General features: G+C 69.4%; 175 protein-coding genes, 3 tRNA genes, 1 other RNA gene, 2 pseudogenes and 2 riboswitches (1 of these 183 cut by a window edge). Of the genes and pseudogenes, 96 read left to right on the top strand and 85 right to left on the bottom strand.

Going from position 1 to position 194265, the window contains the following annotated elements:
* Positions 1 to 85: 85 nt before the first annotated feature.
* Positions 86 to 496: a hypothetical protein gene (locus HCA58_RS12190; protein WP_240956111.1), complete on the top strand. Its 411-nt coding sequence runs from the start codon at positions 86 to 88 to the stop codon at positions 494 to 496.
* Between the two features lie 28 nt (positions 497 to 524).
* Here HCA58_RS12190 and HCA58_RS24050 read toward each other — a convergent pair whose 3' ends face one another.
* From HCA58_RS24050 to HCA58_RS12160, 6 genes are all read right to left on the bottom strand, one after another.
* Positions 525 to 3191 carry a tetratricopeptide repeat protein gene (locus tag HCA58_RS24050; RefSeq protein ID WP_169597889.1) on the bottom strand — a complete coding sequence of 889 codons (2667 nt, stop codon included), beginning with the start codon at positions 3189 to 3191 and terminating at the stop codon, positions 525 to 527.
* A gap of 338 nt (positions 3192 to 3529) precedes the next feature.
* Positions 3530 to 4306: a glycosyltransferase gene (locus HCA58_RS12180; RefSeq protein ID WP_346775969.1), complete on the bottom strand. Its 777-nt coding sequence runs from the start codon at positions 4304 to 4306 to the stop codon at positions 3530 to 3532.
* Positions 4294 to 5115: a GntR family transcriptional regulator gene (locus HCA58_RS12175; protein WP_169597888.1), complete on the bottom strand. Its 822-nt coding sequence runs from the start codon at positions 5113 to 5115 to the stop codon at positions 4294 to 4296. Before HCA58_RS12175 ends, HCA58_RS12180 begins: the two co-directional genes overlap by 13 nt.
* A gap of 127 nt (positions 5116 to 5242) precedes the next feature.
* Positions 5243 to 5587 carry a hypothetical protein gene (locus tag HCA58_RS12170; protein WP_240956036.1) on the bottom strand — a complete coding sequence of 115 codons (345 nt, stop codon included), beginning with the start codon at positions 5585 to 5587 and terminating at the stop codon, positions 5243 to 5245.
* Entirely contained in the window at positions 5574 to 5795 is a 222-nt protein-coding gene (locus HCA58_RS12165) for a hypothetical protein (RefSeq protein WP_346775968.1), read from the bottom strand. Before HCA58_RS12165 ends, HCA58_RS12170 begins: the two co-directional genes overlap by 14 nt.
* A 113-nt stretch (positions 5796 to 5908) precedes the next feature.
* A complete protein-coding gene (locus HCA58_RS12160; RefSeq protein WP_169597887.1) occupies positions 5909 to 6142 on the bottom strand; it encodes a hypothetical protein in 234 nt (77 codons plus the stop codon).
* A 314-nt stretch (positions 6143 to 6456) separates the two neighbouring features.
* Between HCA58_RS12160 and HCA58_RS12155 the strand changes: the two genes are divergently transcribed.
* Positions 6457 to 6879 carry a GntR family transcriptional regulator gene (locus tag HCA58_RS12155; RefSeq protein WP_169597886.1) on the top strand — a complete coding sequence of 141 codons (423 nt, stop codon included), beginning with the start codon at positions 6457 to 6459 and terminating at the stop codon, positions 6877 to 6879.
* Between the two features lie 828 nt (positions 6880 to 7707).
* Here HCA58_RS12155 and HCA58_RS12150 read toward each other — a convergent pair.
* The 3 genes from HCA58_RS12150 to rnpB form a co-directional block, all read right to left on the bottom strand.
* The gene (locus HCA58_RS12150) at positions 7708 to 9726 is read right to left on the bottom strand and encodes a hypothetical protein (protein WP_169597885.1); all 2019 of its coding nucleotides are present in this window, start codon (positions 9724 to 9726) and stop codon (positions 7708 to 7710) included.
* 861 nt (positions 9727 to 10587) lie between these two features.
* The gene (locus tag HCA58_RS12145) at positions 10588 to 10821 is read right to left on the bottom strand and encodes a hypothetical protein (RefSeq protein ID WP_169597884.1); all 234 of its coding nucleotides are present in this window, start codon (positions 10819 to 10821) and stop codon (positions 10588 to 10590) included.
* 381 nt (positions 10822 to 11202) lie between these two features.
* Positions 11203 to 11613, bottom strand: an RNA gene (gene rnpB, locus HCA58_RS12140) — RNase P RNA component class A.
* A 280-nt stretch (positions 11614 to 11893) separates the two neighbouring features.
* On the opposite strand from rnpB, the gene HCA58_RS12135 reads away from it, so the two are divergent.
* The gene (locus HCA58_RS12135; RefSeq protein WP_169597883.1) at positions 11894 to 12655 is read left to right on the top strand and encodes a sulfite exporter TauE/SafE family protein; all 762 of its coding nucleotides are present in this window, start codon (positions 11894 to 11896) and stop codon (positions 12653 to 12655) included.
* 70 nt (positions 12656 to 12725) lie between these two features.
* Here the strand turns inward: HCA58_RS12135 and HCA58_RS12130 are convergent, their stop codons facing one another.
* The 5 genes from HCA58_RS12130 to HCA58_RS12110 form a co-directional block, all read right to left on the bottom strand.
* Positions 12726 to 13934 carry a bifunctional RNase H/acid phosphatase gene (locus HCA58_RS12130; RefSeq protein ID WP_169597882.1) on the bottom strand — a complete coding sequence of 403 codons (1209 nt, stop codon included), beginning with the start codon at positions 13932 to 13934 and terminating at the stop codon, positions 12726 to 12728.
* 3 nt (positions 13935 to 13937) lie between these two features.
* On the bottom strand, positions 13938 to 14675 hold the full coding sequence (locus tag HCA58_RS12125) for a C4-type zinc ribbon domain-containing protein (protein WP_169597881.1): 738 nt from the start codon (positions 14673 to 14675) through the stop codon (positions 13938 to 13940).
* On the bottom strand, positions 14665 to 15552 hold the full coding sequence (locus tag HCA58_RS12120) for a Nif3-like dinuclear metal center hexameric protein (protein ID WP_169597880.1): 888 nt from the start codon (positions 15550 to 15552) through the stop codon (positions 14665 to 14667). The genes HCA58_RS12125 and HCA58_RS12120 overlap by 11 nt, the downstream gene beginning before the upstream one ends.
* Positions 15553 to 15823: 271 nt before the next feature.
* Positions 15824 to 16396, bottom strand: coding sequence for a flavoprotein (locus HCA58_RS12115; protein ID WP_169597879.1), 573 nt, complete (start codon positions 16394 to 16396; stop codon positions 15824 to 15826).
* Between the two features lie 13 nt (positions 16397 to 16409).
* Positions 16410 to 17639 carry a helix-turn-helix domain-containing protein gene (locus tag HCA58_RS12110; protein WP_169597878.1) on the bottom strand — a complete coding sequence of 410 codons (1230 nt, stop codon included), beginning with the start codon at positions 17637 to 17639 and terminating at the stop codon, positions 16410 to 16412.
* 237 nt (positions 17640 to 17876) lie between these two features.
* On the opposite strand from HCA58_RS12110, the gene HCA58_RS12105 reads away from it, so the two are divergent.
* Positions 17877 to 18557, top strand: a complete 681-nt coding sequence (locus HCA58_RS12105) for a bifunctional DNA primase/polymerase (RefSeq protein WP_205808446.1) — start codon at positions 17877 to 17879, stop codon at positions 18555 to 18557.
* Positions 18558 to 18836: 279 nt separating this feature from the next.
* Here the strand turns inward: HCA58_RS12105 and HCA58_RS12100 are convergent, their stop codons facing one another.
* Genes HCA58_RS12100 through HCA58_RS12080 form a run of 5 tightly spaced genes read right to left on the bottom strand, consistent with a single transcriptional unit; the run spans position 18837 to position 24827 of the window.
* Positions 18837 to 19562, bottom strand: a complete 726-nt coding sequence (locus HCA58_RS12100) for an FAD:protein FMN transferase (protein ID WP_169597913.1) — start codon at positions 19560 to 19562, stop codon at positions 18837 to 18839.
* 47 nt (positions 19563 to 19609) lie between these two features.
* On the bottom strand, positions 19610 to 20218 hold the full coding sequence (locus HCA58_RS12095; protein WP_169597877.1) for an FMN-binding protein: 609 nt from the start codon (positions 20216 to 20218) through the stop codon (positions 19610 to 19612).
* A gap of 15 nt (positions 20219 to 20233) precedes the next feature.
* Positions 20234 to 21646 carry a ferredoxin reductase family protein gene (locus HCA58_RS12090; RefSeq protein ID WP_169597876.1) on the bottom strand — a complete coding sequence of 471 codons (1413 nt, stop codon included), beginning with the start codon at positions 21644 to 21646 and terminating at the stop codon, positions 20234 to 20236.
* Positions 21643 to 23022, bottom strand: coding sequence for a DUF1501 domain-containing protein (locus tag HCA58_RS12085; RefSeq protein WP_169597875.1), 1380 nt, complete (start codon positions 23020 to 23022; stop codon positions 21643 to 21645). The genes HCA58_RS12090 and HCA58_RS12085 overlap by 4 nt, the downstream gene beginning before the upstream one ends.
* A gap of 8 nt (positions 23023 to 23030) precedes the next feature.
* Positions 23031 to 24827 (bottom strand): DUF1800 domain-containing protein, encoded by a 1797-nt coding sequence (locus tag HCA58_RS12080; protein WP_240956032.1) that lies wholly within the window; start codon positions 24825 to 24827, stop codon positions 23031 to 23033.
* A 661-nt stretch (positions 24828 to 25488) separates the two neighbouring features.
* Between HCA58_RS12080 and HCA58_RS12075 the strand changes: the two genes are divergently transcribed.
* Positions 25489 to 25746: a DUF3040 domain-containing protein gene (locus HCA58_RS12075; protein WP_169597873.1), complete on the top strand. Its 258-nt coding sequence runs from the start codon at positions 25489 to 25491 to the stop codon at positions 25744 to 25746.
* 2 nt (positions 25747 to 25748) lie between these two features.
* Here HCA58_RS12075 and HCA58_RS12070 read toward each other — a convergent pair whose 3' ends face one another.
* Positions 25749 to 26729 (bottom strand): SWIM zinc finger family protein, encoded by a 981-nt coding sequence (locus HCA58_RS12070; protein ID WP_169597872.1) that lies wholly within the window; start codon positions 26727 to 26729, stop codon positions 25749 to 25751.
* Complete coding sequence (locus HCA58_RS12065; RefSeq protein ID WP_169597871.1) at positions 26726 to 29941, bottom strand: DEAD/DEAH box helicase; 3216 nt, start codon at positions 29939 to 29941, stop codon at positions 26726 to 26728. Before HCA58_RS12065 ends, HCA58_RS12070 begins: the two co-directional genes overlap by 4 nt.
* A 158-nt stretch (positions 29942 to 30099) precedes the next feature.
* On the opposite strand from HCA58_RS12065, the gene HCA58_RS12060 reads away from it, so the two are divergent.
* Complete coding sequence (locus HCA58_RS12060; protein ID WP_169597870.1) at positions 30100 to 30306, top strand: hypothetical protein; 207 nt, start codon at positions 30100 to 30102, stop codon at positions 30304 to 30306.
* 16 nt (positions 30307 to 30322) lie between these two features.
* On the opposite strand, the gene HCA58_RS12055 is transcribed toward HCA58_RS12060, so the two are convergent.
* A complete protein-coding gene (locus HCA58_RS12055) occupies positions 30323 to 31468 on the bottom strand; it encodes a polysaccharide pyruvyl transferase family protein (protein WP_169597869.1) in 1146 nt (381 codons plus the stop codon).
* A 755-nt stretch (positions 31469 to 32223) separates the two neighbouring features.
* On the opposite strand from HCA58_RS12055, the gene HCA58_RS12050 reads away from it, so the two are divergent.
* Both HCA58_RS12050 and HCA58_RS12045 read left to right on the top strand, forming a co-directional pair.
* Positions 32224 to 33687 carry a hypothetical protein gene (locus HCA58_RS12050; RefSeq protein WP_169597868.1) on the top strand — a complete coding sequence of 488 codons (1464 nt, stop codon included), beginning with the start codon at positions 32224 to 32226 and terminating at the stop codon, positions 33685 to 33687.
* A gap of 679 nt (positions 33688 to 34366) precedes the next feature.
* Complete coding sequence (locus HCA58_RS12045) at positions 34367 to 34933, top strand: HD domain-containing protein (RefSeq protein ID WP_169597867.1); 567 nt, start codon at positions 34367 to 34369, stop codon at positions 34931 to 34933.
* Here the strand turns inward: HCA58_RS12045 and HCA58_RS12040 are convergent.
* Entirely contained in the window at positions 34921 to 35391 is a 471-nt protein-coding gene (locus HCA58_RS12040; RefSeq protein WP_169597866.1) for an NUDIX domain-containing protein, read from the bottom strand. The two genes, HCA58_RS12045 and HCA58_RS12040, sit on opposite strands and share 13 nt — an antisense overlap.
* Before the next feature lie 4 nt (positions 35392 to 35395).
* Entirely contained in the window at positions 35396 to 36154 is a 759-nt protein-coding gene (locus HCA58_RS12035) for an XRE family transcriptional regulator (RefSeq protein WP_169597865.1), read from the bottom strand.
* 179 nt (positions 36155 to 36333) lie between these two features.
* Between HCA58_RS12035 and HCA58_RS12030 the strand changes: the two genes are divergently transcribed.
* The 13 genes from HCA58_RS12030 to HCA58_RS11970 all read left to right on the top strand — a co-directional run bounded on the left by HCA58_RS12030 (position 36334) and on the right by HCA58_RS11970 (position 44832).
* The gene (locus tag HCA58_RS12030; protein ID WP_089021118.1) at positions 36334 to 36654 is read left to right on the top strand and encodes a hypothetical protein; all 321 of its coding nucleotides are present in this window, start codon (positions 36334 to 36336) and stop codon (positions 36652 to 36654) included.
* Positions 36655 to 36888: 234 nt separating this feature from the next.
* Positions 36889 to 37074: a hypothetical protein gene (locus HCA58_RS12025; protein WP_169597864.1), complete on the top strand. Its 186-nt coding sequence runs from the start codon at positions 36889 to 36891 to the stop codon at positions 37072 to 37074.
* Between the two features lie 168 nt (positions 37075 to 37242).
* On the top strand, positions 37243 to 38124 hold the full coding sequence (locus HCA58_RS12020) for a hypothetical protein (protein WP_169597863.1): 882 nt from the start codon (positions 37243 to 37245) through the stop codon (positions 38122 to 38124).
* Positions 38125 to 38213: 89 nt separating this feature from the next.
* Positions 38214 to 39080: an FtsK/SpoIIIE domain-containing protein gene (locus HCA58_RS12015; RefSeq protein ID WP_169597862.1), complete on the top strand. Its 867-nt coding sequence runs from the start codon at positions 38214 to 38216 to the stop codon at positions 39078 to 39080.
* Positions 39077 to 39286, top strand: coding sequence for a hypothetical protein (locus HCA58_RS12010; protein WP_169597861.1), 210 nt, complete (start codon positions 39077 to 39079; stop codon positions 39284 to 39286). Before HCA58_RS12015 ends, HCA58_RS12010 begins: the two co-directional genes overlap by 4 nt.
* Before the next feature lie 85 nt (positions 39287 to 39371).
* Complete coding sequence (locus HCA58_RS12005; protein ID WP_169597860.1) at positions 39372 to 39809, top strand: hypothetical protein; 438 nt, start codon at positions 39372 to 39374, stop codon at positions 39807 to 39809.
* Entirely contained in the window at positions 39806 to 40105 is a 300-nt protein-coding gene (locus HCA58_RS12000) for a hypothetical protein (RefSeq protein WP_169597859.1), read from the top strand. The genes HCA58_RS12005 and HCA58_RS12000 overlap by 4 nt, the downstream gene beginning before the upstream one ends.
* Entirely contained in the window at positions 40102 to 40476 is a 375-nt protein-coding gene (locus tag HCA58_RS11995; RefSeq protein ID WP_169597858.1) for an RRQRL motif-containing zinc-binding protein, read from the top strand. Before HCA58_RS12000 ends, HCA58_RS11995 begins: the two co-directional genes overlap by 4 nt.
* Before the next feature lie 70 nt (positions 40477 to 40546).
* The gene (locus HCA58_RS11990; protein WP_169597857.1) at positions 40547 to 41320 is read left to right on the top strand and encodes a hypothetical protein; all 774 of its coding nucleotides are present in this window, start codon (positions 40547 to 40549) and stop codon (positions 41318 to 41320) included.
* Positions 41317 to 41583 (top strand): hypothetical protein, encoded by a 267-nt coding sequence (locus HCA58_RS11985; RefSeq protein WP_169597856.1) that lies wholly within the window; start codon positions 41317 to 41319, stop codon positions 41581 to 41583. The genes HCA58_RS11990 and HCA58_RS11985 overlap by 4 nt, the downstream gene beginning before the upstream one ends.
* Positions 41583 to 43370 (top strand): replication initiator, encoded by a 1788-nt coding sequence (locus HCA58_RS11980; protein WP_169597855.1) that lies wholly within the window; start codon positions 41583 to 41585, stop codon positions 43368 to 43370. Before HCA58_RS11985 ends, HCA58_RS11980 begins: the two co-directional genes overlap by 1 nt.
* A 62-nt stretch (positions 43371 to 43432) precedes the next feature.
* A complete protein-coding gene (locus tag HCA58_RS11975) occupies positions 43433 to 43600 on the top strand; it encodes a helix-turn-helix domain-containing protein (RefSeq protein ID WP_225853851.1) in 168 nt (55 codons plus the stop codon).
* Positions 43600 to 44832: a site-specific integrase gene (locus HCA58_RS11970; protein ID WP_169597853.1), complete on the top strand. Its 1233-nt coding sequence runs from the start codon at positions 43600 to 43602 to the stop codon at positions 44830 to 44832. Before HCA58_RS11975 ends, HCA58_RS11970 begins: the two co-directional genes overlap by 1 nt.
* A 74-nt stretch (positions 44833 to 44906) precedes the next feature.
* Here the strand turns inward: HCA58_RS11970 and HCA58_RS11965 are convergent.
* From HCA58_RS11965 to HCA58_RS11945, 6 genes and pseudogenes are all read right to left on the bottom strand, one after another.
* Positions 44907 to 44981, bottom strand: a tRNA-Val gene (locus HCA58_RS11965).
* A gap of 85 nt (positions 44982 to 45066) precedes the next feature.
* Positions 45067 to 45531 (bottom strand): peroxiredoxin, encoded by a 465-nt coding sequence (locus HCA58_RS11960; protein ID WP_169597852.1) that lies wholly within the window; start codon positions 45529 to 45531, stop codon positions 45067 to 45069.
* A 54-nt stretch (positions 45532 to 45585) separates the two neighbouring features.
* Entirely contained in the window at positions 45586 to 46023 is a 438-nt protein-coding gene (locus HCA58_RS11955) for a DUF3052 domain-containing protein (RefSeq protein ID WP_169597851.1), read from the bottom strand.
* Between the two features lie 109 nt (positions 46024 to 46132).
* Positions 46133 to 48085: pseudogene (locus HCA58_RS11950) on the bottom strand (thiamine pyrophosphate-dependent enzyme); the annotation flags it as partial.
* A 375-nt stretch (positions 48086 to 48460) separates the two neighbouring features.
* Positions 48461 to 48799 (bottom strand): annotated as a pseudogene (locus HCA58_RS24045) (transketolase); the annotation flags it as partial.
* 121 nt (positions 48800 to 48920) lie between these two features.
* Complete coding sequence (locus HCA58_RS11945) at positions 48921 to 49325, bottom strand: YjbQ family protein (protein WP_169597850.1); 405 nt, start codon at positions 49323 to 49325, stop codon at positions 48921 to 48923.
* Between the two features lie 174 nt (positions 49326 to 49499).
* Here HCA58_RS11945 and aceE point away from each other — a divergent pair, with 174 nt between their 5' ends.
* From aceE to HCA58_RS11930, 3 genes are all read left to right on the top strand, one after another.
* Entirely contained in the window at positions 49500 to 52244 is a 2745-nt protein-coding gene (aceE, locus tag HCA58_RS11940) for a pyruvate dehydrogenase (acetyl-transferring), homodimeric type (RefSeq protein ID WP_169597849.1), read from the top strand.
* Positions 52245 to 52531: 287 nt separating this feature from the next.
* A complete protein-coding gene (locus HCA58_RS11935; RefSeq protein WP_169597848.1) occupies positions 52532 to 53821 on the top strand; it encodes a choice-of-anchor B family protein in 1290 nt (429 codons plus the stop codon).
* Positions 53818 to 54753: a hypothetical protein gene (locus HCA58_RS11930; protein ID WP_169597847.1), complete on the top strand. Its 936-nt coding sequence runs from the start codon at positions 53818 to 53820 to the stop codon at positions 54751 to 54753. The genes HCA58_RS11935 and HCA58_RS11930 overlap by 4 nt, the downstream gene beginning before the upstream one ends.
* 94 nt (positions 54754 to 54847) lie before the next feature.
* Here the strand turns inward: HCA58_RS11930 and HCA58_RS11925 are convergent, their stop codons facing one another.
* Positions 54848 to 55294: an SRPBCC family protein gene (locus HCA58_RS11925; RefSeq protein ID WP_093401307.1), complete on the bottom strand. Its 447-nt coding sequence runs from the start codon at positions 55292 to 55294 to the stop codon at positions 54848 to 54850.
* Between the two features lie 410 nt (positions 55295 to 55704).
* Between HCA58_RS11925 and gltX the strand changes: the two genes are divergently transcribed.
* Positions 55705 to 57114 carry a glutamate--tRNA ligase gene (gene gltX / locus HCA58_RS11920; RefSeq protein ID WP_169597846.1) on the top strand — a complete coding sequence of 470 codons (1410 nt, stop codon included), beginning with the start codon at positions 55705 to 55707 and terminating at the stop codon, positions 57112 to 57114.
* 296 nt (positions 57115 to 57410) lie between these two features.
* On the top strand, positions 57411 to 58052 hold the full coding sequence (locus tag HCA58_RS11915) for a hypothetical protein (protein ID WP_169597845.1): 642 nt from the start codon (positions 57411 to 57413) through the stop codon (positions 58050 to 58052).
* 72 nt (positions 58053 to 58124) lie between these two features.
* Here the strand turns inward: HCA58_RS11915 and HCA58_RS11910 are convergent, their stop codons facing one another.
* Positions 58125 to 58490, bottom strand: coding sequence for a hypothetical protein (locus tag HCA58_RS11910; RefSeq protein ID WP_169597844.1), 366 nt, complete (start codon positions 58488 to 58490; stop codon positions 58125 to 58127).
* Between the two features lie 168 nt (positions 58491 to 58658).
* Here HCA58_RS11910 and HCA58_RS11905 point away from each other — a divergent pair, with 168 nt between their 5' ends.
* The 6 genes from HCA58_RS11905 to HCA58_RS11880 all read left to right on the top strand — a co-directional run bounded on the left by HCA58_RS11905 (position 58659) and on the right by HCA58_RS11880 (position 64244).
* On the top strand, positions 58659 to 59906 hold the full coding sequence (locus HCA58_RS11905; RefSeq protein ID WP_169597843.1) for a helix-turn-helix domain-containing protein: 1248 nt from the start codon (positions 58659 to 58661) through the stop codon (positions 59904 to 59906).
* A 78-nt stretch (positions 59907 to 59984) separates the two neighbouring features.
* Entirely contained in the window at positions 59985 to 60971 is a 987-nt protein-coding gene (locus HCA58_RS11900; RefSeq protein WP_169597842.1) for an ACP S-malonyltransferase, read from the top strand.
* Entirely contained in the window at positions 60968 to 61912 is a 945-nt protein-coding gene (locus HCA58_RS11895; RefSeq protein WP_169597841.1) for a beta-ketoacyl-ACP synthase III, read from the top strand. Before HCA58_RS11900 ends, HCA58_RS11895 begins: the two co-directional genes overlap by 4 nt.
* 82 nt (positions 61913 to 61994) lie before the next feature.
* Positions 61995 to 62234 carry an acyl carrier protein gene (locus HCA58_RS11890; protein WP_111245448.1) on the top strand — a complete coding sequence of 80 codons (240 nt, stop codon included), beginning with the start codon at positions 61995 to 61997 and terminating at the stop codon, positions 62232 to 62234.
* A 2-nt stretch (positions 62235 to 62236) separates the two neighbouring features.
* Positions 62237 to 63463 carry a beta-ketoacyl-ACP synthase II gene (gene fabF, locus HCA58_RS11885; RefSeq protein WP_169597840.1) on the top strand — a complete coding sequence of 409 codons (1227 nt, stop codon included), beginning with the start codon at positions 62237 to 62239 and terminating at the stop codon, positions 63461 to 63463.
* 151 nt (positions 63464 to 63614) lie between these two features.
* A complete protein-coding gene (locus HCA58_RS11880) occupies positions 63615 to 64244 on the top strand; it encodes a lipoprotein (RefSeq protein WP_169597839.1) in 630 nt (209 codons plus the stop codon).
* A gap of 6 nt (positions 64245 to 64250) precedes the next feature.
* On the opposite strand, the gene HCA58_RS11875 is transcribed toward HCA58_RS11880, so the two are convergent.
* Positions 64251 to 65984: a glycoside hydrolase family 3 N-terminal domain-containing protein gene (locus tag HCA58_RS11875; protein ID WP_169597838.1), complete on the bottom strand. Its 1734-nt coding sequence runs from the start codon at positions 65982 to 65984 to the stop codon at positions 64251 to 64253.
* 51 nt (positions 65985 to 66035) lie between these two features.
* The gene (locus HCA58_RS11870; protein ID WP_169597837.1) at positions 66036 to 66527 is read right to left on the bottom strand and encodes a DUF3145 domain-containing protein; all 492 of its coding nucleotides are present in this window, start codon (positions 66525 to 66527) and stop codon (positions 66036 to 66038) included.
* 305 nt (positions 66528 to 66832) lie between these two features.
* Between HCA58_RS11870 and HCA58_RS11865 the strand changes: the two genes are divergently transcribed.
* The 4 genes from HCA58_RS11865 to HCA58_RS11850 all read left to right on the top strand — a co-directional run bounded on the left by HCA58_RS11865 (position 66833) and on the right by HCA58_RS11850 (position 71900).
* Entirely contained in the window at positions 66833 to 67162 is a 330-nt protein-coding gene (locus tag HCA58_RS11865; RefSeq protein ID WP_169597836.1) for a hypothetical protein, read from the top strand.
* 214 nt (positions 67163 to 67376) lie between these two features.
* Positions 67377 to 68300, top strand: a complete 924-nt coding sequence (locus tag HCA58_RS11860; protein ID WP_169597911.1) for an alpha/beta hydrolase — start codon at positions 67377 to 67379, stop codon at positions 68298 to 68300.
* 98 nt (positions 68301 to 68398) lie between these two features.
* On the top strand, positions 68399 to 70513 hold the full coding sequence (locus tag HCA58_RS11855) for an AAA family ATPase (protein ID WP_169597835.1): 2115 nt from the start codon (positions 68399 to 68401) through the stop codon (positions 70511 to 70513).
* Between the two features lie 147 nt (positions 70514 to 70660).
* Positions 70661 to 70792, top strand: a riboswitch (cyclic di-AMP (ydaO/yuaA leader).
* Positions 70793 to 70796: 4 nt separating this feature from the next.
* Positions 70797 to 71900, top strand: a complete 1104-nt coding sequence (locus HCA58_RS11850) for a hypothetical protein (protein ID WP_169597834.1) — start codon at positions 70797 to 70799, stop codon at positions 71898 to 71900.
* 87 nt (positions 71901 to 71987) lie between these two features.
* On the opposite strand, the gene HCA58_RS11845 is transcribed toward HCA58_RS11850, so the two are convergent.
* Positions 71988 to 72353: an STAS domain-containing protein gene (locus tag HCA58_RS11845; RefSeq protein WP_169597833.1), complete on the bottom strand. Its 366-nt coding sequence runs from the start codon at positions 72351 to 72353 to the stop codon at positions 71988 to 71990.
* Between the two features lie 338 nt (positions 72354 to 72691).
* Between HCA58_RS11845 and HCA58_RS11840 the strand changes: the two genes are divergently transcribed.
* From HCA58_RS11840 to HCA58_RS11825, 4 genes are all read left to right on the top strand, one after another.
* Positions 72692 to 72841 (top strand): hypothetical protein, encoded by a 150-nt coding sequence (locus tag HCA58_RS11840; protein ID WP_169597832.1) that lies wholly within the window; start codon positions 72692 to 72694, stop codon positions 72839 to 72841.
* Positions 72842 to 72894: 53 nt separating this feature from the next.
* Positions 72895 to 73308 (top strand): hypothetical protein, encoded by a 414-nt coding sequence (locus HCA58_RS11835; protein ID WP_169597831.1) that lies wholly within the window; start codon positions 72895 to 72897, stop codon positions 73306 to 73308.
* Between the two features lie 252 nt (positions 73309 to 73560).
* A complete protein-coding gene (locus HCA58_RS11830) occupies positions 73561 to 74250 on the top strand; it encodes a BON domain-containing protein (protein ID WP_169597830.1) in 690 nt (229 codons plus the stop codon).
* A 74-nt stretch (positions 74251 to 74324) separates the two neighbouring features.
* Positions 74325 to 74867 (top strand): DsbA family protein, encoded by a 543-nt coding sequence (locus HCA58_RS11825; RefSeq protein ID WP_169597910.1) that lies wholly within the window; start codon positions 74325 to 74327, stop codon positions 74865 to 74867.
* 110 nt (positions 74868 to 74977) lie between these two features.
* Here HCA58_RS11825 and HCA58_RS11820 read toward each other — a convergent pair whose 3' ends face one another.
* Positions 74978 to 77833, bottom strand: coding sequence for a LuxR C-terminal-related transcriptional regulator (locus HCA58_RS11820; RefSeq protein ID WP_169597829.1), 2856 nt, complete (start codon positions 77831 to 77833; stop codon positions 74978 to 74980).
* A 268-nt stretch (positions 77834 to 78101) separates the two neighbouring features.
* Between HCA58_RS11820 and HCA58_RS23160 the strand changes: the two genes are divergently transcribed.
* The 5 genes from HCA58_RS23160 to serS all read left to right on the top strand — a co-directional run bounded on the left by HCA58_RS23160 (position 78102) and on the right by serS (position 83441).
* Entirely contained in the window at positions 78102 to 78491 is a 390-nt protein-coding gene (locus tag HCA58_RS23160; RefSeq protein ID WP_346775971.1) for a hypothetical protein, read from the top strand.
* Positions 78488 to 79642: an alcohol dehydrogenase catalytic domain-containing protein gene (locus HCA58_RS11810; RefSeq protein ID WP_169597828.1), complete on the top strand. Its 1155-nt coding sequence runs from the start codon at positions 78488 to 78490 to the stop codon at positions 79640 to 79642. Before HCA58_RS23160 ends, HCA58_RS11810 begins: the two co-directional genes overlap by 4 nt.
* Positions 79643 to 79690: 48 nt before the next feature.
* On the top strand, positions 79691 to 80884 hold the full coding sequence (locus HCA58_RS11805; protein WP_169597827.1) for a saccharopine dehydrogenase NADP-binding domain-containing protein: 1194 nt from the start codon (positions 79691 to 79693) through the stop codon (positions 80882 to 80884).
* A 33-nt stretch (positions 80885 to 80917) separates the two neighbouring features.
* Positions 80918 to 82015, top strand: coding sequence for a MerR family transcriptional regulator (locus tag HCA58_RS11800; RefSeq protein WP_346775967.1), 1098 nt, complete (start codon positions 80918 to 80920; stop codon positions 82013 to 82015).
* A gap of 145 nt (positions 82016 to 82160) precedes the next feature.
* On the top strand, positions 82161 to 83441 hold the full coding sequence (gene serS, locus HCA58_RS11795; protein ID WP_169597826.1) for a serine--tRNA ligase: 1281 nt from the start codon (positions 82161 to 82163) through the stop codon (positions 83439 to 83441).
* Positions 83442 to 83540: 99 nt separating this feature from the next.
* On the opposite strand, the gene HCA58_RS11790 is transcribed toward serS, so the two are convergent.
* The 3 genes from HCA58_RS11790 to HCA58_RS11780 form a co-directional block, all read right to left on the bottom strand.
* Positions 83541 to 84155, bottom strand: coding sequence for a redoxin domain-containing protein (locus HCA58_RS11790; protein WP_169597825.1), 615 nt, complete (start codon positions 84153 to 84155; stop codon positions 83541 to 83543).
* A gap of 63 nt (positions 84156 to 84218) precedes the next feature.
* Entirely contained in the window at positions 84219 to 85682 is a 1464-nt protein-coding gene (locus HCA58_RS11785) for an NADH-quinone oxidoreductase subunit NuoF family protein (RefSeq protein ID WP_169597824.1), read from the bottom strand.
* Positions 85679 to 87442 carry a hypothetical protein gene (locus HCA58_RS11780; protein ID WP_346775966.1) on the bottom strand — a complete coding sequence of 588 codons (1764 nt, stop codon included), beginning with the start codon at positions 87440 to 87442 and terminating at the stop codon, positions 85679 to 85681. The genes HCA58_RS11785 and HCA58_RS11780 overlap by 4 nt, the downstream gene beginning before the upstream one ends.
* A gap of 558 nt (positions 87443 to 88000) precedes the next feature.
* Between HCA58_RS11780 and HCA58_RS11775 the strand changes: the two genes are divergently transcribed.
* Positions 88001 to 88765, top strand: a complete 765-nt coding sequence (locus HCA58_RS11775) for a L,D-transpeptidase (RefSeq protein ID WP_346775965.1) — start codon at positions 88001 to 88003, stop codon at positions 88763 to 88765.
* A gap of 6 nt (positions 88766 to 88771) precedes the next feature.
* On the opposite strand, the gene HCA58_RS11770 is transcribed toward HCA58_RS11775, so the two are convergent.
* From HCA58_RS11770 to HCA58_RS11760, 3 genes are read right to left on the bottom strand one after another with little or no spacing between them, the layout of a single operon-like run.
* Entirely contained in the window at positions 88772 to 90790 is a 2019-nt protein-coding gene (locus tag HCA58_RS11770; protein ID WP_169597823.1) for a hypothetical protein, read from the bottom strand.
* The gene (locus HCA58_RS11765) at positions 90787 to 91047 is read right to left on the bottom strand and encodes a hypothetical protein (protein WP_169597822.1); all 261 of its coding nucleotides are present in this window, start codon (positions 91045 to 91047) and stop codon (positions 90787 to 90789) included. Before HCA58_RS11765 ends, HCA58_RS11770 begins: the two co-directional genes overlap by 4 nt.
* Entirely contained in the window at positions 91044 to 91418 is a 375-nt protein-coding gene (locus HCA58_RS11760) for a DivIVA domain-containing protein (RefSeq protein ID WP_169597821.1), read from the bottom strand. Before HCA58_RS11760 ends, HCA58_RS11765 begins: the two co-directional genes overlap by 4 nt.
* A gap of 354 nt (positions 91419 to 91772) precedes the next feature.
* Between HCA58_RS11760 and HCA58_RS11755 the strand changes: the two genes are divergently transcribed.
* From HCA58_RS11755 to HCA58_RS11725, 7 genes are all read left to right on the top strand, one after another.
* The gene (locus HCA58_RS11755) at positions 91773 to 92651 is read left to right on the top strand and encodes a helix-turn-helix transcriptional regulator (protein ID WP_205808361.1); all 879 of its coding nucleotides are present in this window, start codon (positions 91773 to 91775) and stop codon (positions 92649 to 92651) included.
* Positions 92644 to 92856: a DUF397 domain-containing protein gene (locus tag HCA58_RS11750; protein WP_169597819.1), complete on the top strand. Its 213-nt coding sequence runs from the start codon at positions 92644 to 92646 to the stop codon at positions 92854 to 92856. Before HCA58_RS11755 ends, HCA58_RS11750 begins: the two co-directional genes overlap by 8 nt.
* Positions 92857 to 93129: 273 nt before the next feature.
* A complete protein-coding gene (locus HCA58_RS11745; protein ID WP_169597818.1) occupies positions 93130 to 93390 on the top strand; it encodes a hypothetical protein in 261 nt (86 codons plus the stop codon).
* A 16-nt stretch (positions 93391 to 93406) separates the two neighbouring features.
* Complete coding sequence (locus HCA58_RS11740) at positions 93407 to 94042, top strand: hypothetical protein (protein WP_169597817.1); 636 nt, start codon at positions 93407 to 93409, stop codon at positions 94040 to 94042.
* Positions 94042 to 94689, top strand: a complete 648-nt coding sequence (locus HCA58_RS11735) for a hypothetical protein (protein WP_169597816.1) — start codon at positions 94042 to 94044, stop codon at positions 94687 to 94689. The genes HCA58_RS11740 and HCA58_RS11735 overlap by 1 nt, the downstream gene beginning before the upstream one ends.
* Positions 94690 to 95031: 342 nt before the next feature.
* Complete coding sequence (locus tag HCA58_RS11730; protein ID WP_169597815.1) at positions 95032 to 95748, top strand: hypothetical protein; 717 nt, start codon at positions 95032 to 95034, stop codon at positions 95746 to 95748.
* A gap of 290 nt (positions 95749 to 96038) precedes the next feature.
* Positions 96039 to 97178, top strand: coding sequence for a site-2 protease family protein (locus HCA58_RS11725; protein WP_169597814.1), 1140 nt, complete (start codon positions 96039 to 96041; stop codon positions 97176 to 97178).
* Positions 97179 to 97224: 46 nt separating this feature from the next.
* On the opposite strand, the gene HCA58_RS11720 is transcribed toward HCA58_RS11725, so the two are convergent.
* Complete coding sequence (locus HCA58_RS11720) at positions 97225 to 98460, bottom strand: D-arabinono-1,4-lactone oxidase (RefSeq protein WP_169597813.1); 1236 nt, start codon at positions 98458 to 98460, stop codon at positions 97225 to 97227.
* 59 nt (positions 98461 to 98519) lie between these two features.
* Here HCA58_RS11720 and HCA58_RS11715 point away from each other — a divergent pair, with 59 nt between their 5' ends.
* Positions 98520 to 98939 carry a hypothetical protein gene (locus HCA58_RS11715; RefSeq protein WP_169597812.1) on the top strand — a complete coding sequence of 140 codons (420 nt, stop codon included), beginning with the start codon at positions 98520 to 98522 and terminating at the stop codon, positions 98937 to 98939.
* A gap of 16 nt (positions 98940 to 98955) precedes the next feature.
* Here HCA58_RS11715 and HCA58_RS11710 read toward each other — a convergent pair whose 3' ends face one another.
* The 6 genes from HCA58_RS11710 to HCA58_RS11685 form a co-directional block, all read right to left on the bottom strand.
* Positions 98956 to 99885 carry an LLM class F420-dependent oxidoreductase gene (locus HCA58_RS11710; protein ID WP_169597811.1) on the bottom strand — a complete coding sequence of 310 codons (930 nt, stop codon included), beginning with the start codon at positions 99883 to 99885 and terminating at the stop codon, positions 98956 to 98958.
* Positions 99886 to 100017: 132 nt separating this feature from the next.
* Positions 100018 to 100713: a hypothetical protein gene (locus tag HCA58_RS11705; RefSeq protein ID WP_169597810.1), complete on the bottom strand. Its 696-nt coding sequence runs from the start codon at positions 100711 to 100713 to the stop codon at positions 100018 to 100020.
* On the bottom strand, positions 100710 to 101630 hold the full coding sequence (locus HCA58_RS11700) for an ABC transporter ATP-binding protein (protein ID WP_169597809.1): 921 nt from the start codon (positions 101628 to 101630) through the stop codon (positions 100710 to 100712). The genes HCA58_RS11705 and HCA58_RS11700 overlap by 4 nt, the downstream gene beginning before the upstream one ends.
* Positions 101627 to 101986, bottom strand: coding sequence for a GntR family transcriptional regulator (locus HCA58_RS11695; RefSeq protein ID WP_169597808.1), 360 nt, complete (start codon positions 101984 to 101986; stop codon positions 101627 to 101629). The genes HCA58_RS11700 and HCA58_RS11695 overlap by 4 nt, the downstream gene beginning before the upstream one ends.
* A gap of 103 nt (positions 101987 to 102089) precedes the next feature.
* Positions 102090 to 103127 (bottom strand): hypothetical protein, encoded by a 1038-nt coding sequence (locus HCA58_RS11690; RefSeq protein WP_169597807.1) that lies wholly within the window; start codon positions 103125 to 103127, stop codon positions 102090 to 102092.
* Entirely contained in the window at positions 103127 to 103396 is a 270-nt protein-coding gene (locus HCA58_RS11685) for a hypothetical protein (RefSeq protein WP_169597806.1), read from the bottom strand. The genes HCA58_RS11690 and HCA58_RS11685 overlap by 1 nt, the downstream gene beginning before the upstream one ends.
* 271 nt (positions 103397 to 103667) lie before the next feature.
* Here HCA58_RS11685 and HCA58_RS11680 point away from each other — a divergent pair, with 271 nt between their 5' ends.
* The 6 genes from HCA58_RS11680 to HCA58_RS11655 all read left to right on the top strand — a co-directional run bounded on the left by HCA58_RS11680 (position 103668) and on the right by HCA58_RS11655 (position 109011).
* Positions 103668 to 104036 carry a YciI family protein gene (locus HCA58_RS11680; RefSeq protein ID WP_169597805.1) on the top strand — a complete coding sequence of 123 codons (369 nt, stop codon included), beginning with the start codon at positions 103668 to 103670 and terminating at the stop codon, positions 104034 to 104036.
* A complete protein-coding gene (locus HCA58_RS11675; RefSeq protein ID WP_169597906.1) occupies positions 104033 to 105310 on the top strand; it encodes a DUF6596 domain-containing protein in 1278 nt (425 codons plus the stop codon). The genes HCA58_RS11680 and HCA58_RS11675 overlap by 4 nt, the downstream gene beginning before the upstream one ends.
* Before the next feature lie 75 nt (positions 105311 to 105385).
* Entirely contained in the window at positions 105386 to 106087 is a 702-nt protein-coding gene (locus tag HCA58_RS11670; protein WP_169597804.1) for a dihydrofolate reductase family protein, read from the top strand.
* Between the two features lie 106 nt (positions 106088 to 106193).
* Positions 106194 to 107279, top strand: a complete 1086-nt coding sequence (locus tag HCA58_RS11665; protein ID WP_169597803.1) for a hypothetical protein — start codon at positions 106194 to 106196, stop codon at positions 107277 to 107279.
* Between the two features lie 175 nt (positions 107280 to 107454).
* On the top strand, positions 107455 to 107862 hold the full coding sequence (locus HCA58_RS11660) for a YciI family protein (RefSeq protein WP_169597802.1): 408 nt from the start codon (positions 107455 to 107457) through the stop codon (positions 107860 to 107862).
* A gap of 6 nt (positions 107863 to 107868) precedes the next feature.
* Positions 107869 to 109011 carry a DUF6596 domain-containing protein gene (locus tag HCA58_RS11655; RefSeq protein WP_169597801.1) on the top strand — a complete coding sequence of 381 codons (1143 nt, stop codon included), beginning with the start codon at positions 107869 to 107871 and terminating at the stop codon, positions 109009 to 109011.
* A 66-nt stretch (positions 109012 to 109077) separates the two neighbouring features.
* Here the strand turns inward: HCA58_RS11655 and HCA58_RS11650 are convergent, their stop codons facing one another.
* The 9 genes from HCA58_RS11650 to HCA58_RS11610 form a co-directional block, all read right to left on the bottom strand.
* Entirely contained in the window at positions 109078 to 109842 is a 765-nt protein-coding gene (locus tag HCA58_RS11650) for an ABC transporter permease (RefSeq protein WP_169597800.1), read from the bottom strand.
* Positions 109839 to 110648, bottom strand: a complete 810-nt coding sequence (locus tag HCA58_RS11645) for an ABC transporter ATP-binding protein (protein ID WP_169597799.1) — start codon at positions 110646 to 110648, stop codon at positions 109839 to 109841. The genes HCA58_RS11650 and HCA58_RS11645 overlap by 4 nt, the downstream gene beginning before the upstream one ends.
* Complete coding sequence (locus HCA58_RS11640) at positions 110645 to 111025, bottom strand: DUF1048 domain-containing protein (protein ID WP_169597798.1); 381 nt, start codon at positions 111023 to 111025, stop codon at positions 110645 to 110647. Before HCA58_RS11640 ends, HCA58_RS11645 begins: the two co-directional genes overlap by 4 nt.
* Positions 111026 to 111027: 2 nt before the next feature.
* Positions 111028 to 111375, bottom strand: a complete 348-nt coding sequence (locus tag HCA58_RS11635; protein ID WP_169597797.1) for a PadR family transcriptional regulator — start codon at positions 111373 to 111375, stop codon at positions 111028 to 111030.
* Between the two features lie 406 nt (positions 111376 to 111781).
* On the bottom strand, positions 111782 to 112105 hold the full coding sequence (locus HCA58_RS11630; protein ID WP_169597796.1) for a helix-turn-helix domain-containing protein: 324 nt from the start codon (positions 112103 to 112105) through the stop codon (positions 111782 to 111784).
* Between the two features lie 144 nt (positions 112106 to 112249).
* Positions 112250 to 113317: a CobW family GTP-binding protein gene (locus tag HCA58_RS11625; protein ID WP_169597795.1), complete on the bottom strand. Its 1068-nt coding sequence runs from the start codon at positions 113315 to 113317 to the stop codon at positions 112250 to 112252.
* Between the two features lie 80 nt (positions 113318 to 113397).
* Positions 113398 to 113574, bottom strand: coding sequence for a 50S ribosomal protein L32 (gene rpmF, locus HCA58_RS11620; protein WP_169597794.1), 177 nt, complete (start codon positions 113572 to 113574; stop codon positions 113398 to 113400).
* A 324-nt stretch (positions 113575 to 113898) separates the two neighbouring features.
* A complete protein-coding gene (locus tag HCA58_RS11615) occupies positions 113899 to 114420 on the bottom strand; it encodes a 2'-5' RNA ligase family protein (RefSeq protein ID WP_169597793.1) in 522 nt (173 codons plus the stop codon).
* A gap of 203 nt (positions 114421 to 114623) precedes the next feature.
* A complete protein-coding gene (locus HCA58_RS11610; RefSeq protein ID WP_169597792.1) occupies positions 114624 to 114875 on the bottom strand; it encodes a hypothetical protein in 252 nt (83 codons plus the stop codon).
* Positions 114876 to 115324: 449 nt separating this feature from the next.
* On the opposite strand from HCA58_RS11610, the gene HCA58_RS11605 reads away from it, so the two are divergent.
* Positions 115325 to 116926: a restriction endonuclease gene (locus tag HCA58_RS11605; protein WP_169597791.1), complete on the top strand. Its 1602-nt coding sequence runs from the start codon at positions 115325 to 115327 to the stop codon at positions 116924 to 116926.
* A gap of 50 nt (positions 116927 to 116976) precedes the next feature.
* Here HCA58_RS11605 and HCA58_RS11600 read toward each other — a convergent pair whose 3' ends face one another.
* The 5 genes from HCA58_RS11600 to HCA58_RS11580 are packed head-to-tail and all read right to left on the bottom strand — an operon-like array spanning position 116977 to position 135622.
* The gene (locus HCA58_RS11600; protein ID WP_169597790.1) at positions 116977 to 119259 is read right to left on the bottom strand and encodes a UvrD-helicase domain-containing protein; all 2283 of its coding nucleotides are present in this window, start codon (positions 119257 to 119259) and stop codon (positions 116977 to 116979) included.
* Positions 119256 to 125975 carry a DEAD/DEAH box helicase gene (locus HCA58_RS11595; protein WP_169597789.1) on the bottom strand — a complete coding sequence of 2240 codons (6720 nt, stop codon included), beginning with the start codon at positions 125973 to 125975 and terminating at the stop codon, positions 119256 to 119258. Before HCA58_RS11595 ends, HCA58_RS11600 begins: the two co-directional genes overlap by 4 nt.
* Positions 125972 to 131482, bottom strand: a complete 5511-nt coding sequence (locus HCA58_RS11590; protein ID WP_169597788.1) for a hypothetical protein — start codon at positions 131480 to 131482, stop codon at positions 125972 to 125974. Before HCA58_RS11590 ends, HCA58_RS11595 begins: the two co-directional genes overlap by 4 nt.
* Positions 131479 to 134433: a DEAD/DEAH box helicase gene (locus HCA58_RS11585; protein ID WP_346775964.1), complete on the bottom strand. Its 2955-nt coding sequence runs from the start codon at positions 134431 to 134433 to the stop codon at positions 131479 to 131481. Before HCA58_RS11585 ends, HCA58_RS11590 begins: the two co-directional genes overlap by 4 nt.
* Before the next feature lie 46 nt (positions 134434 to 134479).
* Positions 134480 to 135622, bottom strand: coding sequence for a serine/threonine-protein kinase (locus tag HCA58_RS11580; RefSeq protein WP_169597787.1), 1143 nt, complete (start codon positions 135620 to 135622; stop codon positions 134480 to 134482).
* A gap of 559 nt (positions 135623 to 136181) precedes the next feature.
* Between HCA58_RS11580 and HCA58_RS11575 the strand changes: the two genes are divergently transcribed.
* The 5 genes from HCA58_RS11575 to HCA58_RS11555 all read left to right on the top strand — a co-directional run bounded on the left by HCA58_RS11575 (position 136182) and on the right by HCA58_RS11555 (position 141079).
* Positions 136182 to 138806, top strand: a complete 2625-nt coding sequence (locus HCA58_RS11575; RefSeq protein ID WP_169597786.1) for an FtsK/SpoIIIE domain-containing protein — start codon at positions 136182 to 136184, stop codon at positions 138804 to 138806.
* Positions 138803 to 139471 (top strand): hypothetical protein, encoded by a 669-nt coding sequence (locus HCA58_RS11570; protein ID WP_169597785.1) that lies wholly within the window; start codon positions 138803 to 138805, stop codon positions 139469 to 139471. The genes HCA58_RS11575 and HCA58_RS11570 overlap by 4 nt, the downstream gene beginning before the upstream one ends.
* Before the next feature lie 66 nt (positions 139472 to 139537).
* Positions 139538 to 139798, top strand: a complete 261-nt coding sequence (locus HCA58_RS11565) for a hypothetical protein (protein WP_169597784.1) — start codon at positions 139538 to 139540, stop codon at positions 139796 to 139798.
* Between the two features lie 24 nt (positions 139799 to 139822).
* Positions 139823 to 140458 (top strand): hypothetical protein, encoded by a 636-nt coding sequence (locus HCA58_RS11560; protein ID WP_169597783.1) that lies wholly within the window; start codon positions 139823 to 139825, stop codon positions 140456 to 140458.
* A gap of 192 nt (positions 140459 to 140650) precedes the next feature.
* Positions 140651 to 141079 carry a hypothetical protein gene (locus tag HCA58_RS11555; RefSeq protein ID WP_151454342.1) on the top strand — a complete coding sequence of 143 codons (429 nt, stop codon included), beginning with the start codon at positions 140651 to 140653 and terminating at the stop codon, positions 141077 to 141079.
* 239 nt (positions 141080 to 141318) lie between these two features.
* Here the strand turns inward: HCA58_RS11555 and HCA58_RS11550 are convergent.
* The 3 genes from HCA58_RS11550 to HCA58_RS11540 all read right to left on the bottom strand — a co-directional run bounded on the left by HCA58_RS11550 (position 141319) and on the right by HCA58_RS11540 (position 142835).
* A tRNA-Ile gene (locus HCA58_RS11550) sits at positions 141319 to 141392 on the bottom strand.
* Positions 141393 to 141424: 32 nt separating this feature from the next.
* On the bottom strand, positions 141425 to 142726 hold the full coding sequence (locus HCA58_RS11545) for a hypothetical protein (protein WP_169597782.1): 1302 nt from the start codon (positions 142724 to 142726) through the stop codon (positions 141425 to 141427).
* 33 nt (positions 142727 to 142759) lie between these two features.
* Positions 142760 to 142835 (bottom strand) — tRNA-Asn (locus HCA58_RS11540).
* Positions 142836 to 143110: 275 nt separating this feature from the next.
* On the opposite strand from HCA58_RS11540, the gene HCA58_RS11535 reads away from it, so the two are divergent.
* A complete protein-coding gene (locus HCA58_RS11535; protein ID WP_169597781.1) occupies positions 143111 to 143494 on the top strand; it encodes a hypothetical protein in 384 nt (127 codons plus the stop codon).
* A 362-nt stretch (positions 143495 to 143856) separates the two neighbouring features.
* Here the strand turns inward: HCA58_RS11535 and HCA58_RS11530 are convergent, their stop codons facing one another.
* The gene (locus HCA58_RS11530) at positions 143857 to 144942 is read right to left on the bottom strand and encodes a YihY/virulence factor BrkB family protein (RefSeq protein WP_169597780.1); all 1086 of its coding nucleotides are present in this window, start codon (positions 144940 to 144942) and stop codon (positions 143857 to 143859) included.
* Between the two features lie 509 nt (positions 144943 to 145451).
* Here HCA58_RS11530 and HCA58_RS11525 point away from each other — a divergent pair.
* The 5 genes from HCA58_RS11525 to HCA58_RS11505 all read left to right on the top strand — a co-directional run bounded on the left by HCA58_RS11525 (position 145452) and on the right by HCA58_RS11505 (position 152572).
* The gene (locus tag HCA58_RS11525; RefSeq protein ID WP_169597779.1) at positions 145452 to 147533 is read left to right on the top strand and encodes a TRAP transporter fused permease subunit; all 2082 of its coding nucleotides are present in this window, start codon (positions 145452 to 145454) and stop codon (positions 147531 to 147533) included.
* A gap of 18 nt (positions 147534 to 147551) precedes the next feature.
* Positions 147552 to 148571, top strand: a complete 1020-nt coding sequence (locus tag HCA58_RS11520; RefSeq protein ID WP_169597778.1) for a TAXI family TRAP transporter solute-binding subunit — start codon at positions 147552 to 147554, stop codon at positions 148569 to 148571.
* 63 nt (positions 148572 to 148634) lie between these two features.
* Positions 148635 to 151184 carry a nitrate- and nitrite sensing domain-containing protein gene (locus HCA58_RS11515; RefSeq protein ID WP_346775963.1) on the top strand — a complete coding sequence of 850 codons (2550 nt, stop codon included), beginning with the start codon at positions 148635 to 148637 and terminating at the stop codon, positions 151182 to 151184.
* Entirely contained in the window at positions 151185 to 151607 is a 423-nt protein-coding gene (locus tag HCA58_RS11510) for a roadblock/LC7 domain-containing protein (protein ID WP_169597777.1), read from the top strand. It begins immediately after the preceding gene.
* Positions 151604 to 152572: a TAXI family TRAP transporter solute-binding subunit gene (locus HCA58_RS11505; protein ID WP_169597776.1), complete on the top strand. Its 969-nt coding sequence runs from the start codon at positions 151604 to 151606 to the stop codon at positions 152570 to 152572. Before HCA58_RS11510 ends, HCA58_RS11505 begins: the two co-directional genes overlap by 4 nt.
* 25 nt (positions 152573 to 152597) lie before the next feature.
* Here the strand turns inward: HCA58_RS11505 and HCA58_RS11500 are convergent, their stop codons facing one another.
* The 6 genes from HCA58_RS11500 to HCA58_RS11475 form a co-directional block, all read right to left on the bottom strand.
* Positions 152598 to 153164, bottom strand: coding sequence for a hypothetical protein (locus tag HCA58_RS11500; RefSeq protein WP_169597775.1), 567 nt, complete (start codon positions 153162 to 153164; stop codon positions 152598 to 152600).
* 2 nt (positions 153165 to 153166) lie between these two features.
* Positions 153167 to 155032 carry a DNA primase gene (gene dnaG, locus HCA58_RS11495; RefSeq protein WP_169597774.1) on the bottom strand — a complete coding sequence of 622 codons (1866 nt, stop codon included), beginning with the start codon at positions 155030 to 155032 and terminating at the stop codon, positions 153167 to 153169.
* A gap of 174 nt (positions 155033 to 155206) precedes the next feature.
* Entirely contained in the window at positions 155207 to 156856 is a 1650-nt protein-coding gene (locus HCA58_RS11490) for a BCCT family transporter (RefSeq protein WP_169597773.1), read from the bottom strand.
* A 132-nt stretch (positions 156857 to 156988) separates the two neighbouring features.
* On the bottom strand, positions 156989 to 157834 hold the full coding sequence (locus HCA58_RS11485; RefSeq protein ID WP_169597772.1) for a siderophore-interacting protein: 846 nt from the start codon (positions 157832 to 157834) through the stop codon (positions 156989 to 156991).
* A gap of 47 nt (positions 157835 to 157881) precedes the next feature.
* Positions 157882 to 159123 (bottom strand): deoxyguanosinetriphosphate triphosphohydrolase, encoded by a 1242-nt coding sequence (locus HCA58_RS11480; protein ID WP_169597771.1) that lies wholly within the window; start codon positions 159121 to 159123, stop codon positions 157882 to 157884.
* Positions 159120 to 159473, bottom strand: coding sequence for a VOC family protein (locus HCA58_RS11475; RefSeq protein ID WP_169597770.1), 354 nt, complete (start codon positions 159471 to 159473; stop codon positions 159120 to 159122). The genes HCA58_RS11480 and HCA58_RS11475 overlap by 4 nt, the downstream gene beginning before the upstream one ends.
* Positions 159474 to 159763: 290 nt before the next feature.
* Here HCA58_RS11475 and HCA58_RS11470 point away from each other — a divergent pair, with 290 nt between their 5' ends.
* Entirely contained in the window at positions 159764 to 160264 is a 501-nt protein-coding gene (locus HCA58_RS11470; protein ID WP_169597769.1) for a roadblock/LC7 domain-containing protein, read from the top strand.
* 105 nt (positions 160265 to 160369) lie between these two features.
* Here HCA58_RS11470 and ppdK read toward each other — a convergent pair whose 3' ends face one another.
* Positions 160370 to 163105 carry a pyruvate, phosphate dikinase gene (gene ppdK / locus HCA58_RS11465; protein ID WP_169597768.1) on the bottom strand — a complete coding sequence of 912 codons (2736 nt, stop codon included), beginning with the start codon at positions 163103 to 163105 and terminating at the stop codon, positions 160370 to 160372.
* Positions 163106 to 163525: 420 nt separating this feature from the next.
* Between ppdK and HCA58_RS11460 the strand changes: the two genes are divergently transcribed.
* The 9 genes from HCA58_RS11460 (at position 163526) to HCA58_RS11420 (ending at position 173113) form a co-directional block, all read left to right on the top strand.
* Positions 163526 to 165178 (top strand): beta-N-acetylhexosaminidase, encoded by a 1653-nt coding sequence (locus tag HCA58_RS11460; RefSeq protein WP_169597904.1) that lies wholly within the window; start codon positions 163526 to 163528, stop codon positions 165176 to 165178.
* A gap of 392 nt (positions 165179 to 165570) precedes the next feature.
* Positions 165571 to 166227 carry a C39 family peptidase gene (locus tag HCA58_RS11455; RefSeq protein ID WP_169597767.1) on the top strand — a complete coding sequence of 219 codons (657 nt, stop codon included), beginning with the start codon at positions 165571 to 165573 and terminating at the stop codon, positions 166225 to 166227.
* Positions 166228 to 166491: 264 nt separating this feature from the next.
* Complete coding sequence (locus HCA58_RS11450) at positions 166492 to 167403, top strand: ribokinase (protein WP_169597766.1); 912 nt, start codon at positions 166492 to 166494, stop codon at positions 167401 to 167403.
* Between the two features lie 5 nt (positions 167404 to 167408).
* Positions 167409 to 168434 (top strand): ABC transporter permease, encoded by a 1026-nt coding sequence (locus tag HCA58_RS11445; protein ID WP_205808357.1) that lies wholly within the window; start codon positions 167409 to 167411, stop codon positions 168432 to 168434.
* Positions 168435 to 168502: 68 nt separating this feature from the next.
* Positions 168503 to 169522: a substrate-binding domain-containing protein gene (locus HCA58_RS11440; RefSeq protein ID WP_169597765.1), complete on the top strand. Its 1020-nt coding sequence runs from the start codon at positions 168503 to 168505 to the stop codon at positions 169520 to 169522.
* A gap of 3 nt (positions 169523 to 169525) precedes the next feature.
* Entirely contained in the window at positions 169526 to 171070 is a 1545-nt protein-coding gene (locus HCA58_RS11435) for a sugar ABC transporter ATP-binding protein (protein ID WP_205808355.1), read from the top strand.
* Positions 171067 to 171522, top strand: a complete 456-nt coding sequence (gene rbsD, locus HCA58_RS11430) for a D-ribose pyranase (RefSeq protein WP_169597764.1) — start codon at positions 171067 to 171069, stop codon at positions 171520 to 171522. The genes HCA58_RS11435 and rbsD overlap by 4 nt, the downstream gene beginning before the upstream one ends.
* A 41-nt stretch (positions 171523 to 171563) precedes the next feature.
* A complete protein-coding gene (gene deoC, locus HCA58_RS11425) occupies positions 171564 to 172268 on the top strand; it encodes a deoxyribose-phosphate aldolase (protein WP_346775962.1) in 705 nt (234 codons plus the stop codon).
* A 77-nt stretch (positions 172269 to 172345) separates the two neighbouring features.
* Complete coding sequence (locus HCA58_RS11420) at positions 172346 to 173113, top strand: GntR family transcriptional regulator (RefSeq protein WP_169597762.1); 768 nt, start codon at positions 172346 to 172348, stop codon at positions 173111 to 173113.
* 53 nt (positions 173114 to 173166) lie between these two features.
* Here HCA58_RS11420 and dusB read toward each other — a convergent pair whose 3' ends face one another.
* The 4 genes from dusB to HCA58_RS11400 form a co-directional block, all read right to left on the bottom strand.
* Complete coding sequence (dusB, locus tag HCA58_RS11415) at positions 173167 to 174327, bottom strand: tRNA dihydrouridine synthase DusB (RefSeq protein ID WP_346775961.1); 1161 nt, start codon at positions 174325 to 174327, stop codon at positions 173167 to 173169.
* A gap of 65 nt (positions 174328 to 174392) precedes the next feature.
* On the bottom strand, positions 174393 to 175772 hold the full coding sequence (locus HCA58_RS11410; RefSeq protein ID WP_169597761.1) for a glycine--tRNA ligase: 1380 nt from the start codon (positions 175770 to 175772) through the stop codon (positions 174393 to 174395).
* 112 nt (positions 175773 to 175884) lie between these two features.
* A complete protein-coding gene (locus tag HCA58_RS11405) occupies positions 175885 to 176358 on the bottom strand; it encodes a hypothetical protein (RefSeq protein ID WP_169597900.1) in 474 nt (157 codons plus the stop codon).
* 109 nt (positions 176359 to 176467) lie between these two features.
* Complete coding sequence (locus HCA58_RS11400; protein WP_169597760.1) at positions 176468 to 176809, bottom strand: antibiotic biosynthesis monooxygenase family protein; 342 nt, start codon at positions 176807 to 176809, stop codon at positions 176468 to 176470.
* 29 nt (positions 176810 to 176838) lie between these two features.
* Here HCA58_RS11400 and HCA58_RS11395 point away from each other — a divergent pair, with 29 nt between their 5' ends.
* The 7 genes from HCA58_RS11395 to HCA58_RS11365 are packed head-to-tail and all read left to right on the top strand — an operon-like array spanning position 176839 to position 181218.
* Positions 176839 to 177096 carry a hypothetical protein gene (locus HCA58_RS11395; RefSeq protein WP_169597759.1) on the top strand — a complete coding sequence of 86 codons (258 nt, stop codon included), beginning with the start codon at positions 176839 to 176841 and terminating at the stop codon, positions 177094 to 177096.
* Between the two features lie 55 nt (positions 177097 to 177151).
* Positions 177152 to 178192 carry a metal ABC transporter substrate-binding protein gene (locus HCA58_RS11390; RefSeq protein ID WP_169597758.1) on the top strand — a complete coding sequence of 347 codons (1041 nt, stop codon included), beginning with the start codon at positions 177152 to 177154 and terminating at the stop codon, positions 178190 to 178192.
* Complete coding sequence (locus tag HCA58_RS11385) at positions 178189 to 178953, top strand: ABC transporter ATP-binding protein (RefSeq protein WP_169597757.1); 765 nt, start codon at positions 178189 to 178191, stop codon at positions 178951 to 178953. Before HCA58_RS11390 ends, HCA58_RS11385 begins: the two co-directional genes overlap by 4 nt.
* Positions 178950 to 179819, top strand: a complete 870-nt coding sequence (locus HCA58_RS11380; RefSeq protein ID WP_169597756.1) for a metal ABC transporter permease — start codon at positions 178950 to 178952, stop codon at positions 179817 to 179819. Before HCA58_RS11385 ends, HCA58_RS11380 begins: the two co-directional genes overlap by 4 nt.
* Before the next feature lie 37 nt (positions 179820 to 179856).
* Positions 179857 to 180156, top strand: coding sequence for a metalloregulator ArsR/SmtB family transcription factor (locus HCA58_RS11375; RefSeq protein WP_169597755.1), 300 nt, complete (start codon positions 179857 to 179859; stop codon positions 180154 to 180156).
* A gap of 11 nt (positions 180157 to 180167) precedes the next feature.
* Positions 180168 to 180566 (top strand): Fur family transcriptional regulator, encoded by a 399-nt coding sequence (locus HCA58_RS11370; protein WP_169597899.1) that lies wholly within the window; start codon positions 180168 to 180170, stop codon positions 180564 to 180566.
* 40 nt (positions 180567 to 180606) lie between these two features.
* On the top strand, positions 180607 to 181218 hold the full coding sequence (locus HCA58_RS11365; RefSeq protein ID WP_169597754.1) for a hypothetical protein: 612 nt from the start codon (positions 180607 to 180609) through the stop codon (positions 181216 to 181218).
* A 119-nt stretch (positions 181219 to 181337) separates the two neighbouring features.
* On the opposite strand, the gene HCA58_RS11360 is transcribed toward HCA58_RS11365, so the two are convergent.
* The 3 genes from HCA58_RS11360 to HCA58_RS11350 form a co-directional block, all read right to left on the bottom strand.
* The gene (locus HCA58_RS11360) at positions 181338 to 181838 is read right to left on the bottom strand and encodes a DUF6328 family protein (protein WP_169597753.1); all 501 of its coding nucleotides are present in this window, start codon (positions 181836 to 181838) and stop codon (positions 181338 to 181340) included.
* Positions 181839 to 181972: 134 nt separating this feature from the next.
* Positions 181973 to 182716, bottom strand: coding sequence for a TIGR03943 family protein (locus tag HCA58_RS11355; RefSeq protein WP_169597752.1), 744 nt, complete (start codon positions 182714 to 182716; stop codon positions 181973 to 181975).
* Positions 182713 to 183654 (bottom strand): permease, encoded by a 942-nt coding sequence (locus HCA58_RS11350; RefSeq protein ID WP_346775970.1) that lies wholly within the window; start codon positions 183652 to 183654, stop codon positions 182713 to 182715. Before HCA58_RS11350 ends, HCA58_RS11355 begins: the two co-directional genes overlap by 4 nt.
* 328 nt (positions 183655 to 183982) lie before the next feature.
* Positions 183983 to 184088: riboswitch (TPP riboswitch) on the top strand.
* Between the two features lie 72 nt (positions 184089 to 184160).
* On the opposite strand from HCA58_RS11350, the gene HCA58_RS11345 reads away from it, so the two are divergent.
* The 5 genes from HCA58_RS11345 (at position 184161) to HCA58_RS11325 (ending at position 189468) form a co-directional block, all read left to right on the top strand.
* A complete protein-coding gene (locus HCA58_RS11345; protein WP_346775960.1) occupies positions 184161 to 184751 on the top strand; it encodes an ECF transporter S component in 591 nt (196 codons plus the stop codon).
* A 105-nt stretch (positions 184752 to 184856) separates the two neighbouring features.
* Positions 184857 to 186287, top strand: coding sequence for an ABC transporter ATP-binding protein (locus HCA58_RS11340; RefSeq protein WP_169597750.1), 1431 nt, complete (start codon positions 184857 to 184859; stop codon positions 186285 to 186287).
* Complete coding sequence (locus HCA58_RS11335) at positions 186284 to 187084, top strand: energy-coupling factor transporter transmembrane component T (protein WP_169597749.1); 801 nt, start codon at positions 186284 to 186286, stop codon at positions 187082 to 187084. Before HCA58_RS11340 ends, HCA58_RS11335 begins: the two co-directional genes overlap by 4 nt.
* Before the next feature lie 171 nt (positions 187085 to 187255).
* On the top strand, positions 187256 to 188965 hold the full coding sequence (locus tag HCA58_RS11330; protein ID WP_169597748.1) for a PHP domain-containing protein: 1710 nt from the start codon (positions 187256 to 187258) through the stop codon (positions 188963 to 188965).
* On the top strand, positions 188962 to 189468 hold the full coding sequence (locus tag HCA58_RS11325; RefSeq protein WP_346775959.1) for a hypothetical protein: 507 nt from the start codon (positions 188962 to 188964) through the stop codon (positions 189466 to 189468). Before HCA58_RS11330 ends, HCA58_RS11325 begins: the two co-directional genes overlap by 4 nt.
* A 102-nt stretch (positions 189469 to 189570) precedes the next feature.
* On the opposite strand, the gene HCA58_RS11320 is transcribed toward HCA58_RS11325, so the two are convergent.
* Positions 189571 to 189798 carry a hypothetical protein gene (locus tag HCA58_RS11320; protein ID WP_169597746.1) on the bottom strand — a complete coding sequence of 76 codons (228 nt, stop codon included), beginning with the start codon at positions 189796 to 189798 and terminating at the stop codon, positions 189571 to 189573.
* Between the two features lie 419 nt (positions 189799 to 190217).
* Between HCA58_RS11320 and gndA the strand changes: the two genes are divergently transcribed.
* Complete coding sequence (gene gndA / locus HCA58_RS11315; RefSeq protein ID WP_169597745.1) at positions 190218 to 191663, top strand: NADP-dependent phosphogluconate dehydrogenase; 1446 nt, start codon at positions 190218 to 190220, stop codon at positions 191661 to 191663.
* Positions 191664 to 191778: 115 nt separating this feature from the next.
* Here the strand turns inward: gndA and HCA58_RS11310 are convergent, their stop codons facing one another.
* From HCA58_RS11310 to recO, 3 genes are all read right to left on the bottom strand, one after another.
* On the bottom strand, positions 191779 to 191964 hold the full coding sequence (locus tag HCA58_RS11310; protein WP_169597744.1) for a hypothetical protein: 186 nt from the start codon (positions 191962 to 191964) through the stop codon (positions 191779 to 191781).
* Positions 191965 to 192075: 111 nt separating this feature from the next.
* Positions 192076 to 192852: an isoprenyl transferase gene (locus tag HCA58_RS11305; protein WP_205808386.1), complete on the bottom strand. Its 777-nt coding sequence runs from the start codon at positions 192850 to 192852 to the stop codon at positions 192076 to 192078.
* Between the two features lie 32 nt (positions 192853 to 192884).
* Entirely contained in the window at positions 192885 to 193769 is an 885-nt protein-coding gene (gene recO / locus HCA58_RS11300) for a DNA repair protein RecO (RefSeq protein ID WP_169597742.1), read from the bottom strand.
* Positions 193770 to 193894: 125 nt separating this feature from the next.
* Here recO and HCA58_RS11295 point away from each other — a divergent pair, with 125 nt between their 5' ends.
* Positions 193895 to 194265: the 5' portion of a DUF4097 family beta strand repeat-containing protein gene (locus HCA58_RS11295; protein WP_169597741.1), read on the top strand. Its footprint extends 511 nt past the window's final position; the window shows 371 of its 882 coding nt (coding positions 1-371); the start codon lies at positions 193895 to 193897; the stop codon falls past the right edge of the window.

The raw sequence follows: 194265 nt of genomic DNA, 5'->3' as shown, positions 1-194265 counted from the left end.
CCGGCGTGAACGCTCTGCGCGGCCGGCGTGGTTTCTTGCCCATGCCTTCCATGATGAACATCCTCCCGAGGAGCACACAGCCCCTCTGACCTGGGATGTCCGTCAAACCGGGTCAGGCCCACCCGCGTTTAACACCAGTCACCTAGAGACGATCCACCGGGTGCGCGGGCACCTGTACTCGGCACACCAACTCGTCGGCGGGGCCGACCTCATGCTTGATCGCGTCGTGGAGTTGCTTCGCCAGGCAGGCCACCATCAGGTCGCGGATCGCGTCGAGCATGAGTTGCTGGGGCGCAACGTTCTGCCCGGACGCTGGACGTTTCAGATCATGGAAGAGTTCGATGACGGCTACTACGCAGTTTTCCAGGAGATCGAGCGCTACGCCCGGGAGCAACTCGCTGGCGGCCAGCTGCACATCTACGAGGCCGAGACGAAGGAGCGACGCCGTACCCCTGGGATGCCAGGACACGAGCCGGAGCCCGGTAGTACGGGATGATCAATAAGGCGCGCCGTAAACGCAGCGTTTAGTCGCGCCGCGAACGTTGTGCATGCCTCTCCCGTATACGCTCAAGGCACGTGACGCCCTCGTTGTAGCCATTCACGGAACACCACACAACGACATCCTCGACAATGTCGTCATGGCCACGCATCAGAAGGCTGAGGGCAAACGCCATCGCCCAATCACCGTCGCCCCCTTCGATCGCCTTCATCAACTGATGCTTCGCCGCATCCGGCTTGCCCATTGAACTCAAAACCTCGACTGCCGCGATGACAATCTGTTTCGGAGGGGTACGATAGGTTTGCTGAGCGACCCACTCAGTCAACAGGTCGCGTCCCTCCGGATGAACGACCAGCGCGTGCAGCAGAAGGAAGCTTGGCAACTCCATTTGCCCACATAGAACCGAAAGGCGTTGGAAGTATTCGAATATGATGTCAAAACGGCGGTGGGAGAAGAAGGCGTACACGATGCCCATGACTCGCGCGTCATCGCCTAGCTCTAATGCCTCGTCAAGCCACCGCATCGGCTCGCCGGGAGCTCCTTCAGCAATGAGTAATTGAGCATGCAGAAGCAGAGCGAGATGGCCGCCCGCGCTGCGACCCCGCTCGAACCAGACAGAGGCCTCTTCCTTTTCACCCTCCTCTAGATACAGGGCACCGAGATTCGCCATAGCGCGATTGTCGCCCGATTCTGCGCCCGATCGGAGGGCGGCGCGGGCCTTTTCTCGCAGTCCAAGCCTCTGGTAGAGAAGGCCCAGATTGTTCCAAGCACGCGGCTCGCCAGAATCGATTGCCCGCATGTACGACTGTATAGCGTTGTCATGATCTCCAAGTTCAGCCTGTACGGCTGCCAGCCCGAACACCGCACGGGCATATCCCAGCTCTATTGCTTGCCGATACCAACGCTGGGCCTCTTCGTATTCACCCTTCCTACTCATCAGCAAGCCAAGGTTTGACATCGCCATGCTGTTGCCGCCATGGGCCGCCTTTGTGTAAAGGGCGGTAGCTTCCTCCGACTTTCCCTGCTGATTATATATGTACGCTAGATTGACCATCGAGTCAGTGTCACCCGCCTCAACAGCCTTTGCGTACCACTCCGCCGCCTCGGACTCCCGCCCCGAATCTAAGAGTAGCAGTCCAAGGTTGTATGCAGCCCGCACGTCGCCCTTTTCAGCCGCTCTCGAATACCATCTTTCGGCAGCCGCCAAATCGCCGCTCTCAGAAAAGTGATAGCCAAGGTCGGTCGCACTCTCCACATGGCCACACGACCACGCCTTCTTGTGCCAGTGCAGGAATTTGTCCTCCTGCCCCCGCCTGTATGCTAGAAGCGCCAAGTTGTACATGCCGGCGGGCTTGCCGGCACCGGCTGCTCTACCCCAGGCCTTTTCGGCAGCGGCTTCGAATCCCTCATCAAGGGCACACTTTCCGATAGGCAGGCACGCTGTTGGATCAGCCTGTTCAGCAACCACGTCCCAGAAAAGGTCTGGATTCGGATCACCTACCCGGCCCCTCCGAGACGACCATTCGACCAAGATATCTGACACCTCATATCCGTCGATTTGGCCGATCCGGTCGGCGCGAGGCATTAATGCAGCGACTTTACCGGAAACAGGCACGGTTGCCCACTCCACGGCTGCCAAGAACCAGTCCTTCCTTAACCTCGCCCGTTCGTATGGCGAAAGGTAGAGTATTTCCGCCATCCTGCTAAGCAGGGCTTCCGGCAGTGCCGCCGGGTGACCAGCCCGTCGCAGATCAATTGCCGATCTCAACAAAGCGCTACCAGGCTCACTATCCGGATTCGCAATCTTCCGGATCAAGGCAGGCGCAGCGGCGAGAGCACGCGCCAACTCATGATTCACTGAGAGCCGCAGCGCCTCAGCAAGGCGGGGGTCCGTTTCAGCTAGACGGGTAGCACGACGCAATTCCTGCTGACTGTACCAGGGAGGCAAGTCATGAATCTGCGCCAACCTAATAACGTCCTTGACGTGCCCAGCGTATCGCCTTTCGGCACTGGCCAGGGCTAGGCCATCCTGATACATCGCACTGTCTGATGCGGCATCAGTGATAACACTTTCGTGGCTACTGTGATCACTGCCCGGACCCCGGGTAAGCTGGACCAATTTCCCCGGCCAAAGAGTAGCAACGAAAATCACAGCCTTACCGGGATCAAGGATAATTCGACGAATTGCCCGAGCGACCTGAGGCGCTCCTTCGAAGAAGCGATCAGCTTCATCTAGCCATACGATCGTCCGAGACGGCACGGCTTCAGACTCAGTTAGGTGCAGCAAATCCATCCCAGACGGCGGAATCAGCAATTTCCAATCCGGGAAAACCTTCAGTACTGTTTCATAGGCCGTCCGCGTCTTGCCTGCCGCCGCCGGGCCAACGACAGCAACAATTCCACCCGTTGCTTCTAATCCCCTAAGGGAATCTATAATTTCTTGGTCTATGTCCCGCTCGACGTAACTCGGGTGCTCCGCCGAGCCGGCCGAGCGCTCTTTCAGAGAAATTGCCGGATGCACTCCAAGCAGTGCGAGGTTAGTGGTCTCCCTAACCGTTGGTAGCCGCTCATTTGAGCCAACAGCCCAATCCAAGCTTTCTTTAGCTTGCCGCGAACGCTGAAGCTTGCTGGCTGTCTCTCGGTTAACATGCGCGGAGTAAGCGTCAATCCGAGGCTTCAGAACGGAGAGCACTCCGCCAGCCAAGGCACCCAGGAGAGGGACTACCCACTTCGCTCCCGACGAAGGCGCCAGGCTAGGAAGCAGAGGGAGCGTCGCAACGGCACCGGCACCGATGAAAAGCCCAACGCTGGACCCGAGTATGACACGTCTCCGTTGCATGCCAATCATGATTGCGTACACAACAGCCGACGTCACGCCCAGTGCAGCCGCCGTGTCGACGATGCATGTCGCCTTTAGTCCACAGCCGGATCAGCGTGGATCGCCTCGCGGGTGGCCAGCACTGCCCCTTGCAGGGCGGAGGCGCAGCTCTTACACCGGTCCCGCCAGCCTGCAGGGACCGCAAGCATAGGCTACGTCAGCGCAGTGAGCGGCAACCCTTCCGGCAGCAATGAGGCTAGGGCGGCGGTCCTGGCCTCGATGATCCTCATGCGCCCCTGGTACTCGACCGGCTCGCGATGCGCGGCCTGGCCGGTGACCTGGCCGGGCCACTTGCGGTAGAGCAGTCCGTATTCGCGGGTGAAGTAGCCCTCGCTTACCGCGCTTGCGGCAAGCAGGAGGCCGGTGTCCTCGGAGGCGGGCAGTGCCATCCAGCCGCCCAGAGCAAAGACGAGATCCCGGCGTAGGCACAACGTTGCCGGGTGGACAGATGGGCGGTATTCGTTCGACTGCCAGAAGGAGAGGACATCGCCGCGGGATATGACGCCGCCGGCTGGGTCCTTGTCCCATCCGGCAGTCGACCCGTCTGGCAACAGGTCGAGCACCCGCGAGGTAGTCCAGCCGATCTGCGGGTGCGTGTCAAAAGCAGCGATGTCCCGGGCGAGCGCGCCAGCGGTCAACTGGTCGTCAGCATCGAGAACCTTGATGAGATTCCCGGTAACCCGAGACAGCGCCAAGGTACGAGCAACGCCCGGTCCACCGGCACGCCCGGAGCCGACGCTGATCCGGGGATCGTCAGTCAGCGCGTCAACAAGTGCGCCGCTCTGCCCGTCCTCCTGGACGAGCCACTGCCAGTCCCACCCATCAGGCATCTCCTGTTTGACGAGCGACGCGTAGGCGTCCATCAGATACGGGATGCTCGGTGGGTGAACCGGGGTGATGACCGAGACGAGCTGCGTCACGTTTTCCACCGTTGCAGTTTGTGGGAGTAGACCAGTTCCGTCCGGTCCCCCGGCATCACCACGTCGGCCACCTCGACGACACGAGCGGCGGTGTCGATGGAGGTCTTGCGCACGGTCAGCACCGAAACGCCGGGGTCGATGTCGAGCAGTTCGGCCTCATCCGGTGACGGCGGACGCGCCCGAACCTCTTCGTCGATGCGGTCCAGCTCGACGCCGATGGTGTAGAGCTGGTGCTGTGAGCCGCCGGGCCAGGGCTCGTTGCTGGCGTCGAGCAGGTCCGGGTTCGTGGCCACCAGGTCATAGGGAAGGTACGAGTACGACATGGTCAGCGGCGCGTTCTCGTGGCGCGAAGACGTCCAGTAGACCCGGCGCAGCAGCGCCGTACCCGGCTCAACGTGCAGGGCCGCCGCCATGTCCGCGTCGGCTTCCACCCGGGTGTACTCGGCGTGGAACTTGAGATCGTCGACGGTCAGGCCGGTGTCGTGCTCGGTCGCGCCGGTCTTGAGCCGCTCGTCCTGGTCGAGCAGGACCCGGTCCTTCTCCCACTGGTACCGCTCCGCGTTGCGACGTCGTACCCGCTGCCGGGGTGCACGAACGTAGGTGCCGCGCCCCTGCTCCGCACGGACCAGGCCCCATTCGCGGAGCTGGCGGATGGCGTTGCGGACACTGGTCCGTGACAGACCCGACGTGTCGGCCAACTCCGTCTCAGACGGCATCAGCGTGCCGGGAGCGAGTTCCCCGCTCGTGATCTTGACCCGCAACTCCTCAGCGAGTTGCAGGTAACGAGGGCGCCAGTCCCGGCCATGCACACCGGTCACCGTACCCCCTAGACGTTCCAACGACTGCCAGGTGGTCCCACCCGCCGGCCGCTCCGGCACCGCATCCACTGCCACCTGCGGCCGACGCGAACGCTGAGCAGCGACCGGAGTACGGCGGGAGCTGCGGTCAGTGGCGGTCATCGTGTCTCTCCAATGGTTGTCCCTTGGTCATCACCCGCCACCGGGCGTAGGTCAGTTCGTAGATCAGCCGATCGAGCTGCACCCGCGACAGCAGCACGGAGCGCGTCGTCCCGGAGCGAGTCGCGTCGACCTTCACAACCGGGTCACGCCGCCGAAAGCGATCCAGGAGCAGTTGCAGACTCACCCAGCCGCCGCCCTCGCTACCGATCGTGGCCAGCAGCCCCCGGTGCATCGGATCGTTCGGCCCGCAGCCCCGGCACCAGTCAGGACACGAAGCCTCGTCTTTGGTGCCGGGCGTCTGGGCGTCGGTCGGGTCGTCACTGTTGCCCATGCTCGCCCTCGCCTGGGCTGGCGGCTTGCGTCAGGAGCGAGCGGAGCTGCTCGACGAGTTGCCCTGCTTGCGGGAGGGTGAGTTCGGCCCAGCCGGTGCCGGCCCGGCAGGAGGCGTGCACCACGACCGTCGGCGGTTCGTCGTCGGAGCCGATCAGGTACGACACGACCAGCCCGGACGACCGGACCTCACCAACCCGCAGCAACACGCCCCGATGGCGTCGCGCCATATGTGCCAGCACAGGCGGCACCAGGTGCCCGCATCGATCCGGTGCACACCACGCAGGATGGCTCGCCACGGCGGGACGCCTGCTCGTCTGACTCATCGCGGCCACCGCCCACCGTTGCCCCGGAAGATCTGGCCCCGGGTCAGCAGCGGCGCATGACGCAGCGCAGGCAACTCACGAGTCCGCTCCATCGACCAGCGCAGCGGAACGGCGTTGCGCGCAGGCGCGGCATCGCCGGACCGGCGTCCGGCAGCGGGTTCTTCCTGGTCCGGCGGTCGGCGGGAGCGCCAGAACGAGAATCGGGGACGTCGACGATGAGAGCCAGGCATCGCACCTCCAGGTATCGAAGAGCCGGCGGCCGACCAGGGGGAATCAGCCGGCCACCGGCCCGACAGAGGGCACGGCGCACCGTCCGACGCCGGACGGGTCGGGTATCACCGAGCCACCTTGTACGCGCGGCTACCGCAACCGGTCCACCAGGACGCCGCGTTTCACGACCAGGCCGACGCAGCACCACCCCTGATACACGCCGTTATCCCAGCCGCACACTCGGGAACGTACCTACAAGTGGATGAGTTGTCTACACACAAAACGACGCTCTTGGTTGGCGCTTGGTAAGACAAGTGCCAGGTACGGTGACCAGGTGCCCACCCCGCACTACGGACAACCCCGCTACCGTGTCATCGCCGATGAGCTGAGAAGTCGCATCGAAAACGGCGTCATCCCGCCCGGCACCCTCTTGCCGACCGAGAGCGCGCTCACCGTCGAATTTGGGGTGAGCCGAGGCACAATCCGACAAGCCATAGCAGCCTTGAGGGAAGATCACTTAGTCGCTACCGAGCACGGCCGCGGCACCTACGCCAAGCCAAACCAGCGCGAAGGCGAGCTGGGCATGGTTGCAGAGTTTGAAACCCAAAACCGGAAGGTGTCTGCCGACCCGGAACTTGCAGCTCTTTTTGCGGTCGAGACCGGAACTGCGTTGCTCGAACAACAGACCATAGCTCGACAAAATGGACGAGCCTCCATCGTCGTCAGGACCTACCGGCCACTCCAGTCGAGCCTGTAGAACCTCGTTCGGAGTCAGCCAGGCAGTATTAAGAAACCTCAGCAGTTGCAGAGGGCGAGGATGGCCGTGTGCATAGCACGCTCCGCCTTGATCAGGGCGTCCTAACTTGAGCGAGTGTCGTCCGAGCCACGCTGTGCGCTATACCAGTCACTTACAATCCTCAAGGGTTCTGCAAGCAGAGCCCTTGAGGATGGATCGGACACCTGCGCGAGGAACTCCCTAATCACCTTCGCCGCCTCGTCGTTCGCCCTACTCAGGTCATAATCGTTCTGGTTCGGCTGTAGGTTTAAGAGCGCCTGGAAAGAACCGTCGTTCAGATAGTGGAGTCGATCGGGGTTTTCGTTCGCCCACCAGAGCGCCGCGAGCCCTTGCTCGCGGGTTATCCTCTGAAGGTACCTCAGTTGGTCCATTGAAGCTAGGCGCCGGGCAGACTCTCTACGACGCAGGCGAAGAATTCGCTGTCCAAGGAAGCGGCTCCAGGGAGTCACCGAGATTTTGCTTGAGCCAAACCATCTTAACTCGGTCTCACCAACGGAGCGCGCTGATCCCAGCCGTCTGTTCACTGCCGCTTGCGCGGCCACACGAAAGCGCAAGTCCCATTCTTGGGTGACTTCTGCGGCAGCCCTCCAAATTTCCTCTTTCACTGTATTCGCGTCAACCGCTCGCGGCTTTTGGTTATCAACCTTCCACCATGTCGCCACAAGAGAGGAGCGAAAATGGGTCCCAGGAATTGAGCTAGGGAGGTCGGCCCTAAGCTTCACCTTGTAGGCTGTGAAGCCTTCATCAGGCATAGCTCTTAGCAGGCGCTGCAAACGTAGGCCAGACATGTCAGACGCCGCTTTCTCGACCTGAAGGTGCAGCTTCTCGCGCCTTATTCAGTTGTCCCCATATAAGCTCCTGCATCAGATGACTTCGGAGAGGACCGTCGGCATCCTTTCGTTCGCTGTTGGCCCGCCTTAAAACCATCATCGCCAAGCTCTTATTTACCGACTCAGCAAGGAGAGGACCGACAATCTCAGCAATAATACCGGGTTCCACCCTCCCTTCTTCGCAAGTATCAATAAACGCACCTAGGGCCGCAGCTAGCACCTGACGTGACATCGTTGAAGCCGCCGCGACGGTCCATCCATTCTTAAAAAAGGCGATCGACTCGTCGTCCGTTTCTGACGCTAAGGCAGATAGCACAAAGCTCGAAGAGCGGGTGGTTAAGGCAATGAATGCCGGCAGTCCGGTCTTTGGTTGTGAATTCAACCAGGTCCGGACAGTATCTAGCACTGCGCGTCGAGAGATTTCGTCATTACCTAGGGAGACAAGCGCCTTCTCGGCGGCCAGGAATCCCTTATCGTCAGGATCCCGAGACAATGCCCGACAGATTCTGTGCAGGGCAAGGCTAGGTCTTTCTTGCCCGAGTCTTCTCCCGCATGCTTCGACCGCGAGGGCGGCGAAGTCGGGATCCTTATTTGTCACCCAGCCTAATAGCCGCTGGCGGACTTGGGCACCGACTCCTGGATCCACAACGGTAAGATCTAGAATCTCGAGTGCCAACGACCAGCTCTGTGGATAGTCCGTCACGATCTTCCGCACCAGACCCATATAGGCGGTGCTCCCGGCCTGAAGAGCCGCTTTGACAGTAACGTCTGCTATCCGGCGAACACGGGGTTGAGGAACATCTGTCGCAAGAGCGAGTAACCACTCTTGAAGGTAAGGATGAGCCTGCGGCCATTCGTTCCAAACGAAGCGGATGACTGCTTCATCCAGACCTTTACGCTGATGAGATATTGAAAACCGGTTCTTGACTTGCTGAGCCTGTAGGAGTTCTAAATAGCCGGTCCGTCCAGGTCCCGCCAACGGCGCGACTTCAGCCTCTCGGTCTTTAAGTATTTCGAGAAGCTTCTTCCGAGCGTCTATGATTTCGGCTGGCAAGCTGGGATCGAGCACCGCTGCTGCCAGCATCGCTGCTCGCGCGGGAACGTCTTCGTGCTCCTTGAACCATTTGCTGAGATGCTTTCTCCAACTGCCAAACTTGTCGAGAACCTCGGCGGCTGCCTCAGTCAAGTTTTCCCGATGCCCGTTCTTGGCGATCTCCTCGGCCAGTTCAGCGGCTTCAGAAGGACTCTCGATACGGCTTATCAGCTCCTGGATATCTCCTACCGACAGCCACTCTTCGTAGTTGGCAACCTGGAATTTCGACTGCAGGTGCCGCCGCACGATCTCCCTCGCGGGAGGAGGAGAAAAGGAACGCGTAAGAGTGTGCGTTGCAGCTTTGCATTCAGACCAGACGTCTGATGTAGCTAGCACCACTAAATAGACGCCGTCGTACCTGGCGTTATCGGCGTCTCGCGCTAGGTCCTCTCCAAATTCCAGGGTCGGCGGCTCGTCGGTGCTTCCGCTCAGATCCAATAGATAGCAGCTACCCGGCTCTTTTGGCAGATGCCACGCATTGATCTCTTGCCAGCCCATCTTAATATAGTGCAAGCCATTTAAATGTCTTCCATCTTGCCTCAGCCGCTCTTGACAATCACTGAGAAGTCGGACGCCAAGAAGGTGCTTTCCCTTGCCACGAGGAGCTTCAAGGATTATCAGGCCATGACGCCAAAGCAGGCCCTGCAAGTCGTCGTAGCTCGATGGCTTAATGAAAAAGGAGGAGGCGGCCTCCTTGATCGTTACGTCGCTTATTCGCTTCGTTCGCAGCCTACTGTTGACTGTGTATATAGTGTCCCTGGCAGAGAATATATTGGTGCCGCCCTTGCCAGCATCCTGTGCGACAAAGTTTCTGGCAAATCTCCCCAGGAAGGCTTCATCGCCCAAAAATGGACCGTGAACGTCACCGCTATTTTCCACAGACATGCCTCTAGTTGAAACGGGTATCCCGGCCCGAGAATATGTTGAGGCTGCCGTTATCTGCCTTTTGGCTAACTCCGGAGTTACTGATCACATTCGACGCGCTTCCGAGCATGCTCTCAAGATCCTTCACGAGGGAAGCCAGGTCCGCAGCAGCCGTTGGATGGGTTTCTAGAATGTCTTCTAGGCGAACCGCCCAGCTCGCGGCAGTCCGGCCGGCAAGGGCCTCGCGCTCGCCGCCAGAGGCAGCCACCAGTGACTGTCGGTCCCGGTCCAGTCGGGATTCTCTCAACGGTTCCCCGTTCTCCGAGAGGAACCGTCCAAATCTAGCGCGCGCCGAGGCCCAAGCATCCGTCACCATGCTGCCGACGAGAGCTGTGCCTGCGCTGAGGCAAAGATCTACTGCTTCAGGGGGAAGCTCCATCTTTACCTCCGAGAGCCATTCGCCATTCAGCCCAGTCCAGCCGCTACGTGTCCGGTGCGTCTAGGCATCGTAGGCCCGCCCTCGGCCGAGGAGCCCCGCTCTGTCAGCTCTTCGTCACGAGGGACTTTCTTCTTGCCGCAGTGCAATCGGCATGCTAGTAGGGTGTCGCGCACGTGCTAGGCACTCAATTCTGGACGTGCTCTCGACGCTCGGCCAGTAGATGCTCTCGTGATGTTGATCCGTCAGGTGTAATCCGCTAGGTGTGATCCGACAGTTGTGATCCGACAGTGCATTGCCGATTTGCTCTGTTCTGGATCAAGGCACCGCGCTCCGCGCGGTGCGGGGCGGCAAGCCCGGCCGGCGACAAGCCGCCCCGGCCGCCTGCGGCGCCGGGGCGGTGAGCCACCGACAGTCGCCGGGACACCGCCCCACAGTCGGGGATCTCAGCTGAGCGCGAGTTCGTCCGGGAAGCGCTCACGAAGCGCGGCGACCGCATGCCGCAGGTAGTAGTCAAGGCTGTAGCCGTCGACCCTGATCGCCGCACCATCGAGCCGCTGACCCGAGATCACCACCGTCCAGGGCTTTCGCTCCCGCTCCCCGTCAATCTTGACCAGCCCGACCAAGCCCATCTCCCCCAGGTGCTCCAGCAGCTCCGGCACGCACTCATCCCACCTCATCCACGAATGGGATCACCGAGGCCCCTACGGAAGCCAGCGGGTCGGCCTGGTCGTGCATCGGGGCTTCCGGCTGCCGCGCCAGTCCAACCCCGGGACTGGCTTGCCACCGAGTCACCGGGTCGCGGCGCCAGTTCCACGGCCCTCCCCCACAGCCGCCGGCCCCGACTCCGGAACCACGAGCGGCGGGCCGGAGAAGCCCCACGACGGCGCAGTCAGACTGACCCAAGATCGAGCCGACTGAACCGGCACTCAGGGCGTCTCCAGGGCGTCCGGGCGTGCTCAGGGCGTCAAACGTCGGCCAATGTTGACCATAAACGACCATCGACGGCCGGACATAGAACCAGCTCAGAGCCTTGATCAGGGCTCTGAGCTGGTGGGCGACGGACGAGTCGACCTGTACGCCGGATTCTGTGCGCGGCGCGCACCTGGGGTGCGCGTCGGCGGCGGCCATCCATCTCGGCCTGCCGTTGCCGGCAGGCTCCTGCGGCCTACCCGCAGACATCGGGCGGGCCACCCTCAAGCGTCTGCGCGGGCGTCATCCTGCGATGACAGCCCATTCTTGGCCTTGCTCCGGGTGGGGTTTACCGAGCCACCCCGGTCACCCGGGATGCTGGTGGGCTCTTACCCCACCGTTTCACCCTTACCGTCCCCGATGAGGCCGGCGGTCTGTTTTCTGTGGCACTGTCCCGCGGGTCACCCCGGGTTGCCGTTAGCAACCACCCTGCCCTGTGGAGTCCGGACGTTCCTCGGCGGCGGGCCCCAGCCCGCCGACGCGACCGCCCAGTCGACTCGTCCGTCGAGCGTCCATCCTAACGACTGCGGGTCCGTATCCTTACCGCACCCTTGCCGGCCGTCGGCGGGAACCGGGCTCGCTGAGGGTCACGGGCTGCCCTGCCCCGGCCGCCTAGCGGGTTACGCGGGACCGGTAGCGCCATGGGTACAGGCGGTTCGGGGAGCTGGCGGTCGAGCTGCGGGCTCAGGGGCACACACCCGGGCGGGGGTCGACGGGGCCGAGCTGGCCGGTGGGCCCGTCGGCGGGTAGCCGGCGTACCGGACCGCTAACCTGCGGTTCGTGGAACTAGCCGATGCTACCTTGCTGCTCGCCGCCGGTCTCGCCGCCGGCACGGTCAACGCGGTGGCCGGCGGTGGTTCGTTGATCACCTTTCCGGCGTTGCTCGCGATCGGGTTGCCTCCGGTAGCGGCGAACGTCACCAACTCCCTGTCGGTCGCTCCCGGGTATTTCGCTGCCGTGGCGGGCAGCCGGGTGGATCTGCCCCGGTCATGGTTGCTTGCCGCGTTGCTGCCGACCGCCGTGGTCGGCGCGTTGGTCGGTGCGGGGCTGCTGCTGGTCACCCCCGCACGGGCGTTCGAGTTGGTCGTACCCTTCCTGGTGCTGGGAGCGACCGCGTTGTTGGCGTTCCAGGGTCCGCTGCGCCGGCTGGTTGGGCACCCGCGTGAGCTGGCGCCGCACCGCCGGGCCGTGACGGTCCAGGCGGTGGTGGCGGTGGCCGCGGTGTACGGCGGTTACTTCGGTGCCGCTGTCGGGGTGATGCTCGTCGCCGGGCTCGCCCTGGTGCTGGACGCGACGCTGGCCCGGGTGAGTGCGATCAAGAATTTGCTCTCTGCCGTGATCGGCCTGACGACGGTGGTCGTCTTCGCCGTCGCCGGCCCGGTGAGCTGGGTCGGGGTCGCGGTGGTCGCCCCGGCCACGCTTGTCGGCGGATACGTCGGTGCGCGCCTGGTTCGTCGGCTTCCCCCGACGGTGCTGAAGACGACCATTGTCGCCTTCGGTGCCTTCATCGGTAGCTACCTGCTGTGGCGTGCCCTGCGCTGAGATCAGCGCAGGGCACGCACGTGTCAGGAAGGGCCCCTTTCACACCCACCCGTCGGGAAGGTGCCTTTCCTCACACGTCGGCGAGGTGGGCGGTTTCGTTGATGCTGCGGACGGCGACGCCGCCGTCGGGCCAGCGGTCCAGTACCGAGATGCCGGCGGCGTCGAGGTAGAGGCGGTGCAGGAAGGAGTCGGTGGCCGCGAGCGCGTCGCGCAGCATCAGCTTGATCGGCGAGACGTGCGAGACCACCACGACGGTCTGCCCGGGGTACGCGTCGAGTAGCTGTCGCGCCACGCGGGCGCACCGGTCGGCGACCTCGGCGAACGACTCACCGTCCGGCGGGGCGACCCGGGTGGAGGAGAGCCAGGCGTCGAGTTCACCGGCCCAGCCCTCCCGTACCTCGGCGAAGGTGCGCCCCTCCCAGGCGCCGAAGTCGCATTCGATGAGGTCGTCGTCGCGGCGTACCGGCGGGTCTCCGACTGCGGCGGCGATGGCTTCCGCAGTTGCCACGCACCGGGCTAGTGGTGAGCTGACCAGTGCCGCGGTGTCCGGCGCGAGCGTGGCCACCCGCGTGGCCGTGGCCCGAATCTGGGCCTGGCCTCTGCTGCTGAGGGGGATGTCACCACGCCCGGAATAGCGGCCCTGTTCGGTGTACTCGGTTTCGCCGTGCCGCACCAGGATGAGCCGGGTGGCGGTGAAGCTGGGCCGGGGCTCCCAGGACACCGGCGCGTTCGTCAGGTCGGCACCTGGTGCGTCGGCCCGGGCGGTGACCTCGGTGGCGCTGCCACCGGCCGGCTGCGGGCCGCTGAGGCGGCGCGGCGGCTCGACAGTCCGGGGCGGTTCGACGGTCGGTGTGGTGACGCCGGACACGGCGGCAGCGTCCATGGCGGCGTTGGCGAGGGCGTCGGCGTGGGTGTTGCGGTTACGGGGTATCCACTGGAACCGTACGGCGGTGAACCGGCTGGTCAGTTGGGCGGCTTCGGCGGCCAAGGGGCGCAACCCGGGGTGCTTGATCTGCCAGCGTCCGCACATCTGCTCGACGACCAGCTTGGAGTCCATTCGGACCTCGACCTCGTCGGCGCCCAGTTCGGCGGCGGCGGTCAGGCCGGCGATCAGGCCCCGGTATTCGGCGACGTTGTTGGTGGCGGTGCCGATCGCCTCGCTCCGCTCGGCCAGCACCGCACCGGTGGCGGCGTCGCGGAGCACCGCGCCGTAGCCGGCGGGTCCCGGGTTGCCCCGGGAGCCGCCGTCGGCCTCGATGAGGACCGTACGCGTCGTCATCGGCTACAGCCCGGACTCGTTGGTGCGGACCATGATCCGACGGCAGTCCTCGCAGCGGACCACGTCGTCGGGGTCGGTTCTGCGGATCCTGGCCAGGTCGGCACCGGAGAGTTCCAGCCGGCATCCGCCGCAGCGGCCAGCGGTCAGCAGCGCCGCGCCGAGTCCGGTGTCGGTGCGGATCCGGTCGTAGAGCTGAACCAGGTCGGTGGGCAGGTCGTTGGCGAGGGGCTGCCGTGCGGAGCGCTTGAACTCCTCCTCGCGACCGATTTCGGCGAGGCTGTCGTCGCGCCGCTGCTCGGTTTCGGCCCGCCGTTCCCGCACCTCGGTCAGCCGCTGTTCGACCCCGTCCAGCACCGACTGGGCGGTTTCCCGCTGTTCCATCAGCTCCAGCTCGGCATCCTCCAGGTCACTTTGCCGGCGGTTGAGGGAGGCCAGTTCGTGCTGGAGCGCCTCCAACTCGCGGGCCGGAGCGTTGCCGGCGGCCAGCCGGTCCTCGTCCTTGGTCTTGCGTGCCCGGACCTGGTCCACGTCCTTCTCCAGCCGGGCGATGTCCCGGTCCAGGTCGTCGACTGCCACCTGGGCGCGGACCCGCTCGTCCTCCAGGGCGGACAGCTCCCGGGCGAGTGCCTCCAGTTCGGCTCGCTCGGGCAACGACCGACGCCGGTGGCCGAGTTGGGCGAGGGCGGTGTCGATCGCTTGAAGATCGAGCAGGCGGCGCTGGACCTGGGGGTCAGCCTTCACGGTCGGGCTCCTTGTCGTCCGGCGCGGGTTCGTCCGGGTGCGGTGAGGCGGCGTGCACGGTCCACGGGTCGGTGTCCAGGTCGGACACCAGGGTCTCGACGCCGGGCGCGGCCCGCAGCAGCGCCGCGAGGGCGTCCAACCAGGGCCGTTCGGTGGCCCAGTGGGTGGCGTCGAGCAACGCCGGCCCTCCGGCGGCCAGGTGCTCTCCGGCCGGGTGGTGGCGCAGGTCCGAGGTGAGGTAGGCGTCCACCCCGGCGGCGGTGGCGTCGGCCAGGAAGCTGTCTCCGGCGCCACCGCAGACCGCAAGGGTACGCACGGTACGGTCCGGGTCGCCTGCGGCGCGTACTCCGGCGGCGGTGCCCGGTAGCGCGGCGGCGGCTCGGCGGGTCAGTTCGGCGAGGGTCAGTGGCTGTGGCAGGCGGCCGATGCGGCCGGTACCGCGGCCCTCACCTTCGGCGGGGGTGCCGGGGCGGGCCGGTTGCAGTGGGCGCAGGTCGAGCAGGCCGAGCCGGGCGGCGAGGGCGTCGGAGACGCCCGGTGCGGCGACGTCGGCGTTGGTGTGTGCGACGTACAGCGCGACATCGGCTTTGATCAACTGGTGGACGATGCGGCCCTTGTAGGTGGTGGGCGCCACCGAGGAGACCCCGCGCAGCAGCAGCGGATGATGGGCGATGATCATGTCGACGCCCTCGGCGAGTGCTTCCGCGACCGTCTCGGGCACGACGTCAACGACGCAGAGGATCCGGCGTACGGGGGCGGACGGCTCGCCGAGCACCAGACCGACCCGATCCCATTCCTCCGCCCAGGTCGGCGGGTAGTGCCGCGCCACCTCGGCCACCACGTCGGCGACTGTCGGCACGGCTGCGGTTGTGCTCACGGCCGGTGAGCTTACCGGCGTCGGCACGTCCGACGGACGTCACCCGGCCATACCGGGCGGGCAGGTGGCCCGGTCCGGAGGGTGCGGGACGGGCACGGCGGCGGTAGCCGTCCGCAGGCGTGACGGCACTGCCCGCCCCGGGTGGCGGTGCACGATTGCCGGGCTTCGTGGCCCGGCCACGGCGTACGCCGTGGCCGGGCTGAGGGGTCGCCGACGTTCGGTGTCGAACTGCCGCCCGGCCGCTGCCGGAGGCGTCACCTGTGGGTGCCGCTCACCCGGTCCGGCAGAGGCGGTCACGCACAGCGGTCAGCGGCAGCGCCCACGGGAAGGCGTGCTGGTGTCGCTCACCGGTCCCCGGCGGATGCAGGGGGTGGACGTCTTCGCCGAAGAGGACGCCCACTCCCCACTCGGTGAGCCGGGCGAGGCCCGCCCGGAAGGCGGGGTGGGCGGCCATCGCCGCATTCGTGTAAGGCACGACAACCAGCGGTATACCCCGGCCCTGCGCCTCCACCAGCAGCCCCAGGGCAAGGGTGTCGGTGATGCCGGCAGCCCACTTGTTGACGGTGTTGACCGTCGCCGGGCAGACGATCATGGCATCGGCGGTGGGCAGCACGTCGGGGTCGCCCGGGTTCTTGTAGTGCGTCCGTACCGGGTGACCGGTCGAGCGGGCCAGAGCGGTGCGGTCGACGAACTTGGCGCCGTCCGGCGTGCTGATCACGCAGACGTCCCAGCCGTCCTGTTGGGCCAGGTCGACGAGCTGGCCCACGTCTCGGGCCAGTGGCGAACCACAGGCGATGATGTAGAGCACCTGGCGGTGCCCGTCATGGCGGTGCGAACCGGTCATGCCGGCTCCGTGGTCATACTCCTACTCCCATGTGCTCAGCCAACTCCGCGATCGGAGAAGGCGGCGCACCACGTGTGCGACGTAGGACGTCGGACATCACCTCGTGTGCTATCGGGCGGCAGCGAATCTCGGAAGGTGCCAGGCGGTCACCGCGCAGCAGCATCTCCCCGGCGTTCGCCACGTCGCCGATCAGGGCGTAGCCCCGGGCCAGGTCCAGCAGGTGGTGTGCCCGCCGTTCGGGCAGCATCGCGTCGAACGGCGCGACCTGGATCCTCTGGTGGTGCACCTCGACGGCCCGCCCGCCGTCGCCCATCTCGACGGCGGCCGCCGCCCGGTGCAACTCCACGTTCGTCGGCCCGAACGAGGTCCAGTAGTGGTTCTGGTCGCCGCCAAGTTCGACAGCCGCCGCGTGTGCTCCGTCGAGCAGATCCTCCACCGTGGCCGTGTCGCCGATACGGGAGGCGGCCATGGCGCCCTGCAACAGCAGCATCCCGTAGACGGAGAGGCGTTCGGGACGGCTGTCGTTGCCGCCGCCCGGGGCGAGTTGGTTGGCGATCCGTACGTTCAGCTCCAGCGCCGGCCGGGACCGGCCCATCGCCACCAACGCGTTGCACACCCGGGTGGTGGCCACCCCGGCGAGCAGCTGATCGTCGGCGCGTTGAGCGACGGCTATGGAGCGGTCGGCGGCGAGCCAGGCGAGTTCACACTCGCCCAGCTTGCGCAGCAGCGACGAGGTGATCTGATAGACCTGCCCGAGCAGGTGGGCGGCACGTTGGGCCTGGTCGCCGCCGTACGCGGCGTCGGCTGCCTGGGCGTCGCGGAGAAGTTTCGGCAGGGCCCGGGTGAGCATCCCGTAGCGGCCGTACTGGTAGGTCAGCCAGGCGTGGGTGACCGCCTTGCTCATGTCGGCCAGCGGCGGTGGGCTCGGCACCGCGTCGAAGTACGCACTTATCGAGTCGTAGCGCTCCAGGGCGGACCGGATCTCGTCGAGCTCGATCTGGTCGATGCAGTTGAGCGCGTCGGTGCGCCGCTCCGGGTCCTTGCCGAGCAGTAGTTGGACGTCCATCTGGAGGATGTCGGCGATCTCGTAGAGCACGGAGAACTTGTCCAGCCGTCGTACGCCCCGCTCGATCTTGTCGACCCAACTCTTCGACTTGCCCAACCGGTCGGCGAAGACCTGCTGCGACATCTTCCGCCGGCCGCGCCAGTAGGCCACCCGCCGGCCGATGGGTAATTCGTCCATCCCCGATCCTCCCCTTGCAGGAGCCCTGGCCGGGAAGCCAGGGGCCGTTTCGTGGGCGGCGCGATCCGTCTGTATCTCAGATTTCGCTGGTCGCACAGGAGGTGCGTCATACATCCGGCCGAACCTCGTACTTTTCGTGCAAGTTGCATCGGCCACCTTGTCAACAAACGATGGCAGGCCATGGCAGTGACGGGTCTCGACGTACGAGCTGACGCCGGTCGGGCGCGGCGAGGGGAGATGGCAGCAATGTGGGCACATGTCGGACCACACGTGGCGCGGCTGTCGCCGTTGGAACGGGTACGACTGCGCCGGGTCGCGGTGCGCTACGCCCTGCACGGCTGGGCGGTGACCCCGGGCGCCTGCCTGGCGCGCAGCCGTTTCGTCTGCGGCCGGGCCGGCTGCCCGACGATCGGTTGTCATCCGGCCCTGGAGGACTGGGAACACGCGGCCAGCACCGATCCGGCGCGGGTGGCCACCTGGTGGCGGTCCCGGCCGCACGGGGTGCTGCTGCCCACCGGCCGCTGCTTCGACGTGCTGGAGATCCCGGCCCACCTCGGTCGACTGGTCCTGGCGGCGGTACAGGTCCACCCGGTCGGTCCGGGGGTACGCGGCCCGGTGCTGGTCAGCCCGACCGGGCAGTGGATGTTCCTGGTCCGCCCAGGCGACCCACTGCGCCCCGAGCTGGAGCACTGCTTCGACGTGGTTCTGCACGGTCGCGGGTCGTGGATCCCGGCGCCACCCACCCGGCTGCCCGAGGGGCCGGTCCGCTGGGCGGTCGCCCCGGAGCAGGCCCGGTGGCAACTCCCGGACGCCTACCTGGTGCAGAACGTACTCGTCGAGGCGCTGCGGGCGACCGGCGTGACACTGACCCCAGCGCTGGTCCCCGGCCACCTGCCGATGCCACGTCGAGGCCGCTGACCCGGCTTCGACCGGCCCATGCGACGCGCCGGACAGCGAGACCTCGGAGGACCGGCGCTCGTTGAACCCGGCGACGGCGCGCCCGCGCCGGGAGCGGGGATGCCATGTCCACCGACGACACCAGACACCACCCCGGCGGAGCAGAGCCGCCCCGACGACACCGGCCCGGCCGCCGCTGGGCGGCCACCCGTCCCCCGCACGCCCGGCCGGGTCGGTCACGGCCGACCGGGTCCCGCCCGGCCATCACCCACCGCCCGACCCGCTGGCCCTGACCCGGAATCAGTCGGCGCTCAGCGGCAGATCGGCGGAGTGCAGACACCGCCCGTCGTCGGTGACCACCGCATGCCGGTACCCGGGCAGCCGATCCAGCCAACCGATCCCGGCCACCCCCATCGCCACGGCCGCTGTGGCGTACGCGTCGGCCAGGCCGAGGTCCTGCCCGACGACCGTCACCGACCGCAGGCCCCGCGCCGGTACGCCACGACGCGGGTCCCGCACATGCGGGCCACGTTCGTAGACACCCGACGTGGCGACCGCCAGGTCCGTCCCGACGAGCACCAGACAGACCGCCGACGGGTCCCAGGGGTGTTGCACGCCGATCCGCCAAGGCAGCCCACCCGACGCATGACCCCGCACCCGGACGTCGCCGCCAGCGTTGAGACAGTGGTTGTCGACACCCGCCTCGCGCAACCGGTCCGAGGCAACCTGAACCGCCCAGCCCTTGACGTACCCGGACGGGTCCAACCCTCCGGTGGCGTACGCGTCGAAGAAGCCGTCGGTGGCACCCCACAGGTCGGCGCAGCGTTCCAGCACCCGGCGCAGGTCGGCCGACGCCTCGGAGTGCAACAACTCGCCCCGGTCGAAGCGGCACACCTCGCTGTCCGGGCGGTACGTGCTGAACCTCGCGTCCACCTCCCGCAGCCAGGCGAACACGTCGTCGGCGAGGACGGTCAGTTCGGTGGTGGACCGGTCGTCGGCGATGTCGAGGCTGACCGGTGTGCCCATGACATGTTCGACGCGGCGCAGTCCGGGCCGCATCGAGGTCGCCGCGCTCAACGTGCCTGGTCAATCGCGGCCTGCAACGACTCCCGGTAGGACTCACTTGTCGCCGTCGCACCGGACACGGTGTCCAGGTCGGCGCTCTGCCGCTGGACCACCAGTCCCGCCGTACCGCTGTACCGGTCGTCCACCCGGCTGCTGCGTTGCTCGGACTGGGCGGTCCGCTCCGGCAGCTCCAACGCCTCCGCGGCCACGATCCGGCTGCCCGTCAGCGAGATCGCCACCTGCACGTTTCCGAACTCGTTGCTGACCACCGGTCCGAAGACCCTCCGGACCGTGGAGCGTGGCGCGGCGGTGCTCGGCTGTGCCACCGACGGCTTCTTCGTGGCACCGCCCGACGACTCGGCACCGCCGGCAGCTGGGCTCGCCGTGCTCTGTCCCGGTGCGGGCGACCTGCTGACCGACGGTCGTGGAACCGCCGTTGCGGTCGCCTCGGCTGGTTCGGCTGTCGACTCGGCTGCCGTGGTCGACTCCTCGGTACCAGGTGTCGCCGACGCGGGTAGCTCCTGGGCCACCCGACTGGTGTCCGGTCCCGCCTTGAGCACCACCAGAGCGGTGGTGCTGGCCGCCAGGCCGGTGATTGCGAACAGCGCACGACGCATGCGGCGATGCCCCTCTCAGAGTTCGAAGGTGGCGAGGTGGATCTGCCGGCGTGGCACGCCGGCCCGGCGGAGCAGCTGCCGGCTCTGCTCGATCAGCCCCGGCGGGCCGCAGAGATAGACGTCGCGACGGGCCACATCCGGCACCAGCCGGCGAAGTCCGTCCGCGGACATCACCTGCCGGGGGCCGGGATCGTCACGGGAACCGACCACATACCAGACCTGGACGCCGCGCGCCTGGGCCAGCCAGTCGAGTTCCCGGTGCAGCAGCACGTCGGACGGAGTACGCACCCGGTAGATCAGCGCCGTTCCCGGCGGCAACTCCTCGAGCATCGCGCGCAGCGGGGTGATGCCGCTGCCGCCGGCGATCAGCAGAGCCCGCTCGCGGGTGCGGTGCGCCGCGGTGAAAGTGCCGGACGGTCCGACCGCCCAGACCCGAACACCCGGGTCCAGGTCACGCAGGTCACGCGTGTGCGAGCCGACCACTTTGACAGTCATCCGCAGCCACCGGCCGTTGGCCGCGGCGGACACCGAGAAGGGATGGGACTGCCACCAGCAGCCCCGGGTCAGGAACCGCCAGCGGAAGAACTGGCCACCGAGCATCGTCAGCCGGTCGAGTCGCGCACCGGTCAGATAGATCGACACGGTGTCCGGATTCTCCGCGACGACATCGGCCACCCGCAGCCGGTGCCGCAGGTTGAACGCCAGCGGGGCGATCACCCGGCCGTACAGCAGTGCGGCGACCACCAGCGCGTAGAAGGCGATCCACCCGGTGCGCACCGGGCCGGGACGGAACAGCTGGGTGCCGTTGCTGAACTGGTGGGCGAAGCCGAGCAGCAGCACCGCGTACGCGGCCAGGTGGGTGGCGTGCCACAGCTCGTAGGGCAACGCCCGGCGTACCGCCCGGACGCTGGTCAGCCCGACCAGCACCAGCAGGCCGGCAGCGGCGAACGCCGAAGCCATGTCCTGGTAGTCGCGCAGCATCACACCGGCCTGACCCAACGGCGAACGGCCCTCCAGCCCGGCGTAACCGACCAGGATCAGGGACATGTGTGCGAGCACCGCGACCAGCAGGGTGGCTCCGACGTCCCGGTGCCAGCGGGCGATCCGCTCGCCACCGGCCACCCGTTCCAGCACCGGCAGCCGGCTCATCATCAGCACCTGTACCAGCAGCAGGTAGCCGGCGAGCAGGCCGCTGATCTGACCGGCGGCGGTCAGCTTCGCGGTGCCGCCGGCAAGCGAGCCGGCCTGCGTGTCCGTCCACCAGGGCAGCACCGAGGCGACCAGACCGAGCAGGAACAGTCCGACGAGCAGGCGGCGGCCCCCGCAGCCACGTCGTGGTACGACCGGCAGCAGGTCACCGGTGGGGCGACCGCCGGACCGGGAGTGCGCTCCGGTCCGGCGGTCGGAGTAGGTGCCGGGGTGGGTCACGCGTACAGCTTCATCGGGGCGTACTTCATCCGCGGGAAGACCTTGTCGACCTCCGCGTCGGTCAACCCGAACCGGCCCTGGGCCACCGACCCGTAAACGTTGAACATGTTGTTGTACTCGGGCACGTCCCCGGAGTCGAGGGCGTCCAGTCCGTTCCAGGTGCCCAGCAGCGAGCCGGCGAGTTTGCGGCCGGAAAGGATGGTCACCACACCGCCGTGTCCGTGGTCGGTGCCGCCCCGGTTGGAGGCGACCCGGCGGCCGAACTCGCTGGACACCATCACGGTCACGTCGGCTGCCTGGTCGCCGAGGTCGGTGAAGAACGCCGCCAGCGCGGCAGCCAGTTCGTTGAGCCGCTGGTACAGCCGGCCACCGTTCGTGGTGCCCTGGTTCTCGTGGGTGTCGTAGCCACCCATTCCCACCGTGGCCACCCGCACGTTGGCACCGCCCTTGATCAGCTGGGCGAGTGCCTGGAAGGCGGAGCCGACCCCTCGGTACTCGACGCCCTCGGCCGGCCGGTACGGCTCGGCGGCGAGCTCACGGGCGGTCGCCAGGGCACCGAGACCGGCCTGGACAGCGTCCTCCACCGGGTGGTTGATACCGGTGAACAGGCCCTTGATCGCCTTCTCGGTGGCTTCCCGGTACCGCTCGTTGCCGGCGAGGCGCAACGAGCCGACGTTGTTCAACGAGAGGGCGCCGTTGGTGCCGACCAGGGAGCGGGGCAGGGTGCTGCCGATACCGACGCTACGGAAGGCGGTACCCGCGCCGAGCGCGTCGACGAGACTGTCCAGCCAGCCCCGCCCGCCGGTCTCACCGGGCAGGCCACCGAGATTGCAGGCATCGGCGGCCTGGAAGTGACTGCGGGACAGTCGCTCGTCGGAGACACCGGGGATGAAGCCGAGCTGTCCGCGCCGCAGCCACGGTTCCAGCGGCGCGAAAGCGCTGGTGAGTTTGAACCCTCGCCCGAGGGCCAGCGAGTCGTTCGGTAGCAGCAGCTCCGGGCGGGCCCGGTTGAGCACCGCGTCGTTGTCCGGTGCGACAAGGCTCAGACCGTCCAGCCCGCCGTAGAGGAAGACATGGATGAGCGTGCCGGTCTTGGTCGCCGCGAACGACGCCGAGGTGGTGACGAACTGGGCGGTGGCCAGGGCCGTGGCGGTGGCTGCGGCACCGGCGACGAAGGTACGCCGGGTCACCCCACGGCCGTCCTGCTGGGCTTCCTCCAGCTCCTCCAGCCGCCGGTAGCGGTCGGCCTCTGCGGCGTTCTCGGCAGCCACCACGTCGGCTTCCGCCCGCAGCAGTGCCTCGGCCGGGTTGTCGGCCAGCCGTCGTACGTCAGGGCAGTCGGGGTGCAGGTCATACGGGTACACAATGTTCTCCATCGGGTGCCTCACCGGAGGTGGTGCTGGGGGGATGCGAGGATCGCCCGCGCGACGGCGGTGATGGCCCCGTTGAACGTCGCGTCGACCTTCGTGCCGGCGGAGACCCCGGCGACGCCGAGGATCAGTGCCCGTTCCCGGTCGGTGAGCGGCTGGTGGACCAGCCGTCGGGCCAACGCGTCGGCGTACGCTCCGGCGGTCGTCGGTGGCTTGGCGACCAGCTTCTCCGCGCGGGTGAAGGTGAACGTGGTGCGGTTGGCGGCGAGCAGGTCGTGGGCTTCGTTCCAGCCGTTGACCATGGTGCCGGCGGAGGTCCACGCGAGGTAGACGTCCGGGTAGCCGTCGGGCGTCGGCTGGCCCATCGGGTGATGACCCAGCTGGCGCAGCTTGTCGTGGATCTGCCGCAGCCCCCGGGCGTACGGGGTCCGCTGGTTGCCGCCGTTGTTGTGGTTGGGGGCGGCCTCCGGTGACACACCGAGCGTGCGGTAGGTGGCCACCAGGTACTCCAGTGGACGGCGGACCTTCTGCCCCACCGCTGCCCAGAACTCCGACGAGCTGAACAGCGTGAGCAGCACCGGCTTGATCCGGCCCTTGTTGGCGGTGTACGACTTGGCCAACCGATCCACGAGGGACTTCGGCGGGGTGTCCGAGACGAACCTGACGGCGAGGTTCTGCGCCACGTACGTCGCCGTCGACGGGTGCAGCGCCAGGTACGTGAGGTACGCGTCGATCGCCGCCTCGGCCTTCTGCGGGTCGGCGGAGTCGTTGGCGTGGGTGAACCCGAGAATCTTCACCTTGCCGACGTAGTGCCGCTCCGGGCGGAACACGTAGTTGCCGTCCTTGACGCCCCGGCCGGTCTGCAGCAGGGCCGCCTGCCGGACGTCGGCCTCGGTGTAGCCACCGTCGACACCAACCGAGTACAGCTCCAGGTTCTCCCGGGCCAGGTTCTCGTTGACCGCGTCGGCGCGGGAGTCGACCTGGTTGAGGTAGAGCAGCAGCGCCGGATGCCGGTTGGCGGCCAGGAACATCTCCGGGTAGCTGCCGAGCGCGTGCTTACGGACGACGTCCTGGTCGAACGAGGGACGGTGGGACTCCCCGCCGTCGACGTCGGCGGCCACGTGCAGGAAGTCGTTCCAGAAGTCGACCATCACCTCGAACAGCTGGCGGTCGGACCAGATCTGCCGGGCGATGGTGGCGTCCACCAACTCCTGCACCGGCCGGGCGCCACGTTCCCTGAGCTGGTCACGCTGGTCGCGCAACTGCTGCGGCGACAGCTTGAGGGTGGGCAGTTCGGCGAGTTTCAACTCCGCCTTCGTCGGGGCGATCTTCTCCGGCTCCAGCTGCCAGCGCAGCCACCCGTCGATTCCCCGTTCCTTGATCTGCGTCAGCACCTCGGCGGTGGGGCCGAAGGTCAGCCTGCGGGCCAGGTGCAGCTCCGCATCCTTGGCGAGCACCGTCTTCACGGTGACTTTGGTGTCGGCCGCCGCCGCGGCGGGACCGGAGAAGGTACGCCCGCTCTTCGGGGCGTTCTTCTTCAGCGCCTCACCGGCCCGCGAGCCCATGTAGCTGGCGTTCTGTTCGGTGTACGTGCGTACCGTGCTCGCCTGCTGCCCGCTCGGGCGGGTGGGGGAGCCATCGGTCGGCTTGGCGATGGTAGCGTCCCCGGCGACCGCTACCTCGTCGCCGAAGAAGGCGCGTACCCGGGGATTCATCGCGAGCATCGCACCACCGGCGACGACGGCGGCGCTACCACCGAGGGTGGCCAGCGCCCGCCGTCGGCCGGATCGACGGTCGGGTTCGTCGTCCAAACCGGGCAGTCCACCGCCGACGCGGGGCGGGGCCAGCGGCGCACCGTATCCGTCCGGACCGATCCACTGCGATCCTGAGTTCGGGGCCGGCCGCTGGCTTTCGAAGACGTGCGGTTCTGGCTGGTGGGGGTCGGATCGGTGGTTCGGGTGGAACTGCTGTGGGTGAGGTCCCGGGTGGTGCCGGTCCCAACCGTGATCGTCCTGGCGTCGGCGTGGTGGCACCTGATGGTCGGCCATATACCGTTCCTGTTTTCCTAACGTCGACGCACGACCGTGCCCCGGCCTGAGGTGCGGCGACTTGTGTCCGAGGGGGTTGCCAGGGGAACGTAGTCACCGGTTTCTGACCTCACAAGGCGGCCGTTCACGTCGTCGCCGGGCACTTAAGGCAGGTCTCAACAGCGACGACCTGCTGTCGGCTACCGGTCAATCGGGTACACACCCCCTGAGCAGGGCGATTGCCCAACGACATCGCCCACCGTCGACATTCCCACGCATGCGGATGCCATCGACCCGGTGCGGAACCTGAAGAAAACTTAAGACACGGCTAAGGCGGAATTGCGGCAGCCCAGCACGGCTGAAAGTAGCAGCGGGAAGAGCGCGTGAGTCTGCTCCGCAGCGGGTACTCCGCCGCACCGTTGCTGAACGCGTGAGGGGAAGGCACATGCTCAGCAAAGAGGACCAACGCAGATTCGAACAGATCACCCGCCACCTGCGGGAAAGCGATCCGGCGTTCTTCGCCCGGCTCGACCATCGGGCCCGGGGGCGTCACGGCCGCTGGCTGCTGTTGTTGACAGTCGTCCTGTGGGCGGCGTTGCCGGCGACCACCGTGCTCGCCGGTCGACTGGCCGGGGGGATCTTCGCGGTGGTGCTGTTGACGAACGCGGCACTCATGTGGCGTTTCCGGCAACGCTGGTTGTGACCCTACCCGCCGAGCTGACGGTAGGCGTGACGCAGGCGTTCGACGAGGCCGGGACCGCCGATGGCCGCAGCAGGCGCACCCAGCTGCCGTAACAGCAGGTCCGGCCGGGCGGTCAAACTCGGTGGACGGTCGGGCAATGGCACCGGCGGCAACCAGAAGCGGTCGATCACCTCGACCAACGGTGTGCCGGGCAGGTCGGCCAGAGCCCGGGCGGCACCCGCGGCGGTCTCCGCCCAACGTTGACCGGACGAAGCGGTTCCGGCTGCACCGACACTCGACGCTGTCGAGGGGCCACCGCCACCGGCCGGATCTGCCGGCGCCGACGGATCCCGGCCCACCGCGGCGGCGGCCCGCTGAGGCAGCGAGACCTCGACGTCCGGTACGGCGCGTAGGTGTCGCAGACGGGCGAGCAGGTCCGACCGGTTGCGTCCGCGCCAGTGCAGCAGGGTGAACGGGTCCGCGTCGAACGCCTCGGCGAGCAAGTAGAAGGTGGCGGCGAGGTGTTTACAGGGCACCGCGGCGTCGGGGCACGAACACCGCTGCTCCAGCTCGCCGACCGTCGCCGGGAACAGCGGCGCCCCGGCCGCGGCGAACAGTTCCTCCAACTCGGCCGGCAGGTCACCGGCGAGTAGCCGGGCACTGAAGAACGCCTGCGCAGCGAGTTCCCCCTCGATCCGGGCCCACAGCCCAGCCGGGAAGGGCGGCAGTGAGACGCTCACCTGGTAGGGCCGGGCCCGCGAGCCCTGCACCACGGCGGACACCACGCCCGGCGCGACGTCGAGACGGAGCACCTGCCCGGCGCGGGCGTACGACCGGCCCCGGGTCAGCCGGGTGCCGAGCGCAAACGACTCCAGCACTTCCAGGAACCGGCGGGACCACCAGGAGACCCCGATGGCGCCCCGGACGCTGCGGGCCCGCAGCCCCCCGCCGACCCGGCGCGGTGGGCCGTAGTCGGCGAACCTGCCACCAGCGTCGGCGCTCACTCGGCCACCGCCCCCGCCTCCAGGGCGAACAACTCCCGCAGCTGTCCGGTGGACAGTTCGGTGACCCACTGCTCGCCGGTGTTGACCACCGAGGCGGCCAGGCCACGCTTGTCCGCGATCAGCGCGGCGACCTTCTCCTCCACCGTGCCGGCGCAGACGAACTTGCGGACCTGCACCCGGCGCCGCTGGCCGATCCGGAACGCCCGGTCGGTGGCCTGGTCCTCCACCGCCGGATTCCACCACCGGTCCACGTGCACCACATGGTTGGCGGCGGTCAGGGTCAGCCCGGTTCCACCCGCCTTGAGCGAGAGGACGAACAGCGCGGGCCCGCCGTCGGACTGGAAACGGGCCACCATCGTGTCCCGGTCGGCCTTACTCACCCCGCCGTGCAGGAACAGCACCTCCCGACCGATCCGGGCCGACAGGTGCCCACGCAGCATCCCACCGAACTCCGCGTACTGGGTGAACAGCAGTGCCTTCTCCCCCGCCGCGAGGACCTCGTCGAGGATTTCCTCCAGTCGGGCCAGCTTGCCTGAACGCCCGTCCAGCGGCGAGCCGTCACGCAGCAGGTGCGCGGGATGGTTGCAGACCTGCTTCAGGCGGGTCATGGTGGCCAGCACGAGCCCTCGCCGCTCGATGCCGTCGCTGGCCTCGATGCGGGCCAACATGTCGTCGACGACCACCTGGTACAGCGCCGCCTGCTCAGCGGTGAGGTTGCAGAAGACCTCCATTTCCAGCTTCTCCGGCAGGTCCGAAATGATCGACGAGTCGGTCTTGAGGCGACGCAGCACGAACGGGCCGGTGATCCGCCGTAGCCGCTCGGCGGTCTCAGCGTCCCCGTGCCGCTCGATCGGCTCGGCGAACCGCTTGCGGAACGTGGCTGCCGGGCCGAGCAGACCCGGATTGGCGAACTGCATGATGGACCAGAGGTCCGCCAGCCGGTTCTCCACGGGTGTCCCGGTGACCGCGATGCGGTTCCGCGCGGGCAGTGCCCGTACCGCTTCGGCCTGCCGGGTCGCGGCGTTCTTGATGGCCTGCGCCTCGTCGACCACCACCCGGTGCCAGTCCACGCCGGCCAGTTCCGCCGCGTCCCGGGCGGCCACCGAGTACGTGGTGACGACCAGGTTCGCGGCGTGCACGGCGGCGGTCAGCTCCGCGCCCCGCGCCCGCTGGGCGCCGTGGTGCACGTGGACGCGCAGGTCCGGGGTGAATCGGGCGGCCTCCCGCTGCCAGTTGCCGACGAGTGACATCGGACAGACCAGCAGGGTCGGGCCGGACTGCGGCGGGTCGGCGGCCAGCAGCGCCAGCAGCTGCACCGTCTTACCCAGCCCCATGTCGTCAGCGAGCACCGCGCCGAGCCCCAACGCTTGGAGGAACGCCAGCCAGGCCAGCCCCCGCCGCTGGTACGGCCGCAACATGCCGCGAAACGACGGCGGTTCGTCCAGCGGCGCGAGCCGACGGTCCACAGCCCCGGCGAGCAAATCACCGAGCGCGCCGTCGGCGCTCACCTCCAACACCGGCAACGCGTCCGGTTGCTCAGCGTCGGACAGACCGAGCCGCAACAGGTCGGCCACGGTCAGCTCGCCGGAGGACTCCAGCAACCGCAGGCCGGCCGCGAGTCGTTTCGGGTCCAGTTCGACCCAGCGCCCCCGCAGCCGTACCAACGGGGTCTTCAGCTCCGCCAGGCGCGTCAACTCGTCGGCGGTCAACGACTCGTCACCGAGGGCCAGCTCCCAGCGGTAGTCGACCAGAGCGTCCAGGCCCACCCGGTCCGCCGGGCCGCTGACCGCCCCGGGTGCGCTGCGGGAGCGGGCCCGTAGTCGGGCACCGAGCCGCGACGCGGGCCGCCGCCACCACGACGGCAGCAGCACCATGAAGCCCGCCGCGTGCAGCGTCGGGGCGCCCTCGCGCAGGAACCGGTGCGCGCCCTCGGTGTCCAACTCCAGCACCTCCGGCCGGGCGGTACGCAGCGCCACGTCGAGGTCCGGCCACAGTCGGCTGGCCCGGCCGAGTTCGGCGAGCAGGAGTTCCTGTGGATGGTCACCGGCCACCGCCACACGGTCCCCGCGCCACACCTGTGCGGCGTCGACGTGCGGGCCCGGCTCGTCGTTGGCGCCAAGCCCGAACTCGACCCGCCACCGACCGGTGGCGGCGACGACAGCACCGGGGTCGGCCGGCACCACCGTCACCGGTTCGGTCAACTCGTCGGCCGGCGGCTCGACCAGCCGGAAGCTGGCCCGCACCGGACCACCGGCGGCGTCACGCTGCCACTGGTCCAGCTCGGAGCGGAGCGTACGCAGCGCTGCTCCTTCGGCGGTGAACTCGCGACGCGGCCCGGTCAACGCACTCAGCCAAGCCGTCACGGCACCGTTCGGTCGCGTACCCCGGGCCAACGTCATCGGCGGTAGCGCCGCGCGTACGGCGGCGTCGGTGAGCGCGTCGAGCGCGTCAGCCACCAACGCCCCGGGCAGGTCCGCCTCGGCGGCGGCCCGCGCGACCGGCGGCAGCGCCATGGCCAACGACCGGGCCCAGGCGGTATCCGTGCCGGTCAGCAACGGCCGCCATACCGCCCGGACAGCCGACACCTCGGCCGGACCGCCGTGCCGGTCCGGCTTGGCCCGGTTGGTGGCCCGGCCGGATCGTCGTTCGCTGCCACCTCGGGTCGACTCCGCGCGGCCGGTCCGAGCCCTCACGTCGCCCGATCGGGCGACGTGAGCCCCGGACGGCACCGTGGCGGCCGGCGGCGACTCGTCCACGCCGGGCAGGACCCGGCCCCGGGCGGCCAGGTCGGTGGCGAAGCCGGCCACCTCGGCCAGGTGTCGCAGGTCCGCGCCAGGTGCGGCGGTCAGCTTCTCGACGGTACGCAGCAGCGACAGCGCGGCGTCCGGGGTGTACGCCAGCACCGGGACCTGCCAGCCGGCGAGGGTGACCGGGCCACGGACCGGCTCCCCGACGGCGGTGCGGACCAGTTCCGGCGAGTCCACCGGCGAACCGGCACGGGTGGGCAGGCGCAGCACCGCCGTGCCGAGGTCGTCCGGTTCGGCGGCGACGGCAAGTAGTGCGGCGAGCGTGGCGTGGTCCGCAGCGAACGGGTGTGGACGCACCCGCGGTGCCCGGCCGGGACGGCGTGGGGCGCGGGACGGCAGGGTGCTGTCCTCGGCCCAGACCTCCAGACCCCGGCCGGGCAGCCACATCCCATGGACGACCAGCACACACTCCCCCTCGGACCCGACGGACCCGCACCCTTTGGCGGCGACGACCCGGGGTCAGGATAGGCGGCGCCGACCGGCTGGCTTCGGCGCCGCCCGAGGCGACGGCTTCATCCCGCTTCACCCTGCGGCTCGTCGCCGGCCGGGGCAGGATGGGCTACATGGCATCCACGGTTCAGATCCCTCTGGTGGGCGGCATGGCCGACGGTGAGCATGTCACCGTCGAGTTGGACCCGAACGGCCGGCCCCCGCTGACCCACCACCACCTGGGGCCGCAGGGGCTAGCCGAGGCGGACATCTACGAGTTGGAGTCCGTCGACGCCGATCGCCAGCAGTGGCGTTACTGCTGGCGGGGGCCAGCGGTCTGAACCGACCCCGTGCCGGTCAGGCACCCACCTCCACCAGAGACCGGTTGCGCAGGGTTTCCAGGACCGCCCGGGTGACCTGCGACGTGCCGCGGGCCTCGTCGCACACCCGCGCCACCCGCTGGGCGGTGACCTCCGCCCGCTGGTCACGTTCGTCCCACAACTGGTCCACCTCGGCCAGCAGCGGGCCCTCCACCTCGCGCTCCACGCCCCGCAACGCCGGCACCCCGAGCCGCTGCGCGAGGTCGAAAACCTTACCGGCGTACGGCAGGGGCAGGAACGGCGTACCCATCATCGCGGCGAAGATCAGGAAGTGCAGGCGCATCCCGACCGCCAGGTCGAAGTGGCGCATCAGTCCCAGGATCTGCTGCGGCGAGTAGGTGCCGTGCAGGATCCGGCCCCGATCTGCGGCGATCATGTGGGACAGCACCCCGTGCGAGTGCCGGATGTCGTCGCGTTCCATCGGGACGAACAGCACGTGCGCGTCGATCCGGTGCACCAGAAAGTCCCCGATCTGCGCGAGCAGCCGGTGGTATCCGTCCACGTCCAGCCGCTCCGCCGCCCGACCCGGCTCCCGCACGCTCATCCCGACCAGCCGCTTGCCGGCCGGTACGCCCTCCTCGCGGAGGAACTGCGCGGGAAAGTCCTCCGGTTCCAGCAGGAACGCCGGATCACCGGTGACGGTGATCGGATTGAGCAGGCCGGCTTCCTCCAGCACCATCCGCGACTCCTGGTCACGCACGGTCACCTGGACCGCACCGGCCAGCGTCTCACGGACCATGCCGGTGTCCACCATCTCACTCAACGGCCCGACACCGACTGCGTACGTCAGAAGCGGCAGGCCCCGCTCCTGCGCCACCCGGACCACCCTCAGGTAGCGCCGGGCCTCTTTGTCGTAGAGGATGCCCCCGCCGCCCAGGATGAGCAGATCGAGCTGCGACAGCACGAGAGCGGAGTCGGCCCGGCTGACCCCCTCCCACGGCACCGCCTCCACATCAGGATGGGCGAGCGCGGTGTGCGAGGGGTTCCGCGAGAACACGATGATCCGTGCGTGCGGCTCCTGCTGACGAAGATCCGTCAGCAGGCCGGTGAGGATAGCCTCGTCGCCCAGGTTGCGCCCACCGTACGAGCCGAGCACGCCGATGGTCAGTCCGGCACGCGTCATCCGTCGCTCCTCCCCAGGTGCGTACGCCCGACGATTCCCCGCTGTGCCGGTGAACAGTCCTCGCCGGCGAACCGGGTGCCCACGCCAGCTAGCTGTCCTGCCGAACCGGGTGAACGGCGTGCACCTGCCCGCCGCAGAAGCGGCTCCGGTGTGACGCTTCGACCCCGCGACATCGATCCTGGGGTGGGGTCAGGGACATGGGTGGCCCGAGGAACTGATCTGCGGGCCATTGCTGGTGCTGGTGGTGTGTGGTGGGCGCGGCAGGTTTCGAACCTGCGACCCCTCGCTTGTAAGTTCTGGGCGCTCCGTCCGGGCGCGTCCGCGCACGTCTCTGACGTCGGGTGTTGAACCGTAGACCTCCGTCCCTCACCCACTGCGTCTGGCCCTGTTGCTGTCACCGTTGCTGTCGGACAGCAACAGGGCCACCCGTTCGCCCCCCGTGACTCCTTTACCCCAGGCAGCCAGCTTGACCTGGAACGGCGGGGCCCTTCGCCTACCGAGGCAATCCCCGCCGCGAGTAGCGGCCAGCGAGGGTCCAGAGGCAACGGCATCTGTCGATCATCAAACAGATCTCTAATGAGCTACACCTGTCGGAAGTCAGACCCACCGCCGGACGGACAGGCGAGTTTTCACATGTTTTGCCAGATTTATCTATATTCGCATCACAGCCATGGAGCCTCGGAGCGACATCGTTCGTCGCTTTAAGCCGTAAACTCCATGACCACACTCCACAGCGATAAGAGGAAGGGCGCGGCATGCGGGTATCCGAGTACTACAAATTAGACAAGAAGCAGTCGGAACTCGATTTTGTCGACGTAGATATCGTCAACGATGTTCGCCTCTACGTTGACCCACGAGCCATAGCTCAGCTGTCGGGCCCTTGGGCAGATAGTTGTGCGTCGTCGATCCAGTCGTTCTTTCAAAGGGTGCTTGATGCGATTACCGACGGCGATAACGACCTCGCGCTCTCACTCCTCTCCAATCTAAGGGAGCCCAACGAAACCCACCTAGGACTCTCCCGTGGCCCTTCGAAGGGAAGCGGCGTCGGCAATGAACTCGCTAGAGATTTCTGGCAGGCTCTTTCTAGCAGCAAAGCTGTCCGCACCGGCCTCATTCAGGACTTGGAAGATACAGCACTTCTGATTGAAGGTGTCGATCGGGACCGCATTTCTGACATTACTACGAATATCATTCGACGCCAGCTTATCTCCTACACCCAGGAGACTTCCGAGTATCACGGTATACCTTTAGATGAGGGTGTAGCATCTGGCCCGCTCTGGAATTCCAACAAGGGAGAATGGCATGAGGAATACACCTCCTTGCCGAAACCCAATGGAGCCAAGCTCATTCTGATCCCCAAAGAAATAGTTCGACGCAAGCTCCACATGAATTCCAGCGACTACTATAGACATCAGGTGCTGAACTTCCTGGTCGCCCAAGAATACGCCGCAGGAAGTTTGGTTAAGCTGGTGCGAGGTCGGCCCACCGTCACCAAGAAAGATGTTGACGCGAAATACAAAGAGCAGTTCGGCGTCGGACGGGACAACCCTGGGGTAGAAAAGCGGATTAATTCCGCGGTTTCAGCAGACAATCCAGACATACTCCCTAGCTACAAAGAGCAAAAGGCAGCGAATCCTAGTCGCATTCTTGAGGACCATGAAATCGCCGAAGCAGTTGGCGGCGATGTAAGCGAAGCCGAGAATCTTCTTGCTCGCGTGATCGAGGTGGAACCAGGAAGCAAGCAGGCAGATCTATATGAGCGACGAATTCAAGATCTCTTCACTGCCATCTTCTACCCGCACTTGGTGCATCCCAAGCGGCAGCATCCGCTCCACGACGGACGCAAGCGGCTTGATCTAACTTACACCAACGCCGCCCGGCACGGGTTTTTCCAGTGGCTTAGCATGCACTATCCATCTGCTAATATAATGATCGAATGCAAGAATTACAACCGTCCAATCGATAATCCCGCCCTCGATCAGCTTCAAGGACGATTCTCCCCTTCTCGTGGCACAGTCGGATTGCTCGTGTATCGCGGGTACACGGACAAGGAGAAGACATGGAAGTCGTGTCTCGACACGGCTCATGATCGTCGCGGGTACATCATTCCTCTCGATGACGACGATCTCAAGTTTCTGGTGCAGGAGCTTTCCGCGCCCACATCAGGCGAAGCGTTCGGCTATTTGCATCAACTCTTCAATCGACTGACGCACAACTAGAGCACCCGAGGGGCTAATCGCCATCCCGTCTGCCGTCGACCCGCACTCCTGTGGAGCGGGCCGCCGCCCGGCCCGCCACGTCAAGACGGCCTTGACGGCTCGTACGGACGCTGGCGGGTCGGGCGGTGGTCTGCTCGGCTCGCCCGGGTCGACGGCAGGCGGGATGGCTCCCACCGCAACCACCCACGGACCGCGAGCCGCCGACGGACCCCCGGCCATCCTGGAACCGGAGCGCCCCCGCCGGAGGCGCAGTAACCGCAACCCCGCTACCCGCCCGCCGGCCGCCGACGGACCTAGCGTGCGCTCCCCTACGCCGCGCGGTGCTCGCCGCGCGGCCCGGCCGGCTGCCGGCCCACCACCCACCAGAAGCAGCCTGTAGTCATGCGGCGGCCCACCGGGCTACCCGCTCTCCGCGCCAGCCGCCGGGCGTGTTGCGTGGCCGGAGTCGGAGCGCCAGCGCAGCGACGGACGCGCGCCCAGGCGGCGGCGCGTGCGGCCCGTTCAGGGCCGCCTTGAAGACGTACAGAAAGTTTGAACCACTTGGCCGGCAGCCGGCTGTCCTCCGTCGGCTGATGTGCGACACGTGTCAGCCAAGTGGCCTGCGACGGTGGTCGGCTCCGGTCGTCGGCAGAGCGAACACGGGATGGTGTGGGCTGGGTGCTCTCCGTACGCTGAGGTCATGGCCGTCCTCGTCGATACCGCCCGGGAAGTTGCGCGTCATCTGTTGGAGACTCCGTTGCCTCGTCGGTGGAGTCACGTCCAGGCGGTGGCCGCCAAGGCGGACAGGATCAGCGGGGCGGTTCCGGTCGAGGATCGTGCGGTGCTCGTGGCCTCGGCGTGGCTGCATGACGTGGGCTACAGCCCTGATCTGGTCGACACCGGCTTCCACTCCCTCGACGGTGGCCGTTGGCTGCGCCGTGAGCGGTTCGATGAGCGGATCTCCGCCCTGGTGGCTCACCACTCGTGCGCGTGGCTGGAAGCCGAAGAGCGCGGGCTCGGTGAGGTCCTGGCCGCCGAGTTCCCTCGGGAGGAAACCGCGGTGACTGACGCGCTCTGCTTTTCGGACATGACGACCGGGCCGGACGGTCAGGACTTCGAGGTGTTGGAGCGGTTGGCGGAGATCCGGTCGCGGTACGGGCCAGAGCACCTGGTGACCCGGTTCATCTGCCGGGCGGAACCGGAGATGGTCGCCGCCGTGCGGCGGACTCAGGGCCGGCTCGCTGGCAGCGTTCGTCAGCCAATGTAGGGCTCAGACCGTTCCTCGTACCCGTGGGTGATGCGGAGCAGGGTCGACGGGTGGACGTCGAGCGCGCCCAGCTCGTCGCGGGCCACCCACCGGACTTCGCGTGACTCGTCGCTCGGGGTCGGCCTGCCGCTGACCGGTACGGCGCGGAAGCACAGCGAGAACTGCTGCCGTACCTCGCCATCGGTGTACGCGATGACGTGGCCAGGGTCGGAGTAGACCCCAATTAACCCGGTGACGTCGACCCTCACGCCGGTCTCCTCGTGGGTCTCCCGGATCGCTGTCTCTGCGACGGTCTCGCCGATCTCCTGGCCGCCGCCGGGCAGGGACCACAGGCCGTTGTCGGTGCGCTGGATGAGCAAGACTCGGTCCTGCTCGTCTTGAACGAAGACGGAGACGGCCACGACGATGCTGTTGGCCTTCGGCGCGTTCGGGTCGTGGTAGTGCTCGGTTCTCGCCATGCCCCTAGGCTGCCACCTCGTCGCCGGGCTGGCCCTTCGAGGCGGACAGAACCCGGTCGAAGCTGTCGGCGTAGGTGCTGAACAGGTCACCGCCGTTGATCCGCCGTAGGTGCATCACGGGCGCGTGTGGCGCCGGGAACCCGAGAACGTGCATGTTGACCAACATGTCGTCATCGAACCGGTAAATCGAGTTGTACAGGGTCGTGTCGTGGTAGAGCACCTTGACGCCGGGCGCACCGTCAAGGTGCTTGTAGTACTGCTGCACCTGGCGAATCTTCGCGGCCATCACGCCGGGCGCACCCTCCTCGACGCTCCTACGCTCGATCGCGGCGCTGGTCGGGTCACCGAGCAGGATCGTCACCGCTACACCGTCAATGCCCTTTTGACGCAGGATTTCGATGAGCCTCGGGTCCTGCTCCACCAGGAAAAGGCCGGCGTAGGCGAGCACGTCAATTCGTTCCTCTGCCCGCTCGATCAGTCGACGCCAGACGTCGTACGGCACGGATGAGCGCCGCGAGTAGAGCTTCACCATTTCGCTCTGCCCGATTCTCGACGCCTTCTCCGGGGTCACGGCGTTCGGCCACAGGTACGGCACGTCCTCCCGCACCATCGCCGCGATGGCCTGCCGGTGCCGGGGGTAGGGCGTCCGGTCCTGGGTGATCCACCGTTCGACCGTCTTCGGGTCCACCCCGATCTTCTCGGCGACCATGACCGAGGTCAGGCCCTTGCGCAGGATGGCTTCGCGTAGCCGGTCGTTCGGCATTTGGGACCTCCCACAGGGGACGACTAGGGACGCATCAACAATAACCGAGACGTCCCTAGTCGTCCAGCCCATCGGATGGGCTGTCCCCCACTTTCCGGGAGTCTTGTCGGCAGAGGCCACGAGCGACAGTCCACCGGGGACTTGCTCAATCTCTGGCCCGAGACACAGGAGGTCTGAAAGTGAAGCTGTACGTGGACACCCAGAGCAAGCAGGTCCAGGTGACGAAGGACCCCGAGCCGAAGAACGACCAGAACGGCAACCAGCGGTCGGAGAAGAACACTGGCCGGCTCATGTGGTCCACCCAGGTCTTCGTACTCGACGAGACCGGCGGCGAGATCATCACCATCACCACGGCGGGGGAGAAGCCGGGCGTGACGGTGGGACAGCTCGTCGCTGTCGAGCAGTTGGAGGCCATTCCGTGGGCGACCAACGGGCGTAACGGCGTCGCGTTCCGCGCCATCTCGCTGAAGCCGAAGGCTGGTAACTCGGCGGCAAAGTAGGTACTTCGCTCACCGCGCTGTGTGAGCCTCTGGTGTCTGATGCACGGAGCGGCCTGATGGTCCGCTGATCTGATCCGCCCTTCGGTCCGGGAGCGTTTCTGGCTCCTACTCTCCCGGCCCTGGCAACCCGTGGTTGCCCTCTCGATATGGCGCGGGGTCGGTACTGGCTCCTACACCTGCCGTCCCCGCCTGCCTTTCCAACCCGTTCGCCTCAATCCCTGAGGAGTGGTTGTCATGCGTTACTACGTCACCTTCTTCCACACCACCGCTGATGGTGTCCAGGTCGAGTACTTCGAGTACCAGCCTGCCAGCCCGATCCGGGGCTACGACGACATCGAGACGCTGACCGATCTCATTCGCGGCTGGGGCCGCAAGCAGGTCACCGTGTTGGGCTTCTCGCCCCTGGCCGACGAGGAGTAGTTATCCCATCCTCGTACGCCTGATCTGGAAATCGAGCGCGGGGCCGGTACTGGCTCCTACACCTGCCGACCCCGTGCTCTCCAACCCATCCAACCCAATCGCTTGGGAGGACGTGTCGTGTCCAAGTCTAGCCCTCGCCGCTCGTTCGGGCGGAAGTCAACCGGAACGGTGACGGTCATTGAGGCCAAGGTCCACCGGTCCTCGGCCCGGAACGCCCGAATGGCGTTCATCCTCTCTGCGGTCGTCATCGGCGTTCTCGCCACTGTGGTGGCCACCTCCTACGTGCACCCGATCATCGCGCTGTTCATCGGCGCGGCCATCGGCGTCCCGTGCGGCGCGCTGGCCTGGCTCCTGGTCCGCATCTGGCCTGTGCTGCGGCTCCTGTGGTGGTGGACCCCCGAAATCGTCCTGACCGTCCTGTCACTCACCGCCTGGGTGCAGCTCGCCAACCACACCCCGACCATCGTCACCCTGGCCGTCGTCGCCATCGTCCTCGGCGTTCCGGCCGCCATCCCCGCTGTCCGCCGCCAGGTCGTCGCCTGGGTGTGGTGCCTGATCGTGCGCCACCGGCTGCGCGTCTGCTTCGCGCAGTTCATCGTCGCCAACCAGTCCGGTTCCCTCCCGCTGATCCTGTGGGCCAAGCCGACCCCGGTCGGCGAACGGGTCTGGGTCTACCTGCGGCCCGGCCTGTCCCTGGCGGACCTGGAAGGCCGCCTCGACAAGATCGCCGTCACCTGCCACGCCTCGTCCGTCCTGGTCGAGCGGGCCTCCGACGGCAACGCCGCGTACCTGCGGTTCGACATCAAGCGCCGCGAGGTGCTCACGGCCACCGTCACCTCTCCCCTGGCCGACGTCGTCACCTCCGACATCCCGGCCACCGACCGGCCGACGCCGGTCGTCCCCACCGCCCTGGACCTGCCCGACGTCCAGGCACCCACGGTCACCCTGCCCGTCCAGCAGCCCAAGAAGCCGGCCACCACGTCGGCCAACGGCAGTAAGCCGACCGCCGCCCAGTCGACCGACGCCGACGACGTCTCCGACTGGATCTGATCCCGCACCCAACCCAACCAGGACGCGGGGAGCCCTACGGGCTCCTTCGTGTGGCTTCCCGCGCCCACCAACGCCCAAGGAGGGCACCCATGACCACGGCAACCGCCCCGACCGCCGGCATTCCGGTGGGGCCTGGCCTGTCGATGTTCGACCCCATCTTCCTCGGCATCGACGAGTTCGGTCAGCCCGTCTACATCACCCTGGCCTACCGCAACCTCCTCGCTGGCGGTGAACCCGGCGGAGGCAAGTCCGGCCTGCTCAACACCATCGCGGCCCATGCCGCTCTCTCGGCGGACTGCCGCCTCGTGCTGCTCGACGGCAAGCTCGTCGAACTCGGCCAGTGGGAAGACTGCGCCGACGCCTTCATCGGCCCCGACATCACCGCCGCTCTCGACGTCCTGCGACGCCTTCAGCAGGTGATGAACAACCGGTACGCCTGGCTGCGCGCCCACGGCCGCCGCAAGGTCACCGCCCTCGACGGCCTCTCCGTCATCACCGTCCTCGTCGATGAAATCGCCTTCTACTCCGCCACCATCGGCGGCAAGCAGGAACAGGAAGAGTTCGTCGCCCTCCTGCGCGACCTGGTCGCCCGTGGCCGGGCCGCCGGCATCCCCGTCGTCGCCGCCACCCAGCGGCCCTCGTTCGACATCATCCCCACCAGCCTGCGGGACCTGTTCGGCTACCGCGCCGCGTTCCGCTGCACCACCCCCAACAGCTCGAACATCGTGCTTGGTCACGGCTGCGCCGAGCAGGGCTACTCCGCCACCGACATCGCCCCCACCAACCAGGGCGCGGCCTACCTCATCGCCGAAGGCGGCATCCCCCGCCGCATCAAGGTCGCCTACCTCACCGACAGCCAGATCGCCGGCATCGCCGACTACGCCGCCTGGACCCGTCGCCCGTCCCGCTTATCCGCACCGACCGGCTCTCGACTGGATTGGGAGATCGCCGCATGAGCCTGCGCAGTCTGATCCGCACCCGCCGCCACCCGCGACCGGCCACCCGGTACGTCGACCGGCACGTCATCGGTACGCCCGAGGAAATCACCACGCTCATGGAGCTGGCCACCGAACGTGGGCTCCTCGTCTTCGCCTCGGTACCCGTACCGCTACCCGACGACCCCACCCGATTCCGCCGCCACCTGCGGCTTCGTACCCCGTAGCACGGCCGACAGGACCGGACGACGCCTGGCAGCAAATGCCGGTCCTGCCGACCTTCACCAGCCCTACTGAAAGGACGTGGCTGCCATGAAGGCTACTCACCAACCGTCCACCACCGGAACGGTCATCCCTGCTGACCTGCTCCGTTGCGCTGCCCTCTACCTGCGCCGGCACGGCTGGCACCAGGGCACCTACTACGCCCCCACCGACACCCTCACCCCGCCGGCCTGCGCCGCCGGGGCCATCGGCATCGCCTGCGCCGGCCACACCGTCGAGCACTTCTCCCAGCTCGACCCCGGCACCCTCGCCGACTACCTCGCCACCCTCGCCGCGTTCGTCGACCACCTCGACACCGCGTACCCGCTGTTCCTCATCGACGAGGACGGCTACCTGATCGACGAGCACACCTCGCCGTACTCGTGGAACGACGACCCGGCTCGCACCGCCGATGAGGTCGTCACCGCCCTTGAGGACGCCGCCGACGAGTGGGACCGCCTCCACACCGAGGGAGGCGAGAACCGATGAACACCGTCAAGCACACCTTGACACCCCGCATCCCGGTTCAGAAGCGACGCGATGTCGTCGAGAACACCGAGTTCGCCGCGTTCGCCCGGCGCATCATCCGCGCCCACGGCCGTCGCGTCGCCACCGGAGACGTCGAAGCACTCCGCGACCTCGTCGCCCTGTCCACCGCCATCGACGACGCCATCACCGCCGCTGTCGTCGGCCTGCGGGCCTTCGGCTACTCCTGGGCCGAGATCGGCTCCCGGCTCGGCATCTCCCGCCAGGCCGCCCAGCAGCGCTGGGGCGACCGGTCATGACCGACTTCGCCGACCACATCGGGCTGCGGGTCCGCTTCTACGACCCGCTCGGCACCCGCTACGGGTTCCCCACCTTCCCCTACCGCATGGTCCCCGAGGGCCTGGCCACCCTGCGCCAACTCCGCGCCGCCGGCCTCCGTCCCGGCGGACACGACCCCGTCGCGCAGATCCTCTGGCGTCGCGGCAAGCGCGTCGCCTACCTCTACCGCCTCGACTGGGCCAAGCCCAAGCGGATCGCCACGCCCGCCCAGCGGGAGGCCATCGCCAAGGCCCTACGCGCCCGCCGCACCTGCCGCTACTGCGACCAGGTCAAGCCCTACTACATCCCCCGCCGCTACGGCTGCTGCCTCGACTGCCACGGAGGCCACTGATGGCTGTCCTGATCACCTTCGCTGTCATCCTGCTCATCGGCATCGCCATGGCCTACATGGGTGGTGTCCGATGAAGCGCCAGTCCACCGCCCCTCGCGTTGAGGGTGTCGTCCTGGTCCTCATCCTGCTGACCGTCGCCGGCTTCGCCGGAGCCGCCTCCTTCACCCACGTCAAAGACTGGACCCTCGACAACTCCCCGGCCGGCACGGGCGCATGGTTCGGCTGGGCCAACGCCGTCATCTCCGAACTCGTCCCCATCGCCTGCCTCCTGACCATCCGACGTCGCCGCCGCATCGGCGCTCCCATCGGCTACCCGCTGTTCCTCCTCATCGCCGCCGCCGGCCTCTCCCTCGCCGCGCAACTCGCCGTCGCCAAGCCCGGCATCTCCGGCTGGCTCCTCTCCGCCGTACCGGCACTGGCCTTCATGGCCCTGGTCAAACTCGTCCTCGCCCCGGCCCCCGCCGCCTCCGACGACACCACACCGGCCGTCAAACCGACCGAACCCATCCGCGTCCAAGCCACCGAACCGGCCACCACTGAGCCGGCACCACCGGCCGCCATCACCGCACCCGGCCCCATCCCGGCACCCGAACCGGCCACCACCCCGGCCACCGTCACGCCGGAACCCGCCACCGTCGCGGTTGAGCCGGAACCCGTCCCCGCCCCGGCCCCGGAGCCGGTCGACATCCCTACCCACCTGCTGCCCATGGCCCGGTTCTCCGCCGTGCAGCACGAACAGGCCACCGGCCGACCCATCACCCCGGCCGAACTGGCCGACCGCCTCGACATCACCCCGGCCGTCGCCGGGCACCTCCTGACCACCCTCGGCGGTGGTGCCCGATGACCATCGTCATCGTCGACCTCGACCAGACCTGGCACACCTGCCCCAACCACCCGGACGGGCACCCGTACGACACCCGTCGCACGCTCGTCGACGTCATCCCCGGCGGTCCCTGCCGGGCACCGGTCACCATCCGCTGCGGCGGACAGACCGTCCAGATCCCCTGCCACCGGCACGAACCCACGAAGCGCCAGTGCGGCGCCTGCCGGGTCGTCGTCACCGAACGCACCATCACCAACCACCACCCCCTCGGGGTGGCCGGTTGATGGCCTCGACGCTGGACCTCACCCCCCGTGCTTCGGCCCGGGGGGTGGGCTCGAACGCCGACACCACCCCACCCGTCTACGCCTACACCGCCGCCGGCTCCGCCTTCGAACGCGCCACCCGCCCCGACTACTTCGGCTGGATCGAACACGTCCGCGCCGCCGCCGGCTGCACCCGCCCCATCCGCCTCGCCGGCCAGCTCCTCACCGTCGACCAGGCCACCGGCCGCGTCGTCGAGCAGCGACACACCGACGCCATGCCCGACGCCGCCATCTACACCGCCTGCGGCAACCGGCGGGCCACCGTCTGCCCCTCCTGCGCCCACACCTACCAACGCGACGCCTACCAACTCCTACGTGCCGGTCTCGTCGGCGGCAAGGGCGTCCCCGACACCGTCACCGCGCACCCGGCGGTGTTCCCCACCTTCACCGCGCCGTCGTTCGGGCCGGTCCACACCCGTATCGTCCGCGAGCACACCTGCCGGGACCGCAAACGCTGCGACTGCCGACCCGACCCCTGCCACGCCCGCCGCGCCGATGACCCCACCGCCGGCCGCTGCCCCCACGGCCGCCCCGCCGTCTGCTGGGCCCGACACGAACCCGCCGACGCCGCACTCGGCCAGCCCCTGTGCCTGGACTGCTACGACCACGACCACCAGGTCGTCTGGAACCTCTACTCCGGGGAACTGTGGCACCGCACCAAGCAGGCCGCGGAACGGCACCTGGCGAAGCTCGCCCGCCGCCGCGGCATCCCCCGCGTCGAGATCGTCACCGCCGCCGGGCGCACCCGCACCGTGCCACCCGTACGGCTCTCCCACGGCAAAGCCGCCGAGTTCCAAGCACGCGGAGCAGTTCACTTCCACGCCCTCGTACGCCTGGACGGCGTCGACCCCGACGACCCCGACGCCGTCGTCCCACCACCCGCCGGCTTCACCGTCACCGACCTCGTCGACGCGCTCCGGCACGCCGCCGCACAGGTCGCGTTCAACACCCCCGGCCACCCCGACCAGCCCCACGGCTGGCACATCGCCTGGGGCCAGCAGCTCGACATCCGACCCATCAGCCTCACCGGCCAAGGTGAGGTCACCGACAGCATGGTCGCCGGCTACCTTGCCAAGTACGCCACCAAGAGCACCGAGGTAACCGGGCACCGCTCCGTCAGGCTCACCGCCGACACCATCGGCGACCACGCCGACCCCGACGGCGACCACACCGCCCGCCTCATCGACGCCTGCTGGCGCATCGGCCGACCCACCGGCACCCCCGTGCCCCTGTCCCAGCGGCCCCGCGACCCACGGCCCCGCCCCGGCTACGTTCCACGCTGGGAATGCCCCGACTGCGGCACCCACACCCGCTACGCCGCCTGCCCCGTCTGCGTCGCCCAGCGTCAAGCCGCCCTTGACACCGAAACCGCCACCAAGCCGAAGGCCACCAACCCGTACGCCCGGCTGCGCCGCTGGGCCCACATGCTCGGCTTCGGTGGCCACTTCCTCACCAAAGCCCGCCGCTACTCCGTCACCTTCCAACTCCTGCGCGACACCCGCCGTGCCTACCGGCAGCACGAGGACCAGGACCACGCGCACCCGCCCGCCGGCGGCCAACTCGTCGACGACGACACCACCATGATCGTCGGCACCCTTACCTTCGCCGGAGCCGGCTGGCACACCACCGGAGACGCCCTCCTCGCCAACACCGCCGCCGCCATGGCCCGCAAACGACAAGCCGCCGGCCGCGAGGAACTGGCCCACGAACTCGGCTCCACCCCGGCCGGCATCGCGCCCGCTGCCTGACGCCCGTCCCGTCACACGAGGAAGGCCACCCGTTGAACAACCCCTCTCCGATCACTCCTCGCGTGCTGCGCGTCGAGGAAGCCGCTCGCGCGCTCGGCATCGGGCGCTCACTCGTCTACGACCTGATCCGCTCCGGCCGGCTCCGCTCCTTCAAGGTCGGAAGCCGCCGCCTCATCCCCGCCGCCGCCATCGACGAAGTGATCACCACCCTTACGGAAGAAGCAGCCTGATGCCCAGACCCCGCCAGTCCAACCCTCGCCGCAATCCGAACGGTGAGGGCTCCATCTACCAGCGCGCCAGTGACGGCCGCTGGGTCGGACAGGCTTACGTCCTCACCACCGACGGCACGCGCAAACGCAAGTTCGTCTACGGAGCCACCTGGGAGGAGGCACACGCCAAGCTCATCGAGCTCAAGTCCAAATCCCAGCGCGGCATACCCGTGCCCGACCGGGCCTGGAAGATCTCCGACTATCTGCCCTACTGGCTCGCCGCGTACGTCACCGACCTCAAGCCCACCACCGCACGTGGCTACGAAAGCGCCGTCCGGCTGCACCTGATCCCGGCCCTCGGCACCAAGCGCCTCGACGGGTTACAGGTTCAGCACGTCAAGGCGTTCATGGACGACTTCCGCCGCAAGTGCCTCTGCTGCACGGCCGGACTCGACAAGAGCCGTCGAGCTGCCCGGCAGTGCTGCTCGGTCGGCATGTGTTGCCAGCGCTACCCGAGCGCCCGGCAGATCCAGTTCGTACATGCGGTGCTCCGCAACGCCCTTCAGCACGCGATGCGGGAGGAACTCGTGTCGCGGAACGTCGCCAAGCTGGTCCGGGTGCCGTCTCCGCGTTACCGGGTCGGCAAAGGGCTCTCCGTCGACCAGGTCCGCAAGCTGCTGGCGGCTGCGGAGGGCCACCGCCTTCACGCGCTCTACGTCGTCGCCGCCACGCTCGGACTCCGGCGCGGTGAACTCCTCGGCCTGCGCTGGTCGGACCTCGACCTCGACACCGGCACGGCCGCCATCGGTCAGACCGTGCAGCGGGCCGGCGGGAAGCTACACCTGCAAGACACCAAGACGGAGGACTCGGACAGTGTCCTTCCTCTGCCCGACTGGACCTGGTTGGCGCTGCTCGACCACCAGGAGCGCCAGGATCGGGAACGGAAGGGGTTGGCCGAGGTCTGGCAGGAACACGGCTTGGTCTTCCCTTCCGAGGTCGGCACCCCGATGGAGCCGCGCAACCTCAACCGTCACTTCGCCGGGCTACGGGAGAAAGCCGGCTGCCCTGATGTCCGGCTGCACGATCTTCGACACACGGTGGTGTCACTGCTGATGGAGCTGGGCGTCCCGCCGCATGTCGTCCAGGCGATCGCTCGTCACGCCGATGTGAAGATCACCCTGAAGGTGTACTCCCACGCGAACCTTGACGTGATGCGGCAGGCGCTCGGCAAGCTCGACGGGCGGCTCTCATAGCCCCTGTTGCTGTCACCGTTGCTGTCACCGCCCCGGGAAGCGATCTTCTCGGGGCGGTTCTTGCTGGTGATGGATGGTGGGCGCGGCAGGTTTCGAACCTGCGACCCCTCGCTTGTAAGGCGAGTGCTCTCCCACTGAGCTACGCGCCCGGACGCCGTACGGCGGGCCGGCGGTTGGCAAGCTTACCCTGCCGCCCGCCGGCCCGAACGGACGCCTCGCGCCCGACGGATCGGGTCAGGCCACGGTTTCGGCCAACGCCTTGCGCCAGCTCTGCTGATCCCGGGCCTCACCGGGCATGTTCACCTCGGCGAAGCGGACCGTTCCGGCCCGGTCGATGACGAAAGTGCCCCGGTTGGCGATGCCGGCGACGTCGTTGAAGACGCCGTACGCCTGGGCTACGGCGCCGTGTGGCCAGAAGTCGGACAGCAGTGGGAACTGGTAGCCCTCCCGCTCCGCCCAGATCTTGTGGGCGTAGACCGAGTCGACGCTGACGGTCAGCACCTGGACCTCGTCGTTGACGTACTCGTCGAGGTTGTCCCGCACCTCCGTCAGCTCACCCTGGCACACCCCGGTGAACGCCAGCGGGTAGAAGACCAGCAGGACGGTGCGCCGGCCCCGGAAGTCGGCGAGTCGTACCTCCTGATTGTTCTGGTCCTTCAACACGAAGTCGGGCGCCTCGGCGCCAACCTCGACGGGCATGCCAGCTCCTCGGATCGGTTCGGGGACGGACTCGGTCGCCCGTCGTGGGTCGGGCTACTTCTTCCCCTTGGCACCGCGACGCAGCACGAGGCGGGCACCGCTCCAGTCCTTGCCGGCGTTGAGCGTGGAGGTCTGCTGAAGGCCGGCGGTGGGGGCCGACTCGGCGATGTCGCTCGGCTCGACGTGGCCCTCGCGGCCGGCCTTGGGCGTCAGCAGCCACACGACCCCGTTGTCGGCCAGCGGGCCGAGGGCGTCGACGAGCAGCTCGAAGAGATCACCATCGCCGTCCCGGTACCAGACGAGCACCGCGTCGACCACCTCGTCGGTGTCCTCGTCGACCAGATCTCCACAACGGTCGGTCAGGGCGTCGCGGAGATCGGAGTCGACGTCGTCGTCGTAGCCCATCTCCATGACGACCATCCCCGGCTCGATGCCGAACCGGTCCGCCAAGCTGCGTACCCCGTCGGCAGCCTGACCAGCGGTCGCGCTCACTGTCGCGTGCCTCCTCATCTCGTCCGTGCCGGCGTCTGCTCGACGCCGTCAGGGAAAGTCCACACAGTTGTGCCCTTTCGCGCAAGTGGCGCACCGGGTGGAACGAAATTTACCGTGCCAGCAGCGTACGGGCACCCTGGGTGATGGCTTCCTCGGACACCAGGACCTGTCGGGCGGCCGGTCCCAGGGGCACGAAGGAGTCGACGGCCGCCACCCGTCTGGCCGATCCGACATATCCGGCGTCCACCAGCGCGGCGATGACCCCCTCAGCCACCCCACCTGACCGGCGTGTCTCGTCCACCACGAGCACCCTCCCGGTGGCGGCGGCCTCCCGGATGAGATCGGTCACCGGCAGCGGCGCGAGCCAGCGCAGATCGACGACCCGGACACCGATCCCCTCGTCCGCGAGGGCCGAGGCGGCCCGCAGCGACATCCGTACGCCGTTACCGAAGGTGACGATGGTGACGTCCTCCGCCGAGCCGACCCCGTACACGCGGGCTCGCCCGATCGGGGCGTGACCGCCGGCCCAGCCGCCCGGCTCGGGGTAACCGGCCATCCACTCACCGTCACCGTCGGTGTAGAGATCGCGGGTGTGGTAGAGCGCGATCGGCTCCAGGAACACGCAGACGCTGCCGTCCACCGCCGCGCTCGCCAGGCAGGTCCGCAGCATCGCCGCCGCGTCGTCGGGCCGGGCCGGCACGGCTATCACCAGGCCCGGCACGTCCCGCAGTACGGCCACCGAGTTGTCGTTGTGGAAGTGTCCGCCGAAGCCCTCCTGGTACGCCAGCCCGGCCACCCGTACCACCATCGGGTTACGCCACGCCCCCTGCGAGAAGAACCCCATGGTCGCGGCTTCACCCCGCAGCTGGTCCTCGGCGTTGTGCAGGTACGCCAGGTACTGGATCTCCGGCACCGGCAACATGCCGGCCAGGCCCGCGCCGAGGCCGAGTCCGAGGATCGAGGTCTCGTCGAGCAACGTGTCGAACACCCGGGCGGCACCGAACCGGTCACGCAGCCCCTTGGTCACCCCGTAGACCCCGCCCTTGGCGGCGACGTCCTCACCGAAGACCGCCATCTGCGGATGACTGAGCAGGCCGTCGGTGAGCGCTGCGTTGATGCTCTGCGCGAGGGTGAGCGGGCCGGACAGTTCCGGCGGTTTGCCACCGAACGCCTCGGCCCGTGCCCCGGCGTCCGGGCCGGCGGCGCGGGCCCCGGCGTCGGCGACCGTCCGGGCGACCCGGGCCGGTCGACGCGGTGCCAGCGGGGCGATCACCTCGGCGGCACCTTCCAGCTTCGGCTCGTCGAGCACCTCCTCGGCGATCCGACGGACCTGCCACCCGATCTCGTCGTAGCGGTCCAGTAGTTCGGCACCGCTGGCCAGACCTGCTTCGACCAGCTGTCGTGCGGTGGCGACCACGGGGTCACCGGCCAGGTCGGCGGCGATGTCCGCGGCGGGCCGGTACGCGCTCTCGGCGTCCGCGCCGGCGTGACCCATGAGCCGGACCGTGCTCAGGTGCAGCACCGCCGGGCGGCGGTGCCGGCGTACCCAGTTCGTCGCCTCGGCCGCCACCTCGTACGTGCCGACCAGGTCGGCACCGTCGGCGGCGAAGTACCGGATGCCGGGCTTGGACCGCAGCGCCGTCGCCACCCAGCCCTGCGGCGACCGGACACTGATGCCCAGCCCGTTGTCCTCGCAGACGAAGAGCACCGGGATGCGCAGGCCGGTGTGGTCGTACCAACCGGCGGTGTTGAACGCGGCCGTGGCGCTGGCGTGGTTGATCGAGGCGTCGCCGAAGGAGCAGACCACGATGGCGTCGGCCGTCCAGTGCGCCGGTTCGGGTTCCGCGTCGGGCTGGTTCGTCTCTCCTCGGGAGTCCAGCCGACGCAGCCGCTCCACCGCGAGACCCATTCCGACGGCACGGGGCAGGTGTGAGGCGATGGTCGAGGTCGTCGGGACCACCGCCAGGTCGGCACGGCCGAACACCTTGTGCCGGCCACCGGCGATCGGCTCCTGGCGGGAGGCGACCATGCCGCGCAGGACGTCCCGGGCCGCCTCGGCGTACGCCCGGGCCGCCCGCCGCTGGAACACCGTCATCCGGACGCCGTCGGCCGCGACGGCGTCGTCGGGGCCGGCGTCGTCGTCGGGGGTGGCGTCGTCGTCGGGGGTGGCGTCGTCGTCGGGGGTGGCGTCGTCGTCGGGGGTGGCGGTCGGCGCGGTCGCGGCGCCCGGCCGGGGTTCGGTGACGGGCACGGTTGCCGTCCGGTTTCCGGCAGTGGCTGCCGCATTATCCGTTCCCGCCGTGACCGGAACGTTCACCGGCTCGTCCGACGCACCGGGGGTGACCCCTCGTGCGGTGGTGTCCGGCGGATGCGGGAGCGAGGGCTGCTCGCCGGGGTCGGGATCGACGGATCCGGCGCAGCCCACGGCACCTGCCGCCTGGGCGGCACGGACGCAGTAGAAGGCGCCGGATCGGTAGTGCAGCAGCGCCGGGTCCGTGGGCCGCAGAGCTGCCGCGACGGCGGCGTTGCCCTCGTGGCCGGCGGAGCCGATGGTGTAGTAGCCCTCGCCGAAGCTGCGCAGCCAGCGGCCGGCGAGGTCGAGTTGCCGGCTGGTGACCTGGGCGTCGAAAAGGTCGAGCAGCTGGGCTCCGGTGAGTGCGCTGCCGTCGGCCACGGGTCGCGTCGGGTCGGCACGGTGTGGCGGGGTGGCGAGGGCAGCCAGGGATTCCCGGAACCGGTCGTCGAGATCCTGCGGGGTGGTCACGTCCGACAGCATTACCGACCGGGGCACGCCTCGCACAGTCGAGGGCGTCTCACGGTCGGCCGGTCGGACGTCGACGTCGGGCCCCGCACCGCGCAGAGCGCCGCCGGTCGCGCGTTACCGGCGACGTGGCAGGTCAGCCGGGCAGGAAGGAGAAGCGGACCTGCCGGGTGGGGTTGTCACCGTTGGTGTCGACCAGGCAGATCGACTGCCAGGTACCCAGAGCCAGCCGCCCGCCGAGCACCGGCAGCGTCGCGTACGGGGCGACGAAGGCGGGCAGTACGTGATCACGGCCGTGTCCCGGTGAGCCGTGCCGGTGCCGCCACCGGTCGTCGGTAGGCAGCACCGCCGCCAGGGCGGCGATCAGGTCGTCGTCCGAGCCCGAACCGGTCTCGATGATGGCCACACCGGCGGTGGCGTGTGGGACGAAGACATGCAGCAGCCCGTCGCCGGTGTCGGCGACGAACTCCTCGGCCGCGGCGGTGATGTCCCGGACGGTCGGCCGGGTCCCGGTCCGGACGGTGATCAGCTCACTGCGCACACCCGCATTCTTCCGTACCCGGCAGGGCCCGTCGCGTCCGCCATCCACCGACATAGTTACTGGTTGGTACGTGTGTCGCGCGTCGCCCTTCGGCCGGGTGGACGTGACGGCGAGTGCCACGACGGGGCAGGATGGCGCTAGAGACCTGTCCCACACACAACCGAGGGAACGCCTGTGGCTACGGAACGCAAGCGCCCGGTGATCACGGCCGGACTGCCGAGCCAGCTTCCGGACATCGACCCCGACGAGACGAGCGAGTGGGTCGAGTCGCTCGACGGTGTCATCGACGACCGTGGCACCAAGCGAGCCCGCTACGTCATGCTGCGGCTGCTGGAACGCGCCCGGGAGCGCCAGGTCGGGGTGCCGTCGCTGACCACCACCGACTACATCAACACCATCGCGCCGGAGCGTGAACCGTGGTTCCCCGGCGACGAGCACGTCGAGCGCCGGATCCGGGCGTACGTGCGGTGGAACGCGGCGATGCTCGTGCACCGCGCGCAGCGGCCGGAGATCGGCGTCGGTGGGCACATCTCGACCTACGCCAGTTCCGCCTCGCTCTACGAGGTCGGCTTCAACCACTTCTTCCGGGGCAAGAACCATCCGGGTGGCGGCGACCACATCTTCTACCAGGGTCACGCTTCTCCCGGCATGTACGCTCGGGCGTTCCTGGAAGGCCGGCTCGGCGAGAACCAGCTCGACGGTTTCCGGCAGGAGCTGTCGCATCCGGGCGGCGGCCTACCGTCGTACCCGCACCCGCGGCTGATGCCGGACTTCTGGGAGTTCCCGACGGTCTCGATGGGTCTGGGCGGGCTGAACGCCATCTACCAGGCCCGGTTCAACCGCTACCTGCACCACCGGGGCATCAAGGACACCTCCGACCAGCATGTCTGGGCCTTCTTGGGCGACGGCGAGATGGACGAGCCGGAGACCCTCGGCGCGATCGGGGTGGCTGCCCGGGAGGAACTGGACAACCTCACCTTCGTGATCAACTGCAACCTGCAACGGCTGGACGGGCCGGTACGCGGCAACGGCAAGGTGATGCAGGAACTGGAGGCGTTCTTCCGGGGTGCCGGATGGAACGTCATCAAGGTGGTCTGGGGACGCGAGTGGGACCCGCTGCTCGCCGCCGACACCGACGGCGCACTCGTCAACCTGATGAACACCACGCCCGACGGCGACTACCAGACCTACAAGGCGGAGTCCGGGGCGTACGTCCGGGAGCACTTCTTCGGCCGTGACCCGCGTACCCGCAAGATGGTCGACGGGCTGACCGACGACGAGATCTGGAACCTCAAGCGGGGCGGGCACGACTACCGCAAGCTGTACGCGGCCTACAAGGCGGCGACCGAGCACACCGGTCAGCCGACGGTGATCCTGGCCAAGACGATCAAGGGCTGGACGCTCGGTTCACACTTCGAGGGCCGCAACGCCACGCACCAGATGAAGAAGTTGACGCTGGAGGACCTGAAGGCCTTCCGCGACCGGCTCTACCTCGACATCCCCGACTCGGCGCTGGAGGAGAACCCCTACCTGCCGCCGTACCTGCGACCGGACGAGAAGTCCGACGAGATGCAGTACCTGCACGAGCGGCGCCGGCAGCTCGGCGGCTACCTGCCGACCCGGCGGACCGGCGCCAAGGCGCTGGGCATCCCCGGCGCGGAGCGGTTCGCCGACGTCAAGCGCGGTTCGGGCAAGCAGAAGGTGGCCACCACGATGGCCTTCGTCCGGTTGCTCAAGGACCTGATGAAGGACAAGGAGTTCGGCAGGCGCTGGGTGCCGATCATCCCGGACGAGGCCCGGACCTTCGGCCTGGACTCCATCTTCCCGACCGCCAAGATCTACTCGCCGCACGGGCAGCGGTACACCTCGGTGGACCGGGAGCTGTTCCTGTCGTACAAGGAGGCCACCGCCGGCCAGATCCTGCACGAGGGGATCAACGAGGCCGGGTCGGTCGCCTCGTTCACGGCGGCGGGCACCTCGTACGCCACCCACGACGAGCCGATGATCCCGATGTACATTTTCTACTCGATGTTCGGGTTCCAGCGCACCGGTGACGGCTTCTGGGCGGCAGCCGACCAGATGGCCCGGGGCTTCGTGCTCGGCGCCACCGCCGGCCGCACCACGCTCAACGGTGAGGGGCTCCAGCACGAGGACGGGCACTCCCTGCTGCTGGCCGCCACCAACCCGGCGGTGGTCGCGTACGATCCGGCGTTCGCGTTCGAGATCGCGCACATCATGGAGAGCGGCCTGCACCGCATGTACGGCGCGGAGCAGGAAAACATCTTCTACTACCTGACCGTCTACAACGAGCCGATCCACCAGCCGGCGGAGCCGGAGGGGGTGGACGTCGAGGGCATCGTCAAGGGCATTCACCGCTACTCAGCCGCCCCGTCGCTCGACGGCGACGCCCCCCGGGCGAATCTGTTGGCCTCCGGCACCGGCATGCAGTGGGCGATTAAGGCGCAGCAGTTGCTGGCACAGGACTGGGGGGTGGCCGCCGACGTCTGGTCGGTCACCTCGTGGACGGAGCTGCGCCGCGACGCCGTGGAATGCGAGGAGTACAACCTCCTGCACCCCGGCGCCGAGCAGCGGGTGCCGTACGTCCAGCGCAAGCTCGCCGACGCCGACGGCCCGAAGGTCGCGGTCAGCGACTGGATGCGTGCGGTCCCGGACCTGATCTCCCGGTGGGTGCCGGGGGACTGGACGTCGCTCGGCACCGACGGGTTCGGGCTCTCCGACACCCGCCACGCGCTGCGGCGGCACTTCAACGTCGACGCCGAGTCGGTGGCCGTGGCGACGCTGCGGCTGCTCGCGCTGCGTGGTGCGGTGCCGGCCCACGTGCCGGCCGAGGCGGCCAAGAAGTACGCGATCGACGACGTCAACGCCGCACCGGTCGGCGAGACCGGTGGCGACAGCTGAGCCTGGGGCGGGAATCTCCGGCCGAGTGGGGCCCGGCGTGGTGGGACACCGCGCCGGGCCCCACTCGCGTACGGCCACCGGTCGGTGACTTCCACAGGCCCACAGGTATGACCCTTCCGGTATTGACATGTGCCTGTTTCACGTAACAGGACGCATCCACAATTGCCGATAGGTGTTTCGGTTGGCCCCGGGGACACCAGGTTGGCCGGTGGACCCATCCCGTCGCGCCCGTCCACCGCCGGCCGGGACGTCACCGCCGCGTCGGCGCGCGACGGGAGGGAGTGTTCATGCGAAACATCCGGATCGGCCTCGCCCTGGCCGTCGGCGCCCTGGTGGTGTCGATGCTGCCGGCGAGTTCACCGTCGGTGGCACACGACCCCGCCACCCCGGCCGGGCGCGCGTCGGCGCAGGAGTTCATGGCCCAGCGCGAACCCACCCAGCAGGTCACCGCCGCCGCCGCCGCGACCTGCACCAACGGCCAGGCAGCCGGCTACCCCTGCAGCAACGTGGACCTGTTGTCGTTCCTGCCACTGGCCAACATCGGCGGCAGCCAGGCCAACGACATCTGGGGCTGGACCGACCCCCAGAACGGCAAGGAGTACGCCCTCGTCGGCCGCCGCAACGGCACCTCCTTCGTGGACGTGTCCAACCCGACGGCCCCGGTCTACCTGGGCAACCTGCCCGCCTACCAGAACCGCAGCGCGGTCTGGCGGGACATCAAGGTCTACCGCGACCACGCGTACGTGGTGGCGGACGTCTCCGGGCACGGGATGCAGGTGTTCGACCTGACCCGACTGCGCGGCGTCACCACGCCGCAGACATGGACCGCCAACGCGCACTACAGCCATTTCGGCAACTCGCACAACATCGCCATCAACGAGCAGACCGGGTACGCGTACGCGGTCGGCACGAACACGTGCAGCGGTGGCCTGCACATGGTCGACATCCGCACCCCCAAGTCACCCGCGTACGCCGGCTGTGTCAGCAACGACGGGTACACCCACGACACCCAGTGCGTGGTTTACCGCGGTCCGGACACCACCTACACCGGGCGGGAGATCTGCGTCAGCTCGAACGAGGACACGGTGACCGTGGTCGACGTGACCACCAAGTCGTCGCCCCGGCAGCTGTCGCGCATCGGCTACACCGGTCGGGCGTACACCCATCAGGGCTGGTTCACCGACGACCAGCGCTACTTCCTGCTCGACGACGAGTTGGACGAGACCCGGCGCGGGGTACGGACGCAGACCTACATCTGGGACCTCACCGACCTGGACGCGCCCCGGCACATCGGCACCTACAGCGCACCCTCGGGCGTCTCCGCCACCGACCACAACCAGTACGTCAAGGGCAACTACAGCTACCAGGCCAACTACCGGGCCGGGCTGCGCATCCTGGACCTGCGGAACGTGGCCAGCGGCTCGGCTACCGAGGCGGGCTACTTCGACGTCTACCCGTCGAGCAACAGCGCCTCGATGAACGGCGCGTGGAGCACCTACCCGTACTACCCGAGCGGCATCGTGGTGGTCAGCGGCATCGAGCAGGGGTTGTTCGTACTCCAGCCCCGCTTGTCGTGACCGCCACCGACCACCGGCCGGCGACGGTCACCGGCCAGGTCGAGGGGGCGTCCCACCCGGGGCGCCCCCGTCCCGACCCGCTGCCGGCGGTTTCGGCGGGCGGCACGGTGTGGCGGTACACCGCCGCCGCGCTGGTACTCGGCCTGACCCTCACCGTCGGCTTCTTCGCCGGTCGCGTGGGTGGCCCGGCATCCGCACCGGTGCCACCGGCGGCGTCCGCCGCGCATCCCGGTCACGGTCCGGGCGGGCTGGAGGTGTCCCGCGACGGCTGGACGTTGGCCCTGGAAACCCCGGGCCTGACCGCCGGCCGGCCGGGCGAGCTGGCCTTCCGGATCACCGACGCGACCGGCGCGGCATTGACCGCGTTCCAGGAGAACCACGAACGTCGGATGCACCTGATCCTGGTCGGTCGGGACCTTTCCGGCTATCGGCACGTGCATCCGGAGATGTCGGCGGACGGCACCTGGCGGGTCACGGTCACCCCGGCCGCGCCCGGTCCGCTACGGGCCATCGCGGACTTCTGGCCGCAGGGAGCACCGGCGGGTGTCACGCTCGGGGTCGACGTGCCGGTGCCCGGCCGGTACGCGGCCACGGCGGTTCCGCCGCCGGAGGAGACGATCGTGGTGGACGGCTACACGGTGACCCTCGACGGTGGGCTGCGGGCGGGCGAGTCGAACCAGCTGCTCGTCTGGCTCGGTCTCGACGGGCTGCCCGTCAACGACCTGCAACGTCATCTGGGCGCGTACGGGCACCTGGTGGCGTTGCGCCAGGGCGACCTGGCGTACCTGCACGTGCACCCGGCGGCGGCCAGCCAACCCAGCTCGGTGGTGGCGTTCGGCATCACCGTGCCCTCGGCCGGCACCTACCGTCTCTTCTTCGAGTTCCGGCACCTCGACGAGGTACGCGTCGCCGCCTTCACCGTCGTCGTGTGAGGCGCGGCGCGACGACGAGCGGTGGCGGCCCGGGTGCCCCTGGACGGGACAACGGGGCCGCCACCGTCGCGGGTGACGCCGGGGACGCGGCCCGTCAGCCGACGGCGGCCAGATCGGTCAGCCGGGCCAGCGAGTCCTCCAGGTCGGCGCCGACCCGACGCAGGCCGAGCCGGAGCAGGGCGGCCTTCACCGGACCGGCCGGCCAGCGTACGACGATGAGCCGCACGACCGTGCCGCCCTCCTGTTCGTCGGGGGTGAGCTGGACGTATATCTCGGTGCGCGCCTCCGCTCGGGCACCGGCGCCCTTGGCTCGTTCGCGCCAGCCGATCAGGGTCGGCTCCTGATAGGCGATCACCTCGGCCTCATGCGCGGCGCCGCGTCCGGCCTGGACCAGCTGCCGCCGACCGAAGCCCTCTCCCGAGAGGACCTCGGCCGCACGGACTCCGGCCAACCAGGCCGGCAACTGCTCGGCCCGCTGCACCACGTCCCAGACCGCTTCCACTGGCGCCGCCACGTGCGCGCTGCGTTCCACGAGGATCATTTCTGTCTTCCCCCAGTGAGGACATCCCGCAATATTTGGCACTCTATGCGCGAAAACGGACTTATGTGGACGGGTTCGGTGATGACACGCCGAAAGGCATTGCCCTCCCGCGCTCGGACGCCTATGGCGTACGGTCTCCGGGCCGCCCAAAAGTTCCGAATACGTTTCGCGTCCATCCCGGGGACAACGGGGCGCATGTCGAACGCTCCACTGCCGCCCGAACTCCCCACCGGCTCCGCTGGGGCGTCTCCACCGCCGCCGCGGTGCCCTGCTCGGCAGCGTCCTCGTCCTGGAGATCCGCTCCGTTGCGTGACACATCCCGCCGTGCCGGGAAGGGCACCCGGTAGGACACCAGGGCGTGCGGAAGGGGCCCTTCCTTGCCCCCCGGCGGGTCGCCGTAGGCTGGGGTGGTGACGGTACGTGTACGCTTCGCCCCTTCCCCGACCGGTATGTTCCACGTCGGTGGCGCCCGCTCTGCATTACAGAACTGGATCTACGCCCGGCAGCAGGGCGGGGTGTTCGTGCTGCGCATCGAGGACACCGACGCGGCCCGCAACAAGCCGGAGTGGACCGAGGGCATCCTGTCGGCGCTCGACTGGATCGGCATCGAACGGGGCAGCTACGAAGGCCCGCACTTCCAGTCCTCGTACGCCGGTGAGCACCGGGCCGCCGCGCAGCGGCTGTACGAGTCGGGTCGGGCCTACTACTGCGACTGCACCCGTGAGGCGGTGCAGGCGCGCACCGGTAACCAGTACACCGGCTACGACCGCCACTGCCGCGACCGGGCACTGTCACCCGAGGCAGGTCGGGCGCTGCGTTTCCGCACCCCCGACGAGGGGACCACGGTTGTCACCGACCTGATCCGGGGCGAGCCGACCTTCGAGAACAAGCTCATCGAGGACTTCGTCATCGCCCGGGGTGACGGCTCCCCGGTCTTCCTGCTCGCCAACGTCGTGGACGACATGACGATGGGGATCACCCATGTGATCCGGGCCGAGGAACACCTGCCCAACACCCCGAAGCAGCAGCTCCTCTGGGACGCGCTCGGAGTGAAGCCGCCAGTCTGGGCCCACGTACCGGTGGTGGTGAACGAGAAGCGGCAGAAGCTCTCCAAGCGCCGCGACAAGGTGGCCCTGGAGGCGTACCGAGACGAGGGATACCTCGCCGAAGCGATGCGCAACTACCTGATGCTGCTCGGCTGGGCGCCCTCCGGTGACCGGGAGATCGTGCCCTGGACGGTCATCGAGGACGAGTTCCGGCTGACGGAGGTCAACCCCTCACCGGCGTTCTTCGACGAGAAGAAGCTGCGGGCGTTCAACGGCGAGTACATCCGGGCGCTGCCCGTCGCGGAGTTCGTCGAGGCCTGCCAGCCCTGGCTGACCGGCACCGGCACCATCGCGCCGCCGCCCTGGCAGCCGACGGAGTTCGACCCGGCCGTGTTCGCCGCGGTGGCCCCGTTGGCGCAGACCCGGATCGCCGTGCTCGCCGAGATCGTGCCGAACGTCGACTTCCTCTTCGTCGACTCGCCGCTGGTCGACGAGGCGTCCTGGAACAAGGCCATGAAGGAGGGCGCGGCGGAGCTGCTCGACGCCGCCGTCGACGCCTTCGACGCGGTCGGGTCGTGGGACGCGGAGACGTTGAAGGCCACCTTGGAGGCGGTCGGCGCGGAGCGGGGCCTCAAGCTCGGCAAGGCTCAGGCGCCGGTGCGGGTCGCGGTCACCGGTCGTACCGTCGGTCTGCCGTTGTTCGAGTCGTTGGAGGTGCTCGGCCGCGAGCGAACGCTGACGCGGATGCGTGCGGCCCGGGTCCGTCTGGTCTGACCAGCCGGCATCAGCAACGACACACCGGGCACACTACCCAGGACCACGACACGCGCATTATCCTGCACACCATCATGGCCTCCGCGGGGTAAGATCCGGCCCGCTGCTTCGCGGCTGGCCGTCGAGCGAGTCGCAATCGCAGACACTTCCAACTAGTGTTCCACCAGCTGCAACCGATCGGCGTTCCGCGGAGTCTTTGAGTGGGTACCTGTCATCTGGGCAGGGTCACCACCGCCAGCCTTCCAACGTGTGACCCCTGCAGCACGGCCACCCATCGAACGGGGCGAGGAGGCGGCATGGTCCAACGAATGACACGACTGACCGGGGCGACAGCAATTGCGGTGGTGACGCTGCTGCTGTCGCTTGCCGGTGCCGCGACCGCGGCACCGAACTCGCCGCCGGCCGGCGTCGACATCACCGGGCACGGGCTGGCCGAGCCGTTGCGGCTACGGGCGGACACCCAGCCCGCACACGTCGTCGCCGTCATGGAGCAGGTCAACCACAAAGGCCTGGTCCGCCAGAGCAGTAGTCCAGAGAAGGCTGACCTCGGTCCTAAGTACACCGTGCTGGTGCTGTCCGGCGACGAGCCGAAGCAGACCTACGACCTCTACCCGAAGGCCGTCGGCGGGCCACGCGTCTACCGCCCCGCGAAGCAGCCCGACCGCAAGGTCACCGCAGCCTGGTACCTCGGGCGGGTGAGTATGTCCGAGACGCTGCGGACCGCCGGTGTGCCGCTGGAGCGGACCTTCGAGGCGGTCAGCGGGGGCGTCGGCGGAGGTGAACGCATCATCCCCGAGGATGCACTGAACCCCGCACAAGACATCAACGAGGCGTTCAGCGACCTACGCCGCCTGCTGCTGCTGAATGTCGCGGTGGTATTGATGATCACTTTCGGGCTCGCCGGGATCGCGCTGCTCATCCGCCGCCGCACCCGTTGAGCCACCGTGGGGCGGTGGTCCGGTGGGCCCTCGGGCGGGAAGCGTGCCGGCCGGGGCTGCCCGGCGGGCCACTCAGCACCAGCGACCCGGCGGACGGTCCCGCCGCAGGCTGCGGTGGGCCGGACGAACCGGACCATGCCGGTGCGCCCCGGCCCAGCCGGGCAGTACGCTTCGGCACCCGTCAGCTGCCGCATCGGCGGGCCCGGCCGTGGGCGGCTCGACGCTGCGCTGGCGGGGCACCGGCGGCTCGACGCCGCGCTGCCGGCCGGCGGTGGGCTCGTCCTCGGCACGCTCCGGCACACGACCCGGAGCCGGTTCGGCCGGCTGCACCAGGCCGGGCGGCCGGCGGTGGTGCTTGGCGAGGGCTGGCGGCTCGTGCGGACCCGGCCGGCACGGCTCCCCCTGGGCACAGCCCTGGTCGGCCTCCCCGTGCGCCATCGGCGTCTCCTCACGCTCGCCCTCACCCGCCGACGCCCACCCGGCGTGCCCTGTCACCGTACTGGCCTGTCCTGACCGGCCGCGCAGCGCGTACCGGTCGCCCGCCAACGGTGCCGGCGGGCGACGCCTGCCGACGGGGTCCAGGTCAGCGCATGTCAGGCTAGGCAGGTGAGCGAGTCTGGCGGCACGGACCTGTCAGCCACGCTGCGCCGGATCGAGCGGGCAGCCGGTGCACTGGCCACCGCGAGCGTGGTCCGGATGGACGAAACGCTGCCCTGGTTCCGGGGCCTGCCGGCCGACCAACGCTCCTGGGTGATGCTGGTGGCCCAGGCCGGCGCCCGCTCCCTGGTCCAGTGGTTGCGTTCCGACGGTGGTGCCGCCGAGGGCACCCAGGAGGTTTCCGACGAGGTGTTCGCCACCGCCCCGCAGGCGCTGGCCCGCTCGATCACCCTCCAGCAGACCGTCGCCTTGATCAAGGTCACGATCGACGTCGTCGAGGAGCAGGTGAGCGACCTCGCCGCCCCCGGTGAGGAGCCGCAACTGCGTGAGGCGGTGCTGCGGTACTCCCGGGAGATCGCCTTCGCCGCCGCCCGCGTCTACGCCCGGGCCGCCGAAACGCGCGGTTCCTGGGACGCCCGGTTGCAGGCCCTGCTCGTGGACGCGCTGCTGCGCGGCGACTCGCCTGACGTACTGGCCAGCCGGGCCGCCGCACTGGGCTGGACGGATGCGCCTCCGGTGGCGGTGGCGGTCGGCCCCTCCCCCGGCGGTGAGGTCGCCGCCGTCCTGCACACCGTCTATCGTCAGGCCCGGCGGATCGGGGTCGAGGTGATCGGCGGGGTGCACGGCGACCGCCTGGTGATGGTGCTCGGCGGGGCGGCGGACCCGGTCGCGGCGACCGGCAAGCTGCTCATCACCTTCGGTGACGGACCGGTGGTGGTGGGTCCGGCGGTGCCGAGCCTGGACGAGGCGACCGAGTCGGCCCGGGCGGCACTGGCCGGTTACCGGGCCGCACCGGCGTGGCCCGCGGCACCCCGCCCGGTTCACGCCGGTGATCTTCTACCCGAGCGGGCCCTCGCGGGCGATGCGGAAGCGCGCCGACGGCTTCGCCACGACGTGTACGCGCTGCTGGTCCGCGCTGGCGGTGAGCTGCTGGAGACGCTGGACGCCTTTTTCGCCGCCGGTGGCACGTTGGAGAGCGCCGCCCGGGCGCTGTACGTGCATCCGAACACCGTGCGCTACCGGCTACGGCGGATATCCGACGTGACCGGGTTCAGCCCGCTGGCGCCCCGGGATGCCTTCGCGTTGCGGATCGCTCTCACCGTCGGCCGACTCGATCCGGTGGTACCGACCCCGACATTGACCCCACCGACCGGTAAAAGATCACAGCATGGTGATGACCAGCGCCACTCTTTGTAGGATTCCTCCAACTGTCCTAGTGCGGTTTGGTGTCAGCCGGCACAGCGCAACCCATGGGTATCCAGGAGAGTCATAGACGTGCTCGCCGTTCTCTGCCCCGGCCAGGGTTCCCAGAAACCCGGCTTCCTGACACCCTGGCTCGACCTGCCCGACGCCGAGGCCCGACTGCGCACCTGGTCCACGCTGGCCGGCGTCGATCTGGTCCACCTGGGCACCACCGCCGACGCCGACGAGATCCGTGACACGGCCCGCACCCAGCCGCTGCTGGTCGCCGCCGCCCTGCTTGCCGCCAGCCATCTGCCGATGCGCCAGGTCACGGTGACCGCAGGACACAGCGTCGGTGAGCTCGGCGCGGCGGCACTTGCCGGGGCACTGCCGGCGGAGGCAGCGATCACCCTCGCCGGCGTACGGGGCCGGGAGATGGCCGCTGCCTGCGCCCTGGAGCCGACCGGGATGGCCGCGGTGCTCGGTGGCGACCCGGACGAGGTGACCGCCACGATCGACGCCCACGGGCTGCACGCCGCCAACCGCAACGGCAAAGGTCAGGTCGTCGCCGCCGGTGCACTCGACGGGCTGGAGAAGTTGGCTGCCGCACCACCGGAGCGGGCCCGGGTCGTCCGGCTACAGGTGGCCGGCGCGTTCCACACCCCGTACATGAGCCCGGCGGAGGACGCACTGGCCACCGTGGCGGCCGGCGTCACCCCTGGCGTTCCGGATCGAGTCCTGCTGTCCAACCTCGATGGGACGGCGGTCGGCGACGGCCGGGAACTCCTCGAACGGCTGGTCCGCCAGGTCACTGCGCCGGTCCGCTGGGATCTCTGCATGGCCACGCTGGCCAGCCTCGGGGTGACCGGCGTGATCGAGCTACCGCCCGCCGGCACACTCGCCGGCCTGGTCAAGCGGGAACTCACCGGCGCGGACGCGCCGGAGATCGTCGCTGTGAAGACCCCCGACGACCTGCCCGCCGCGCTGGATCTGATCGCCCGGCACGGTACGACTGCGGACGCGGCGATCGACGGAACCAGTCCACGCGACAACACCGACGCTGGGGAGGCCTCGTCATGACGGGCAGCCGGATACTGTCCCTCGGGCACTACCAGCCGTCCCGGGTGGTGACGAACGACGAGATCGCCCAACTGGTGGAGACCAGCGACGAGTGGATCCGCGACCGCGTCGGCATCGCGGCCCGCCGGATCGCCGGTGACGAGACGGTCGCCGACATGGCCGCGGCAGCGGCGGACAAGGCGCTTGCGAACTCCGGCCTGAACGCCGCCGACATCGATCTGGTCGTGGTCGCCACCTGCACCTCGATCGACCGCAGCCCGAACGTGGCCTGCCGGGTCGCCGACAAGCTGGGGATCGACGCCCCGGGGGCGTACGACGTGAACACCGCCTGCTCCGGTTTCGCGTACGCGCTGGGCACGGTCGACCACGCGGTCCGCGCCGGCGCGTCTCGTAACGCTCTGGTGATCGGCGCGGAGAAGCTTTCCGATTTCACCGACTGGACCGACCGTTCCACCTGCATCATCTTCGGCGACGGCGCGGGTGCGGCCGTGGTCACCGCGGCCGGTGAGGACGAGCCGGCGGGTGTCGGTCCGGTGGTCTGGGGCTCGGTGCCGGAGCGCGGCGACGCGGTACGCATCCAGGGTTGGCGTCCCTATGTGGCCCAGGAGGGGCAGACGGTGTTCCGGTGGGCTACCACCGCACTGGCGCCGTTGGCCCTGCAGGCGTGCGAGCGGGCCGGTGTCGATCCGTCGGAGCTGGCCGCCTTCGTTCCGCACCAGGCCAACAGTCGGATCATCGACGGCATCGCCAAGCGGTTGAACATTCCCCAGGCGATCATCGCCAAGGACATCGTCGAATCCGGCAACACCTCAGCGGCAAGTATCCCGCTCGCCCTGTCCAAGCTGGTGGAGCGCCGTGAGGTGCCTGCCGGCGCCCCGGTGCTGCTGTTCGGCTTCGGTGGTGGCCTGACCTACGCCGGTCAGGTCGTCCGCTGCCCCTGATACCCCACGGCGCGCGACGCCGAGGAACGACGGGTGGCGTCGCCGCCCCGTCGAGAGAACCCGATGAGAGGAACCCACCGCAATGACCCGTGACGAGATCACCACCGGCCTCGCCGAGATCCTCGAAGAGGTTGCCGGGGTGAGCCCGGACGACGTGGCCGAGGGGAAGTCCTTCACCGACGACCTGGACGTCGACTCGCTCTCCATGGTGGAGGTCGTGGTCGCCGCCGAGGAGAAGTTCGGCGTCAAGATCCCTGACAACGAGGTGCAGAACCTCAAGACCGTCGGGGACGCCGTCAGCTACATCGAGGCGCAGTCCTGATCATGAGTCGCTTCGACGTCGTCGTCACCGGGCTCGGCGCGACCACCCCGTTGGGCGGGGACGTCGCGTCGACCTGGGACGCCATGCTCGCCGGCCGCTCCGGGGTGAGTCCGCTCGCCCAGGAGTGGGCCGCGCAACTGCCGGTCCGGATCGCCGCCCAGCTCGCGGTCGATCCGGCCGGCCTGCTGGACCGCGTCAAGTTGCGCCGGTTGGACCGCTCCGAGGCGATCGCCCTGATCGCCGCCCATCAGGCCTGGTCGGACGCCGGCCTGGCCGACTCGGGGCTCGATCCGGAGCGACTGGGCGTAAGCGTCGGCTCTGGCATCGGTGGGGCGCTCACCCTGCTCGCCCAGGACGATGTGTTGGAGGCGTCCGGCCCACGGCGGGTTTCCCCGCACACCATTCCGATGCTGATGCCGAACGGCCCGGCGGCCTGGGTCGGTCTGGAGCTGGCGGCCCGCGCGGGCGTGCACTCCGTGGCCAGTGCCTGTGCCACCGGCGCGGAGGCGATCGCGCTCGGCCTGGACATGATCCGTGCCGGCCGCGCCGACGTGGTGGTGGCCGGCGGCACCGAGGCGGTCATCCATCCGCTGCCGATCGCCGGCTTCTCGTCGATGCGGGCGATGTCGACCCGCAACGAGGAGCCGGAGCGGGCCTCCCGCCCGTGGGACAAGAGCCGTGACGGCTTCGTGCTCGGTGAAGGCGCCGGCGTCGTCGTGCTGGAACGCACCGACCATGCCGCCGCCCGGGGAGCCCGGGTGTACGCGCGGCTCGCCGGCGCCGGCATCACCTCCGACGGCTTCGACATCGTCCAGCCGCACCCCGAGGGCGCGGGTGCGATCCGGGCGATCGCCAAGGCGATCTCCGACGCGGACGTGGCGAAGTCCGACATCGTCCACGTCAACGCACACGCCACCTCGACCCCGGTGGGCGACATCGCGGAGATCACGGCGTTGCGGGCCGCGCTGGGTGACCACCCGGTGCTCACCGCCACCAAGTCCATGTCCGGTCACCTGCTCGGCGCCGCCGGCGCGCTGGAGTCGATCGCCACCATCCTGGCGATCCGCGACAGCGTGGTGCCGCCGACGATCAACCTGGACGATCCAGACGACGGTCTGACCTTGGAGGTGGTGGCGAACAAGGCGCGTCACATGGATGTACCCGCCGCGCTCAACAATTCGTTCGGCTTCGGCGGTCACAACGTGGCGCTGGTCTTCACCCGCCCCTGAGCCGACGCGGCTCGTCGGGAAACGCCATGACCCGGGGTGTTTCTCGACGCTCCGGTAGCGGCGGGGCAGCCGCCGCCACGACGACTTGACGTCCGCTCGGGACACCGCTTTGCTTGGCTCTTTCGGTGGTCGTCGACGGGGAGTGGAAGACGTGACACGGCGGACGATCGCGGCGGCGGTGCTGGCCATAATGTTCCTCGGCGGGTGCGACGGCACCGCCGAAGGTAGTGGCGAGGCGAGTGGCGAGCCTTGGCACGACGAGGTGGCCGCCGCAGAGTCCGCCGGTACGGTCGGCGTTGGCTCGGCGTGCCCACTGCCGGTCACCTTCGGGCTGGCCGACGGTTGGGAGGCGGAGCCCATCGAGGTGTCGGATCCCACCGACGAGCTGGTCGAGGTGCTGGAGGCGCTGACCCGTCGGGGCGGTTCGACGGTGCGCTGCGAACTGGACGGCCGCGCCGTGGTGCCGGGTTTCCTGCGGGTCTGGACGGCCGACGGTGGGGGCACCCCGGCCCGGCAGGCGCTGGAGGCGTTCGTCACCGCCGGGACGGAGTCCAGCGGCCCGCAGTACCGCGAAGCCCGGGCCGGCGACCTGGAGGTGGTGGAGGCGACCTGGCTCAGCCGGCGGAGACTCACCGATTCCGACGTGCGTGAGTGGGCGTTGGCTGTGACGGTGGCCGACCAGACGGTGCTGATCGAAGCGAGCAGCACCAGCTTCGGTGAGCCGCTCGACGTGCTGCCCGCGTACCGGCTGGCCCGCGACACCCTCGCCGTCGGAAACTGACCGAGGTCAGTCCGCGCAAGTGGTGGCGGGTAGCCCGGGCACCTCGACCGGTGAGCGACCCGCCGGGCGGATCTTGCCGGCGAGCACGTCGGCGAGTGCCGTCATCGAGGCGCGGCTGGACGAGTAGGTGGCCAGCAGGGTGGGCGATTTCGCCTTGGCCAGCACGTACGGCGTGTCCATGGCAACGGTGACGGCCGAGTCGCCTCGCAGGTCCTCCGCGCCGTCTCCGTAGCCGACCAGGTGCACGCCGGTGCCACCGCTGGGCACCACCTTCACGCCGGCCGAGGTGAGCGCCTCGGTCAACGCCGCCCGGGTGTGTGCCCGCCCGCCCGACGAGGTGACGGTGACCGGGCCGCTGACGCCGGTGCTGTCGCACCTGCCGCGCAGTACGGTCACCGCACCGGCGGCCAACGCCCCGACCGCCTCGCGGTGGGCTGGTGCGCCGAGCGTGGACAGCTCCGGCGCGGGTGCGTCGCCCAGGGTGAACTTCATGGTCAGCACGCGGGTGGCCGCCTCGACCAGCCGGCCTCTGGGCAACGTGCCGTCACGCAGCGCGGCCAGCAGCCCCTCGTAGGCCTGGCCGACGTGTGGGGGCATGAGGATCAGGTCGTTGCCGGCTTTCAGCGCCCGCACCGCCGCCTCGCCGGGCGGGAAGCGGCGGGCCGGCGGCATGTTCATCCCGTCGGTGATCACCACGCCCTGGAAGCCGAGTTCACCGCGCAGCACCTCGGTGAGCAGCTTGTACGAGAAGGTGGCCGCCACCCCCGGGTCGATCGAGCGGACGTCGAGGTGGGCGGACATCACGGCCAGCGCGCCGGCCTCGATACCGGCGCTGAACGGCGGCCAGGCCCCGGCCGCCAGTGCGGCCCGGGACTGACCGAGTTCGGGCAGGTCCTCGTGCGAGTCGGCGGCGCTGTGGCCGTGACCCGGGAAGTGTTTGAGGGTGGCGGCCACCCCGGCAGTCTGCAGCCCGCGTACGGCGCCGCCGACCTGGTCGGCCACCCGCTGGGTGTCCGAACCGAACGACCGTGACCCGATCACGGTGCTGCGGGTCACCAGCACGTCGGCCACCGGCGCGAAGTCGACGTTGATTCCCATGGCGGTCAGTTCGGTGCCGGCGGAACGCCAGGCGGCCTCGGTCAGGCCCGGGTCGTCGGCGGCGCCGGCGCCGAGTGCACTGGGCAGCATGGTCACCCCGTCGGTGATCCGGGTCACCACGCCGTATTCCTGGTCGGTGCCGATCAGGAAGGGTGCCGCACCGGCCGGCAGGCGTCCGGCCGCCGCACGCAAGCCGGTGGTCAGCTCGCGGACCTGCTTCGGGTTGTCGACGTTTGTGGTCTCCTGGTTGCCCTGCGTCGGGTCGTCCGCGCTGAAGCCCACCAGGATCAGCCCACCGAGGCGGTACTTTTCGATCATCTCGGCGGGCGTGTCGACCCCGGCCAGCGTCCGGTTGCCGGCCGCCGATCCGGCTGACACCTTCGTCGCGTCGTCGCCGTAGGCGTACGGCATGAGGACCTGACCAACCAGGTCCTCGTCGTCGAGTTCGGCGACGAGGGCGGCAGCCAGGGTGGCCGGGTCCTCAGGGGGTGCGCTCGACGGCGACGTGGGCCCGGTGACCGGGGGCGGGGAGGCGTCGGTCGAGGGGCGTTCGCCGGCCCCGGAGCAGCCGGTGACGAGCAGCGCGGTCACCAGGCTGAACGCGGCGGCGACGCGCCGAGGGGTAGTCGACACGCGGCCCATCCCACCAGTTCACCGCGTACCGGGCAACTTGACCTCTCGCCGCGCGGCCGGTCAGCCGACCCGGGTGAGCAGGGTCACCGGTGCTCCGTCCCCAGCGTGGCGGTAGGGCTCCAGTTCCGCGTCCCAGGCGGTGCCGAGGGCCTTGTCGAGGGCGTGGGCCAGGGCCTCCGGTGCCCGCGCGACCGCCATGATGCTGCGCAACCGGTCCTCGCCGAGCTGGATGTCCCCGGCGGCACCCACGGTCGCCCGGAACAGGCCCCGGCCCGGCACGTGCATGAAACGTTCGCCGTCGACGCCCGGACTGGGCTCTTCGGTGACCTCGAAACGGGTCATGGGCCACTGCCGGAGGGCAGCAGCCAGTTCGGCGCCCGTTCCCGGGCGACCCGACCACCCGCATTCGGCCCGGCGGGCGCCGGGGTCGACGGGCTGGGCCGTCCACTGCAGGTTGACCGGCGCGGCGAGGACGCGCGCGATCGCCCATTCGACGTGTGAGCACACGGCGAGCGGGGTCGAGTGGACGTATACGACGCCACGCGTTGGCACGGTGACCTCCCGGAGTGCGAGGTGCGTCTTCCCCTACGACCTCGCCCGACCCGGGTTTGTGGAACACATGATGACTGGTGTGACGGATGGTACGCCAGGGAATCGGCGAATCCGCCGCCCGGAATACCCGGACAGGTGACCGCGGTTCCAGCTGGTGACGCCGCGATGACCAGCGGGCATCGTGGGTCGTGTACAGTTCCACCGGCGGCCTGTGCCGCGTACGCCTCCGCGGGTCCCGCCTCTGAGGGCGCCCGCAACAGCCCCCGGACGTTCCGTCCTCCGTACGTCTTGCAAGGAGTACCTCCGTGGCGAGCAACACCTCTAAGACCGCGCGCGCGTCAGTCCGGGCCGGCCAGGCTGGCCAGGGTGGCGCACTCAGCGTGCTGGGCGAGTTCAAGTACCTGATTCCGCTCAACGGCGGCAAGCACGCCTACGTGCGGAACCTCACCAACGGCAGGACTGCGCACCTGCGCACCGACTCCGAGGCTTTCGTCGAGGAGATCCGGGTGCTGGCCGCCGCCGGCCACGCTTCCAAGATCCGCGCCGAGCTGAACGGTCTCAACGCCACCCACCCGGGTGACGGTTGGGACGCCACCGAGAAGCGCCTGGTCGAGGCGGGCGTCTTCGAGGCCTGATCGATCGAGGAGCACACGTCCTCTGTGCAGCGCATGTGAACGCCCGTCGGGTCGCACCCGGCGGGCGTTCACCGTTGCCACTCCTCGCGCGACCGGGCGGAGTCGATCGGTGGGATCTTCTCAACACCCCGGTTGACGTGTTGTCATGACGGGTAGCTGGTGTTACCACCGGGTATCCCTGATGTTTCACATCCGTGCGCCGTGGGAGGTGGCGATGCCGGAGTCGACCGAGGTTCGGTTGGGCGACGACGTACGCCTGCACGTGGAGACCGCCGGCCCGGCCGACGCCGAGGTGACCGTCGTGCTGTTGCACGGCTGGACGCTCGACGCACGCAGTTGGCATCGGCAGTTGACCGCCGTCCAGGAGATGTTCGGCTCGGTCCGGGTGGTCACCTACGACGCGCGTGGGCACGGCCGGTCCAGCTGCATGGCACTACCCACCGCCACCTTGTCGCAACTGGGTGACGACCTGGTCGCGGTAATGGACGAGGTGGCACCCACCGGACCGGTGGTGCTCGTTGGTCACTCGATGGGCGGCATGACCATCATGGAGTACGCACACCGCCACCCGGGCCACTTCGCCCGCCGCGCCGCCGGTCTGGTCTTCGTCTCGACCACCGCCGAGGGACACGCACACACCGTCTACGGCCTTTCTCCTCGGATCGCCCGGATCATCCGGCTGGCCGAGACCACCGGAGCCGGAGTCCTCGCCAGATGCGGCGCCTGGCGACCGCCCCGGGCACTGCTGCGCGCACTACGCCCGAGCATCAGGTGGATGCTCTTCGGGGACCGCTGCGACCCCACGGACATCCGGCTGGTCACCTCGGCGGTGGCCCGCGCCTCGCTACGGTCGATCGGCGGCTTCCGGGCCTCCATCGGCACCCAGCACCGGTTGGACACGCTCACCACACTGGCTCACCTGCCGGCGGCGGCACTTGTCGGCGACCGGGACCGGCTCACCCCGCCGCCGTGCGCGGAGTCGATCGCCGCCGCGCTACCGGCCACCGAGTTGACCGTCTGCCCCGGCGGCGGGCACATGCTGATGATGGAGCGGCCCGAGGAGGTCAACGCCGCCCTGGCCGGCGTGTTGCGCCGGGTCCTGGCCGGCCTAACGGCCGGGCGGCGTGTCCCCGGCTGAACCACCGACTACCCCGGCCGAGGTGCCCTTCTGGCCAGGACGGGCGCGGGGCGTAATCTCGTGCGGTTGGCCGGGCGGCGTCACGAGGAGAGCGAGCGGTGGACCAGAGCACCCTGGATCAGGAGATCGCCGCCGAGCAACGGCATCTCGACCGGGTGTACGCGAGACTGGCCGAGCTGCGCCGCTCGGCCGTCCACGCGGAGCGGGAGGGTTACCAGCTCGCCCGGGTCGGCAACTTCGGCGCGCTCGTCGAGCGTGACGCGATGGTCTTCCACGCTGCCCAGCGACGCCACCTGCTCGACGCGGAGTACGAGGGGCTGGTGTTCGGCCGACTGGACCTGCGTGGCGGGCAGACCCTGTATGTCGGGCGACTCGGTATCCGCGACGAGGACGCCACCACCCTGGTGGTGGACTGGCGTGCCCCGGCAGCCGCCGCGTTCTACCAGGCGACCCCGGCCGAGCCGCTCGGCGTCGTCCGGCGCCGGACGATCCAGTCCAGCGGTGAGCGGGTCACCCGGATCGAGGACGACCTGCTGGACCCGGACGCTGCTCCGCCGGAGATGCCGGTGGTCGGCGACGGCGCCCTGCTGGCCACCCTGTCCCGGACGACCGGTCGCGGCATGCGGGACATCGTGGCCACCATTCAGCGCGAGCAGGACGAGGCGATCCGCGCCCCCGGTTCGGGGGTGACCCTCGTGTCCGGGGGCCCGGGGACCGGCAAGACCGCGGTGGCGCTGCACCGGGCGGCGTACCTGCTCTACGCCGACCGGAGCCGGTATGCCGGCGGCGGGATCCTGGTGGTCGGCCCCTCGTCGGTCTTCGTCGAGTACATCGCCTCGGTGCTGCCGTCGCTGGGCGAGGACACCGCCACCCTGCGGTCGCTCGGCACCCTCGTCCCCGGGGTGCAGGCCATCCGCACCGACCCGCCCGAGGTGGCGGCGGTGAAGGGGTCGCTACGGATGCGCCGGCTGCTGGAGCGGGCGGCCCGGGATGCGGTACCCGACTCCCCGGCCGAGTTGCGTCTGCTGTACCGGGGCACGCTGCTGCGGCTGGAGCGGGCCGAGCTGGAGACGGTACGGGACCGCGCGTTGCACCGAGGTGCCCGCCGCAACGAGGTGCGTCGGGCCGGCTTCGACGGCGTGCTCGCTGCCCTCTGGTCGCAGGCTCGCAGGCTCGGCATGACCGGGCTGCCCGGCCAGCGTGCCTTCGAGGACGAGCTGATCGACCGGACGGACTTCCGTGAGTTTCTGAAGGCGTGGTGGCCCCGGTTGCATCCGCTGCACGTGCTCGCCTGGTTGGCTGATCCGCAGCGGCTGCGCCGGTACGGCGCCGGCCTGCTCTCCGGTGCCGAGATCCGGCTACTCGGTGCGGCATACCGGGGATTGGCCACCCACGGCCCGACTGTCGCCGACGTCGCGCTGCTGGACGAACTGGACGCGCTGCTCGGCAAGCCGATGCGCCCCGCCCGCCCGAAGCGGGACCCGTTCCAGTTGGCCGGTGGGGTACGCGAACTGAGCACCTTCGCCGACCGGCAGCGGGCCGCCCGGCAGGCCGCCCGGGAACGTCCCGAGGACTACCGCGACTACGCCCACCTGGTGATCGATGAGTCCCAGGACGTCTCCCCGATGCAGTGGCGGATGGTGGGTCGGCGCGGGCGTCTGGCGTCCTGGACGGTGGTGGGTGACCCGGCGCAGACCGCGTGGACAGGGGATCCGCAGGAGTTGGCCCGGGCCCGTGACCAGGCGTTGGGTCGCCGTCGGCGGCACCGCTTCACCCTCACCACGAACTACCGCAACTCGGCGGAGATCTTCGCGGTGGCGGCGGCCGAGATCCGGCGGGCGTACCCGGATCTCGTGTTGCCCACCGCGGTCCGGTCGACCGGCGTCGACCCGGTCCAGCTGGTGGTGCCGTCGCCCGATCTGGCGAGCACCGTCGTGACGGCCGTGAGCGACCTGCTCGGCGAGGTCGGGGGCACCGTCGGGGTGATCACGCCGGTGCCCCGTCGGGACCAGGTGGCGGCCTGGTTGGGGGCCTTGGGTGGCGAGCGGTTGCAGGTGGTGACCAGCCTGGAGGCCAAGGGCATGGAGTACGACGGTGTGGTGCTCGTCGCCCCGGCGGAGATCCGGGCGGAGCCGGACGCCGGTGTCCGTACCCTCTACGTCGCGCTCTCCCGGGCCACCCAGCGGTTGACCACGGTCGACCTGGCCGAATGAACAGAACACCACAATTGGGCGTATTGTCCGATTCGATCTGGTCTACTAGTCAACAACAGAACACCAGCAGTAACAGCAGCTGCACCGGTCACCTGCGTACCGGTAGGCTCTGACCCGGCCCTCGCCAGGCGGCACCCACCGGTGCCGGCGGGGCCGCCGCCTAATCGCCCGCCCGGGCGAACCGGGGAACCATGTTCCTGGGGTGCATCCGCGTCAGCGGTAGGGATCTTCCGTCCCGAACCCGTCAGCTAACCCGGTCGGCGGCTGACGGAAGGACATGTGCATGCCAGCAGTGGCAACGGTAAGACCGGCCGCCCGTTCGGCGGCCCTGATCGCCGCGGCGCTCGCCCTCAGCCTCGGCGTCGCGCTGGCCCCCTTCGCCCCGGCCGCCGCGGCACCGCAGCCGTTGCGGGCGGCAGCACCGGGCGAGGTGGACGACGAGGGCGGCACTCCGGCGTTGCGGGCCCAGTTGGAGGCTGCCAGCAAGGGCTACCTCGACGCCAAGACCGCACTCGACCGCTCGGTCAAGCGCCAGAAGCAACTCGCCGAGCAGCTCACCGCCACCGAGAGCCAAGTCGCCGAGCGCGGCACCAAGGTGGCCGAGATCGCCGCCCAGGCGTACCGAACCGGCCGGCTGGGGGCTGCTTCGGCCCTGCTGAACAGCAGTTCACCTGCCGGTTTCATGGACCGGGCGGCAGCGCTCGACGTGGTGGCCGCCAACGAGGACCGCGCGCTGCGCGACCTCCAGACCGCCCGGGACGAGGTCAGCGCCACCAAGCAGGCGCTGGACGTGGAGGTCCAGGAACAGCGCAAGCAGGTGGCCGTGATGGCCAAACGCAAGGAACAGGCCGAACGGGCACTGACCGTATCGATCGAGCGGGACGAGGCGGCCGAACGGGCTGCTGCCGCCGCGCGGGCGGCAAGGTCACCGGCGCGGAGCAGCGGTTCGAGCCCCACCGCCAAGCCCGCTCCCCGTAACTCCGACGGATCGTGGCCGTCGGAGTCGTGCAGCGTCAACGACCCGACGCCGGCCAACGGCTGCATCACCCCGCGCACCCTGCACGCGCTGAACCAAGCCAAGTCCGCCGGGTTCACCAGGTATGTCTCCTGCTACCGACCCGGCGGGTCGGGGGAGCACCCGAAGGGCCGGGCCTGCGACTTCGCGGCCCAGAAGAGCGGGTTCGGCGGCCACGCGACCGGCGGCGACCGGACCTACGGCAACAACCTGGCGGCGTACTTCGTGAACAACGCCGACCGGCTCGCGGTGCTCTACGTGATCTGGTACAGGCAGATCTGGCTGCCCAGCAGTGGCTGGAAATCGTACAGCGGCGCCCGGGGTGATCCGTCCAGCGACCACACGAATCACGTTCACCTGTCGGTGTACTGAGAACTCGTCGCGTCGGGTGAGCTGCTCGTCAGGAGCGGTTCACCCGACGCGGCGTTTCCATCCCCGTCGGGCTACGGGGCACCGGCGTCACCGCGCCGGATCCACCTCGGGAGCCGTGGCAGCCCCGGCATAGTAGGGCTCGGGTGCGCCGAAGAGACCGAGCAGACCGGTCACCCAGAGCTGCCGGTGCACGAATCGACTCGGCTCGGTGACGATCAGCTTCACTCCGCTCACCTCGGCGGTCTGGAAGCCGGCGACCATGGCGCTGATGCCCACCGAGTCGATGAAGGTGACCAGCCGCATGTTCAGTTCGATCCGGGCTGGACGCCCCTTGGCCAGAACCTCGGCGATCGCCTCTTTCACCTCGTACGCGGTGTCGACGTCGATCTCGCCCCGAGGGGCGATCTCGATGACACCACCGGGCTGGACCGACTGCAGGATCGACAGGCTCACGCGAGCACCTCCACTCGCCCGACGACGGGCGCCTCATCAGTACGCGGGCCGCGACCGACAGTATTCCTTCGACTGCCTCGGTCGCCACCCCCTCGGGATGAGCAATTCACGGACAGGGACGCGGAAAATCGCCCATATCCGAACTTTATTGGCTTTTCTACGTGACGTTCGGTCAGCTCCGACGCCGCCGCACCAGGGTAGCGGGCCGATGCCACCTCCGTCGTTTCCGATCCGCCCCGGCGTGCCCCACGACAACCGGCTTTGACCTGCGCTCGACGAGCGGAAATGGCGCGGTGTGCCTAGCATCACGAGTGACCCCGTGACGGGAGGACGACAACATGCTCCGCAGACTCGCCGCGCTCGCTGGTGTCAGTGCCCTGCTCGCCCTCGCGCTCGCCTGCGGGTTCGGCGGCGATGACGGTGACGACGACGATGACGACGACTTCGCCCGGGCCACGGTGGTGGCGGTGACCAGACACTCAGCCTGACGCAAAGCCGACGAGCCCGATCGGCCCAGGGCCACAGTCGAGGAGGAAACCACATGTTCGGAACACACCTGTTGGACCGCCGCAGCAAGCCCGAGCAGATCGCGGACCACGCGTGGCAGCACCTCGCCTCAGCGGTGAACAACGCAGGCGGCAGCCTCCGTGACACCGCCCGCACCGCCCGCCACCACTCCGCCGGAATCGCCGACGATGCCGGAAACCTGGTCGAATCGGCCGCCGAGGAAGCCCGACACCGCGCCAGCCGCGCCCTCGACGCGCTCGCCGGACGCCGGCCGACGCTGCCGTGGACGCTACTGATCGGGGCCGTCCTGGCCGGTGCGGCGGTCGGCTGGGCGGCCGGCACCGCCGCACGCGCCGCAGGCAGCCGCGACCGGGCCCTGGAGGACATCGAGTTCGTCGACGTGCACCGGCCCGACTCCCCCGCCGACCCGACGAACCCCGCCAACTGACGACCCCGCGACGACGGGCCCCACCGACCGCCTCGGTCGGGCGGGGCCCGTCGTGCTGCCGCTCACCTCCCAGCCCGGATACCCGACCAGGCCCGGACAGCGCGGGGCACCACCGCCTCGTCCGATCCGGGCGAGGCCCGATCACCCGGATCGCCACCAGGCTCGGTCGTGGCGGACCTGGCTCGTCGGCCCGGATCGGACTCGCCGCGGGTTCGACGCATGCCGCCGCCCCTGGTGAGAAGGGAGCGACCGATGGCCAGCATCTCGACGATCAACCGCACCGATCAGGACATTCAGTCCGCGGTGCTCGACGAACTCGACTGGGAGCCCCGGGTACGGCCACACGAGATCGGCGTGACGGTCACCGAGGGAGTGGTGACCCTTACCGGACGGGTGGACAGCTACGCCAAGAAGTGGGCGGCCGAGCGCGCCGCACACCGGGTCACGCAGGTGCGGGCCGTTGCCAACGACCTCGCGGTGCGGTTGGTGACCGGTGCCGAACGCACCGACCCGGAGATCGCCGCCGCAGTCCAGCACGCCCTGCAGTGGCAGGCGTTCGTGCCGGTCGACGCGCTCGACGTGACGGTCTCCCAGGGCTGGGTCACCCTGCACGGGGAGGTCGAGTGGGAGTACCAGCGACGGGCCGCCGAACAGGCCGTCGGCCGACTGACCGGGGTACGCGGTGTCAGCAGCGGCATGACCGTCCGGCCCCAGGTACGCCCGGACGGGGCCCTCCTGGCCCGACGCATCGTCGACGCGCTGGCCCGTAACCGCGCCACCGACGCGGAGCAGGTGACGGTACGCGTACACGGCGACATGGTGCTGCTCGGCGGCCTGGTGCACTCCATACCCGAACGCGCCGAGGTGGAACGGGTCGTCTGGTCCGCCCCCGGCATCCGTGAGGTCCAGAACCACATCGCCGTCGCCCCGGTGCTCAGCTGAGCCGCCCGAACCACCCGGGTCGGGTGAGTCACGCTCACCCGACCCGCCCCGAAGGTGGGGTCATGACCGATCGGCTGACCACGCCCCTGCAGGTCACCGCGCGACTGCGCACGCCCGTCACGGAACACGATCACGTCCGTGGTCCCCGCAACGCGCCGGTGACGATCGTCGAGTACGGCGACTTCCAGTGCCCCTTCAGCGGCCTCGTGCACGCCAACCTCGCGGAAGTTCTGCAGCAACGAGCCGACACGGTCCGCCACGTCTACCGGCACTTCCCGATCACGAACCTGCACCCGTACGCCGAACGGGCCGCCGAGGCCGCCGAGGCCGCCGGACGACGGGGGCGGTTCTGGGAGATGCACGACTGGCTCTACGAGCACCAGGACCAGTTGGATCCGGTGCACCTGACGCTCGGCGTCGAGCAGCTCGGCCTACCCGTCGACGAGGTGGAGACGGAGATCGGGCGGCACGCCCACGGCGACCGGATCCGGCACGACTTCGTCGGCGGCATCCGCAGCGGCGTGGACGCCACCCCGACCTTCTTCGTCAACGACATCCGCCACGACGGTGACTTCGCCCCGGCCACCCTGCTCAGCGCCGTGGACGACGCCACCTGATCCCGTGGCGGCCCGCCTTTCGAGCCCGACGGCCGTCCAGCGGATCGGCAGTCCCGACCCGCTGGTCGAATCGGGACGACCCGATGATCGACGGGACGGGTCGCGGGCGGTCAGATGAGGCGGAGCTGGCGGGCACGGCGGACGGCGTCCCGACGGCGGGTGGCGTCTAGTTTGCGGTAGATGTTACGGACGTGGGTCTTGACCGTGTTGACGGAAACCGACAACTCGGCGGCGATCTCCACGTTGGACAGGATGCTCTGCAGGTATCGCAGGATCGTCAACTCCCGCTCGGTGAGCGGCTCGTCCAGCGGGGACGCCGCCGCGTCGCTGACGGCTTTGGCGCCGGTCTGCCCAGCCGGCGTGTCGACGGCACGCACCAGGTCACTGACAAGTGACCAGTGGGCGGTACCGGAGTCGAGGTGGGCGGCGAGCAACTCCCGCAGTCCCGGTTCGGCCCGTAGGAACGGACGACGGTAGCCGTCCGGCGCGGCCAGGTCCAGCGCCTGCTCCAACAGCCGACCCGCCCGACGATCGTCACCGGCGCGCCCCGCCAGCACTGTGGCCAGCAGGGCGGCGTCGAGGCGTACCGCAATCGGCCAGTCGACCGCCGACGCGGCGGTCCAGTCCGGCATCAGCAGTTCGGCGGCCCGCGGGTCGCCGGCCCGCAGCTCGGTCCGGGCCGCCGCGACAGCCAGGGCCGCCGCACCCGACCGCAGGTCACCGGCCAGTTCCCGTGCGGTCTGCACGTCACCCCGCGCACTGTGCAGGTCCAGCGCGGCGGCGCGCAACCACGAGCCCAGCTCACCGCCGCGCCCACCCCACCCGTCGCGGGCCTCCACCAGCAGCCGGTGACCGGCGGTCAGCTCGCCCTCGTCGTGGCGTAGGCACGCGCGGCACCAGCCGGCCACCGCAGCCGGCACCGGTTCGCCACCGGCCGGCCCGGCCAGCCCCAGGTGGGCCTCGGCCTCCGCCGGCTGGTCCCGGTGCAGCGCCACCACCGCCAGTGCCAGCTGCGCGTACCCGCAGTCGCGTAACGCCGCCCAGCCCTGACAGGGCGGCATAGCCAGCGCCGCCCGAGCTGTCTCCTCGGCGACGCGCAGCTGCCCGCGCAGCGCCGCCACGAGTGAGAACCGGCTGGCGCAGACCAGCTCGGTACGCGGACGTGCCGCCGCCCGCGCGGCTGCCAACGCGTCGGCGAAGCCGTTCGCCGCACCGGCCAGATCGCCATCGTCGAAGGCGAGCAGGGCCAGCGCGGTGCCGGCCACGGCCGACACGTCGGCGTCGTCATCGGCGTGGCCCCGCGTCCCCGCGACCCCGCTGCCGGCCGACCCCACGCCCGGGTCGGCAACCTCCGCCTGCGGCGTCGTCACACCGACCGTCCCGGTCACCGCCGAGCTGCCGCCCCTCGGGGGGCCCTCGACCGGCGACGTCGCGTGGCCCGAGACGGCGTAGCCGGCCTGCGGGTCGCCGCCGTTCGTGGCGAGCAGGCCGGCGGCGGCGGCACGTACGACCTGCGGGTCGCCGTTGAGGCGGGCCAGGGTGAGCTCCAGCGCGGCGACCAGTCGCTCGAACCGGGATCGGCGTGGTTGTGCCAGCCGCCCGATGTGCCCGGTGGCCTGCCGCAGGTACGCCACGGCCGCCTCGGTGTCACCGTCGAGGGCCCGTCCGGCGGCGCAGGCGAGAGCGAGTTCGGGGTCACGGCCCACCACGTCCGACGGGGGCGCTCCGGGCACCGGCCCGACGTCGGCGGGTCGCTCGTAGGGCACCAGTTCCGGCCAGCGGGTCACGAACAGGTCGGTGGCTGCGGCCCAGTCACCGGCGGTGAGCGCATGGCGCAACGCATCGGCGGTCCGGCCGTTGCCGGCGTACCAACCGGCCGCCCGCAGGTGCAGCTCGCGTAGCTCGTCACCGGGCAACCGGCCCAGCTCACGGTGCAACAGATCGGCCAGGAGCGGATGGCACCGATACCACACCGGCCGGCTGCCCTCCTGGTGGAACAGACCGCTGTCGGCGAGCGCACCCAATCGGTCCTCGGCGTCCGTGTCACCGCTCAGCGCGGTGGCGAGACCGGCACAGACGGCGTCGACGATCGCCGTACGGCGGAACAGTTCACGGTCCACGGGTGTCAGCCCGGCCAACGGCTCCGCCCGCAGATAGCCGGCGATCTCCGGCTGATCCGCCCCAAGTTCGTTGATCCACCGCTCCGGGTCCGGTTGGTCGTGCAGGGCGAGCGCGGCGATCCGCAGCACGGCTGCCCAGCCTCCGGTTCGTTGCCGCAGCCGGGTCACGGCGGCAGCCGGTACCGCCACCCCGTGCGCGGTGAGCAGGTCAGCGATCTCGTCGCCGGTGAACGCGAGGTCGTCGGGGCCGAGTTCGGTCAACTCCCCGGACAACCGCAGCCGGTGCACTGCCAGCGGTGGGCCGGTCCGCCCGGACGCCACCAGTCGCAGCCGCTGCGCACTGTGGCGCAGCAGGAACTCCAGACCGGCCAGGGCCGTCGGTTCGCTGAGCTGATGCAGGTCATCCAGGATCAGCACCACCGGCCGTCCCAGGGAGGCCAGGGCGGCGGCGAGGATCTCCAGCTCGTCCGGACGCGGTGCCCGTTCGGGCAGCGGCGTTTCCGCAGGGTCGACCATCGGGCGCAGCGCGGCGCCGAGGTACGACCAGAGGCGGTCCGGGTCGTCACCAGCCTCGACCGACACCCATGCCAGTGTGGGGGCCTGCGGGTCGGTGTCCGGTCGGACCCGTCGCCAGGTGGCGAGCAGCGTGGTCTTGCCCCAGCCGGCAGGCGCCCGCAGCAGCGTGACCGGACGGGTCACCGCCTCGTCGAGGAGGCGGGCGAGCCGGGGCCGCAGGACCGTCGGTTCTCCCGGCTCGGCGGGAGCCAGCCGGGACGCCAGCAGGGGTGGGCAGCCCGGTGTCCGGACCGCCACGCCCGCCCGACTTCCGCCGCGGTCACCCGGCATCCGACCACCCCCACGCCACGCGTGTTGCCTCCCCGTCCTGCCGGCGGTTACCCGACCCTCGACGGTTCACCCCTTCCGGGGGAACCTGGTTCACCCGGCCCGCAGCGACGCTGGCGACGAACAAACGGACACTGGGCCGGACGGGTCAGTCGGCGGGGCGCAGGGCGCGACGACACGGGGATCGGAGGCACGAGTGGGACGGGTCGGGACAGTTGTCGCGGTGGCCGGTGCCCTGGGCGCGGCGGCGGCCCGAGCCACGCGTGCCGCGGTGACCCGGCGGCGGGCCCGGCCCGTCCGGTGCCCGACCGGATGGCAGGTGGTGACGGTCGACCGGCCGGTGGAGCAGGTGCTGCCCGCCGCGGTCTGGCCGGAGCCGCTACGCCGCCTCGACGGCGCGGTCGAGGTAGCGGTGACCGGCGCACCGGGCGGCCGGGGCACCGAGCTGGCGGCCCGGCCACGGCCGCACGCCGCCTGGCCCGGGCTCACCGCGCACCTGTTGGGCGACGACCCCGGTCTGCTCGTACGACAAGCGTTGTGGCAGGTCAAACAACTCGTCGAGACCGGTGAGGTACTACGCCCAGACCGGATGCCCGGCGAACGTGGGCCAGGGGTGGCGGCAGGTGTCCCCCGACCGTCGGCGAACGAGCCACCGCGGTGAGAGCACTGTGCTGGGGCACCGGCGGTGAGCTGGCCGTACGCCAGGTCCCCGATCCGGAGCTGCGCAACGACCACGACGTGATCGTCCGGGTACGGCTCAGCGCCACCTGCGGCGCCGACCTGCCGCTGCTCGCCGGGACGGTGCCCGCCCCGACCGCCGGGGAAGTGCTCGGTCACGAGTTCCTCGGCGACGTGGTCGAGGTGGGCGCCGGAGTACGCCGGCACCGCATCGGCGACCGGGTGGTGGTCTGCGCCTCCGTGGCCTGCGGTGCCTGCTGGTACTGCCGTCGGGGGCTGCCGTCGTGCTGCGACAACGGCAGCACCGACCCGACCGCGAGCGAAGCGGAGTGGGGTCACCCGGTGGCGGGCTGCTTCGGCCACCCGCGGTCCGCAGGAGGTTTCGCCGGCAGCCACGCCGAGTACGTCCGGGTGCCCTACGCCGACGTCGGAGCGTTCGCGGTGCCGGAGTCGGTCGACGACGACCGGGCCCTGTTCGCCTCGGACGCCGCACCGGCCGGCTGGCTGGGTGCCGAGGGAGGCGAGGTACGCCCCGGCGACGTGGTGGCGGTGTGGGGAGCCGGTGCCGTCGGTCAACTGGCTGCTCGGTCCGCCTGGCTGCTGGGTGCCGAACGGGTGATCGTCGTCGACCGGCATCCCGCGCGGCTGCAGATGGCGCGTCACCACGTGGGCGCCGAGACCATCGACCGCCGGGACACCGACGTCACGGCACGGCTGCGGGAACTTTCCGGTGGACGGGGGCCCGACGTGTGTGTCGAGGCGGCTGGCGGGCCTGCCGGGGAAAACCTGTCGCTCGCCGACCGGTTCACCGGCCGCACCCGGGCACCGGATGCGGTCCGGGAAGCGGTGTACGCCTGCCGTAAGGGCGGCAGTGTCTTCGTGCTCAACGGCGGGGTCCGTCGCGTCGACGCGTTCCCGACCGGCACCGTCGTGCACAAGGCGCTGACGGTGCGGGGCGGACGCCAGCACGGTCAGCGCCACATCCCGATGCTGCTGGAGCGGATGGCCCGCGACGAGCTGCGCACCGAGCACCTGGCCACGCACCGCTTCTGCCTGGACCGGGCCGCCGAGGGTTACGCACTCATGCGGGACCGGCCCGAGGAGTGCGTGCGCGCGGTGTTCGTCCCGCACTGACCGGCAGGTAACGGGGCGGATCAGCGGCGACGGTGGCATGATCACGGGATGGCTGCCCAACGGTCGTACGACGTGGTGCTGTTCGGAGCTACCGGGTTCACCGGCGGGCTCACCGCACGCTACCTGGCCCGGCACGCGCCGCCGGGGCTGCGCTGGGCGATCGCCGGGCGTAACCCCGCAAAGCTGGCCGCGGTCCGGGACGAACTGGCCGCCACCGACCCGGCACTGGCCGGGTTGCCGCTGCTCACCGCCGATGTCACCGACCCGGCTTCGCTGCACACGGTGGCCGCCGACGCCCGGGTGGTGGCCAGCACCGTCGGCCCGTACGTGCACCACGGTGAGCCGCTGGTGGCCGCCTGCGCCGCCGCCGGGACCGACTACCTCGACATCACCGGTGAACCGGAGTTCGTCGACCGGATGTACCTGCGCCACCATGCCGAGGCGGTACGCACCGGGGCCCGGTTGGTGCACGCCTGCGGCTTCGACTCGGTCCCGCACGACCTCGGTGTCTGGTTCACCGTCAAGCACCTGCCCGCCGACGCCGCCATCACCGTGGACGGGTACGTGCGTGCCGGTGGGCGGTTCTCCGCCGGCACGTACCACTCGGCGCTGATCGCCTTTTCGCGTACCGCCGAGGCGTCGCGGGTGGCCCGCGAGCGCCGCGCCGCCGAGCCGCGCGCGAACGACCGCCGGGTCCGGACGGTTCCGGGCCGGCTGGCCCGCTCGCGGGACCTGCCCGTCTGGGCGGTGCCGCTACCGACCATCGACCCGCAGGTGGTACGCCGTTCGGCGGCAGCCCGCCCCGAGTACGGCCCGGATTTCCGCTACCGGCACTTCGCGGCTGTGCGGCGACTGCCGACCGTGCTGGTGGCCGGTGCGGGGCTCGGTGCCGTCGCCGGGCTGGTGAAGCTGCCACCGACCCGGCGCTGGTTGTTCGGCCGGCTCGCCTCCGGGCAGGGGCCGAGCGCCGAGCAGCGGGCCACGTCATGGTTCAAGGTCCGGTTCGTCGGTGTCGGCGGCGGACGACGGGTGGTGACGGAGGTGGCCGGCGGCGACCCCGGTTACGACGAGACCGCGAAGATGCTCGCCGAGTCGGCACTCTGCCTGGCCTGCGACGACCTGCCGGCCACTGCCGGTCAGGTCACGCCCGTCACCGCGATGGGCGACGCGCTGCTGCACCGCCTGACCTCCGCGGGCATCACCTTCCGCCTGCTGGACGAGGGCGACGCCGGGCGGGCTTGACCCTCGACCGGGTCGAGGGGGCAGGATCGGCGTGTGGACAGTGATCTGCGCAGCATCGGTGAGCTGGCCCAGGCCAGTGGGCTGACGGTGAGTGCGCTGCGGTTCTACGACGCCGCCGGGGTGCTGGCGCCGGCCTGGATCGATCCGGTCACCGGGTACCGCCGGTACGCCGATGACCAGGTGGCGCCGGCCCGGCTGGTGGCCGGGCTGCGCCGTATCGGTCTCCCGGTCACCGAGATCGCCCAGGCGGTACGCGCGGAACCCTTGGTGGTGCACCGGATTCTCGACGCGCACCTCGATCGGCTGGCGGGCGGGCTGGCCGAGGCACGGCAGGAGGTTGCCCGGATCCGTCGCCTGCTCGCCGACGACGAACCCCGGTCCGCCACCCGGCTCGTCCTGACCGGGCGTGCGCTGTCCACGGCGGTGGATGCCGTCCGTTTCGCGGTCGGCACCGACCCGGCGTCGCCGGGCTTGGCAGGTGTGCTGTTCGACGTGACCGGCGATGGCGTACGTCTGGTGGCCACCGACCGGTACCGGCTGGCGGTGGCGTCGGCCGGTGCGGCGGTACGCGGTCCGGCGGTGCGGGCGCTGCTGCCCGTGGCCGCGGTCGACCGGCTGCGTCGGCTCTGCGTCACGGCGACGATGGGTGGCGTCCGGCTGACCCTGGCCGCACGGCAGGTGGTCGCCGACGTCGCCGGGCACCGGTTGCGGGTGACGACCCTGCCGTACGACTTCCCCGAGTACCAGGCACTGGTACCGGCATCGACCGGCGGGGCGGCCCGGCGGGTGCCGGTGGACACGCCGTGGCTGGTCGCCGCGTTGCGTTCGGGAGCTGCCACGGTGACCCGTGAGCACGCGGGCGAGCTGCTGCCGGTGACCGTGCTGGGGCTGGGCGGTCGGGACGCGATTCGCCTGCTCGGCGCGGACGACCTGGCCGACGTCGGGGCCGTGGACCGGGCCGGTCGGGCAGAGCTGCGGGTCGGTGTCAACGGCGGTTTCCTGCTCGACGCGCTGCACGCCGCGGGCGGTCCGCGCCTGGTGTTGGAATCGGACGGTCCGGTGACCCCGCTGGCCATCCGGCGGCCGGATGATCCGGCGGCTTTCTCCATTCTGATGCCGATCCGACTCTGACCGCCTGCTCCGGCCGCTGGTCTGTCCGCCACCGAGGTGGTTTCGGACGGCGGTGTGGGGGCGGGGTGCGGGAGGCTGTGCGGTTCGGGCGCGACGGTAGCATCTGGAGGTCCACCCGAGCCCGGACGGAGGCGTACGGAGCAGCATGCTCGACATGGAGTTGATCCGGAAGGATCGCGAAGCGGTGGCCGTCGCGTTGGCGAAGCGGCTGGACGCCGCCGAGGTCGATCGGGTGCTGGAGGAGATCCAGCGACTCGACCGGGAGCGCCGCCGGCTGATCAGTGAGATCGACGGGGAACGTCAGCGCCGCAAGGCCGAGGCCCGGGCGTACGCGCAGGCGAAGCGGGCTGGTGTCGAGCCGCAGGTTACCTCCGACGACGGCCGTAAGCAGGTCGCCGAACTGGAGGCGGAACTCGACGGGGTGCAGGCGCGTCTGCGTACCACCATGAGCGAGTTGCCCAACCTGCCGGCCGAGGATGTCGTGGCCGGCGGCAAGGAGGCCAACCGGGTGGTGAGGACTTTCGGTGTGCCGCCGGCCATCGAGAAGGTCCGCGATCATGTCGAGCTGAGCCGGATGCTCGGTCTGGTCGACCACGAGCGGGGTGTCAAGCTTGGTGGTTCCGGCTTCTGGATGTACACCGGCCTGGGTGCCCGGCTGGAGTGGGCGCTGATCAACTGGCTGATCGAGCGGAACATCGAGGCCGGGTACGAATTCCTCCTGCCCCCGCATCTGCTGCTGGAGAGTGCCGGTTTCGCGGCCGGTCAGTTTCCCAAGTTCTACGACGACGTCTACCACCTGGACAGGCAGTCCGCGCCGCGCGGGCAGTTCCTGCTGCCGACAGCGGAGACGGCGATCCTCGGTGCGTACCAGGACGAGATCCTGGATACCGCGAAGCTGCCGCTGAAGGTGTTCGCGTACACGCCGTGCTATCGCCGTGAGGCGGCCGGCTCGCACTCCGACGAGCGGGGCACCGTCCGGGGTCACCAGTTCAACAAGGTGGAGATTTTCCAGTTCACGCTGCCCGAGCAGGCCGACGCCGCCCTGGAGCAGATGATCAGCCATGCGGAGAGCCTGGTCGAGGGGCTGGGCCTGCACTACCAGCGCAGCCTGCTCGCGGCCGGCGATTCCAGCGCGTCGATGCGCAAGACTCTCGATATCGAGGTGTGGATGCCCAGCACCGGCAAGTACAAGGAGGTCTCGTCGGTGTCCTGGGGCGGCGACTATCAGGCCCGCCGGGCGGCGATCCGCTACCGCGAGCCGGGTGGCAAGCAGACCCGTTTCGTGCACACCCTCAACGGTTCGGCGCTGGCCACCAGCCGTCTCTACCCGGCGATACTGGAGCAGTTCCAGCAGCCCGACGGCTCGGTTCTGGTACCAGAGGTCCTCCGTTCCCTCCTGGGCACCGACCGCCTGTCCCCTCGCTGACCCCCCGACCCCTCACGTTGATCATGAGGTTGCCGGCACCACTAGAGATCGACGACGCCGTCAACCTCATGATCGACGCGGCCGGGTGGTGGTGTGGGGTCAGGTGGCCAGTGCGGTGACCCGGCGGGTCAGGTCCTCGCCGTCCAGCCAGCCCTGGTGGATCACCCGACCGTCGCGGTCGATGATGACGAAGGTGCTCTGCTCGACGACCTCGAAACGCCGCCAGATCTCTCCCGCGCGGTCCTCGATCTGCGGCATCGGGCCCAGTTCGAACTCGGTGACGAAATCGGTCATCGCCTTGCGCTCACCGAGCCCGGCGACACCGATGATCGGCACGGTGTCCCGGAAGCCGGGCTCGATCTCGGCTATCGTCCACGCCTGGCTGGCGCAGGTGGCGCACCAGGGGGCCCAGAACCACAGCACCACCGGGCGACCGGCCAGGGTCGCGGCGTCGAAGGTGGCGCCGTCCAGGGTGGTGCCGGTGAACCGCAAAGTGTCCGGCACCGGCCCGGCCGGCGCGGTCGACGGGGATCCGGCGTCGACGACGCCACCATCCGCAGCGCCGGCATCGGCAGTGGTGGACGCCGGAGCGTCCGCGGGCGGAGCCGCCTCGGCGTCCGGACCGGCACCGCAGCCCGCGATGGCGAGCATGGTGGCGAGCAGGACGGCGGCGACCGCCCCGGTGGACCGTCCCGTCGTGGGAACCGACCCCATCCGCGTCTCCCTTCGGTTCACTCACCGCCGTCCTGACAGCCACGCCGCCACGGTCGGTGAGACTCAGGCCTGGGTCAGCCGCAACGCCAACGCCGGGCAGACCTGCACCGCCTTCGCCGCGCCCTCCCGCAACCAGGTCGGTACGGGGGTGGGCGGGAAGGCGGGGTATCCGTTCTGGTCGAGCCGGATGAAGTCCGGCACCACGTGGGCGCAGAGGCCGTGCCCGTCGCACCGGGACCAGTCAAGCACCAGCTTCTGCGGGTCGGGGTCGGGGGCGCCGGGTAGCCCCATCAGGCCCTTGACCCGTCGACCGCAGCCCTCACCGGTGATGTGTTTCTTCAGGTCGTCGGCGAAGACCTCCATCGCCGACAGCGCGAACCGGGACGTACCGTCCGGATGACTGCACGCCCCCCGGCCCTTGACGTCGCCGGCCGCAGCCCGGACGACCTCCACCGGGGCGCTGCCGGAGACCGCCAGGTCGACGGCGCGGGCCAGGTCGGGCAGGCCCCGCTTGCAGGGGCCACACTGCCCGGCGGACTCACCGGCCAGATAGCGCACGACCTGCGCCGCCTCACCGAGCGGGCAGGTGTCGTCGGCGAGCGGCACGATGATTCCCGCACCGAGGGTGCCACCGACGGCGGCGAGCCCCTTGCGGGAGACCTCGGCCGATTCCGCCGCCTCCCGTGTGATCCACTTGCCGTGGTAGCCGCCCATCAGGATGCCGGGGCCGTCCGGTACCTCGCACAGATCGAGGATCTCGGCCAACGGGGTACCGGCCGCGCACTCCACAACCGCGTGGCGCTTCGCCGCTCCGGTGATGCTGAGCAGCACCGTGCCGGGCTCGTCGTCGGTGCCGAGCGCCGCGTACTCGTACGGGCCGAGCCGCGCGGCGACCGCCACCTGGGCGTACGTCTCCGCGTTCGACAGTAGGGTCGGCATCCCGCTGACGCCGGAGTCACTGGAACGTTTCTTGGTGCCGGGTGGGATGTGCGGCAGCCCGTTGATGCCGTTGACCAGTGCGCCACCCTCACCGCTGATGAATCGGTGCGGCACCGTCACGACGCTCGTCGGCGCCGGCATCCGGCGCTCGTCCAACGCCTCCATCAACGATTCCCGGCCGACCATGTCGTCGGCGACGCAGAGCACGATCTCTTCGGCGTCCAGCGCGAAAGCGGCAAGTGCGGCACCGTCGAGGATCAGGTGTGGGGCCCGGGTGAGCAGGACCTTGTCCTTCCAGCTGGCCGGCTCACCCTCGGTGGCGTTGACCACCACCACGGGCGGCAGGTCCTGTCGCTCACAGGATTCCAGCACCGCCCGCAGCTTCTTGGCGAAGGGGAAGCCGGCGCCCCCTTTGCCTTTGAGCTGGATGCCCTCACACAGCCGCAGCAGGCTGGACGGCTCCATCGGACTGATCGCTCCGTGCACCATTTCGTGGGCACGCATGTCGAGCCGGCCGAACTCGGCGAATCCCGCGGTGAGCCGCGGCTCACCGACGGCGGCCACCGGTGGGACGGTACGAGCGGTCACTTCGCCTCACCCCGTAGTCCAGCCCAGTAGGCTCCGTCGACCCCGTCCGGGTCGGCCCGGCGACGGCGACGACTCTCCGTCGACGAGGTCCGGCGGGCACGCCGCGAAGCCAGGTCGACAAGGGTGGGGGTGTCGTCGACGGCCACGTCGTCCTCTGGGACGTACCGGGCCGGCGGGCGCCAGTAGTCGGTTTCCGCCTCCGGCAGGTCGTCCTCGGCGCTGTGCCGCCCACTGCCGATGCGCGGCGCGGCGGAGATCGGCGATCCGGAGCTGGGGGCACCGGAGATCGGGCCGGCCGAGATCGGGGCGTTCGACTCCCACCGGCGAGGGCTGTCCCAGGGTTCCTCCGCCTCGTCCTCCGTGCGCTGCGGCGGGGCCGAGTACCGGCTGTCGGTGCGGGACCGGCGGGACCGGCCGTACTCTTCCTCTTCCTCGTCGTCACGACGGCGTCGGCGCACCGGCTCCTCGTCCCGCACCAGATCGTCGTCACGAAGGGTGGCCCGACGGCCCACGGGTTCGCGTTCCTCGTCGCGTCGCGACCGACGGCCGGTCGACTCGTCGTCGCGCCGCGACCGACGGGCCGCCGGCTCCAGTTCCTCTTCGGTGAGGGCCGGGCGGCGACCGGTGGTCTCCAGTTCCTCGTCCCGTCGCGAGGAGCGCCGGGACGCCGGGTCGGCGTCGCGGCGACGACGGGCCACCGGCTCCAACAACTCGGTCTCGCGGTGTACGGCCCGCTCCAGCTCCTCGGCGTCACGACGGCCACGGACGGGTTCACGCAGCGTGCCCGGCTCGGGAACGACCGGCACAGTGAACCGTTCCGGGTCGTTGCGCCGGATGGTGGGGCTGGCCCAGGTCCCGGAGGTACTTTCGGCCCAGCTGATGTCGCGGCGGACCCGCTTCTCGCGCCCGTCGTCGGCTGCCGCGCCGACACGGCGGCCGGTCAGGGCGCCGAGCAGGTTCTTGCCGCGGGTCTCCTCGGTGGACCTGCCACCGCTCATGACCTCGTTGAGGACGGCGGCCTGCTGTTGCTCACGGCTGCGCCGTTGCAGGTTGACCGAGAGCCGGACCATCAGTGCGATGACCACCAGCAGGACACAGGCGAAGTAGCTCAGGCCGACCCAGGTGGCGGGCGTACGGCCGACGAGGAGGCCATGGAAGATGCCGAACGGCCAGGCGGCGTAGGCCAGGGAGTGCAGGGCTCGCCACACCCACTTCGGGCCGATGTCGGCGAAGCGGGCCCGGATGATGCCGGTCCAGAGCACGCTCACCATGAGCAGCGCGGCGATGGTGCCGAGCCCGAGGTAGAGGCCCCGGCCACCGACGAAGGGGACGAAGGCGTCGGTCATTCCGGCCCGCCCGCTGGTGATCTTCGTGACGACGTGCATGGCCAGGCCGCTGACGGCAAGGATGCCGGTCGCCCGGTGGGCGGACTGCAGCAGGACCCGGTGCCGGACCATCAGCACCAGCCGGTCGGTGGCGAGCAGGCCCAGCATCACGGTGAGGCTCAGCGACACCAGTGTGATCACACCGGCGAAGAACTCGGTGAAGAAGTAGGCCATGGCGTAGACCTGTTGACCGATGGTGGTGAGCATCATGAGTGCCCACAGCGCGGCCAGGCCGGACGCGGACAACGCCAGGACCTGACTTCTGGACCGGACCACCCCTCCCCGGCTGGTGCTGCTGGTGCGGACGGCGGCCGCCTTCTCGTCTTGCGTTGCCCGGGCCATCTGCTCCTCGATCGTCTCGCGGCGGCGCGCCACCGGCCGACCTGTTCCCCACTCCAGTACGCAGGACGGCTCGGGTCGGATCAGTGTCGTAAGAAAAAAATTCGGCTGTTTGTCGAACCACCCTGCCGCCGGACGCGTATAGCGCCTCCGCCGCCGACAGTCCAGGCACCCGTCCCCCTGGAGCACCCGATGCACCGACGTCGACTCCGTCCGGCGATCGTCAACCTCTTCGAGTGGAACTGGAGCGGTTGGTTCGCCGCCACCGTTCCCGCCCACGACGGTAGCCAGCCACCTCGACGCCCGCCTCCCCTGACACCTTCACCCACCCCGCCCCGTCTTGTAGATCGTGGGGGTGGCAGCAGACGCGATCTCACTCGGTCGCCGCCCCACAATCAGCATTTCCATCCGAATATCAGGGTTAATGAGGTTTTTGGGGGTATCGTGTAAGGAGTGTTGAATGAGGTTATTGCGAGGCTTTGGTTCCGGGGGCGCCGGGGTGTCGCTGCCGGAGTGGGCCTCGCGGTGTTGATGGGTGGGGCCGCCTACACGGGGTGGGCGTCGACTCCGACGCCGCAGGCGGGACCGGTCGTCGTGCCTGCCGACCGCGCGGGGGTGCCGAGCTTCGACGAGGCCGCACCGGTGCCACCGGCCGCACCAGCACCCGACGGGCTGCCGGAGATCGACTACGACCCGGCCCCTGACGGTTTCCCCGACGATCCGGACGCCCTCGACACCACACCGCTGACCGAGGGCCTGCACCCGACCCGCCGGATCGCGGCGTACGACGCGCCCGGTGGCCGCCCACTGGCCTTCCTGATGCCCACCATCAGTGGCGTGGAGCTGACCGTACCGATCGCCCGCCGCGAGTCCGGCTGGACGGCGGTACTGCTCCCCTCGGCCAACCGCAGACTGGCCTGGCTACCGCCCGGCGGCTTCCGCACTGTCGCCCTACCCGACCAGATCGTCGTGGAACGGACCACTTTCCGACTCACCTGGTACCGCGACGGCACCGCCCGGCGATCCTGGCAGGTCAGCCTCGGTCAACGCGGCCAGGAAACCCCGTTGGGCCGCACCTTCGTGCTGGGCCGCACCCCACCACCCGAGTCGGTCTACGGCGGGGTGGACATCTACGCCCTCGGCTCGGTACCCGACGATCCGAATTCCGTACCAGCCGGGCTGCGCGGCGCGCACATCGGCATCCACACCTGGTACCACGACGGTGAGTTGGGGCAGCAGACCACGAACGGCTGCATCCGGCTGACCGCCAGCGCCCAGCGCCTGCTGCTGGAGGAGATCAGCCCCGGCACTCCGGTCGTGGTCGTCGACGAACTACCCGACCCGCCGCCGGTCTCCTGAGCCGGATCACAGTCGCAGGGCCGAGACGGCGTCGTCGAGCGTGGCGGCCCACGCGAGTGGCTGGACGAGGCCCCTCTCAGCCAACCAGAGCCGGCAACCTGTCCGGTCGAACGACGCCACCACCGGCTGCCCGGCGTAGTGCAGGCCGACCCGCCGCAGCAGGTCGGTCGGGTCCGGCACCGGCGGTGACGGGGCCGCCTGCGGCGCCGGCACCGGCAGCTCCGGGTCGCGGGGCACGGCGGCGAGCAGGTGAACGTCGAGGTACTCGACGCACCGGGCCACGGCCAGTTCGACGCTGGCGCAGAACGGAAGCTCCGCCCTCACCTCGGCGTCGCGTGCCAGCAGCCGCACATCCCACCGCTCGCCCTGGATCTTCGTCGGGTCACCCGCGTCGAGCCGGTGGTCGCAGTAGGTGAGCACGGCGGTCAGGTCGAGGGCGTGGGCGAGCCGCAGCAGGTCGGTCAGCGGCGGCGCGTCCGGTGCGGCGGCCAGCACGAACAGCCGCGACCCGGGGAGCCCGCCGCCGATCTGCTCGACGTGCTGGCGGGCCGGCTCGACGGCGGGGTCGAAGACGGTCACCGTGCCGTCGAGCAGGTCCTGGTCGACCGGCTGATCCTCGTCGAGACGGGTCAGGTCGGCCGGGCGTACCCCGAAGGTGCCGGCGTGCCGGGCCAACCGCCAGTGCCCGCCCAACTGGTGTACCGGCGTGCCGTTGGGCTGGTGCCCGATCACCGGGGCCGGCTCCTTCGGCTCCGGACGCCACGTCTCGTGACTCACCCGCCTCAGGTCGGTCACGGTGACGGTCAGTGCCGCCGGGATCCGGCCGCCGTCGCAGCAGGTGTAGCAGGCCAGGCCCGACGGCGCGAAGCCGGCTCCGGAGCAGTGCGGACACTGCGGATCCGGCCCGGGTGTACCGATCCGGCAGTGGCAGCGACGCAGCCGGGTGCCGGGCCGGCAGTCCGGGCAGGGCCGCTGCCCGATCGGCTCGCCCCACCACGCCGGGTCGGGAGGTTCGGTGTTGCGACGCACCGTCTCCCGCACGTACCGGGCGATCTGGCCGGTGTCCCGCTCATACAGCTTCTCGACGCTGCCGGCGGGGCGGAGCGCGGTATACCACCAGCGGCCGTCACGCCAGATCGCCTGCGCCCCCGGCGCGTCGTGGGCCAGGTCCGCGAGAATCGTTCGGGACAGCCGGTCGAGGTCCACCGCGTGGGGTGGGTCGACCGCCGGCACCGGCCGCACCGTGTACGCGGGCGCCTGCCGTCCCCGCTCGTCCAGTCCACGCATGGCGCTGACCACTGTGGTGGCGGCGGCCACCGACGCCAGGTCGACGGACCCGATGACCTGGTCGTCGTCCGGCACCGGCGAGCCGGGTAGCTCGTAGCGGATCTGCCAGGTCAACCAGTTGTGCCGGCGGCGGGCGTCCACCACGAGGTCGAGGTGCAGCAGGTCGGCCAGGCCGCAGAGCCGGGCCAGTTCACGCCCCGGGTCGGCTGGTGGCGGCAGCTCGGTGCCGCGTCCCACGTAGACCAGCCAGGGGTCGAAGTCCTGCCTGACGAGGGCCGCCGCCTCCATCGCCAACCGCTGCCGCTCCGGCAGGTCGGGCCGCCACGTCTTCGGCAACCATCCGAGCGGGTCGTCGAGCTCCCGCCCGCCCCAGCGCGGACGCAGCCCGCGCACCCCGACCGGGCCGGCCAGCTCGGCGACGACCGGCCTGGCCCGCCACACCCGTTCGTCGTCGACCGGCGGCAGCGCCCCGCCGGGCACCAGTCGCCGCGACGCCGCCGCCCCGGTGTCCAGGTTGACCACGGTCAGCACGACCTGCGCCCGCCGCCGCCCACCCCGCCCGCACCTGTGGCACGCCTGCGCGACGCTGCCGTCACCGCCACAGACCTGGCAGTCGGTGTACGCCTCGTCCCGATGCTCGTTCCCGTCCACCACGAGCCGGTCCCCGCCGGCCGTGCAGAAGCACCGCCGCACCAGGAAGCCCAGCCCCGAGCACTCGTCGCAGTCGACCACCGTCATCGGCGACCACCGCCCAACCGCCGGGCGCAGTCGCCGTCGTGGTCGGCCTGCAGCAGGCACCGCCGGCCGGTCGACAGCAGCAGGTCACAGAAGACCCGATGGCGTACGCCCTGCTCGTCCTCGGCCGACACGGTGGTTTCTCCGGGGTCGGCCGGCGGCAGCACCGACGCCCACCGGGCCACCACCCGGGCCAGCCGCTGCGCCGCGATCAGGTCCGACGCGGCCACCGGCAGGTGCACGACCCACCGCCCGCTCACCGGTGGCGCCCCTGGTTGACGGGCCGCTGGTGAGTGTCAGCCCGGCCCACGCTCGGCTGGTTGAGGCGGGCCTGCCGCGCCTGGGCCTGCTCGGACTGCCACCGCCGCAACGCCTCCCGAATCCGCGCCGCCTCCCGGTCGGCCGTCGCCACCTGCCGGTACGCGGCTTCCAGGTCACCGGCCACCCGGTCGAGGAACGCCACCACCTCCATCGGGTCGTAGCCCCGCCGCCCCAGCCTGAACCGTCGATCCCGCACCTGCCATGGCCGCAACGGCCGGTAGCTGGTCGAGCGATAGCAGGTACCGGGGTGGTGCCGCTCGTCACGCTGGTTGCCGCGCCGACCGGCGCGTCGCTGGAAGGGGATGCGCATGACAGACCTCGCTCTCGTTGGGTAGGCGATGTGGAAGGCGGGTCCGTCGGCCCGCTGCGCACCGACGGACCCGCCCGGCACCTGCCACCGCAGCCCTCATCGGCAGTACGGCCACAGGGCAGACGAGGCCGCTGAGCAGCGGTTCCACAGTGGCCGTGGAGAGAGTGAAGCACCGGCTCGATTGAAATGCAACGTCTAACGAATGACGTTTGATCTGATCCAACTACCAGCGAGCACACTCTGTGAAATGTCTATTGTTTTTGATACATCGTGGCTGTTTAATGACGCGGAGACACGTCGACAATGGCCACGACAGCGGAGGCACGAGTGTCACAGGCAGTAAGCGGAACGACGATGCTCCGACGCCAGATCGGCCGGAAACTGGAAGCCCTGCGCAGGGCGGCCGGGCTCACGATGGAGCAGGCCGCCGATGAGTTGGACCGAGCCCGCGCAACCCTGCACCGGATCGAGAACGGCGCGGAGAACGTCCGCTTTCGGGCCGCCGACGTCAAGGAGATGCTGAACCTCTACGGCGCGTCCACCGAGGACGCCGAGTTGCTGCTGGCGATGACCGCCGCCACCCGCGAGAACAAGAACTGGTGGCACGACTACATCGGCTCCGGCCTGCCTCGCTGGTTCCAGCTCTACATCGGACTCGAAGAAGCAGCGACGAGCATCCGTCACTACCGGCCCGAACTGGTTCCGGGCCTCCTCCAGACCCGCGCCTATGCCACACAGGTGTTCGAGATGCCCGGCGGCGCGATCGACCCGCGGGCCGATGAAGAGCGAGAGCGTGCCATCCAACTCCGGATTGACCGCCAGGCGCTTCTCACCCGTTTCGCGCCTCCGCAACTAAGCGTGATACTGAACGAAGCCGTGCTACGTCGCCCGGTCGGCGGTGGTGCTGTCATGATCGAACAACTTCATCAGATCATGAAGGCCATGGAACTACCCAACGTAACCGTACATGTGCTGCCATTTTCGGCAGGGTTACACGCTGGCGCCATGTCCGGAGCCTTCTCGATCATCGACTTCCCCACAGACAACTCCGGCAAGGACGTGGAGCCGCCGGTGACCTACCTGGAATCAGCGACCGGCGCGATCTACCTCGACAAGCCACACGAGACGGCCACCTACAACACGATCTGGGCAGACATGACGGGGCATGCCCTCGACGAGGCCCGGTCAAAGAGCCTGATCCGCCAGATTGCAGAGGAGTTTTCCCGTGCTTGACCTGACCGGCGCCACCTGGCGCAAGTCCACCCGCAGCAACAACGGCGGCGAGTGCGTCGAGGTCGCCGACGACCTGATCGGCGTCGTTGGGCTACGAGACAGCAAGAACCCCTCCGGTCCGGTCCTCGTGTTCCACCCGGAGGCGTGGGCCGCCTTCGTCTACGGTGTGAAGCAGGAGACACCCGGCAGCCGACCCGGCCGGTAGCCCCAGATCACGGCGCGCAACCTCTGCGACTCCAACAGTTTCGTGAGCTTGTTGTCACACAGACATAGATATATCTGCGTGGCATCAAGCCCGATAGGAGCATCACTTCCTCGGCTCGACTCTCCGAGATTCCGGCTGCGGTGAAGGATTCGGGTCGGCGCTTCAGGCGAAGTCACGCTCGTGACCGATCAGCGACCGAGGGCTGACGGAACGTGCATGATTCGGTACGGTCGCTGCGAACACGCTCTATGCCCACGGGGAGGAGTCGTCGCGGTGGCGTCGATTGAGGAGATCAAGGCCGGCATCAACCGGTTCGGCCAGCAAACCCAGCAGAGCGTTACCCAACTCCGCGCGGTGCACGACTCGCTGGAGCAGAGCCTCGCGCTGTTGCAGGCCGTCACCGCCGGCACGAGCCACCCTGCGGTCGGCCAGGCGATCAGCCAGATCGAGCAGGTCAAGGCCAAGCTCAACGAGGCTTCGCAACTCGCGAACGGCGCGGTCGAGACGACCCAGCGATACGCCGCCGGCTTCTGACACCCGAGAGGTACCCATGCCACGCGTCATCGTCCCCGTTGGCCTGTCCATGGGCCCCCGATACCGCTATGTCCGCCCTCCAGACCCGATCCCCGAGTGCTACGAGATTCACCTCGGCGACGACCTCATCGAGTTGACCGAAACCGAGGCGGCGGTCTGGGCGGCGGCCTTCGTAGACGCGGAGGGCCATGCCAAGCTCGAAGTCAATCGCGAGTCGCTGATCCGGCTGCTGGAAGCCGCTCCCAATCCGGAGCCTCAGGCCACCCATCTGGTCGACAGCCTGATCGCCCGTGGTCTGCTCGTGGAGTTCGACACCGACGGCGACCTCGAACCAGTCTTTCGCCGCCACAAGCTCCTCCCCCTCGGAGAAGGTCTCGGATCCACCCCAGAGGAGCCCCACCTCCACCGCATCGGCCACGCCGGCCAACCAAAGGTCGCCGTGCCGATCGACGTGTACGGACTCTGGTCCTTCTCCTTCCGCGACCCGAATCTCTGGCGAGCTTGCGCGCTTTACGCGGACGACTCCGAGAATGTTGCGGAGGGCGACGAGCCATCAGGTGCTACCCCAGCCGAGGTTGCCCGCGACATCGCAGTCCATCTACCCGTGCTCATCGCTGTGAGCTGCGGTTACCTGGACCCAGCGTCAGCCTGATGAGCTGGCGTAAGGACAATCGCCGTAGAAAGCAAGTCGAGCGGCCGTTCGCGCGGAGGTTGAAGTACGAGAGCGCCAAGGAAACGCTCGGCAAGCTGGTCGAGTGGGGCGGGGCCGGCGTCGGCATGCTGGTCGGCCTCGCGAGCGCCAAGTACGGGATGCCGGTGTCCCCTGCCCTGGCCTCGACAGGCGGAGCGATCATCGGCGGCATCGTCGGCTCGCAGGGCAAGGCGATCGTGGTGGCTGGCATCGACCACCTTCGTGAGCGACGCGACCAGCGAGAGGCTGTCACCGCAGCGGGTGCACCTCACCGAGGACGACTCCGAAGAAGAGGCAGCAATGGCGTAGCCGGAAGCCTCCACACATTACGGCCGCGAGAGGGCTCGGCCAGCATCGCAGGGCAGGTTATCGGCCGCCTCGACTACGCGGTGAGGCAACTCAACCGGGCGTCGCGGCAGCTCGCCGAGATTCACCGGACCATGTGGGCCAGCCAGAACGCGCTCAACGCGGTCCTGGCCGGCGGACGACCAGAGGTCGTCGGGGCTGTGGAAGCCACGCTGTCCACGGCTCGCGGTCTCGTGCACGACTCGTCCGAAATGCTCACCGGCTCGGCCGAGATCATCGGCGAGTATCGCGACAGACTTTGATGCCTCACGGTCGGAGCGTGACTTGTTGCATTTCGGCGGCCGTCACAGAGTGGCGGTACGACTCGTCCCGCAGGTGTGAGCATCAAAGGGCAAGCGTGCGATCGTCGGGCTGCTCGTCGTGACGGCTGCGGTCGTCGGCGTGTCGGCAGCCGCTTATCCTCAGTCGCTCTATACCGATTTTCCCTGGCCTGGGCGCAACTGAGTCTCCGCGCTCGGGCCGTACAACGAGCATTTGACCCCGGTCGCGGCACAACAGCACGACACCGTCTCGCCAGCGCGGCCGTTCTGACGCCCCGCGTGGCGGCGTTGACCCTGGGGCGGGGCGACAGCAGGATGGCGCGGGTGGAATCGAAGGAGCTGAAGGAACGGGCGCAGGCACTGCGGTCCGCCGGTAGGACACCCAAGCAGATCGCCCGCGATCTCGGGGTCACCCGTGCGGTGGTCACCCGGCTGGTGCGGGGCGTCGACGTCGTACGACCGGGGCGGGTACATCCGGCGGAGCTGCCGCTGCTGGGCTGCTGGGTCAGCCGGCAGTGGAGCAACGGCCTCAGCGTGGCCGACCGACCGGCTGACTGGGACGACGACGCCGAGCTGCCGCCGATGGCGATGGGCGCCGGCCTGGTCAGCGTGGCGGTCGCCCGGGCGGACGGCGACGCGGCGAGCACCTGCGGTTTCCTGATCGACACCTACTGTCTCGGCGTGAAGAATGCCCTGCCACCGGTCACCTCCGATCCCGACGAGGTGCCGCATTTCGTTGCCGAGTTCTTCTCCGCCTACGACACGCCGCCGCTCCACACTCCCATCGACCTCGCCCGGCACCTGGTCTTCGGTGCGGTGGACTACGCTCGCGACCTCGGTTTCGACCCGCATCGTGACTTCTACAGCGCCGCACCGCATCTTGGCACCTGGGAGCCGCCGAGCCGGATCACCTTCGGCCTGAACGGCAAGCCCTACTTCCAGCAGGGTCCGCACGACAACCCCGAGCGGATCATGCGTACCCTCGACCGGACGGTAGGCCGCGACAACTACCACTTCACTGTTGTCCCTACTCTGCTCTGACGACGCCCCGGGGGAGGAACGTTGGTGGTCGAGCAGGTGGCCGGGTTCGTCCGCCAGACCGAGCGGTACGCGACGCTGAGCTTGGTCGCCACCACGAAGGTGCCGTCGGCGGAGGTGGCGAACCGGATCGCCAGCAGCGCACCCGCCGGGTGGGTCCGGTCACCCACCTGCCACGACGTGCGCGGCCGGACCAGCAACCATTCCCGGTGTACTCGGGCAAACGGTCAGGGCAGCGGATCTGTGACGTTCGGCCCTGGCATGGGAACGGGCTGCCGGGGTATGACCGAGACATGAGGGCGAGTTTCCGGCTCGGCCGGATCGCGGGCGTACCGGTCGGGGTCAACTGGAGTGTCCTGGTCATCTTCGCGCTGATCTGGTGGGGGTTGTCGGCCAACCTGTTCCCCGAGTCGTACCCGGGACGGTCCGTGGTCGCGTACCTGCTGGCCGGGTTGACCGCCGCGGTGGTCTTCTTCGTCGGCTTGCTCGCCCACGAGGTGTCGCACGCGGTGGTGGCCAAACGCAACGGCCTCGGCGTGCAGGGGATCACGTTGTGGCTTTTCGGCGGGGTCGCCGAGCTACGCGGCGAGGCCCGCTCACCCGGCGCCGAACTGCGCATCTCCGGGGTCGGACCGCTGGTGAGCCTGATCATCGGCGTCTTCTTCGGCGCGGTCGCGATGCTGCTCGCCCTGGCCGGGGTGCAGGGGCTGCTGCTGGGTGTGATGGCGTGGTTGGCCGGCATCAACCTGCTGCTGGCCGTGTTCAACATTCTGCCGGCGGCGCCGCTGGACGGCGGGCGGCTGCTGCGGGCGGCGGTGTGGAAGGCCACCGGCGACCGGACCCGCGCCACGGTGGTGGCGGCCCGGGCCGGCTGGGTTCTCGGCCTGGCACTGATCGGTTTCGGGCTGTGGCGGTTCCTCAGCGGCACCGGCGTCGGCGGGTTGTGGCTGGCGCTGATCGGCTGGTTCCTGATCGGCGCGGCCACCATGGAGGAGCGCCAGGCCAGGGTAGGTGACGCCCTGCGGGGCGTCCGGGTCGCCGACGTGATGACCCCGCAGCCACAGACCGCCTCCGGCGAGCTGACGGTCGCCGACTTCGTGGACAACTACCTCTTCGCGTACCGGCACACGGCACTGCCACTGACCGAGGACGGCCGGCCCGTCGGGCTGGTCACCCTCGACCGGGTACGCGGTGTGGCCTCCGACGAGCGGGACAGTACCACCCTGGCGGCCGTGGCCTGCCGCGCCGACGACCTGGTGATCGCCTCGCCCGACGAGCCGCTGACCGACCTGCTTCCCCGGCTCAGCGACTGCGCTGACGGGCGGGCGCTCGTGGTCTCCGACGGCCGCCTCGTCGGCATCGTCTCCCCCAGCGACATCAGCCGCGCCGTCCAGCGCAGCAGCATGCGCGACCAGCTCACCACCGGCCGCTAGCCTGCCTCCCGCAGAGCCGACATGCCGGGTCGAGCAGGGCTCGGGGTCAGCGAGGGAACAGCCGGTCGAGTTCCGCGGTGCGGAACGTGCCCTCCGGGTCGAGGCGGGCCACCAACGCGGCGAAGTCGGTCCAGCGGGGATAGGTCGCGGCGATCGTCGCGGTCGGCATCGCGAAGACCTTGCCCCAGTGTGGCCGGGGCGCGAACGGGGCCAGGGCCCGCTCCACCTCGACGACCGCCGGCAGCACCGCCGAAGGGTCGGCGATCCAGGTGAAGTGCACCGCGAGGCTGTCCCGGTCGTACTGCGGGCTGAGCCACAGATCGTCGGCGGCAACGGTGCGTAGTTCGCTTGTCTGCGCCACCGGGGCGATCAGGCTCGCCACCTCGTCCAACGCGGCGAGTGCCTCGCCGGCCACCGCCCGGGGCAGGTGGTACTCGGATTGCAACTCGTCGCCGTTGCTCGGCGTGAAACCGAGCCGGAAGTGCGGCAGCCGCTCGTGCCACGGGCCGGGCACGCCCAGCTGTTCGGTGCAGTTGGCCACCGGCATGCCGGGTACCGGATGCCAGGGACGGTCGGCGGCAGTGGTGCCGAGCCAGTCCGTCGGAGGGGCGGGCTGATCCGTCAGCTGCTTGCGCCAAACCTGGGTGCCGCGGGTGGACCGCCAGTCGGTGAACACACTGACGCTGTACGCCGAGGCCAACGCCTCGTCCAGGGCCTCGCGGGGTAGGTCGAGGCGGACGTACTGGCGTACCTCGAAGGTCGGGACCACGTCGAGGGTGAGCTGGGTGACGACGCCCAGCGCGCCGAGGGCGACCACCATACCGGCGAAATCACGGTCGGTTCGGTCCACGGTGAGAAGGTCACCGGCGGCGGTGACCATGTCCAGGCCGGCGACCGCCGTCGCCAGGTTGCCGATCGTCTCACCGGAGCCGTGGGTGCCGGTGGCCACCGCGCCGGCCACCGAGATGTGCGGCAGCGAGGCGAGATTCGCCAACGCGTACCCGCGCTCGTGCAGCCAGGTGGCCACGTCGCCGTACCGCATCGCGGCCGGCACGTGTACCACCCGCCGCTGCTCGTCCAGTCGTACCGTGGCGGGCAGTCCGGCGAGTGTGACCAGGTCGCCGGTGGTGTCACCGAGGCGGTTGAAGGAGTGTCCGCTGCCCACCGCCCGGAGTCGGTCGCTGCCGGCGACGAGTTCGCGCAGCTGGTCGACGGACGACGGCCGGTGGTACGCCCGGGCTGCGTACTCGACGTTGCCGGCCCAGTTGCGGTGCGTCGACACTCCCGGCCTCCCCTCCACGCCGACGGTTACCGCCGGCCTCGTCGGGGAACCATACGCCGATGAGCAGCTACCGTGACCCCGCCCCTCGCGGCGACGTGTACCCCTCCGAGGAGGAGATCGACCCGGCTGGCAGCGGCATCCAGCCCGGCAGCGGTCCCGTCGACGCTTCCTCGGTCGCCTGGTCCGACGTCCGGCCGTCGGCGGGTCAGCCGGACCCGCAGCCCGGTCCCACCCCGGAGCCGGTGCCGCAGCCGCCACCCGTCCCCGGTCCGCCGCCCCGGGTCGAAGCCGGCGCCCGGTCGATCGTGACCCGACACATGGACGGTTCGGTCCAGGTGGTCACCGACTTCGACGGCGACGGCCTGGCCGACCAGGTGCAGTTCGACCTCGACGGCGACGGTCTACCGGACGTCACCTACCTCGACCGCGACCGGGACGGCCAACTGGACACGGTGCTCCGCGAGGAACACCGGGTCTGAGTTTCGCGGCGGCCGGTCAGAGCTGGCGCATCACCTCGGCGGCGACCAGGTCCAGATGGTCCAGGTCGGTCAGGTCCAGCACCTGAAGGTAGAGGCGCTGGCTGCCGATCTCCGCGTACCGGCCGATGGTGTCGACGACCTCGGCGGGCGTGCCGGCGAGACCGTTGACCCGTAGCTCGTCCGGTTCACGACCGATAGCCTCGGCCCGCCGGGCCACTTCCGCATCGTCCTTGCCACAGCAGAGCACCAGCGCGTTGGACCAGCTCAGTTGGGCCGGGTCGCGGCCGATGGCGGCACAGGCGGCGCGGACCCGCTCGAACTGGGCCACCGTCTCGTCGATCGAGACGAACGGCAGGTTGAACTCGTCGGCGTAGCGGGCGGCGAGCTGCGGCGTACGCTTCGCGCCCTTGCCACCGAGCAGGATCGGCGGATGCGGGCGCTGCACCGGCTTGGGTAACGCGGGCGAGTCGCTGACCTGGTAGTGGCGACCGGTGAAGTCGAACGTCCCGCCCGACGGGGTACGCCACAGCCCGGTGATCACCGCCAGTTGCTCGTCCAGCCGGTCGAACCGCTCCCCCAGCGGCGGGAACGGAATCCCGTACGCCCGGTGCTCGGCGTCGTACCAGCCGGCGCCGATGCCCAGTTCGACCCGCCCGCCACTCATCTGGTCGACCTGGGCGACGGTGATCGCGAGCGGGCCGGGGAGCCGGAACGTCGCGGCGCTCATCAGCGTGCCGAGCCGGATGGACCGGGTGTCCCGGGCCAGCCCGGCGAGGGTGGTCCAGGCGTCGGTGGGGCCGGGTTCGCCGCTTACCGACCCCATCTTCAGGTAATGGTCCGACCGGAAGAAGGCGCCGAAGCCGGTCTCCTCGGCACGTCGGGCCACGGCGAGCAGAGTGTCGTAGCTGGCGCCCTGCTGAGGTTCGGTGAAGATCCGCAGTTCCATGGGTCGAGCATAGGAAGTCGCCGGCTGCGGCGCTTGGGGACACGAACCGGCCACTTCCGAGCAGGGGGTGGCGGGCATGCTGGGATTCCGTAACCCGGTCGACCGGAGCCTGCCCGGGTGGTGCGGTACTGCTCACGGCGTCGCGCGTCGGATGATCAGGTAGCTGATGCCGGCGAGTGGCAGGGTCAGGAGCGCCGGCCAGCCGACCAGCAGCGCCCAGCCCGGCTGGTCGGCCAACCAGCCGCCGATCACCGACCACCAGCCCCGCCAGTTGGCGAGCACGACGAGCCCGCCGAGCCCGGCAAGTGCGGTGGTGCTCAGTGTCAGCATGCCGTTGACACCCCAACGTTTGAAGACCAGCGCGATCGCGATGCCGACGAAGCCGAGCAGCAGGAACGGCAGTGCGAAGCTGAGGAACCGCAGCACCGGGTTGTCGACCACGAGGAACGGGAGGCCGAAGAAGAGCAGGTTGACACCCCAGCCATCGGTCGCCTCCTCGATCACGGCGAGCAGGTAGAGCACCGCCGCATAGCTGATGGCCTGGCCCGCGTAGTTGAGCACGTTGCCGAGGTAGAAGCTTCGGCGGGAGACGCCAAGTCCGAGAGCGAACGGGAAATCCTGTGTGATCGCATTGATGCTGGCGATGAACATCACGATGTAGATGCTCACCAGCCCGCCGGTGCGCGGCTCGAAGTCTTCGCTGTCGCCGATCGTGCTGAACAGCGCCACGTTGATGAGGAAGCTGAGCATGAGGATCCCCCACGGCCAGCCGACCACACTGCACCAGGCCACGAACTGCAACCGGGCGACGATCAGGGTGCGGTTCATCGGATGGTCTCCTCACTTGTCACACCGGCCGGGGTCGGCGTGGAACTGTCTGTCGCGGTGGACAGGCGAACGACGATGTCCTGGAGCGAGGACGCTTCGAGTACGAGACCCAGGGCCCTGGCGCGGTCCTGGGCGGCGGGGCCGAAGTCTCCGCGTACGGTGAGCCGGGTCGTGCCACCGAGCGACGCCCGGTGCAGTTCGGTGCCGGTACGGGCGAACTCCTGCACCGCCGCGACCGGACCGGAGACGGTGACCACCTGGCCGCGCAGGGCTTCCGCCTCGACGTCGAGCAGGAGCCGACCCCGGTCGAGCAGCAGGACATGCTCGATCAGGTCACTGACCTCGTCGATGAGGTGTGTCGACAGCACGATGGTGCGGGGGTGTTCGGTGTAGTCGGCGAGCAGGTGGTCGTAGAAGTGTTGTCGGGCCACCGCGTCCAGGCCCAGGTAGGGCTCGTCGAAGAAGGTCAGTGGGGCCCGCGAGGCGAGCCCGACGACGATGCCGAGCGCGGAGAGCATGCCCCGGGAGAGCTTGCGGACGTTGCGTCCGCGCGGCAACTGGAACACCTCGACGAGCCGCTGCGCGAACTCCTCGTTCCAGCTCGGGTAGACCAGGCGGGCGGCCCGCAGGACGTGGGTGACCCGCAGGTTCGTCGGGTACGTCTGACTCTCCTTGATGAAGGACATCCGGGCGAGCACCTGTTCGTTCTCGTACGGGTGCTGCCCGAAGACGCTGACTTGGCCGCTGGTGGCGAAGTGTTGCCCGGTGAGGATCTGCATCAGGGTGGTCTTGCCTGCCCCGTTGCGTCCCAGTAGGCCGTGGATCCGATTTTCCGCGAGCGAGAAGCTGATGCCGTCCAGGGCGGTGACTCCCCGGTATCGCTTGGTCAGATCGGTTACGGCGATCACCGCGCTCACCGGCTCTCCCCCTTCGCATCGATCATGTTCTTGAGTTCGGCTGGTTCGATGCCGAGCTTGCGCGCCTCGGTCAGCAGCGGCTGGACGTACTGCCGGGCGAACTCGTCGCGACGCCGGCCGCGCAGCTTCGCTCGGGCGCCGGAGGAGACGAACATGCCGATCCCTCGCTTCTTGTAGAGAGTTCCGTCGTCGACAAGCTTGTTGACCCCCTTGGCGGCGGTCGCGGGGTTGATCCGGTGGAACGCGGCCAGCTCGTTCGTGGAGGGCACCTGTCCCTCCTCGGCGAGGGTGCCGTCGAGGATCGAGTTCTCCAGCAGCTCTGCGATCTGCAGAAAGATCGGCCGGCTGTCCTCCATCACGTTCGTCCCCAGTCGCCACCCTGGTTGACTGGTTCATTACTCATGTAACTAACCATGCAACCAGGGTGGCATCGCTGTCAAGGGGCCGGCACGAAGGTCGTCAGCTGTACGGCGGCCGGGCGTACGCGGACCGCAGCGCGGCCAGCCCGGTCGCCTTCGGGCGCAGGGTGCCCCACCCGGAGTTGAAGTAGTTCGTCCGGGCGATGAGGGGGCCACGCTCGGCGTTCAGCCAGGCGATGGCCGGCGGTACGGTGGCGATCCAGGCCGCCTGGTCGGGAATCTCGGCGACCCGGACGCCCCACTCGGCGATGAGCACCGGGCGGGACAGCGCGACCGGGCCGAGATCGGCCACCGCCCAGTCCTTGGTACGCCGAAACCGTTCCAGGGCGGTGTGGCTGGCGCTCGTCGCGTAGACGTTCCACTGAAGGAAATCCAGTCGGTCCATCAGCGTCTCGGGGTGGGTCCGCCGAAAGCAGGCCCGGTCGAAGCCACCGAGCCCGACCGAGAAGCTGCTGCCCTGCGGAAGTCCCTTGGCCGTGAACCAGTCGATGATGTACGTGACGGCCCGCACCGCCCGGGCATCCGACTCGGCCCAGGTGTACGCCTTGCCGGCCTCGGTGGTGCCGAACTCGTGATCGGTGTCCAGTTCGGAGGCGAGCTGGATGTTCACCCCGAAGCCCATCGTCAGGTACTGCGACAGCGCCCGGGCGAACAACCCGTCGCACTGCCCGGCGATGACCTGGCCGTAGCCGTACGCCTTCGGCCACACCGTGCCGGGCCGCTGCTGGATGGTCATCGCGGGGGCCGGCACGGTGTACCTCACCCCGTCCACGGTGAAGGTCTGCGGCCCGGTGTCGGGTGCGCCGTAGTGCTTGAGTTCGAGCACCATGTTGAGCTGCACCCCGCTCCGGCCCAGGGTGATCAGCCAGGGTCGTTGGTATCCGGGGAAGATGTAGGCGTCGGCGAAGCTGCGGTACTGGGTCAGCGACCGGAAGTTGCCGCCGGCCATGTCGGCCGTCGGGTCCGCGCCGCCGGACAGGTAGTACCCGCCGAGCACCCGCGGCAGCACGGTGTAGGCGACACTGGCGGTGGCGGCCCCACTGGTGGAGTCCCGCACGGTGACTGTCACCCTCGGCATCACGCCACCGCCCGGAAGACGGCCACCGCGCCGTTGTCGGAGACTCGCGACCAGGTGCGCCCCGAGTCGTCGGCGACGGTGACGGTGAGCGGGTCGATCACGGCGGTCACCGAGACAGGGGCACTACGGTTGCCCCGTGCGTCGGCCACCGTGACCGTCACGGTGAGCCGCTGGTTGTCCGGATCGGCGTAGTTGACGGTGAGCAGCATCGGCTCGCCGGGTGAGTAGGTGGTGGGGTCCATCGAAACGTTCACGGTGGGAGCGGCCATGGCGGCTCCTTCCTGGCTTGGTCGCCGTGACCAGCGGTGCAACACCGACGGTGCGGCTGGTCGGCGACGGCGGGCCGGAGCCGGGTGGCGCGACGACGCGCCCCGGCGGGATCCGTACTGGCGGCCAGCGGGACGTCACGATTCCCGCGAGGGCCGGAGGATCGGATGTGGCCCGCCATCCGCAGCCTCTCTACCTGCTACAACAGTGCATCGGGGCAGGTCCCACCGTCCTGTCCTTTTTCAGACTTATCGACCGTCATGGAGGCGATACGTGAAGTATCTGATGTTGATCTACGGTAACGAGGAGATCTGGGGCAGCCTCCCGGACGCCGACCTGACCACACTGATCGGAGAGGTGGACGCCTTCAACGAGACACTGCGAGCCACCGGCGAACTGGTCGACGTACAGGGCCTCGTGTCGCTTCCCCGGTCGGTGCGGATCGCCGCCGGCACCCCGGTGGTCACGGACGGGCCGTACCTGGAGGCAAAGGAGTACGTCGGCTCGTACTTCGTGGTCGACGTCGACGACGAGCAGCGGGCACTGGCGATCGCCCGGGACTATCCGGGTCTGCGGTTCGGCACCGAGGGTGGCGGCATCGAGATCTGGCCGCTGATGACCGACGACGGAGCGGACCACTGAGCCTCGATCCGGCAGCCGTCGATCTGCTGCGCCGGCTCGCGCCACAGGTGCTTGCCACGCTCGTCCGCCGGTACGGCGAATTCGACCGGGCCGAGGACGCCGTGCAGGAGGCACTTGTCGCCGCCGTCGAGAGGTGGCCGCTCGACGGGCTTCCCGAGCAACCGTCAGGCTGGTTGCACACGGTCGCCGCCCGCCGCTACGTCGATCTGGTACGCGCCGACGCCGCCCGCGCCCGCCGGGAACGTACGGCACTGCGCCTCACCCCACACGACACCCATGTCGCCCCGCCACCCGACACCGAACCACCCCGCGACGACCTGCTGGAGTTGTTCCTGCTCTGTTGCCACCCGGCCCTGTCCTCCGCTGCCCAGCTGGCACTGACCCTGCGCGCGGTGGGTGGGCTCACCACCACCGAGGTCGCCGCCGCCTTCCTGGTCTCGGAGCGGACCATGGGGCAACGGATCTCCCGCGCCAAACTGCGCCTGCGGGAGGCAGACGCCCGATTCGCGCCGCCGTCGCAGACCGAGCGGGAGATCCGGCTGTCCGTCGTACGCCAGGTGTTGTACCTGATGTTCAACGAGGGGTACAGCGCCAGCAACGGCCCCCACCTGCGTCGCGCCGACCTGACCGGGCAGGCGCTACGGCTCACTCGTCGACTGCACGAGCAGCTGCCCGGCGACGGGGAGACAGGCGGCCTGCTCGCGCTGATGCTGCTCACCGAGGCCCGCGCGACGGCCAGGGTCGACCCGAACGGCGAACTGGTGCCGCTCGCGAAACAGGACCGTCGACGTTGGGACCGACGGGCGATCGACGAGGGACGTGCCCTGGTCGAGCAGAGCCTGGCCGCCTCACCACCCGGCCCGTACCGGATCCAGGCCGCGATCGCGGCGGTGCACGCCGAGGCGCCGAACACCGCAGCGACGGACTGGCCGCAGGTGCTCGCCCTGTACGAGCTGCTGGAACGCCTCGCGCCCAACCCGGTGGTCACCCTGAACCGGGCGGTGGCGGTGGGCGTCGTCTGCGGGCCGACCGCCGGGCTGGCGGTACTGTCCGAGCTGGAGTCGGGGCTGCTGGCCGGTCACCACCGACTGCACGCCGTTCGCGCCCACCTGCTCGACCTCGCTGGCGACCGGGCCGCAGCCGCAGCGCAGTGGCGGACAGCGGCGCACCGGGCCGGCAGCGAACCCGAACGGCGGTACCTGCTGCGCCGAGCCGCCGCCGCATCCGACCCGACCCGGCGCTCGTGTGACCCAGCACACTCCGAGGTCCGGTAGAAACGCACCGTCCGGCTCCGATCCACGGAAGGGTCGGCACCCACGGTGGGAGTCGCCAGACCGGGAGGAACGGACATGACGAAGGTGACCGCCCAATTGTCGGTGTCGGTGGACGGCTACTACGCCGGCCCGCTGCACGACGGTGACGGCGACTGGTTACGGTCGGCGGAGAGCCACGCGTTCTTCCGGGTGACCCGATGGGCCACGGAGGCGATGGCCTGGCGCGAGCGGCAGGGCTTCGCCGGTGGCCGCCGCGACGCCGACTCCGAAATCATCGCCGAGTCGTTCGCTGCGGCCGGCGCGTACCTGATGGGACGCCGGATGGCCGACGGCGGCGAGGTGCCGTGGGGCGACGAGCCACCGTTCCGCGCGCCGGTCTTCGTCGTGACCCACCGGCCCCGCCCGACACTGCATCGCCAGGGCGGCACCAGCTTCACCTACGTCACCGACGGGCTGGTGAGCGCGGTGACCCAGGCCCGGGCCGCCGCCGGCGACAAGAACGTCGCGGTGGCCGGCGGCGGCAGCCTGGTCCGGCAGGTGCTGCGGGCGGGACTACTCGACGAGTTGGAGCTGCACGTGGTGCCGGTTGTTCTCGGCGCCGGACTACGACTCTTCGACGACCTGGGTCTCGATGATCTCGAGGCGATCGAGCTCGTCCCCGACCGGGTGGTCCCCACCCCCCAGGTCACCCACGTGCGGTACACGGTGCGTGGCCGTGCCCCGCTCGTACTCGACGATCGGGGGAAACTCCCGGGCTCGCCGGGGCCACGCAGCTGAACTGGAACCGGCCATCCGTCCCGCCGGTTGTAGGCAAGCCGACTGTGACCTTGACCGGTATCCGAAACAGTGACTGCAACGTCGACCACCACCGATTGGAGTGGCCATGTCCCTCCGTTTCCGTCACCTCTGCGCCGCCCTGGCCGCCATGCTGGCGGCGGCACTGCTCATCCCGGGCGTGCCGGCCACGGCCGCCACCGCCGACCGCTTCGGCTTCGCGTACGTCGACGATCCCACCGTGCCGGCCTGGACACCGTTGCCCGCTCCCTACCAGTTCGGCAGCTGGGCTGCGGGCCCGGTCGCCACCGGCGGCAAGATCGCCCCCGGCCGGTTCCTGGTTCGGTTCCCGAGCATCGCCCTGGGCGCCCGCGGCAACGCACACGTGACCGCCGTGGCGCGGGACGGCCGGTTCTGCCAGCTCGTGCGCTGGAACAGCGCCGGCACCGACGAGATCGTCGACGTGCAGTGTTTCCGCCCCGGCGGCATCCCGGCCGACACGCCGTTCACGGTGTTGTGGACGGTGAGCTCCGGTGTCCTACCGGCCGGCGTCGGGGCGTACGCCTCCGCGCAGGTGTTGTCGAACGCCCTCGCCCAGGCGTACAACTCCGCCGGGGCACCGGTCACCGTCACCAACGTCGGGGTGGGCGTCTACGCGATGCGTTTCCTGGCGGTCGGCACAGCCGGCGCGCTGTCCGGGAACGTACAGGTGACCGCCCAGCAGCCGAACGCACAACCGCGCCGGTGCAAGATCCTTCGCTGGGGCGCGACCGGCCCGGACGTGCTCGTCTACGTCGCCTGCCACGATCCGACCACCGGCGTGTTGATCAACAGCGATTTCACCGTGTCGTTCCACCGGGAACGCTCGGTCTACGCGTCGTTCGGCCCACCGAAGTACTTCGGGTACCTCGCGACGCCCTTCGTCGGCCCGACGAACTACTCCCACCCGCTCGGCGTGGGCGCGAACGGCTTCGGTCCCACGGGCCTCGGCACCTACACGGTCAAGTTCCCGGCCCTGCACGAGAAGAGCACCACGGCTCAGGTGACCGCGATCGGTGACGGCCCCTCGTACTGCACCATCCAAGCTCGATGGGCGCAGTTCGGCAGCGATGCGGTGTTGCCGGTTGCCTGCTTCGACAACGCCGGCCGACCGCAGGACGTCGGGTTCAGCTCGACCTTCGCGTCGAGCGTTTGAGTTGGGCGGTCCCCGCCCGTTGTCACCGGGCGGGGACCACCGGGCGACGAACCAGGTGAGTGGCGTCCGGCGAACCTGAGCGAAAATTCCCCGGCGGCATGTCGAGAAGCCGGGTCGGGCTCCGTCCTCGGTGCGAACGCGGCCACAATGGCCCGTACCTGACAAGGAGCATCCAATGGCCAAGTACCTGCTGCTCAAGCACTACCGTGGCGGTCCGACCCCGCTGCACGACGTGCCGATGGACCAGTGGACGCCCGAGGAGATCTCGGCCCACGTGCAGTACATGCGTGACTTCGCGGCCCGGCTCGAAGAGACCGGCGAGTTCGTCGAGGGACAGGCGCTCTCCCCGGAGGGGACGTTCGTCCGGTACGACGGCGAGGGACGACCGCCGGTCACCGACGGTCCGTTCGCCGAGACCAAGGATCTCATCGCCGGCTGGATGGTGATCGACGTCGACACCTACGACCGGGCGCTGGAACTGGCCGGCGAACTGTCCGCGGCGCCCGGAGTAGGCGGGAAGCCGCTGCACGAGTGGCTTGAGGTGCGGCCGTTCCTGACCGAGCCGCCGACCATCTCGGAGTGACGCACGGTGGATGAGGCTGTCCTGCGGACCCTTGCTCCCGCCGTGATCGGCATCCTCGTCCGTCGCGGAGTCGACTTCGCGACGGCCGAGGATGCCGTACAGGACGCGTTGGTCGAGGCCGTCCGGGCATGGCCAACCGATCCGCCACGCGACCCCAAGGGCTGGCTGGTCGCCGTGTCCTGGCGGAAGTTCCTCGACGCGGCTCGCGCGGACACGTCGCGGCGACGGCGCGAGGCCCTGGTGGAGTTGGAGCCCACGCCGGCACCGGGTGAACCGGTGGACGACACGCTCGCGCTGTACTTCCTGTGCGCGCATCCGTCGTTGACCCCGGCCTCGGCGGTGGCGCTGACGCTGCGGGCGGTGGGCGGACTGACCACACGCCAGATCGCCCGGGCCTACCTGGTGCCGGAGACGACGATGGCGCAACGGATCAGCCGGGCCAAGCGGACCGTCACCGGTGTCCGGTTCAACCAGCCGGGTGACGTCAGCACCGTGCTGCGCGTGCTCTACCTGGTCTTCAACGAGGGCCACTCCGGCGACGTCGACCTCGCTGCGGAGGCGATCCGACTCACCCGCCAGTTGGCGGCCAGGATCCGGCACGAGGAGGTGGCGGGTCTGCTCGCGCTCATGCTGCTCCATCACGCCCGTCGCCCGGCGCGGACTGCCACCGGTGGCCGGCTGGTGCCGCTGGCCGAACAGGACCGTGGTCTCTGGGACCGTCACCTGATCGCCGAGGGCGTGCAGGTGCTCCAGAACGCGTTGGCCCGTGACCGCCTGGGCGAGTTCCAGGCTCAGGCCGCCGTCGCCGCGCTGCACGCCGACGCCCGCACCACCGAGGAGACCGACTGGGTGCAGATCGTCGAGTGGTACGACGAACTGGTGCGCCTCACGGACAGTCCGGTGGCCCGCCTCAACCGGGCCGTAGCGGTCGGCGAGGCCGACGGACCACGGGCCGGCCTGGCCGCCCTGGTGGACCTCGACCCCACGCTGCCCCGCTACGCCGCTGTCGCCGCCCACCTGCACGAGCGTGACGGGGACCTGGTTACCGCGGCGCGGCTGTACGCCGAGGCTGCCCGAGCGGCACTGAGCCATCCGGAGGTCGACCATTTGACTCGGCAGGCCGCCCGACTCAACGCGCTGCGCCGTTGACTGACCAGCCCACACAGAGGGCAGCGCCGCACCCGTACGGATGCGGCGCTGTCACGGGGCGACCGGTCAGCTGATCTTCTTCCGGTAGATCGCGGTCGCACCGACGTACGCCACCACGAGCAGCCCGACGCACCAGGCGAGCGCGACCCAGAGGTCGTTACCGACGGGTTGCTCGGCGAACAGGGCGCGGAGAGTGTTCACGATGGACGTCACCGGCTGGTTCTCGGCGAACCACGCGACCGGGCCGGGCATCGAGTCGGTGGGGACGAACGCCGAGCTGATGAAAGGGAGGAAGATCAGTGGGTAGCTGAAGCCGCTCGCACCGTCGATGGTCTTGGCTGTCAGGCCCGGCATGACGGCGATCCAACTGAGGGCGAGAGTGAACAGGATCAGGATGCCGGCGGCGGCGAGCCAGTTGACCACGGATGCGCCGGTGCGGAACCCCATGATCAAGGCGACGCCGATGACGATCACGAGGGAGGCCAGGTTGGCGATGAGCGAGGTCAGGACATGCGCCCAGAGTACGGAGGGCCGCGAGATCGGCATCGACTGGAAGCGCTCGAAGATGCCGCCTTGCATGTCGAGGAAAAGGCGGTACGCGGTGTAGGCGATGCCGGACGCGATGGTGATGAGCAGGATGCCCGGCAGCATGTAGTTGATGTACGACTCGCCTGATCCGGTGTTGATGGCTCCACCGAGCACGTACACGAACAGCAGGAGTAGCGCGATCGGGGTGATCGCGGTGGTGATGATGGTGTCCGGGCTGCGGAGGATGTGACGCAGCGAGCGGCCGGTGAGGGTTCCGGTGTCGCTGAGAGCGTGGGCGGTCATCGGGTTTCCTCTCCTGCGGGCGTGGTCGCCTGGTCGGCGGTGGCGTTGGTCTCGCCGACGAGGGCGAGGAAGACGTCCTCGAGGCTCGGCTGCTTCTCGATGTACTCGACCTTGGCTGCCGGAAGGAGTTGCTTCAGCTCGGCCAGGGTGCCGTTCTGGATGATCGTGCCCTTGTGCAGGATCGCGATCCGGTCGGCGAGTTGCTCGGCCTCGTCGAGGTACTGCGTGGTCAGCAGGATTGTGGTGCCACCTTCGGCGAGTTGCTTCACCGTCTCCCAGACCTCGATGCGGGCCTGCGGGTCGAGGCCGGTCGTCGGCTCGTCGAGGAAGACGACCGGCGGGCTGCCGACCAGGCTCATCGCGATGTCCAGTCGTCGGCGCATGCCACCCGAGTACGTTCCCGCCTTGCGGTTTCCGGCATCGGTGAGCGAGAAGCGGGCGAGCAGTTCGTCGGCGATCGCAGCCGGGTCCTTGAGGTGGCGGAGCTTCGCGACCAGGATCAGATTCTCCCGGCCGGTGAGCACCTCGTCGACTGCGGCGAACTGGCCGGTCAGGCTGATCGACTTGCGTACGTCGGCCGGTGCCGAGGAGACGTCGAAGCCGTTGACGGTCGCGGTGCCGGTGTCTGCCTTCAACAGCGTCGACAGGATCCGCACCAGCGTGGTCTTTCCGGCGCCGTTCGAGCCGAGCAGCGCGAAGATGCTTCCCGCTGCCACCTCGAATTCGACGCCTTGCAGCACGTGCAGGTCCTTGAACGACTTGGTGACGGCCTGCACCTTGATCGCGGGTTCGCGGGTGGTGGTCATGCGCTCTTCTCCTCACCGTTGTTGTCGTCGGCAGCGTCGATCGCCGTCCGGAGGCGCTCTCGCTCGATGTCGATCCACTGCCTGCTGGCGTACGCCTGCAGGAGGGTCTCGGCGAACTCGACCGGGTCGTCGCCGACGATCGCGCGGACCGGTGTCTCGTCGACGACCGCCCGCTCCCAGAGGTCGACGAAGTCGCCGAGCATCGTGGTGAGCGTGTCGCCGTCGAGGACTCCCCCGTGGTGCATGAAGTACCGGTGCAGGGCCTTGGCAGCGCCGCGATAGGGCTCCGGCAGCGCCTCGATGCGGGCGATGAGGTGCCGGTACTGCTTCTTCTGCTCAAGTGACCCGACCAGTGTCTCGATCCACTTCGCGGCCATGTTCACGCTCCCTGGTCGTGTTGGTTGCCGGTGTGGTGGAGTTGCTCGATGCGATCCGCGAGGACGCGCCACGTCCTCCAGAAATCGGCGAGTTGCTGCCGTCCCTTCGCATTGAGGGAGTACACCTTGCGCGGTGGCCCCTTTTCGGAGGGAACCTTCTCCACGTTCACGAAACCACGCTGTTCGATGCGGACGAGTAACGCGTAGATGGTGCCTTCGGCGATGTCCGAGAAGCCGCGGTCGCGCAGCCAGGCGGTGATCTCGTAGCCGTACGCGGATTGGCGCGCCAGGATCGCCAGGACGATGCCTTCGAGGGTGCCTTTCAGCATCTCGGTCATCTGGTTGCCCACGCCCCCGCCCCTCGCTAGTAAGTAGTGCTTACTAGCGGTAGAAGGTAACACTAGGTACCGGTAGATAGCAACACTGAATACCGCGGAGGTCGACGCTGCGGCGAGGGCTCAGGCCGTCACCGCACAGGACCGACATGCCGCCGGCGGCGGTGGCGAGGTGGCCTCAGCGTCGTTGTCGTCGGCTGCGCATGCGGGCGCGTTCGCGGCGTTGCCCGGGCCAGATGCTGAGCGCGCTCACCGCGGCACCAGGAGCGGGTTGGCCCTCGGCATGTCACGAGACCATGGCCAGCAGGCGACAGACCGTGGCGAGCCCGACGGCCACCTCGACCGGGTTCGGCTCATCGTGCAGCGCCTACTCGAACGCGGTGTCAGCGTGGACAGCGGAGGCGACATCAGACCGGCCGGATCAACAGCCGTCCCCCGCCGGGACAGCGCAGGCAGGGTCCACAGCGAGAACCAGGCCGAGCAGATCACCGAGGGCGTGGGCAAGACGGCCGTCGGCCAGTTCGTAACGGGTGCGCCGCCCCTCAGGAACCCCTACGACGAGACCACAGCCGCGCAGGCAGGCCAGGTGGTTAGAGAGGTTCTGCCGACTGGTACCGAGCAGGTCCGCCAAATCTGCCGGATATCCCGGGCCGTCACGCAGCGCAAGCAGGAGCCGGGCACGCAGCGGGTCAGCCAGTGCGTGGCCGAAGCGGGCAAGGACCTGCCCATGGGTCACCGTCTCCACGTACGCACAGTACGGAACAGGACGCGCCCGGCGGAAGACCTATACATAACGACAGTCATTTGCAACACAGCGGTCGGATGGTCACTGTCCGCACCCGGTCCGGGCGGCCAGGCACGGAACACCGAGTCGCCCGCAGCAAGCGGGTCATCTGCTGAGCCGGCAGTAGCGGCGCAACCGTCGTAGCCCGACAGTATCCAGCCGGTCGGTCGGCGCCGCCGAAACCGCGTCCAGCCGCTGTTGCACGGCGATCTGATCCAGGTGCATGCCGATCGCGACGAGTTCACCGACCACCGGTGGCTCCGGCAGCGGCGTGACATGGATCTGCGCTCCAACGACATGCACGGCGAAGCCCTGTACCTGCCGAGAACCACGCACCCGAACCCGACCCTTCAGCCGGTAGACACCGGCAGGCGGGTCTTCGACCAGGTCGACAAGCATGCTCGGAGCAACCGGGCGCGCCAGCTCCACCGAGGCTGCCCGCGCATGCTCATGGTCGTGGTGGTCGTCGTTCTGACCGCGAATCATCTCAGCGAGCGGAAGCTCGTCGACCGGATCGACGTCGGCGGCACTGTCGAACACGAGCATCGGGTCGATCCGACTGTGCCGGGCAGTGACGATCTGCACGTACGGGTGGCGTAGCCGCACTCGCTCCCGGATCCGGTCGACCACCCGGTCACGACTCGCGGACGGCAGCAGATCCGTCTTGTTGACGACGACGAGCGTCGCCGACGCGTACCGGGCGGGGGGCTCCGGCCGGAGGTCCACCGTACGGAAGTGCTCAACGGCGTCGATCACTTCGACGAGGCCACCGGGCCGGATCCCCCTGACGCGGCCGAACCTGATGAGACGCGCAAGATCGGCCGGCTCGGCCACGCCGCTGGCCTCCACCAGGATCGCGTCCAGCCGCAGCCGAGGCCTGGAAAGGCGGTGCAGTGCGTCGTGCAGACCACCAGCGTCTGGCAGGTGGCAGATGCAGCCGCCGGAGATGACCTCAGCCTCGTCGATCTGCCCGGTCACGAGCGCTGCGTCCACGTTCAGCGTGCCGAAGTCGTTGACGACGACGCCCAGGCGCGCACCGGGCCGACGCAGCAGGTGGTTGAGCAGACTCGTCTTGCCTGCGCCCAGATAGCCGGTAAGCGCGATGACGGGCACCCGACCTGAGGTGCCGAGCCCGGGCACGGCACTGCCTTGGCGGCCCCTCAGGTCGGTCACATCACTCTCCGATCGCCCCGAACAGCCCCGTGCCGGCACTCACCAGCCGACCGGGAGTAGCCGGACCGATCGGCATCGGCTCAGCGCAAGCTGGTCGGATCGATGTGGCCGAGCTGTACGGCGCGGACGAGGCGCCGAGGAACGCGGTAGGTCATACTGCCGATCTGGATGGGCACCAGGTCGACCGGCACCGCCTTCCAGTTGGCGCGACGATGACGGGTGTTGCTGCGAGACATGCGCCGCTTCGGGACAGCCATCGGAACTCCTGCGGGTTGAGCAGTTACAAGATCGGCAACGTGCGACCGGCCAGAACCGGGACTCCCCGGCCCACTCCCGACCAGTCCACAGTCCGCCAACTCTGCATCTGTCACGGAGTTGGCGATCGAGAAGCCAGGACAGCTTCCGCGGCACCGTCACCAAGATCTAGGGGCAACGGTTTTCATTGTACATAGCAACGTGACACGTTGCGCCGGTGCGGTGCCAGGAACGTTGGCCGCGGCCGGGCGAACCGACAGCCCTCGACGTCGCACCCACGAGCCGGCGCGCCCACTCGACCGAAGCCGCCACCCTTGACCGAAAATTCAGAGCAACCGCGATCCGGCCAGGTGCCGCACCGACCGGCCGGCGCTGTCGTAACTCCGGGCCGCCACGAACGATCCGGCAGGCGCGGCCCCCACCACGGCACGCGCCAGCGTCCGGTCGGCGTCACGGAAGCGAAGCCCAAGGCTGAGATGCGGCGTCCAGCGGTCCGGGTCGTGCCACGGACCACAGCCGCGCCCGTCAGCCAGCACCTGCCACACCGCCCGGTGCAGCTCGACCAACCTGGCGCCCGGCTCCACCAGCCACACCAGCGGCGCACTACCCTCCAGCACCGTCACATCGCCGAGCCGCGCCGGCAGCGGCAGCGCCTCATCCAGGAGAGCGGCGAGGCGGGCGACGGCACCAGGCGGAAAGTCGTCAACCGCGGCGAGAGTCAGGTGCGGACGATTCGTCGGATGGATGTTGCGGGCCAGGCTGGGCAGACCGGCAGCACCGAGCCTGCCCCACGCCGACCGCACGGCGGTGTCCAACTCCGCCGAACAAAGCAGTTCCACCGTACGCACGCCGCCAGATTAGCGGCCCCGCCCACGCGTCGGGGCGCCCATTGCAGCCGTCCCGCAGCGAGGCGCTGGCTGAGTTGGCGTCGCGCCCCCATGTCTGCCCAGCCCACCGGCATCGGGCAGTGCTCAATGACTTCTGCCGATCGATGCGGTTCGCGGGAACGGTTGGCCTAACCGGACACGAGGTTGGCTGAGGCTCGTGGAGATCAGGCGATCCGGTAGGTGTTCTCGCCGCCGATGAGGGTGCAGATTCGGCGCAGGTTGTAGGTGTAGGTGTGTAGGCGCTGCGCAGCCAGCCGGCGCGGCGGCTCGGGCATGAGGTCATCCAGGATCTCTTGTTGGTACGCCGATCCGCCCTGCACGATGAGATGGACGAGGAACTCGACTGCCTGCGACCGGACATGTTGTCTGTCGGGGACGTCGAGGATCGCCGGTGGGCCGAGTACGCGGACCTGCACCTGCTTGGCTCCGGTGTTGACCTGCTTGGCGAGGCGGTGTCGGGTGTCGTGCCCCTCGACTCCGTCCGCGCCGTCGCTACGTATCGACTGCGGCAGATCCTTCGAGTCGGGGGTCGTTCATGGTTGGGCGCCATCCGTCCTCGACCTCATGCGCGAAGGCTCGCGGCTCATTGCCGAGACGGTACCGATCGCGTCGGCCGCTGCGGGCCCCGCCGACCAGCGCCACGTCACAGGTTGGCGCGCTTCACGGCCGCACTGTCGGCACCGGCCAAGAAGGACCGTCGCAGCACGCAACCGCGATTCGCGGCGTCCGCAGGGCGGGGCGAGAGGCAGCACGACACTCGGACGCCTCAAGTAATGATTCGGCTACGCACGGCTAGACGAGGCCGATCACCAGCGATAGCCTGGCCGCGCTGAAGCAGCAGCCCGAGTTCACCGGAGGCAACTGGATGGCGCGTAGGTCTCCCTCGCCGAATGAGTCGGAACGCTGGCAACGCCAACAGGCACGGGAACTCGAGCGGCAACAGCGCGCCACCGCAGCTGCGGCCAAGGCCGCTGATCGGGCGAAACGAGACCAGCACATCGCCGACCAGAAGCGCGAGACCGAGCTAAGGACTGCCGAGGTCGAGACCCGGGCACGGCAGCTCCAGGCGATCCTCACCTCCGGCCTACGCCACACCGCTCGAATCGACCTGACCTCGCTCAAGCGTCAGCCCTCGCAGCAGCCATTCAATCCGGGCGACCTCGCCGCGGTTGCCGCGCAGCCGGCCTGGGAGCAGTTCGTGCCACCGCAGCCCGGCATGGTCAGCCGGCTCCTCGGCGGGCAGAGCCGTTACCAGCAGCAGCTCGCCCATGCCCGCGCCGCCCATCAGCAGGCCATGCAGGCATGGCAGGCCGCCGACGCCGACCGGCGTCGGCGGCTCGACGCGGCACGCAGCAATCACGACGAGCGGGTCCGACAACATCTGGCGGAGGTTGAGGAACACAACCGACACGTCGAGCAACTGATCACCAACTACCGCGCCCGAGACCGAAAGACCGTCGAGTCAGTCATCGGGCTCACCCTCAACCAGGTGCCCCTGCCAGACGACTTCCCCCGGCGCGCGGAGATCACCCTCAGTCCCCAGCAGGCGCAGATCGTCGTACGCATGCAGCTCCCCGGCCGCGACGCTGTACCCACCGTGCGTGGATACAAGTACGTCCAGACCCGCGACGAGATCCAACCGGTCCCACGACCCACGAAGGAAACCAGCGAGCTGTACCGATCGCTCGTCGCCCAGGTAGCGCTCCTGACATTGCACAACCTGTTCGAAGCCGATCCGCAGCTTGCCAGCATCGGGTTCAACGGCCACGTCGACGCGATCAACCCCGGCACCGGGCAGCGTGAATACCCCTGCCTGATCAGCCTCAACGTCGAACGTGAGTTGTTCGCCCAGCTCGTCCTCGCCCAGGTCCGCCCCGAGGTGTGCCTGCGCCACCTCAACGCCCTCGTCTCGCCGCACCCGTACGAACTGGAACCGATCACTCCGATCCTGGACTTCGACCTGACGAAATTCTCCTTCGTCGACGGCATGGACGCCGTCTCCACGCTCGACTCGCGCCCCGACCTGATGAAGATGAGCCCCACCGAGTTCGAACACCTCGTCCGGCAGATCTTCGAGGCGATGGGCGTGGAAAGCTGGACCACCGAACAGAACTACGACGACGGAGTCGACGCCGTCGTCGTCAACCGCTCAGCCCTGCTCGGCCGGCTGAGCATCGTGCAGGCCAAACGCTACAAGGACGCCGTGGGCGTCAGCCACATCCGCGAACTCGCCGGCGCCATCGAAGAGAAAAAGGCCGGACACGGCATCCTCGTCACCACCTCATGGTTCACACCCCGCTCCTGGCAAAAGGCCCGCGAACACGGACGGATCGAACTCATCGACGGCAACCGCCTCACGTACCTGATCAAAGAGCACCTCGGCAAAGACGTCCTGATCGGCATCAAGCGCCCTCGGACCGCGACCACCGGACCAGACGGTGCCAGCGCTGCAACCGCCAGTAGCTAAGACAGGCGAGGGAACGGCGCAGCCCGAATCGAGCACGCATCAGGGCGGTCTCAGCCGTTGAATATTGGATCCAATAAAGGGCTGGGTGCACCGTGCCAGGTGATGGCTAGTACATCTCGGGCACGGGTCGCGGCGACGAACAGCAGCGACCGGGCCTTCCGTTGCTCGAGCTCGTACCGCTGCGGGTCGGACCGGCGGTAGCGTTCGATGTAGGGACGTGGGATCGCACCCTTGCACACTCCGATAATCGCCAGCCGCTGATACTCAAGGCCCTTGAACCGGTGCATCGTCCCCACGTGAATCTCGCCGTCGCCACGCGGCCCGTCCTTAGTGAGCTCGGCGCAGGTCAGGCCGCCGTGTTTCTCCAGGTACTCGATGACCTGGGTCAGCTGTTCGTGATCCGCGACCGCGACCGCGACGTGGCCGGACGGGTCTTGGCGGGCGCCATCGTCGTCCGTCGAGAGTTCGTCGCGCCATCCCTGTAGCAGTGTGCCGACGCCGGCCAGTTCGCCCGGCCAGTTCTGATATCCCAGGAAGGTCGGTGTGGGGCCGTGCAGCACGGACCGGTATCCCCAGAGGTTGTCGACGCCGTCGTCGAGATCGTCGTAGACGGTCTTGTTGCCCTCGGCGATCCGGAGGGCGTGTTCCAGGATCTCGCGGGTGGTGCGGTAGCTGAGTGTCAACCGACGTGAGCGGCCCCGAATATTGATGCCCAGAGCACCCAAAGAGACCTGGTGGTCATAGATCCGCTGATGGGTGTCGCCGGCGATGAAGAGGTCATTCGGGCCTGGCTCAACCATGGCGCGCAACATCTTCCAGTGAGCGGCGCGCAGATCCTGGGCTTCGTCGACGACCACGTGCCGGTACCGGTACGCGAAAGGCCGAGAGCCGGAGCTGTCGTCTGCCGTCGCAGGCGAGCTCCGGTACCGCTCCGCTGCGGCGGCGCGTTCGATCTCGAAGCGGGCGGCGCGTTCAGCGGCCTGGCCCCAGGTCTCGGCGCCGAGCTTGTCCAGACGAGCGGCGAACTGCTCGATAAGCTTCCAGATCTGGCTGCGTTCTGGGCGGGTGAGTGCGCGGCCACGCCCGCCCCGTCGGGCGCTGAAGTAGTCCGACCGGCTTGTCAGTGCCTGGCCGAGAATGACCTGCTCCCATTCGTCGAGGAGAAAGTCGGCCTCCCAGCGCTTTTCGTCGAGTTCGAGGAGGAGCTGCCGCATCTCGATCATAGCTGCGTGATCGCTGATACGCTTGCGCCGGTTGCGCTGGTCGGTGTTCTCACCGATGACACGGGCGGCAAGCTGGTCGATGTGCACGACGTCAACCCTCGCCAGCAGCTTCGGTTCGCTTATCAGGGAGGTGAGGCGGAGCCGCAGGTCGGCGGCGAGGTTGGCGGTGAAGGTTGTGAGCAGGATCTGCACGCCGTCGTCGGTCAGCTGCTCGACGAGATACTTGACCCGGTGCAGCGCGACGACGGTCTTGCCGGTGCCCGGACCGCCGGAGACGCGGGCCGGGCCGGTGTATTCACGCCGAGCGGTTTTGGCCTGGGTCGGGTGCAGGTAGTGCTTCCAGCTACGGAAACTACCCTCGTCTAGGGCAGCCTGCACGTCGTCGTCGATCGACGAGACATTGGTTCGGCTGACCGCGGTGGAGATGTCGGCGAGGTCCGGCTCGGTTGGCAGTTTCACCGGGCGAGTCACCTCTTCGAGCACTGAGTCGATGCTCATCCCCGCCGCGAGTCCGTAGAGCACGTCCTTGGAAAGCAGCGGTGCACCCGAGACGAGTCGGTCGAGTTCCTCATCGGTAGTGACAGCCAAGGCCAAGTCGATGAGCTGCTCGGCAACGCCGAGGTCGCGGAGTTGGTCGGCCGTGTAGGCACCGAGTAGGGGCGGCCGGTCTGGAACCTGATCGGGATCTCGAATGGGAGCCGGCGTTGGAGCTACATCATCGGGCTCGGCCGGGGTGAGCGTGATCCCGGCACGCTGCAGGGAGCTGTCGCCCATCACGGCGAGGTCGACGAACTCCAGCTCTCCGGTGACGCGGTTGACCGCGACCTGGAGTTCGTCGTAGACGTCCTTGCGATGCCGGACCGCGATGATCAGCCAGTGCTGGCGGCCACGCTCGTCGGTCTCGACCGGAATGAGCAGTGCCCGATACGACTGGTTGATCTTGGCGCGGTGGATGCGGGAGTCGCCCTTGAGCTTCTTCAGATCCAGGCCGGGCTGATCTGGGTTCTTCCGAAACCGGTGGCAGAAGTCGTAGAACAGTCCCTTGACCGTCCGGTCGAGCTTGTAGAGCTCTTCCTCGGCCTTGTAGTGCAGGCTGAGTCGCGCGGTCATGACTCGGAGTCTTCCATGTCGGGCAGCAGGTCTTCGAGTTCGTCGAGGTGTTGGAGCCACTCGGCCGCGGTTCGCATCGTCCAGCCTTCCTCGGCGTATGCCTCGTCCCGGTGCCGTGCGTCGGTGTCATCACCGTGCAGGGCCACTACTGCGATCTTGAAGTTCGGCAGGAGCCAGGCGAAGTCGACCTGCCAGCGGCCGGCGCCGAGTTCGTAGCCGAACACAGGTGCGCGTTTGCCCCGGTCGGCCAGCCTGCGGGCGAGAACACCGAGGTCACCGCCGTGTTCCGGCTCATCGTCGAGGATCTCCAGGATCTCGTCGTCCCACTGCTGGTCCCGCGGTCCGGACGTCGCCGCAGCGGGTTTGTCGACGCTGACCGTCGGCTTCGGCGGCGGGCTGTTCAGCGAGTCGAGTTCGCCGACGCCGCCGCAGACGACGAGGGTGTCGAGGTCGAGTTCGGCGGCGGTGCTGTAGGCGAGTTGGATCCCGTCACCGCCGGCGTACGCGAGGAACTGGGTGAGGTTCGTCCAGTAGAGCCACGAGCGCCAGCGCCGCCAGTGGCCATCGCCGGTGAGTACGGCCTCACGGTCGTCGAGAGCCGCGAGCGCCGTCCAGCGCGGGTGGTCCGGATCCTTGGCGTCGAGGATGACGATGATCGGCAGCCCGCATTGATCGTGCGCCCGGAAAGCGTGCAGCGTGGCGTCCGGGTCCCCGGCAGGCGGTGGCTGTTCGGGTTGTCCAGCAGTGAGCCCGTTGAGTTCGGCACGGAGCGTCCGGGCCAGTTCCCGGCGGTCGGTCGTCGCCGTTAGTAGAGCGGTTCCTGGCTCGGCCAGCAGTCCGGTCACCATGGCGCACGCCGCTGACGCCCACCTCTGCTCGTCGGGGTCTCGCAGGTAGGCGATCAGAGAGCTCACCGGGTCGGTGTAGATCATGCCGGTCAGCTGGGCCCGGTTGCCGTCGAACTCCTCGTAAGCATCTTTGGCCTGCTCCTGCGCCGTTCCTGAGTACGGCGGCCAAACCGGCCGGGTGGAGGTCGGCCGCTGCTCGAACAGCTCGATGTCGGACCAGGTGACCTGGAAGACGCGGTGGCCCTCGGCGCGCAGGACGGTCCGCTGCCGGGCGTCCGACGCGATGCGGTTGTGCTCAGGGGTGGCGTGGAACCGGAAGCCCTCCAGGTAGACGGTGACACTCTGGCTGGGACCGTCTACCCGGTTGAAGGTGAAGTCGGTCCTGGTCCGGCGCAGCTGCTGCTGGGCAGTCATCCGCCAGTGGACCAGGTCGGTGCCGCGGGCAAAGCGCAGGTGCCCGCTGGCGTGGCCATCCTCGTCGAGCGATACGTCGTCGGTAACCGACACCCAGCCGCGCAGCAGGTCGAGGAAGCGCTGTTCGAGGTCGGATTCGAGTTGGCCGTCCAGTCCGATCTTCCGGGTGTTGGCGACCGGCTCGGTCTCCCACCCGCCATCGTCGAAGAGCAGCGAGCTGATCATCCGGAGCGCGGTATTACGGGAGACAAGGTCCTGCTGCGGTTCGGGGGTGTACCGATGCAGGCAGCGATGGCAGGCCCGGCGCTGCTCGTCCTTGCACTTGCAGTCGAGCAGCGCGGCGTGTGCCTTCAAGAGCACCTTTTGGAAGTCTTCGGCCTTGGTGAGCCGGTCCAGGTAGCCGGTGCCTCCCGGAAGCCGGTCGTAGAGGACCAGGAACCAGCGGCGTTCTCCGCTCGCCTGGTCCGGCATGGAGGCGACGGTGGTGTCCAGGTGCTGGGGGTCGCCGCCGAAGTGCAGGTCCACGCCCATCCGCAGCGCCGCCCGGAAGGAGTGCACCCGGGTGTCGACGTCGGCGGCCGCAGCGGGAAGCAGGATGCGCAGCGCCTCTGTCCGCAACTGGTGGGCGAGCAGGACCTTCTCCTGCGTGATGTTGTCCGGCTTGCCCCGGCGCAGCGGGCACCATGGGCGGTGATTCTTCAGCTGTGGGTTACGCGTCTGGGAGGAGGTGAGAGCGTCCGATTCGAGATTGAAGACCGGCTGGCCGTCCGCGCTCGTTGCCCCACATCCCGTGCAGACGTGGAACGGATTGATCCGTACGGTGTGCCCGGCGAAGTCGTCCCGCGGCGGCGCGTCATAGCGGGCCGGCCCGACGTTGATGCGCCGGATCATCGCGCGCCGGCAGTAGTCGACGCCGAACGTCTGGTGGGTGTGCCGCCACGAACCGGGGGCGATCTCGTCGTCGGGGAAGTCGACCGCGTCGACGACCGTGTAGAAGCGACGGTCGCGTTCGTCCTTGTCGTCCCGGATCCGGGCGTCTTCCCGCAGGTCACGCGAAGTCACGGTCGACGGTTCGACGACCTGGAAGAGGCAGCCGTCGTCGGCGATGTAGGTGCTGTCGCAGCGGGGGCAGGCAGACCGGTCGTGCACAGCGTCTTCCGTGCGGATGTATCCGCAGCCCGGGCAGACGCGCCAGTGATGCCACTCGGGCCGGCCAGACGTGATGATGTCGATGCCGGTGATCTGGTGGCGGTAGCCGTTGACGTAGAAGGTGTTGCCGGGGGCGAACTCCTCCAGGGCGTATCGGCGGGGTCGCTGATAGCTCACCGGTTTCGACTTGTACCGGGGTGTCTTGCCGTCCTTCGGGCTCACACCGTCCGGCCCGTACAACGTGGCGTTGAGGGTGGTGACCGTGTCAACCAGGGCGTAGTTGGGCAGCAGGCCCAGATCGCACAACGCACCCTGCGCCGTGGTCTGGCCGAGGCCCATCAGCCGTTTGCCGAGCGCACGCCGCTCGGCATCCAACATCGCCTTCTCATCCGCCTCGTCAGGGTCGGAGTCGTGCAGCTCGTCGTACGCCTCGCTGATCGTCCGGATCCGGGCCCGCAACCCTTCGTCCTGGCGCCGCCACTCCCGCTCGGCTTCCTCCAGCCCCGCCCGCAGGCCGTGTGACGCGTACTCGATAAGATCGTTACGTGCATCTTCGGTGACACCGCGTGGCAACAGGTCGGTGCCGTCGTCGCGGGGAAACAGCCGGAGGAAACCCGCCACGAGTTCGGCAGCTTGGGTGATGACGACCTCGATCAGGTCGACGAGGAACCCGGACGGTCCGAACAGCGCGTTCACCCGGTCCGGCAGCGCCCGCAGTACAACGCCGTCAGCGCGGGCAAGGCGTCCGGCCGCGGCCAGGTCGAGAAGGTGGGCGAGGTACTGCCGGCGCAGGATTTCCACTGCGGACAGGTAACAGCCCGGCGGCACGATCGTCCCGGCGATGAGTTCCTTCGGCTGATCCAGGAAGTACAGGTCACGCCGAGAGCGGTCGGCGATGGTCAGCAGGAACGCGTTGCCGGTACGCCGTCCGGCACGTCCGGTCTGCTGGGCGTAGCCCGCTGGTCGGCGAGGCAGCGCGGCGAGTACCACAGCGGAGAGGTCCCCGATGTCGATACCCATCTCCAGCGTCGGCGTGCAGGACAGGACGTTCGGGTTCTTGAACGCCACTACGCCCGTCTCGTCGGGCTTGCGGCCCTGCTTGAACGCCTGCTCGACCCGTTCCCGCTGCTGGCGGGTGAGCATGCCGGTGTGTTCGGCGGTGTTCACCTGATAGGTGCCCGCCTTCCGGTAGAGCCGGCGGTAGTAGTCCTGGGTGTAGTCACGGTCACGCTGGTGGCGCCCGAGTTCCATCGGCCGGTTGCCGGCGATTAAGCGGCCGGTGCGGCACCGATAGGCCGGGCACCGCTGGCCGTGCCACTGGTCGAGCAGCGACGGATGCACCGTCTGCTCCCAGAAACAGACCGGGCAGCGTACGAAAGCCTCCCGCACCTGGCTGTCGTCCAGCAGCAGGGCTTCGATGTTGCCCGGTTGCAGGCCGTAGATGCGGGCGGAGGAATCATTCGGGGTACGAACGGACAGCAGCCCAGCCGATGTCAGCTCGGGCAGCAGCCGGTACCAGAACTCCGGGATGACCTCCCGCGACAGGCCGAGGGTGCGGCCCGTCCACCGCTCGTACCAGGACAGCCGGCCGGAGGCCACGTCGAAGTCACTGCCGTTCTTCGATGCCGCGAGCAGGAACTTCGGCGCCGCGACCCGGTTCGGGAACGCTCGCATGCCCTGCGGACGCTGTCCCCAGATGAAGTACCGGCTCGTCCCGGCCTCGTCGATGTACTTGCTCAGCCACTTGTGCGAGACAGCGCCGCGGCTGCGAAGCCGTTCCAGAAATACCCGGACGAAACCCAGGTAGGTGGCGTCGTCGGCCTCCATGATCGGCAGGCCATCCCGGCCCAGATCGAGGTGGATCTCCTTGACCATCGCCGTGACGGCGGCCGGATCGGCGAGGTGGATGTGCGCAGCCGCGGTGCGGGTGAGCTCCAGCGTGCGGCCGTTGCGGGAGCGGAACCCGAACTCCATCAGCGTCTCGAACGCCAGCCGCTGCCCGATCAACTGCCAGGTTGCGATATCGCCACCACGTCCACGGCCGGACAGCAGGCGGTCGACACCGAGCAGGCCATGCAGATCCGGAGGTACGACCGCAGCGAGGGTCTGCGGATCGGTCGTCGCAGACACCACGTCGGCGATCAGGTCGTTCAGAGCTGTGGCGGACTCCTGGCGCAGGTGCGCGGCGAGCAACGCCCGCAGCGAGAAGGTGTACGACCGGTTCGCCACGAAACCGGCCCGGTGCGCCGCGTCCTGGACCGAGTCGTTGAACATGAGGGTCTTGTCCTCGAACGCCTCCTTGTCCAGCTCGCCAGCGGTGAACAGCTGCGTGATGGCCGCCGCGGCCAGAGCGGCCGCACCGGTGCCGAGGAAGCGGATGGCGTTGCGCTCACCGCACGCCGGGCACCAGTCCTCTGCCGCGGCCGTGTTGGCCGTCGGACCAAGGTTGACCAGCAGGAACGTCGAGTCCCGTGCGGTCAGCGCGGGTTGCCCTTCGTCGTTGTAGTCGGAGCCCGGGTCCGGTAGCCGCAGCCGCTGCCGGACGGCGTCCAGCACCATCAGCGTCCCACCAGGGCCCTGTGCCGCCGACGGTGCTCCGACACGCTGGCCGGCGTCGCGCATCGTGTTGCGGCCGGCGCCCTCGGCGGCCTCCCGGTCGGTGGCCGCGATCAGGTAGCGGATCCGGACCTTGTCCTGCCCCGTCGAGGCCCGGCGGATCTTGTAGCTGTCGAACTGGACGTCCCAGTCGTCGCTCTCCGGCGAGAAGACCGCCCAGCCGGAGCGACCACACTCCCGGCAGTAGACCGCCGGCAGGAACAGGTTCGCGGCCTGCCCGGCGGTCGCGGTCGTCACGGGTACCGTCACCACGCCCTGATCGGTGCCGGGATCGCGGGTCCCGGCGACGTCCCACCGGAACTCCGCCTTCGGCCACGGCAACACCCCACGCAACAGCCGGGTCACCGCCCGAGCCCACTGGTGCACCTCGACATGCACGAACGGCCGGAGCTCGCCGGGCGGAGACTGAGGATCACGGGCGTACGAGAGCAACGCCACGAACCTGGCCAGCGCCGCGGCGGCCTTCTCCGGCTGCCGAGTGATCGCCGACGACCAGCTCTGCGCGCCGGCACGCCACATCAGCCGCAGCACGTCCGGGCCACTCTTCACATCGCCCTCGAGAGCGATGAGCAGCGCCTTCGTGAACAGGTGCCGCTTGAGGCGTTTCCCGAGTTCGACCTGATTGAGGTCTTCGACACCGGTCACCGCGTTAGCCAGCAGCAGTAACGCATCATCGCCGGTGGTGGGGTCCGGCAGAGCGAGCAGCTCGTCAGGCGTCGGGGTCGGTAGGGGCTCGATGTCGTGAAGAGGGATGAAATCGTCGATGGTGAGCCGGTTTTCACCGATGATCGCCTCGGAGGTGAACTCCGTGCCGAACACCGCGGTCGCGACCTTCAACAGATCCTCGGTGGCTCGCTCGTCTGAAGCCGAGGCGAGCGTCGCCGAGGTAGCCACCGGGCAGATCGGGCCCAGCGGGCGGCCCTCCTCGCCGGCGCCCACGACGGCGGCGAGCCGGCGCAGCAGCATCGCGACGTCGGTGCCCTGCGCGCCGTCGTAGGTGTGGAACTCGTCAACCACCACGTACCGGAGGTCCGCGTCGTGCCACAGCGGCGCGTCGTCGACCCGCTGAAGGAGCAGGTCGAGCATCTTGTAGTTGGTGATCAGGATGTCCGGCGGGGTCAGCTGCATGTCCTGCCGCCGGGTGTAGACCCGTTCGTACTGGATCGCGGCCCGGTCACCGATGTAGAGACCGGCCGTCAGGGTGCCCAGCTCGTCGCGGTGCCCGAGAAGCAGCTCGTTGATCCGCTGCGCCTGGTCGGTGGCGAGCGCATTCATCGGGTACAGCAGCAACGCCTTCACCCCGGACCGCCCGGCAGCCCGCTCCCGGCGACAGTGATCGAGGATCGGGTAGAGGAACGACTCCGTCTTGCCGGAGCCTGTGCCCGTGGTGACCAGCGTCGGCTCCGGCACGTGACCATTCGCCGAGCTCAACCGGGCAAAAGCCCGAGCCTGATGGGCGTACGGCGTCCAGCCCTCTCGCCGCCACTCCAGATGCTGCTCCCAACCAGGCGCCGCCGTGGTGAACGGAGTCCTGATCCGCAGGAACGGCCCACGGAACATCCCCGACGTCTCGTTGCCGAGGAATCGGTGCAGCGCCTCCCGGGCGCCCTCGTCGGCCAGCGCGTAGGTGGTCGACAGGTACTGCAGCAGGCTCTCCTTCAGTCCACGCGCCTCCAGGGTCGGCCTCACTGCTTCGCCGCCTTCCGCGTGACCGGATCCCATTCCCCGCGGGCGATCGCCGCATCCAATCGCGACTGGAACACCGCGTGCGCCGCTGTCATCTCAGCCACCCGGTCCGCCTTGTAGAACGGCGGGGTATAGCCCTCAGGTGGCGGAACTTTCTTGGGCTCGGACCTGTCGTTCTGGTATGCCTCAAACTGAGCCCAGGCGGCCTTTGTCTGTCGCTGACCGATTGTCCGGGCGTTACCGGCAAGCTTCCAGCCGTCTGCGTCGAACCATGTCACCGCTTCATACTTCTGCAATGCAGGAAAACGCCCGCGGTAGGCGGCGACTAAGGCGTCGGCGCTCATCCCTACCCAGACCGCGACCAGCGCGTCAACTTCAACCAGCGCGGCTCGCCGGGCGCGTTCGCTACGCAATGGCGTCTTAGGCTGCCACTTGGATTCCACCTCGGCCAAGGCCGCCAAGCCCGGCCATTCGCAGGCCCACGTTTCGGCCGAGGGCCAATCCGGCTCGAATAGCTCCTCCCAAAGGCTGGAGTAGGCCGACGTAAGGCAGTTGAGGCGAAGTGTTCTCAGGAGGAGCGCTGAGGCGAGGGGGTGTTCAGCCGAAGGTGCCGGAAGGCTACCTGCTCGGCCGACATCGAGGTGCTTCGTCCCCGTGATTCGAAGGAAGTAATCGAGAGGGATCGAGGACCACATCCCCGAAAGTAGTGCCGTTGTGTAGCTGTCGTTGATCCAAGCACTGCGAACACTGTGCGTATGGGCTGCGCCAGGGGGCACGATGGCATTGTAAAGACCTCGCTCAGTGTTAGAGTAGATGACTTCTCGCCATGCTACGCGAAAGAAATCGGTATATGGTCGAAGAGATCTCTGCTCGAGGATAGTCTCGACCTTCCTTGGGTCGACGTCACCTTCAGGAATGTCCTCAATTTCGGCGATTAGTGACCGCGCGTCGCCCTGCGCCTTGTCGTCTGAGCGAAGACGTGCCAGTTCGGCGTGATCGATCCAATGATCATGAGCCTGGCGATACGCTTCCTCCCGCCCAAGTACTGGCACGTATTCAGTGTCAGGAACGAAATCAATGGGCAGGCTAACAATGTTTAAGCCATAGGGATCGTTGCTGTTTGCGTCGTGGCGCTTAAATGCCGAAGTGGCGAGGCCCAACTGGGTCCCTTTCAGGACGACCTCGCTCCAGCTCTTCGGCTGATACTCCCGTCCGGTATTTGGATCTACCCGGTTGTAGTCGATCAGATTTGCCTTTTTGGCTCCAGAGCTGTGAAATCCGGGGGAGATTTGTGGACTCAGCGCACTGAGGCGAATCGGATACGAGGCGAGCGCCTCGATTGCGGGGATCTCAGCGGTGCTTACAGGGAACAGCAACCGTGCTTGGTCGAGCGGCCGGCTCTCCTCATTGAGTACCCGTCGCCAGACCGCGAGAACGTCCTTGTTCACTGTCACGACCCGGCTCCGGTGGGGTCGTTCATCGAACTCGCGATTCATAAACCGGATGCCCGGAACGTCTCCGGAACCGTCGTGGTCGCCGGAGAGTCGCAGGGCATCGGCCGACACCAACCACGAGAGATGGGCGAAGCTGATCTCTCTCTCGCGGCCGTACACATGAATGCCGAAGTGGGCCGTGTCGCCGACCGGACGCGGGAAAAACCGCTGACCCGAGTTGACAAAGTCGCCGTGGATGCGGAGCCGGTGATACGCGGCGGCTCGCAGTGGCCCTTCCTTCTCGCCGGCGAAGTGGGTGTCCGGGTGCAGCATGCCAGCGGTCCCTCGGCGCGACATGTGCGCCCAGATCTGGCACATGAAGGCACGGTAGAGATCCGGCTGGGTACCAGCCAGCAGCGGATACATCTGGGGTGCCCCGAGAAGCGCTACCGTCGCGCTGTTGTTGGTTAGTTCGTCAAGGACGAATGCCTTGATGTCCGGTTTTGTGAGTAGATCGCGGCGACAGCGTTCCTTGTCGGACTCGGATGGCCGGTCGGCGAGTTCGAACCAGGGCTCGTACTCGGCCATCACCGCGTCGAAGTCCCAGCGGGGCCGAACCCAGGGCGGGTTGCCGACCTGGAGGTCGAAGCCACCTCGTTCGGCGAAGATGAGTGCGAACTCCAGCTCCCAGTGCAGGAAGCCCTGCCGGTCGGCGATGTCGCGGACGACCCGCAGCCACGGGAACCGGTCTTCCGGCGGCTTGGTGTCCATATTCAAGAATCCGGCCAGGGACTTCTCGAAATCCTTCAGCTTGTCGAGCGTGTCGTACGCGTCGAGGAAACTGTTCTGCGGGACGCCGGCGGTTCCGAGAACTGCTTCGAGGAAGTCGAGCCAGTCATCGAGGTTCTTCAGGGGGATGACTCGGCGCAGTGCCGGTGCTGAGGACTTCGGGGCCTTCGCGGGCTTCTTCTGGGGCTGCTGCGGTACGGGTGCTGGCTCGGGCTCCAGACCCCAACCAAGTTCGTCGAGGGTCGTCTGGTCGCCGTCCATGGGGAAGAGCGTCATCGGCCGCGAGATCATGCGCCGGGCAGCTGGCGCCGACGGCGCAACCGCAGTGGATGTCGCTTGCTGCGGCAGTTCGGCTGGTGGCTCGGTGCCGGGAACAGTGGTGTCGATCAGGCTGGCCAGGCTGTCGCGTGTGATGCTGCCGCTGACGTCGTACTCCTCGTCGGTGCCGTCGAGCAGCCCGGCTTGGTCGGACGGCCAGAACCAGAGGGCACACCAGGCGTCCATGACCAGCTTGAGCCGCCAGTACGGGGTGTCGACTGCCTCGAAGAGGTCCCGGAGCACGTCCTCCTTGGGTGTTGATCGCTCTTGCTGGTGCAGGAAGCCGTACTCGGGTTCGTCCGCCCCAGCTCCCCAGATCGGAATCCGCCGGGCGATGTTCTGCTCGGACATGTCCATCCGCTTGACGACCGCAGCCCAGAGGAACTCGGCTCGTCGGGCGGCGTCGCGGAGCCGGGTGAACTGGGAAGGCTTCTCCTGCTGCGGCTGCTGGGTGCGGGCGACCAGTTTCGGGGTGCCGTCCGCCTTGAGATGTGAGGTGTTCCGCGTCGGCCGCTGGAGGATGCCCTTCTTCCAGTCCGCGAGCTTCTTGTTCTGGTCGGTAGAAAGCTGTTTTGCCTCGGTGTTGCCGGCGACAGCGGCCCAGCCCGGCGTGGGCAGGAGGAACTGGTGCACAGCGTCGGCCGGCAGCGGCTGAAGGTTGCCGTACTCATCGCGCATCGGCAGCGGAGTCGGGGCCAGGGTTCCCTTGGCCTTGAGCCACTCCTTGGCGGTGGAGCAGACGTCGTCGGCAGTGTAGATCGCGCGCCGGGCGCCGATGAGCGAGTTCCCGCGCCGCAGATGCAGGCCGAACCAAGGCGCGAGCATGCCCGGCTGCATGGTATTGAGCCACAGCGAGACCTCGGCCAACTCGACACCGGTCGGGTTGAGGTCGACGCCGTACGCGTTGTGCAGAGCGATGTAGGCCTTGACCCGCTGTTTCTCGGTGAGCATCTGCCCGGACGGGATGGACCGCCCCAGCTCGTCCTGTCGCCGACGCAGGTACTCCTCGGCGACCTGGTTGATAGCCTCGTTCAAGAACGCGCCGGAACCGAGCGCTGGTTCGCAGAGCCGGTACGACAGCAGCTCTGCTGCTCGAGTCTTGATCGTGTTGCCGTGGGCGTCGCGTTCCTGGTCGAGCCGCTCCTTGAGCGCCAGCTCGACGGTGACCTTGGTTAGTGACTCCGGCGTGTAGTACGAGGCGGAGGTCTCCCGCTCACGGCCGGATAGCCGGTAGACGAACGAGCCCTTTGCGTACTTCTTGACGCCGCGCAGACCGTGCCGGGCGTCGACCTCGTTGTAGCGGACCAGCGTCTCGTCCGGATAGTCCTGCTGGCGGTGGGCGGGCACCAGCCACGAGCCCTCGTCTGGGTTCCCTTCGCGGGCTACCTCGCAGAGTTCCTCGTCGGCGATGATGCCGGTGTAGGACATCAGGCCCTCGTAGACGGCGCCGAGCTGGTTGATGCCGAGGTTACGGTAGGAGACGAAGCCGCCGCGCTCGCCCTTCTTGCCCTGCTTCATAGTGAGCAGGCGCAGCACCTGGTGCAGGGCGGCGTTCCGGGGCCGTAGGTCGAGCCAGCGCGGATCTTCGTCCTCGTCGCTACGCGGGTCGAGGGTGCGGGTGCCGATCAGCCGGATGGCGCCCGGTTCGAGCAGGGTGCTGCGCAGCGCTTCGAACCGCAGTCCGTGATCCTCGCTGCGGCGTTCGGCCTTCTCCTTGCGGGTCGCTTCGTCATCGCCGGGGAGGTCGTCGTCGGGTTCGGTGCCGTACTGCCGGTGCCCGAAGTTGACCTTGTTGAACAGCAGGTCGAGGGACGCGTACAGATGGAAGCCGTTTCTCGACTCCTCCTCGACGAGCTCTTCGTCGAGGGCGCACAGCTCCCGCAGCCGGGCCATCGAGTAGCCGCTTTCGTAGCTGCCGTCGTCGGTCGGCAGGATGCCCAGCTCGGGCCGGGCCTCGGCGTAGAGCAGGAAGAGGACCCGGTAGAGGTATCGCAGGCACTCGCGGGTCAGCTCCCGGGCGAACGGCAGCTTCGGGCTCTCAATGTCCTCCGGGCGTACGTTGTTGCCCGGCTCCGTCATGCGGAGCAGAACCTCGTTGGCGAGGATCTCGACGGAGCGTTGCAGGCCGCGCCGCAGTTCTTTGGAGACGCCGACGGCGTTGGTGCTGGAGTTTTTCAGCAGTACGTCGATACGGCGGGTCGGATCGTTGTCGCCGGGGCGCAGCATGTCGTGGCTGAACAGGGCGGCGATGGTCGACAGCTCGCCGGTCTGGGTCCGGTCGTAACGTTCCAACGCCGTGTCGAGGTTCGCGGCGAGATAGCGCCCCTCGGCCCAGGTGCCGCGGTCGGCGAGGATGATCACGCCGCCGTGCAGCAGCAGGACGAAACGCGGGTGGGTGCCGCCGGGACCGCCGATCTCGCTCTGGAACAGCCACGACGCGAGCGCGGCGCCGCTCTCGTACTTTTCTGATCCGCTGACGTGCAGGGGATGCAGCAGGCGCCCGGCGCCGTTCGGGTCGAGGGCCGCGTCGGCGTTGCCTGTCCAGCCGCAGTCGATCGCAATGATCTCGTCGGTGTGCAGCGCGACGGTGACGGTGTGGTCGCGGCCGGCCCGATGCGCGACGAGCTCCAGCGGTGCAGGGTCGAAGCCGAGGGCTCGCAGTACCTCCTGGTGCCACTCGGTCAGGCGTTTGCGCCACTCCGGGTTGTCGTAGGTGGCTAGACGGATCGGGCCGTCGCCGTCGGCCTCAGCCGCAGCGGCGAAGTAGCGCCGGCCGTCCTCGCCGAGGTAGCTGCCGCGCAGACCACGGATCAGCTCGCGCGGCGTACGACGGGGGTCGTTCTCGTCGCCTTCGCGCCCGGTCCATACCGCGAAGATCCCTTTCCGCAGGTCGGTGTTCAGGTCCTCGGCCAGGTAGTGCGCGGAGAGGTACTCGCCTCGGTTGGTGAGTGAGTCGTAGTCGCGGCTCATCCCTGTGTCCCCTTCACCCCGTCGGCGAGCGGTTCCAGCACTGCTAAGAGGCGCAACATCGGTGCCCCGACCGATTCCAGCGATGCCACCAGCTGAATCAGGCGGTCGGCGGTGCTGTCGACCTGCCGGTGATCCGGTCGCGGCCCGGCGAACAGCGCTGCCTGCTTCCATTTGCCGACCTTGTCCCGGTAGGGCTCCAGCGTCCGCTTGATGTCGGCACGGTAACCGCCCTCGATCTCGCCGAAGTAGCGGCGCGCCTCCTCGATCGCGTCCGGCACCATCTTCGTCAGCCCGTCCAAGTCCCGCGGGACGGCGCGGGCCGGCATCCGTGGCCCGAGACCGAACTCGGCCAGCAGCTCAGGAGTGATCTCGACGGTCCTGGGGTCATTTGGCACGCCGGTGACCGCCATCCACTTGACGATGGTCGGCCGGCCGAGCCGGTTCGAGGCGATGCCCTGCACAAGGAAGACCGGCTCGGTCACGGCTGCAGCCAGGACCGGCGCCTCGTGCCGGCCGACCTCGACGAGCACCTTGTCGGTGAGCCAGTCCAGCACCGGATGTACGTCGGTCACGTAGGAGACCGTCGGCCACTGCGAGTCTGAACTCTCCCGCGCCGCCGTCAGCCGGGCATCGGCGAGATCCTTGGAGAAGGTTATACGCAGACGCCCGGGAGAATCCGGCCCCGGCAGGATCTGCTGCTCCTTCAGGTACGACCTGGGCAGCGACCGCAGCCGGTAGAGCAGATCAGCTGGCGGCTCGAAGGCGATGGTGCCGTTGTCGTCGCGGTACAGCGACAGCTGGTCCTCGGGGTTGGGCCGACAAATCTGCCGGAGACCCTCGTCGAAGTAGTCCGCGGTCGAGGAAAAGAGCGTCAACACCTCCGCTCTGAGGACTTCCTTGCGCTCCGGGACCGCGCCGACCTGCCCGACGAGCTTGACGAGGAAACCGGTCCGGCTCGCTCGGGACTTTTTGATCGACTGCTCCACGGTCCGGCCAGCGACCAGATCCTTGATCAGGCGATCTTCTTCCTCTTGCGCCCGGTATAAGCCGGTCACTGCCTCTGCCGAGCCCTCGATCTTGTGGGCCTCGGCCTCGCGGGCCAGCAGCTTCTCACCGACCAGGCGGTCGTCCAGGGTGCGTGCGGCGCCGGACTCCGGATCGGTACGCCACGGCAGGTTGCTGGTGAGCACCAAGGCCCGGAATTGCGGCGAGTGCTTCTGCCCGTAGCGGTCGATGCGGCCGTTGCGCTGCTCGATTCGGATCAGTGACCACGGCAGGTCGTAGTGGATCAGGATGTGGCACTGCTGGTGAAGGTTGACGCCCTCGGAGGCGATGTCGCCGGTGAACAGCATCCGGACTGGGGCGTCACGCAGGCCGAACGCTTCGACGAGGCGCTGTTGCTCCTCATCCGAGGTCGACTCGCGGTGCATGACCTGCACAGCGCCATTGAAGGCCGTCCAGGGTTTGCGATCGGTTACCTCGGCGGTGGCTGGAAACCCGAGCACAGCGGGAACGGTCTCGGCCAGCCAGATGAGCGTCGGGATGCGTTCCGAGAAGATCACAACTCGGGTGTCCGAGCCCGGTCCGACGCCGAGTTCACGCAACTGCGCCACCAAGGCGGTCAACTTCGACGCGTCGTCGTCCTGGACGTGCCCAGTCAGTTCCTGCAGCGTAAGGAGCGCTGTCCGCTCCGCAAGGCGCGCCTTGTCGCCCGGTTTCTCGGCCAAGGACGTGTCGATCGTCTTCAACCGCGTACGGATCGTCGCCAGCAACGCCCGGTGCGAGGAGAGGAACGACTTGAGCAGCTGATACGGCACCAGCTGATGGGTGCTGACCGAAGTACCGCCCTCGGCCGGGATCCACCGCTCGATCAGTTCCGCGAAGACTGCAGTCTCTGCGGCGCTGGCCTGAACGTGCACTGGCGTCGACGGCCCGCGATCCGGCCAGGAACCGGTCAGCGAGTCGCGTACCTCGGGCGAGGTCTTCGTCCGGCGGATGTAGAGATGTTCGAGTTGGTCGACATCGTAGCTGCTCGGATCGGCGATCGCGGCCTCGTCCAGCATGTGAATGAGCTCGGCGAACGATTCCGCCCGGCCGTTGTGCGGCGTGGCCGACGCGAGGATCAGCGCGTCGGTCTTGCGAGCGAGCAACCGGGCCAGCTCGTTGTTCTGGGTGCCCCGGTTGACCAGGTTGTGCGACTCGTCGATGACGACGGCGTCCCAGTCGGTCTGCTCCAGATGATGGGCGTAGACGGCGCTTTTCAGCGTGTCCACCGAAATGATCGCCCGCTTGAAGTACGCGAACGGGTTACGTCCCGCCGGTATCTCCCGCTGCACCCGCTGGATGCCGGTCGAGTCCAATCGGACAAGCGGGATGGCGAACCGCGTCCACATCTCCCGCTGGAACTGCTCCAGGATATGCTGCGGCGTCACCACAAGGATCCGCTCGCCGCGACCGCGTCGGATCAGTTCGGCCAGCAAGATACCGATCTCCAGGGTCTTGCCCAGGCCCACCACGTCCGCGATCAGGATCCGAGGCTGCGGGTTCTTCATCGACAGCGCCAGCTCAGCCGGCCGCAGTTGGTGCACCTGCGGATGCATCAGGAACCCGTCTGCGAGCGCGAGCCCGTGCTCGGTCTGCGGCAGCGCAGTCTTGCGGAATACCGCCTCCAGGAACAGCCGGGCCCGCCGGTGGTTCGCCGAGTCGTCTGCCACCAGCGTGGTCTCGCGCGGATCGAGGATTCGGATGTCGTCGAGGCTCTGATAGAAGATCGCTTCCTCGCCGCGGACGAACGGCGACACCCCGGTGACCTCGATCATCCATCTGTCGCGCCTGGTGAACGTGCTCTTGCGTACCAGCCACTGCTCGTCACGTACGAGTACCTGCGACCCTGGCGGGAAGCCGGCCGACACCTGTCCCTCGCCGGTCACGGTTTCGGCCTCGACATTCACCCTTTGCCCCGCTCCTCGTAACGCTGTTCGACCGCCCTACACCCTGCTACAGGGTCGGTTGGGCCGCGTAGGCGGCTCGCAACTCCGCCGCCACCCGGCTGGACGCCGGCCGTCGCGGTGGACGCTCCCGAGGCCGGACCGGTGGCTCAGGGGCCTCGGGCTCCGCGACCTCTGGCGCCCCCGCTTCCACCGGCTCGGGAGGCGCCGGAGGCACATCGAGCGGCCCATCCGCATCCGAGCCGCCCACAGCACTCAGCTCGTCGAGCCTTGCCTCAATCGACGGCGACGGCACTTGGCCCTCCCGCAGACTCGGATTTCGGCCGACGGTCCTGCCGATGAGAGCCAACCGTGCGTCGGCCGGGCTGATGGAGGCGTCCGCCAGCAGTTCGGCACAGGCGGCAGCCACGTCGGAGATCGTCGGACGTTCCTCGGCCTTGAAGGCGAGCATCTTCCGCAGGAGTGGGAGCAGACGGGCGGGGACCCCAGTGAGATCCGGTTGGATCTCGGGGTTCGTGATCTGCCAGATGATGGCCTGCCACGATGGCCCGTCGTACGGGTAGTGTTCGGCCGCCGCGTACAGAAGAACTGTGCCCAGCGCGTAGACGTCGGCCGCCGCGGTAACCCGCGGGTTCCCGCCGGCCTGCTCGGGCGGCATGCACCGCACCGAGCCGATGATCATCCCGCTGGTCGACAGGGAGTCGTGCGACGACGAGGCATCGACGAATGCCGCCAGACCGAAATCGATGATCACCGGGCCATCTGCGCCTAGTATCACATTCTGCGGCTTCAGGTCCCGGTGCAGGAGGCCGGCACCGTGCACCGCCTCCAGGCCCTCCGCGACGAGCGCGCCAAGGCTCGCCACCAGAGCCACGGGCAGCACCTCGTGCTCGCGCACGTACTCCTGCAGGGTGTAACCGGGGACGTACTCCATCGCCAGCCAGGGCCGGTCCGCGTAGGGGTCTGCTTCCAGGAATCGGGCGATGCGATTCGTGCCGATCACCGTCCGGGCGACGGCGGCCTCTCGTTCGAACCGGGCGCGGGTGACCGGATCCAGCCGATCACTTCGGATGACCTTCACCGCCACAGGCGAACCCGCTGGCGAGTAAGCGAGGAACACCTCACCCATACCGCCATTGCCGAGCTTACGACTGACGGCGTATCGGCCGATGCGAGACGGGAGCTCACTCATTCGACATTCTGCGCTTTTCCGCCCACCGTGCACCCAGATCCACTCTGGCCAGTGTGCCGAAACGGCGCACCGACCGCGAGTCACGACGCGCTCCGTGGCCAATCAGTGACGTCGCTGTAGCTGAAAAGCCGACGTTCACACCTCTTCAGTCCCTTGACGTCGTCATAGCCCGTCGCTGCGCCTGCTGATCGATCGAAAGTGCGTGAGGTCCCCAAGCGCAACGTAGTTCGGCACGAGCGCTCCTCCCCAAATGGAAACCTGATGAGCAGCTACACGCGCCAGCAGCTGACCACCGTGATGCGGTTCCCACTCGTGAGACCTCCGCCAACGAGTTGGAACCGGGAGGGGCAGCAGCAGGCGGCCCGCCCCGCGGTGACAGGCGGAGGCCAGCTACCCCGTGGTGGCGGTGCGATGGCTTAAGCATGTCCTCGCCATGGTAGAGACCACCTCAACCACCATCGCTCAGCACGCTGAGCGATACGGGGCTGACTGCCGGTGGCGTCGTTGGATAGGGTCGGCGCCAGAGATCGCGGTCCATCGGTCCCGGGGAGACTTTGGCATGGAGTCGGTGGCGTCGGCCTTCGGTCGGGCGGTGACAGCGCATCGAGAAGCGGTATCGCATGCGGAAGCCGCCCGTGCGCGGTTGCGCGCTGGTGCCGGCGGGGACGGCGTGTCGGCGCAGGCCAGTGAAGATGCTCGGCGTTTCGCTGCCGGTATGCAGCGAATGGCCGAGGGACTGACGCCGGGCTGGCTCGGTTGCCGGCTGGACCCTGCCGCCGCGAATCTTCCCACGGGTGTCGACGCGGCTGTAGGTCGTCCGCTTGCGGTGCGGCTGGGTAGGGCGTCACCGGTGGCCGGCAGCGTCTCCAATGTGGTGGTGCCGTTTGTGGGTGCAGGTCATCTGGCGGTCGACAGCGACGCCCGCGATCCGTCCGTAGCGCGCTGGCTGCGCGGCATGCTGCTTCGAGTGCTGGCGGCGTTGCCGGACGGCGCACTTCGGGTTGCGGCCGTGGACGGGGCGACTCTCGGGGCGGTGTTCGGTCCGTTCCGCGCAATGGTCGAGGCGGAGGCGTGGCGGCGACCCGCGATCGACCTTCCGGGTTTCCACCGGGTGCTCGCGGAGGCGGAGGAGCGGATCGAGCGCGTCCAGGGCGGTGAGACGGACCCGTCGGTGCTGCTGCTGGGTGTCGCGGCACTGCCGCAGGGTGCCGGGCGTACGGAGTGGTCGCGGTTGGCGGCAATCGCGCACGCCGGTCCTGCCGCAGGGGTGTTCTTGCTGGTGGTCGGCTATCCGCCGCCGCAACACCCGGGGCTGGAGGCGGCGCCTCGATTAGAACGGACGACACATCTGACGGCGGTCGGTGGAGGGCTGTTCCGGGTCTCTGACCCGCCGGGTCCTTACCGGTTCAGTGATGACGGCACAGGCTTGGCGGTGCCGATGCGGCTGGACGGTGGCCCGCCGGACGATCTGGTCGAGGCCGTCTGTCGCAGGTTGGCGAAAGCCGCGCGGGTGCAGGCTTCGACGGACTTCGCGGCGCTGATGCCGGCGGAGATTTGGCAGGAGTCGTCGGGCGGTGGGCTGCGGACCGTGGTGGGTCGGGAGGGCCGCGCGGAGTGCGAGCTGGCGCTGGATGACGCGACGCCGCACTGGTTGGTGGGCGGTCGTACTGGGTCGGGCAAGACCGTCTTCCTACTGGATGTGCTCTACGGCCTGGCCTCCCGCTACTCCCCGGACGAGTTGGGCCTGTATCTGCTGGATTTCAAGGAGGGGGTGTCGTTCGCGGAGTTCACGCCGACGGCGGTGGACCCGTCGTGGATCCCGCACGCCCGCACGGTGGGCATCGAGTCCGACCGGGAGTACGGGCTGGCGGTGTTGCGCACATTGTCGCGGGAGATGACCCGGCGGGCGACGGAGCTGAAGCGGGCCGGGGTAACGAAGCTGGCCGACCTTCGTGCCGGGCGGCCGGATGTGGCGATGCCGCGGCTGGTGGCGGTGATCGACGAGTTCCATGTGCTGTTCGAAGGCAACGACGCGGTGGCCCGGCAGGCGGTGGCGCTGCTGGAGGAGCTGGCGCGTAAGGGCCGCTCGTACGGCATTCACCTGGTTTTGGCCTCGCAGACGATCTCTGGGGTGGAGGCGTTGTTCGCCAAGACTGAGTCGATCTTCGGGCAGTTCCCGTTGCGGGTCGCGCTCGCCGGTGGCGGCGGGATCCTCGACCAGCTCAACGACGGCGCCGACAACCTTCCGATCGGGGCGGCCGTCGTCAACGCGGCGGCAGGTACTCCGGGAGCGAACCGGGTGATGCGTTTCCCTAACGCCGATGCCGCGTCGGTGACCGCGCAGCGACACCTGCTGTGGAACGCCCGCCCGTCGGGCGACGCGCCACCCGCGGTGTTCGCCGGCTACGCCGAGCAGCACCCCGACGCCGATTTCACGTTCGCCCGCCTGTCTCCGAACGTACGGCGACGGCGGGCCCTGGTCGGCCGCGCCGTCGACGTCGGCCTACCGACCGCAGGGTTCACCCTCGACGCCACTCCAGGTAGCCATCTGGCCGTACTCGGCACCTCCCCAGTCGGAGCCGACGTCCTATACGCAGCCGCGGTCAGTCTGGCCCGCCAGCACGCCCCCGGCACTGCCCGCTTTCTCATCGCGCCGCTTGTCGCCGCTGCCGACGAGGCGGCCGACGCCGCCGTCGAGGCGATCACCGCAGCCGGCCACCACTGCGAAACCATCACCTCGACCCAGTACCGGACGCATCTGGTCGACCTCGCCCAGCAGTCCGAGCCTGGCGGCGGGCAGGCGACGTACCTGGTGGTGTTCGGCGCCGACGCCGCGAGCAACCTCCTCGCGGCCAGCGACCCGATCACCTACCGCTCCGGACACGAGGACCTGCGGGCCGTGTTGGCCAACGGTCCCGGCCACGGCGTGCACCTGCTCGGCTGGTGGCGCACCCTGAGCCGCTTCAACGACGACCTCGGCCCCACCGGCGGCGGCGAGGTCGCCTGCCTCGTCGCGCTCAACCTGCCCAGCAACGACATCGGCTCCCTGCTCGGCGACTACGCCTCCGAGTGGCAGTCCCGACCCAACCGGGCCCTGCTGATCGACCGCAACGATAACCGCCGCACCCTCATCGTCCCCTACGTCCACCCCGGCACCCTCGACCAGATCGACGACCTCACATGACCGACCCCGTCACCCCGATGCCCCGTGACGTCGGCTGGGCAACCTACACCGACCACGCCCGCCGCCTCGCCGCCCTGCTTCAGGACGAACGCTCGCGAGCCGAGCAGCAGGCCGCGGCGAGCCGCAGCGGTCAGGCAGCCCTCGACCAGATCACCCACCGGCTCGCCGCCCAACGACAACACCTCCACCAGCTCGCCGCCACGCTGCGCCTGCCCGAGCCGCACGTCGGCGGCATCGCCCCCAGCCCGGTCCCTGACCCGGCCGAAGCCCTGCGCCGGGCCGCCGCAGCCGCCGATGCGGCCGACACGGCCGCTGAGCACGCCCACCGGCAGGCCGCGCAACCACCACTGCTGCCCGGACTTACGCCGCTGGCCCGCAACGCCCTCGTCTACACCGCCGCAGCGACTCTCGGCACCCTCGCCTCGCTGCTGATGTTCGCCGTCAGCCCTGACGCCGACCTCGGTCGCGTTCCCTGGCAACTCGTGCCCTGGTCGCTGTGTGGGCTGCCCGCGCTGGCGTTCTTCGCCGGCTATCTCACGATCAGCCTCGTCGGTCAGCCGCGCATCGGCGAAGGGGGCACCCGGTCCGCCCGCGCAGGCGGAGTGATCTGTTTTGTCGGCATGCCGATCTTGTGGTTCATCTTCATCGCCGCGACGCGAGGCTGAACCCGCAGACACACCCGCCACCGGTGGCGGGGCGTTGGACACCACGACCCAGGGGAGGAACATCCAGTGGCCACCATCGGAGACATCAAGGCGGGCCTGGCCCACGGCAAGTCCGAGGCCGACAAGGCACTCGCCCAGCTCGCCGGCGTCAACGCCCAAGTCGACCGGGCCATCGCCGTGCTCCAGGCCCTCGCCGCCGGCACCCAGCAGCCCGCCGTCATGGGTGCCATCGGCAAACTCAGCGCCGCCAAGCAGAAGTTCGGCGAGGGTGCCGGCCTCATCCAGGCCGCCGTCGCCCAGACCGAGAAGTACAACGCCGTCCTCTGACACTGCTCCTCGGAAGGTCCCCCGATGCCCACCGTCATCGTTCCCGTCGGCCTCAACCTCGGCCCCTCCTACCGGTACGTCACCCCGCCCGATCCGACCCCGGAGTACTGGGAGGTCCGCCTCGGCAACGACTCCGAGGAGCTGACCGACGAAGAGTTCCAGGTGTGGGGACGAGCTTTCCTCGACCCAGAGCGGCACGCTCGCTTGGAGGTCAACCGCGAGACACTTCAGCGGGACGTGATCGCGGCCGACAACGGACCTGCCGACCCGGGGCCGGTCATCGAGCGACTCCTTGACCGGGGGCTACTGATCGAGTTCGACCCGGATAGTGAGCTGAAGAAGCCGTTCCGGCGGATCAAGCTCCACCCGCTCGCGGAAGGCATGGGCAACACCCCTGAGGAGCCAGACCGACGCCTCATCGGGCATAACGGGCAGGCGCACGTGAAGGTCAACTACACCGTCTATGGCATGTGGGCCTACTCCTCGAGCGTCGGCTCGCTATGGGATGCGTGCGCTGACTTCGAGACAGGGGCGAAGGAGCAGCGCGGGGCTGGCGAGGACGTGGAGGCAGCTACCGCCGCCGAGGTGGCAAGCGAGCTCGCCAAGACTCTTCCGATGCTGGTCGCGTCTGGCTGCGCATTCCTCGACCTGGTGCGGTAGCTGTCGATGGCCTGGACGAGAGGGCGCGGCCAGCGGGGACGAACCAGGGACCTGGGCAGACCCGGGGCGCGGCAAAAGGCTGCTGGCGCGCTGACGGCAACGGTCGGCGCCCTCCGTGACACCGCCATCGAGTCCGCTCGAGAAGGCATCACCAAGGTCAGCGAGAAGGTCGGGAAGGTGGCAGGGGCTGGGATCGCTGTGGCGGCCACCGCGGCAGTCGATGCCGCTGGCCACCAGCCCTCACCCTTGGTGGCGGTGGGTGCTGCGTACGCCGGCATGAAGGTCGGTGGCCTGGTCGGACGGGCCATGAACGCCGGACTGGATCGGATCACCGCCGGGCGAGGTGGCGGTCCGATCGGGTCGGTGATGGCCGAGTTGAGCATGGTGCTGCAGACGCTCGATCAGGTGGGACGCGGCATCGCTGAGGTCGTCGACTCGGTGAACAAGGCTCAAGCCCACTTCCAGAAGGTCAGCCGGGGCGGGGGCAACAACCTGCTGAACAGCGCGGTGCGTGCGTGCCGGCAGGCTCCTGTCCGCCTCGAAGAGGGCGTGGACGAGGTGAAGCAGGCTCAGGACCTCGTCGGTAAGCACTTGGTGGCGGTGGCGACGGCCGGTGGCTGAGCGCCGGCCATCACCGCACTCCACCACGTCATGGAGGGTCAGTCAGCCGCCGAGTCGCGCTGTGCCGGTTCGTCGGCTTGCGGGAGCCGTTGAGGGCCGGGTTGGCGAGGACCGGTGTCGCTCTGCTCGACGGGATTCGGCTCGGCCTTCCGCTTGCCCTCGATCGGTTGCCGTGGCGGCATGTCGATGCCGATTGCTCGGACGTAGGGTACCACCGGTTCGCACAATGGTGCGGTCGGTGGGGCGGGCGGGACTCGAACCCGCGACCGAGGGATTATGAGTCCCCTGCTCTAACCGGCTGAGCTACCGCCCCGGTACCGGGCGGATCTTATCCCGCCCGGTCGATCACCGGCCAACGCACCTGCCGACCTGCCTTGCCGTCCGACGGACCGCCGGGTCGGACGCTGCTTCGCGTCGCCTTCGTGCCAGCAGCACGATGAGCAAAGCGAGGATAACAGCGAGCAGCCAACCGATCACGACCGCACCCCACAGTACGGCGGTGTCCTGTTCGGCGGTGGGGCTGACGAACATGCCGACGGTGAGCAGCAGGGTGAACCCGCCCACCACGAGTGTGGCGAGGCCGCTCAGCACCATCAGGAGGATTTCCCAGCCGGCCCGTTGTGGCCGGGCCAGCTGCGCACGGGCTTCGTGGCGGGCACGTGGTTGTGGGACGTCCTCCGGATCCCGGGGCGGCATGGTGATCTGCCGATCGGTCGGCACTGCGCTGTCGATGACGCTCATCGCTGCCGGATGCGTGTCGAAGAGGGTGGGCTCGATGTGCAGCACGGTCGCGTCGTGGCCGATGAGCTGCCGGGCACCGTCGGGCCAGGCGAGCATCTCGGCACAGTCGGCGTACCTGTCGTGGATCTCGGCGCGTTCCCGCTGTGCGCGGAGGAACTCACCGTTGGTGTCGAGGTTGCCGTGGTCGAGGGCCTGTTCCAGGTGCGCTTCGACGACGAGGACGGCGTTGGGCGCGCCGGCAGGCGCGGCGGCGGCGCACTCCCGGGCGAAGGCGTACGTCTTGTCCCAGGTGCCCCTCCACTTCGGGCAGTACTGCTGCAGCAGGCATCGCTGCGCCGGTAGGTGGTGGGGATGCCCGGCGGCCAGACGGTCGTAGCGGCGGCGTGCCTCGGCCTGACCGAGTTCCAGGCCGAGGGCGCTGATGATCCGCTGGGTCCAGGCTGCCGCGTCTTCGGGGTGGCGGGCGGTGGCCTCGATGAGGGCCTGCTCGGCTTGACGCAGATGGTCGAAGAACTGGGCGAAGTGTTCCCGGCTGACGTCCTGCGCCCGTTTTGCCGTCCGGATCCGCCAACCGGCACGGATCAGGTGTGCGCCCAGCATGGTGGCGGCCAGCGCATCGTCGGGTTGTCCAGCGTGCGTGTTCCGGAGGAACGTCTCGACGCCGTCCGCGTCGGCGACCTCGTTGACGAGGACTGTTCTGCCGTGCGCGTCCTGGGCGTCGGCGAGGTCGTGCAGCGTCGGCCAGTCGCCGGACGTCAGTGCGGCACGGACGGCCGCGTTGGCGATCATCTCGTGGCGGTCGCCGTCGATGAGCAGGATCGACGCGCCCCAGCGTAGACCGGTTGGTCCGGTGCCGTCGTCGGAGCGAGGCGGTACGTTGCGGCAGCGGAAACAGCGGACGCCCACCGGGTCGGGCCGATGAGCGTCATGGCGAGAAGGTGGCTCCCCCGTTTGGACTCGAACCAAAAACCTGCCGGTTAACAGCCGGCTGCTCTGCCAATTGAGCTACGGGGGACTGCGATCACGCTCGGAGCGGATCTCGCCGCACCGCGCGTCGGGCACAAGAGTACAGGACGTCGGGGGGTGTTGGTCGAGGGGGTTCATCGGCCACCCTTGAGCGGAACGGCGGCTGTTCACCAGACAAATCGTCATCCGGGCACAAGGAGGTATGAGCAGAGAGCAGGATGGGTAGTTGACTGCCGACGACAGGACGCAGGCGCGAATCGATCAGTCCCGCCACCGGGCATCCGGAAGCGGGACGACGGCGCGTCAGGTACGAAAGGAGCCGCCATGCGCGGAAAGATCATGTTCCTTGGCGGGCTGGCTGCAGGGTTCGTCCTGGGCGCCCGTGCCGGCCGGGAGAAGTACGAGGAGCTGGTGGTCCGGGGCCGGAAGGTGCTCGACCACCCGACCGTCCAGGAGGCGGCCGGGGTGGCACAGGCCCAGGCGAACCGGCTCTACCACGAGGGCAAGGACAAGCTCGGCAACTCCAAGCTGGGCGAGAAGCTGCACTCCAACGGTAGGGAGGGGCTGACCCCGGCCGACGACACGTTCGCCGGCACGCCGGCAACCGCTGGCACCAAGTCGGGGTCCGGCTCGACGAGCTCCGGCTCGACGTCCGCCACCCCCCGCACCAAGCCGTCCGGCACCGGAGCCAACGGCAGCACGATCTGAGCACCCCCGAACGGGCCCGGCACCCACCTGGGTGGCCGGGCCTGTTCGTACGCCGGTTCCGGACCGCTCTCGCCACCGGACTGAACCGGCTGACGGCCCGCAGAGCTGGTCGACTGCCGACCCCGGCCTGCGTCCGGTCGACCGGACCCACCGGCACGATCTGCCGTGCGCGACCAGGGACGATGGGCGGCGACCCTAAAGGTGCCGCCGGGGGATCCCGGTCCGGCAACCCGCCCCTCGACTCCATTCAGGGCAGGCAACGTGGGTCGACGAGCAGGGCAGGTGGCAGGCGACAGCCCTACGGCCTCGGACGGACCTAGCGAGCTCCACTCTGGCGTGCCACCTGCCGCGTCGTCGACAGGTCAATCCGTCTCCGGATCGTCGTCACCTTTCGCCCGGAGTTTGCGGTCGTCGCGGAGATCGACGTAGGGCTCCCGATCGGTTGGTCGGAGCCCCCCGCTGATCGCCCGGGCCCGGGCCAACTCGGCGTCGAGTTCGGCACCGAACAGGATCGCGATGTTGCTCAACCAGAGCCAGACCAGAAAGATGATGACCCCGGCGAGCGCCCCGTAGGTCTTGTTGTACGAACCGAAGTTACCGACGTAGAAGGCGAACAGGCCGGAGACCAGCAGCCAGATCAGCACCGCCAGTACTCCGCCCGGACTGACCCAGCGGAACCCGCCCTGACGCGCGTTCGGCGAGGCCCAGTAGAGGATGGCGAACATCAGGCTGACCAGGACCAGCAGCACCGGCCACTTGGCGACGTCCCACACCGCCACCGCCGTGCTGCCCACCCCCAGCGCCGCACCGACCTCCTCGGCGAAACGCCCGGTGAAGACCACGATCACCGCACTGGCCAGCAGCATCACCCCGATCACCGCGGTCACCCCCACCCGGATCGGCAGGGTCTTCCAGATCGGCCGCCCTTCCGGCACGTCGTAGATCGAGTTGGCGGCACGCATGAAGGCGGCGACGTAGCCCGAGGCCGACCAGAAGGCGGCGAGCAGACCGATGATCGCGGCGATCCCGGCCAGTCCGCCGTTCTGCTGGGCCTGTTCGATCGCGGCGTCGAGGATCTGGCGGATGTTCTGCTCGGGCACGGACTCCGCGACCGTGTCGCGTACCGTCCGGGTGGCTGCCGGTCCCAGCAGGCCCAGCAGCGAGACAAGCACCAGCAGACCGGGAAAGATGGACAGTACGCCGTAGTAGGTGAGTGCCGCGGCCCAGTCGGTCAGGCTGTCGTCGCCGAACTCGCGTACCGTCCGGCGCATCGCCGCCAGCCACTCGTGACGCGAGAGCCGGCCCGGGTGTGCCGGCGTATCGCGGTCGGCACCCGGTCGGTCCGGCTGCCCCTCACGGCCCGCGTCCGGCTCGTCCCGGTGCACCTCGGGGACGGCGTCAGGCCCCGGGCCGCGTCGATCTGGACGGGAAGACTCCTCGGAGGCCATCGCCTCTCCCCTCAGCTCCGCTCACGATGATCGTGGTGGAGACATGCCCAGCCACCGGCGTGAAGTAACCCGATGGACCTGACCCCGTGCGTCAGCCAGGGCCGCCGACCGGGCCGGGTCGCCCTGCTCCGCCCCGACATGCCACGACCCAGATCGATCGCCCGACGCCAACCGCGACGACACACACGGAGCGTAGTTGCTTGAGTGTGTTTTCTCCGTAGCCGACATGGCACCATTACGCCCTAACGGTGCATAACCGGCAGCGCCTGATGCGCTCCCCCTGCCGCCCCGCACCGCCCCTATCGGCGCATCCGAGCCGATCGCGAACACTATTCTTAATAGTTGCCACAACGCGTCACTCAAAAATTGTGAAGTCACTGAGCGAAGCGACGCTCGACAATGCCCCCAACGCGGAGTCGATTCGCGTATCGTCCCCCCTCGTGTCGGCTATCCGATTCACCGAAGATTCCGGACCTGAGCGTCGCGGCGGACCCGGCCAAGTGGCAGCGGTGGCACCTCCCACCACCCGGACCGATCCGGGCGAACTCGCCAGCCGGTTCGAGGACGAGAAGCCGGGTCGGGTGCTGGCCGGCCCCGTCGCCCACGCCCTGACCGCCGCCACCCTGGCGATCGGCCTGCTCGCACTCTGGCAGGTGTTCCGGCCCCTGGCGCAGGGCAGCAAGTACTATCTGATCTTCTTCCTGGCCGGCATACTGCCGTTGGTCTTTCTCGCCTACCCGGCCGACCTGCGCCTTCCGCGCCGGCTAAGGGCACTCCTGGGCAAGGGAGCGGCGGCAGCCGACGCACCCGCACCCGACAGATCCGGCCCCAGCCACATCGACTGGCTGCTGGCCGCCGTGGCACTGGCCGGCTGCCTGTACCCGGTGCTGCCGATCACCCTCGCGGGCGGTGGCGGCGGCTACGACGCCTTCCTCGATCGGCAGGGACTACTGGTCGGGATCGACGTGGCCATGGGTACCGTCCTGCTGCTCCTCCTGCTGGAAGGATGCCGGCGCACCACCGGCTGGATCCTGCCCGCCGTCTGTCTGGTGTTCCTCGGCTACGGCTACTACGGCGGGCTGCTGCCACAAACCTGGGCGGTGGCGCACGCAGGGCTGGACTTCGGGCAACTGGTCGACGCCTTCTACAACTCCGACAGCGGCTTCTACGGCACCCCGTTGGACGTGGCCGCCACCTACATCGTGCTGTTCACCATCTACGGGGCGGTGCTCGACCTCTCCGGCGCCGGCCGGTTCTTCGTGAACCTGTCCGCTGCGGCGTTCCGGCGCTCGCGTACCGCCGCCGGCCGCACCGCGGTGGCCTCCGGATTCCTGCTCGGCACCGTCTCCGGCTCCGGCGCGGCCACCACCGTCAGCATCGGCGCCGTCACCTGGCCGATCCTGCGCCGCGCCGGGTACCCGGCGGAACGGGCCGGCGGGATGCTCGCCGCCGCCGGCGTCGGCGCCATTCTGTCCCCACCGACACTCGGTGCGGCCGCCTTCATCATCGCCGAATACCTCGGCGTGTCCTACCTACAGGTGCTCGGCTGGGCGCTGGTGCCGACCATCCTCTACTACCTCGGCATCGTGCTCTCCGTGGAGATCGACGCACGACGCTCCGGAGTACGTCCGGCGGCCCTCGAGGCCGGGTCCGTCTGGCGGCTGCTGGCCCGTTCCGGTTACCACTTCGCCTCCCTGTTCGCCATCGTCGGGCTGCTCGCCGTCGGGCTGTCGGCGACCCGTGCCGTGGTGCTGGCGACCCTGCTCGCGGTCGCCCTGTCCTTCCTGGACCGGACGCACCGGCTCACCCCGGCCAGACTTGTCGCCGCCCTCTCCAACGGCGTACGCGGCGTCCTGGCGGTCACCGTCGTCTGCGCGGCGGCCGGCATCATCACCGCCACCACCACCAAGACCGGTCTCGGTCCGCAGGCCGCGGCGCTGCTTGTCGGTGCCGCAGGCGCGGTCAGCACCGAACCCGCCGTGGTGCTCGCCCTCACCGCGCTGCTCGCCGCCGTCGCGCTCAGCCTGCTCGGCCTGGCGGTCCCGGTCACCGCGTCGTTCGTGATCGGCTGGGTGATCATCGGCCCGGCCCTGCTCGACCTCGGGGTCAGCGCCCCCGCCGCCGCCATGTTCGTCTTCTACTTCGCGGTGCTGTCCGAGGTGTCGCCACCGACCGCGCTCGCCGCCGTCGCCGCCGCCGCGGTGACCGGCGGGCGGCTGGTACCGACCATGTGGCACACCCTGCGGTACGCGCTGCCGGCGTACCTGATCCCACTGGCGTTCGTGATCACCCCGACCGGACTCGGGCTGCTCGGCATCGGCGGCCCCCGGCGCATCCTCGTCGCGACAGTCGTCACGGCCCTCGGCGTCGCGGTGTTGGCCGTCGCAGCCGGCGGCTGGCTGCCCGGCGTCGGTGCGGCTGGCGCGCCGGAACGCGTGATCGGGATGGTCGCCGGGCTGACGCTGCTCTGGCTGCAACCCGTGCCCGTCGCGATCGGTGCCGTGCTTGCCGTCGTCATGACGGTGGGCGTGTTCGTACGACGCGGATCCCCCGGACCTCCCGGCGGGACGCGAGCCGGATACCCGGCGTGACCCAGGAAGGAGAACTGAGTGGCACGGATCAACGTGCGGCTCGCGGCCGGAGCGGGAGTACTCGCCCTCGTCGCGGCGGGCACCGCCGGTTGCGGAGGCCGTCAGGGCAACGCCGCCACGGACGACACGGCGAGCGCGGTCACCTGCGAGGTGGCCGAGAACACCCGGGTGGGCATCGCCACCGGCAACGCCACCGGCGTCTACTACGTGGTCGGCAACGCCCTGGCCGGACAGCTCTCGGACAGCACCGGCGGCCGGCTGACCGGCACGGCGGCTGAGACCGGTGCGTCGGTCCAGAACATCGAACAGCTCGTCGGTGGCCAGTACGACGTGGCCTTCTCGCTGTTCGACACGGCCGTCAACGCGGTGCAGGGCAAGGACAGCTTCAACGCGCCGCAGCCGGTCGAGGCGCTGGCCCGGATCTACGACAACTACACCCAGGTGGTCGTCCGGGCCGATTCGGGAATCAACTCGGTGGCCGACATGCGCGGCAAGCGGATCTCGACCGGTTCCCCCAAGTCCGGCACCGAGGTGATCGCCAACCGGCTGCTCGAGGCCGCCGGTTTGAATCCGGCCACGGACGTCCAGGCGCAACGGCTCGACCTCACCAAGACCGTGGAGGGCGTCAAGGACGGCACCGTCGACGGCTTCTTCTGGTCCGGTGGCCTGCCCACCGGTGGCGTCACCGATCTGTTCACCACGGCCGGCGACAAGGTCAAGTTCATCGACATTGCGCCGTTGTTGCCTAAGATGAGCGAGCTGAACCCCGCCTACCAGGCCGGTACGATCGGCAAGGACGTGTACTCCACAATGGCCGATACACCGACCATAGTGGTTCCCAACGTGCTGCTCGTTCGAAAGGACCTCGACGCCAACGTGGCCTGTGCCATCACTCGAACGGTGTTCGAGAAGAAGGAAGCCCTGGCCCAGGCCAACCCGGCCGCGAAGGGCATCGCTCTGGACACCGCCCGCCAGACCGACCCCGTCGGACTGCACCGGGGCGCCGCCAAGGCCTTGCAGGATCTCGGCGCGAGCTGACCGACGGCGGCCGGGCCGGCACCTGACACCCGGCCCGGCCGCCCCCAACCTCGGGAGACTCCCGTGCCGCTGTCCTCGCTGGCCCGCGTGCGCCGGCACAACCGACCGTCCGGTCACACCGACCGGCTCTGGTCGGTGCGTACCCAACTGCTCGCACCGATCGTCATCGCCACCGCCGGCCTGATCGTGCTGGGGGCCATCCAGACCGGCGACGCCCTCGCCGCCTCCACCGACGCCGAGCGGGCCCGGGTACTGGCCGGCACCGCCACCGCCACCGTGTCGTTCGTGCACGAGTTGGAACGGGAACTCGGCGAGACAGCGGCGCTCCGCCAACGCGGCGGGACCTCCGGCCGCCAACTGGTCGACGCCCAGCGACGCCGGGTCGACGAAGCCGGCGAGCGCTACCAGACCGCCAGCTCCGACGCCCGCAGCACCGCACCGGACCTCGGCCGCGGCCTCGACGGTGTGGTCGAGCACCTCGACCAGCTCGAAGCGGCCCGCAGCACCGCACTCACCTCCGACGCCGCCGACGGTGTCTATGTCGCGCTCGTCGAGTCGCTGCTCGCCGTCGCCGACGCTCTTCCCGCCCAGCTGCGCGACCCTGAGCTGGCCAACCAGGCCCGTGAGGTGGCCACCGTCGCCGCACAGGAACACCTGGCGTCACTGGAACGGGACCTGCTGCGGGCCATCTTCCTCCGGGGCGCTCTGGCCGAGGGTGAACTCGCCCAGTTGGGCCGGTTACGCGGGGCGCAGGACCAGCGGCAAGCCGAGTTCTCCCGGATCGCGGGGGACCGCGCCACCGACGCGTACAACCGCCTGATGGCCGGCAGCGACGTGTCCACCGCGCGCCGGATGCGTGACAGCGCGTTGAACGCCGACACCGAGCCGGCCGCGCTGAGCGGCGACGGCGACGCCTGGTACGTCGCCCAGAGCGGCGCCATCCGCCGGCTCAACCTGCTCGGTCGGAACCTCACCGACGAACTGGATCGACGCGCCGCCGAACTGGCCGCGGACGCACGCCAACGGGCGCTGGTCACCGCAAGCTCGACGGGCACCCTGGCGCTGGTGTCGCTGGCCACCGCCGCGCTACTGGCGGTACGCACCAGCCGTCGGCTCCGCCGGCTCCGAGCGGCGGCGCTGACCATGGCCCACCAGGAGCTGCCCGAGCGGATCACCGCCATCGCGGCCGGGGAGAGCAGTCCGGGCGAAGGCGCTGCGTCCCAGCTGACGGCGGGAATCAGCCGAGGCCGCGACGAGATCGCCCAGGTTGCTGACGCGTTCGACACCGTCAACCGGGCTGCGCTGCGGCTCGCCGGGGCACAGGCCGAGCTGCGGATGGACGTGACCCGGATGGTCGAGGCGCTGGCCCGCCGGATCCGTACCCTGATCACCCGGCAGCTGCGGCTGCTCGACGAGTTCGAGCAGGAGGAGACGGATCCGGACGCGTTGGCCCGCCTCTTCGCCCTCGACCATCTCGCCGCCCGGATGCGGCGTAACGGGGAAAACCTGCTGGTACTGGCCGGCGGTGAACCCGGACGCTCGCAGGACGGACCCCACCTGGTGGCCGACATCGTACGCGGTGCCGCCTCCGAGATCGAGGAGTACGCGAGAGTCGAGATCGACGTGCCCACGGCAGGTGTGCAGGGTTCGGCGGTCGGCAACCTGGTGCACCTGCTTGCCGAGCTGCTGGAGAACGCCACCTCGTACTCTCCGCCACACACGTCGGTGCATGTGGATGGTCGACGCACCGTCGACGGGCTGACCCTACGCGTACATGACCAGGGCATCGGCATCGGTGAGAGCCGGCTGACCGAGATCAACGAGAGGTTGAGCGCCCCGGCCGCGTTGTCCAGCGCGGCAGCTGGCAGCATGGGCCTGCACGTGGTGGCTCACCTGGCGGCCCGACACGGCATCCTGGTACGGCTGCACAGTGCCGGCGCCGGAACGGTGGCGCAGGTGGACGTGCCGGAGACCCTGCTGACCAGAATGGAGCAGTTCGCCGACCGTCCCACCACCGTCGGCCGTCCGACCCAGACGACCGTCGGTGCCTGGTTCCCGGCCCGCGGTGCGAAGACCTCGCCCGTCGAGGTCGGTGCCGGTCCAGAGCGGTACGACGTGCACCAAGCCCCGACGGTGACACTGCCGGTGGTGACCGGCGGTCCGGCTGACTGGCCACCGGCAGGCGGTCCTGGCGGCACCCCCGTACCCGGTGGCGGCGAAGCGAACGACACCGCGGTACACAGTCGAACGTGGCCGGGCGACAGTGCGGTACACAGTGGAGCATGGGCGGGCGGGGCCGCAGTGCACGGCGGTCCGATGAACAGTGGTGGGACAGGCGGAGGTCCGATGGCAAGTGGGGTGGCGGACAGCGGTGCGGCGGGTGGCGGCCCGACCGACTGGCAACCCGGTGGCCAGCGCACCGGGCCCAACGGGGCCGGGCTGCCCCGCCGGGTACGCGGCGGCGGCCTGCAATCCGAACTACACGACGCGCCACCGCCGCAGGCCGCGCCGGACCTGCTCGACCCCGAGGTGGTACGGGCCCGGCTCTCCGCCCTCTCCGCCGGAGTGGCCCAGGCGACGCGACGTAACCAACAGACGAACGGGAGACCCTAGATGACGCCCACCGGCAGCCCCGGCCTCGACTGGCTCCTGGCGAACTTCGCCGAGCAGGTACCGGACGTGTCGCACGCCCTCGCCGTTTCCGGGGACGGGCTTCGGCTGGCGGCCTCGCCGCACCTCTCGACCGACCAGGCGGACCAGCTCGCCGCCGTGATCAGCGGCCTGGCCAGCCTGACCGTCGGCGCCGCCCGCCTGATGTCCGCTGGCCGGGTCCGACAGCAGATCGTGGACATGGACGGCGGCGTACTGCTGGTGATGGCAGTCGGGGACCGAGCCCTGCTCGGCGTGCTGGCCGCCGCCGGATCCGACCTCGGCCAGATCGGATACGAGACGGCGACGCTCGTCCAGCGGGTCGCCGAGGCGCTCGAACCGGCGGCCCGGACCTGGGCCGACCACCCCGGCGGGGTGCCCGCATGAGTCGGGGCCGACGGCTGGTGGCGACGTTGCTGGCGGTCACACTTCTCACCGGCTGCGGCGCCGATCGCACCCCGCAGGCCCCACCATGGCACGACGGGCGCATCTTCCTGGCCACCGGCAACACCACCGGGGTCTACTACCAACTCGGCGGCGGGTACGCCGACGTCATCACCCGTTACCTACCCGGCTACGAGGCTCGGGCGGAACCGACCGGTGCCTCCGTCGAGAACATCACCCGGCTGGCCGACGGCGACATGGAGATCGCTTTCAGTCTCGCCGACACGGCAGCGGACGCCGCAGCCGGCCGGGACGCCTTCGACGGACGCCCGCAACCTGTCCGGGCGCTGGCCCGGGTCTACAGCAACTACACCCATGTGATCGTCCGGGCCGATGGACAGATCACCGAACTCGCCGACCTGCGCGGCAAGCGGGTCTCCACCGGCTCACCGAAATCCGGCACCGACGTCATCGCCGGCCGGCTGCTCACCGCCGCCGGAGTCGACCCGGAACGGGACATCCGCCGAGCCCGTCTGTCACTTCCGGAGACGGTCACCCGGATGCGCAGCGGCACGCTCGACGCGATGTTCTTCTCCGGCGGGCTACCCACACCCGGCATCGCCGATCTGCTCACCAGCGCGCCGAACCGGTTCCGGATGCTGCCGGTCGCCGACCTGATCGAGCCGCTGAACGCGAAACATGGTTCCGTGTACACCACCGCTGAACTCCCCCGCGACGCCTATGACACCGCGTCGGGGACCCCCACCGTGACGGTCGCCAACGTGATCCTGGTGAGCACGGAGATGCCGGACGACCTGGCGTACGACCTGACCCGCCTGCTCTTCACCTACCAGGCCGACCTGGCGGTGGCGCACCCCGAGGCGCGCAACTTCGACCGGGAATCCGCCGCCACCACCGACCCCATTCCCCTGCACCCCGGCGCGGCCCGCTACTACCAGGGCGGCTGACCTCCGCCTGCCCGCGCACGGTGGGTTAGAGGTTGGTGGGGGTGGTGGCGGTGCGGGCGGCGGCCACCAGGCGGTCGGTTTCGGCGAGGACGTCCGGGTCGTCGGCGGGAGTGCCGGGATCGAAGTGGACCATCCACGTCAGACCGTCCCTGCCGGGCACCCGTCGACCGACGACCCGGCCGGATCCGCCGGGCAGGGCATGATGCTCGGTGTACGCGACGGAGCGGGTGACCCGGGTACGTACCTGGTGCGGCAGGTCGCCCGGAGCGAGCAGGAGGTACCGTTCGGCCGGCAGCTCGACGACCACCAGATAGTCGGCCCGTTCGGCGACCCGCTCGCCCGCGGTCACCATCAGCTCCCTGCCCGACCAGACAGCCTTGACCACGTCGTGCCAGCCAATCCGCCGCGCCCGACCGGGCAGCCAAAGCCCGAGGTTGGTCGCGACCACCACCCCGCCGCCCTCGGCACCGTGACGGGTTGCCGGAGCCGGCCCGCCGTCACCGGCAGCGGCCCAGGCCAGCACCCGTTCGTCGCGCTCCAACGGCGGCCGGTCGGCCGGTGGCAGCTTCGGCCGGCGGCGGAACAGTGGCATCCCTACAACCCTCCCGCCGCCTGCTCACGCAGGGCCCGGGCATGCTGCTCCAGCGAGAGCAGCTCACCGAAAGCGGCGAAATACTCGTCCTTGTTGTTCACCGGATTGATCCGTTGGATGCGGGACTTCAGCTCCCGGATGCGCGCGGTGACCGACCCCCACTGCAACTGGGCCATGGTGATCGAGACGTAGCGCAGGTCCGGCTCGCCGTCGATCCGCAACGGTTCCACCGCAAGCTCGCCGACCAGGGCCTGCGCGGCGAGATCGTCGCAGGCGTCGCGTACCGCTTCGATCCACACCGCGCCACCGGCCGCGGACGTGACCCCGCCGGCCGTGGCGACCGCCGCTCGTACGGCCACGTGCACCGGGTGTCGGTAGTCGCCCGCCTCGACCGCGTCGAACATCGGTCCGGCCAGCACGGGCTCCTGAAGCGCGAGCTTCAGCGCCTCCCGCTCGACCATCGACTGGGGACTGTCCACACTCGGCTCGGTCTGGACCGGCCTGGGGGCCGGACCGTCCCCCGGGCGTCCCGAGGCGGCGGTGAGCACCGCCCGCTGCACCGGTTCGATCTCCATACCGAGGTCACCGGCGAGCTTGCGGACGTACTCCGGGCGTTTCTCCCGGTCCTTGAGTTTCGCCACCAGAGGCGCGGCCCGCCGCATCGCCTCGACCCGGCCGTCGACGGTGTCCAGGTCGTACCGGCTGATCACGTGACGCAACGCGAAGTCGACGAGCGGCTCGCGGCGGGCGACCAGGTCGCGCACGGCCAGGTCCCCCTTTGCCAGACGCAGCTCACACGGGTCCATGTTGTCGGGGCTGACTGCGATGAAGGTACGTCCGACGAAACGCTGATCGTCGTCGAAGGCCCGCAGTGCGGCCTTCTGCCCGGCCGCGTCACCGTCAAAGGTGAAGATGATCTCACCGGCGACCGCGTCGGTGTCCAGAAGCAGCCGGCGCAGCACGCCGATGTGGTCGGCACCGAAGGCGGTGCCGCAGGTAGCCACCGCAGTCGGTACGTCGGCCAGGTGGCAGGCCATCACGTCGGTGTAGCCCTCGACCACCACCACCCGACCCTGCTTGGCGATCTCCCGCTTGGCCTGGTCGATGCCGTAGAGCACGTGGGACTTCTTGTAGATCGGCGTCTCGGGGGTGTTCAGGTACTTCGGGCCGTCGTCGTCGGCGAAGAGCTTCCGGGCGCCGAAGCCGATCACGTCGCCGGTCAGGTCGCGGATCGGCCAGAGCAGCCGACGGCGGAACCGGTCGATCAGGCTGCCCGAGCGGGCCGGACGGGACAGCCCGGCGGTGACCAGTTCGTCGTGGCTGAAGCCACGCTGACGCAGATGCTTGGTGAGCAGGTCCCACCCGTCCGGGGCGAAGCCGCATCCGTACCGCTCGGCGGCGGCCCGGTCGAAGCCGCGTTCGGCCAGGAACTCTCGGGCGGGGCGTGCGCCGGCCGTGCCCAGCTGCGCGGTGTAGAACTCGACGGCGGCAGCGTGCGCGGCCACGAGTCGCTGCTTCTGCCCCTGCTGCGGACGGTTCGACCGGGGTGCGGACCGGTCGTCCTCCACGTAACGCAGTTGCAGGCCGGCGCGGGCCGCGAGCCGCTCCACCGACTCGACGAAACTGAGGTGCTCGGCATCCATCAGAAACTTGATTGCGTCGCCGCCGGCACCGCAACCGAAGCAGTACCAGACATTGCGGGCGGGCGAGACGTTGAACGACGGACTCTTCTCGTCGTGGAAGGGGCAGAGCCCCTTGAGGTTGCCACCGCCGGCAGACTTGAGCGTCACCGTGTCGGAGATGATCTCGGCGATGGACGTACGCTCACGGACCAGCGCGATGTCCTCGTCCCGGATCCGTCCCGCCATGCCGTCACCACCCCCTCGCCCTACATCCTGCCCTGCCCGCCCGGGGCGTGAGGAAGGGCCCCTCGTTGACACCTGCGCTGGGAAGGGACCCTTCCCGACGCTGGCGGGGCGGGGACGAACGCCGGCGCCGCGCCGTTGCGGCGAGGGCCGAACGGCGCGGCGCGGGTCGAGCGGTCAGCGCGGGCGGCGTAGGTAGCGACGCACCGGCGGCGGGTCCTCCTCCTCGTACGATCGGGCTGTGCGCACCGCTTCGGCCAGGCCGTGCGGGCGGCTCCGCGCCGAAGCGGCCAGTAGCGGATCGCGGGCCATGTCCTTGACCAGGGCGACAGCCAGACCGAGCATCACCACCACGAACGGCAACGCCACCATGATGGTGGCCTGTTGCAGCGCGCCCAGTCCACCGACGAGCAGCAGGACGGCGGCGACCGCGCCGATGAGGATCCCCCAGCTGACCACGACCACCCGGTGGGGACGCAGCGCGCCCCGGGAGGTCAGCGAGCCGAGCACCAGCGAGGCGGAGTCGGCGCTGGTGACGAAGTACAGCGCGATGAGCACCATGGCCAGCACGCTCGTCAACGCCGCCAGCGGCAGCGCGTCGAGCAGACCGAACAGTGCCTGTTCACTGCTGGTGGAGGCGTCCGCCACCAGGTCGCGTACGCCGGTGGCCTGGACGCGCAGTGCGCTGCCACCCATGATCGCGAACCAGACCGCGGTGGCACCGCTCGGCACGAGGAGCACCCCGATCAGGAACTGGCGCACGTCACGGCCCCGGGAGATGCGGGCGATGAAGGTGCCGACGAACGGCGCCCAGGAGATCCACCACGCCCAGTAGAAGATCGTCCAGCCGCCCAGCCAGGCCGGGTCGGAGAATGCGCCGGTCCGGGTGGACATGAACACGAGGTTGCTGAGGTAGTCGCCGATGGAGGCGGGCAGCACCTCGAGGGTGTAGATGGTCGGCCCGACCACGAAGACGAAGAGCATGAGGGCGACGGCCAGTACCACGTTGGTGGTGGACAGCCACTTGATGCCCCGGTGCAGGCCGGTGAAGGCGGAGATGACAAAGGCAAGCGTCAGCGACCCGATCACCACCAGTTCCACGGTGGTGCTGTCCGGTATCCCGGCGACCAGGTCCAGGCCGGCGGCGACCTGGAGGGCGCCGAGTCCGAGGCTGGTGGCGGAGCCGAAGACGGTGGCGAAGACGGCAAGCAGATCGATGACCTGACCGACAGGGCCGTCCGCGCGGTCTCCGATGAGCGGCCGGAACGCCGCCGAGATCCGATTCTGCCGGCCCCGCCGGAATGTCGAGTACGCAAGCGCCAGCGCCACCACCGCGTAGATCGCCCACGGGTGCAGGGTCCAGTGGAAGAGGGTGAACTGCATGGCCGCCGACGCCGCCGACCCGGTCTGCGGTTCGACGCCGCTCGCCGGTGGTGGGGTGGCGTAGTGCTGGATGGGTTCGGCCACGGCGAAGAAGACCAGGCCGATGCCCATGCCGGCGCTGAACATCATGGCGATCCAGGCCAGTGTGCTGAACTCCGGTTCGTCGTCGTCCTTACCGAGCCGGATACGGCCGAACCGGGACACCGCCAGCACCACCGCCAGCACCAGGAAGGCGTTGGCTGCCACCACGAAGAACCAGCCGAAGGTGTCGATCACCCAGGCCAGGCCTGTCTCACCGACGCTCGCCAGCGAGTCACTGGCCAGCGCCCCCCAGAGCACCACGGCGAGCACCCCGCCGACGCCCAGCGCGAGCACCACCGGGTCGGTCGTCCCGCCCTTACCGACGCCTTGATCTGCGGCTTTCTCGTCTACCTGTTCACTCATGGTCACCCCTGACCATCCTCCCGTCCTGCTGCCGTCGTACTCCAGAAATCCGGCGAATCGCACCCTGGGGGTCGACTTTCGGCTGTTCCCGGGCGCGTTGGGGTGCCACCTTGCCGGTTATCGGTGCGACGGTCAACCGAGTGACACGGGAACGCGCCCCTGTTCGTCGGCCTCGACCTGGCGGTTCCAGTCGGGTTTCGTGGCTCGCCAGCCCTCGTCGTCCAGGCCCTTGCGCCAGTAGCCGGAGATGGACAGCCACTCAGGGGCGACCGACCGTTCGACACGCAGCAAGCGGCGCAGCTGGCGGACGAATCCAGCTTCACCGTGCACGAAGGCGTGCACGGTGCCGGGTGGGAACTCGAGTCCACGAACCGCGCAGACGAGCGCCTCACCTACCGGGCGTACGCCCCGGTGCAGCCAGGTCAGCCGCATTGCGCCGGGGCTGGGTAGCGGCTGCTCGTCGGCTGGGCCGTCGACCTCGACGAAGACGTACGCGGGCGCACCGGCGGGAAGTCGGGCCACCGAGGCGGCGATTGCCGGCAGTGCGCTCTCGTCCCCGACCATGAGGTGCCAGTCGGCTGCCGGGCTCGGCGCGTACGCCCCACCCGGGCCGACGAACAGCACCTCGTCGCCGGGGCGCAGCGCCGCCGCCCACGGGCCGCCCAACCCTTCGTCGCCGTGCTGCACGACGTCGACGGTCATCTCGGCTGTCTCCGCGTCCCAGGCACGCACCGTGTACGCACGCAGCCGGGGCCACTGCTCGCGTGGCAGGTCACGGCGGATGGCGGCGAGATCGATCGGGCGTGGGTGATCGACTCCGGCGACCGGGAGGACGAACTTGATGTAGTGGTCGGTGTACTCGCCGACCGGCAGTTCGGCCAGTTCCGCCCCGCCGAGCACCAGCCGGACCACGTGCGGGGTGGGCCGGAAGGTGCGCAGCACCCGGGCCGAGGTGACCTTCTTCGACTGCTCCGTCATTTGGTTAGGCTAACCTAAGTGACAGTCCTCGTTTCGTTGGCCCGCCGTCAGCTTCCCTCCAGCCGGTCGTGCCAGGCCAAAGCGGCAGGGTCCGTCAATGACGCCACCTGGTCGATCACCACCCGTAGCCGGGCTCGGTCGTCAGACGCCTCACTCCACAGCGGAGCGAAGACCGGGTCGAGCACCTCCGGTGCCCGTACGACCAGCATCTGCACCAGTGCGGCAATGATCTCCCGCTGCCACCGGTAGCGCCCCTGCGCCCCGGGTCGGCGCATCACGTAGCGCAGCGCGATGCCCTTGAGCAGCGCGCAACGGGCCCGCAACGGCCCGGGTACGACCAGGTCGGCGGCGTACCTCCGGTGCGGCCCCGGGCCGAACTGCTCGGTAGTGGCGGCGACGGCGGCCGTCACCAACCGCCCGGTGAGCGCACTCGTGGTGGCCTTGAGTGCGGCCTGCGCCCGATGACTGCCGTCGTAGCCGGCCAGCGGGGCGATCTCGGGGTCGGCGAGCAGGTCAGCCAGCACCTCGTCGAGGTAGGCGGGCGACTCGGTGGAGTAGGCGGCCGCGACGTCGGCGCAGAGCGCCGCCCGCTCGTCCGGGTCGACCAGCAGCGGCCGAAGCGTCAGGTACCGGCCGTGAATGCCGTCCTCGACGTCGTGCACCGAGTAGGCCACGTCGTCGGCCCAGTCCATCACCTGCGCTTCCAGGCACCGCCGCTCACCGCCCGGGGAGCCTTGCCGCAGCCAGGTGAAGGTCGGCAGGTCGTCGGCGTACACCCCGAACTTGCGGCGACCGGGCTGCCGGGTCCACGGGTACTTACCGACCGCGTCGAGTGAGGCACGGGTCAGGTTCAGCCCGGCGGGCATCCTGTCCGGGCCGTACACCTTGGCCTCCAACCGGGTCAGTACACGCAACGTCTGTGCGTTCCCCTCGAACCCACCGCAGTCGGCGGCCAGTTCGTCGAGCGCACCCTCGCCGTTGTGACCGAACGGCGGATGCCCGAGGTCGTGGGCCAACCCCGCAGTGTCCACCACGTCCGGATCGCAACCCAACCGGGCACCCATCTCCCGGGCGATCTGAGCCACCTCAAGCGAGTGGGTCAGCCGGGTACGCAGGAAATCGTCGGTGCCGGCCGTGTGCACCTGGGTCTTCGCGGCCAGCCGGCGGAACGCCGCCGAGTGCAGCACCCGGGCCCGGTCCCGTTCGTACGGGGACCGACCGTGCTCAGGGTCCTTGACCGGCTCCGAGACCCGACGCGCCGCGTCCGACCCACCGGGGACAGCAGTCAATTCCCACGCTGCCGCAGCACGCAGAACTCGTTGCCCTCCGGGTCGGCCAGCACCGTCCAGTCGTCGCCGTCCTGTCCGATGTCGACGTGCCGGGCGCCCATGTCGACAAGCCGCTCCACCTCGGCCTCCCGGTCGGTCGGCCGCAGGTCGAGGTGCAGCCGGTTCTTGCCCGCCTTGGCTGCGGTCCCGGGCACGAAGACGATGCCGGGCAACCGGTCGGCGGTCTGCCGGATCTCCACCTCGTCCGGCCCCTCGTTGACCACCTGGTAGCCGAGCGCCTCGGCCCACCACCGGGCGAGTCGGCCCGGGTCACGGGCGTCGACGGTCAGGCTCTCCCACACGGCGGTCATGCGGGCACCGCCACCGCGACAACGACAGCCACTGACGACTCGGTGCGGGATCTCATCCGGCCACCCCTTCGCGGAAAGACGGTCCACGGGCGAAGTCAGGTTACGCCCGACTGCCCGGTTCGGCGCGTCGACGACGTACCCGCGACGGGTCCACATCCTCCAAACAGACGAGAGTTGTCGCCCGATCGCCGACGGTGACAGGATCGCACTCATCGACGTCCACAGGTAGCGTCGCCATAGCGCAACGTCACCTGTTACGGCGAGACACGATCGGTGGGAGAGACACGCTCGTGAACGCGGAAACAATGATGGGCAGTGAGCTGCGCGGGCTGCGCCGACGCCGTCCCGAGATCGCCGGGACGGTCCTCGCCGGCACGGACGGCCTGCTCATTTCCAGCGACCTGCCCACGACCGAAGCCACCCACCTGGCGGCGCTGGCCGCGGCCAGTTTCGGCATCGGGCACCGGATGGCCGCCACCCTGCGTCAGGGTGAGTTCCACGAGTCCGTGGTGCACACCGCTGCCGGTTGCGTGGTGACCTATCCGGCCGGTCAGGACGCGCTGCTGACCCTGGTCACCGAGCCGGAGTCGGATCTGGCGGCACTGCGTGAGGAGGCCCGTGGCATGGTCCGCCGCACCGGTGCGGCTCTCGCCGCCTGCCGCCGCCCGACGCTGCTGCCTCATCAGCCGGACCCACACGCTCCCCTTGCGGTACGTACGCCGATGGCCACACTGCCGAACCAACGCCCACACCGCGCGCAGTCCGCCACTTGGCGCCGCCCCCCGATCTGACCCGTCGCCTCCCGCCCGCAGGCGACCACATCGGGGATGGCGCTGCCTCGCCGGCGGCTCGACAACGCATCATCCCCGATGTCGCGGTACGCACGAACTGTGCGGTCAGCGGCTGTCCGAGCCGGTGGTGACGATCGCGGCCCGGCCGGCTTCCAGTCGGGCCACCGGCACCCGGAACGGCGAGCAGGACACGTAGTCCAACCCGACGGAGTGGAAGAAGTGCACCGAGTCGGGGTCGCCGCCGTGCTCACCGCAGACCCCGATCTTCAGCCCGGGGCGGGCCGCCCGCCCCTCCTCGGCGGCGATCCGGATCAGCCGACCGATGCCGTCAGCGTCGATCGACTCGAACGGTGAGATGCCAAAGATGCCCAGCTCCAGGTAACGCCAGAAGAAGGCCCCCTCCACATCGTCGCGGGAGAAGCCCCACCCCATCTGGGTCAGGTCGTTGGTGCCGAAGGAGAAGAATTCGGCAGCCTCGGCGATCTGTCCGGCGGTCAACGCCGCCCGGGGCACCTCGATCATCGTGCCGATCAGCACGTCGACGTCGCTGCCACCCACCACCTCCGCGATGATCCGCTCGGCCTCGGCGCGTACCGTCTCCAGCTCCTGGACCGCTCCGACCAGCGGGACCATGATCTCCGGGCAGGACCGGGCCCCCTGCCGCGCGCACTCCACGGCCGCCTCGGTGATCGCCCGGACCTGCATCGCGAACAGGCCGGGGATGACCAGCCCCAGACGTACGCCGCGCAGCCCGAGCATCGGGTTCTCCTCGTGCATCCGGCGTACCGCGGCGAGCAGCGCCTCCTCCTTGGCGACGTCCTCACCGCGTTCCTGTGCGACGGCAACGTCGACCGCGAGCTGCTCCAGCGGCGGCAGGAACTCGTGTAGCGGCGGGTCGATCAACCGGACGGTGACCGGCAACCCGTTCATCTCCCGGAAGATCTCCACGAAGTCGGCCCGCTGCAACGGCAACAGCGCGGCGAGTGCCTTCTCCCGATCCGCCGGGTCGCGGGCCAGAATCAGCCGTTCCACCAGCTCTCGACGGTCACCGAGGAACATGTGCTCGGTGCGGCACAACCCGATGCCCTCCGCGCCGAAGCGCCGGGCCCGCGCCGCGTCCGTACCGGTGTCGGCGTTGGTGCGCACCGCCAGCCGGCGGTTCGCGTCGGCGTGCGACATGATCCGATGCACGGCTCCGACCAGGGCGTCTTCCGTGCTCACCGGGTCAAGTTCGCCCTCGAAATACCGCACCACCTCCGACGGACTGACCGGCACCTCGCCCAGGTACACCTTGCCGGTGGTGCCGTCGATGGAGACCACGTCGCCCTCGGTGACCGTGTGTCCGGCCACGGCGAAGCGCCGCTTCGGTATGTCGATGTCCAGTTCGTCGGCACCGGAGACGCAGGTCTTGCCCATCCCTCGGGCCACCACCGCGGCGTGGCTGGTCTTTCCGCCCCGGGAGGTGAGGATGCCCCTCGCGGCGATCATCCCGTTCAGATCGTCCGGGTTGGTCTCCCGGCGGACCAGGATGACCGCCTCGCCTTCGGCTGCCAGTTCAACCGCGCGGGCCGAGGTGAACACCACCTTGCCGACCGCCGCACCTGGCGAGGCACCGATGCCGGTGGCGACCGGCTCGAACTCGTGGTCCAGTTGGAAGCGTGGGAACATCAACTGGGCCAGTTGCGCGCCGTTGACCCGGTGCAGCGCCTCGTCCAGGTCGATCAGACCCTCGTCGACCAACTGACCGGCGATGACGAACGCGGCGGCGGCAGTGCGCTTGCCGACCCGGGTCTGGAGCATCCACAGCTTGCCGCGCTCGATGGTGAACTCGATGTCGCACAGGTCCCGGTAGTGCCGCTCCAGCCGGGCCATGTAGTCCAGCAGTTCGTCGTAGGAGTCCTTGTCGATCCGTTCCAGTTCCTGCAACGGCACGGTGTTGCGGATTCCGGCGACGACGTCCTCCCCCTGGGCGTTGGCCAGGTAGTCGCCGTAGATTCCCTGGGCACCGCTGGCCGGGTCGCGGGTGAAGGCGACACCGGTGCCGGAGTCGGAGCCGAGGTTGCCGAAGACCATCGCGACGACGTTGACGGCGGTGCCGAGGTCGGCGGGGATGCGCTCCTGCCGGCGGTAGACCACCGCCCGATCGGCGTTCCACGAGTCGAACACAGCACGTACGGCCAGATCGAGCTGTTCGCGCGGCTCCTGCGGGAACTCCCGCCCGGTGTGTTTGGTGAAGATCTTCTTGTACGCGTCCACGAGCCCGCGCAGGTCGTCCGCGTCCAGGTCCAGGTCGAGGTCGGTGCCGTTGGCGCGCTTGGCCGCGTCGAGCGCGTGCTCGAACTCGTCGCCCGGCACGTCGCAGACGGTCTTGCCGAACATCTGGATGAGCCGCCGGTAGGAGTCCCACGCGAACCGTTCCGCGCCGCTGGAGGCGGTCCGGTCGGTCGAGGCCCCGGCCTGCCGGGCCAGCCCCTCGACGCTGCGGTCGTTGAGACCGACGTTGAGTACGGTCTCCATCATTCCGGGCATCGAGTACTTTGCGCCGGAGCGCACGGAGACCAGCAGCGGGTCGTCGGGGTCACCGAGACGCCGACCCATTTCGCGTTCCAACGCGGTCAGGTGGGCGGTGATCTGGGCGGCCAGCTCGGCCGGCTCCGCGCCGGTGTCGAGGTACGCCTTGCACGCCTCGGTGGTGATGGTGAAGCCGGGCGGCACCGGCAGGCCGAGATTCGTCATCTCGGCCAGGTTCGCTCCCTTGCCGCCGAGGAGGTCCTTCAGGTCCTTGTTACCCTCGGCGAAGTCGTAGACGTACTTGTGCTCTACCGTCTCTTGCGCTGCCACCAGAGCCTCCCACGCGCCGGATTGACACTTGACGAAGGTTCAGTTTTCTGGCCCCGAATCCATCGGCTGGTCATCCGAAGAGTCGTGCCGATCGGTGGGCGAAGGTTAAGCGACCAGCGCACCCGCCGGGACCATTCGGTGACAATCGGCACAGCAATAGCGACTCCCGACGTTCGTGACGGCTTTTGGGAGCGATTCCATGCGCACTTTCACGCAATCGTCGAACCCCCTCGTACGCTGGACGGCACGCTCTGTCACCACCTCGCGCCCCGTTGCCGCCACCGCCGCAAACACACCCCCTCGGGAGTCCCCGTGTCCACCCCACCCGGCACCACACCGGAACCAGGTGACCTCGCTGCCACGCCGGCACAGCCAACCCGCAGAACGACAGCGGACCGGACCGCCACCAGCGGGCCCGGGATGGTCGGGCGTGCGCCGGCCACCTGGGCGGAAACCGCCGTGCCGGCCGGCGACGCCGTCCCGGCCGCCGAGCGGAGCGCCGCAGAGCTGGCCAGGACGGCCGAGCGCACGGCCGCGTCACTGCTCGCACCGCCGACCCGGCTCGGCGATGTGGTCCCCGCGCCGGAACAGGTCGAACCGGACGGGACCGCCGACTACCTGCTGGCCGCCGACGCGGTGATCCGGGTCAGCGCCGATCCGGCTGCCGTGGCCGTCGCCGGGCAGCTCGCGGCGCTGCTGCGCCCGCCCACCGGCTACCCGCTACCGGTCACCGACACCGCCGCACCGGTACCGGCGGGCGGCATCGCCCTCGTCCTCACCGACGAGACCGCCCTGGGCGCCGAGGGCTACCGGCTCGACATCAGACCCGACGGCGTACGCGTCGCCGCCGGCACCGCCGCCGGCCTCCTCCACGGGGTGCAGACCCTGCGACAGCTACTGCCGCCCACCGTCGAGAGCGCCACCCCGACCACTGAACGTTGGGTGCTGCCCGGCGGGTCGATCCTCGACCGGCCCCGCTATCCGCACCGGGGCGTGATGCTCGACGTGGCCCGGCACTTCTTCGGCGTCACCGATGTGCTGCGGGTGATCGACCACCTGGGCCGGTACAAACTCAACCGGCTGCACCTGCACCTCACCGACGACCAGGGCTGGCGGATCGCCATCGACTCCTGGCCCCGGCTGGCCGCCGTGGGTGGGGCCGGTGCGGTCGGCGACGCCCCCGGCGGCTACTACACCCAGGCCGACTACCAGCGCATCATGGCGTACGCCGCCGACCGGTACGTCACCGTGATCCCCGAGGTCGACCTGCCCGGTCACACCCACGCGGCGTTGACCGCGTACGGCGAGCTGGCACCCGACGGGATCGCACCGCGGCCGTACACGGGCACCGAGGTCGGCTTCAGCTACGTCGACCCGTCGAACGAGCGCAGTTACGACTTCGTCGCCGACGTGCTCGGCGAGCTCGCCGCGCTCACCCCCGGGCGGTGGCTGCACATCGGTGGCGACGAGGCGTTCAAGGTACCCGCCGAGGTGTACGCCGGCTTCGTCGACCGGGTGCAGCGCATCGTCGCCGGGCTCGGCCGGGACGTGATCGGCTGGCACCAGATCGCTCCCGCAGCCCACGTCGACGGGCGGATCCTGCAGTGGTGGGGCACCACCGGGGCGGATCCGGTCACCGCCGAGGCGGTCCGGCGGGGAGCCCGGCTGATCCTCTCCCCCGGCAATCACGCCTACCTCGACATGAAGTACACGTCGGACACCCCGATCGGGCACGACTGGGCTGGCCTGATCGACGTACGCCGGGCCTACGAGTGGGATCCGGCCAGCCATCTGGTCGGCGTACCGGCCGAGGCGGTGCTCGGGGTCGAGGCGCCGCTCTGGACCGAGTCGGTGACCACCCTCGCCGAGATCGAATTCATGCTGTTCCCCCGGCTGCCCGCTATCGCCGAGCGGGGCTGGTCACCCCGGAAGCGGCACGACTGGGACACGTTCCGCGAGCGGCTGGCAGGGCACGGCCCACGCTGGGCGAGGGCGGGGATCGCGTACCACCGCTGCCCTGGTCTGCCCTGGCCGCAGACGGTCCCGGCGCCGCGCGGATCGACGTCGGGTTGACGACCGGACAAGGCATTCGGGCGAATCATGGCGTACGCCCGGTGAGTTCGGGTCTGCGTCGCCCGTGCCGGGCTGTCGACCCGGGCCGGCAGGGCGCTGGTGGGATCGGCCACGGTGCGCCGATCGTCCGAGTCGACGATGACGGCGGTCACCCGGCCGGCGGAATCGTGGGGCCGTTCCGGTGGTTGTAGACGGCGTGACCGCGAGCGCCTCCGCGCCGCCCCCGGGCCGGTCGGAATGACCCCCCTCCGCCGGGCGTTACCTCCCCGGGACGGTGCAGGAGCACAGCCGCCCAGCGCCACCCGGAATGGCTGCGGCCCCGTCGGCTCCATCCGCATCCCCTTTCCGCGGGCCCAGCCGTGTGCACCCCCGACCGAAAGGTGCGAACAACCATGGCTACCACCATCCTGCGTAAGACCGCCCTGACCATCGCCGCAGCCGCCGCCACCGCCGGTGGCATCGCCGGCCCCGCCGTCGCCGCCCAGGCCACCCCGGGTGCGCAGGCGAGCGTCGTGCAGGCCGACCGCGAGCCCAGTGGCGAGCGCGAACTCGGCGTCCACTACGAGGCCCAGCCGAACTTCTACTACTGCGGCCCCGCGGCCGCCCGTAACGCTCTGAGCGTGCAGGGCAAGGACATCGACGTCGACACCATTGCCAGGGAGATGCGCACCACCGAGGCCGGCACCGACTCGATCAACGACATCACTCCGGTGCTGAACCGGGAGACCGGTGAGGATGTCTACACCTCCGTCGAGATCTCCGGCGCCATGGCCGACGACAAGCAGACCGACAAGCTGCGCGACGACATCGTCCGTACCGTCGACGACGGTCGCGCCGTGGTCGCCAACATCGCCGGCACGGCCACCGACACCGACGGCACCGTGCACAGCTTCGAGGGTGGCCACTACATCAGCGTCGTGGGCTACCGTGACGGCGGCGACACGGTCACCATCGCCGACTCCGCCGACCCGGCCCAGGCCTCCTACCGGATGAGCATCGACGCGCTCGCTGACTGGATCGCCACCCGCGGTTACAGCGCTACCTCCTGACGACTGTGCAGGGCCGGCCCCGCCCGGGGCTGGCCCTGCGTCGTAGCCGCTCCTGCGCCATGGCCGGCCGTTGCCGTTGCGGCCGGCCCACCCAGTCGTCGCTGACTGGTCAATCCCACCGTAATGGGACGTAGACGCAGGTCAGACGTCTGCCCGGTTTCAGTTTCGTTACCGGCAGAGGCTCTCGAAGTGTTGACACCTGAAGGCGACCCGACGTAGCGTCGCCGTCAGTTGTACATGGTTGTCCATAGACAAGAGGCAGGCATGAAGATTGCGGTGGTAGGCAGCTACGGTGCCGGGCTCACGATGCGGATCCCCCGGGCCCCGGTCGCGGGCGAAACCCTCTCCGGCGGCCGGTACGCCTCCGGGCACGGCGGAAAGGGATCAAACCAGGCCGTGGCCGCGGCACGGCTCGGCGCCGAGGTCAGCCTCCTGACCGCGGTCGGTCGGGACCAGTTCGGCGACACGGCCCGTGGCCTGTGGGCCGACGAGCGGGTGGACGCCAGCGCGGTCCGTACCGCCGACGCCGCCACCATGGTCGGCTTCATCCTCGTCGACGACGAGGGCGAGAACCGCATCGTCATCGCCCCCGGCGCCCTCGACGAACTGACCCCGGCCGACGTCGACCGGTTCGCCGACCGCATCGCCGAAGCCGACCTGGTCGTCGTCAGCCTGGAGATTCCACTGCCAGTCGCCCTCGCCGCGCTGCGCACCGCCCACCAGCACGGTGTCCGTACGCTGCTCAACCCCGCTCCGGCCGTCGCCCTGCCCGACGAGGCGTGGGACTGGATCGACGTACTCACCCCCAACGCCAGCGAGGCACGGGTCCTCACCGGCCTCGGTCCGGCCGACCCGGCCGACGCCGAACAGGTGGTGCAGCGACTGCGGACCCGCTACACCGGCACCGTCGTACTGACCCTCGGCGCCGACGGCGTCCTCGTGGACGGCGGCGGACAGCAGACCCGCGTAGCGCCGGTGGCCGCACCACGCGTCGTCGACACCACAGGTGCCGGCGACGCCTTCACCGGGGCGCTCGCCGTCGCCCTGACCCGAGGCGACGACCTCATCGAAGCGGTCCGGTACGCCGCCGCAGCCGGCGCCCACGCCGTCGGAGTCGCCGAGGTCATACCCGCACTGCCCGGCCCGGACGACGTCGCCGCCCTGCTGAGGAGATGAGACAGATGGCCCAGATGACCGCGCAGGCGGCGCCGCCGCCGGTGGCCCCCGCCCCGCGCACCCCCTCCCCGTTGCAACGTTTCCTGCACGCTCGCGAGGCCAGCACCTTCCTCGCCCTGGTGGTGCTGTTCGCCCTGGGCACGCTGCTCGCCCCCGGCTTCCTCGGAACCAACAACTTCCTCACCGTCGGACAGCAGATCGCCCAGATCGGCATCATGGCGATCGGGGTCACCTTCGTCATCATCAACGCGGAGATCGACCTTTCCGTCGGCTCGATCTACGGCCTCGGAGCCGTGGTAACCGGCCTGCTGATGACCTCCGACATCGCCTGGCCCCTCGCTGCCCTGGGTGGAGTCGCCGCCGGAGCGCTCGCCGGCCTGATCAACGGCATGATGACGGTGGGCTTCGGAATCCCGTCGTTCATCGTCACCCTCGGCACGCTGAGCGTCTACCGGGGCGTCACGCTGCTACTGAGTGGCGGTGCACCGATCTCACTGTCCGGCAACGACCCCAACGTGGCCGAATTCAACCTGCTCGGCCAGGGCAAACTCTTCGGCCTCCTGCCGATGCAATTGGTCATCTTCGCGCTGGTCGCGGTGCTCGGCGCGATCGTGCTGTCGCGCTCGCGCTACGGCTTCAACACCTACGCCGTCGGCGGCAGCGCCGAAGCGGCCCGGCTCTGCGGCATCGACACCGGCCGGGTCAAGATCGCTGCTTTCACGCTCTCCGGCACCCTCGCCGGCCTCGCGGGCGTACTGGGTCTGTCCTTCCTGTCGTACGTGCAGGGCGTCACCGGCACCGGGATGGAACTGGTGGCCATCTCAGCGGTGATCATCGGCGGCGCGGCCCTGTTCGGCGGGTCCGGCACCATGCTCGGAACCGTCATCGGCGTCGCGTTCATCGGCATCCTCCAGAACATCCTCAACCTGCGCGGCATCTCCTCCTTCTGGCAGACCGTCGCGACCGGCGCGGTGATCATCCTCGCCGTGGCGGCCGACACCTGGCTGCGTAAACGCTCCGGGCGGCGCTGACCCGGCGTCCGTCCGGTAACCCGGACACGCACCGCACCCTCCAACCCCACCTCAAAGGAGTCACCCCGATGAGAATCACCCTCGCCCGCCGGGCCGCGGTCGCCGCGACCCTGGGCCTGACCCTGCTGGCCGGCTCGGCCTGCGGCGCGGTCACCTCCGCCAACGACGACGCCGACGCCAGCGGCGAATTCCAACTCGCCGACTACATCTCCGAAGCCGTCGAGAACGGCGACCCACTCAAGATCCGGCTCAGCTACCACGACCCGTCGCTCGCCTTCGCCGTCCCGATCCGGGAAGGCATGGAACGCGCAGCCGCAGAACTTGGCGTCGAAGCGCAGATGATCGGCCCCACCGGCGGTAGCGCCGCCGACCAGGTAGCCGAGTTGCAGACCCTGATCAACCAGCAGCAGATCCACGGCCTCGCGGTCTCCTCAGCCAGCAACGACGCGCTGAAGCCGGTCATCGCCCAGGCGTACGACGCCGGAATTCCGATCATCTCGTTCAACACGAACAACCCGGAATCCAAGCAGATGGGCTTCGTCGGGCAGGACCTGGTCGCCTCCGGCGAGTCGCTGGCCAAGGAACTGCTCGGCGTGCTCGGCGGTGAGACCGGCAAGGTCGTGGTGGTCTCCGTCGACTCCGGTGCCGGCTGGTCCAACGACCGCTTCAGCGGTTTCCAGACCGGGCTCAAGGACTCCGGCCTGGAAATCGTCGGCCCGGTCAACACCGGCAACGAGCCGAGCGCCGCGTACAACACGATCGAGTCGACCATGGCGGCGCAGGGCGACGCGATCGCCCTGGTCTCGCTCGACTGTTGCAGTTTCACCGCCGGGGCCAAGTGGCTCGAGCAGTCCGGCAACGACGGCAAGATCCGCTCTGTCGGCTTCGACGTGCAGCCGCAGACCGTCGAGTACCTCGAAGCCGGCGTGGTCGACCTGACCATCAGCCAGGGCCCGGCCGAGCAGGGCTACCAGGCCGTCAAGCTGCTGGTGGACTACCTGAAGAACGGCACCGAGATCGCCGACGTGGACACCGGCGCGCTCGTGGTCACCCCGGAGAACGTGGCCTCGGTGCCGGTGGAGGGCTGACCCATGACCAGCCCGGCCACGATCACCGCCCCGCCGACCCCCGCCGTCGAAGTGACCGGCCTGTCGCGGCACTTCGGCCCCGTCCGCGCCCTGCAGGATGTCTCCCTGAGCGTGCCGGCCGGCAGCCTCACCGCCGTCATGGGTGAGAACGGCGCCGGCAAGTCGACGCTGATGAAGATCCTGGCCGGGCTGGACAGCCCCACCGACGGCACCGTACGCGTCGACGGCGACGACGTCCGCCGATTCGATCCGGCCACCCTGCTCAGCCGGCACCGCGTGGCGCTGGTACCGCAGGAACTCGCCCTCGCGCAGGACCGGACAGTCGCCGAGAACATCATGCTCGGCGTCGAGCCCGGCTCCCGGTCCTTCCCGAACCGCCGCCGGATGGACGAACAGGCCGCCGCCCTGCTGACGCGCCTCGGCGTACGGGTGGATCCTCGTCGCAGCGTCAACCAGCTCGACGCCGCCACCCAACAGCTGGTGGTCGTCGCCCGGTCGCTCGCCCGCCAGGCCCGGCTGGTCATCCTCGACGAGCCGACCTCGATCCTGTCCCCCGCCGAATCCGAGCGGCTGTTCGAGGTGATCGCCGCACTGCGGGCAGACGGCGTGACGATGCTCTACGTCTCGCACCGGATGCCCGAGGTGTTCGCGCTGTCCCAACACATCCACGTGCTGCGCGACGGGCGGCACGTGGCCCACTGGCCCACCGCCGACGTCACCCCGGACCAGGTGGTGGCAGCGATGGTGGGCCGGGAACTGGCCGGCGAGTTCAGCCGGCACGAACCACCGGCACCCACCGCCTCCGGCACCCCACGGCTACGGCTGCGTGGAGTCTGCGGCACCGGCTACACCGGGATCGACCTCGACCTCGCACCCGGCGAGGTGGTCGGCGTGGCCGGGCTGCCCGACAGCGGCCGGGTGGAGCTGCTGCGGGGGATCTTCGGCGCCGACCCGGTCGACGGTGGCGAGCTGACGCTGGACGGGGAACCATTCGTCGCCAGGTCACCCCGCGACGCCATCGACGCCCAGGTGGCGTACCTGCCCGGCGAGCGACGTCAACAGGGGATCCTGCCGACGATGAGCGTCGCCGACAACATCAACGCCCTGACGCTGCACCGCCGTCAACGCTTCGGTCTGCTGCGACGCCGGGCCCTGCGCGGCGACGCCCAGTCGCGCTCCGGGGACCTGCGGGTCAAGACGTCGACCGTGACGCAGGGCATCACCCAACTGTCCGGCGGTAACCAGCAGAAGGCCCTGCTGGCCCGCTGGTTGTCGATCGAGCCTCGGCTGATGCTGCTCGACGAACCGACCCGAGGCGTCGACGTCGGTGCCAAGGCGGAAATCTACCGGCTCTTCCGGACGCTTGCCGGCGACGGTGTGACCATCCTCGTCTCCTCCTCGGACCTGCCCGAGCTGCTGACCGTCAGCGACCGGATCGCGGTCATGGCCGCCGGGCGGGTGGTCGGCGTCATCCCCGCCGCCGAGGCGACCGAGGAGAAGGTCATGGCCCTGGCCACCGGCGCGAACACCATCAAGGAGAAAGCATGAAACGTACGGGCGTGCTCAACGCCGAACTGTCCGGGGTGCTGGCCACTCTCGGTCACACCGACCTGCTGCTGGTGGTGGACGCCGGATTTCCGATCCCACGCGACGCCCACCGCATCGACCTGGCCCTCGCTGAGGACCTACCGTCGCTGACCACCGTGCTCGACCTGATCGCCAACGAGATCATCGTGGAAGGGCTGGTCGTCGCCGAGGATGTCACCACCCACAACACACCGCTCGCCAACTGGTTGGGGCAACGCTTTCCAGACGCGCCGCTGACCACCCGCCCGCACTCCGACATGCTCGGTGAGCTGGCCGGCCAGGCGAAGGCAATCGTCCGTACCGGCGCCTTCAACCCGTGGGGCAACGTCGGGCTGGTCTGTGGCGTGGACGTACCGCGCTGGTTCGACGAGCCCGGAGTCATCGTCCCCGACTACTACCGGGACCGGATGTAGCGGCGCGTCCCGCGCCACGACACACCGCATTGGAGATGAACGTGAGCACTGCCATCCTGGCCGACACCGTCACGCGAGCCGCGTTGGCCCCCTACATCCAGCACACCCTGATCGAGGTCGGGACGACCCACGACCGGATCGTGGCCCACGCGGAGGAGGCCGCCCGATACGGCTTCAACGCCGCCATGGTGCCCGGCTCCTGGGTACCGGAGGTCGCCCAGGTGCTGCGCGGCACCGACATCGAGGTCGCGTCGGCGCTCGACTTCCCGTCCGTCGGCGTAACCACCAGCGCCGGCAAGGCCGCCGAGGCGGAAAGCCTGGTACGGGCCGGCGCCACCCAGATCGACATCGGGGTGCAGATCGGCTGGCTGAAAAGCGGCCGGTACGACGCGTTCCGCGACGACATCGCTGGCGTGGTCCGCGCCGCCGGAGTACCGATCAAGGTGATGCTCGAACTACCGTTGCTGACCCCGGCCGAACGCGACATCGCCGTGGACCTGGCCGTGGAGGCCGGAGCTGCCGTGCTCAAGAACGCCAGCAGCGGCGCTGTCGAGGTGGCCAACCCGGAGAGCATCGCCTACCTGGTGGCGCGGGCACCGCAGGGCGTGACGGTCAAGGCGTCCGGCTCCATCAAGTCGTTCGATCAGGCGGTCGGCCTGTTGCGGGCGGGTGCCGTGCTGCTCGGCACCAGCGCCGGGGTGGCTATCGTCACCGACGCGACCGACGATCAGACGACGAGCTACTGAGCCGCCGTCGCCCCTCGGCCCGAGCGACCGCACCACGGTCGGCGTCGAGGGGCGACGGCCCCAGCGTGGAAGGTGACATGTCCGACCAGTTGCATGCGGCCGGAGCGTCCGAGCAGCTCGACCGGGACGCGCCGGTACCCCTGCACGCCCAGGTGTCGGAACAGATCCGGGCACGGATCCTGTCCGCCGAATGGCCACCGCACTACCGGCTACGCAGCGAACCGGAGCTGGCCACCGATCTCGGCATCTCCCGGGGCACCCTGCGCCGAGCACTGTCCACGCTGATCCGCGACGGCCTGCTCGTGCAGGTACGCGGACGTGGCACCTTCGTCACCTCCACCGCGATCGAACCCTCCATCGCCCAGAAGCTGACCACCCTGTCCGAAGACTTCGCCCGGCAGGGCGTCACCGTCACCACCCAGGTCATCTCCCACGAGGTCAGTCCCGCCCCGTCGCCGGTGGCCGCCCTGCTCGACCTACGGCCCGGCCAGTCGGTCCTCCGGCTGGAACGGCTCCGCTGCATCACCGCCGGCCCCGTCGCCTGGCTGGTCAACTACGTACGCATGGACCTGGCTCCCGGCCTCGCACAGGCCGACCTGACCGACCGCTCCCTGTTCGGGCTGCTGGAGAACGAATACGGGCTGAAGATCAGCACCGGTCGGCGGACGTTCACAGCGACCGCCGCCAGCGGTCGAACCGCCGAGGCACTCGACGTGCCGGAGAACTTCCCGCTGCTCTACCTGGAACAGATCACCTACCTCGACGACGGCCGGCCCGTCGAATACTCCGACGTGTGGATCCACAGCGAGCGGATGCGGGTGACCTCCCTGCTGTCCCGACGCTGAGCCAACCACCCACGCAGCACACCACCGGACGGCGCAGCCGCCAGCCGGCGGGCTCAGCCGCCGGAGGCGTCCAGTTCGGCGCCCTCGGGCACGGCGTCGTCGTCGCGGCTGGCCAACCAGCCGTCCGGCAGGAAGACCTTCCCCGGCGAGTTGGTCCGGCCACGCGGCTGACCGAGCGTCTCCACCGGAAAGGGCACCGTCGGTTCCACCTTGCCGAGCAGGTCGTCCAGCTGCGCCAGACTGTCGATCATCGCCAGGGCACGGCGCAGTTCACTGCCCACCGGGAAACCCTTGAGATACCAGGCGACGTGCTTACGGAAGTCGGTACAGCCGTCCCGCTCACCTCGGGCCGGGTTGCGGGCACCGGCGGTGAACTGCTCGACAAGCAACTCGGCGTGCCGGCGCATGGTCGTCGCCACCTCGCCGAGGGTCGGCAACCGGCGCTGCGCCGAGCCGTCGAACGCCGCCTCCAGGTCGGCGAAGAGCCAGGGCCGCCCGAGGCAGCCGCGCCCGATCACCACCCCGTCGACGCCGGTGTGCGCCACCATCCGTAGCGCGTCGTCGGCCTCCCAGATGTCACCGTTGCCGAGCACCGGCACGTCGAGGGCCTGCTTCAGGGTGGCGATGGCGTCCCAGTCCGCCGTACCCGAATACCGCTGGGCGGCCGTACGGCCGTGCAGGGCGACCGCCGCGACACCGGCGTCCTGGGCGGCCGACCCCGCCTCGACGTAGGTCAGATGGTCGTCGTCGATGCCCTTGCGCATCTTGACGGTCACCGGCACCCCGGCCGGTGCCGCAGCGTCCACGGCGGCCTTCACCAGGCGGGCGAAGAGCCGTCGTCGCCAGGGCAGCGCCGCACCTCCACCGCGACGGGTCACCTTCGGCACCGGGCAGCCGAAGTTCAGGTCGATGTGATCGGCGAGGTCCCGCTCGACCACGATCCGGACGGCGGCGGCCGTGGTTTCCGGGTCGGTGCCGTACAGCTGGAGGCTGCGGGGGCGCTCGTCCGCCCCGAACGCGATCATCCGCAACGTCTTCGGGTTCCGCTCGACGAGCGCGACAGTCGTGATCATCTCGCAGACGTAGATGCCGCCGCCCTGCTCCCGGCAGAGCTGCCGGAAGCCGACATTCGTGATGCCGGCCATCGGGGCGAGCACCACCGGCGGCCACACCCTGTGCGGCCCGACGATCAGCGGACGACGTTCACCAGTCACCGTCCGAGTGTAAGGAAGGGCACCCTCCCGTCCGCACGCGTCAGGAGGGTGCCCTTCCTTACTCGTCAGCAGCCGGGGAGGTGGTCGATCAGGTAGCGCTCGACCTGGTCCAGGGCGATCCGTTCCTGGGTCATGGTGTCCCGGTTCCGTACGGTGACCGCGTTGTCGTCGAGGGTGTCGAAGTCGACGGTGACGCAGAACGGGGTGCCGATCTCGTCCTGCCGGCGGTAACGGCGACCGATGGCCTGTGAGTCGTCGAACTCGACCACCCAGCGCCTACGCAGCTGCGCGGCGAGACCCTTCGCCTTCGGTGAGAGCGCCTCGTTACGGGACAGCGGCAGCACCGCCACCTTGACCGGGGACAGTCGCGGGTCGAAGCGCATGACGGTGCGCTTGTCGACGCCGCCCTTGGTGTTCGGGGCCTCGTCCTCGTCGTACGCCTCCAGCAGGAAGGCCAGCACCGCGCGGGTGAGCCCGGCAGCCGGCTCGATCACGTACGGGATCCACCGCTCGCCCTTGGACTGGTCGAAGTACGACAGGTCGACGCCGGAATGCTTGCTGTGCGTGGACAGGTCGAAATCGGTGCGGTTGGCGATGCCCTCCAACTCGGCGAACTCGGTGCCGCCGAACCGGAACCGGTACTCGATGTCGACGGTGCGCTTCGAGTAGTGCGAGAGCTTCTCCTTGGGGTGCTCGTGGAAGCGCAGGTTGCTCTCTGACAGACCGAGGTCGAGGTACCAGTCCCAGCGCTGCTGAAGCCAGTATTCGTGCCACTGCTCGTCGGTCCCCGGCTCGACGAAGAACTCCATCTCCATCTGCTCGAACTCACGCGTCCGGAAGATGAAGTTGCCTGGGGTGATCTCGTTTCGGAACGACTTACCGGTCTGCGCGATGCCGAACGGCGGCTTCTTCCGGGCGACGGTCTCCACGTTCTTGTAGTTGACGAAGATGCCCTGGGCGGTCTCCGGCCGCAGGTAGTGCAGCCCTTCGTCACTCTCCACCGGGCCGAGGTACGTCTTCATCAGGCCGTTGAACATCCGCGGCTCGGTGAAGGTGCCCTTGTTGCCACAGTTGGGGCAGTTCAGTTCGACCAGCGAGGTCGGTGGCCGGCCGTGCTTGGCCTCGTACGCCTCCTCGAGATGGTCGGCGCGGAACCGCTTGTGGCAGGACTGGCACTCGGTCAGCGGGTCGACGAATGCCTCCAGGTGCCCTGAGGCGGCCCACACGTCCCGGGAGAGGATCACCGCGGAATCCAGGCCCACCACGTCGTCGCGCTGCTGGACCATCGTCTTCCACCACTGCCGGCGCACGTTCTCCTTGAGTTCCACACCGAGCGGACCGTAGTCCCATGCCGACCGGGTGCCCCCGTAGATCTCGCTTGAGGGGAAGACGAAGCCCCGACGTTTGGCGAGGCTGACGACGGCGTCGATTCGGTCAGCTGGCATGTTTTCCTCCTACGCCGACTGGCGGTCGGCGGAGACGTGGTGGTTGGTGGGACGGTTCGGAACCACGGTACGACCGGTGCGGGCCCGAACCCAGCACATTACCTGCGGGCGGTCAGTTGACTCCGCAGACCTCCATCCCACCGGTCTGCGCATCCTGCGCGAGCACCACCTGCTGGCGTTCCTGTCCACCGCCGCGGTAGGTCACCTCCACCGGCACGGTGAGTGTGGTGGTGTCGACCTCGCCGACCCGGTAGGAGGAGATCTGCGGCTCGGCGGCGGAGCGTCGTTCGAACTCCTGCCGGGACTCACGCCGCCGGGCGTCCTCGCAGAGCTGGTCGTACGCCCGACCGTAGTCACCGTCGGAGAGGGCCCGGTAGTAGTCGCCGGAGACCGTTCGCCCCTGCTCCTCGATCGCCTGCACCCCGCTGATCAGCAGGCCGACCACCGCCGTTCCGCCGCCACCGCAGCAGAGCAGCAGGGCCAGCGCTCCCGCGCCGAGACCGAGCCAGAGCCGGGTCCGACCTCCCTCGGTCGGTGGTGCCGCGAACGGCGGTGCCACCCCGGGCCCGGGCGGCGGCTCCGACAGGCCGGTTCCGCCCACCGCCTGTGGTCCCTGCTGGCCGGGCGGCGAGGGATCTGGTGGTGGGGCTGCCGGTCCGGGAGCGGTCATGTGAGCCAGCGTAGTGCCCGGCGACTCAGCGGTAGGGACCCGCAGCCCGGTCGCTGACGCCCGTGACCACGTCCCCGCCCGGCACGGCGGTCGCCAACGGCTCGTACGCGGACGGTTCGTCGAGGCTCTCGGCGAGCAACGGCACCGCCGTGATCTTCACGTCGAATCCGCCCAGGGCACGGCGGTAGGCACCCACCGACTCCCACTCGGTGACCAGGCACCAGTGACGAGGGTCGTCCAGTGCCCGGACCAGCTGTCCACGCTGGTAGCCGGGTCGGGCGGCGAGCGCCGCGAGGGCCGCGTGGGCTCGGGCGGTGAACGTCTCCGCGACGTCTTCGTCGACCACGAACCGGTTGGTCACCAGCACCGGCTTCTCCTCCTCGTAGAGTCTGTGGGATGCAGCGTACGCAGCGTGGGATCGCCGCCCGACTGGCCCGGACCAACCCGACGACGGTGTTCCTGGTCACCCTCCTGCTCGCGCTGGTCGCGTTCTTTGCCCCGGGCGTGGTCGGCGGCCTGCTGACGTTGCTGCTGGCCGGCGCGTTGGCGACCCTGCTGGTGACCACCTGGTCGGTACAAACGCCTCAGACCCGGGCAATTCGTCTCATCGTACTGACCCTGCTGGTCACCGCCGGCCTGGTGAAGCTGCTCTGACATGCGATCCATGCGTTGTTGACAATCATTCTCGTTGTCGCGGAAAGTCGGTGACATGACCTTCCGCCCAGCTCCGCGCGTGCTGGCCACCGCCACGGCCACCGTGCTCGCCATGACCGGTGTCACCGCCTGTTCCAACGACGACAGCCAGGCCGGCGCCGACCCGCAGCGGGTCGACGTGGTGGCCGGCTTCTACCCCTTGCAGTTCGTGGCCGAACGGATCGGCGGCGACGCGGTCGCCGTGACCAACCTGGCCCGGCCCGGCGCCGACGCACACGACCTGGAGCTGACCCCGAGTCAGATCGGCCAGATCAGCGAGGCGGAGCTGGTCGTCTTCCTCGACGGCTTCCAGCCCGCCGTCGACGAGGCGGTCGAGCAGACGGCCAAGGACCACGCCTTCGACGTGGCGACCGTGGAGCCCCTCCTGGACGCCGCCGCCGGTGGCCACGACCACGAGCACGGCGACGAGCACGGCGACGAGCACGGCGACGAGCACGACCACGAGGGCGAGGACGAGCACGCCGAGGAAGAGGAACACCCCGAGGAGGAAGAGCACGCCGACGAGCCGGCCGAGGGCGCCAAGGACCCACACGTCTGGCTCGACCCGACCCGGCTGGCCACCATCGGTGACAAGCTCGCCGAACGGCTCGGCACCGTCGACCCGGACCGGGCCGGCGAGTACACCGAGCGGGCCACCACCCTGCGCACCGAACTGGAGACGTTGGACACCGAGTTCACCGAAGGGCTTAAGACCTGCCAGCGCCGGGAGATCGTGGTGAGCCACGCCGCGTTCGGCTACCTGGCGGAGAAGTACGAACTGGAGCAGATCGGCATCACCGGGCTCACCCCGGAGGACGAGCCGTCCCCGCAGCGGCTGGCGGAGGTGACCGAGGAGGCCCGCGAGCACCAGGCCACCACGATCTTCTTCGAGACGCTCGTCAGCCCGAAGGTGGCCGAGACCATCGCCCGTGAGGTCGGCGCTCAAACCGCGGTACTGGACCCGCTCGAGGGTCTGTCGGCCGAGGACGACGGGGACTACCTCTCGGTGATGCGCGCCAACCTGGAAGCCCTGAGGACGGCGTTGAGCTGCTCGTGACACCTGAGGTCATCACCGTCACGCACGGGGTGGTCGGCTACGGCGACCGCCCCGTGCTTCGTGACGTCACGCTGACGGTGACCGCCGGTGAGGTGGTCGCGGTCCTCGGTGCCAACGGCTCCGGCAAGTCCACCCTGATCCGCGCCATTCTCGGGCTGGTCCCGTTGAGCGCCGGAGCGGTGACCCTCTTCGGTCGTCCGGTCCGCCGGTTCCGGCAGTGGCAGCGCGTCGGATACGTACCCCAGCGCCTGGGGGCCGGAGGTGGCGTACCGGCCACCGTCGGCGAGGTGGTCGCCGCCGGCCGGTTGGCCCGCCGGGGAATCCTGCGCCCACCCGGGCGGGTCGACCGGGCGGCCGTCGCCGAGGCCCTCGACGCCGTCGGCCTGGCCGACCGGGCGAAGGACCCGGTCGCCACCCTCTCCGGCGGGCAGCAGCAGCGCACGTTGATCGCGCGGGCCCTTGCCGGACGACCCGAACTGCTGATCCTCGACGAGCCGACAGCCGGCGTGGACGCGGCCAGCCAGGAGGCGTTCGCCGGTGCGCTACGCGACTTCACCAGCGGCGGAGGCACGGTGCTGCTCGTCGCCCACGAACTGGGTCCGCTGCGCTCGGTGATCGGCCGGGCGATCGTCGTCCACCAGGGTTTCGTGGTGCACGACGGCGCCGTGCCGGAGCCGGCCGGCGACCACGCGGCACCGGACCACGACCACGTGCATCCGCACGGTCCCGAGGAGCCCGCCGGGTTGTGGAGCACGCCATGAGCCTCTTCCGGTACGAGTACATGCAGCTCGCGCTGGCCAGCGCACTGATCATCGGCCTGACTGCGCCCGCGCTCGGCATCTACCTCGTGCAGCGGCGGCTGGCGCTGATCGGGGACGGCATCGGGCACGTCGCACTGACCGGCGTCGGTGCCGGCCTGCTCTTCCAGACCTCACCCGTGATCATGGCGGTGGTGGTGGCCACCATCGGGGCCGTCGTCATCGAGCTGATCCGCGAACGCGGTCGCACCTCCGGTGACCTGGCCCTCGCGCTGCTTTTCTACGGCGGCATCGCCGGCGGGGTGGTCCTTGTCGGTCTCTCCGACAGCACCAGCTCCAACCTCAACGCATACCTGTTCGGCGCGTTGAGCACGGCATCCCGTACCGACGTCGCAACCATCGCGGTCCTCGGCACCGCCATCCTGATCGCGATGATCGGACTGCGGCCGGCGCTCTTCGCCGTCTGCCACGACGAGGAGTACGCCCGGGTGTCCGGTCTGCCGGTGCGCACGCTCAACCTGCTGCTCGCGGTCACCACGGCGATCACCGTGACGATCGCCATGCGCGCGGTCGGCGTACTGCTGATCAGCGCACTGATGGTCGTCCCGGTGGCCACCGCGCAGCAGGTCACCCGAGGATTCCGCAGCACCATGGCGGCGGCGATGGCGCTGGGCCTGTTCGCCGGTGGGGCCGGCATCTGGATGGCGGCACTGGCCGACACCGCGCCCGGCGCCTCGGTGGTGGTGCTCGCCATCGCCTCGTTCGTTGCGGTGACCCTGCTGGCCGGTGCGTGGCGTCGGTTCCGGCGGTCCCGTCCTCAGCCCGCGCCGCCTCCGGAGCCCCACGAGGTGGTCCTCGGCGGGTCCTGATCACGGATAGTGTGCCGCTATTGGTTACCGTTGCAGGGTGACCAGCGGATCCGGCTACGACGCGTACGAGGGTGCCAGCGAGTTGCTGCGCGCCCTCTCGGCACCGATCCGACTGGCCATCGTCAGCGAACTGGCCAGTGGCGAACGCTGCGTACACGAGCTGGTGGACAAGCTCGGGGTAGCTCAGCCGTTGGTCTCCCAGCACCTGAGGGTGCTCCGTGGAGCGGGCGTGGTTCGGGGTTCCCGGCGGGGGCGGGAGATCGCGTACACCCTGGTCGACGAGCACGTCGCGCACATCGTGGCCGACGCGGTCAGCCACGCCGGGGAGGGAACATGAGCGGAAGAACCATGAGCCACAGTCGTACGGCGGTTCGCAGCACCCGTCAACGGTCGGCGGTGAGCGCGCTGCTCGCCGAGACGGAAGGCTTCCACAGCGCCCAGGAACTGCACGCGATGCTGCGTGATCGTGGCGAACGGGTCGGGTTGACCACGGTCTACCGGACGTTGCAGGGGCTGGCCGACGCGGGTGAGATCGACGTGATGCGCCCACCGGGCGGCGAGTACCTGTACCGCCAGTGCAGTGAGGGGCACCACCATCACCTGGTCTGCCGGGCCTGTGGTCGTACGGTCGAGGTCGCCGGCCCGACGGTGGAGACCTGGGCCGACCGGGTCGCCGCACAGCACGGCTTCACCGACGTCAGCCACACCCTGGAAATCTTCGGCACCTGCCCCACCTGCGCCCGCTGACAGGTGCCGGACGCCGGCTGTTCGTGGCAGGCTGTCCGGCGTGAAGATCTACGCTGATCGTTTCCCGAACGCGCTACGACAGCTGCTCACCGACCTGCTCGTCATCGGCTGGGTGTACGCGACGATCCGGGGTGCGCTGTGGCTGCACGACCTGGTGCAGCAACTGGCCGTACCCGGGCAGAAGCTGGAGGGGGCAGGTGGCGGGCTGGCCGACAACCTGGCCGAGGCCGGCGGCAAGGTCGGCCGGGTGCCATTGGTCGGCGACGAGCTGACCGCCCCCTTCGAGCGGGCGGCCGGTGCCGCCCGGTCACTTGCCGAGGCCGGCCGCGACCAGCAGGAGCTCGTCGACCAGTTGGCGTTGGCGCTTGCCATCGGGCTGCTGATCGTTCCGCTCGGCCTCGTGGTCTTCGGCTGGCTACCGCTGCGGCTGCGATGGATGCGCCGGGCCGGCTCGGCGGTACTGCTGGCCACCGCGCCCGCCGGCCGGGACCTGCTGGCCCTGCGCGCCCTGGCCGGTCAGCCGTTGGGCAAGCTCACCCGGATCGGCCCCGACGTCACCGAAGCGTGGCGCCGAGGCGACGACACCACGGTCAACGCCCTGGCCGCCCTCGAACTCCGCCGCCTCGGCCTCCACGACCCCCACCGCCCCTAGCGGCTGGGGCTGTCCGCGCTGGGTCTCACCCGACCCCTCGACGAGCTGATCCGCCTCCCGCTCGGCCAGCTGGCCCGCCGCATCCGAGCTGGCCTCCCGGTGCGTGTCCAGCGGCGGGTTCAGCTCCGGTCAAGTCCACTCGGGTCTTCCTCGTCGTCGATGTCGTCCTCACCCCAGTTGCGGCGAGCGAAGGGCAGGAACACCCAGAAGGTCAGGAACCACAGGCCGGCCACGCCGCTGAGCAGGAAGGCCACCGGCCGGGCGAGCACGAAATCGGTGATCAGCAGCACCGAACTCACCATCGCGACGAGCATGAAGCCAAGACCGCCGCTGGCCATCCGATGGGCGAAGCGCACCATCTCCGGCTTGCGTCCCTGCCGGAACAGCGCCCGGTGGAAGGCCACCGGAGAAATGATCATTGCGGTCGCACCGGCCGCAGCCAGCAGCGCCACGATGTAGACGTCCCGCTGGAACTGGGTGGTGTCCCCGAAGCCGGCGCTGAACGGCAGGGTCAGCAGGAAGGCGAACAGGATCTGCACGCCGGTCTGCGCGACCCGCAGTTCCTGTAGCAGGTCGGCGAAGTTGCGCTGCCACCGCTGCTTCTCGGTTTCCTTCGACACCGCGGACCTCCGGGGCTCCGCCGGTCCTTGACGCCGGCGGAAACGCTGATGCCCCAACGGGTTCGGCCCGAAACCCGCCCGGAATCCACCACGTATCACCTCGGACGTCGATGCGCAGCTCGCTGGACACCGCGCTAGTCGTAGGGCCGTTTGGGGACGGGAACCTCCCGCCAGGACTCGACCTCGATGTAGGGAATCTCCAGATCGTTCACCGGGTCGCGGCCGAGCCGGTCGGTGTAGCGGCCGGTCACCTCCACCCAGCTGTCGTCGGGCAGCCCGGCGGGTACGTCACCGGTCATTCCGAGCTTGACCGGGCGGCCGTCGGCGGCGCAGCAGGACATCACCATCCGGGCCAGGATCGCCTGACCGTCCCCGCCGGTGGCGATGAAGCCGGTGAGCTGCACCCGCCGATCACCGATGGACGCACCCCGGTCGAAAAGCGCCCTGGAGGCGTAGTCCAGGACGCTCACCTGCACCGGGTCGCCCTCGGGTAACGGCGGATAGTCGGACTGCTGCGGAGCGCTCAGGGCGGTGCCGGCCTGGCCCGCGGCGTACGAACCGAGGGCCGGCGGTGCGACCAGCAGCAGGCCGAGCACCGGCAGGATCAGCAGCCATCCGACACGAGGCTCGTGATGGGCGTGCCCGTGCGCGTCGTGCCCGGTGCCGGGACCACCGGCCGGGGCCAACGCGCGGGGGGCCGGCGGGCGCAACTCGTACCAGAGCGTCATCACCGCGGCGGCGACGAGCAGCAGCCCAGCGGCGATCAGGAAGGGGCGCAGTCCCTCCTTGACGTAGCGCAGGTAGAGGTCGGTGACGCTGGCGCGGATCACCGCGCCACCGAGCAGCAGCAGGATCACCGCCTGCGCCTGCCGGTTCACAGCAGCACCGCCCCGGCGCCGGCGGCGACCAGCAGCGCCACCACGAAGGTGGTCGGCGCGAACCGGAGGGCGAAACGGCGACCGAACACGCCTGCCTGCATCGAGATCAGCTTGAGATCGACCATCGGCCCCACCACCAGGAAGACCAGTCGGGACGTGAGTGAGAACTGGGACAGCGAGGCCGCGACGAAGGCGTCGGCCTCGCTGCAGAGCGACAGCAGCACGGCGAGCAACGCCAGCGCCAGGATCGACAGCCACGCGTTGTCGGCGAGGGTCTGCAACCACCGCTCCGGCACCAGCACGTTGATGCTCGCGGCGGCCATCGCGCCGAGCACCAGGAAACCACCGGCGTGCGTCACGTCGTGCCGGACGGCGGCCCAGAAGGCCCGGCCCCGGGAGGTGTCGTCCAACTCCGGCCGACGCGGCATCCGGATCCACTCGGTACGCCCGAGCCGCAGCCAGAGCCAGCCCATGATCATGGCAACGATCAGGCTGGCGACGCCCCGGGCGAGCACCATCTCCGGGTTGTTGGGGAAGGCGACCGCGGTGGCGGTGAGCACGATCGGGTTGACCGCCGGGGCGGCGAGCAGGAAGGCCAGCGCGGCGGCCGGCGTGACACCGCGTCGGATCAGTGAGCCGGCGATCGGCACCGAACCACATTCGCAGCCGGGCAACACCACCCCGGCCGCACTGGCGGCCGGCACCGCCAGTGCCGGGTGTCGGGGTAACGCCTTCGCCCAGAACGACCGCGGCACGAAGACCGCGATCACGGCGGAGAGCAGCACGCCGAAGGCCAGGAACGGCACGGCCTGCACCATGATCGACACGAAGACGGTGGTCCAGGTCTGGATGCGGGGATCGTCGAGGGTCGCGGCGATCGGCTCGCGGAAGATGATCAGGATGATCAGCAGCGCCGCCAGGACCTCCACCGAGCCGATCCGGTCGCCGAGCCAGCGCCGGGGCGGCTCGCCTCCGGCCGCACCCGGAGGGTGGACGCTGTCGTCGACGCCCCCGGCCGCGGCACGGCCTCCTGGTTCACCCGGCACGGCCCGGTCAGTGTCTGTGGTCACCCGTCACCCTTCGGCCGTGGCGGATCGGCGGACTGAGATTACCGTCCGGCACGGATGACGTCGATGGATGTCACATATTTCCGGCCGACGAGGACTTCCCGCCGGGTGAACACCCGGACGGGAACACCCTTCGTGACCTGGGTAGATCACATTGCCGGTGGATCTTATGTGGTGTTAGCGTCGGCGGGACAGACGACACCTCCGACAGGGGAGCGCACAGCGCTGAGAGTGCGGGTCCGCCCGCAGACCCTCCGTACCTGATCTGGGTAATGCCAGCGCAGGGAGTTCGGTCCACCTCCAGCCCGCCACAGTCCGGCACCGCCGGGTGGGGCGTGCGTCTTGCCTGGCTCGCATCCGGACCGGGAGCCGCAACAGTGCAAACCACTCACCGCAACCGCTGGCGCACCATCGACATCGTGGTGGCGTCGGTGATCGCCGTCGCCTTCGGCGTGATCTTCTGGGCCTGGGGCGTGGTGTGGAGCGCCACCGAGGGCGCCTTCAGTTTCTTCCCGCCGGCACAGACCCTGATCTACGGTGTCTGGCTGGTGCCGGCCGTCCTCGGCGGCCTGGTCATCCGTAAGCCAGGTGCCGCGCTGTACTGCGAGCTGCTGGCGGCGATCATTTCGGCCCTGCTGGGTAGCCAGTGGGGCACCATCGTCCTGTTGCAGGGGCTGATGCAGGGCCTCGGTGCCGAGTTGGCCTTCGCCGCCTTCCGGTACCGCTCGTACCGGCTGCCGACCGCCCTGTTGGCCGGCGCGACGACCGGCCTGAGTGCGGCGCTCTTCGACTTCGTCTACTGGAACGCCGGACGCGACATCGCCACCTACCGCCTGCCCTACGCACTGCTCACCATCGTCAGCGCCACCGTCATCGCCGGTGCCGGCGCCCACGCCCTCACCCGCGCCCTCACCCGCACCGGTGTCCTCGACCGCTTCCCCGCCGCCCGCGAACGTCCCCTCGTCTGACCCCGGACCCCCGATCACGTTGATCATGAGGTTAGCGGCAACTTCGATCTCCGCAGCAACCGTCAACCTCATGATCGACAGCGAGAAGGAAAGGAGGGTGAAGGAGTGGGCGCGGGGGTGTGGGTGCGGGGGTTCGGGTGGCGGCACGCCGGAAGGCGTGGCTGGGCGGTGCGCGGGGTCGATCTGCGGGTGGAGCGCGGTGAGCGGGTACTGCTGCTCGGACCGTCCGGAGCGGGCAAGAGCACACTGCTGGCGGCGCTGGCTGGTCTGCTGCCCGAGGACTCCGGGGAGCACGAGGGCACCATCGAGATCGACGGCCGGCCGGTCGGCGAGGGGGTCGGCATCGTCTTCCAGGACCCGCAGTCCCAGCTTGTCATGTCCCGCAGCGGCGACGACGTGGCGTTCGGGCTGGAGAACCGGGGCGTACCGACCGGACAGATCTGGCAGCGGGTGGACGAGGCACTGGACCGGGTCGGCTTCCCGTACCACCGGGACCGGCCCACCGCAGCGCTGTCCGGAGGCGAACAACAACGCCTCGCCCTGGCCGGCGTACTGGCACTGCGTCCCGGCCTGCTACTGCTCGACGAACCCACCGCCAACCTCGACCCGGCCGGCGCGGCCCTGATCCGTGCGGCGCTCGCCCGGGCGGTGGACGCCGACACCACCCTGATCCTGGTCGAACACCGAGTCGCCGACGCTCTGCCCCTGGTCGACCGGGTGGTGGTGCTCGAACCCGGGGGCGGGGTCCGGGCCGACGGTCCACCGGACACGGTCTTCGCCGCGCACGGCGACGCCCTCGCCGCCGAGGGAGTCTGGGTTCCCGGCCGGACGATCCCGCCACGCCGCGCCACCGCCCCGGCCGGCGAAGTGTTGCTCACCGCCGAGCGGCTCGGTCAGCCGCCCCGACTCACCCCCACCGACCTCACCGTACGCGCCGGTGAGGCGCTCGCCGTGCTCGGCCCGAACGGCGCCGGGAAGTCCACCCTGGCATTACTGCTCGGCGGACTTCTCCGGCCCGGCACCGGACGGCTGGTGGCGAGCCCCGAGCTGGCCGGAACAGACTCGGGTACCGCGCCACACCGTTGGCGGGCACCGGCGCTGACCCGCCGGATCGGCTCGGTGTTCCAGAATCCCGAGCACCAGTTCGTCACCGGCACCGTCTTCGACGAACTGGCCCTGGGACCGCGACGGACCGGGGCGGCCGAACCGGCGGTCCGCGACCGGGTCAGCGAACTGTTGAGCCGGCTGAGGCTGGACCGGCTCGCCGCCGCCAACCCGTACACGCTCTCCGGTGGCGAAGCGCGACGGCTGAGCGTGGCGACCGCCCTCGCCACCGCGCCCCGCGTGCTGCTCTGCGACGAACCCACCTTCGGGCAGGACCGACGTACCTGGCGCGAACTGGTGGACCTCCTCGCCGACCTGCGCGACACCGGTAACGGCATGGTCGCCGTCACCCACGACGCCGAATTCGTGGCCGCTCTGGCCGACCGCACGCTGATGCTCGCGCCGCCGGCCACCAGCCCGGAGGCACGATGATCACCTTGGAGCCGATCGCCCGGCCGGGCGCGCCGCTGGCTCGGCGCAATCCGGTGGCCAAGGTGGCGGCGGCGATGCTGTTCGTACTTCCGCTGATGACCACGCTGGACCCGGTCGCACCGGCCATCGCGATCGCCGTGGAACTCGCGGTGCTGCCGTTGTTCGGGGTGCACCCCGGGCTGCTGGCGCGGCGGGCCTGGCCGCTGCTGGCCGCCGCCGGCGGCATCCTGGTCACGCTCGTGCTCTTCGCCGCCGACAGGTCGGGCCGTGTGCTGCTCGACGCGGGCCCGGTCGTAGTGACCACGGGCGTGCTGACCACTGCGCTCGGCCTGATACTACGACTGTTCGCGGTGGCGCTTCCCGGCGTGATCGTCTTCGCCACCACCGACCCGACGGACCTGGCCGACGCGCTGGTACAGAACGCGAAAGCACCCGCCAGGTTCGCCATCGGCGCGTTGGCGGCGTTCCGGCTGGTGCCACTGCTCGGCCAGGAATGGCAGCTGATCACCATGGCCCGTCGGGCGCGCGGAGTCGAGGCAGGGCGACACCCGATCGCCCGCCTGCGGATGTTCGTCTCGACGGCGTACGCGCTGCTGGTCGGTGCGATCCGGCGAGGCACCCGGCTCGCCGTGGCGATGGATGCTCGAGGCTTCGACAGTGGTGTGCCGCGTACCGTCGCTCGGCGGCAGCGGTTCAGCGCAGCCGACTGGCTGCTCATGGTCGCCGCCACGGCGACGGCCGGGGCGACACTGGCGGTCAGCGTGGTGCTCGGCACGTTCCGCCCCCTGATCGGCTGACAGTCGCCGGTACCAGCCGCGACGGCACCGGTGAACGACAGACCCGATCGGCATAGGACATGCTCAAAAACGCATGTTTGCATGTTCGCTGCGTGGGCGACACGTCACGTTCGCCAAGTGCGACCACATTGGCCTGCGACGTCTCCTCGATCGAGCACACTGGAGCACTAGATGGGCCATGGCCACGCGCACCACCACGACCACGACTCCGCCAGCGGCACCGACGTTCCGCCGGCGCTCGACCTGGCTGTCCCCGACGGTGAACTGCCGCCGGCCGACCTCAATCGACGTGGTTTCCTGCGCAGCGCCGGCCTGCTCGGGGCCGGCGCGGCCACCACCGTGCTGGCCGCCGGCACCCCGGCGACGGCCGGTGGGCACGACCACGGCCACCACCACGGGCCCGGCGGTGACCACGGAAAAACCGGCGGTTTCCACTGGCTGGCCGGTGATCACCACATCCACACCCAGTACAGCTCCGACGCCATGTATCGGGTGATCGACCAGGCCCGGCACGCGCGGGCGTACGGTCTGGACTGGATGGTCGTCACCGACCACGGCAGCACCACCCACGCGAAGATCGGCGTGGAGAAGGTGAATCCGGACATCGTGGACGCCCGTTCCCGGCTCAGGGACCTGCTGATCTACCAGGGCCTGGAGTGGAACATCCCGGCGGCCGAGCACGCCACCGTCTTCGTGCATCCGGGGCGCCACGAAGTTGCCGTGTTGAAGGAGTTCGAGAACTCCTTCGACGGCACGGTCCTCGGGGCCGGTGACAGCACCCCGACCAACGAGGCGCTGGCCATCTCCGGAATCAAGTTCCTGGGTGAGGCGGTCCGCAAGCGCCGCGTCGAGGGGGCGCTCTTCCTGGCCAACCACCCGGCCCGGAGGGGCATCGACTCACCGCACGAAATCCGGGCCTGGCGCGACGCCGACCCCAGCGTCGCCGTCGGGATGGAGGGCGCACCGGGCCACCAGGCCGCCGGCCTCCCCCGGGACACCGGTGGCCGGGCACGCGGCTACTACGACAACAACCCGTCGGCCAACTCGTTCCCCGGCTACCCGCTGGAGAGCTACCGCACCTGGGGCGGGTTCGACTGGATGACCTCGACCGTCGGCGGGCTCTGGGACAGTCTGCTCGCCGAGGGGCGGGCCTGGTGGATCAGCGCCAACTCCGACTCGCACGTGAACTACCTCGACACCTCCCAGCGGGGCCCGGGAAGCGACTTCGCCCTCAACGGCAAGTACAACGACCCGGTACACGGCCCGGTACTCACCGACGTCGGCGACTACTGGCCGGGACAGTACAGCCGTACGCACGTCGGGGCGAGCAGTTTCAGCTACCGAGCCGTCATGGACGGCCTGCGCGCCGGCAGGGTCTGGGTGGACCACGGCGGTCTGATCAAGGGCCTCGACGTTCGCGCCCGCGTCGCGGGTGACCGTCGAAGCAACTCCGGCACTCCGCTCGGCGGGGTGCTGCGGGTCAAGCGCGGCACCTCCGTCGAAGTGACCGTCGACGTGGACCTGGCAGACATCCCGAACTGGTCGCAGTTCGTGCCGGTACTCGCCCGCGTCGACGTGATCGCCGGACTGGTGACCGGTCCGGTCGCCGACAAGGACACCTTCACCGCGCCGAAGACGAAGGTGGTCAAGTCCTTCGAGGTGACCAAGCGGACCGGCCGGGTCTCGTTCAGCTACTCCTTCGGCCGGGTGGACCAGCCGTTCTACCTGCGGATCCGAGGCACCGACGGCAGGCGCAGCCAGCCCGGTCTGATGGGCGCGACGGTCGACCCGTTCGGTCCGGCGTTGGACGTCGTCGGTGCCGCCAACCCGTGGGAGGACCTGTGGTTCTACGCGAACCCCATCTGGATCGAGCCCAGGTGATCGTCGGCCTCAGCCTGGGGCACCGCACCCTGCGGGCGGCCGACCACTGGCTCGTCGAGCAGGTACCGGGGTTGGGGTCTGATCTGATCGCCTGCACCCACCTGGTCACCGACCCCTACCCCCATGTGGCGCTCAGTCTGGCCGGCACGGCAGCGGAACCGCTCGCGGAACTGGCGGTCACACCACCCGAACTGCGGGCGGCAGCCGCTCGGGCAGCCGGCGAGCACGCCGCCCGGCGCTCCGGGCGTGCGGTGCACTTTCCGGGTGCGGACCACATGATCGGGATCCTCACCGTCGGCGAACTGCTCGCCGCCGGGGCGATCGAACGGGTGGTCGCGCTGGGCGGAGCATCGGTGACCCCGGACACGCCCGTGCACACCAGGGACTTCGTCCGGCCACAGTGGCAGGCGGGCGAGCTGGTCCTGGTCACCATGCCGCACCATGCGGGCGGCCTGGCTCCGTTCGAGGTGCCCGACCCGACCCCCTGTTGTGCCGACCACTGAACGCTGGTGAACCTCCGACCATGACACGCCCGGCACCGGCACGTCGTGGCAGGGCAGCGGGCCGGGCGCGCGTACCGACGCACGCCCGGCCCTTGCGGCCCCTCAGCTACGGCGGAAAGCGTGACGACGGACCTGGCTGGTCCGCTGGCCGCGGCCGACGCCGGAGCTGCCGGTGGCCGGCGGTCCCGCCTTCGGCGCTGCTGGTCGTGCCGTCGGCAGGGTGGGCGACGGTGCGACCGCGACGTCGTCCAGGTTCGCCGGTGTGACGGCGGCGATTTCGGCCGAGTGACGGTCGGGGCGGGGCTTGCGGGAACTGCGCTTGGCTGGCATCTGTGCCTCCTCGTTGGGCCGACGACCGGCGGAGGTCGATCGACCGCGTCGTGCGGACCGCCACCAGGGGCGGCACGGGACGGTGGGACTGCTGCCCGGGACCAACCACGGAGGACGCCGACACCGACGGCGGGTGGCCACACGCGGACGCCCGGGAGCACACGGGCCGCGGCAGGACAGCGGCGGACCCGGCTCGGAACTGGGGCGTCAGTAGCGCATACCCGCACGCTACCGGCTGGGCCGAGGCCGCCGCACCCGAATTAGGAACGATCAACGGAGCGGACGGTCGCCTATCGCGCGACGACCGTGGTGCGCTGCGCGACCACCTGATGACCAGCGGTGGGGGGACGGCGCACGGCGACCGGGTGCCGCGATACCGTCGCAGCACTACAGGCAGACGGCGGAAGGTGGCGACGAGGATGGCGGATCGGGCTACGGCGCAGATCGGTGTGACGGGGCTGGCGGTGATGGGCCGCAACCTGGCCCGCAACCTGGCCCGCAACGGGTTCACCGTGGCGGTGCACAACCGCTCGCCGGAGCGGACCCGGTCGCTGGTGGCGGAACACGGCGACGAGGGGACCTTCGTCCCGACGGAGTCCCTGGCGGACTTCGTCGCCGCGCTGGAGCGCCCACGCGCGGTGATCATCATGGTGAAGGCAGGTGGTCCCACCGACGCGGTGATCGACGAGTTGGTGCCGCTGCTGGAGGCGGGCGACATCATCATCGACTGCGGCAACGCGCACTTCGCCGACACCCGCCGTCGTGAGGAGGCGCTACGGGCGCAGGGCCTGCACTTCGTCGGTACCGGTGTCTCCGGTGGCGAGGAGGGTGCCCTGTGGGGGCCGAGCATCATGCCGGGCGGCTCGGCCGAGTCGTACCGCAAGCTCGGGCCGATCTTCGAGAAGATCGCCGCGCAGGTCGAGGGCGTACCCTGCTGCCAGCACGTCGGACCGGACGGTGCCGGGCACTTCGTCAAGATGGTCCACAACGGCATCGAGTACGCCGACATGCAGCTCATCGCCGAGGCGTACGACCTGCTGCGGGCCGGGCTGGGCGCGGAACCGGCGGAGATCGCGCAGATCTTCCGCGAGTGGAACTCCGGCGAACTGGAGTCGTTCCTGATCGAGATCACTGCCGACGTGCTAGCGCACACCGACGCCGCCACCGGGCAGGCATTCGTGGACGTGGTGCAGGATCGGGCCGAGCAGAAGGGTACCGGCCGGTGGACCGTCCAGATCGCCCTCGACCTGGGCATCCCGATCACCGGTATCGCCGAGGCCACCTTCGCCCGGTCACTGTCGGGCCACGTCGGCCAGCGCGAGGCCGCGTTGCGGGCCTTCCCGGAGGGCGGCGAGAAATGGCAGGTCAGTGACCGCGATGCGTTCATCGAGGACGTCCGGCAGGCGCTACTTGCCTCGAAGATCGTCGCCTACGCGCAGGGCTTCGACCAGATCCGCGCCGGCAGCGCCGAGTACGACTGGGGCGTCGACCTGGGCGGCACGGCGACGATCTGGCGCGGTGGCTGCATCATCCGGGCCCGGTTCCTGGACCGCATCAGGCAGGCGTACGACGAGCAGCCGGAACTACCCACCCTGCTCGTGGCACCGTGGTTCGCCGACACGGTGCGCGACGGGGTGCCGAGTTGGCGACGGGTGGTGGCCGAGGCGGCCCGGGCGGGCGTACCGGCCCCGGCGTTCGCCTCGTCGCTGGCGTACTTCGACGCGTTGCGGGCGGACCGGCTACCGGCAGCGCTGATCCAGGGTCTACGGGACAACTTCGGCGCGCACACCTACCGCCGGGTCGACCGGGACGGTTCGTTCCACACCCTCTGGGCCACTCCCGACCGCAGTGAGGTCGAGGCCTGAGCCAGGTTCCCGCCCGGTCGGACGCGCCATGACCGCGCACCGCACGACAACGGCATCTCGCGGTATCCGAAAGTGCGGATACCGCGAGATGCCGTGACGCTGGCGGCTGTGACCGTCAGAAGAAGCGGCGGCGCTTGGCCTGCTGCGGGCGGATCAGATCGGCACCCTTGTCGAGCAGTCGGGTGGCCCGGTTGGGTCCACGTCGGGCCTGCAGGGTGCCACTCAACTTCCGGGCCCCGGCGGCGGCGACCGGTACCGCGATGGCCATCACCGCCCACTGCCCGATGCGCTTGCGGATCATATGGGTTCACCTCCGTCAGTGGCTGCTGCCAGCGGTCATACCCAGCGTTGCTGCCCGCTATGCGCACAGGTGGTCGACACCACCACCGCTCGGGCGGCCCGACCGCCGCCCTCAGGTCCCCGGGGCAACAGGGTTGGGCAACGCGCCACCGAAGCGACGGTCGCGCTTGGCGTACAGCTCACAGGCGTACCACAGGTGACGGCGGTCGAAATCTGGCCAGAGCGTGTCCAGGAAGACCAGCTCGGCGTACGCACTCTGCCAGAGCATGAAGTTCGAGGTCCGCTGCTCGCCGGAGGGCCGCAGGAACAGGTCCACCTCAGGCACCTCGGGATGGTAGAGGTACCGCCCGACCGTCTTCTCGGTGACCTTGGCCGGATCGAGTCGGCCGGCGGCAGCCTCCCGGGCGATCGCGGCGGCGGCGTCGGCGATCTCGGCATGCCCGCCGTAGTTCACACAGAACTGCAGGGTCAGCGTCGAGTTGCCGCGTGACATCTCCTCCGCCGTCTGCAACTCGCTGATGACGCTTTTCCACAGCCGTCCGGCGCGACCGGACCACAGCACCCGCACCCCGAGGTCGACCAACTGGTCGCGGCGACGGCGGATGACATCCCGGTTGAAGCCCATCAGGAACCGCACCTCCTCCGGCGAACGCCGCCAGTTCTCCGTGGAGAAGGCGTACGCCGACAGGTACGGGATGCCCAACTCGATGGCACCCTCGATGGTGTCGAAGAGGGAGAACTCCCCCGCCTCGTGGCCCTTCGTGCGGGGCAGTCCGCGCTCCTTGGCCCACCGGCCGTTGCCGTCCATCACCACGGCGACGTGGCGGGGTACCGCCCCCGCTGGCAGCGCCGGCGGTCGGGCTCCCGACGGGTGCGGGGTCGGCGGCATCGGCTCGCGCCGGTCCGCCCTGGACGATCGGATCACTCGGTCATCTCCCTGATCACATCCTGTGACGCCCGGTCGGGCGGCAACGCTGCTCCGGCCGGAGCCGCCGGGCCGGCGTCGCCGGTCGGCCGCTGCGCACCGGGCGCCGACGGCATCCCGCCCCGGTCCACCAGCGGCAGCGAGCGTAGCGCGCGTTCCAGGTGCCACTGCAGGTGCGCCGCGACCAGGCCGCTGCACTCCCGACGTACCCCGTTCTCGGTGGCGTCGGCAACCCGCCAGTCACCGACGGTCAGTGCCGACATCAGGTCGATCGTTGCCGGCGCCGGGTGGGTGGCCCCGGGTGGCCGGCAGTCCGGGCAGACCGCTCCACCGGCCGGTACCGAGAAGGCCCGGTGTCGACCGGGCGTGCCACAGACCGCGCAGGCGGTCAGAGCCGGTGCCCAACCTGCCAGCGTCATCCCCCGCAGCAGGTACGCGTCGAGCACGAGGGTGGTGGCGTGGCCGCCGTCAGCGAGGGCGCGCAACGCCCCCAGGGTGAGCTGGAACAGCCGCAACGAGGGCTCCCGTTCGACCGGGGTGAGCCGCTCGGCGGTCTCGGCGATCGCGCTGGCCGCGGTGTAGCGGGGGTAGTCACCCAGGAACCGTTTGCCGTACAGGTCGATCCCCTCGACCTGGCTGACGCTGTGCAGCGAACTGCCCTGCTCCCCCTTGGGATCACCGGCCAGTTGCAGATCGACGTGCCCGAAGGGCTCCAGCCGGGCACCGAACTTCGAGGTGGTCCGGCGTACACCTCGGGCGACGGCGCGCAGCCGGCCGTGTCGCCGGGTCAGCAGCGTGATGATCCGGTCGGACTCGCCGAGTTTCTGCACACGCAGTACCACGGCGTCGTCGCGGTAGAGCTGTCGGCGGTACCCGGCCATCACACCATTCTCCCCTCCGGCCGAAGGTCCGGTTCGACCCCGGGCCGGAATTCAGGGTCCGCTCGGGGTTGTCGTGCCGGTGAACCCGGATGTGCGCCGCTCGTGCCCGTCGTAGCGTGCTCGGCATGGCTTCGCACCGGATCAGCGCCGACCCCCGGACCGCCTCCGCGGATCGGCCCGCCGTGACGCGACGGTCCACCGTGCGGTGCGGGAGCAGCTCGCGGCGTGGCGGCACCGCACGCCGGACCGGCATCGCGGTCGCCGCGGCCGCCGCCCTCATCGTCCTCGTCGGGTGCGACAAGCTGTCGTACCGACGACTCGACTTCGACACCACCGAGTCCGCCAGGATCACCGCCATCCAGGTGCTGCCCGGTGCCGGCGACGTGGTGATCCGGGCCGACAGCGCAACCGACGGGGTACGCGTCAAGCGCGTGGTGCGCTACCAGGGTGAACAGCCGGACGCGACATACGAGATCAACGGCGCCGAACTGGTGCT

The sequence above is a fragment of the Micromonospora sp. HNM0581 genome, assembly GCF_012726175.1.
GTDB lineage: Bacteria > Actinomycetota > Actinomycetes > Mycobacteriales > Micromonosporaceae > Micromonospora.
This window is presented reverse-complemented; position numbering and strand designations above follow the sequence as displayed.

Excerpts from the sequence above, each read along its gene's own strand:
- HCA58_RS11370 (WP_169597899.1), top strand. The coding sequence starts at position 180,168 with ATGAGCCACAGTCGTACGGCGGTTCGCAGCACCCGTCAACGGTCGGCG.
- HCA58_RS12075 (WP_169597873.1), top strand. The coding sequence starts at position 25,489 with ATGCTCAGCAAAGAGGACCAACGCAGATTCGAACAGATCACCCGCCAC.
- HCA58_RS12025 (WP_169597864.1), top strand. The coding sequence starts at position 36,889 with ATGCGTTACTACGTCACCTTCTTCCACACCACCGCTGATGGTGTCCAG.
- HCA58_RS12160 (WP_169597887.1), bottom strand. The coding sequence starts at position 6,142 with ATGCCTGGCTCTCATCGTCGACGTCCCCGATTCTCGTTCTGGCGCTCC.
- HCA58_RS11575 (WP_169597786.1), top strand. The coding sequence starts at position 136,182 with ATGGAGTCGGTGGCGTCGGCCTTCGGTCGGGCGGTGACAGCGCATCGA.
- HCA58_RS11330 (WP_169597748.1), top strand. The coding sequence starts at position 187,256 with ATGGGCCATGGCCACGCGCACCACCACGACCACGACTCCGCCAGCGGC.
- HCA58_RS11580 (WP_169597787.1), bottom strand. The coding sequence starts at position 135,622 with ATGAGTGAGCTCCCGTCTCGCATCGGCCGATACGCCGTCAGTCGTAAG.
- HCA58_RS11820 (WP_169597829.1), bottom strand. The coding sequence starts at position 77,833 with ATGCCGGGTGACCGCGGCGGAAGTCGGGCGGGCGTGGCGGTCCGGACA.
- HCA58_RS11860 (WP_169597911.1), top strand. The coding sequence starts at position 67,377 with ATGCCGGAGTCGACCGAGGTTCGGTTGGGCGACGACGTACGCCTGCAC.
- HCA58_RS11805 (WP_169597827.1), top strand. The coding sequence starts at position 79,691 with ATGGCTGCCCAACGGTCGTACGACGTGGTGCTGTTCGGAGCTACCGGG.
- HCA58_RS12110 (WP_169597878.1), bottom strand. The coding sequence starts at position 17,639 with ATGGACGAATTACCCATCGGCCGGCGGGTGGCCTACTGGCGCGGCCGG.
- HCA58_RS12055 (WP_169597869.1), bottom strand. The coding sequence starts at position 31,468 with ATGACGCGTGCCGGACTGACCATCGGCGTGCTCGGCTCGTACGGTGGG.
- HCA58_RS11740 (WP_169597817.1), top strand. The coding sequence starts at position 93,407 with ATGCCACGCGTCATCGTCCCCGTTGGCCTGTCCATGGGCCCCCGATAC.
- HCA58_RS12000 (WP_169597859.1), top strand. The coding sequence starts at position 39,806 with ATGAACACCGTCAAGCACACCTTGACACCCCGCATCCCGGTTCAGAAG.
- HCA58_RS11665 (WP_169597803.1), top strand. The coding sequence starts at position 106,194 with ATGTCCCTCCGTTTCCGTCACCTCTGCGCCGCCCTGGCCGCCATGCTG.
- HCA58_RS11935 (WP_169597848.1), top strand. The coding sequence starts at position 52,532 with ATGCGAAACATCCGGATCGGCCTCGCCCTGGCCGTCGGCGCCCTGGTG.
- serS (WP_169597826.1), top strand. The coding sequence starts at position 82,161 with ATGCTCGACATGGAGTTGATCCGGAAGGATCGCGAAGCGGTGGCCGTC.
- HCA58_RS12105 (WP_205808446.1), top strand. The coding sequence starts at position 17,877 with ATGGCAGCAATGTGGGCACATGTCGGACCACACGTGGCGCGGCTGTCG.
- HCA58_RS11670 (WP_169597804.1), top strand. The coding sequence starts at position 105,386 with ATGACGAAGGTGACCGCCCAATTGTCGGTGTCGGTGGACGGCTACTAC.
- dnaG (WP_169597774.1), bottom strand. The coding sequence starts at position 155,032 with ATGGCGGGACGGATCCGGGACGAGGACATCGCGCTGGTCCGTGAGCGT.
- gndA (WP_169597745.1), top strand. The coding sequence starts at position 190,218 with ATGGCGGATCGGGCTACGGCGCAGATCGGTGTGACGGGGCTGGCGGTG.
- HCA58_RS11485 (WP_169597772.1), bottom strand. The coding sequence starts at position 157,834 with ATGACGGAGCAGTCGAAGAAGGTCACCTCGGCCCGGGTGCTGCGCACC.
- HCA58_RS12100 (WP_169597913.1), bottom strand. The coding sequence starts at position 19,562 with ATGGGCACACCGGTCAGCCTCGACATCGCCGACGACCGGTCCACCACC.
- HCA58_RS11640 (WP_169597798.1), bottom strand. The coding sequence starts at position 111,025 with ATGGCCGCGAAGTGGATCGAGACACTGGTCGGGTCACTTGAGCAGAAG.
- HCA58_RS11970 (WP_169597853.1), top strand. The coding sequence starts at position 43,600 with ATGCCCAGACCCCGCCAGTCCAACCCTCGCCGCAATCCGAACGGTGAG.
- HCA58_RS11440 (WP_169597765.1), top strand. The coding sequence starts at position 168,503 with ATGAGAATCACCCTCGCCCGCCGGGCCGCGGTCGCCGCGACCCTGGGC.
- HCA58_RS11320 (WP_169597746.1), bottom strand. The coding sequence starts at position 189,798 with ATGCCAGCCAAGCGCAGTTCCCGCAAGCCCCGCCCCGACCGTCACTCG.
- HCA58_RS11605 (WP_169597791.1), top strand. The coding sequence starts at position 115,325 with ATGGCGCGTAGGTCTCCCTCGCCGAATGAGTCGGAACGCTGGCAACGC.
- HCA58_RS12170 (WP_240956036.1), bottom strand. The coding sequence starts at position 5,587 with ATGGGCAACAGTGACGACCCGACCGACGCCCAGACGCCCGGCACCAAA.
- HCA58_RS11685 (WP_169597806.1), bottom strand. The coding sequence starts at position 103,396 with ATGGCCGCTCCCACCGTGAACGTTTCGATGGACCCCACCACCTACTCA.
- HCA58_RS11380 (WP_169597756.1), top strand. The coding sequence starts at position 178,950 with ATGAGCCTCTTCCGGTACGAGTACATGCAGCTCGCGCTGGCCAGCGCA.
- HCA58_RS12085 (WP_169597875.1), bottom strand. The coding sequence starts at position 23,022 with ATGGAGAACATTGTGTACCCGTATGACCTGCACCCCGACTGCCCTGAC.
- HCA58_RS12045 (WP_169597867.1), top strand. The coding sequence starts at position 34,367 with ATGGCCGTCCTCGTCGATACCGCCCGGGAAGTTGCGCGTCATCTGTTG.
- HCA58_RS11980 (WP_169597855.1), top strand. The coding sequence starts at position 41,583 with ATGGCCTCGACGCTGGACCTCACCCCCCGTGCTTCGGCCCGGGGGGTG.
- HCA58_RS11770 (WP_169597823.1), bottom strand. The coding sequence starts at position 90,790 with ATGACGGTGGTCGACTGCGACGAGTGCTCGGGGCTGGGCTTCCTGGTG.
- HCA58_RS11530 (WP_169597780.1), bottom strand. The coding sequence starts at position 144,942 with ATGGCCTCCGAGGAGTCTTCCCGTCCAGATCGACGCGGCCCGGGGCCT.
- HCA58_RS11645 (WP_169597799.1), bottom strand. The coding sequence starts at position 110,648 with ATGACCACCACCCGCGAACCCGCGATCAAGGTGCAGGCCGTCACCAAG.
- HCA58_RS11600 (WP_169597790.1), bottom strand. The coding sequence starts at position 119,259 with ATGACCGCGCGACTCAGCCTGCACTACAAGGCCGAGGAAGAGCTCTAC.
- HCA58_RS11660 (WP_169597802.1), top strand. The coding sequence starts at position 107,455 with ATGGCCAAGTACCTGCTGCTCAAGCACTACCGTGGCGGTCCGACCCCG.
- HCA58_RS11420 (WP_169597762.1), top strand. The coding sequence starts at position 172,346 with ATGTCCGACCAGTTGCATGCGGCCGGAGCGTCCGAGCAGCTCGACCGG.
- fabF (WP_169597840.1), top strand. The coding sequence starts at position 62,237 with ATGAGTCGCTTCGACGTCGTCGTCACCGGGCTCGGCGCGACCACCCCG.
- HCA58_RS11445 (WP_205808357.1), top strand. The coding sequence starts at position 167,409 with ATGGCCCAGATGACCGCGCAGGCGGCGCCGCCGCCGGTGGCCCCCGCC.
- HCA58_RS11725 (WP_169597814.1), top strand. The coding sequence starts at position 96,039 with ATGAGGGCGAGTTTCCGGCTCGGCCGGATCGCGGGCGTACCGGTCGGG.
- HCA58_RS12005 (WP_169597860.1), top strand. The coding sequence starts at position 39,372 with ATGAAGGCTACTCACCAACCGTCCACCACCGGAACGGTCATCCCTGCT.
- HCA58_RS11590 (WP_169597788.1), bottom strand. The coding sequence starts at position 131,482 with ATGAGCCGCGACTACGACTCACTCACCAACCGAGGCGAGTACCTCTCC.
- rpmF (WP_169597794.1), bottom strand. The coding sequence starts at position 113,574 with ATGGCTGTCCCGAAGCGGCGCATGTCTCGCAGCAACACCCGTCATCGT.
- HCA58_RS11960 (WP_169597852.1), bottom strand. The coding sequence starts at position 45,531 with ATGCCCGTCGAGGTTGGCGCCGAGGCGCCCGACTTCGTGTTGAAGGAC.
- HCA58_RS11910 (WP_169597844.1), bottom strand. The coding sequence starts at position 58,490 with ATGGCGCACGGGGAGGCCGACCAGGGCTGTGCCCAGGGGGAGCCGTGC.
- HCA58_RS12010 (WP_169597861.1), top strand. The coding sequence starts at position 39,077 with ATGAGCCTGCGCAGTCTGATCCGCACCCGCCGCCACCCGCGACCGGCC.
- HCA58_RS11510 (WP_169597777.1), top strand. The coding sequence starts at position 151,185 with ATGACGCCCACCGGCAGCCCCGGCCTCGACTGGCTCCTGGCGAACTTC.
- HCA58_RS11850 (WP_169597834.1), top strand. The coding sequence starts at position 70,797 with ATGCCAGCAGTGGCAACGGTAAGACCGGCCGCCCGTTCGGCGGCCCTG.
- HCA58_RS12060 (WP_169597870.1), top strand. The coding sequence starts at position 30,100 with ATGGCATCCACGGTTCAGATCCCTCTGGTGGGCGGCATGGCCGACGGT.
- HCA58_RS11710 (WP_169597811.1), bottom strand. The coding sequence starts at position 99,885 with ATGGAACTGCGGATCTTCACCGAACCTCAGCAGGGCGCCAGCTACGAC.
- HCA58_RS11560 (WP_169597783.1), top strand. The coding sequence starts at position 139,823 with ATGCCCACCGTCATCGTTCCCGTCGGCCTCAACCTCGGCCCCTCCTAC.
- HCA58_RS11460 (WP_169597904.1), top strand. The coding sequence starts at position 163,526 with ATGGTCGGGCGTGCGCCGGCCACCTGGGCGGAAACCGCCGTGCCGGCC.
- HCA58_RS12150 (WP_169597885.1), bottom strand. The coding sequence starts at position 9,726 with ATGTCTGTGGAAAATAGCGGTGACGTTCACGGTCCATTTTTGGGCGAT.
- HCA58_RS11760 (WP_169597821.1), bottom strand. The coding sequence starts at position 91,418 with ATGCGCATCCCCTTCCAGCGACGCGCCGGTCGGCGCGGCAACCAGCGT.
- HCA58_RS11840 (WP_169597832.1), top strand. The coding sequence starts at position 72,692 with ATGCTCCGCAGACTCGCCGCGCTCGCTGGTGTCAGTGCCCTGCTCGCC.
- HCA58_RS11695 (WP_169597808.1), bottom strand. The coding sequence starts at position 101,986 with ATGGAGGACAGCCGGCCGATCTTTCTGCAGATCGCAGAGCTGCTGGAG.
- HCA58_RS11835 (WP_169597831.1), top strand. The coding sequence starts at position 72,895 with ATGTTCGGAACACACCTGTTGGACCGCCGCAGCAAGCCCGAGCAGATC.
- HCA58_RS11305 (WP_205808386.1), bottom strand. The coding sequence starts at position 192,852 with ATGCCGCCGACCCCGCACCCGTCGGGAGCCCGACCGCCGGCGCTGCCA.
- HCA58_RS12035 (WP_169597865.1), bottom strand. The coding sequence starts at position 36,154 with ATGCCGAACGACCGGCTACGCGAAGCCATCCTGCGCAAGGGCCTGACC.
- rbsD (WP_169597764.1), top strand. The coding sequence starts at position 171,067 with ATGAAACGTACGGGCGTGCTCAACGCCGAACTGTCCGGGGTGCTGGCC.
- HCA58_RS11925 (WP_093401307.1), bottom strand. The coding sequence starts at position 55,294 with ATGATCCTCGTGGAACGCAGCGCGCACGTGGCGGCGCCAGTGGAAGCG.
- HCA58_RS11985 (WP_169597856.1), top strand. The coding sequence starts at position 41,317 with ATGACCATCGTCATCGTCGACCTCGACCAGACCTGGCACACCTGCCCC.
- HCA58_RS12145 (WP_169597884.1), bottom strand. The coding sequence starts at position 10,821 with ATGAGGTGGGATGAGTGCGTGCCGGAGCTGCTGGAGCACCTGGGGGAG.
- HCA58_RS12130 (WP_169597882.1), bottom strand. The coding sequence starts at position 13,934 with ATGACGACGCGTACGGTCCTCATCGAGGCCGACGGCGGCTCCCGGGGC.
- HCA58_RS11915 (WP_169597845.1), top strand. The coding sequence starts at position 57,411 with ATGGTCCAACGAATGACACGACTGACCGGGGCGACAGCAATTGCGGTG.
- HCA58_RS11790 (WP_169597825.1), bottom strand. The coding sequence starts at position 84,155 with ATGGGGTCGGTTCCCACGACGGGACGGTCCACCGGGGCGGTCGCCGCC.
- HCA58_RS12040 (WP_169597866.1), bottom strand. The coding sequence starts at position 35,391 with ATGGCGAGAACCGAGCACTACCACGACCCGAACGCGCCGAAGGCCAAC.
- HCA58_RS11705 (WP_169597810.1), bottom strand. The coding sequence starts at position 100,713 with ATGAACCGCACCCTGATCGTCGCCCGGTTGCAGTTCGTGGCCTGGTGC.
- HCA58_RS11650 (WP_169597800.1), bottom strand. The coding sequence starts at position 109,842 with ATGACCGCCCACGCTCTCAGCGACACCGGAACCCTCACCGGCCGCTCG.
- HCA58_RS11715 (WP_169597812.1), top strand. The coding sequence starts at position 98,520 with ATGAGCAGCTACCGTGACCCCGCCCCTCGCGGCGACGTGTACCCCTCC.
- recO (WP_169597742.1), bottom strand. The coding sequence starts at position 193,769 with ATGGCCGGGTACCGCCGACAGCTCTACCGCGACGACGCCGTGGTACTG.
- HCA58_RS11475 (WP_169597770.1), bottom strand. The coding sequence starts at position 159,473 with ATGACCGCCGTGTGGGAGAGCCTGACCGTCGACGCCCGTGACCCGGGC.
- HCA58_RS11570 (WP_169597785.1), top strand. The coding sequence starts at position 138,803 with ATGACCGACCCCGTCACCCCGATGCCCCGTGACGTCGGCTGGGCAACC.
- HCA58_RS11875 (WP_169597838.1), bottom strand. The coding sequence starts at position 65,984 with ATGGGCCGCGTGTCGACTACCCCTCGGCGCGTCGCCGCCGCGTTCAGC.
- HCA58_RS11455 (WP_169597767.1), top strand. The coding sequence starts at position 165,571 with ATGGCTACCACCATCCTGCGTAAGACCGCCCTGACCATCGCCGCAGCC.
- HCA58_RS11995 (WP_169597858.1), top strand. The coding sequence starts at position 40,102 with ATGACCGACTTCGCCGACCACATCGGGCTGCGGGTCCGCTTCTACGAC.
- HCA58_RS12095 (WP_169597877.1), bottom strand. The coding sequence starts at position 20,218 with ATGCGTCGTGCGCTGTTCGCAATCACCGGCCTGGCGGCCAGCACCACC.
- HCA58_RS11490 (WP_169597773.1), bottom strand. The coding sequence starts at position 156,856 with ATGAGTGAACAGGTAGACGAGAAAGCCGCAGATCAAGGCGTCGGTAAG.
- HCA58_RS11500 (WP_169597775.1), bottom strand. The coding sequence starts at position 153,164 with ATGCCACTGTTCCGCCGCCGGCCGAAGCTGCCACCGGCCGACCGGCCG.
- HCA58_RS11435 (WP_205808355.1), top strand. The coding sequence starts at position 169,526 with ATGACCAGCCCGGCCACGATCACCGCCCCGCCGACCCCCGCCGTCGAA.
- HCA58_RS11450 (WP_169597766.1), top strand. The coding sequence starts at position 166,492 with ATGAAGATTGCGGTGGTAGGCAGCTACGGTGCCGGGCTCACGATGCGG.
- HCA58_RS11755 (WP_205808361.1), top strand. The coding sequence starts at position 91,773 with ATGCTCCGACGCCAGATCGGCCGGAAACTGGAAGCCCTGCGCAGGGCG.
- HCA58_RS11410 (WP_169597761.1), bottom strand. The coding sequence starts at position 175,772 with ATGCCAGCTGACCGAATCGACGCCGTCGTCAGCCTCGCCAAACGTCGG.
- HCA58_RS11735 (WP_169597816.1), top strand. The coding sequence starts at position 94,042 with ATGAGCTGGCGTAAGGACAATCGCCGTAGAAAGCAAGTCGAGCGGCCG.
- HCA58_RS11390 (WP_169597758.1), top strand. The coding sequence starts at position 177,152 with ATGACCTTCCGCCCAGCTCCGCGCGTGCTGGCCACCGCCACGGCCACC.
- HCA58_RS11395 (WP_169597759.1), top strand. The coding sequence starts at position 176,839 with ATGCAGCGTACGCAGCGTGGGATCGCCGCCCGACTGGCCCGGACCAAC.
- HCA58_RS11310 (WP_169597744.1), bottom strand. The coding sequence starts at position 191,964 with ATGATCCGCAAGCGCATCGGGCAGTGGGCGGTGATGGCCATCGCGGTA.
- HCA58_RS11890 (WP_111245448.1), top strand. The coding sequence starts at position 61,995 with ATGACCCGTGACGAGATCACCACCGGCCTCGCCGAGATCCTCGAAGAG.
- HCA58_RS11990 (WP_169597857.1), top strand. The coding sequence starts at position 40,547 with ATGAAGCGCCAGTCCACCGCCCCTCGCGTTGAGGGTGTCGTCCTGGTC.
- HCA58_RS12050 (WP_169597868.1), top strand. The coding sequence starts at position 32,224 with ATGCGGGTATCCGAGTACTACAAATTAGACAAGAAGCAGTCGGAACTC.
- HCA58_RS11690 (WP_169597807.1), bottom strand. The coding sequence starts at position 103,127 with ATGCCGAGGGTGACAGTCACCGTGCGGGACTCCACCAGTGGGGCCGCC.
- HCA58_RS11535 (WP_169597781.1), top strand. The coding sequence starts at position 143,111 with ATGCGCGGAAAGATCATGTTCCTTGGCGGGCTGGCTGCAGGGTTCGTC.
- HCA58_RS11505 (WP_169597776.1), top strand. The coding sequence starts at position 151,604 with ATGAGTCGGGGCCGACGGCTGGTGGCGACGTTGCTGGCGGTCACACTT.
- HCA58_RS12015 (WP_169597862.1), top strand. The coding sequence starts at position 38,214 with ATGACCACGGCAACCGCCCCGACCGCCGGCATTCCGGTGGGGCCTGGC.
- HCA58_RS11830 (WP_169597830.1), top strand. The coding sequence starts at position 73,561 with ATGGCCAGCATCTCGACGATCAACCGCACCGATCAGGACATTCAGTCC.
- HCA58_RS12115 (WP_169597879.1), bottom strand. The coding sequence starts at position 16,396 with ATGACCGGTTCGCACCGCCATGACGGGCACCGCCAGGTGCTCTACATC.
- HCA58_RS11335 (WP_169597749.1), top strand. The coding sequence starts at position 186,284 with ATGATCACCTTGGAGCCGATCGCCCGGCCGGGCGCGCCGCTGGCTCGG.
- HCA58_RS11895 (WP_169597841.1), top strand. The coding sequence starts at position 60,968 with ATGACGGGCAGCCGGATACTGTCCCTCGGGCACTACCAGCCGTCCCGG.